This window comes from Chryseobacterium sp. MIQD13 (genome assembly GCF_050496705.1).
GTDB lineage: Bacteria > Bacteroidota > Bacteroidia > Flavobacteriales > Weeksellaceae > Chryseobacterium.
This window is the reverse complement of sequence record NZ_JBNWAF010000002.1, coordinates 1-230686: the sequence shown is the minus strand read 5'-3', so window position 1 is coordinate 230686 and position 230686 is coordinate 1. Positions and strand designations below refer to the sequence as shown.

General features: G+C 36.6%; 224 protein-coding genes, 1 tRNA gene and 1 riboswitch (1 of these 226 cut by a window edge). Of the genes, 149 read left to right on the top strand and 76 right to left on the bottom strand.

Annotated elements, in window-relative coordinates; all coding sequences use genetic code 11:
• Positions 1 to 731, bottom strand: the 5' portion of a protein-coding gene (locus ACQWU4_RS08190; RefSeq protein ID WP_429935277.1) for an N-acetylmuramoyl-L-alanine amidase family protein. 559 nt of this gene lie to the left of the window's left edge; the window shows 731 of its 1290 coding nt (coding positions 1-731); the start codon lies at positions 729 to 731; its stop codon lies beyond the left edge, outside the window.
• Positions 732 to 782: 51 nt separating this feature from the next.
• On the opposite strand from ACQWU4_RS08190, the gene ACQWU4_RS08185 reads away from it, so the two are divergent.
• From ACQWU4_RS08185 to ACQWU4_RS08175, 3 genes are all read left to right on the top strand, one after another.
• Entirely contained in the window at positions 783 to 3368 is a 2586-nt protein-coding gene (locus tag ACQWU4_RS08185) for a putative LPS assembly protein LptD (RefSeq protein WP_429935276.1), read from the top strand.
• Positions 3369 to 3500: 132 nt separating this feature from the next.
• The gene (locus tag ACQWU4_RS08180) at positions 3501 to 3881 is read left to right on the top strand and encodes a RidA family protein (protein WP_429935275.1); all 381 of its coding nucleotides are present in this window, start codon (positions 3501 to 3503) and stop codon (positions 3879 to 3881) included.
• Positions 3881 to 4336, top strand: a complete 456-nt coding sequence (locus ACQWU4_RS08175) for a hypothetical protein (RefSeq protein WP_429935274.1) — start codon at positions 3881 to 3883, stop codon at positions 4334 to 4336. The genes ACQWU4_RS08180 and ACQWU4_RS08175 overlap by 1 nt, the downstream gene beginning before the upstream one ends.
• A 60-nt stretch (positions 4337 to 4396) precedes the next feature.
• On the opposite strand, the gene ACQWU4_RS08170 is transcribed toward ACQWU4_RS08175, so the two are convergent.
• Positions 4397 to 5926, bottom strand: a complete 1530-nt coding sequence (locus tag ACQWU4_RS08170; protein ID WP_429935273.1) for a trypsin-like peptidase domain-containing protein — start codon at positions 5924 to 5926, stop codon at positions 4397 to 4399.
• A 363-nt stretch (positions 5927 to 6289) separates the two neighbouring features.
• Between ACQWU4_RS08170 and ACQWU4_RS08165 the strand changes: the two genes are divergently transcribed.
• Together ACQWU4_RS08165 and ACQWU4_RS08160 are read left to right on the top strand one after the other, a co-directional pair.
• Positions 6290 to 7660 (top strand): rhodanese-related sulfurtransferase, encoded by a 1371-nt coding sequence (locus ACQWU4_RS08165; RefSeq protein WP_429935272.1) that lies wholly within the window; start codon positions 6290 to 6292, stop codon positions 7658 to 7660.
• A 50-nt stretch (positions 7661 to 7710) separates the two neighbouring features.
• Positions 7711 to 8286, top strand: coding sequence for a 5-formyltetrahydrofolate cyclo-ligase (locus ACQWU4_RS08160; protein ID WP_429935271.1), 576 nt, complete (start codon positions 7711 to 7713; stop codon positions 8284 to 8286).
• Here the strand turns inward: ACQWU4_RS08160 and ACQWU4_RS08155 are convergent.
• Positions 8235 to 8816 (bottom strand): hypothetical protein, encoded by a 582-nt coding sequence (locus ACQWU4_RS08155; protein WP_429935270.1) that lies wholly within the window; start codon positions 8814 to 8816, stop codon positions 8235 to 8237. The genes ACQWU4_RS08160 and ACQWU4_RS08155 overlap by 52 nt on opposite strands.
• The gene (locus ACQWU4_RS08150) at positions 8800 to 9981 is read right to left on the bottom strand and encodes a hypothetical protein (RefSeq protein ID WP_429935269.1); all 1182 of its coding nucleotides are present in this window, start codon (positions 9979 to 9981) and stop codon (positions 8800 to 8802) included. Before ACQWU4_RS08150 ends, ACQWU4_RS08155 begins: the two co-directional genes overlap by 17 nt.
• A gap of 182 nt (positions 9982 to 10163) precedes the next feature.
• Here ACQWU4_RS08150 and ACQWU4_RS08145 point away from each other — a divergent pair, with 182 nt between their 5' ends.
• The gene (locus ACQWU4_RS08145; RefSeq protein WP_429935268.1) at positions 10164 to 10514 is read left to right on the top strand and encodes a hypothetical protein; all 351 of its coding nucleotides are present in this window, start codon (positions 10164 to 10166) and stop codon (positions 10512 to 10514) included.
• 127 nt (positions 10515 to 10641) lie between these two features.
• Here ACQWU4_RS08145 and ACQWU4_RS08140 read toward each other — a convergent pair whose 3' ends face one another.
• From ACQWU4_RS08140 to ACQWU4_RS08110, 7 genes are all read right to left on the bottom strand, one after another.
• Positions 10642 to 11409 (bottom strand): TrmH family RNA methyltransferase, encoded by a 768-nt coding sequence (locus ACQWU4_RS08140; protein WP_429935267.1) that lies wholly within the window; start codon positions 11407 to 11409, stop codon positions 10642 to 10644.
• Between the two features lie 30 nt (positions 11410 to 11439).
• Positions 11440 to 12942, bottom strand: a complete 1503-nt coding sequence (rmuC, locus tag ACQWU4_RS08135) for a DNA recombination protein RmuC (RefSeq protein ID WP_429935266.1) — start codon at positions 12940 to 12942, stop codon at positions 11440 to 11442.
• A 96-nt stretch (positions 12943 to 13038) separates the two neighbouring features.
• Positions 13039 to 13719: a hypothetical protein gene (locus ACQWU4_RS08130; RefSeq protein WP_429935265.1), complete on the bottom strand. Its 681-nt coding sequence runs from the start codon at positions 13717 to 13719 to the stop codon at positions 13039 to 13041.
• Between the two features lie 87 nt (positions 13720 to 13806).
• Positions 13807 to 14052, bottom strand: a complete 246-nt coding sequence (locus ACQWU4_RS08125) for a hypothetical protein (protein ID WP_429935264.1) — start codon at positions 14050 to 14052, stop codon at positions 13807 to 13809.
• A 130-nt stretch (positions 14053 to 14182) separates the two neighbouring features.
• Complete coding sequence (locus ACQWU4_RS08120; protein ID WP_429935263.1) at positions 14183 to 14653, bottom strand: YciI family protein; 471 nt, start codon at positions 14651 to 14653, stop codon at positions 14183 to 14185.
• A 4-nt stretch (positions 14654 to 14657) separates the two neighbouring features.
• Positions 14658 to 15836, bottom strand: a complete 1179-nt coding sequence (gene pncB / locus ACQWU4_RS08115) for a nicotinate phosphoribosyltransferase (RefSeq protein ID WP_429935262.1) — start codon at positions 15834 to 15836, stop codon at positions 14658 to 14660.
• A 94-nt stretch (positions 15837 to 15930) separates the two neighbouring features.
• Positions 15931 to 16407 (bottom strand): Dps family protein, encoded by a 477-nt coding sequence (locus ACQWU4_RS08110; RefSeq protein WP_429935261.1) that lies wholly within the window; start codon positions 16405 to 16407, stop codon positions 15931 to 15933.
• Between the two features lie 379 nt (positions 16408 to 16786).
• Here ACQWU4_RS08110 and rpsL point away from each other — a divergent pair, with 379 nt between their 5' ends.
• From rpsL to ACQWU4_RS08070, 8 genes are all read left to right on the top strand, one after another.
• Entirely contained in the window at positions 16787 to 17200 is a 414-nt protein-coding gene (gene rpsL / locus ACQWU4_RS08105; RefSeq protein WP_002983146.1) for a 30S ribosomal protein S12, read from the top strand.
• 23 nt (positions 17201 to 17223) lie between these two features.
• Positions 17224 to 17700 carry a 30S ribosomal protein S7 gene (gene rpsG / locus ACQWU4_RS08100; protein ID WP_048501161.1) on the top strand — a complete coding sequence of 159 codons (477 nt, stop codon included), beginning with the start codon at positions 17224 to 17226 and terminating at the stop codon, positions 17698 to 17700.
• A 6-nt stretch (positions 17701 to 17706) separates the two neighbouring features.
• Complete coding sequence (gene fusA / locus ACQWU4_RS08095; protein WP_429935260.1) at positions 17707 to 19824, top strand: elongation factor G; 2118 nt, start codon at positions 17707 to 17709, stop codon at positions 19822 to 19824.
• Between the two features lie 17 nt (positions 19825 to 19841).
• Complete coding sequence (gene rpsJ / locus ACQWU4_RS08090) at positions 19842 to 20147, top strand: 30S ribosomal protein S10 (protein WP_002661363.1); 306 nt, start codon at positions 19842 to 19844, stop codon at positions 20145 to 20147.
• Between the two features lie 315 nt (positions 20148 to 20462).
• Positions 20463 to 22724 carry a TonB-dependent siderophore receptor gene (locus ACQWU4_RS08085; protein WP_429935259.1) on the top strand — a complete coding sequence of 754 codons (2262 nt, stop codon included), beginning with the start codon at positions 20463 to 20465 and terminating at the stop codon, positions 22722 to 22724.
• Between the two features lie 19 nt (positions 22725 to 22743).
• Positions 22744 to 23361, top strand: coding sequence for a hypothetical protein (locus tag ACQWU4_RS08080; protein ID WP_429935258.1), 618 nt, complete (start codon positions 22744 to 22746; stop codon positions 23359 to 23361).
• 94 nt (positions 23362 to 23455) lie between these two features.
• Positions 23456 to 24649 carry a PepSY-associated TM helix domain-containing protein gene (locus ACQWU4_RS08075; RefSeq protein WP_429935257.1) on the top strand — a complete coding sequence of 398 codons (1194 nt, stop codon included), beginning with the start codon at positions 23456 to 23458 and terminating at the stop codon, positions 24647 to 24649.
• A gap of 261 nt (positions 24650 to 24910) precedes the next feature.
• Positions 24911 to 25408: a low affinity iron permease family protein gene (locus ACQWU4_RS08070; RefSeq protein ID WP_429935256.1), complete on the top strand. Its 498-nt coding sequence runs from the start codon at positions 24911 to 24913 to the stop codon at positions 25406 to 25408.
• 34 nt (positions 25409 to 25442) lie between these two features.
• Here ACQWU4_RS08070 and ACQWU4_RS08065 read toward each other — a convergent pair whose 3' ends face one another.
• The 6 genes from ACQWU4_RS08065 to ACQWU4_RS08040 all read right to left on the bottom strand — a co-directional run bounded on the left by ACQWU4_RS08065 (position 25443) and on the right by ACQWU4_RS08040 (position 34112).
• Positions 25443 to 28169 carry a hypothetical protein gene (locus ACQWU4_RS08065; RefSeq protein ID WP_429935255.1) on the bottom strand — a complete coding sequence of 909 codons (2727 nt, stop codon included), beginning with the start codon at positions 28167 to 28169 and terminating at the stop codon, positions 25443 to 25445.
• Positions 28170 to 28252: 83 nt separating this feature from the next.
• Complete coding sequence (locus ACQWU4_RS08060; protein ID WP_429935254.1) at positions 28253 to 29224, bottom strand: hypothetical protein; 972 nt, start codon at positions 29222 to 29224, stop codon at positions 28253 to 28255.
• Positions 29225 to 29440: 216 nt separating this feature from the next.
• A complete protein-coding gene (locus ACQWU4_RS08055; RefSeq protein WP_429935253.1) occupies positions 29441 to 30241 on the bottom strand; it encodes a hypothetical protein in 801 nt (266 codons plus the stop codon).
• Between the two features lie 9 nt (positions 30242 to 30250).
• The gene (locus ACQWU4_RS08050) at positions 30251 to 30982 is read right to left on the bottom strand and encodes an MIP/aquaporin family protein (protein ID WP_429935252.1); all 732 of its coding nucleotides are present in this window, start codon (positions 30980 to 30982) and stop codon (positions 30251 to 30253) included.
• Positions 30983 to 31005: 23 nt separating this feature from the next.
• Positions 31006 to 32502: a glycerol kinase GlpK gene (gene glpK, locus ACQWU4_RS08045; protein WP_429935251.1), complete on the bottom strand. Its 1497-nt coding sequence runs from the start codon at positions 32500 to 32502 to the stop codon at positions 31006 to 31008.
• Positions 32503 to 32513: 11 nt separating this feature from the next.
• Positions 32514 to 34112, bottom strand: coding sequence for a glycerol-3-phosphate dehydrogenase/oxidase (locus tag ACQWU4_RS08040; protein ID WP_429935250.1), 1599 nt, complete (start codon positions 34110 to 34112; stop codon positions 32514 to 32516).
• Positions 34113 to 34229: 117 nt separating this feature from the next.
• Between ACQWU4_RS08040 and ACQWU4_RS08035 the strand changes: the two genes are divergently transcribed.
• The 29 genes from ACQWU4_RS08035 (at position 34230) to rplQ (ending at position 49052) form a co-directional block, all read left to right on the top strand.
• Positions 34230 to 34994, top strand: coding sequence for a DeoR/GlpR family DNA-binding transcription regulator (locus ACQWU4_RS08035; protein ID WP_429935249.1), 765 nt, complete (start codon positions 34230 to 34232; stop codon positions 34992 to 34994).
• A gap of 247 nt (positions 34995 to 35241) precedes the next feature.
• Positions 35242 to 35868, top strand: a complete 627-nt coding sequence (gene rplC / locus ACQWU4_RS08030) for a 50S ribosomal protein L3 (RefSeq protein ID WP_429935248.1) — start codon at positions 35242 to 35244, stop codon at positions 35866 to 35868.
• Entirely contained in the window at positions 35859 to 36488 is a 630-nt protein-coding gene (gene rplD, locus ACQWU4_RS08025; RefSeq protein WP_039364048.1) for a 50S ribosomal protein L4, read from the top strand. The genes rplC and rplD overlap by 10 nt, the downstream gene beginning before the upstream one ends.
• A 3-nt stretch (positions 36489 to 36491) precedes the next feature.
• Complete coding sequence (gene rplW, locus ACQWU4_RS08020) at positions 36492 to 36782, top strand: 50S ribosomal protein L23 (RefSeq protein WP_047376571.1); 291 nt, start codon at positions 36492 to 36494, stop codon at positions 36780 to 36782.
• Positions 36783 to 36804: 22 nt separating this feature from the next.
• Positions 36805 to 37626: a 50S ribosomal protein L2 gene (gene rplB, locus ACQWU4_RS08015; RefSeq protein WP_429935247.1), complete on the top strand. Its 822-nt coding sequence runs from the start codon at positions 36805 to 36807 to the stop codon at positions 37624 to 37626.
• 2 nt (positions 37627 to 37628) lie between these two features.
• The gene (rpsS, locus tag ACQWU4_RS08010) at positions 37629 to 37907 is read left to right on the top strand and encodes a 30S ribosomal protein S19 (RefSeq protein WP_002983209.1); all 279 of its coding nucleotides are present in this window, start codon (positions 37629 to 37631) and stop codon (positions 37905 to 37907) included.
• A 2-nt stretch (positions 37908 to 37909) separates the two neighbouring features.
• Complete coding sequence (gene rplV, locus ACQWU4_RS08005) at positions 37910 to 38308, top strand: 50S ribosomal protein L22 (RefSeq protein WP_429935246.1); 399 nt, start codon at positions 37910 to 37912, stop codon at positions 38306 to 38308.
• 7 nt (positions 38309 to 38315) lie between these two features.
• A complete protein-coding gene (rpsC, locus tag ACQWU4_RS08000; RefSeq protein WP_429935245.1) occupies positions 38316 to 39062 on the top strand; it encodes a 30S ribosomal protein S3 in 747 nt (248 codons plus the stop codon).
• Positions 39063 to 39159: 97 nt separating this feature from the next.
• Positions 39160 to 39585, top strand: a complete 426-nt coding sequence (rplP, locus tag ACQWU4_RS07995) for a 50S ribosomal protein L16 (RefSeq protein WP_040993531.1) — start codon at positions 39160 to 39162, stop codon at positions 39583 to 39585.
• 11 nt (positions 39586 to 39596) lie between these two features.
• The gene (gene rpmC, locus ACQWU4_RS07990) at positions 39597 to 39785 is read left to right on the top strand and encodes a 50S ribosomal protein L29 (protein ID WP_429935244.1); all 189 of its coding nucleotides are present in this window, start codon (positions 39597 to 39599) and stop codon (positions 39783 to 39785) included.
• Positions 39786 to 39796: 11 nt separating this feature from the next.
• Positions 39797 to 40054 (top strand): 30S ribosomal protein S17, encoded by a 258-nt coding sequence (gene rpsQ, locus ACQWU4_RS07985; RefSeq protein ID WP_053073319.1) that lies wholly within the window; start codon positions 39797 to 39799, stop codon positions 40052 to 40054.
• A 2-nt stretch (positions 40055 to 40056) separates the two neighbouring features.
• The gene (gene rplN, locus ACQWU4_RS07980; protein ID WP_007839504.1) at positions 40057 to 40425 is read left to right on the top strand and encodes a 50S ribosomal protein L14; all 369 of its coding nucleotides are present in this window, start codon (positions 40057 to 40059) and stop codon (positions 40423 to 40425) included.
• 22 nt (positions 40426 to 40447) lie between these two features.
• Positions 40448 to 40774 (top strand): 50S ribosomal protein L24, encoded by a 327-nt coding sequence (rplX, locus tag ACQWU4_RS07975; RefSeq protein ID WP_047427597.1) that lies wholly within the window; start codon positions 40448 to 40450, stop codon positions 40772 to 40774.
• Between the two features lie 13 nt (positions 40775 to 40787).
• Positions 40788 to 41339: a 50S ribosomal protein L5 gene (rplE, locus tag ACQWU4_RS07970; RefSeq protein ID WP_202092268.1), complete on the top strand. Its 552-nt coding sequence runs from the start codon at positions 40788 to 40790 to the stop codon at positions 41337 to 41339.
• 3 nt (positions 41340 to 41342) lie between these two features.
• Positions 41343 to 41612: a 30S ribosomal protein S14 gene (rpsN, locus tag ACQWU4_RS07965; protein ID WP_047376574.1), complete on the top strand. Its 270-nt coding sequence runs from the start codon at positions 41343 to 41345 to the stop codon at positions 41610 to 41612.
• Positions 41613 to 41756: 144 nt separating this feature from the next.
• Positions 41757 to 42155, top strand: coding sequence for a 30S ribosomal protein S8 (rpsH, locus tag ACQWU4_RS07960; RefSeq protein WP_429935243.1), 399 nt, complete (start codon positions 41757 to 41759; stop codon positions 42153 to 42155).
• A gap of 17 nt (positions 42156 to 42172) precedes the next feature.
• The gene (rplF, locus tag ACQWU4_RS07955; RefSeq protein ID WP_429935242.1) at positions 42173 to 42718 is read left to right on the top strand and encodes a 50S ribosomal protein L6; all 546 of its coding nucleotides are present in this window, start codon (positions 42173 to 42175) and stop codon (positions 42716 to 42718) included.
• A gap of 15 nt (positions 42719 to 42733) precedes the next feature.
• On the top strand, positions 42734 to 43087 hold the full coding sequence (gene rplR / locus ACQWU4_RS07950; protein ID WP_429935241.1) for a 50S ribosomal protein L18: 354 nt from the start codon (positions 42734 to 42736) through the stop codon (positions 43085 to 43087).
• 20 nt (positions 43088 to 43107) lie between these two features.
• Positions 43108 to 43629 carry a 30S ribosomal protein S5 gene (gene rpsE, locus ACQWU4_RS07945; RefSeq protein ID WP_034703137.1) on the top strand — a complete coding sequence of 174 codons (522 nt, stop codon included), beginning with the start codon at positions 43108 to 43110 and terminating at the stop codon, positions 43627 to 43629.
• 10 nt (positions 43630 to 43639) lie between these two features.
• The gene (gene rpmD / locus ACQWU4_RS07940) at positions 43640 to 43816 is read left to right on the top strand and encodes a 50S ribosomal protein L30 (RefSeq protein WP_007839493.1); all 177 of its coding nucleotides are present in this window, start codon (positions 43640 to 43642) and stop codon (positions 43814 to 43816) included.
• Positions 43817 to 43835: 19 nt separating this feature from the next.
• Complete coding sequence (rplO, locus tag ACQWU4_RS07935; protein WP_040993538.1) at positions 43836 to 44285, top strand: 50S ribosomal protein L15; 450 nt, start codon at positions 43836 to 43838, stop codon at positions 44283 to 44285.
• A gap of 9 nt (positions 44286 to 44294) precedes the next feature.
• Positions 44295 to 45674, top strand: a complete 1380-nt coding sequence (gene secY / locus ACQWU4_RS07930; RefSeq protein WP_034725974.1) for a preprotein translocase subunit SecY — start codon at positions 44295 to 44297, stop codon at positions 45672 to 45674.
• A gap of 3 nt (positions 45675 to 45677) precedes the next feature.
• Positions 45678 to 45893: a translation initiation factor IF-1 gene (infA, locus tag ACQWU4_RS07925; RefSeq protein WP_034684855.1), complete on the top strand. Its 216-nt coding sequence runs from the start codon at positions 45678 to 45680 to the stop codon at positions 45891 to 45893.
• 62 nt (positions 45894 to 45955) lie between these two features.
• Positions 45956 to 46072 carry a 50S ribosomal protein L36 gene (gene rpmJ, locus ACQWU4_RS07920; protein ID WP_007839480.1) on the top strand — a complete coding sequence of 39 codons (117 nt, stop codon included), beginning with the start codon at positions 45956 to 45958 and terminating at the stop codon, positions 46070 to 46072.
• A 9-nt stretch (positions 46073 to 46081) separates the two neighbouring features.
• Complete coding sequence (gene rpsM / locus ACQWU4_RS07915; RefSeq protein WP_002983260.1) at positions 46082 to 46459, top strand: 30S ribosomal protein S13; 378 nt, start codon at positions 46082 to 46084, stop codon at positions 46457 to 46459.
• 12 nt (positions 46460 to 46471) lie between these two features.
• Positions 46472 to 46861 (top strand): 30S ribosomal protein S11, encoded by a 390-nt coding sequence (gene rpsK / locus ACQWU4_RS07910; protein WP_040993541.1) that lies wholly within the window; start codon positions 46472 to 46474, stop codon positions 46859 to 46861.
• Positions 46862 to 46880: 19 nt separating this feature from the next.
• Entirely contained in the window at positions 46881 to 47489 is a 609-nt protein-coding gene (gene rpsD / locus ACQWU4_RS07905) for a 30S ribosomal protein S4 (RefSeq protein WP_062650895.1), read from the top strand.
• 33 nt (positions 47490 to 47522) lie between these two features.
• Complete coding sequence (locus ACQWU4_RS07900; protein ID WP_040993543.1) at positions 47523 to 48518, top strand: DNA-directed RNA polymerase subunit alpha; 996 nt, start codon at positions 47523 to 47525, stop codon at positions 48516 to 48518.
• A gap of 6 nt (positions 48519 to 48524) precedes the next feature.
• On the top strand, positions 48525 to 49052 hold the full coding sequence (gene rplQ / locus ACQWU4_RS07895; RefSeq protein WP_429935240.1) for a 50S ribosomal protein L17: 528 nt from the start codon (positions 48525 to 48527) through the stop codon (positions 49050 to 49052).
• 109 nt (positions 49053 to 49161) lie between these two features.
• Here rplQ and ACQWU4_RS07890 read toward each other — a convergent pair whose 3' ends face one another.
• A complete protein-coding gene (locus tag ACQWU4_RS07890; RefSeq protein WP_429935239.1) occupies positions 49162 to 49596 on the bottom strand; it encodes a hypothetical protein in 435 nt (144 codons plus the stop codon).
• A gap of 175 nt (positions 49597 to 49771) precedes the next feature.
• On the opposite strand from ACQWU4_RS07890, the gene ACQWU4_RS07885 reads away from it, so the two are divergent.
• The 10 genes from ACQWU4_RS07885 to ACQWU4_RS07840 all read left to right on the top strand — a co-directional run bounded on the left by ACQWU4_RS07885 (position 49772) and on the right by ACQWU4_RS07840 (position 61270).
• Entirely contained in the window at positions 49772 to 50404 is a 633-nt protein-coding gene (locus tag ACQWU4_RS07885) for a response regulator (protein ID WP_429935238.1), read from the top strand.
• A gap of 96 nt (positions 50405 to 50500) precedes the next feature.
• Complete coding sequence (locus tag ACQWU4_RS07880; protein WP_429935237.1) at positions 50501 to 51178, top strand: hypothetical protein; 678 nt, start codon at positions 50501 to 50503, stop codon at positions 51176 to 51178.
• 64 nt (positions 51179 to 51242) lie between these two features.
• Positions 51243 to 51821 (top strand): hypothetical protein, encoded by a 579-nt coding sequence (locus ACQWU4_RS07875; RefSeq protein WP_429935236.1) that lies wholly within the window; start codon positions 51243 to 51245, stop codon positions 51819 to 51821.
• Positions 51818 to 52606: a sensor histidine kinase gene (locus ACQWU4_RS07870; RefSeq protein ID WP_429935235.1), complete on the top strand. Its 789-nt coding sequence runs from the start codon at positions 51818 to 51820 to the stop codon at positions 52604 to 52606. Before ACQWU4_RS07875 ends, ACQWU4_RS07870 begins: the two co-directional genes overlap by 4 nt.
• A 200-nt stretch (positions 52607 to 52806) precedes the next feature.
• Positions 52807 to 53667, top strand: coding sequence for a trypsin-like serine peptidase (locus ACQWU4_RS07865; protein WP_429935234.1), 861 nt, complete (start codon positions 52807 to 52809; stop codon positions 53665 to 53667).
• Between the two features lie 35 nt (positions 53668 to 53702).
• Positions 53703 to 54749 (top strand): YEATS-associated helix-containing protein, encoded by a 1047-nt coding sequence (locus ACQWU4_RS07860; RefSeq protein ID WP_429935233.1) that lies wholly within the window; start codon positions 53703 to 53705, stop codon positions 54747 to 54749.
• A 183-nt stretch (positions 54750 to 54932) separates the two neighbouring features.
• Entirely contained in the window at positions 54933 to 56225 is a 1293-nt protein-coding gene (gene eno, locus ACQWU4_RS07855) for a phosphopyruvate hydratase (RefSeq protein ID WP_429935232.1), read from the top strand.
• Positions 56226 to 56308: 83 nt separating this feature from the next.
• Positions 56309 to 57595, top strand: coding sequence for a citrate synthase (locus ACQWU4_RS07850; RefSeq protein WP_429935231.1), 1287 nt, complete (start codon positions 56309 to 56311; stop codon positions 57593 to 57595).
• A 169-nt stretch (positions 57596 to 57764) separates the two neighbouring features.
• A complete protein-coding gene (locus ACQWU4_RS07845; protein WP_429935230.1) occupies positions 57765 to 58826 on the top strand; it encodes a helix-turn-helix domain-containing protein in 1062 nt (353 codons plus the stop codon).
• Between the two features lie 80 nt (positions 58827 to 58906).
• Positions 58907 to 61270 (top strand): TonB-dependent receptor domain-containing protein, encoded by a 2364-nt coding sequence (locus ACQWU4_RS07840; RefSeq protein WP_429935229.1) that lies wholly within the window; start codon positions 58907 to 58909, stop codon positions 61268 to 61270.
• Between the two features lie 38 nt (positions 61271 to 61308).
• Here the strand turns inward: ACQWU4_RS07840 and ACQWU4_RS07835 are convergent, their stop codons facing one another.
• Entirely contained in the window at positions 61309 to 61470 is a 162-nt protein-coding gene (locus ACQWU4_RS07835; RefSeq protein ID WP_429935228.1) for a hypothetical protein, read from the bottom strand.
• A 314-nt stretch (positions 61471 to 61784) separates the two neighbouring features.
• On the opposite strand from ACQWU4_RS07835, the gene ACQWU4_RS07830 reads away from it, so the two are divergent.
• The 4 genes from ACQWU4_RS07830 to ACQWU4_RS07815 all read left to right on the top strand — a co-directional run bounded on the left by ACQWU4_RS07830 (position 61785) and on the right by ACQWU4_RS07815 (position 66047).
• The gene (locus ACQWU4_RS07830; RefSeq protein WP_429935227.1) at positions 61785 to 62699 is read left to right on the top strand and encodes a dimethylarginine dimethylaminohydrolase family protein; all 915 of its coding nucleotides are present in this window, start codon (positions 61785 to 61787) and stop codon (positions 62697 to 62699) included.
• 66 nt (positions 62700 to 62765) lie between these two features.
• The gene (locus ACQWU4_RS07825) at positions 62766 to 63173 is read left to right on the top strand and encodes a four helix bundle protein (RefSeq protein ID WP_429935226.1); all 408 of its coding nucleotides are present in this window, start codon (positions 62766 to 62768) and stop codon (positions 63171 to 63173) included.
• Between the two features lie 57 nt (positions 63174 to 63230).
• Positions 63231 to 64154, top strand: coding sequence for a citrulline utilization hydrolase CtlX (gene ctlX, locus ACQWU4_RS07820; RefSeq protein WP_429935225.1), 924 nt, complete (start codon positions 63231 to 63233; stop codon positions 64152 to 64154).
• A 132-nt stretch (positions 64155 to 64286) separates the two neighbouring features.
• Positions 64287 to 66047, top strand: coding sequence for a discoidin domain-containing protein (locus ACQWU4_RS07815; RefSeq protein ID WP_429935224.1), 1761 nt, complete (start codon positions 64287 to 64289; stop codon positions 66045 to 66047).
• Between the two features lie 57 nt (positions 66048 to 66104).
• Here ACQWU4_RS07815 and ACQWU4_RS07810 read toward each other — a convergent pair whose 3' ends face one another.
• From ACQWU4_RS07810 to ACQWU4_RS07800, 3 genes are all read right to left on the bottom strand, one after another.
• The gene (locus tag ACQWU4_RS07810; protein WP_429935223.1) at positions 66105 to 66986 is read right to left on the bottom strand and encodes an alpha/beta hydrolase fold domain-containing protein; all 882 of its coding nucleotides are present in this window, start codon (positions 66984 to 66986) and stop codon (positions 66105 to 66107) included.
• Between the two features lie 81 nt (positions 66987 to 67067).
• Complete coding sequence (locus tag ACQWU4_RS07805; RefSeq protein ID WP_429935222.1) at positions 67068 to 69374, bottom strand: TonB-dependent receptor domain-containing protein; 2307 nt, start codon at positions 69372 to 69374, stop codon at positions 67068 to 67070.
• A 51-nt stretch (positions 69375 to 69425) separates the two neighbouring features.
• Positions 69426 to 71657, bottom strand: a complete 2232-nt coding sequence (locus tag ACQWU4_RS07800) for a TonB-dependent receptor domain-containing protein (RefSeq protein ID WP_429935221.1) — start codon at positions 71655 to 71657, stop codon at positions 69426 to 69428.
• A gap of 325 nt (positions 71658 to 71982) precedes the next feature.
• On the opposite strand from ACQWU4_RS07800, the gene ACQWU4_RS07795 reads away from it, so the two are divergent.
• Entirely contained in the window at positions 71983 to 73761 is a 1779-nt protein-coding gene (locus ACQWU4_RS07795; protein ID WP_429935220.1) for a carboxypeptidase-like regulatory domain-containing protein, read from the top strand.
• A 55-nt stretch (positions 73762 to 73816) separates the two neighbouring features.
• On the opposite strand, the gene ACQWU4_RS07790 is transcribed toward ACQWU4_RS07795, so the two are convergent.
• From ACQWU4_RS07790 to recJ, 3 genes are all read right to left on the bottom strand, one after another.
• On the bottom strand, positions 73817 to 74155 hold the full coding sequence (locus ACQWU4_RS07790; protein WP_429935219.1) for a DUF3817 domain-containing protein: 339 nt from the start codon (positions 74153 to 74155) through the stop codon (positions 73817 to 73819).
• An 89-nt stretch (positions 74156 to 74244) separates the two neighbouring features.
• Positions 74245 to 74829 carry a nicotinate (nicotinamide) nucleotide adenylyltransferase gene (gene nadD / locus ACQWU4_RS07785; RefSeq protein WP_429935218.1) on the bottom strand — a complete coding sequence of 195 codons (585 nt, stop codon included), beginning with the start codon at positions 74827 to 74829 and terminating at the stop codon, positions 74245 to 74247.
• Positions 74830 to 74872: 43 nt separating this feature from the next.
• Complete coding sequence (gene recJ / locus ACQWU4_RS07780; RefSeq protein WP_429935217.1) at positions 74873 to 76585, bottom strand: single-stranded-DNA-specific exonuclease RecJ; 1713 nt, start codon at positions 76583 to 76585, stop codon at positions 74873 to 74875.
• A gap of 109 nt (positions 76586 to 76694) precedes the next feature.
• Between recJ and ACQWU4_RS07775 the strand changes: the two genes are divergently transcribed.
• Complete coding sequence (locus tag ACQWU4_RS07775) at positions 76695 to 77507, top strand: M48 family metallopeptidase (RefSeq protein ID WP_429935216.1); 813 nt, start codon at positions 76695 to 76697, stop codon at positions 77505 to 77507.
• Positions 77508 to 77593: 86 nt separating this feature from the next.
• Here the strand turns inward: ACQWU4_RS07775 and ACQWU4_RS07770 are convergent, their stop codons facing one another.
• Positions 77594 to 79216 (bottom strand): ABC-F family ATP-binding cassette domain-containing protein, encoded by a 1623-nt coding sequence (locus tag ACQWU4_RS07770; protein ID WP_429935215.1) that lies wholly within the window; start codon positions 79214 to 79216, stop codon positions 77594 to 77596.
• A gap of 190 nt (positions 79217 to 79406) precedes the next feature.
• Here ACQWU4_RS07770 and smpB point away from each other — a divergent pair, with 190 nt between their 5' ends.
• From smpB to ACQWU4_RS07745, 5 genes are all read left to right on the top strand, one after another.
• Positions 79407 to 79865, top strand: coding sequence for an SsrA-binding protein SmpB (gene smpB / locus ACQWU4_RS07765; RefSeq protein ID WP_429935214.1), 459 nt, complete (start codon positions 79407 to 79409; stop codon positions 79863 to 79865).
• Between the two features lie 77 nt (positions 79866 to 79942).
• Positions 79943 to 81427 carry an OmpA family protein gene (locus ACQWU4_RS07760; protein WP_429935213.1) on the top strand — a complete coding sequence of 495 codons (1485 nt, stop codon included), beginning with the start codon at positions 79943 to 79945 and terminating at the stop codon, positions 81425 to 81427.
• A 93-nt stretch (positions 81428 to 81520) separates the two neighbouring features.
• The gene (locus ACQWU4_RS07755) at positions 81521 to 82261 is read left to right on the top strand and encodes a YebC/PmpR family DNA-binding transcriptional regulator (RefSeq protein ID WP_429935212.1); all 741 of its coding nucleotides are present in this window, start codon (positions 81521 to 81523) and stop codon (positions 82259 to 82261) included.
• A gap of 57 nt (positions 82262 to 82318) precedes the next feature.
• A complete protein-coding gene (locus ACQWU4_RS07750; protein ID WP_429935211.1) occupies positions 82319 to 83143 on the top strand; it encodes a UDP-2,3-diacylglucosamine diphosphatase in 825 nt (274 codons plus the stop codon).
• On the top strand, positions 83144 to 84115 hold the full coding sequence (locus ACQWU4_RS07745) for a glycosyltransferase family protein (protein WP_429935210.1): 972 nt from the start codon (positions 83144 to 83146) through the stop codon (positions 84113 to 84115).
• Here the strand turns inward: ACQWU4_RS07745 and ACQWU4_RS07740 are convergent.
• Together ACQWU4_RS07740 and ACQWU4_RS07735 are read right to left on the bottom strand one after the other, a co-directional pair.
• A complete protein-coding gene (locus ACQWU4_RS07740) occupies positions 84104 to 84394 on the bottom strand; it encodes a GNAT family N-acetyltransferase (RefSeq protein WP_429935209.1) in 291 nt (96 codons plus the stop codon). The two genes, ACQWU4_RS07745 and ACQWU4_RS07740, sit on opposite strands and share 12 nt — an antisense overlap.
• 82 nt (positions 84395 to 84476) lie before the next feature.
• Entirely contained in the window at positions 84477 to 85226 is a 750-nt protein-coding gene (locus tag ACQWU4_RS07735) for an RDD family protein (RefSeq protein WP_429935208.1), read from the bottom strand.
• A gap of 27 nt (positions 85227 to 85253) precedes the next feature.
• Between ACQWU4_RS07735 and ACQWU4_RS07730 the strand changes: the two genes are divergently transcribed.
• The 7 genes from ACQWU4_RS07730 (at position 85254) to ACQWU4_RS07700 (ending at position 92153) form a co-directional block, all read left to right on the top strand.
• Positions 85254 to 86237: a stage II sporulation protein M gene (locus ACQWU4_RS07730; RefSeq protein ID WP_429935207.1), complete on the top strand. Its 984-nt coding sequence runs from the start codon at positions 85254 to 85256 to the stop codon at positions 86235 to 86237.
• Positions 86221 to 87183, top strand: coding sequence for a DUF4013 domain-containing protein (locus tag ACQWU4_RS07725; RefSeq protein ID WP_429935206.1), 963 nt, complete (start codon positions 86221 to 86223; stop codon positions 87181 to 87183). The genes ACQWU4_RS07730 and ACQWU4_RS07725 overlap by 17 nt, the downstream gene beginning before the upstream one ends.
• Positions 87176 to 87973 carry a DUF4129 domain-containing protein gene (locus ACQWU4_RS07720; RefSeq protein WP_429935205.1) on the top strand — a complete coding sequence of 266 codons (798 nt, stop codon included), beginning with the start codon at positions 87176 to 87178 and terminating at the stop codon, positions 87971 to 87973. The genes ACQWU4_RS07725 and ACQWU4_RS07720 overlap by 8 nt, the downstream gene beginning before the upstream one ends.
• 13 nt (positions 87974 to 87986) lie before the next feature.
• The gene (locus tag ACQWU4_RS07715) at positions 87987 to 89144 is read left to right on the top strand and encodes a DUF4350 domain-containing protein (RefSeq protein WP_429935204.1); all 1158 of its coding nucleotides are present in this window, start codon (positions 87987 to 87989) and stop codon (positions 89142 to 89144) included.
• Positions 89145 to 89239: 95 nt separating this feature from the next.
• Positions 89240 to 90271 carry an AAA family ATPase gene (locus tag ACQWU4_RS07710; protein WP_429935203.1) on the top strand — a complete coding sequence of 344 codons (1032 nt, stop codon included), beginning with the start codon at positions 89240 to 89242 and terminating at the stop codon, positions 90269 to 90271.
• A 69-nt stretch (positions 90272 to 90340) separates the two neighbouring features.
• On the top strand, positions 90341 to 91663 hold the full coding sequence (locus tag ACQWU4_RS07705; RefSeq protein ID WP_429935202.1) for a DUF58 domain-containing protein: 1323 nt from the start codon (positions 90341 to 90343) through the stop codon (positions 91661 to 91663).
• A gap of 70 nt (positions 91664 to 91733) precedes the next feature.
• A complete protein-coding gene (locus tag ACQWU4_RS07700) occupies positions 91734 to 92153 on the top strand; it encodes an OsmC family protein (protein ID WP_429935201.1) in 420 nt (139 codons plus the stop codon).
• Positions 92154 to 92228: 75 nt separating this feature from the next.
• Here ACQWU4_RS07700 and ACQWU4_RS07695 read toward each other — a convergent pair whose 3' ends face one another.
• Entirely contained in the window at positions 92229 to 94985 is a 2757-nt protein-coding gene (locus ACQWU4_RS07695; RefSeq protein ID WP_429935200.1) for a DUF7619 domain-containing protein, read from the bottom strand.
• Positions 94986 to 95303: 318 nt separating this feature from the next.
• Positions 95304 to 97919, bottom strand: a complete 2616-nt coding sequence (locus ACQWU4_RS07690) for an MGH1-like glycoside hydrolase domain-containing protein (protein ID WP_429935199.1) — start codon at positions 97917 to 97919, stop codon at positions 95304 to 95306.
• Between the two features lie 186 nt (positions 97920 to 98105).
• Positions 98106 to 98212: riboswitch (SAM riboswitch) on the top strand.
• Between the two features lie 58 nt (positions 98213 to 98270).
• Here ACQWU4_RS07690 and ACQWU4_RS07685 point away from each other — a divergent pair.
• The 7 genes from ACQWU4_RS07685 (at position 98271) to metF (ending at position 107943) form a co-directional block, all read left to right on the top strand.
• Entirely contained in the window at positions 98271 to 99209 is a 939-nt protein-coding gene (locus tag ACQWU4_RS07685; RefSeq protein ID WP_429935198.1) for an alpha/beta fold hydrolase, read from the top strand.
• A gap of 1 nt (position 99210) precedes the next feature.
• Positions 99211 to 100749, top strand: a complete 1539-nt coding sequence (locus tag ACQWU4_RS07680) for an ACT domain-containing protein (RefSeq protein ID WP_429935197.1) — start codon at positions 99211 to 99213, stop codon at positions 100747 to 100749.
• 111 nt (positions 100750 to 100860) lie between these two features.
• Complete coding sequence (locus ACQWU4_RS07675) at positions 100861 to 102021, top strand: O-succinylhomoserine sulfhydrylase (protein WP_429935196.1); 1161 nt, start codon at positions 100861 to 100863, stop codon at positions 102019 to 102021.
• A gap of 52 nt (positions 102022 to 102073) precedes the next feature.
• Positions 102074 to 103084: a homocysteine S-methyltransferase family protein gene (locus tag ACQWU4_RS07670; RefSeq protein ID WP_429935195.1), complete on the top strand. Its 1011-nt coding sequence runs from the start codon at positions 102074 to 102076 to the stop codon at positions 103082 to 103084.
• A 91-nt stretch (positions 103085 to 103175) separates the two neighbouring features.
• Positions 103176 to 104267, top strand: a complete 1092-nt coding sequence (locus ACQWU4_RS07665; protein ID WP_429935194.1) for a fatty acid desaturase family protein — start codon at positions 103176 to 103178, stop codon at positions 104265 to 104267.
• 7 nt (positions 104268 to 104274) lie between these two features.
• Positions 104275 to 106935, top strand: coding sequence for a methionine synthase (gene metH, locus ACQWU4_RS07660; protein ID WP_429935193.1), 2661 nt, complete (start codon positions 104275 to 104277; stop codon positions 106933 to 106935).
• A gap of 48 nt (positions 106936 to 106983) precedes the next feature.
• Positions 106984 to 107943, top strand: a complete 960-nt coding sequence (gene metF / locus ACQWU4_RS07655) for a methylenetetrahydrofolate reductase [NAD(P)H] (protein ID WP_429935192.1) — start codon at positions 106984 to 106986, stop codon at positions 107941 to 107943.
• 49 nt (positions 107944 to 107992) lie between these two features.
• Here the strand turns inward: metF and ACQWU4_RS07650 are convergent, their stop codons facing one another.
• Entirely contained in the window at positions 107993 to 109147 is a 1155-nt protein-coding gene (locus tag ACQWU4_RS07650) for a hypothetical protein (protein WP_429935191.1), read from the bottom strand.
• An 89-nt stretch (positions 109148 to 109236) separates the two neighbouring features.
• Here ACQWU4_RS07650 and folE point away from each other — a divergent pair, with 89 nt between their 5' ends.
• The 8 genes from folE to ACQWU4_RS07610 all read left to right on the top strand — a co-directional run bounded on the left by folE (position 109237) and on the right by ACQWU4_RS07610 (position 118790).
• On the top strand, positions 109237 to 109905 hold the full coding sequence (gene folE / locus ACQWU4_RS07645) for a GTP cyclohydrolase I FolE (RefSeq protein ID WP_040993609.1): 669 nt from the start codon (positions 109237 to 109239) through the stop codon (positions 109903 to 109905).
• A 3-nt stretch (positions 109906 to 109908) separates the two neighbouring features.
• Entirely contained in the window at positions 109909 to 110340 is a 432-nt protein-coding gene (locus ACQWU4_RS07640) for a DinB family protein (RefSeq protein ID WP_429935190.1), read from the top strand.
• Positions 110341 to 110461: 121 nt separating this feature from the next.
• Positions 110462 to 111928 (top strand): cysteine--tRNA ligase, encoded by a 1467-nt coding sequence (gene cysS / locus ACQWU4_RS07635; protein ID WP_429935189.1) that lies wholly within the window; start codon positions 110462 to 110464, stop codon positions 111926 to 111928.
• A 471-nt stretch (positions 111929 to 112399) separates the two neighbouring features.
• Positions 112400 to 113566 carry a T9SS type A sorting domain-containing protein gene (locus ACQWU4_RS07630; RefSeq protein WP_429935188.1) on the top strand — a complete coding sequence of 389 codons (1167 nt, stop codon included), beginning with the start codon at positions 112400 to 112402 and terminating at the stop codon, positions 113564 to 113566.
• A gap of 134 nt (positions 113567 to 113700) precedes the next feature.
• Positions 113701 to 116355, top strand: coding sequence for a 4-alpha-glucanotransferase (locus tag ACQWU4_RS07625; RefSeq protein ID WP_429935187.1), 2655 nt, complete (start codon positions 113701 to 113703; stop codon positions 116353 to 116355).
• A gap of 139 nt (positions 116356 to 116494) precedes the next feature.
• On the top strand, positions 116495 to 117523 hold the full coding sequence (locus ACQWU4_RS07620) for a hypothetical protein (RefSeq protein ID WP_429935186.1): 1029 nt from the start codon (positions 116495 to 116497) through the stop codon (positions 117521 to 117523).
• A gap of 181 nt (positions 117524 to 117704) precedes the next feature.
• Positions 117705 to 118154 (top strand): hypothetical protein, encoded by a 450-nt coding sequence (locus tag ACQWU4_RS07615; protein WP_429935185.1) that lies wholly within the window; start codon positions 117705 to 117707, stop codon positions 118152 to 118154.
• 126 nt (positions 118155 to 118280) lie between these two features.
• On the top strand, positions 118281 to 118790 hold the full coding sequence (locus ACQWU4_RS07610; RefSeq protein ID WP_429935184.1) for a ferritin: 510 nt from the start codon (positions 118281 to 118283) through the stop codon (positions 118788 to 118790).
• A 250-nt stretch (positions 118791 to 119040) separates the two neighbouring features.
• On the opposite strand, the gene ACQWU4_RS07605 is transcribed toward ACQWU4_RS07610, so the two are convergent.
• Entirely contained in the window at positions 119041 to 122196 is a 3156-nt protein-coding gene (locus ACQWU4_RS07605) for a UvrD-helicase domain-containing protein (RefSeq protein WP_429936039.1), read from the bottom strand.
• Between the two features lie 168 nt (positions 122197 to 122364).
• Here ACQWU4_RS07605 and ACQWU4_RS07600 point away from each other — a divergent pair, with 168 nt between their 5' ends.
• The 4 genes from ACQWU4_RS07600 (at position 122365) to ACQWU4_RS07585 (ending at position 125564) form a co-directional block, all read left to right on the top strand.
• Positions 122365 to 123111 (top strand): hypothetical protein, encoded by a 747-nt coding sequence (locus ACQWU4_RS07600; protein WP_429935183.1) that lies wholly within the window; start codon positions 122365 to 122367, stop codon positions 123109 to 123111.
• 6 nt (positions 123112 to 123117) lie between these two features.
• Complete coding sequence (locus tag ACQWU4_RS07595; RefSeq protein ID WP_429935182.1) at positions 123118 to 123927, top strand: hypothetical protein; 810 nt, start codon at positions 123118 to 123120, stop codon at positions 123925 to 123927.
• Positions 123928 to 123941: 14 nt separating this feature from the next.
• Positions 123942 to 124757, top strand: coding sequence for a carboxypeptidase regulatory-like domain-containing protein (locus ACQWU4_RS07590; RefSeq protein WP_429935181.1), 816 nt, complete (start codon positions 123942 to 123944; stop codon positions 124755 to 124757).
• Between the two features lie 72 nt (positions 124758 to 124829).
• Complete coding sequence (locus ACQWU4_RS07585) at positions 124830 to 125564, top strand: SIMPL domain-containing protein (protein ID WP_429935180.1); 735 nt, start codon at positions 124830 to 124832, stop codon at positions 125562 to 125564.
• Between the two features lie 189 nt (positions 125565 to 125753).
• On the opposite strand, the gene ACQWU4_RS07580 is transcribed toward ACQWU4_RS07585, so the two are convergent.
• The 7 genes from ACQWU4_RS07580 to ACQWU4_RS07550 all read right to left on the bottom strand — a co-directional run bounded on the left by ACQWU4_RS07580 (position 125754) and on the right by ACQWU4_RS07550 (position 131987).
• Positions 125754 to 126266 (bottom strand): GNAT family N-acetyltransferase, encoded by a 513-nt coding sequence (locus ACQWU4_RS07580; RefSeq protein ID WP_429935179.1) that lies wholly within the window; start codon positions 126264 to 126266, stop codon positions 125754 to 125756.
• A 2-nt stretch (positions 126267 to 126268) separates the two neighbouring features.
• Positions 126269 to 126490, bottom strand: a complete 222-nt coding sequence (locus ACQWU4_RS07575) for a PspC family transcriptional regulator (protein ID WP_034725857.1) — start codon at positions 126488 to 126490, stop codon at positions 126269 to 126271.
• Positions 126483 to 127754, bottom strand: coding sequence for a DUF2851 family protein (locus tag ACQWU4_RS07570; protein WP_429935178.1), 1272 nt, complete (start codon positions 127752 to 127754; stop codon positions 126483 to 126485). Before ACQWU4_RS07570 ends, ACQWU4_RS07575 begins: the two co-directional genes overlap by 8 nt.
• 185 nt (positions 127755 to 127939) lie before the next feature.
• Positions 127940 to 128389, bottom strand: coding sequence for a DoxX family protein (locus ACQWU4_RS07565; RefSeq protein WP_429935177.1), 450 nt, complete (start codon positions 128387 to 128389; stop codon positions 127940 to 127942).
• 52 nt (positions 128390 to 128441) lie between these two features.
• A complete protein-coding gene (locus ACQWU4_RS07560; RefSeq protein ID WP_429935176.1) occupies positions 128442 to 129023 on the bottom strand; it encodes a Crp/Fnr family transcriptional regulator in 582 nt (193 codons plus the stop codon).
• A gap of 83 nt (positions 129024 to 129106) precedes the next feature.
• Positions 129107 to 130255: an N-acetyl-alpha-D-glucosaminyl L-malate synthase BshA gene (gene bshA, locus ACQWU4_RS07555; RefSeq protein ID WP_429935175.1), complete on the bottom strand. Its 1149-nt coding sequence runs from the start codon at positions 130253 to 130255 to the stop codon at positions 129107 to 129109.
• 4 nt (positions 130256 to 130259) lie between these two features.
• On the bottom strand, positions 130260 to 131987 hold the full coding sequence (locus ACQWU4_RS07550) for a glycoside hydrolase family 3 protein (protein WP_429935174.1): 1728 nt from the start codon (positions 131985 to 131987) through the stop codon (positions 130260 to 130262).
• 118 nt (positions 131988 to 132105) lie between these two features.
• On the opposite strand from ACQWU4_RS07550, the gene ACQWU4_RS07545 reads away from it, so the two are divergent.
• On the top strand, positions 132106 to 132645 hold the full coding sequence (locus ACQWU4_RS07545) for a hypothetical protein (protein ID WP_429935173.1): 540 nt from the start codon (positions 132106 to 132108) through the stop codon (positions 132643 to 132645).
• Positions 132646 to 132894: 249 nt separating this feature from the next.
• Here ACQWU4_RS07545 and ribA read toward each other — a convergent pair whose 3' ends face one another.
• From ribA to ACQWU4_RS07505, 8 genes are all read right to left on the bottom strand, one after another.
• Entirely contained in the window at positions 132895 to 133491 is a 597-nt protein-coding gene (ribA, locus tag ACQWU4_RS07540; protein WP_429935172.1) for a GTP cyclohydrolase II, read from the bottom strand.
• Positions 133492 to 133507: 16 nt separating this feature from the next.
• Entirely contained in the window at positions 133508 to 133966 is a 459-nt protein-coding gene (locus ACQWU4_RS07535) for a hypothetical protein (protein ID WP_429935171.1), read from the bottom strand.
• Positions 133966 to 134577 (bottom strand): DUF4254 domain-containing protein, encoded by a 612-nt coding sequence (locus ACQWU4_RS07530; protein ID WP_429935170.1) that lies wholly within the window; start codon positions 134575 to 134577, stop codon positions 133966 to 133968. Before ACQWU4_RS07530 ends, ACQWU4_RS07535 begins: the two co-directional genes overlap by 1 nt.
• Positions 134578 to 134592: 15 nt before the next feature.
• On the bottom strand, positions 134593 to 134808 hold the full coding sequence (locus tag ACQWU4_RS07525; RefSeq protein ID WP_034702992.1) for a twin-arginine translocase TatA/TatE family subunit: 216 nt from the start codon (positions 134806 to 134808) through the stop codon (positions 134593 to 134595).
• A gap of 31 nt (positions 134809 to 134839) precedes the next feature.
• A complete protein-coding gene (locus tag ACQWU4_RS07520; RefSeq protein WP_429935169.1) occupies positions 134840 to 136402 on the bottom strand; it encodes a peptidoglycan DD-metalloendopeptidase family protein in 1563 nt (520 codons plus the stop codon).
• Positions 136399 to 137244 (bottom strand): DUF4292 domain-containing protein, encoded by an 846-nt coding sequence (locus tag ACQWU4_RS07515; RefSeq protein WP_429935168.1) that lies wholly within the window; start codon positions 137242 to 137244, stop codon positions 136399 to 136401. Before ACQWU4_RS07515 ends, ACQWU4_RS07520 begins: the two co-directional genes overlap by 4 nt.
• Positions 137245 to 137349: 105 nt before the next feature.
• Positions 137350 to 138366 carry a sugar phosphate nucleotidyltransferase gene (locus ACQWU4_RS07510; protein ID WP_429935167.1) on the bottom strand — a complete coding sequence of 339 codons (1017 nt, stop codon included), beginning with the start codon at positions 138364 to 138366 and terminating at the stop codon, positions 137350 to 137352.
• Between the two features lie 155 nt (positions 138367 to 138521).
• Positions 138522 to 139943 carry an oligosaccharide flippase family protein gene (locus ACQWU4_RS07505; RefSeq protein WP_429935166.1) on the bottom strand — a complete coding sequence of 474 codons (1422 nt, stop codon included), beginning with the start codon at positions 139941 to 139943 and terminating at the stop codon, positions 138522 to 138524.
• Between the two features lie 196 nt (positions 139944 to 140139).
• On the opposite strand from ACQWU4_RS07505, the gene ACQWU4_RS07500 reads away from it, so the two are divergent.
• Positions 140140 to 141474, top strand: a complete 1335-nt coding sequence (locus ACQWU4_RS07500; RefSeq protein WP_429935165.1) for a dihydroorotase — start codon at positions 140140 to 140142, stop codon at positions 141472 to 141474.
• A gap of 243 nt (positions 141475 to 141717) precedes the next feature.
• Here the strand turns inward: ACQWU4_RS07500 and ACQWU4_RS07495 are convergent, their stop codons facing one another.
• From ACQWU4_RS07495 to ACQWU4_RS07485, 3 genes are all read right to left on the bottom strand, one after another.
• Entirely contained in the window at positions 141718 to 144015 is a 2298-nt protein-coding gene (locus ACQWU4_RS07495; RefSeq protein ID WP_429935164.1) for a GH92 family glycosyl hydrolase, read from the bottom strand.
• Positions 144016 to 144104: 89 nt separating this feature from the next.
• Positions 144105 to 144785, bottom strand: coding sequence for a response regulator transcription factor (locus ACQWU4_RS07490; RefSeq protein ID WP_429935163.1), 681 nt, complete (start codon positions 144783 to 144785; stop codon positions 144105 to 144107).
• Positions 144786 to 144802: 17 nt separating this feature from the next.
• Positions 144803 to 146050 carry a sensor histidine kinase gene (locus ACQWU4_RS07485; protein ID WP_429935162.1) on the bottom strand — a complete coding sequence of 416 codons (1248 nt, stop codon included), beginning with the start codon at positions 146048 to 146050 and terminating at the stop codon, positions 144803 to 144805.
• Between the two features lie 170 nt (positions 146051 to 146220).
• Between ACQWU4_RS07485 and ACQWU4_RS07480 the strand changes: the two genes are divergently transcribed.
• The 4 genes from ACQWU4_RS07480 to ACQWU4_RS07465 all read left to right on the top strand — a co-directional run bounded on the left by ACQWU4_RS07480 (position 146221) and on the right by ACQWU4_RS07465 (position 151125).
• On the top strand, positions 146221 to 146631 hold the full coding sequence (locus ACQWU4_RS07480; RefSeq protein WP_429935161.1) for a DUF1573 domain-containing protein: 411 nt from the start codon (positions 146221 to 146223) through the stop codon (positions 146629 to 146631).
• Positions 146632 to 146961: 330 nt separating this feature from the next.
• The gene (locus tag ACQWU4_RS07475; protein ID WP_034725829.1) at positions 146962 to 147843 is read left to right on the top strand and encodes an SDR family oxidoreductase; all 882 of its coding nucleotides are present in this window, start codon (positions 146962 to 146964) and stop codon (positions 147841 to 147843) included.
• A gap of 84 nt (positions 147844 to 147927) precedes the next feature.
• Positions 147928 to 150126 (top strand): M1 family metallopeptidase, encoded by a 2199-nt coding sequence (locus ACQWU4_RS07470; protein WP_429935160.1) that lies wholly within the window; start codon positions 147928 to 147930, stop codon positions 150124 to 150126.
• A 171-nt stretch (positions 150127 to 150297) separates the two neighbouring features.
• The gene (locus ACQWU4_RS07465) at positions 150298 to 151125 is read left to right on the top strand and encodes an endonuclease/exonuclease/phosphatase family protein (protein ID WP_429935159.1); all 828 of its coding nucleotides are present in this window, start codon (positions 150298 to 150300) and stop codon (positions 151123 to 151125) included.
• Positions 151126 to 151132: 7 nt separating this feature from the next.
• On the opposite strand, the gene ACQWU4_RS07460 is transcribed toward ACQWU4_RS07465, so the two are convergent.
• Positions 151133 to 151816: a response regulator transcription factor gene (locus ACQWU4_RS07460; protein WP_429935158.1), complete on the bottom strand. Its 684-nt coding sequence runs from the start codon at positions 151814 to 151816 to the stop codon at positions 151133 to 151135.
• Entirely contained in the window at positions 151806 to 153122 is a 1317-nt protein-coding gene (locus ACQWU4_RS07455) for a sensor histidine kinase (protein ID WP_429935157.1), read from the bottom strand. The genes ACQWU4_RS07460 and ACQWU4_RS07455 overlap by 11 nt, the downstream gene beginning before the upstream one ends.
• A gap of 137 nt (positions 153123 to 153259) precedes the next feature.
• On the opposite strand from ACQWU4_RS07455, the gene ACQWU4_RS07450 reads away from it, so the two are divergent.
• Positions 153260 to 155629 carry an outer membrane beta-barrel protein gene (locus tag ACQWU4_RS07450; RefSeq protein ID WP_429935156.1) on the top strand — a complete coding sequence of 790 codons (2370 nt, stop codon included), beginning with the start codon at positions 153260 to 153262 and terminating at the stop codon, positions 155627 to 155629.
• Positions 155630 to 155777: 148 nt separating this feature from the next.
• Positions 155778 to 157643, top strand: a complete 1866-nt coding sequence (locus ACQWU4_RS07445) for a M1 family metallopeptidase (protein WP_429935155.1) — start codon at positions 155778 to 155780, stop codon at positions 157641 to 157643.
• A gap of 53 nt (positions 157644 to 157696) precedes the next feature.
• Here the strand turns inward: ACQWU4_RS07445 and ACQWU4_RS07440 are convergent, their stop codons facing one another.
• The 9 genes from ACQWU4_RS07440 to clpB form a co-directional block, all read right to left on the bottom strand.
• Positions 157697 to 158701 carry a zinc metalloprotease gene (locus ACQWU4_RS07440; protein WP_429935154.1) on the bottom strand — a complete coding sequence of 335 codons (1005 nt, stop codon included), beginning with the start codon at positions 158699 to 158701 and terminating at the stop codon, positions 157697 to 157699.
• A 481-nt stretch (positions 158702 to 159182) separates the two neighbouring features.
• Positions 159183 to 160202, bottom strand: a complete 1020-nt coding sequence (locus ACQWU4_RS07435) for a zinc metalloprotease (RefSeq protein ID WP_429935153.1) — start codon at positions 160200 to 160202, stop codon at positions 159183 to 159185.
• A 260-nt stretch (positions 160203 to 160462) separates the two neighbouring features.
• A complete protein-coding gene (locus tag ACQWU4_RS07430; RefSeq protein ID WP_429935152.1) occupies positions 160463 to 161104 on the bottom strand; it encodes a response regulator in 642 nt (213 codons plus the stop codon).
• Positions 161101 to 161886, bottom strand: coding sequence for a sensor histidine kinase (locus tag ACQWU4_RS07425; protein WP_429935151.1), 786 nt, complete (start codon positions 161884 to 161886; stop codon positions 161101 to 161103). Before ACQWU4_RS07425 ends, ACQWU4_RS07430 begins: the two co-directional genes overlap by 4 nt.
• Entirely contained in the window at positions 161865 to 162515 is a 651-nt protein-coding gene (locus ACQWU4_RS07420) for a hypothetical protein (protein ID WP_429935150.1), read from the bottom strand. The genes ACQWU4_RS07425 and ACQWU4_RS07420 overlap by 22 nt, the downstream gene beginning before the upstream one ends.
• 35 nt (positions 162516 to 162550) lie before the next feature.
• Entirely contained in the window at positions 162551 to 163084 is a 534-nt protein-coding gene (locus ACQWU4_RS07415; protein ID WP_429935149.1) for a hypothetical protein, read from the bottom strand.
• A gap of 197 nt (positions 163085 to 163281) precedes the next feature.
• Positions 163282 to 163434 carry a hypothetical protein gene (locus tag ACQWU4_RS07410; protein ID WP_429935148.1) on the bottom strand — a complete coding sequence of 51 codons (153 nt, stop codon included), beginning with the start codon at positions 163432 to 163434 and terminating at the stop codon, positions 163282 to 163284.
• A 10-nt stretch (positions 163435 to 163444) separates the two neighbouring features.
• Positions 163445 to 163621, bottom strand: coding sequence for a hypothetical protein (locus tag ACQWU4_RS07405; RefSeq protein ID WP_429935147.1), 177 nt, complete (start codon positions 163619 to 163621; stop codon positions 163445 to 163447).
• A gap of 148 nt (positions 163622 to 163769) precedes the next feature.
• Positions 163770 to 166364, bottom strand: a complete 2595-nt coding sequence (gene clpB / locus ACQWU4_RS07400; protein WP_429935146.1) for an ATP-dependent chaperone ClpB — start codon at positions 166362 to 166364, stop codon at positions 163770 to 163772.
• A 470-nt stretch (positions 166365 to 166834) separates the two neighbouring features.
• Here clpB and ACQWU4_RS07395 point away from each other — a divergent pair, with 470 nt between their 5' ends.
• From ACQWU4_RS07395 to ACQWU4_RS07295, 21 genes are all read left to right on the top strand, one after another.
• Positions 166835 to 167410 (top strand): TetR/AcrR family transcriptional regulator, encoded by a 576-nt coding sequence (locus ACQWU4_RS07395; RefSeq protein WP_429935145.1) that lies wholly within the window; start codon positions 166835 to 166837, stop codon positions 167408 to 167410.
• Positions 167411 to 167600: 190 nt separating this feature from the next.
• Positions 167601 to 168917, top strand: a complete 1317-nt coding sequence (locus ACQWU4_RS07390; RefSeq protein WP_429935144.1) for a phenylacetate--CoA ligase family protein — start codon at positions 167601 to 167603, stop codon at positions 168915 to 168917.
• Positions 168917 to 170002 carry a 2Fe-2S iron-sulfur cluster-binding protein gene (locus ACQWU4_RS07385; RefSeq protein ID WP_429935143.1) on the top strand — a complete coding sequence of 362 codons (1086 nt, stop codon included), beginning with the start codon at positions 168917 to 168919 and terminating at the stop codon, positions 170000 to 170002. The genes ACQWU4_RS07390 and ACQWU4_RS07385 overlap by 1 nt, the downstream gene beginning before the upstream one ends.
• An 84-nt stretch (positions 170003 to 170086) precedes the next feature.
• Entirely contained in the window at positions 170087 to 171025 is a 939-nt protein-coding gene (gene paaA / locus ACQWU4_RS07380; RefSeq protein ID WP_429935142.1) for a 1,2-phenylacetyl-CoA epoxidase subunit PaaA, read from the top strand.
• A 3-nt stretch (positions 171026 to 171028) separates the two neighbouring features.
• Positions 171029 to 171427: a hypothetical protein gene (locus ACQWU4_RS07375; RefSeq protein WP_429935141.1), complete on the top strand. Its 399-nt coding sequence runs from the start codon at positions 171029 to 171031 to the stop codon at positions 171425 to 171427.
• A gap of 30 nt (positions 171428 to 171457) precedes the next feature.
• Positions 171458 to 171739 carry a 1,2-phenylacetyl-CoA epoxidase subunit PaaB gene (gene paaB, locus ACQWU4_RS07370; protein ID WP_429935140.1) on the top strand — a complete coding sequence of 94 codons (282 nt, stop codon included), beginning with the start codon at positions 171458 to 171460 and terminating at the stop codon, positions 171737 to 171739.
• 30 nt (positions 171740 to 171769) lie between these two features.
• Positions 171770 to 172558 carry a 1,2-phenylacetyl-CoA epoxidase subunit PaaC gene (paaC, locus tag ACQWU4_RS07365; protein WP_429935139.1) on the top strand — a complete coding sequence of 263 codons (789 nt, stop codon included), beginning with the start codon at positions 171770 to 171772 and terminating at the stop codon, positions 172556 to 172558.
• Between the two features lie 47 nt (positions 172559 to 172605).
• On the top strand, positions 172606 to 173070 hold the full coding sequence (gene paaD / locus ACQWU4_RS07360; RefSeq protein WP_429935138.1) for a 1,2-phenylacetyl-CoA epoxidase subunit PaaD: 465 nt from the start codon (positions 172606 to 172608) through the stop codon (positions 173068 to 173070).
• Positions 173071 to 173200: 130 nt separating this feature from the next.
• Entirely contained in the window at positions 173201 to 174001 is an 801-nt protein-coding gene (locus ACQWU4_RS07355; RefSeq protein WP_429935137.1) for an enoyl-CoA hydratase/isomerase family protein, read from the top strand.
• Positions 174002 to 174083: 82 nt separating this feature from the next.
• Positions 174084 to 175217 (top strand): 3-hydroxyacyl-CoA dehydrogenase NAD-binding domain-containing protein, encoded by a 1134-nt coding sequence (locus ACQWU4_RS07350; protein ID WP_429935136.1) that lies wholly within the window; start codon positions 174084 to 174086, stop codon positions 175215 to 175217.
• 4 nt (positions 175218 to 175221) lie between these two features.
• Positions 175222 to 175809, top strand: coding sequence for a hypothetical protein (locus ACQWU4_RS07345; protein WP_429935135.1), 588 nt, complete (start codon positions 175222 to 175224; stop codon positions 175807 to 175809).
• Between the two features lie 4 nt (positions 175810 to 175813).
• Positions 175814 to 176227, top strand: a complete 414-nt coding sequence (locus ACQWU4_RS07340; RefSeq protein WP_429936038.1) for a PaaI family thioesterase — start codon at positions 175814 to 175816, stop codon at positions 176225 to 176227.
• Positions 176228 to 176279: 52 nt separating this feature from the next.
• A complete protein-coding gene (locus tag ACQWU4_RS07335; RefSeq protein ID WP_429936037.1) occupies positions 176280 to 176642 on the top strand; it encodes a four helix bundle protein in 363 nt (120 codons plus the stop codon).
• A 45-nt stretch (positions 176643 to 176687) separates the two neighbouring features.
• Entirely contained in the window at positions 176688 to 177893 is a 1206-nt protein-coding gene (gene pcaF / locus ACQWU4_RS07330) for a 3-oxoadipyl-CoA thiolase (protein ID WP_429935134.1), read from the top strand.
• A 114-nt stretch (positions 177894 to 178007) separates the two neighbouring features.
• The gene (locus ACQWU4_RS07325) at positions 178008 to 178601 is read left to right on the top strand and encodes a transferase hexapeptide repeat family protein (protein WP_429935133.1); all 594 of its coding nucleotides are present in this window, start codon (positions 178008 to 178010) and stop codon (positions 178599 to 178601) included.
• 62 nt (positions 178602 to 178663) lie between these two features.
• Entirely contained in the window at positions 178664 to 179491 is an 828-nt protein-coding gene (locus ACQWU4_RS07320) for an alpha/beta hydrolase (RefSeq protein WP_429935132.1), read from the top strand.
• Positions 179492 to 179500: 9 nt separating this feature from the next.
• The gene (locus tag ACQWU4_RS07315) at positions 179501 to 180190 is read left to right on the top strand and encodes a DUF6624 domain-containing protein (protein ID WP_429935131.1); all 690 of its coding nucleotides are present in this window, start codon (positions 179501 to 179503) and stop codon (positions 180188 to 180190) included.
• A gap of 46 nt (positions 180191 to 180236) precedes the next feature.
• Positions 180237 to 182732 (top strand): phenylacetic acid degradation bifunctional protein PaaZ, encoded by a 2496-nt coding sequence (gene paaZ / locus ACQWU4_RS07310; protein ID WP_429935130.1) that lies wholly within the window; start codon positions 180237 to 180239, stop codon positions 182730 to 182732.
• A 75-nt stretch (positions 182733 to 182807) separates the two neighbouring features.
• Positions 182808 to 183614, top strand: coding sequence for a hypothetical protein (locus ACQWU4_RS07305; RefSeq protein WP_429935129.1), 807 nt, complete (start codon positions 182808 to 182810; stop codon positions 183612 to 183614).
• Between the two features lie 6 nt (positions 183615 to 183620).
• Entirely contained in the window at positions 183621 to 184040 is a 420-nt protein-coding gene (locus ACQWU4_RS07300) for a hypothetical protein (protein ID WP_429935128.1), read from the top strand.
• Between the two features lie 79 nt (positions 184041 to 184119).
• On the top strand, positions 184120 to 184803 hold the full coding sequence (locus tag ACQWU4_RS07295; RefSeq protein WP_429935127.1) for an SMUG2 DNA glycosylase family protein: 684 nt from the start codon (positions 184120 to 184122) through the stop codon (positions 184801 to 184803).
• 75 nt (positions 184804 to 184878) lie between these two features.
• On the opposite strand, the gene ACQWU4_RS07290 is transcribed toward ACQWU4_RS07295, so the two are convergent.
• Positions 184879 to 185700, bottom strand: a complete 822-nt coding sequence (locus tag ACQWU4_RS07290) for a T9SS type A sorting domain-containing protein (RefSeq protein WP_429935126.1) — start codon at positions 185698 to 185700, stop codon at positions 184879 to 184881.
• Positions 185701 to 185726: 26 nt separating this feature from the next.
• Positions 185727 to 186275, bottom strand: a complete 549-nt coding sequence (locus ACQWU4_RS07285) for a phage tail protein (RefSeq protein WP_429935125.1) — start codon at positions 186273 to 186275, stop codon at positions 185727 to 185729.
• A 291-nt stretch (positions 186276 to 186566) separates the two neighbouring features.
• Here ACQWU4_RS07285 and ACQWU4_RS07280 point away from each other — a divergent pair, with 291 nt between their 5' ends.
• Positions 186567 to 187331 (top strand): enoyl-CoA hydratase/isomerase family protein, encoded by a 765-nt coding sequence (locus ACQWU4_RS07280; protein ID WP_429935124.1) that lies wholly within the window; start codon positions 186567 to 186569, stop codon positions 187329 to 187331.
• A 64-nt stretch (positions 187332 to 187395) separates the two neighbouring features.
• Here ACQWU4_RS07280 and ACQWU4_RS07275 read toward each other — a convergent pair whose 3' ends face one another.
• Complete coding sequence (locus ACQWU4_RS07275) at positions 187396 to 187905, bottom strand: hypothetical protein (RefSeq protein WP_429935123.1); 510 nt, start codon at positions 187903 to 187905, stop codon at positions 187396 to 187398.
• Between the two features lie 175 nt (positions 187906 to 188080).
• On the opposite strand from ACQWU4_RS07275, the gene ACQWU4_RS07270 reads away from it, so the two are divergent.
• The 11 genes from ACQWU4_RS07270 (at position 188081) to ACQWU4_RS07220 (ending at position 194380) form a co-directional block, all read left to right on the top strand.
• Entirely contained in the window at positions 188081 to 188698 is a 618-nt protein-coding gene (locus ACQWU4_RS07270) for a hypothetical protein (protein WP_429935122.1), read from the top strand.
• A gap of 3 nt (positions 188699 to 188701) precedes the next feature.
• The gene (locus ACQWU4_RS07265; protein WP_429935121.1) at positions 188702 to 189241 is read left to right on the top strand and encodes a hypothetical protein; all 540 of its coding nucleotides are present in this window, start codon (positions 188702 to 188704) and stop codon (positions 189239 to 189241) included.
• A complete protein-coding gene (locus tag ACQWU4_RS07260) occupies positions 189238 to 189528 on the top strand; it encodes a winged helix-turn-helix domain-containing protein (protein ID WP_429935120.1) in 291 nt (96 codons plus the stop codon). Before ACQWU4_RS07265 ends, ACQWU4_RS07260 begins: the two co-directional genes overlap by 4 nt.
• Before the next feature lie 65 nt (positions 189529 to 189593).
• Entirely contained in the window at positions 189594 to 189884 is a 291-nt protein-coding gene (locus tag ACQWU4_RS07255; RefSeq protein WP_429935119.1) for a hypothetical protein, read from the top strand.
• 14 nt (positions 189885 to 189898) lie between these two features.
• Positions 189899 to 190738, top strand: a complete 840-nt coding sequence (locus ACQWU4_RS07250) for a metallophosphoesterase (protein WP_429935118.1) — start codon at positions 189899 to 189901, stop codon at positions 190736 to 190738.
• A 12-nt stretch (positions 190739 to 190750) separates the two neighbouring features.
• Positions 190751 to 191044, top strand: a complete 294-nt coding sequence (locus tag ACQWU4_RS07245) for a hypothetical protein (RefSeq protein ID WP_429935117.1) — start codon at positions 190751 to 190753, stop codon at positions 191042 to 191044.
• An 11-nt stretch (positions 191045 to 191055) separates the two neighbouring features.
• Positions 191056 to 191541: a Coq4 family protein gene (locus ACQWU4_RS07240; RefSeq protein ID WP_429935116.1), complete on the top strand. Its 486-nt coding sequence runs from the start codon at positions 191056 to 191058 to the stop codon at positions 191539 to 191541.
• Between the two features lie 9 nt (positions 191542 to 191550).
• On the top strand, positions 191551 to 191862 hold the full coding sequence (locus ACQWU4_RS07235; protein ID WP_429935115.1) for a hypothetical protein: 312 nt from the start codon (positions 191551 to 191553) through the stop codon (positions 191860 to 191862).
• A gap of 33 nt (positions 191863 to 191895) precedes the next feature.
• A complete protein-coding gene (locus tag ACQWU4_RS07230; RefSeq protein WP_429935114.1) occupies positions 191896 to 193269 on the top strand; it encodes a DUF4173 domain-containing protein in 1374 nt (457 codons plus the stop codon).
• A 6-nt stretch (positions 193270 to 193275) separates the two neighbouring features.
• On the top strand, positions 193276 to 193815 hold the full coding sequence (locus tag ACQWU4_RS07225; RefSeq protein ID WP_429935113.1) for a hypothetical protein: 540 nt from the start codon (positions 193276 to 193278) through the stop codon (positions 193813 to 193815).
• 52 nt (positions 193816 to 193867) lie between these two features.
• Positions 193868 to 194380, top strand: a complete 513-nt coding sequence (locus tag ACQWU4_RS07220; protein WP_429935112.1) for a hypothetical protein — start codon at positions 193868 to 193870, stop codon at positions 194378 to 194380.
• A gap of 82 nt (positions 194381 to 194462) precedes the next feature.
• On the opposite strand, the gene ACQWU4_RS07215 is transcribed toward ACQWU4_RS07220, so the two are convergent.
• The 4 genes from ACQWU4_RS07215 to ACQWU4_RS07200 all read right to left on the bottom strand — a co-directional run bounded on the left by ACQWU4_RS07215 (position 194463) and on the right by ACQWU4_RS07200 (position 197663).
• Positions 194463 to 194855 carry an ACT domain-containing protein gene (locus ACQWU4_RS07215; protein WP_429935111.1) on the bottom strand — a complete coding sequence of 131 codons (393 nt, stop codon included), beginning with the start codon at positions 194853 to 194855 and terminating at the stop codon, positions 194463 to 194465.
• Between the two features lie 57 nt (positions 194856 to 194912).
• The gene (locus ACQWU4_RS07210; RefSeq protein ID WP_429935110.1) at positions 194913 to 196565 is read right to left on the bottom strand and encodes a S8 family peptidase; all 1653 of its coding nucleotides are present in this window, start codon (positions 196563 to 196565) and stop codon (positions 194913 to 194915) included.
• A 190-nt stretch (positions 196566 to 196755) separates the two neighbouring features.
• Entirely contained in the window at positions 196756 to 197205 is a 450-nt protein-coding gene (gene dtd / locus ACQWU4_RS07205; RefSeq protein ID WP_429935109.1) for a D-aminoacyl-tRNA deacylase, read from the bottom strand.
• A gap of 2 nt (positions 197206 to 197207) precedes the next feature.
• A complete protein-coding gene (locus ACQWU4_RS07200; RefSeq protein WP_429935108.1) occupies positions 197208 to 197663 on the bottom strand; it encodes a hypothetical protein in 456 nt (151 codons plus the stop codon).
• A 110-nt stretch (positions 197664 to 197773) separates the two neighbouring features.
• On the opposite strand from ACQWU4_RS07200, the gene greA reads away from it, so the two are divergent.
• The 9 genes from greA (at position 197774) to ACQWU4_RS07155 (ending at position 206256) form a co-directional block, all read left to right on the top strand.
• A complete protein-coding gene (gene greA, locus ACQWU4_RS07195; protein ID WP_040993748.1) occupies positions 197774 to 198244 on the top strand; it encodes a transcription elongation factor GreA in 471 nt (156 codons plus the stop codon).
• 43 nt (positions 198245 to 198287) lie between these two features.
• Positions 198288 to 198677 carry an HIT family protein gene (locus ACQWU4_RS07190; RefSeq protein WP_429935107.1) on the top strand — a complete coding sequence of 130 codons (390 nt, stop codon included), beginning with the start codon at positions 198288 to 198290 and terminating at the stop codon, positions 198675 to 198677.
• A 59-nt stretch (positions 198678 to 198736) separates the two neighbouring features.
• Positions 198737 to 199924 carry an ATP-dependent Clp protease ATP-binding subunit ClpX gene (gene clpX, locus ACQWU4_RS07185; protein WP_429935106.1) on the top strand — a complete coding sequence of 396 codons (1188 nt, stop codon included), beginning with the start codon at positions 198737 to 198739 and terminating at the stop codon, positions 199922 to 199924.
• 76 nt (positions 199925 to 200000) lie between these two features.
• On the top strand, positions 200001 to 201950 hold the full coding sequence (locus tag ACQWU4_RS07180) for a T9SS type A sorting domain-containing protein (RefSeq protein ID WP_429935105.1): 1950 nt from the start codon (positions 200001 to 200003) through the stop codon (positions 201948 to 201950).
• A gap of 5 nt (positions 201951 to 201955) precedes the next feature.
• Complete coding sequence (locus ACQWU4_RS07175) at positions 201956 to 202183, top strand: signal peptidase (RefSeq protein WP_429935104.1); 228 nt, start codon at positions 201956 to 201958, stop codon at positions 202181 to 202183.
• Positions 202184 to 202244: 61 nt separating this feature from the next.
• A complete protein-coding gene (locus ACQWU4_RS07170; RefSeq protein ID WP_429935103.1) occupies positions 202245 to 203537 on the top strand; it encodes a peroxiredoxin family protein in 1293 nt (430 codons plus the stop codon).
• A 44-nt stretch (positions 203538 to 203581) separates the two neighbouring features.
• Positions 203582 to 203655: transfer RNA gene (locus ACQWU4_RS07165), tRNA-Met, on the top strand.
• Between the two features lie 322 nt (positions 203656 to 203977).
• Positions 203978 to 205492 carry a tyrosinase family protein gene (locus tag ACQWU4_RS07160; RefSeq protein WP_429935102.1) on the top strand — a complete coding sequence of 505 codons (1515 nt, stop codon included), beginning with the start codon at positions 203978 to 203980 and terminating at the stop codon, positions 205490 to 205492.
• The gene (locus tag ACQWU4_RS07155) at positions 205489 to 206256 is read left to right on the top strand and encodes a DUF2182 domain-containing protein (RefSeq protein WP_429935101.1); all 768 of its coding nucleotides are present in this window, start codon (positions 205489 to 205491) and stop codon (positions 206254 to 206256) included. Before ACQWU4_RS07160 ends, ACQWU4_RS07155 begins: the two co-directional genes overlap by 4 nt.
• A 172-nt stretch (positions 206257 to 206428) precedes the next feature.
• On the opposite strand, the gene ACQWU4_RS07150 is transcribed toward ACQWU4_RS07155, so the two are convergent.
• From ACQWU4_RS07150 to ACQWU4_RS07115, 8 genes are all read right to left on the bottom strand, one after another.
• The gene (locus ACQWU4_RS07150; RefSeq protein ID WP_429935100.1) at positions 206429 to 207727 is read right to left on the bottom strand and encodes an HlyD family secretion protein; all 1299 of its coding nucleotides are present in this window, start codon (positions 207725 to 207727) and stop codon (positions 206429 to 206431) included.
• Between the two features lie 43 nt (positions 207728 to 207770).
• A complete protein-coding gene (locus ACQWU4_RS07145; RefSeq protein WP_429935099.1) occupies positions 207771 to 209963 on the bottom strand; it encodes a peptidase domain-containing ABC transporter in 2193 nt (730 codons plus the stop codon).
• Positions 209964 to 210127: 164 nt separating this feature from the next.
• Positions 210128 to 210304 (bottom strand): bacteriocin-like protein, encoded by a 177-nt coding sequence (locus ACQWU4_RS07140; protein ID WP_429935098.1) that lies wholly within the window; start codon positions 210302 to 210304, stop codon positions 210128 to 210130.
• A 73-nt stretch (positions 210305 to 210377) separates the two neighbouring features.
• Positions 210378 to 211886, bottom strand: a complete 1509-nt coding sequence (locus ACQWU4_RS07135; protein ID WP_429935097.1) for a vitamin K epoxide reductase family protein — start codon at positions 211884 to 211886, stop codon at positions 210378 to 210380.
• Positions 211887 to 212740: 854 nt separating this feature from the next.
• The gene (locus ACQWU4_RS07130) at positions 212741 to 213697 is read right to left on the bottom strand and encodes a DUF3810 domain-containing protein (protein WP_429935096.1); all 957 of its coding nucleotides are present in this window, start codon (positions 213695 to 213697) and stop codon (positions 212741 to 212743) included.
• A 91-nt stretch (positions 213698 to 213788) separates the two neighbouring features.
• Positions 213789 to 215234, bottom strand: coding sequence for an MFS transporter (locus tag ACQWU4_RS07125; RefSeq protein WP_429935095.1), 1446 nt, complete (start codon positions 215232 to 215234; stop codon positions 213789 to 213791).
• A gap of 39 nt (positions 215235 to 215273) precedes the next feature.
• A complete protein-coding gene (locus ACQWU4_RS07120) occupies positions 215274 to 216002 on the bottom strand; it encodes a lysophospholipid acyltransferase family protein (RefSeq protein ID WP_429935094.1) in 729 nt (242 codons plus the stop codon).
• Between the two features lie 5 nt (positions 216003 to 216007).
• A complete protein-coding gene (locus ACQWU4_RS07115) occupies positions 216008 to 216466 on the bottom strand; it encodes a GtrA family protein (protein ID WP_429935093.1) in 459 nt (152 codons plus the stop codon).
• Between the two features lie 492 nt (positions 216467 to 216958).
• Here ACQWU4_RS07115 and ACQWU4_RS07110 point away from each other — a divergent pair, with 492 nt between their 5' ends.
• The 9 genes from ACQWU4_RS07110 to ACQWU4_RS07070 all read left to right on the top strand — a co-directional run bounded on the left by ACQWU4_RS07110 (position 216959) and on the right by ACQWU4_RS07070 (position 230543).
• Positions 216959 to 217222: a hypothetical protein gene (locus ACQWU4_RS07110; RefSeq protein WP_429935092.1), complete on the top strand. Its 264-nt coding sequence runs from the start codon at positions 216959 to 216961 to the stop codon at positions 217220 to 217222.
• A gap of 75 nt (positions 217223 to 217297) precedes the next feature.
• Positions 217298 to 218149 carry a BadF/BadG/BcrA/BcrD ATPase family protein gene (locus ACQWU4_RS07105; protein WP_429935091.1) on the top strand — a complete coding sequence of 284 codons (852 nt, stop codon included), beginning with the start codon at positions 217298 to 217300 and terminating at the stop codon, positions 218147 to 218149.
• A 16-nt stretch (positions 218150 to 218165) separates the two neighbouring features.
• A complete protein-coding gene (locus ACQWU4_RS07100; protein WP_429935090.1) occupies positions 218166 to 220454 on the top strand; it encodes an NADP-dependent malic enzyme in 2289 nt (762 codons plus the stop codon).
• 321 nt (positions 220455 to 220775) lie between these two features.
• Positions 220776 to 220973 carry a bacteriocin-like protein gene (locus ACQWU4_RS07095; RefSeq protein WP_429935089.1) on the top strand — a complete coding sequence of 66 codons (198 nt, stop codon included), beginning with the start codon at positions 220776 to 220778 and terminating at the stop codon, positions 220971 to 220973.
• Between the two features lie 173 nt (positions 220974 to 221146).
• Positions 221147 to 221731, top strand: coding sequence for a Holliday junction branch migration protein RuvA (gene ruvA / locus ACQWU4_RS07090; RefSeq protein ID WP_429935088.1), 585 nt, complete (start codon positions 221147 to 221149; stop codon positions 221729 to 221731).
• A gap of 57 nt (positions 221732 to 221788) precedes the next feature.
• Positions 221789 to 228757 (top strand): cell surface protein SprA, encoded by a 6969-nt coding sequence (sprA, locus tag ACQWU4_RS07085; RefSeq protein WP_429936036.1) that lies wholly within the window; start codon positions 221789 to 221791, stop codon positions 228755 to 228757.
• Positions 228758 to 228881: 124 nt separating this feature from the next.
• On the top strand, positions 228882 to 229709 hold the full coding sequence (locus ACQWU4_RS07080; protein ID WP_429935087.1) for a cell wall anchor protein: 828 nt from the start codon (positions 228882 to 228884) through the stop codon (positions 229707 to 229709).
• A 104-nt stretch (positions 229710 to 229813) separates the two neighbouring features.
• Positions 229814 to 230191: a glycine cleavage system protein GcvH gene (gcvH, locus tag ACQWU4_RS07075; RefSeq protein ID WP_429935086.1), complete on the top strand. Its 378-nt coding sequence runs from the start codon at positions 229814 to 229816 to the stop codon at positions 230189 to 230191.
• 25 nt (positions 230192 to 230216) lie between these two features.
• Positions 230217 to 230543 (top strand): VanZ family protein, encoded by a 327-nt coding sequence (locus ACQWU4_RS07070; protein ID WP_429935085.1) that lies wholly within the window; start codon positions 230217 to 230219, stop codon positions 230541 to 230543.
• The last annotated feature ends 143 nt before the right edge of the window (positions 230544 to 230686 follow it).

The window sequence follows — 230686 nt, the reverse complement described above, 5'->3', positions numbered from 1 at the left end:
TCCGAAATCTCGGTTTGCCCCTTATCAGATGCCAGATAATGGCTTTCTTCCGGGTGGTTGATGAAACCGGTTTCTATCAGTACAGAGGGCATTGCATTCATTCGAAGTACGTGAAGGTTTTTTTGAAAAACACCTCTTGAAAATCTCTTATCTTTATTCACAAAATTGTCTTCCACCAATCCGCCAAGCAGCAGGCTGGATTCCAGATATTTGTTTTGCTGAAGTTTCAGTGCAATAAGAGATTCCGGAGAACTCGGGTTATAAGAACCGAAGGTCTGTCTGTCTTTTTCATCAAGAAAGATCACATCATTCTCTCTTTTCGCAACTTCCAGATTCTCATCATTCTGATTAGGTCCCTGTACATAGGTTTCAGTTCCGTAAGCGGTAGGTCTTTGTGAAGAATTACAGTGGATGGAGACAAATAAATCAGCTTTACTTCTGTTAGCTAAATTAGTTCTGTCAGAAAGAGAAGGATATTCATCGAACTTACGGGTATATATAACTTTGAAATCTCTGTTTTTTTCCAGCATGGCCCCTACTTTTAGGGTAACGGCAAGCGTAACGTCTTTTTCAGCAACCCTTCCGATATCTGCATAAGTCCTGTTCGCTCCATGATCACTTCCCCCATGACCAGCATCCAAAACAATTGTAAATTTCTTTTGAGAGAAAATTAAAATGCCGGAAAGAAGAAGGAGAAATGATAAAATTATTTTAAATTTTTGTTTGTACATCTTACAGTTTTAAAAATTATACTAATTTTGAGCCTTAATTATAGAATAAAATTGGCCAAAACCGTCCTCAAAAATATATTACAAATTTTAATTATCCTAATTTTTAACAATTTTTTAGCACAGAAAACCCTTGAAAAATTGCCTAAAAATGTGGTTAATGATACTATTTCCAAAAAGGATACCATTGTTGTAAAAAAGGAAGCTTTAGATGATGTTCTCCGAACAAAAGCAGATGATCAGCGAAGAGATGTTCCTAAGAAAATGACCTTCCTGAATAAAAATGCCCAGGTGAAATACCAGGACATGCAGATTGATGCAGATTATATTTCTATTGATGACAATAAAAATCTGATCTACGCCCGCGGAAAACAGGATTCTTTAGGCAAAATCATTGAACCTGTAATAACTACTCAGGCCGGTAAGAAGTATGAGACCAATGAGTTCAGCTACAATACAAAAACCAAGCAGGCCATAGCTTTCAATGCGAGGACAGAAGAAAGTGAAGGAGTAATTACAGCACAGAAAACCAAAAAATATAATGATTCTGTTTTCGCAATGAGGAATGCGGATTATACTACAGATGAATATTATATCAAGAAAAAAGATACGGCTGCAGATTACTTTATGCGTGCATCCAATATTAAGCTGATCAAGAATAAAGATAAATCACAGATTGTTACGGGACCTATACAGATGTATATAGAAAAGGTACCTACACCTCTTATTCTTCCTTTTGCCATCCTTCCGTTTTCGCAAAAAAGAGCAGCCGGTATCCTGATTCCGAGTTTCGGGGAAAGGGAAGATGTAGGATTCTTCCTGAATGGATTGGGGTATTATCAGCCGATCGGAGAACATTTTGACCTTAAAGTACTTGCCGATATTTATACCAAAGGAAGCTGGAACTTAAGGCCTCAGATGAATTACCTCAAGAAATACCGCTATTCCGGAACATTTACAGCAGATGTGGGAACAATGGTAAGAGGAATTAAAGGTTTGGATGATTATACCAAAAACAGTACCTACAGAATTGCATGGACACATACTCAGGATACAAAGGCGAACCCTTTCCTGACTTTCAGCGCTTCTGTGGATATCGTAAGTACCAAATTTTATAACAACCCGCTTAACAATAACTATATTTTCAACCAGAATGTGCTGAATACACAGCAGAGTTCAGCGGTAACGGTTACAAAAAGATTCTTAAAACTGCCTGCTACCATTACCGGAACGGCATCCTATTCTCAAAACTTTGCTACCGGACTTGCAGATCTCCGTCTTCCTCAAATGAATGTGGCAATCAATCAGTTTTATCTGTTTAAATCAAAAACCGGAGTGAGACAGGGACTTCTTGAAAATATTACCGTGAACACAGGTTTTAACCTTACAAACTTTGTGACCACGCAAGAGAATGAGCTTTTTACAAAGGCAATGTGGGATAAAATGCAGACGGGACTTAAGAATAATATTGCTCTGGGAACAAATACAACCTTGGCAAAATATTTTACATTCAGTTTAAGTGCAACTATTGATAATGCTTTAACTACGAAAACACTTAATAAATATTATGATCCTGTAAAAAATGTGGAAGTGGATGAAATTCAGAAAAACATTGCAGGATATTCTACGTTCTCTTCATCTGCCAGTCTTCAGACAACCCTTTACGGAATGCTGAAGTTTAAAAAAGGTTCTGCGGTGGAAGCAGTAAGACATATGATGACGCCAAGTCTTAGCTTTACGTATTCACCGGATTTCTCAAGTCCTGGATTTGGATATTATAAAAATTACTATAATGCACAAGGAGCTTTGACACCTTATTCTATTTTTGAGAAAGGAATTGTAGGAAGCCCGTCAAGTGGAGTAGTAGGAGCTTTAGGTTTTAATATTGGAAATAATATTGAAATGAAGGTAAAGTCTAAAAGTGATTCTACCGGAGTGAAGAAAATAAAGATCTTTGAATCTCTTAGCCTTTCAGGAAACTACAACTTTGCGGCAAAAGATCATCCTTGGTCTGTATTTAGTATTAACGGGCAGTCTTCTTTCTTCAATAATAAATTAAATGTCAATACAAGTCTTTCACTTGATCCATATAAAATAGTTTTTGCACCGGGTGCAACACAAGGAGTGAGAACAGAAGAGTTTGGGCATTTCAGTGTACAAGGATTCAACGTACAGTTATCTTATCCTTTGAGCAGCGAGATCTTTGGTGAAAAAACAGATTATGCCAAAAAATATCCTGCAAAAGGAGAAGTAAGAAATGAAAATTATTATTTTGATGATGATAACTATGCTCATTTCGATCAGGCATGGACTTTGAATATTAATGCGAACTATGCCTATTCAAAGGGATTGTCAGCACTTGGTACCAAGATTGCCTCAATAGGTCTGGACGGAAGCATCAAACTGACTCCGTACTGGAATATCAATGGAAGTACGCATTTTGACCTGGTGACAAAAGATCTGGCTTACACAAGAATCGGGTTTTCCAGAGACCAGCGAAGTTTTACGATCAATTTCAACTGGGTTCCTTTCGGGCAGTATAAGGTTTATGACTTCTTTATCGGTATCAAAGCCAATATCTTAAGTGATGCGCTGAAGTATAAAGACAGAAGTTTCACACAACCAGGAGCACCTTTCTAATATCAGATTGACAATTGTAAATATAAATTTTATATTTGCAACCAGAATAAATTCTAATGTATTTCCCATTAACAAAAATTTTGAATAAAATGATGGTGATTGCATAAGATCTAAAAAAATAAATATCCACATATGAAACAAATAATCAACACAGTTAATGCACCTGCAGCAATCGGGCCTTATTCACAAGCTAATATGGCGAACGGAGTTTTATATATTTCGGGACAGATTCCTGTAGATCCGTCAACTGGTAAATTGGTAGAGGGAATTGAGAAGGAAACGCATCAGGTTATGAAAAACCTTGAGGCTATCCTTACTGAAGCAGGAATGACTTTCAAAAATGTAGTGAAAGCAACCATTTTCCTTAAAAGTATGGATGATTTTGCTGTAATGAATGATATTTATGCTTCATATCTTGATGCAGACAGCTATCCGGCTCGTGAAACTGTACAGGTTTCCTGCCTGCCTAAGAATGTTGATATTGAAATTTCTATGATCGCACATCAGGATTAATGAACTTTATAAGAAATACAATTGCGGTTCTTGTAGGTCTTGCCATAGCAGGGCTTATTATCACTCTTGGTATAAGAGTTTTTCCGCAATGGATCACTTTCGAGGCTTTTGCTCCTTTTGAACACTGGCAAAGGTTTCTTTACAGCATGAGAGGCGATAATGCCTTTTTCGGATTCCTTTTGTTTATCTCGGGATTGGGAACAACGGTAGGGGGAGTAGCTACTGCACTTATCGTAAAATATGCTAAGGTGGCGTATGCTATTCTTATCGGATTTATTATGCTTTTCATCGCCATGCTGGATGTTATTATATTTCCGTATCATCCTACATTTTATAAGATCTCTATTTTCCTTACTTTCTTTCCGTTTTCATGGATCGGAGGAAAAATTGTAGCTGTCATTTATGAGCGGAAAAGCAAAAGAAGAATTGCTGAGAAAATGAACAAAACAAAATAAAAAACGCTGCAGATTTCTGCAGCGTTTTTCTTGATATGAAAAGACTATTGTCTGTATTTATTAAGGCATTTTGAATCCTTTGGTATAGATTCTTCCATAGTCATCTACAAATTTCACCTGTACATTACCCTGATATTTATCCAGGATCTTTTCTACATCTTTCTGTGAATTCACCGGTTTGCCGTTAATCTCTATAATGATGTAATTGTCTACAATTCCGATTTTGGCCATCTCACTTCCTTCGTTTACATCTTTAGCAACAACACCGCTGTTTAATCCGTATTCTGTTTTAAATTTTTCAGTAAGCGGATCAAATTCTGCCCCTATTTTTTCAGTAACGCTTAAATCAGCCTTTGTTCTTGTGGAAGTTCCTCCTTTCTGATCCTTCAGTGTTACTGTAGTGGTATTTTCCTTGCCGTTTCTTGAATAAGTTACCTGAACTTTATCACCAGGACGTTTGCTTCCGATAGACATGGAAAGATCAGCGAAATCTGTAATGTCATAAGCATCTATTTTAGTGATGATATCTCCTTTTTTCAGGCCTGCATCTTCAGCACCGCTGTTATCCCCAAATCCTGTTACATATACTCCGGAACCGGCTTTAATATTGGTTTTGAACTGCTTGTTGTAAGCCATCACTTGCTGGTCATTAGAAAGGTCTAATGATGAAACCCCTAAGAATCCTCTTTGTACGATTCCGAATTTCTTGATATCTTCAACAATTTTTCTTGCTAAATTGGAAGGAACAGCAAATCCGTACCCCTGATAATATCCTGTAGTAGACTGGATCGCAGAGTTGATCCCGATAAGATCACCGTTGACGTTTACCAGTGCCCCTCCTGAATTACCCGGGTTAATTGCTGCATCGGTTTGGATAAAGCTTTCAATTGGGTTTGTAGCTTTCCCCTGACCTCCAAGAATACCAATTCCTCTACCTTTGGCGGAAACAATTCCTGCTGTTACTGTAGAATTTAATCCAAGTGGATTTCCTACTGCAAGTACCCATTGTCCAACCTCAATATTGTCTGAATTAGCAAAATTTAAATAAGGAAGCCCTTTTTCTTCAATCTTTAATAATGAAATATCTGTATTTGGGTCAGTCCCTACAAGGTTTGCGATATAAGCCTTCTTGTTGCTTAAGACAACTTCCAGTTTATTGGCGCCCGCTACAACGTGGTTGTTGGAGATGATATATCCGTCCGGGGAAATAATTACCCCTGATCCCATTCCCGAAGGCATATTGTCCGGAGCCTGCTGCTTCTGTCTCTGCTGTCCGCCTCCACCTCCGAAAGGATCTCCGAAGAAGAAATCAAACAAATCCTGCTCTGAAGCTCTGCTCGTTGATCTACTCTGATAGTTTTTGATCGTCACAACAGCCGGAACGGTAGTCTTAGACGCTTTTACGAAATCATCACCTACAGTTCCTGTATTCATTCCTACAAATGATGCATTAGGAGCTGTTGCTGTGAAGTAAGACTGGTCACTATTATTAGAATGCTGACCGAAATATTGTAATGTCCCAACGGTAGTTGCTCCTGAAACAACTCCAACTACTGCAAATGGTAATAGTTTTTTTAAAGTACTCTTCATTGTATATCTTTCTTTTTATTTATGATTAACTGTTTTACACTAAGCAAATTTAATGCTAAATAAGTAGTCAGTTATTACGTGATGTTTCAATTTTAACTAAAATTTAACTGCTATTGTGTCATTTTATACATTATGTCGTAATCACGGCTGCTGTATTAACAAAACTTAAAAAATTATTAAAGTAAAAATGTGACATTTTGTTAGGCAGGTAGTATAAAAATATCATGATTAAGATACAACAATTAATCCAAAAACCTTTTATTGACTAACACATATGAAAGGCTGGGGCTTCCCTGATCCTATACTTAATTGAAAAATGATTATCTTTGCAAAAATATTTTTCTCACTTAAAACGTTTATAGCATGCAACTGTATAACACCTTAAGCGCAGAAGAAAGAGCTCAACTTATTGATGAAGCCGGTAAAGACCGTCTTACTTTGTCTTTCTATGCGTATGCGAAAATTCAAGATCCCAAAAAATTTCGCGACGAATTATTTATAGCCTGGAATGCATTAGATGCGCTTGGCCGTATTTATGTGGCAAATGAAGGAATTAATGCTCAGATGAGTATTCCTGCGGATCAATTTGAAGCATTTCGTGATACGCTGGAAGTCTATGATTTTATGAAAGGGATCCGTTTAAATGTAGCGGTTGATCAGGACAATCATTCTTTTTTAAAACTGACGATAAAAGTCAGAAATAAAATTGTTGCTGATGGTCTGAATGACGATACTTTCGATGTTACCAATAAAGGAATTCACTTAAAAGCTCAGGAATTTAATAATCTGCTTGAAGATCCGAATACAATTGTGGTGGATTTCAGAAACCATTATGAAAGTGAAGTAGGTCATTTTGAAGGAGCTATTACTCCCGATGTAGAAAATTTCAGAGAAAGTTTACCGATCATCAACGAACAGTTACAGGATTATAAAGAAGATAAGAATCTGCTAATGTACTGTACAGGAGGAATCCGTTGTGAAAAAGCCAGTGCTTACTTCAAGCATCAGGGTTTCAAAAATGTATACCAACTGGAAGGCGGAATTATTGAATATACCCGTCAGATAAAGGAAGAAGGTATAAAAAGTAAATTTATCGGGAAGAACTTTGTATTCGATCATCGTTTAGGCGAGCGAATTACTGACGATATCATTTCTCAGTGTCATCAGTGCGGAAAACCTTGTGATAACCATACCAACTGTTCCAATGATGCCTGTCATTTATTATTTATCCAGTGTGACGAATGTAAAGAGGCAATGGAAAACTGCTGTTCTACAGAATGTCTGGAAACCATCCACTTACCTTGGGATGAGCAGGTTAAATTAAGAAAAGGACTGCAGGTTGGAAATAAAGTGTTCAGAAAAGGGAAATCTGATGCTTTGAAATTTAAAAATTCAGGCGATTTACCTGACAAACCTTTAGCAAAAGCAGAAACAAAAAATATCCGCCAAAAAATAACAGTCAAAAAAGTTCTGATCGGAAAGGCGGAACATTATTATTCAAAATCAAAAATCGGACAGTTTTTATTGGAGAATAAAGAACTTTCTGTAGGTGATAAAGTATTGATTTCAGGTCCTACAACCGGTGAGCAGGAATTTACAATTACTGAAATTTTCGCTAATGGAAATCCTTGTGAAACGGCAAAAAAAGGAGATCAGATTACTTTTGAAATCCCGTTCAGAACCCGTTTGTCTGATAAATTATATAAAATTGTACAACCTTCTGAAAATGCATAATTACAGAAGAAGTTGCCTGTAGAAATATTTCAGTAAAAAATAATTGAGTCATGCTGAAAGCAGAGCTTAGAAAAAAATACATGCAGAAAAGAAAAGCCTTGTCAATTGATGAGGCTTTCCTGTTATCTGAGAAAATTCTTGATAATTTTTTGAATTATTTTCAACCAGAAGCAGGGCAGAAAGTGCATATATTCATCCCAATCGAAAAGTTTAATGAAATCAATACTAACATTTTCATTAAGGTTTTCCTGGAGAAAAACATACGTGTTTTTGTTCCTAAAGTTTTGACAGACAGATTGATTTCAGTGGAAATTACTGAAGAAACTGTATTTGAAACCAACAGCTGGGGAATTTCAGAGCCTGTTTCCAATGAAGATTCAGGAGAACTTCATTTTGATTTTGTGATCACGCCTTTGCTTTATTGCGACCATAAAGGAAATAGAGTAGGCTACGGAAAAGGTTTTTACGATGGATTCTTCCAAAGTATTTCTGCTGCATCCAAAAAAGTTGGTATCAATTACTTCAGTCCCGATGAAAATATCGACGATGTCTGGGAAAATGATATTCCTGTGGATTACCTGGCTACTCCAACGGATGTACTGTCTTTCTTTAACGGGTCTGAATAGAAATCTAAGAAATAAAATTTAAATTCTTTTTTGATCATCGGAGTAGAAAGCAGAATATATTGGGCATTTTTTTCAAAAGTTCCCAGGGATTTATTTTTTGCATCAAAATATTCCAGATTGAATTTCGCATAATCCAGTGTATCTTTTTTATAAAATTCTTTATAAACATTCAGGTTGTTTACTTTCACCGATTTTACTTTAAGGCTGTCCAGTTCTCTGAACAGTTTTTTAAACGTCAGTGAATCCGGTTTATGGAAATAGCTCTGCATCTGTGAGTAAATCACCGTATCAATCTCTGTGTTTCTGTTGCCGGAAAGATAAAGCGTAGATAGATCAAGAAGTTCCTGTACTTTTTGTTTTGTAATGGAATTAATAGCCTGCATACTATCCATTTGTACAGCGGGATAGCTTTTTACATTGGTGCTGTTTCTTAATTTATCGAGATCGCTTACTTCTGTCTTTTTATTATTGCAGGAAACAAATGCTAAAAAAAGTACTGCGAAGATTAAAAACTTATTTATTTTCTTCATCTGTGGATGCGATTTTAAATTTGATAGATACTATTTTTCCCTTATTGTCTTTTTTCATTTCTATGACATTAAGGTTTTTCAGTGATGTGGTAGGTGTTGTTACCAGTGTAATGTATTTCTGCTTGTCAAGCCTCTCTATACCGTACGTTTTGTTGTCGTATATCTGATAAATAACAGCGCTGTTGCTGATCAGGTTTTCCAGTTGGTTCCTTTTCTGTTTGATAAGGGCTATCTGTTCCTCCGGATTACCGCCTTTTACGTCTTTAATTGAGAAATAGTAGGCTGCCATTTTATAATCATCAGGTTTAAGCTCAATCATTTCTTCATCAGGAGCATTTTCCAGATTTCTGTTGACTTCCAGATACTCATAGAAAGGAGCGCTTATCTGCATTTTGAGGTTTTTGTCCTTCGTGGAATAATAGAAACATTCTCCCGGTTTCAATTTATAGAGAAGTGGAGATTCATTTTCTTTGATCACCCTTATTTCAAGAGTATTGATTACGGAAACACCGCGGTCTTTATCTGTGAAACAATATTTATAAGTTTTTGAAAAAATTTCATCTTTAAACCCGAGAACTCCGGTTACAGCAATCAAAACAGAGGTAATTATGGCCCATGCATTCTTTTTAAGCAAATTTTTTCTCACTACAGGAGTTTGTATTTCTGCTGTTGTGGGTGTAATTGGATTTTGTGTAATTACTTGATTTTCAGTATTTGATTTTTGTAAATCGATGTTTTCCTGAGGCTGGTATTCTATCTTTTTAGCCTGAACATCAGTTTTTGGTAATTCAGGAGCAGAAGAAACTGTTTTTTCCAGTTCTACGATCTCTTCTTCCTCAAGATCCTCATTTTCCGAGAGTAATTCTCCGGCGAAAAGATGCTGTTTCTTAAAGTCATACCATGACTCGTATCCTGCATAAACACTCAATAAATTGAGCATATCAATTCTTGGTAATTTGGTAACCGGCGAAGTCTTGAAATAGGTATAAAATGATTTTTCGCTGATGTTACCTTTCGCTTTTTTGCGGAGGTCTTCCTGGAAATATATGATATCTATCCCTTTCCATTTTGAAATTTCATCATGAGAAGGAGTAGATTTTTTTAAATATTCGGTCTGAACATCTTTTTTTAACTGTTCAAAGTGCAATAGATCTAAATCTGTCAATTTTTATAAAATAATTAAATTGTTGATTATCAGCATTGTTTTTTTGTAAAACAATTTTACAAATGTATTACAATTATTTTTCATAAACAACTTTTGTATCTGCTCTACCTTTGTCTTGTTCAAATAACAGAACAGAAGAAAATTTATAAAAACAATATTAACAAAATTAAATTTAATTTATTATGAAAAAGTCATTATTCGTAGCTGCTATCGCTGCAATCTCTCTAGTTGCTTGTAAAAAAACTGAAGCTACTTCTACTGAAGGTGCTACTGATTCAGCTGTTGCTAACGTTGCTGATTCTGCTGCTGTAGTTTCTGATTCTGCTGCTAAAGTAATTGATTCAGCTGCTAACGTTGCTGTTGACGCTACTAAAGATGCTGCTGCTGCTACAACTGCTGCTGGTGCTGATGCTGCTAAAGCTACAACTGAAGCTGCTGCTGACGCTGCTAAAGGAGCTGCTGATGCTGCTAAAGGTGCTGCAAAAGAAGTTAAAGATGCTGCAAAAGAAGTTAAAGACGCTGCTAAGAAATAATTCTAGCATAAGCTTAACAATAAAAGAACCGTTTCACCTGGTGAGACGGTTTTTTTATGCTTTATATTTAAATAGAATAAAGAATGGAGGAGTACACAATTAACTTCCTTCTTCCATTAAATATATATTATCCTTTCTTTTGTCTTAATGACTCATAGCAGGTAATGGCTACTGCATTGCTCAAATTTAAAGAGTCAATACTTCCGGCCATTGGAATCAAGGTGTTTTTTCCCTTTCCGATCCAGAAATCACTTAATCCGGAATGCTCGGTTCCGAATAATACAGCAGAGCGCCGGGTAAAATCTCTTTTATAAATATCTTCAGCGGTTTCATCCATAAGTGTGGTGTAGATGTTGAAATTGTTTTTCTGGAGAAAGTCCAGGGTTTCTTCATTTTCAGCATCATAAACTTCCATTCCGAAAAGGCATCCGACACTTGACCGTATCACATTAGGATTATAAAAATCAGCCTTTCCGTCCGCAACAATCAGGGCATCAATTCCAAAAGCCTCACAGCTTCTCAGTATTGCCCCAAGATTTCCGGGTTTTTCAACACCTTCCACAATAATTACGGTAGAATTTTCTTTAGGAATAAAAGATGAAAGGAGGTTATCTTTAGTTTTGTAGATCCCTATAATTCCTTCAGAGCTTCCTCTGTAAGCTATTTTTTCGTATACTTTTTCACTTACATAATGGGTTTTTCCTTCTGGAAGCTTTCCTTTAAAGATATTTTCACAGATAAAAAATTCTACAGGTTCAAAATCATACTGTAAGGCTCTTTCGTTTTCCTGCTGCCCCTCTACAACAAAAACTTTTGATTTTTTACGAAACCTGTTGTCTGCCAGAAGTTTGGTGACATTTTTTATTTTATCGTTTTGAAAACTTTCTATCAACATGCTGCAAAATTATGCAAAATAATGGGTTTCTTAGTTTTCTGTCTCTAAAAAATTGCTGTTATCAATAAGGCTCTGTGGCAGATCTTTTTTGTTTTTAATCCCCAAAGACTTCAGCTTCTGAGTTTGGATAACAAGGTTGTCATTTCCTGTAGAAAGCTGCTTGTAAGCATCATTGTATACATTTTTAGCCTGATCAAGGTTTTTTCCGACCTTCTCGAGATTTTCTACAAAGCCAACAAATTTATCATATAACTTAGCTCCGCGATCAGCAATTTCCATGGAGTTCCTGTTTTGATATTCACGCTTCCACAAATCTGCAATCAGTTTCAGGGAAGTGATCAGGTTGCTTGGATTAAGAAGCAGAATCCTTCTTTCATAAGCGAAATTCCAAAGATTCTGATCAGCCTGCATAGCGGCAATATAAGCTGGCTCACTCGGAATAAACATCATCACGAAATCCAGGGATTTTCCATAATCATCATAAGCTTTCTGGCTTAGCTGAAGAATGTGGTTTTTGATAGAGCCTAAATGCTGGTTGAGTTTCATTGCATATACGTCGGGATCATTCTCATCTACCAATTCTGTGAATGATGTTAAAGATACTTTGGAATCGATGATTACATTTCTTTCGTCAGGATATTTTACAACAGCATCAGGACGCATTTTTTTACCGGAAAATTCTGAGAATAATGCTTTATTGTCTTCGTCACGAAGCTCATGCTCAAGAAAATATTCCCTTCCTTTTACGAGTCCGGATTTTTCTAGAATGCTTTCAAGGATCATTTCTCCCCAATTCCCCTGGGTTTTGCTTTCACCTTTCAAAGCTCTGGTGAGTTTTTTAGCATCTTCTGAGATTTGTTGGTTCAGTTCGGCAAGCTCTTTTACTTTTTCAGCAAGAGAGAAGCGCTCTTTATTTTCCTGTTCATAGGCTTCATTTACCCTGTTCTTAAGATCTGCAATTTTTTCCTGAAAAGGTTCAAGAATAGTTTTTAAATTATTTTGATTTAAAGTGGTAAACTTTTCAGTTTTTTCTTCTAAAATTTTATTAGCCAGATTTTCAAACTGGAGCTTAGATTCTTCCTGAATCTTTGTGATTTCTTCTTTTTGAGTATTTAAAGATTGTTGTAAGCCATCATTTTTAGCTGAAAGTTCAGAGTTTTTGGCAAAAATATGCTGCTTTTCAGATAAAAGAGCTTCTATTTGAGTAGTCTGTTTCGAATTAAGCTGCTTCTGTTCTGAAAATTGAGAATTTAAAGAAGCATGTTCCGCGGAAATTTTTGCGTATTCATTTTTCAGATCACTTAAAAGATCAGTTTGCTGCTGGTTTTGCTCTTTTTCCTTATTGATATTTTGATTAAGCTCCTGAATTTTCAGATTATGATTTTCCAGATCTGACTGATTTTTGATATGCAGATTATTCAGTTCATCATAGGAATTTCTTGAAACCGTAGATGATTTTAAGGCAAAATACAAAATAACGGCTCCCAGAATTCCGCCGGCAATAAATCCAATAATTAAATATGTCATCTCCATGTTTCAAAATTACAAAAAGAAAAATTGATTTCTTTTACGGGGAACCATTAAAATTTCCGGTTTCATTGTTACTGATTCAACTTAAATATTCGGAATCTAATGCTTATAATATTCAATATCTACTAAATGAATCTGAAACGGAGTATTGTTTTTTAACAATATTATTCTTTTCGGATTCTTGTGAGCATCTTTCTGCAGGATCTGAAATCTATAGGTGATCAGTTTCGACGTCAGCAAGTCTTTTATGTCATATCCGGAAATGAATCCATCTTTATCATAATAATATTCCGTGAATGTGTGTTTTATAATTTTACCATTTTGATTATTGTAGATGGTCCGGTCATTGTTTTTTATTTTAAAATCGCTATTGTATTTATATACTTCTTTTGATACTGGCATTGTATGTAAAGCGTATGTATTGATGAGATGGCCTGTTTTCTGCTGAATAATTTCCGCATTGGTCCAGACTTCTCCGTCTTTATTTATAGAATATCCTTTTCTTATCCCATTTTTATATTCATAATCAGTAATTTGAGAATCATTTCTATTTTGATAGACTTCTTTTGTGGCATTTCCATCTTTGTTATAATAGCGGGTTCTTGTGGAAATTAAAGAATCAGCAGTTTTCTCTTTAAGGGAATCATTGTATATTTTGGTTGTAATAGAATATATTTTTCCATTATATCCAGAGTTGATAATCTCTGCATATTTCTTATTCTGGCCTGCACAGAATAGTGATAGCCAGAATAAAAGAAAAATGCTTAGGCTTTTTTTCATGGTTGTGATGGTGTTGTTTTATTGACTTAAATATAGTGAAAAAGTGAGGCGGAAAGACTCACTGTAATTATATCTTAAAATCTAAAGTTATGGAAGTAGAACTGGTTCAGGATCCAGGACAATTGGTCTGCAGAATCCTGTGGCAAGCATGCATATTCCTCCCATACACATATAGCCGGTCATGGTTGTGGTTCCGTCCGGGCAGATGATCATTGCTTCACCGTGACGGCTGCATTCTCTGTCCGAATAGCATTCCAGGGCAGGATAAAGAGTTCCCCCGAATACATCTTTCAATGCTGTTCTTGAAAGTTTTGATAAGTTCATTTTTTTCATGTAATTAATTTTTTTTGATGGTTTTAATTTGTAAAATCTTGAAAATGAGTCTCTAAGTTAATAAAAAATAAATCACCATGATGTTACATAGTGATTTATTTAAATTTTGAAATATTTTAATGAAGTCTTTCTATGGATTTTCCTTAGAAATTTCCCCATGATGTTTTAAATACAGAGGCAATGCAGCAGAGCCATACCATGGAAGGATTTCATACCCGAAAACTCCGGCCTGTACTGCAGGATCGGTTTTTACCCACTGTTCAGCCTCTTCCTTAGATTTTGTGTTGAAAATAAACATACCGCGGTAGTTTTCTTTGTTTTGTTCCAGGAAAGGTCCGGCCACAATAATCTTTCCTTCATCAGCCAGTTTTCCGATATTCGCCATATGGCCTTTCATCAGTTCTCCCATTTTGGCTTTGTCTTCAACTTTTGTTGTACCTGTAGTCAGCATGACAATGGTATAGGCTTTCATTCCATATTTATCAGCGCCCAGAGATGTTGCCAGCTCCTGGTTGAATTTTGGCTTTTCAGCTTTTTTTTCCTGTGCAAAGGATAGTGTTCCTGCCAGAAGGGATAGGGTTAAAAATGTTTTTAGTTTCATTGTGTTAATCTTTTATTCTTAAAAATTCTTTTGCCAGTTCAATCATTTTAGGATCACCGGTATATTTTCCATGCTCGTCGGAAAGCTTTACGGTTGGGATCCATTCTTTGTTCGGAGCCTGTACACCAATTAATTTCATAACGATATTCATTGGTTTTAAACCTACGTCATTGGTAAGATTTGTTCCGATTCCGAATGATACGCCGATTTTTCCTTTACAGTAATTTGTAATTTCCTCTACCTTTTCCAAATTCAAAGCATCAGAGAAGATAATGTATTTAAATAAAGGATTGATTCCGTTATTTTCGTAGTGAGCGATTGTTTTATCTGCAAACTCTAAAGGATCGCCACTGTCATGGCGTACACCGTCAAACAGTTTTGCGAATTTCTTGTCAAACTGTTGAAAGAAAACATCAGTAGTATAGGTATCTGAAAGGGCAACTCCAAGATCCCCTCTGTAAACATCCACCCAATGTTCCAGCGCCATTTCATTGGCCATTTTGAATCCATATTCAGCGGCATGGAACATAAACCATTCATGGGCGTGAGTGCCGATTGGTTTTACACTATATTTCATGGCAAAATGAACGTTTGAGCTTCCAATGAAAGTAGATTCTTTACTTTGTGTTAAAGCTTCCATCACCAGATTCTGTACCTTATAAGAATGTCTTCTTCTGGTCCCGAATTCTGCGAAATTGACTCCAAGTCTTGCAAGCGAATCAGCTTTCTCCAGAGTTCTGTTCATAACGATCTCATTAGAATCCCGCTCCATGTGATTCATTTCATAGTGAAGCTCACTGATCAAAGCAAGAAGAGGAACTTCCCATAGGATTGTCCTGTACCAAAGCCCTTCAACGGTTACAGAAAGATCACTGCCTTCCTGATGTATTTTCACCTCAGACGGATCATAGTGATAGCCTTCCAAAAAATCTAAGTAGGGAAGGTCTATATAAGGACAGGTTCTTGCCATGAATTTTTTTTCTTCTTTGGTAAGCTTCAATTCTGCCATTTTATTGACTGCTTCCTTTAAAGCTGCATCAAAACCTTCCGGAAACTGGTGCTTTCCTCTGTTAATGAATTCATATTTCACAATAGAGCTTGGAAATAGCTTCACCACAGCATTCTGCATTGTTATTTTATAGAAATCATTATCCAGAATAGAGTTTAATCGAACGTCATTCATAATATGTGTAATTTTAACGCAAATATAGTCATTTAAAATAAAAAATCGCCTAAATGTAAGACGATTTTTTTATTAATCGGGTGATTTTTGTCTGTTACTTCCCTAAATAAGAATTGTACATCCATACTTCTTTTTCCTGTTCGGTAATATAATCGCTCATCTGAGAATTTGTCCCTTCATCTCCTGCTTTGTCCGTAATATCAAGAAGCTCTCTCTGCAGATCGATCACCACTTTAAAAGAACTGAGAATAAGTTCAACACTTTTATTACCATCCGTTACCTCTTTGGTCTCTTTGATTGTTGCTACTTTCAGATAGTCTGAATAATTGTGTGCAGGAGTGGCACCTAATGTAAGGATTCTTTCTGCAATTTCGTCGATCTTCAATACAAGGCTGTTATACAGTTCTTCAAATTTAGGATGAAGGGTGAAAAACTGATCCCCTTTGATATTCCAGTGTGAACCTCTTGTATTCTGATAAAATATTGAATAGTTGGCTAAAAGAATATTTAATTTTTCTGAAATGTTTTTACAGTCGGCTTCTTTCAGGCCGATAATGCTTGCATTTTTCATATGTTTATTTTTTATGTTAACAAATTTAGAGAATATTGTGCCGAAAAGCCGTTAATCTCAATAGAAGATAACTATAAGAAAATTTTCTAAAATAGTTTGGAAGTATTAATAAGTTTCCTATTTAAGTGATGGCAAGCTTTGATATAAATAAAGTATACTTAATCTGCTTGAATAAGTTTTACAATTATTTAATATACTGTCTTTAAGTAAAAAACAATATTGTGCTTTTGCATTTTTCCAGTATATATCGATAGTCCGTTATTCGGTTTCCAAAAGGCAATGTCTTTTTTGTGTAAGTGTTTGATTTTAATTTTTATATAAGTGTTTGCAGATTAAAAAAATATTACTATTTTTGCACCCTAAAATAAAAAGCAATTAAATGCCTACTATTCAACAATTAGTAAGAAAAGGAAGAGCCACGCTTGCCAAGAAGAGCAAATCGGCTGCCCTTGATTCTTGTCCACAAAGACGTGGTGTATGTACGAGAGTATATACAACTACACCGAAGAAACCTAACTCTGCACTTAGAAAAGTAGCAAGGGTAAGACTTTCTAACGGTAAAGAAGTTAACGCCTATATCCCGGGCGAAGGACATAATCTTCAAGAGCACTCGATAGTATTGGTTAGAGGCGGAAGGGTGAAAGACCTACCGGGAGTACGTTACCACATCGTAAGAGGTGCATTAGACACAGCTGGTGTAAATGGAAGAACACAGAGAAGATCTAAGTACGGAGCTAAGAGACCTAAACCAGGACAAGCAGCTGCTGCTCCTGCAAAAGGAAAGAAAAAATAATCATTAAATAAGGTACAAAAGCAATGAGAAAGACAAAAGCGAAAAAAAGACCGTTGTTACCAGATCCGAAATTTAATGATCAATTGGTAACGAGATTCGTAAACAACTTAATGCTTGACGGTAAGAAGTCAATCGCATTCAAAATTTTCTATGATGCATTGGATATCGTAGAAACTAAAAAAGGAGATAACGAGAAAACAGCCCTTGAAATCTGGAAAGATGCACTTACAAATGTAATGCCTCACGTAGAAGTACGTTCTAGAAGAGTAGGTGGAGCTAACTTCCAGATCCCTATGCCAATCAGAGCTGATAGAAAAATTTCTATGGCAATGAAATGGTTAATTAGCTACTCTAAAAAGAGAAATGATAAGTCTATGGCTTTGAAATTAGCTAATGAAGTAGTAGCTGCTTCTAGAGAAGAAGGTGCTGCTTACAAAAAGAAATCTGATACTCACAAGATGGCGGAAGCTAACAAAGCTTTCTCACACTTTAAATTCTAATCTGAAATGAGTAGAGATCTTAAATTTACAAGAAATATTGGTATTGCTGCACACATTGATGCAGGTAAAACTACCACTACAGAAAGAATTTTATTCTACACAGGGGTAAACCATAAAATTGGAGAGGTTCACGATGGTGCTTCTACAATGGACTGGATGGAGCAGGAAGCAGAAAGAGGTATTACTATTACTTCTGCTGCAACTACTTGTTCTTGGAACTTCCCGACTGATCAGGGAAAACCTGTTGCTGATACTAAACCTTACCACTTCAACATCATCGATACACCGGGACACGTTGACTTCACTGTAGAAGTAAACAGATCTTTAAGAGTATTGGATGGATTGGTATTCTTATTCTCTGCAGTAGATGGAGTAGAGCCTCAGTCTGAAACAAACTGGAGACTTGCTGACAACTACAAAGTAGCGAGAATGGGATTCGTAAACAAAATGGACAGACAAGGTGCTGACTTCCTTAACGTTGTAAAACAGGTTAAAGAAATGTTAGGATCTAACGCAGTTCCAATCGTTTTACCAATCGGTGCTGAAGAAGATTTCAAAGGTGTAGTTGACTTAATTAAAAACAGAGCTATCATCTGGGATGAAGCAGGACAAGGAGCTACTTTCGAAGTAGTGCCAATTCCTGAAGATATGAAGGATGAAGTTCTTGAATACAGAGAGAAATTAGTAGAAGCTGTTTCTGAGTATGACGAAACTTTGATGGAGAAATTCTTTGAAGATCCGGATTCAATTACAGAAGAAGAAATCAATGCTGCATTGAGAGCTGCTACTATCGATTTATCTATTATCCCAATGACTTGTGGTTCTTCATTCAAGAACAAAGGAGTACAGTTTATGTTGGATGCAGTATGTAAATACCTGCCTTCTCCATTGGATAAAGATGATATCAAAGGTACTGACCCAAGAACTGATGCTGAAATCACAAGAAAACCATCTGTAGATGAGCCTTTCTCTGCATTAGCATTTAAGATTGCTACTGACCCGTTCGTGGGAAGATTAGCATTCTTCAGAGCATACTCTGGAAGACTGGATGCAGGTTCTTATATCTTGAACACTCGTTCAGGAGATAAAGAAAGAATCTCTAGAATCTATCAGATGCACGCTAACAAGCAAAATCCGGTAGAATATATTGAAGCTGGTGATATTGGTGCTGCGGTAGGTTTCAAATCTATCAAAACTGGTGATACTATGTGTGACGAGAAAAACCCAATCGTTCTTGAATCGATGGTTTTCCCTGATCCGGTAATTGGTATCGCTGTTGAGCCTAAAACTAAAGCTGACCAGGATAAAATGGGTAACGCTCTAGCTAAACTGGCTGAAGAAGATCCTACATTTACTGTAAGAACTGACGAAGCTTCTGGACAAACGATTATTTCTGGTATGGGTGAGCTTCACTTGGATATCATTGTAGACCGTATGAAGAGAGAGTTCAAAGTTGAAGTAAACCAGGGACAGCCTCAGGTAGAGTACAAAGAAAACTTAACAAAAGTTGCCAGCCACAGAGAAGTTTACAAAAAGCAGTCTGGTGGTAAAGGTAAATTTGCTGATATCGTATTTGAACTAGGACCTGCAGACGAAGGTAAAATTGGTTTAGAATTCATCAATGAGATCAAAGGTGGTAACGTTCCTAGAGAATTTGTTCCTGCAATTGAAAAAGGCTTTAAAGCTGCAATGAAGAACGGTCCTTTGGCTGGTTTCGAAGTTGAAGGTATTAAAGTTACTCTTAAAGACGGATCTTTCCACGCAGTGGATTCTGATGCACTTTCTTTTGAATTAGCTGCTAAATTAGGATTTAAAGAAGCGGGACGTGCTGCTAAGCCAGTGATCATGGAGCCTATTATGAAACTAGAGGTTGTAACTCCGGAAGAATATATGGGTAACATTATCGGTGACCTTAACAAAAGAAGAGGTACGATCAGCGGTCAGGAAGAGAAAAATGGTGCTGTAGTTATTAAAGGTTCAGTTCCACTTTCTGAAATGTTTGGATATGTTACAACTCTAAGAACACTTTCATCAGGAAGAGCTACTTCTTCTATGGAATTAGAGAAATACGCACAAACTCCTCAAAACGTTGCTGAAGATATTATCGCTAAAGCAAAAGGTTAATTTTTTAAAGTAAAGAAATGTCACAAAGAATCAGAATAAAACTAAAATCTTACGATTACAACTTGGTAGACAAGTCTGCTGAGAAAATCGTAAAAACGGTAAAGGCTACTGGTGCTGTTGTAAACGGACCAATTCCATTACCAACGAATAAGAGAATCTTCACAGTGTTGAGATCTCCGCACGTAAACAAGAAAGCAAGAGAGCAGTTCCAATTATCAGCTCACAAGAGATTGATGGATATCTACTCTTCTTCTTCTAAGACTGTTGATGCTCTAATGAAATTAGAACTTCCTTCAGGTGTAGACGTTGAAATTAAAGTGTGATAACTGCATACTTTGCAATGATTATAGAATCCGTTCCTTTTTAGGAACGGATTTTTTTGTATCCGGAAGTGAAATAAAACTGTTCATAACAGATTTTAAATCATAAACTCACTTTTTTCCATTTCATCCCTTGTACCAATGTGCCTGGTTTTGTCCGGTACATTTAATGATAGCCGGAGATCATTGAGGTATCCTTATAACATTCCAAAGCTCATTTATAATCCGATAATGATTAGTCATTGCGAGGTGAGATATGTCATCTTGTTTTATTTATTTAGAATTAATAAAAATAATAATTTTGCAAAAAATTATCAGATGAATAAAGTAGTATCCTTTTCTCTGCTTGTATTAGGTGGGGTTTTTGCAAACGCACAGCAAGTGAATGATTCTATAAAAAAATCAAAAGAGATTGATGAAGTAGAATTATTTGGTGAAAAAAAGAAACAGCCGGTAGGTCTGGAAGCTATAACAAGGCTTCCGCTGAAAACCAGAGACCAGATCCAGAGTATTTCGGTAATCTCCCATAAAGCTATCGAAGAGCTTGGAGGTTTAACCGTTACCGATGTTGCCAAAAATGTACCGGGAGTTACCCTGTTTTCCAGCTATGGCGGAGGAAGTGAGAGTATGTCTATACGTGGTTACCGTGGAGTTCCGGTATTGAAAAACGGTGTTCAGATGGATTCGGATTTCCGTACCGCAGGAATGATCACAGATATGCAGGGAGTGGAAAGCATTCAGGTGATTAAAGGATCTGCTGCTGTGAGTCAGGGGATCGGAAACGGTTTGGGTTCAGCAGGAGGTGTAATCAATGTAGTTACCAAAAGACCACAGTTTATTGATGAAACCAACGTAGGATTCCGTTACGGAAGCTGGGATTTTTACAGACCTACTGTAGATTTTCAGAGAGTATTGGATTCCAAAGGTAAAGTAGCCGTAAGATTCAATGGGGCATATCAGAATAATAATTCATTCAGAAGCCATGTAGAAGGAGAGAGAATCTATATCAATCCATCTGTAACGTATCGTCCGGATGATAAAACCGATATTAATGTAGAGATGGATTATCTTCACGATAACCGTACTCCGGACAGAGGAACTATCAATACGGCACCCGGTGATGTGGAGGCATTATACCATATGCCAAAAGGTAAGTTTTTAGGATATGCTTCCGATTATTCAAAAACAGAAACATTTAACTTTGCCACTACAGTAGTGCGTAAGCTTAATAATAAACTGAAGGTAAGAGCTGCTTTTATTAATTCTACAAGCAGTTCAGACAGTGAAGCTTCATCAATATCATTACCGACAGGAGAAACGAATTATAACATAAGACAGCATACCATCGGTAAATCTCAGGGAGAAGATATCAATAAGGTCTTACAGTTGGATTTTATTGGTGAGCAGATAAAGACAGGCTTCATCAATCATACATTCCAGGTGGGATTTGACTGGAGGGAAACAGAAACATCTGCCGTGACCTATGAAGCATATAAAAATTCCATTGCTCCCCAGAATTTGATTACTGCCCGTCCAACAAAAATAGGAGGTGTAACATATGATGCCAATCCTCTGGATATTTTTGATGTTGTGAACGGAACAATACCAAACCAGAATCCTGGAAATATAATCTATAAAAACCTTGGACGTTCAAATCCTGTTTTAACTCCAAGCATTGGGGCGATGGCGCAGGATGTAATGGCAATCGGGAAATATGTGAAAGCTCATCTTGGAATCAGATACAGCAGACTGAACGGTTCTTCCAATGCAACAGTAGATACATGGAACCCTTCTTTTGGATTGATCGTTTCACCTATTCAGAATATCAATGTTTTCGGATCGTATACTACGACTACCTCTTTAAGAGCCTCGAATAATGTTCTTCAGGCCGGCGGATTGGTAGGAGCATCTCATACAAAGCAGTGGGAAGCCGGAATCAAATCAGACTGGTTTAATGAACGCTTAAGATTTAATGTTACCCTGTTTGATATTAATACAGATAACCTGTCGTTCCAGATTCTGGATAAAAACTACCTGCCGATAAAAGACAGTAACAATAATATTCTTTACGGACTTGCAGGTAACCTGAGAAGAAAAGGAATGGAGGTAGAGCTTATCGGAAGAATACTGCCTAACCTTCAGGTAATGTCAGGGTGGGCTTATCTGGATGCACAGTACCAGGACAGTCCTGCCTATATCAATGGATCTGCTCCGATGAATGCACCGAAACATACTGCAAACGGATGGCTTAATTATAAATTCAATACCGGGGTTTTAACAGGCCTTGATGTGGGAGCCGGAATTTACTATGTAGGGAAAAGACCGGTTGATGAATGGACTCAGAAAACCTTTACTGCAGGTCACCTCAATAGTGTTGAAGCAGGTAAAAAACCTTTCGATATGCCGGAATATACTACCGTAGATGCTCAGGTCGGATATACCCTTAAAAATGGTATGGGATTAAGAGTATTTATGAATAACATCTTCGATTCAGTAGGGTACAGTTCCTATTTCAGAGGTGGATATATCGATCAGATTCAGCCCCGAAACTTTGCCGTACAGGTAAACTATAAATTTTAATCATCAAAATTTATTCATTATGAAAAGTATAAAAACAGTATTCTTAGCATTGGCTCTTGGGGCAGTATTTGTTGCATGTTCAGGAGATAAAAAGAAAGGAATTGATTATAACCAGTTTAAAACTGAAGTACAGCTTACCCCGGATCAGGTGAAAAGCTTTGACGAAATCACAAAAAAATATCAGGATCTTCAGGAACAGAACTTCCAGGCGGCAAAAGCACAGGGTGGAAACATGGACCGTGTAGCACTGGGAATCAAAAATGAAGAACTGAGAGCACAGCAGTCTCTTGAAATGGCAAAAGTGCTTGATGCTCCACAGATGGAGAAGTTCAATAAATTCGTGGATGAAAATTCAAGGAAAAGACCGAGATATGACAATGCACTTCTTGAAAGAATCAAAACTGAAGGCCAGCTTTCGGAAGATGAATTCAAAGTGGTGAATGCAGCCAATGATGCATTTGAAAAAGCATTTAACGATGCCCACGATGTATACCACGGCAATAATGATCTTGCCAAAGAATACTGGGATAAATTTGATGCCCAGAGAAAAACTGCGATCCAAAAAGCATTGACTCCTGAACATTATACGAAATTTGAAGAAATCGTAAAAGACATTCAGTTCAGGGGAAGAAAATAATCAGGTCCTGAACTAAGAAGTATCCATATCAAATTTTAATCAGAGAACATTAAGGCAGTACTCCTGTCTTAATGTTTTTGCTGTTAAATCCCCAATGAAATCATTATTTAAAAGCCTTTACCGGAAAAGAAGAAAAAATGAGACCTTCATCAAATATGTGATGTGGATTGTTCACCTTTGGCTTGGACTTCTGTCTAGCATCATTGTATTTGTGATGTGCCTCACCGGATGCCTTTATGCATTCAAAAACCAGATTACAGACCTTTACAACAGAGATAAAGTATATATTACTTCAGGCTCAAAGGTTCCCCGTACTCCGGATCAGATCCAGGCTGCACTGTTCGAAAGCGGAAAAGAACTTACCTCGCTTCTCATTCCGGACCATAGGAACAGAAGCTATGTTGTTTCGTATCGTGAGAATAATCTGGATAAAAGTTCATATTACAATCAGTACACGGGACAAATCATTGGCCAGGCTGATACAGGTGCCAATCAGTTTTTTGAAATCGTTCTTGATATTCACCGAAATCTGATGATGGGGAATGCGGGACGCCAGATTGTGGGAGCATCTGTACTGATATTCTGTATCCTCCTTATTTCCGGGTTGATCCTCTGGCTGCCTAAGAAACTGAAATTTTTGAAACAGGGACTTACTGTAAAATTCAAGGCAAAATTTCAGCGGGTGAATTACGACCTGCATAATACCCTCGGTTTTTATACCTTTTTAATGCTCTTTTTTATTGCTGTTACAGGTTTATACGTGACTTATCCCTGGGTGAAGAATATGCTCATTGTAAGCCTTGGAGGTTCTTCCATTGACAATATTGCAGAAGAAAAGAGTAACGATGATGCCTTCGGTGGACTTCTGGAAGATATGCTGCAGAAGCAGGACGAAAAAAAGAACCTCAAAAACAGTGCTTCAGCATCGATAGATAAGATTTTAGAGCTTTCCGATAAGCAGCTTCCTTATGCAGCTGCCACCAGTATAGAACTTCCCAACAAAGAGAATCCAAGATATGTAGTCATCAAAACCAATACTCAAAATTTTCTCGGTATGATGCTTCCGGATGAAGTTACCTTTGACAAAACAGGAGTTTTTAAAACAAAAGAATTGTTTTCTGACAAGCCATTGAATAAACAGTTCACAGCTTTAGCAAAGCCACTGCATACCGGAGAGATCATGGGATTGCCAAGTATCATTCTGTATTTTATAGTCTCATTAATTGGCTGTTCATTGCCAGTAACAGGATTTCTGATCTGGTGGCACAGGTTTAAAAAAACAAAATAAAAATCTGGATTGTAAGAAAAAAATATATATTCATTGTGCTTTCAATGTATCACAGAAACATAAAAAGAAATCTGCGTCATCTGCTCAATTAGTGAGAGATTAAAAAGAAATCTATACAGTCACTATAAAAGGGGAATCACAGCTTTATCATGAAATAGTATTTCCATCTTCATTCTTCCGGCTTCCCTTCTTAAAAATAAAACTTTCTTATTCCCCATTCAAGTTAATTCAATATTTTTATTCATTAAAATAATTGATATCATGAGCCATAAGAACAATAACCTTTTTGAAAAATTTTCAGACTGGGCAACCAAATTTACAGGAAGTTCATATGCGTTTATCGGAGCTGTACTTGTGGTCGTTGTATGGGCAGGTTCAGGACCTGTTTTTGATTATTCCGAAACCTGGCAGCTCGTGATCAATACCGGAACTACCATTATTACTTTTTTAATGGTGTTTTTAATTCAGAAAGCCCAGAACAAAGATTCAAAAGCTATACAGATCAAACTTAATGAGCTTATTGCAGCTCACGAAAAAGCCAGTAACAGAATTGTGGATATCGAAGACCTGACGGAAAAGGAACTGGACCAGCTTCACCACTACTATGAAGAACTTGCCAGATTTGCCAAGGAAGATGCAGATATTCATACTTCCCATTCCATAGATGCGGCTCAGAGAAATCAGGACTATAAGCATGAATTCTTTAAGCATAAACATGAAGAATGGCTTCAGAAACAGAATGAAAAAAAGGAATCATAACGATTCCTTTTCTTATTTAATTGAATATTAAAAATTATCTTCTCAGGAAATATCCGAAATAACTGCAGCTTCCCGATAATCCTTTCATAGTTTCCGTATCTGCATACTGGGATTTCAGCTGGGCAAAATAGGTTCGGTACTTCTGATTTCTCATATTATCAAGTTCAGTCTGATGAGCCTGTTCCTTTTCAGAATACTGAGGATCCGAGTAGCTTATATTGGAAACATTTTTAGCTTCATACTGGTAATATTTACCCTGTTCCGCACTGGCCATCTGGAAAAGAACTCTTGCTCTCTGTTCTTTATCTTTTGAAAGCTTCAGTGTCTTTTGATAGTAATTGATTGCCAGATCAAAATTATCCGGTTCTATGTAAGTCGTGTAAAGGAAGTTTTTATAATAATACTTATACGGATTCTTTCTGTCTGTAGTCCAGAAGTCATACTTTCCTCCATTGCTGTTGTCGATATCCATTACGAACAGCTGGCGGTAATATCCTAAGCTGGAAGTATTGTACAGTAAATTTCCGATAAGCTGGCTGGCTTTGGCTGCCTTTTCATCTGTTCCGTTGCTAATCTTTTTAAGCTGGATCAATGCATCTGCGAGCTCCAGTTTATTCATGCTGTTTTTAATGAAAGGGAATGAAGCATAGTCTTCCGCTTCCATACTTTCAGTCTCCGGACTTCCGAAACTTTCCCATACATTGTGTCCGAAAACGAGATTTGAAATATCTCTGAATCCATTATATTCTCCAGCTGCATACTGTTTCGGGGTAATTTTTTCACCTTTATCGCTCCAGCTATAATCCATTCTTGGGATTCCTGCAAAACCCTGCGCCTTTTCATAATAAGACCTGGCTTTTTCAAAATCTGCCTGTTTCATAGCCCTGTCTCCATAGATTGTGTTGAAAAAAGCATCAATATTTCCTACATTGTCCATATTTTTGGCAATGATCTGCTGTTCAAATGCTGTCTTATTCGGTTTTTTATAAAAATCTTCAACACTTTTTACCAGACTTGAATTAGGATTGTATTGCAGGTCGGAAAGTTTATTGTTCATCAGGAAGGATTTTCCGTCTTCACCCTGCAGGAAATAGCGGTTGGCAAGAACATCCTTAAGGAAATCCACTGTAGAAGGAACTTCACCATAATAATCATAATCATCAGTATTGGTGCTGTCTTTCTTTACTTCTTTTTTCACAAAGTAATCGGCATAATCTTTCATCAGATGATCTTCAAATTCCGCATCAATTTTAGGATGGGAAACAATATCATTCAGAACTTTCATTCTTTTTATCTCTTCCAGATATTCCGGATTTGTTGTCTTAATATCTTCCAGAATCTCGGAACTTGCCTTATAATCTTTTTTCAGGAATTTAAGATAAGCATCTGCGATCTGCCAGTATTCATCCTTAGAAACCTTTTTTGTTTTCTCTGTGAATTTTTCAAGATCATCCAGATAATCTTTCGTTTTCTCATCATAGCCGTAACCGGATTTAGTATAGAAAGGAATTCTGTCCGGGTTGTTCAGCAGCTCATCATCGCTCTGATCATTTTTATCATTGTTCGCAGTATCAGATTTTGAGCCTCCGAAAAGATTTTTAAAAAACCTTACAATCTTTTGCCAGAATGAGAGCTTTTCCTCTTTTTTTACTTCTGCAGGCTCAGATTTGGTATCCGTAGAAGCTTTGTCATGATCGTCTGCATTCCCTCTCTGCATGTATACATTGTCCGCAGCATCGGAATTGTAATAATAAATGGGCAGATAGCTTCTTTCCAGTTCGTTGATGCTTCTTACCGCCATTACTTTCAGGATCTCAGAATCAGGATTAATGTCGTACATCTTTTCCATGATAGGAATAGGATTCGTAAAACCTTCATACCCCAATAGGAAGTAAGCCATATTCTTTTCATCATTGGTATTGGCTCTTTTCATGATATTACTGAAAGAAGCCGTATCCGAAAGCTTCATAGAAACAAAAGCAGATTCCTTACGGTCTTTACTGTTCATAAAAACCTGGAAGAAGTTCCAGTTGGCATCAGCATTCATTTCCTTACCTCTCTGAGCGCCTGCAAGCTGATCAAGCGCCATAAAATACACTGTTCCTTTCTGTTTGATAGGTTCTATATAAGTTTTGAAAGCTTCCAGCGCAGCATCATAATTTCTCGTGTAATGGTTGAAGCGCACCAGCTGATACCCATAACGCTGCTTGATTTCAGGATTTCTTGTTGCATTATATAAAGAAGTCAGTGCATTGACTGTTTTAGCATAATCGATGGAAGTGGCATTTTGCTCCTTTGAAGGGCCGTAGCTGTAAAAAGAATCAGGGCTTTCCACATAATTGATTCTCATGTAAGGTTCCAGGTATTTAGCTTCAATCAAATAATCGATGCCCTCTTTGTATTTCTGGTAAAATCCTGTTCCCAGTTTCTGCAGCAGAGGATTGGCGGGTGCTCCGCTTTTCAAAGCATTAAGATCATTCATACTGATCTTGTATACCAGATTTTCTGTTTCTGCATAGTTTAGCTGATTATTGAAGAACCTTTTCCATGTTTCAATATTGTCATCGGGAATCTGCATTCCTCTGTAATCACCATAGAACCTGTTAGAATAAGTAAGCAGGAAAGGAAGGTAAGATTTATCCTTGATGATACTCTGTGTAAACAGGTTGAAGTATTCATAATCAGGATCTGACCACGCACAGGCGTCAGATTTGGTATAAAAAAGCGATAAAACCGCCAGTGATAGAATGTACTTTTTCATATAGTTGATGGGTGTTTTTATTTTATAATTAAATTTTGATAAAGTGCCTCATACCTATTAGTAAATAATTGAAGCATAAAACTTTAAAAAGTCCGGTTACTTACAAATTTACTATCTAATTGATAATAAATTATATTAAAATGTGGTATTTTTTTCTCCAGAAAACAAGTGACATCTTCCAATTGTTCATCCGATATTTCTTCCACTTTTATCCTGAAACCTTTACTTAAGAAGTTCCCGAAATAAAACCCGTCTTTAATAATTTCAACTTCATCATCCGAAATTTTTTTGAATCCGGGGTTTTCGAGGTCCTTTCTGGAAAGTGCATTAATCAGTTTATGCTTTTCAAGATGGTTGGTCACAATCCCCCAGGAATAAATAGGTAACGCCACCTCAATCTTTTTAATAGGATAATCCTCCAGTTTTGAAAGATAACTTTTTAAAACAGCTGCATCCAGAATAGAGTTTTTATTCGAATTCTCAAGTGGGGAAGAAGTGGAGTAGCACATCAGGTATACTTTTTCCACAGGCGGAACTCCGGTTTGGTTTTTATCTTTCACCTGATGAAGACGTAGCGTGCAGGTGATTTCTTTTCCGGAAACTCTTTTCAGTTCCTTTAAAAATTTGAAATAATCATCCCTCGTTCCGGCCGTCCAGTCACAGTCGATCTGAATTTCATTATTTATTTTTAAACCGTATTCTTGGGTCTTCTTCTGAACCAATTCATGAATGCTTTTCGCCAGAAATCTGATCTCTTCTGCTGAGATGTGATACATTGACTGGTTGGTAATGAAAACTGTCGGTACAATCTGTTTACCGGTTTCGAAACTTTTGTCTTTGGTAATCACTGCAACCGGTTGAAACTTTCCATCTGCTTTATCGATATCAAAAAATCTTGTGTACAGATAAGGAACCGAAGCATGATCCAAAACTTTCTTCTCTACCTGATCCAGCTTAAGGTGGGTCTTCCAGTAATAGAAAGTATAAGGATGCTCCTCCTTTTTATGACAGGAGACAAAAAGAATAAGAATAAGCAGAGCTTTCAGTACTTTCATTGTTTATACAGTTTGCTTTCGGGGTGCAGAGGTTTGTGTGGTGCTTTTTATTGAAGGATATAGTCTTCAGATTTATTCTTTCAAAAGTAGTAAGATTTTGGTGAAAACTAAACCGTAAAAACCCGGTGATTGGCTGTGTAGTGAAATTTCTTCATTCAAAAATAAAAAACCACTCCGCAATGGAATGGTCTTGATTGTATAAAGTTAAAACTCAGCTTAGAAAACAGTTGCTGCCAGTTGAATTCTTGCGTATTTGTTAGAAGGATTCCACATGGCCATCATAGAAACAGGCAGGCTGTAGTGTTCTGTTATCTTGACTGTTTTGCTGGCTTTTACACCCACATTAACAACATCAAAACTGTTTTTGCCGTTTCCATAAAGAAAATGCTTATCGTTGAGAGCAAATCCTGCGCCTACAAAAGCATCCAGATTTACCTTTTGTCCGGCAATTACAGGATAGCTTGCCTGAATGTAGGTGGAGTATTTATTCTTTTTATAGCTTCCGTCATCCTCCAATACCACTTCTCCGGCATTGGCACCTCCGTAAAGCATAATGTCAGCTTCAATATTTATAGGAAAAGAAGGACCGAAAGTATAATTGGTTCTAAGGTCAATAATATGAGCAGTTCTTCTCTGTGAATAGCTGAAAATATCATCTGCAGCTACAGCTGTATTGATATTCCTGGAATTATAAAGGTCCCAAAGTCCAATATAAAAACGGTTATGGGAATATTGGATGTAATAGTTGATCTCCTTATAATGGGTACCATCTTTATCGTCGGCTAAAGCTGATGCTCCCCAAATACCAATCTTCCATTTCTTTTCAGAATCCAATGCATAAGAAAGGTTTCCCATTACCACAGGTTTATCTGTAATAATCAATCCTCTCCACAAGTGATTGTTTTGAATATTTGCAGTAAAATCCAGTCTGTTGCTCTTTGCTGTTTCCTCGTTCTCCTGAGAGAATAGCTTTCCTGTGCCTAAAATAATCAGGCATGCAATTTTTAAAATTTTCATCGGGTATTTTTAATGTATTATTCCAAAAAGAAGGGCTGCAATAATGGCTCCCAGAATAGGTCCCACAACAGGAATCCATGCATATCCCCAGTCACTGCTGCCTTTTACCGGAAGCAGGGCATGCATGATTCTTGGGGCCAAATCTCTTGCGGGATTAATGGCATAACCGGTAGTTCCGCCTAAAGATAAACCGATGGCCCAGACCAGTAAAGTAACAGGAAGAGCTCCTACAGAACCGAGTCCTACTTTAGCTGTCGGATCTGCATTCAGAGAAATGCTTGGGTCAGAAAAGTGGAAGATAACAAATACCAGAACAAAAGTTCCTATGATCTCACTGATCAGATTGGAAAATGTATTTCTGATCGCGGGGCCGGTACTGAAGCATGCTAATTTAGCACCTTCATCTTCTGTAATGGCAAAATGATCTTTATTAAAAAGCCAGACCAGAAAAGCTCCGAGCATTCCGCCGAGCATCTGTGCGGCAATATAAGTAGGGACCAGATCCCATGAGAATTTTCCGGCAACTGCCAGTCCTAATGTTACGGCCGGATTCAGATGAGCACCGCTTGCCGGGCCGGCAACTGTAACGCCTACAAAAACGGCCAGCGCCCAGGCGGTCGTAATGACGATCCATCCTGAATTATTTCCTTTAGTATCTTTTAAGACAACATTGGCAACAACGCCGTTGCCTAATAATATAAGAAGCATTGTTCCTATAAGTTCTGCGATAAATGGAGTCATGAGTAGTTTTTTTATGGGTGAATTTAATCTTCGATCCAGCTTTGGGAACGCTTCACTGCTTTGTTCCAGAAATGAATCATTTTATCTGCTTTTTCTTTTTCCAGCTGAGGATGGAAATCTTTATCCACGATCCATTGAGACTGGATTTCATTGAGATCTTTCCAGTATCCTACTGCCAATCCTGCAAGATAGGCTGCTCCTAAAGCTGTTGTCTCAAGTGTTTTCGGCCTTGTAATTTTAAATCCGAAAAGATCAGACTGTATCTGCATCAGAAGATCACTTGCAGAAGCACCTCCGTCTACTCTAAGCTCAAGGCCTGGTCTTCCTGAATCTGCCTCCATGGATTTTACAATATCATATACCTGGAATGCAATTCCTTCCAAAGTTGCTCTTGCAATATGTCCGTTGGTAGTTCCACGGGTTACTCCTACAATAGTTCCTCTTGCATACTGATCCCAGTAAGGCGCACCTAATCCGGTCAATGCAGGAACAAAATAAACCCCTCCGTTATCTTCAACGCTTGCAGCAAGATCGTTTACTTCTTCAGATGAATGAATAAGTTTAAGCCCGTCTCTCAGCCATTGTATTGCTGCACCGCCCACAAACACACTTCCTTCCAGAGCATAGTTTACTTCTCCATTGATTTTCCATGCTACAGTAGTTAAAAGATTGTTTTTGGAAGAAACAGCTTCTTTTCCTGTGTTCATCAGTAAGAAACATCCTGTTCCGTAAGTGTTCTTTACCATTCCCGGAGTGATGCACATCTGCCCGAATAGTGCAGCCTGCTGATCTCCTGCGATTCCTGCGATTGGAATTTTGGTGGAAAATAAAGTGGTTGCAGTTTCACCATAGATCTCACTGCTCTGTTTCACTTCAGGAAGAACAGATCTTGGAATATCAAATAAATCCAGAAGATCCTGATCCCATTCTAAAGTATGGATATTCAGAAGCATTGTCCTGCTGGCATTGGAAACATCGGTAATGAACATTTTTCCACGGGTAAGTTTCCATACCAGCCATGTGTCAACCGTTCCAAAACATATTTTTCCTTCTGCTGCTTTTTCTCTTGCTCCTTCTACATTATCAAGGATCCATTTTAATTTGGTTGCTGAAAAGTAAGCATCCAGTACAAGTCCGGTTTTCTCTTTGATGGTTTCGGTATGTCCCTGTTCTTTCAGTTCGTCGCAGTATTTTGCGGTTCTTCTGTCCTGCCATACGATAGCATTATAAATAGGTTCACCGGTTTCCCTGTCCCAGACGACGGTTGTTTCACGCTGATTGGTAATCCCGATTGCTGCTACTTCCAATCCGGAAATCCCTGCTTTGGCAATGATTTCTGCGGCAACGGATATCTGGGATGACCATATTTCGTTGGGATCGTGCTCTACCCAGCCCGGAGTAGGGAAGATCTGTTCAAAATTTTTCTGGGAGACATATTCTATAGCTCCACTGTGATTGAATAAAATGGCTCTGGAGGAAGTTGTACCCTGATCCAGAGCGAGAATTAATTTTTCCTTCATACTGCAAATTTTTAATTATGAGTAATAGTTTTGGGAGAGTATGGAGTCAGTAAATATCCTTTTGCTAATTCAATAAATTCTTTTTCCTGTTCGTTTGCCCATTCCTGAGAATGTCCTTTTTCTTTGGCAATAAGCTGTGCAATAGTATGAGCACTGTCAATTGCAGCTCTTGCGTCTAAAAATAACAGACGGACTCTTCGGGCGAGAATATCTTCGATAGTTTCAGCCATTTCGTGTCTTATAGCCCAAACTGCTTCTGCAATAGTGAACCCATGATCCGGATGGATCTTCTGTGCATATTGAGGATCGCTGCTTTGTAATGATTTGATAGCGGGAATATCAGAACCGTAAACATAAAGATGGCTGCTTCGGTCAACCAGTTCGGGTTTCATATTACCATGAATAGAAAGATGTTCAGTTTGGGAAGGGCCTCCGTTTAAATGAAGGATCTCTACCGCTTTGTCAATCGTATCTTCTGCCATTTTACGGTAAGTGGTCCATTTCCCGCCTATGATTGAAACCAGTCCTGTATCGGAAGCGATTACTTTGTGACTTCGGGAAACTTCCTTGGTGCTTTTGCCTCCTTCTTTTGGAGCGGCAAGAGGTCTTAGTCCTGCGAACATAGACTTCACATCTTCTCTTGTCGGCTTTTTTGCCAAATATTGTCTGGCTGTATTTAAAACGAAATTAATTTCAGATTCTAAAGCATGCGGCTCAAAGCTAGGGCTTTCCAAAAGGGTATCTGTAGTTCCTACCAATGCTCTGTCATGCCACGGAACAACGAAGAGAACTCTGCCATCTGATGTTTTAGGGATCATGATAGCGTCATCACTTTTCAGGAAGGATTTATCCAAAACCAAATGGATTCCCTGGCTCGGAACGACAAATTTGCCATGCTTCGGATTGTTCATATTCAGAATATCATTTGTGAATACACCTGTTGCATTGATGACAGCTTTTGCCCGAAGTTCATATTGCTGATTTGAAAACTGGTCTTCAGCTTTTACGCCATTTATTTTTCCGGAATCGTTTTTCAGAAGTCCGGTTACTTTCATATAATTAATAGCGCTCCCTCCTTTTTCTATAAGAGTCTGGGATAAGTTGATGGCTAATCTGGCATCGTCAAACTGTCCGTCCTGATACACCACACCGCTTGCAAGGTTGTGTTGTTCAATAGTTGGCAGTTTTTCAACTGTTTTAGCCTTGCTGATGTATTTTGTTTTTCCTAAACTTAATTTCCCTGCAAGGAAATCATAGATAGATAATCCTATTTTATAATAGATTCCTCCCCACCAGGTGTAGTTAGGAATAATAAATGACTGGTTTTTTACTACATGTGCTGCATTTTGAGCAAGCAGTCCTCTTTCTTTCAATGCTTCTTTTACAAGACCTACATCTCCCTGAGCAAGATATCTTACACCACCATGTACCAGCTTAGTGCTTCGGCTGGAGGTTGCTTTTGCAAAATCATGTGATTCCAGAAGAAGCGTTTTAAATCCTCTGCTGGCTGCATCCAATGCTGATCCTAAACCACTGGCGCCACCGCCAATAACAATAAAGTCCCATTCCTGAATGCTTGTTAATTTACTTATTTCTTCGTTTCGTTTCATAAATGTTTCGTTTATGTTTCGTTTTCAAATGTATAAATTAAAAATGAAACTAAAAAGAAAATAAATGAAATTTTATCGGTCTCGAAAAAAAATGGTATTTTTGATGAAAGAATCAGAATGGAAAAGTTAATACCAAGGCATAACGATATATTAAAGGAGCTGGATGAAAAGGGACATGTTCTTGTACAGGATCTGTGCGAGAAGTTCAATGTTTCATCAGTTACGGTCCGAAAGGATCTGAATTATCTCGAAAGCTTAGGATTACTTTTCAGAAATCATGGAGGGGCGAGCAAGCATATCCGATATGCATATGAAAGGAATGTGGGAGAGAAGGAAAACATCAATGTAGAAGCGAAACAGAATATCGCCAAAGCGGCTTTACAGCTCATCCAGGAAAACGACTGTATTATTCTGGCTTCCGGAACAACGATGCATTATCTTGCGAGAATGCTGGTAAACTTTGGTCCGCTTACGGTTTTGACCTCTTCTTTAAGAGTGGCAATAGAGTTGTGTAATAATCCTAATATTAATATTATACAATTGGGCGGAGAAGTCCGAAAGAGCTCAACCTCCATCGTTGGGTCTATTTCTGAAGGAATTCTCAAGCAGTTTTCCTGTAATAAACTTTTTCTCGGTGTTGATGGGATTGATATTGATTTTGGGATCAGTACATCGAATGCTGCAGAAGCCCATCTGAACCAGCTGATGATAGAATGCTCCGAAAAAGTAGTTATTCTCGGTGACTCTTCGAAGTTGAATAAAAAGGGTTTCGGAAAGATTGCTTCTTTAGATAAGGTTGATTATCTTATTACAGATAGTGATATCTGTGACGAGAATAAAGTGGCGCTGGAAGAAAAAGGAGTTACGGTAATTGTAAAATAAACTTCTTTTTAATTTATTTTTTTTAAACACAAATAATTTCTCTGAAAATTTTGCCCGGATTTTCCAAAATTATCTAATTGATTAAAAATCAAAATATTTTACTCTAAATATTTGCCAGTTCTAAAAATATTCATAAATTTGCACACTCCATTTTAGGGGCGTAGTATGCCTATATCAAAAGTAGAAATTACTTCAGACCTCCTAAAGATGTGGAAAATAGAAAGATAAATTTTATTTAATATAAACAATGTCAGGTATTATTGGTAAAAAAATCGGTATGACGTCTTTGTTTAACGAAGAAGGAAAAAACATTCCTTGTACAGTTATTCAGGCTGGTCCATGCTCGGTTTTACAGGTCAGAACCTTAGAAAAAGACGGATACAAATCTGTGCAATTAGGTTTCGATGACAAGAGTGAAAAGAACGTAGGTAAAGCGTTAGCTGGCCATTTCAAAAAGGCTGGTTCTGCTCCAAAAGCTAAATTGGTAGAATTCTACAGAGAATTCGTTGATGAAGTGAAAGTAGGAGAAGAAGTAAAAGTTGATTTGTTCTCTGAAGGAGAATATGTTGACGTAACAGGAACTTCAAAAGGTAAAGGTTTCCAAGGTGTTGTTAAAAGACACGGATTTGGAGGTGTAATGCAAGCTACTCATGGTCAGCACAACAGACTTAGAGCTCCAGGTTCTATCGGTGCTGGATCGGATCCTTCAAGAGTATTCAAAGGAATGAGAATGGCGGGTAGAATGGGAGGTAAGCAGGTAACTGTACAAAACCTTCAAGTATTAAAAGTGGATCAAGAACAAAATCTTTTAGTAGTAAAAGGTGCTGTTCCGGGAGCTAAAAATTCTTATGTAATTATCAGAAAATGGAACTAGTAGTATTAAATACATCAGGAAAAGAGACCGGAAGAAAAGTAACTCTAGACGAAACAGTATTCGGAATTGAGCCAAATCAGCACGCGGTTTACTTAGAAGTTAAACAGTACCTTGCTGCACAAAGACAAGGAACTCATAAAGCAAAAGAAAGAAGCGAAATTACTGCTTCTACTAAAAAACTTAAGAAGCAAAAAGGATCTGGTTCTGCTAGATATGGTGATATCAAATCTCCAACTTTCAGAGGTGGAGGTAGAGTATTCGGACCAAAACCAAGAGATTACAGATTCAAATTGAACAAAGCTCTTAAGAGATTAGCTAAAAAATCTGTTTTATCTCAAAAATTGAGAGACAACAGCATTAAAGTATTAGAGGCTTTCAATTTCGAAACTCCTAAAACTAAAGAGTTTATCAATATCAATAACGCTTTAGGATTCGAAGGTAAAAAATCTCTTTACATCTTAGATGAAGCAAACAAAAATGTTTATTTATCTTCAAGAAACTTACCTAAGACTAAAGTTCTTACTTACAACGAAATTAGCTCTTATGATCTAATTAATGCAGGTGAGATCGTATTCTTAGAAGGTGCTATCGAGAAATTCCAAGAAAATTTAAAGAAATAAATCATGTCTATTATTATTAAACCAGTTATCTCAGAAAAGGCTAATTACCTTACAGATTTAAGAGGTTCTTATTCTTTCTTAGTTGATCCTAAGGCGAATAAAATCCAGATTAAAAAAGCTGTAGAAGCAGCTTACGGTGTAAAAGTAGCAGACGTTAACACAATGATTTATGCTCCGAAGGTTTCTTCGAAATACACGAAAAAAGGTCTTCAAGTAGGAAAGACAAACAAATTGAAAAAAGCGGTAATCAAACTTGCTGAAGGTGAGGTTATCGATATTTTTGCTGTAAATTAATTATCAATTATAAATAATAGTAATGTCTGTTAGAAAATTAAAACCTATCACCCCAGGACAGAGATTCAGAATTGTAAACAATTTTGAGGAAATTACTACCAACAAACCAGAGAAATCTCTTACAGTTGGTATTAAAAAGTCAGGTGGACGTAACCAAACTGGTAAAATGACCATGCGTTACACCGGAGGTGGACACAAAAAGAAATACAGAATTATCGACTTCAAAAGAAACAAGCATGACGTTGAAGCTACCGTTAAAACTGTAGAATACGATCCAAACAGAACTGCATTTATCGCTTTATTAGAGTATGCTGACGGAGAGAAGAGATACATCATCGCTCCAAACGGTATCAAAGTAGATCAGAAAGTAGTTTCAGGAGAAAGCGTTGAACCGAACGTAGGTAACGCAATGAAATTGAAAAACATTCCATTGGGTACTGTAATCTCTTGTGTTGAAATGAAGCCTGGACAAGGTGCTATTTTAGCAAGAAGTGCTGGTTCTTCAGCTCAATTAACTTCTAGAGACGGTAAATATGCAATCATCAAATTGCCTTCAGGAGAATCAAGAATGATCCTTACTGAATGTTTCGCAATGATTGGATCAGTTTCTAACTCTGACCACCAATTGACTGTATCAGGTAAGGCTGGTAGAAGCAGATGGTTAGGTAGAAGACCAAGAACAAGAGCCGTTGTAATGAACCCTGTAGATCACCCAATGGGAGGTGGTGAAGGACGTTCTTCTGGAGGTCACCCAAGATCTAGAAACGGTATGCCGTCTAAAGGTTACAAAACTAGAAAGAAAAATAAAGTGTCTAACCGTTACATCGTATCTAAAAGAAAATAATTATGGCAAGATCACTTAAAAAAGGACCGTTCATTCATCATACTTTAGATAAGAAGGTTCAGGCAAATATAGAGTCTGGTAAGAAGACAGTTATCAAAACTTGGTCTAGAGCATCGATGATCTCTCCGGACTTCGTAGGACAGACTATTGCTGTACACAACGGGAAATCTTTTATCCCTGTATATGTTACAGAAAACATGGTAGGTCACAAGTTAGGCGAATTTTCTCCAACAAGATCTTTCAGAGGTCATGGTGGTAACAAAAACAAAGGAAGCAGATAATCATGGGATCAAGAAAACAAGATAGCGCAATCGCAAGAAAAGAAGCTAACAAAGACGTTGTAAAAGCTTCATTAAATGACTGCCCATCATCTCCGAGAAAAATGAGATTAGTTGCTGATATCATTAGAGGAGAGCAGGTAGATAAAGCTCTTTATATCCTAAAATATTCTAAAAAAGAAGCCTCTAACAAATTAGAGAAATTACTTCTTTCTGCTATGGCAAACTGGCAGACTAAAAATGAAGGTGCTGATATTGAAGAAGCAAACCTTATCATTAAAGAAATCTTCGTGGATAGTGCAAGACAATTGAAGAGACTAAGACCAGCTCCGCAAGGTAGAGGGTACAGAATCAGAAAAAGATCTAACCACGTTACATTAATCTTAGGTAATAAAGAAAATTAATCAAGGTATGGGACAGAAGACAAATCCAATTGGTAACAGACTAGGTATCATCAGAGGATGGGATTCTAACTGGTTTGGCGGAAACGATTATGGAGACAGAATCGCGGAAGACTACAAAATCAGAAGATACCTTGAGGCTAGATTATCTAAAGGTGGTATTTCAAAAATCTATATTGAAAGAACACTAAAATTAGTAACAGTGACAATCACTACTGCCAGACCGGGACTTATTATCGGTAAAGGAGGTCAGGAAGTTGATAAATTGAAAGAAGAATTGAAGAAACTTACAGGTAAGGATATTCAAATCAACATTTTCGAAATCAAAAGACCTGAACTAGACGCAGTATTAGTGGCTGACAGCATCTCTAAGCAGATCGAAAACAGAATTTCTTACAGAAGAGCTGTTAAAATGGCGATGGCAAGTACAATGAGAATGGGTGCTGAAGGTATCAAAGTTCAGATCTCTGGTAGATTGAACGGAGCTGAAATGGCAAGATCAGAATCTTTCAAAGAAGGAAGAATTCCATTGTCTACTTTCAGAGCTGATATTGATTATCACTGGGCTGAAGCTCACACTACTTACGGTAGATTAGGAGTAAAAGTTTGGATCATGAAAGGGGAAGTTTACGGTAAAAGAGAACTTGCTCCACTAGTGGGACAACAGAAAAAAGGAGGTCCTTCAGGAGGCGGAAACAGAGGAGAGAGAGACAACAGAAGACCTAGAAAGAATAACAATAATAACAATAATAATTAAAAATTTTAGATAGAAATTTTGAATTTTAAATTACCGTTACTTTTTTAAAATAAAAAAAATCTAAAATCTAAAATCTAAAATCTAAAATTTAGAAATTATGTTACAACCAAAAAGAACCAAATTCCGTAGAGTTCATAAGATGAAGATGAAGGGGATTGCTCAGAGAGGTAATCAACTAGCTTACGGAACTTTTGGAATCAAAGCTATAGAAGGTGCTTGGATTACTGCAAGACAAATTGAAGCTGCCCGTATCGCTGCGACAAGATATATGAAGAGAGAAGGTCAGCTATGGATCAAAATCTTCCCGGATAAGCCAATTACTAAGAAACCAGCCGAAGTACGTATGGGTAAAGGTAAAGGTGCCGTGGAATATTGGGTAGCTGTAGTAAAACCAGGTAAAATTATGTTCGAAGTTGGAGGTGTTCCTTACGAAGTAGCGAAAGAAGCATTAAGACTTGCAGCTCAGAAATTACCGGTAGTTACTAAATTCGTAGTTGCTAACGATTTTGTTAAACCTCTTTAATCTTTGATACAATGAAACAAGCTGATATTAAAAATTTAAGCGCGGGTGATATTCAAGCAAAACTTGCTGAATTAACAGCTCAATATTCAAAACTGAAATTGGCTCACAAGATCAGTCCAATTGAAAACCCGATCCAAATCAGAGATTTGAGAAGAACAATCGCAAGATTAAACACTGAGTTAACCACTAAACAACAATAAGATTTTCATACATTATGGAAAGAAACTTAAGAAAAGAAAGAATCGGAATAGTTTCCAGCAATAAAATGGAAAAGACCATTGTTGTAAGTGAGACTACGAGAGTGAAACACCCGATGTACGGTAAATTCGTATTAAAAACGAAAAAATATACTGCACACGACGAAAACAACGAATGCACAGAAGGTGATACAGTTCTTATCCAGGAAACTAGACCTTTGAGCAAGAGCAAGAGATGGAGATTAGTAAGAATCATTGAAAAAGCTAAGTAATAATGTTACAAACAGAATCAAGATTAAAAGTTGCTGATAACACAGGTGCTAAAGAAGTATTGGTTATCAGAGTTCTGGGAGGAACCAGAAGAAGATATGCTTCAGTTGGTGATAAAATCGTTGTTACTATCAAAGATTCTACACCATCAGGGAATGCTAAAAAAGGTCAGGTATCTAAAGCTGTAGTAGTAAGAACTAAAAAAGCAGTTAGAAGAAAAGATGGTTCATACATCAAATTCGAAGACAATGCTTGTGTATTACTAAACGCAGCGGGAGAAATGAGAGGAACACGTGTTTTCGGACCGGTTGCTCGTGAGTTGAGAGACAAAGAATATATGAAAATCATTTCATTAGCTCCTGAAGTACTTTAATTTTTAAAATTTTTAAAAGAAAATGTCAAAGTTAAAAATAAAAAGAGGAGATAACGTCATCATTACTACTGGTAAGAAAGATATCAAAGGTAAGACAGGTGAAGTTATTGAAGTGATCAAAAAAGAAGGAAGAGACCCTAGAGTTATCGTTGCAGGTCTTAACATCGTTAAAAAACACGTTAAGCCTTCAGCTTCTAACCCTCAAGGTGGAATCACTGAAAAAGAAGCTTCTATTCATATCTCAAACGTGGCTTTAGTTGGTAAAGACGGAAAAGCTATCAAAATCGGTTATAAAATCGAAGGAGATAAGAAAGTAAGAATCAACAAAAAAACGGGTGAAACTTTATAATTTGAATTAACACATGGAATTTATAGCAAGACCCAAAAATATATACAAAGAGAAAATTGTTCCTGCAATGATGGAAGAATTTGGGTACAAATCTGTAATGCAGGTACCTAAATTAGAAAAAATCATCCTGTCTCAAGGATTAGGTGATGCCACTGCAGACAAGAAAATCATTGATTATGCTGTAGAAGAATTAACAATGATTACTGGTCAGAAAGCAGTAGGTACTATCTCTAAGAAAGACGAAGCGGCTTTCAAATTGAGAAAAGGTATGCCTGTAGGTGCTAAAGTAACATTGAGAGCTCATAAAATGTATGAATTCTTAGACAGACTTACTTCTTCTGCTTTACCACGTATCAGAGACTTCTCTGGTATCAAGGCAGACGGGTTCGATGGTAGAGGTAATTACAACTTAGGTATTACTGAGCAGATTATCTTCCCTGAAATCGTAATTGACAAAGTGAAAAAAATCCAAGGGATGGACATCACTTTCGTAACAAGCGCGAAAACAGATAAAGAAGCGAAAGCATTATTAACTCACTTCGGTTTACCATTTAAAAAGAACTAAGAAATGGCTAAAGAATCAATGAAAGCGCGTGAGCGCAAAAGAGAAGCACTAGTTGCTAAATACGCTGACAAAAGAAAAGCTTTAAAAGAAGCTGGTGATTATGAAGGACTTCAGAAATTACCTAAAAATGCTTCTCCTGTAAGATTACACAACAGATGTAAACTAACAGGTAGACCTAGAGGATACATGAGAACGTTCGGAATTTCCAGAGTAACTTTCAGAGAAATGGCAAACAACGGTCTTATCCCGGGAGTAAGAAAAGCCAGTTGGTAATAATTACTAATTAATCGGAACAGTTAAGTTGTTCAGATACTAAAGATAAAAATATCAGACCTAAGAAATTCTGAAGTCTGATATTTTACTCTTCAAGTCTTTGCAAAACTGATTGTTCTTTAACCAATAATTTATAAAAGAAAAATGGTAACAGATCCAATTTCAGATTTCCTAACAAGAGTAAGGAACGCACAAAGCGCAGGCCACAAAGTGGTGGAAATTCCTGCATCGAAAATCAAAAAGGAGATTACTAAGATCTTATTTGATCAAGGGTACATCTTAAACTTTAAGTTTGAAGATAACGCTGTTCAAGGTACGATCAAAATCGCTTTAAAGTATGACAAGCAAACTAACAAACCGGCTATTAAATCTATCCAGAGAGCTTCTAGACCAGGTTTAAGACAGTACAAAGGTTCTGAAGAACTTCCAAGAGTACTGAACGGTTTGGGTATAGCTGTTATCTCTACTTCTAAAGGAGTAATGACTGACAAGAAAGCTAGAGAAGAGAAAGTAGGCGGTGAAGTAATCTGCTATGTTTATTAATTTTTAATCAGAGGAAAATGTCAAGAATTGGTAAAGCAATTATAACAATTCCAGCTGGAGTTACGATCACTGAAAATAACAGTGTTGTAACTGTAAAAGGACCTAAAGGAGAACTTTCTCAGGAACTTACAGCAGGTATTACTTTAGAACAGAAAGATGGCGAACTTAACGTTAACAGACCATCTGATTCTAAACAACACAAAGCACTTCACGGTCTTTACAGAGCGTTGATCAATAACATGATCACTGGTGTTAATGCAGGTTTCGAAAAGAAACTAGAACTAGTAGGAGTAGGATACAGAGCTTCACACACAGGTCAAAAACTTGAGTTAGCTTTAGGATTCTCTCACGGTATCGTATTAGAACTTCCAGGTGAAGTAAAAGTAGATACATTGACTGAAAAAGGTAAAAACCCAATTATTACTTTAACGTCTCACGACAACCAACTTCTAGGAATGGTAGCTGCAAAGATCCGTTCTTTCAGAAAGCCTGAACCATACAAAGGAAAAGGTGTAAGATTCGTAGGAGAAATTGTTAGACGTAAAGCTGGTAAATCTGCTTAATAAATTATAAGTATTATGGCATTAAGTAAATTAGAAAAAAGAATAAGAATCAAAAGAAGAGTAAGAGGGAAAATCTCTGGATCTTCTGAATTGCCAAGATTATCTGTATATAAAAGTAATAAGGAAATTTACGCTCAGTTAATCGATGATAAAAATGGTACAACTTTAGCCTCAGCTTCTTCAAGAGAGAAAGGTGTAGACGCTAATGGTACTAAGACTGAAGTTTCTGCTGCTGTTGGTAAAGCTATCGCTGCCAAAGCTAAGGCTGCAGGAATCGAAAGTATTGTATTTGACAGAAACGGATTCGTGTACCACGGTAGAGTGAAAGCTCTTGCTGACGGTGCTAGAGAAGGAGGACTTAAATTCTAATCATAAAAATTTCGGAAAATATGTTAGGACTAGATAATATAGAAAGAGTAAAACCGGGAGGATTAGAATTAAAAGATCGTCTCGTAGCTGTTAACAGAGTAACAAAAGTAACCAAAGGAGGTAGAGCTTTCGGATTTTCTGCTATTGTTGTAGTAGGGAACGAAGACGGAGTAATCGGTCACGGTCTTGGAAAATCTAAAGAAGTAGCTTCTGCAATTGCTAAAGCTGTTGAAGATGCTAAGAAAAACCTTGTGAAAGTTCCTGTAATGAACCACACTATTCCTCATCAGACTACTGCTAGATACGGTGGTGCAGATATCTTCTTAAGACCTGCTTCTCACGGTACAGGACTTATCGCCGGTGGTGCGGTAAGAGCGGTACTTGAATCTGCTGGAATCCATGATATCCTTTCAAAATCTAAAGGATCTTCTAACCCTCACAACGTGGTGAAAGCTACTTTCAAAGCGTTATTGGATATCAGAAGACCTGAAGAGATCGCTAGAATGAGAGGAGTTTCTCTAAGTAAAGTGTTTAACGGTTAATATTAGAACAATGGCAACAATTAAAGTAAAGCAAGTAAGAAGCGCTATTGGAAGAACAAAAACCCAAAAGAGAACGCTTGAAGCATTAGGATTTAAGAAACTTCACCAAGTTGTAGAGCACGAAGCTACACCTTCCATTTTAGGGATGATAGCTGCAGTTAGTCACTTACTTGAAGTTCAAAAATAATTTTTAAAATAATTTTAAAATGAATTTAAACAACATAAAGCCTGCTGCAGGTTCTACTTTCAATTCAAAAAGAATTGGTAGAGGACAAGGTACAGGAAAAGGAGGTACTGCTACGAAAGGTCACAAAGGTCAGAAAGCTAGAGCTGGTTATTCTCAGAAAATCGGTTTCGAAGGTGGACAGATGCCTTTACAAAGGAGATTACCTAAATTCGGATTCAAAAACGTAAACAGAAAAGAGTTTAGAGGAGTAAACCTTGATACTATCCAGACTTTAATCGAGAACAAATCCATCACTGGAGATATCACGAAAGAAGTTTTAGTAGAAAACGGTTTAGTTTCTAAAAATGAATTAGTGAAAATTATGGGTAGAGGAGAATTGAAATCTGCGGTTTCAATCTCTGCTGACAAGTTCACTAAATCTGCTGAAGAGCTTATTGCTAAAGCAGGTGGAAAAGCAATTACCTTATAATACTTACTAATGAAAGAATTTATACAAACCCTTAAAAATATTTGGAGCCTAAAGGAATTAAGAGATAAAATTCTCTTTACGTTAGGTATTATCCTTGTGTATAGATTCGCATCTTATATCTCACTTCCCGCAATTAACCTTGCAGAGGTGGGAGATCTCTTAGAGCATTATAAAAATCAAGGCGGTAACAAGCAAGGAGCAGGCCTCCTTGGCTTGCTTTCGTCGTTTACGGGAGGAGCTTTCAGCCACGCTTCCGTAATGGCGTTGGGAATCATGCCTTATATTTCTGCTTCTATTATTGTTCAGTTGATGGGGATGGCTATTCCTTATCTTCAGAAACTTCAGAAGGATGGAGAGTCAGGTAGAAATACATTGAATCAAATTACGAGATGGTTAACTATCGGAGTTTGTTTAGTACAGGCCCCTTCTTATTTAACTTCTATTACTCAATTATTCTTACCGTATGCTCAGTTCTCATCTGCATATTATGTAGAGCCGAATTCCATCATGTTCTGGTTGCCAAGTATTGTAATCTTGGTTGCCGGTTCAGTATTCGCAATGTGGTTAGGTGAGAAAATCACCGACAAAGGTATCGGGAACGGTATCTCTATCCTTATTATGGTGGGGATCCTTTCAAGATTACCTGAAGCATTCGTACAGGAAATGGCAGTGCAGAACGGAAAAGGAGGAATGGGATCTATCATGATCCTTATTGAAGTAATATTCTGGATGCTGGTAGTTCTTTTAGCTGTAGTATTATCTGTAGCTGTAAGAAAAATTCCAATTCAGTATGTAAGCAGAGCTCAAGCAAGAGGAGGTGTAAACAGAAATCTTATGCAGGGAGCAAGACAATGGATCCCATTGAAAGTAAATGCTGCTGGTGTAATGCCGATTATCTTTGCTCAGGCATTGATGTTCGTACCAGGACTATTAACGAAATTCGATGAGTCCAATACTTTTCTTGCAGGTTTCAAGAATGTTTTTAGCTGGCAGTACAATGTATTGTTCGCGCTATTAATTATTATCTTCTCATTCTTCTATACTGCAATTACTATTCCGGTAAACCAAATGGCTGATGATTTGAAGAGAAATGGAGGTTTAGTACCGAAAGTAAGACCCGGTAAAGAAACAGCTGACTATTTAGATGATATTTTATCAAAAATTACCTTGCCAGGTGCAATATTTTTGTCTATCTTTGCAGTCCTTCCAGCAATAGTGCATGGAAGCTTTGTTCAGACAGACGCGTTTGCCCTATTTTTCGGGGGAACATCATTGTTGATTATGGTGGGCGTAATTTTAGATACAGTTCAACAGATTAATACATATCTGCTGAACCATCACTATGATGGCTTAATGCAGTCTAAATTGTCAAGAACGACTGGATATTAATTTATGGCAAAACAAAAACATATTGAACAAGACGGCGTTATAACGGAAGCACTTTCGAACGCCCAGTTCCGTGTAGAGCTGGAGAATGGGCATATACTTATTGCTCATATTTCCGGTAAAATGAGAATGCATTATATTAAACTTTTACCTGGAGACAAGGTAAAACTAGAAATGTCTCCCTATGATTTAACAAAAGGGAGAATCACATTTAGATATTAAAACAAATGCCAAATGGAATGTATGTTCCGTTTGGCTCTTGTTGAAAAATAAATACTATCAAAATGAAAGTTAGAGCATCAATTAAAAAAAGAAGTGCTGATTGCAAGATTGTACGCAGAAAAGGTGTACTATTCGTAATCAACAAGAAGAACCCAAAATTTAAACAAAGACAAGGCTAACATTAAATTATGGCGAGAATTGCAGGTATTGATTTACCAAAAAACAAAAGAGGTGTTATCGGTTTAACTTACATCTACGGAGTTGGAAGAAGTACTTCTTCCGAAATCCTTAAAGCTGCCGGTATCAGCGAAGACAAGAAAGTCAACGAATGGAATGACGATGAATTGGCTGCAATCAGAACATATATCTCTGAAAACGTAAAAGTAGAAGGAGAATTGAGATCTGAAGTGCAATTGAACATCAAGAGATTGATGGACATAGGATGCCAACGAGGAATACGTCACAGACTAGGACTACCTTTAAGAGGCCAGAGAACGAAAAACAACTCTAGAACCCGTAAAGGAAAGAGAAAAACTGTTGCTAACAAGAAAAAGGCAAGTAAATAATCGTTAGGAATTATGGCAAAACAAACTAAAGTAGTTAAAAAAAGAAAAGTAAAAGTTGAAGCTATTGGTGAAGCGCATATTCAGGCTTCTTTCAATAACATCATCATTTCTTTAACAAATAAAAACGGAGAAGTTATCTCTTGGGCGTCTGCCGGTAAAATGGGTTTCAGAGGTTCTAAAAAGAATACTCCATTTGCTGCTCAAATGGCAGCTGAAAATTGCTCTGCTGTAGCTCACGAAGCTGGTTTAAGAAGAGTAAAGGTGTATGTGAAAGGTCCAGGTGCAGGTAGAGAATCTGCTATCAGAACTATCCACAATTCAGGAATTGAAGTTAGCGAAATCGTTGATGTGACTCCAATGCCACACAACGGTTGTAGACCACCAAAAAGAAGAAGAGTTTAATTTTTAGAATTTACCCATTATGGCAAGATATATTGGACCTAAAACTAAGATTGCTAGAAAGTTTGGTGCTGCAATCTACGGAGATGACAAAAACTTCGAGAAAAGAAAAAACCAACCGCCAGGACAACACGGTCCTAACAAAAGAAGAGGTGCTAAAAAATCAGAATATGCAGTTCAGCTAGCTGAAAAACAAAAAGCTAAATATACTTACGGTATTTTAGAAAGACAGTTTGCTAATCTATTCGAAAAAGCACACAGAAGTAAAGGTGTAACAGGTGAAGTTCTATTACAGCTTTGTGAATCAAGATTGGATAACGTTGTATACAGATTAGGTTTCGCTAAAACAAGATCTGCAGCAAGACAGTTAACTTCTCACAGACACATCACTGTGAACGGTGAGATCCTTAACATTCCTTCTTATTTAGTAAAAGCAGGTGATGTAATCGCTGTAAGAGAAAAATCTAAATCTCTTGAAGTTGTTTCTGATGCGTTAGCTTCTAAAGCAAACTATGAGTGGTTACAATTCAACGATGAGAAAAAAGAAGGTACTTTCGTATCTGCTCCTGAAAGAATCCAAATTCCGGAAGACATCAAGGAACAGCTTATCGTCGAACTTTACTCTAAATAATTTTTTAATCAAATTTTTGCTCAACCCAATAATATGGCAATTTTACAATTCATAAAACCCGATAAAGTAATTTTACTTAACTCTGATGAATTTAAAGGTCAATTCGAATTCAGACCATTAGAACCAGGTTTCGGGCTTACAATCGGTAATGCTTTGAGAAGAGTGTTGCTTTCTTCTCTGGAAGGATACGCTATTTCATCTATCAAAATAGAAGGTGTAGAGCACGAATTTTCAACTATTCCAGGAGTAATCGAAGACGTTACTGAAATTATTCTTAACCTTAAGCAGGTAAGATTAAAAGCTTCAGCAGAAGGCCAGGCCAATGAGCAGGTAGTTGCTAAAGTTTCAGGTCAGACGGTTATTACTGCTGGTGATTTAGGTAAGTCTATCAACGGATTTGAGGTGCTTAACCCGGATCTTTTGATCTGCAACCTAAACAGTGATGTAACTTTCGAGATCACTTTCAATATTGAAAAGGGTAGAGGGTATGTTCCTTCAGAACAAAATAAGTCAAACAATGCACCTGTAGGTACTATTGCTATTGACTCTATTTTTACACCTATCAAGAAAGTACAGTATAGCATTGAAAATTATCGTGTAGAGCAAAAAACAGACTACGAAAAACTTGTATTAGATATAGAAACTGATGGTTCCATCAGTCCTCAAAATGCTTTAACAGAAGCTTCTAAGATATTAATTTATCACTTCATGTTGTTCTCTGATGAGAGAATCACTCTTGAAACAGAAGCTGTAAAAGCATCTATCCAATATGACGAGGAAACTCTTCACACAAGACAATTACTTAAGTCTAAATTAGCAGATATGGATCTTTCTGTAAGAGCCCTTAACTGTCTGAAAGCAGCTGAAGTAGAAACTCTTGGAGAACTTGTTTCTTACAGTAAGTCTGATTTGATGAAATTCAGAAATTTTGGTAAAAAATCTTTGACAGAACTAGAAGAATTAGTGCATTCAAAAGGTCTTAACTTCGGTTTCGACGTTGCAAAATATAAGTTAGACGCTGATAAATAATTAATAATGAGACACGGTAAAAAATTCAATCACTTAGGAAGAACAGCTTCTCACAGAAGTGCTTTACTTTCTAATATGGCTTGTTCTCTAATTGAGCATAAAAGAATCAACACTACTGTAGCTAAAGCTAAAGCTTTAAGAGTATATGTTGAGCCTCTATTAACAAAAGCAAAAGAAGATACTACACACAACAGAAGAGTAGTATTCTCTTACCTTCAAAATAAATTTGCGGTTGCTGAATTATTCAGAACTGTAGCTCCTAAAATCGCTGAAAGAAACGGTGGTTATACAAGAATCATCAAGACAGGATTCAGACCAGGTGATGCTGCTGATACTGCTCTTATCGAACTAGTAGATTTCAACGAGCTTTACAACCCGAATGCAGAGGAGAAAAAAGCTACGAGAAGAAGCAGAAGATCTACAACTGCTAAAAAGGCTGAAGCTGTAGTAGCTGAAGCTCCAAAAGCAGAAGAGAAAGTTGCAGAGCCTAAGGCTGAAGCAGCTGACTCTGCTGAAGAAAAAACTGAAGAATAATATTCATTCAGATATAAATGAAAAGCCATCCAGATTTTGGATGGCTTTTTTATTTTTCAGGATTTTGTGAGGATAACTATTTTTTGTCATTCCGAAATCCAAATTGCAGTTAAATTTTTGTTCTCTTCAGTTCAATCACATTATTCCCCTGTTCCAGATGAAGACTGTCCCCTTTTACTCTTGCAGTCATATCATCTTTTTTATAAATAATTTCACCATCTTTTGTTTCTGTTTTAGGGAGTGTAAATGTTTTTTTATTGCTTGTGATGGCAACATTACTTTCCTTAGGGTCATTTTTGAATACAACTTTTACTAATGATCCGTCTGTAGCTTTATAAACAAAATCTGTTTTTTCTGTCTTCTGGCCATTCACTTCAGTAGTGGAAGAACTTTGGGTTACAGAATCAATTTTTCCATTATTATCTGTAATTACAGTTTCTGAACTGTCAGTTTTGATAACGCTTTTGTTCCCGCTTTCACTTTTTTTGCAGCTGGTTAATAGTAATGACACAGCTGAAATTGCGATTAAAAGGCTCTTTCTCATGATATTTATTTTTTAATGTATAGGAATTAATTGTTGTTTTATTGTAACAGAAATTTAAGTAAATTAATAGAAACAAAAAACAAACCAATAACCCTGAACTCAAGCCCCTAAATTACACAAAAGTGTAATTGACTTCGTCTTGTTTTCTGCTGAAATTTGTCTTAAACAAAAAACAATGAGCATTTCCATAGCCATAGTAGAAGACGAAAAGAACTACAACAATGCGTTGAAGAAAGTCATCAATTATCAGGATGACATGAAGGTAGCTGCCCAGTTCTTTGATGGGAATGATGCTTTGAAAAACCTCCCTGATATTTCTCCGGATGTAGTGATGATGGATATCCAGTTACAGGATATGCTGGGTATTGAAATCATTGAAAAACTCAGAAAAGAAATGCCCAATACACAGTTTATTATGTGTACCAGCTTCGAAGATGATGAGAAAATCTTTAATTCTTTAAAAGCCGGTGCTATGGGATATCTTATCAAAGGAGAAAGTATGGATAAGATCCTCTCTTCCATCCGGGATGTTTACAATGGCGGAGCTCCTATGAGCCTGTCCATTGCCCGAAGAGTTTTGAGTCACTTCGAAAAAAAACTTCCTGAAATTAAAGATTTTGATGAACTCACAGAACGTGAAAAGGAAATTCTTGAGCTTCTTTCACAAGGGCTTTTGTATAAAGAAATTGCCGATAAGAAATTCATCAGTATTGATACCGTGAAAAAACATGTAGGAAACATCTACAGAAAGCTACATGTTAGCAATAAAGTAGAAGCTATAAATAAATTTAACCATTTTAAAAACTAATTAAGTATGAGAACAATTTTAAAAAAACAATTATTGGGGTGTTTGATCATATTTTTATCAGTTTCCAGCTGTAAAAAGAAAACAGAGCCGCAAACTGTGAATGATGAAAATAATGTAACAGCTACTCAAACAAAATTGCGTCCCGAGTTTTTGTTTAGAATTACTGACGAAGAAGTAGAAAAAGGTAAAGACAACTTTAAGCTACTTGGGCTTAATTCTAAACCTGAAGTTAATCTGGATTATTATGATTTTGGAAAAATTGTAAATCAAGACAAAAAAGAATATGCAAAATTTTACTTTCTTTTAAATGCTGATAAGTCTTTAACTTTAGGATTGGCCATATCTGATAACAATGGTTTACAATATAAAAATGATATACTTTATATTTTATCAGGAAACAAGTTTATATTAAATTCTGCTGAATTTGAGACCAAAAAGAAAGAATTTGATAATTTTAAAGGTGTACTGGTTGATACTGTCAGTAAAAATGATCCGTGTGATATGATTCTTTACAAAGTTGATGATATTAATAATTATTTTACGCTTGCAAAATTAATTGAAGGCTTAGGGTATAAAATTCACGACTTACAGTTTGATTATATTCTTTTTAAAGATTTCATTAGAAAAGATGGAACTAAGGTAGACTATCTTAAAAACAGGGAATCTCGAATTTCATTTGCTGTAAAAACCAATTTTGATGAAACTGCCGTAAAAAAAGCTATTCCAAATGACATTATTAATTTTTATTACGATGCAGGAGATTTAAAACCATAAACTTATGTTAATAGGGATTATTTACAAAATTGTATTATTTTTTCTTTTAATAAAATCCTTTTATTTGGGTAGGAAATATTCTTTTCCTGCCCAAAATTATATTTTTATATATCTTCTGATAACTTTTGCCAATGAATGGACGGCATTTATACGGGATCAGATCAATTCCAATGTAAAAGTAGGTCTTCAATACAATCTGTATTTTATATTCTGTGTAGTATTTTTTTATTTATTCTATTCCTTTGTTTTTAAAAATATTTTGCAGAAGATTTCCTTATTGTCTGCTGTTTTGTCATTAGGATATATTTTTCTTTTCACAAATTTTTCCGATAACGATTTTGATAAACGGATAGGGATATTAATTACATTATTTTATATCATGAATTCTATGCTGTGGTTTTATCAGAAAATTTCTTTTTTTGATGAAAATAAAATGACAGACGATCCCACTTTTTGGATCTCTACCGGTTTATTGATGTGGAGCTGTTTCTTTATTTTTAGAGTTACACCAATGTTTTTCTTTGCCAAAAATGACAGCGAATTTCTTAGGTTTTTAAAAATAGGACAGAATATCATTAATATAGGGATGTATATTATGTTTTATATCTCATTAATAAAATATGAAAAGCAAATGAAATTATGACTCATATTCAAGATGATATAAAATTAGCCTACATTATTGCAATTTCAATAATGATGCTTTTTGTTTGCTTTATTGTTTTTGTGGTTCTGATGTATAATAAGAGACAACTTTTATATTTAAAAGAAAAACAACTCCAGCAAGCAGAGCATCAAAACCAGCTCCTCCAAAAAGAGCTCGAAAAACAGAAATTACTCGAACAGGAACGTGAAAGAATATCCCACGATATGCACGATGATCTCGGAGCAGGTATTTCAGCCTTAAAACTTCAGGCAGAATTCTTAAAACAAAAAGCGGAAGACGGAGATTTACAAAATGATATTGACGAGCTTCTGAAAACCTCAGAAGAAATGAACCTTTCCATGCGCGAAATGCTCTGGAGCCTAAATTCCGGAAATGATACTTTGGGGAGCTTTATAGATTATGCTGTTCAATATACAGATAACTTTCTGAAAAAAACAAAAATCAAACTCTGGTCGGAAAGTGAAGACATAGTATCGGAAACACCAATTTCTACAGAACAGAGGCGAAATATGTTTTTATGTTTAAAAGAAGCTGTTAATAATGCTTATAAGCATAGTCAGGCCAATACATTGAAGCTTTCGTTCTTACAGGAAAAAGATGTATTTACTATGAAAATTTCCGATAATGGTATTGGAATTCCGGAAAAGCATTCTGAAGGAAACGGTTTACGGAATATGAAAAGAAGAATGCAGGAGCAAAATGGGGTATGTGATATTTCATCTGCAGAGAAAGGAACAGAAGTTCTCTTCCAGATTACAGTATAAAAAAAGTAACCAATTCTATACAGACGGCATCACTATAAGTGGTGCTGTTTTGTTATTATAATCACCCTTTTGGGTAATTGACAAGCTTCTTCTTTAAGCAGAAATTTGATGTAACAAAAAAACATGAAATGGAATTAAGCTTTCTTTAAGTGAAAATAATCAGATAACTATAGACTTAAGAATTTTAAAAACTAACTACAATGGACAATAAATTTTTTTCAGTATCAAACACAGGGGAATTAGCAGAGTTTGAAAATACAACTTTGCCATCATCTTTTAGTCAGGTTAATGGACTTGATACAAATACCCTTGAAGAAGTGCAGGGATTTAAACTGCGAAATATGGAATGGTTTGAAGAACTTCCGGAGGATGTTATGAATCTCCAGCATATTAATTCAAGCCTTTCTTTGCCGGAAACGGTTTGTGGAAATGATGACAGAGTATTAATCAATACTCAAAATGTACCTTACAGATATATTTGCAGTTTGATTATTACAGCAAATACTGGTGCGAAATATGTGGGTACCGGTTTCTTTATTAATCAGAGATGTATTATTACCAGCGGGCATTGCGTGTTTATGAGAGACGAAGGAGGATGGGCTCGTTCCATTCAGGTTGTCCCGGGACAGGATGGAGTAAATGCCCCGTTTGGATCACAAATCAGCACGTCTTTCAGAAGTGTTGAAGGTTGGGTAAATGATAATAATTCTGATTTTGATCAGGGAGCTGTTATTCTTCCGGATAATACACTTTTTAACAGGGTTGGCGGGTACTTTGGCTACTCAGAACTGAAATCTTCTACTATTTTAAATAATTCAGGCTATCCTGCGGATAAACCAAATGGAAAACAATGGTTTAATGCAGGAGCACCTACCCAGGTGACGGATTATAAATTACAGTATATGCTGGATACAGCAGGAGGACAAAGTGGAAGCCCTGTTTATATCAATTCGCCGGGGCGTTTAGTAGTAGGTGTTCACGGCTATGGAGGCTGCCCCAATAAAGCTGTAAGGGTAAGAGATTATTTCTTTCAGAGATGGCCGGAATGGTCAAGACTTTAAGATACTTCAATAAATAACCATTAAAACTAATAACCATGTCACTTTATTATATTGCTATCATTATGTTTGCGACCGGTATCTTTGGCGGAGCCGTTAATTATTTTTCAGAGGCTAATGAGCAAAAAGAAAATGGGATTATAAAAAAACTGAGATCATTATCAGTATGTATACTTTTTGGTCTGGCTGCTACTGTGTTGGTACCCCTTTTTCTCAAATTTGCAGAAAGCAGACTTCTTGAAGATATTCACCTTTCAAAAGAACCGTCACCAAAAAATAAAAAACCAATAGAAAGTGTAAGTCCCAAAACAGCTGTAACGACTTCCATGAAAAAAGATTCACTACAGGCTGCAGCACCAAGGAAAGACTCAACATCTGTTAACACTCTTCCAAAGGCTGCAGAGGGAAAATCGGGCCAAGATAAAGAAAAAGATGTTGCTTCAGATTATCTTATCTGGACTGCTTACTGCCTTCTTGCTGCATGTGCCGGAATGAGATTTATAGATTTACTGATGTCAAGGGTGATCAGTAAAGAATATATGAACAAAATAGAGACCGAGAAACAGGAGCTGAGTAAACAGAACAAAGATTTGAAAAAGGAAAATACAGTTGCCACCAATAATTACAAGGTAAGTGAAGTTTTCCAGCTTCAGGATGCAGCAGAGGGTAGTGCGATGAAGAGTTCGGTAAATGCTTTGGACCAGAGTAAATTATTGCTTTCGGAATTACCTCCGATTATTCACTCTAACGATCCGCAGAAGGACAGATTCGGAGGAAAGAGTAGTGTAAACGGGAAAACACTTACAGCAGACACCAACCCATATATCCTTCCGGGTTTTCTGAATTTAACCATAAAAGTTTCTGCTGCAGAAGGTGATTTGAATAGTGATGTTTATTTATTCCTGCACAACTCCTTTGCAAAATCAATAATACATCTCGACGGATATGGGAAAAAAGAAGTGGAATACAAAATTCCTGCCTATGGTGCATTTACTATAGGAGCCATTTTGGATAATGGAAACACCTTGTTAGAGCTTGATCTTGAAAAACTGGAAAACCTTCCGAAAGATTTTAGAAACAGATAAAATTAATTCTAATTTTTTATATTCATTCTCCAATCAAATATTGATTGGAGTTTTTTTGAATTATTACCAAATATTAAAGCTCACTTTTTTCATCAGGTGAGTTTTTTCATTAAATTTGTAATCAATATACATTAATAATAAACAACTTGAAGCGCTTGCGGATGGTTTTAAAACTAAAAAAATATGAGTGCAATTTCTTTTATAGAAGCGAGACAAATTTTGGATTCAAGAGGTAATCCTACCATTGAAGTGGATGTATTTACAGAAAGCGGAGCCATGGGACGTGCTGCTGTACCTTCAGGGGCATCTACAGGTGAACATGAGGCAGTGGAATTACGTGACGGTGGTTCAGATTTTATGGGTAAAGGGGTCCTGAAAGCTGTTGAAAATGTAAAAGAAGTAATTGCAGAAAACCTAATCGGACAGCCGGTTTTTGAACAAAACTTTATCGATCAGGTAATGATTGATCTGGATGGAACTCCGAACAAAGGAAATCTTGGTGCCAATGCAATCTTAGGTGTTTCTTTGGCTGTAGCAAGAGCTGCTGCTGCTGAATTGAGAATGCCTCTATATAAATATGTAGGTGGTGTTAATGCTAATACACTTCCTGTTCCTATGATGAATGTAATCAACGGTGGATCTCACTCAGATGCTCCTATTGCATTTCAGGAATTTATGATCATGCCGGTAAAAGCAGACTCTTTCTCTCATGCATTGAGAAAAGGAACTGAAATTTTCCACAACCTTAAATCTATTCTTCATTCAAGAGGTCTTTCTACAGCAGTAGGAGACGAGGGAGGTTTTGCACCTACTTTCAAAGGAACTGAAGATGCTTTGGATACATTGCTTCAGGCAATCGAAAAAGCAGGTTACAAGCCAGGCGACGATATCATGCTTGCTCTTGACTGTGCAGCTTCTGAATTCTATAAAGACGGGATTTACGACTACAGAAAATTCCAGACTCCTGATGCAGCTCAGTTCTCCAGCAGCGAGCAGGTTTCTTACCTTGCAGAATTGGCAGCTAAGTATCCTATTATCTCTATCGAAGACGGTATGCAGGAAAACGACTGGGAAGGTTGGAAAATGCTTACCGATAAAATTGGAGATAGAGTTCAGCTTGTAGGAGACGATTTATTCGTAACCAATGTAGAAAGACTTTCAAGAGGAGTAAAAGAAGGTATTGCCAACTCAATCCTTGTAAAAGTAAATCAGATCGGTTCTCTTTCTGAAACTATGGATGCCGTACAAATGGCCCAGAACAACAGATTTACTTCAGTAATGTCTCACAGATCAGGAGAAACTGAAGATTCTACAATTGCTGACTTAGCTGTAGCAATGAACTGCGGACAGATCAAAACAGGATCTGCTTCAAGATCAGACAGAATGGCAAAATACAACCAGCTTTTAAGAATTGAAGAAGCACTGGGTGATACTGCATTTTTCCCAGGTCTGGATGCATTTAAAATTAAAAGATAATTGAATTTATAAATAACGGCAAGCGATAATTTTTGTTTGCCGTATTTTGTAATAAGTAGTATATTTAGAAAAAAAATAAATAAATGTCAGACAACAAAGTAATATTGAATTACGACGGTAATTCATATGAATATCCAATCGTGGATAGTACTATCGGAGACAGAGGAATTGATATTTCAAAATTAAGAGACCAGACAGGTTTGATCACTCTGGATTTAGGTTACAAAAACACCGGAGCTACTATTAGCGACATCACTTACTTAGATGGAGATAAAGGAGAATTATTCTACAGAGGTTATCCAATCGAGCAGATTGCTGAGAAATCTAACTTCACAGAAGTAATGTACCTTTTACTACATGGTGAACTGCCTACTCAAGAACAATTCGGTTCTTTCAACAACAACATTAAAAAATATAACTTTATAGCAGACGAGATGAAAAAAATCATCGATGTTTTCCCTCGTTCTGCCCACCCTATGGGAGTTTTATCTTCTTTAACTTCCGCTTTGACAGCCTTCAACCCGAAAGCAGTTAACGTAAACTCTAAAGAAGAAATGGATCATGCTGCAGAATTGATGATTGCCAAATTCTCTCATCTTTGCGCATGGACCTACAGAAAAACTCAGGGTCTTCCGCTTAATCACGGAGATAACAGCCTGAACTATGTAGAAAACTTCTACAAAATGGCATTCAGATTACCAAATGAGGAATTTGAAGTAAATCCGGTAATTGTAGATGCTTTGGATAAATTATTAATCCTTCACGCTGACCACGAACAAAACTGTTCTACTTCTACTGTAAGAATGGTAGGTTCTGCTCATACAGGTCTTTTCGCTTCTATTTCTGCAGGTGTTTCTGCACTTTGGGGCCCTCTTCACGGAGGTGCAAACCAGGCTGTAATCGAAATGCTTGAATTAATTGATCAGGACGGAGGAGACGTGAATAAGTGGGTTGCTAAAGCAAAAGATAAAAACGACAGCTTCCGTTTAATGGGCTTCGGACACAGAGTATATAAAAACTTTGATCCAAGAGCAAAAATCATTAAGAAAGCAGCGGATGATATCCTTAACGCATTAGGAATCCAGGATAAAGCCCTTGATATTGCAATGCAGTTGGAAAGAGTAGCTCTTGAAGATGAATACTTCGTAGAAAGAAAACTATATCCAAACGTAGATTTCTATTCAGGTATTATCTACAGAGCTTTAGGAATTCCTACAGAAATGTTCACTGTAATGTTTGCATTAGGAAGACTACCGGGATGGATTTCTCAGTGGAAAGAAATGAGACTGAAAGGAGATCCTATCGGAAGACCAAGACAGGTTTACCAAGGTGCTCAGAAAAGAGATTACATTGATATTGCAAACAGATAATCACTGTTCTTATTATAATCAAAATCCCAAAGCTTGCTTTGGGATTTTTTATTTTAAGCTATTGTCTTTTTTATAAAGTTGGAATTGATAATTTTATTAAATTTACTCTCATAAGTAGATAGCTATCAATAGATTTCATAATCTATAATTAAAAACAAAAACAAATACAATGACTTTCGGACAGCAGATGTTATTTTTTTTCAGTGCAGTAGGGGCCTTTAATGGGTTGTTGCTTGGAATTTACTTGTTGTTTGTCAAAAAACTTAAATATATTCCTGACTTCTTTCTGGGGCTTCTTTTATTCACACTCAGTATAAGAGTAGGGATTTCTGTCTGCATCTATTTCTATCCGGACTGGCCGAGAATTATTCCGCACCTTGGAATGTCAGCATTATTTTTTACGGGACCGGCTTTATATTACTATATCAGATCATCATTTTTGAAGGAAGAATTTGATCTAAAACAATGCAGAATGTCTTTTGGTGTCCTGACATTGGTACTTGGAGCAGTTGGATTACTTTATCTCTTCTTTCCGGTTACCTGGGACAGATATTTCGGGACATTTATTTATACTGTTTGGTCAGTATTTGTCTTGTTTGCTGGGTATCAGTATTATATTTTATCAAAGCAGACGACCAGGAACCCCAATCAGTTTATTCTCCCGGTACTTATCAGCAATGTGATTATTTTTTTGGTGTATCAGTTGATTTCTACAGGCTGGGTCCAGATTTACTGTGCAGGAGGAAGTCTTGTGTTTTCATTTGTGCTGTATGCCAACTTTTTAATTTTGTTCAGTAAAAAAGGGAATCCGGATGCTGTAAAAGAGATCCCTAAATACACCAATAAAAAAATTTCAGAAGAACTTGCAGACAGTTTTGTTTCAAAGCTTGAGAGATTGATGATATCCGAAGAATTATACAAAAATCCAAATCTGAAATTAAGCGATCTGGCCATAAAGATGAATATGTCTGCCCATCAGCTTTCCCAGTTGTTGAATGATAATCTGGGTAAAAGCTTTTCCACTTACATCAATGAATACAGGATCAGTGAAGCCTGTGAAAAAATAGAAAACGGCTCCTTCCTTAAGATTGAAGAGATTGGCTATGAAGTTGGTTTTAACTCTAAGTCTACTTTCTTTTCCACATTTAAAAAAATAAAAAATACGACACCTCTTTTATATAAACAATCACAAGTTCCTCCTGAAGCCAGGTTTCAGAGTTCAGAATTATAATTTCGTACTGCGGAATTTAAACTTCAAAACCTTATTTTTTATACACGCCATTACTTTTGATTTCATAAAATTTAGAATTTATGAATATCAAATTATGGATTTTTCTGCTGCTTGTATTTCTCTCCCTCTTCGGAAAAGCTCAGAAAACCGTACAGGGGAAAGTTGAGGATTCGGAAACGAAAATGGCTGTTTTTCAAGCTGAAGTTTCCCAGTTAAATAAATCAGACCAGAGTGTCATTCAAAAAAAATTGACAGATTCCTCCGGTCTCTTCAGGCTAAATAATATAGCTGCAGATTCTTATTGGGTGGTTCAGAAAAAAGGATATGAAAAAAAGGAATTTAATAAAATTGAAGACCTTTCTTTGATTGAATTGAAACCTGTAGCAGAAAATATCTCCGAAGTAGTAATCCGCTCAGCGGCCAGAAATATCAGGCTCAATGGGGGAAATATTGTTATGGGTGTTTCAGGAAATAAAGACTTTAAAACATCAGCTAATCTTCTTGAGGTTTTAAGGAAGACTCCGGGCATTTCCATAGATCAGGAAGGCAGTATTCTGATGGGAGGAAGAATTACCCCCGCAGTGTTTATTGATGGAAAACCTGTTACTATGAGCAGTCAGGAACTGCAGGCTTATCTTCGTTCATTACCGCCGGAAACGGTAGAATCGATAGAAGTAAATGCCAATCCTTCTTCAAAATACGATGCAGAGTTTAAAGGAATTATTGATATAAAACTGAAAAGAAACGGGAATCTTGGCTGGAAAGGAAATTACAACGGAAATGTATATGCTAATAAGTTCAGCTACAGAGAAAATTCCTTAAACCTTTCTTATAACACAGAGAAAACAGCGTACAGCCTGCAAGCAAGCTATAATAACGGTATTTCTATTTATCGGTATAATGCTTTACAGAAACTTGCCAATACTAATGTCATGCGTACAAGTACCTACCAGGAAGATGAAGGAAAAATGTACAGTATTCAGGCAGGAGCAGATTTCAGGGTCAATGATAAAAATAGAGTGAGCATCAATTTAAGGGGGAATTTCAGAAGTAATGACCGGTTTCGTTCAGGCTCACTTTATACCACGAATAAAGATGAATCCCAGCTGATCTTTAATACAGAAAGTGAAAATCCTACATATTATTCTCAGGAAAATTATGGAATAACCGCAGATTATTCATTTCAGAATAAAGGTTTTAAACTGAGTTTTTTAGGAAATTATCTTTCTGTCAAAAATATCCAGACAGATGATTTTATTAATAAGGATAAGCCCACATCTCAACTTTTGTCCTACTGGAAATCGGACTTACTTAATAAAATTGATATTCAGACTGCTCAAATTGATATTTCCCAAAAGATAGGAAATGCAGACATCGAAACCGGAATGAAATATAGCCGTTCTGATACCAATAATAATATCAGGTACGATACTTTGTCTGTAAATAACAGTTTTGTATTTGATCCTGAGCGAAGCAATATGTTTTCGTACAAAGAGAAAATATGGGCAGGCTACATTTCGTACAGGCAAAAATTTGGAAAACTGCAGGTCAATGCAGGACTGAGACTTGAGAATACGGAAAGTATCTCGGATGCAGTTACTAAAGATTCTGTGGTGTCAAGAAATTATCTGGAATGGCTGCCTTCTTTCAGTACAGCATATGCTTTTAATAAATCCAATGAACTGTCACTTTCGTACAGCAGAAAGATAACACGGCCCGTGTTTTCACAGCTCAACCCGTTCAGGTTTTATTTCAGTCCGTTGAACTATTGGATCGGAAATCCTTATCTGCAACCTTCTTTCACCAGCCAGATCAAGCTTACATACCGTTATAAGAATTGGGTTACCAGTTTTATAGTAGGAAAAGAAAAAGATGTGATGACCCGCTATCCGATTTACAATCCAGAGACCAATGTACTGGAATATCTTGGAACCAACCTGCCTTACCGAAAATTTGCCTCTGTAGAGACCAGTTTCCCTGTGAAAATAACTAAATGGTGGAATATCACTACACAGATTGCAGGGTACTACAACGATGAATTCAGACCGTATCTGGGTGAAGTTTTTGCTTTGAAAATATATAATTATGAACTGAGAGTGAATCAGGTTTTCTCATTACCAAAAGGATATACTGTTAATCTCTTTGCGAATTATGAATCCAAAACCGGAAACAGCCTGTACATTATAAAGCCAAGATATACAGTCGATCTATCTGTACAGAAATCATGGTTTAACAATACATTGAATACAAAGATAAGCTATAATAATATTTTTGATTCCTACGATCAGCGCTTGGAGTTCAGGCATAAACAGATTATGGATAACCGTTTTACCCATTGGTGGGACAGCAGTCGCCTGATTCTTTCAGTAGGATACAGCTTTGGAAGTTCAAAATATCAAGGCAAAGAACTTCAGAAAACGGAAGAAGAAAACAGGGCCAGATAAAAGAAAACCTGCTTATTAAAAGCAGGTTAATTCTTCTATTAAGGACAAACACAGTTTCCGCATGTCCAGATATAGCATTTTCCGTTCTCATCCCATTCGCAACAGTATCTTTCTCTGATGATACCACTTCCTACAATTGATTTTTGCTCATCTCTACCTAATTTTTTTGCATTTTTCAGCATAGAATTTTTCTTGTTCATGATTTTGATTTTTTGGTGTTAATAATTAAGTTTTAATTTATAATTCTATTGAAATTATATCACTAAGATATGAATTTATTTTATGCGATGTAATATTTTTTTATTTCTTATATAGATGAAAAATAGTCAGTTGTAGATAATTAATATGGAAAATGCAAAGTGAAGATATATTCAAAAAAATGAAATTTTCTACTGAAATATAATACAGCAGGTTAAAAATAAGCAGTATTAAAATCAAATTTGATGCATAAAACAAATCAAAAGTTTTCCAGATAGAGACCTTTACTTATATTTGTAGTATTGCATAAATCTTTATGAGACTAAACATTAAAAACGAAACGGGCAGGCTGAAATCAGTTGTTCTAGGCCAGCCTAATTCAATGGGAGCAGTTCCCACATTAGAGGAGAGCTATGACGCCAAGTCATATTACTCCATCGAACACAATATGTATCCCAAAGAAGAGGATATTATCAACGAAATGAATGCTTTTGAGGCAGTATTGAAGAAATATGATGTAGAAGTACTTCGCCCAAGCATCATCAAAGACTACAACCAGGTTTTTTCAAGAGATGTAGCTTTTGTGATTGATGATAAAATGATCATTTCAAACGTAATTGCAGACAGGGCTGATGAGCAGGACGCTTATAAAAAAGTTTTTGAAAAAGTAGCGTGGAGAAAAATCATCAATCTTCCCGAAACTGCTCATATTGAAGGCGGCGACGTAATCGTATGGGACGATTTCCTTTTTATCGGAACATGTTTCAGTGAAGATTACAGAAACTATAAAACTGCAAGAACCAACGAATATGCCATCGAAATTTTAAAAGAATATTTTCCTAAGAAAAGAATTATCGACCTGGAACTCAAGAAAAATGACAGGGTTCCGTTTGAAGGAATTTTACATCTCGACTGTACATTCAATCCGGTAGGAAAAGATAAGTGCCTTATTTATAAAAATGGGTTTGTAGATGAAAGTGATTATCGACTGATAATTGATATTTTTGGTGAAGAAAACTGTTTCCACCTTAATGATGAAGAAATGTTTGAGATGTTCCCGAATATTTTCTCTATTTCTCCTGAAGTTGTGGTGTCAGACAAAGCCTTTACAAGAATGAATAACCACCTGAGAAACGAGTGGGGAATGACTGTGGAAGAAATCCCTTACAGAGAAATTTCAAAAATGGGCGGGCTTTTAAGATGCTCTACCATGCCTTTGGTGAGAGAGTAGGGGTGTTTTAGAGTTTTAGAGTGGGGAGTATGAGAGTGTTTATATTTGATTAAATAAATTATACATATGCCATCAATTAAATTTCATCAGGATTTAAAAGTTTTTCAAAAATCTTTTGAGACGGCTATGCTTATTTACGAATTCTCAAAATCCTTTCCCAAAGAAGAACTCTATTCTCTTACAGATCAAATTAGAAGATCATCAAGATCGGTTTCAGCTAATATCAGTGAAGCTTGGGGTAAAAGAAAATATGAAAAATCTTTTATTGCTAAGTTAACTGATTCTGAAGGTGAAGCAAGAGAAACGCAGACTTGGCTTCAGTTTGCACTTGCTTGCAATTATATTAGCGAAGAAGAATTTAATAATTTATATAACCAATATAATCAAATCATAGGGATGTTAGTCATTATGATTAGTCAGTCTAAAAAATGGTGCTCATTCTCTTCGGAAAACAAACAAGAAGATAATTCATGACACTATTACACTAAAACTCTCTGACTCTCAAACCCTAATCACTCAAACTTAGAAACAATGCAGACAACAGATACAGTATTAATGATAGAGCCGATTGCATTCGGGTACAATGCAGAAACAGCTGAAAACAATTACTTTCAGGTGGAACAGAAAGATTCAGACGTTCAGTCCAAAGCTTTGGCAGAATTCAACACCTTCGTTGGAAAGCTGAGAAGTAAAGGAGTGAATGTTATTACCATAAAAGATACTTTGGATCCTCACACACCGGATTCCATTTTCCCGAATAACTGGGTAAGTTTTCACAAAGACGGAAAAGTTGTTTTATATCCTATGTTCGCTTCAAACAGAAGAGTGGAAAGAAGAGAGGATATTATTGAAAGTATCGAAAACCAGGGCTTTGAAGTAGCTGAAATTGATGACTGGTCATTTTCTGAAACTCAGGGGCATTTTCTGGAAGGAACGGGTAGTATGATCTTTGACCACGACAATAAAATCGCTTATGGTTCCGTTTCTTTAAGACTTGATGAAAATTTATTCAGAGAGTTTTGTGAAAAATACGGATTTAAACCAATAGTTTTCCATTCTTACCAGACCGTAGGAACAGAAAGACTTCCGATTTACCATACCAACGTTATGATGTGTGTTGCAGATAAATTTGTAGTGATTTGTCTGGATTGCATCGATGATGAGCTGGAAAGAGAAAAAGTGACTGAAACGATTAAAAACTCAGGAAAAGAGATCATTGAAATTTCAGAAGAGCAGATGCAGCAGTTTGCCGGAAATATGCTTCAGGTGCAGAATAAGGACGGTCAGAAATTTTTGGTGATGAGCCAAACGGCTTACCAGTCATTGTCATCTGAGCAGGTTGCTGCCATAGAAAAACATTGTGAAATCATTTATTCCGATCTGAATACCATTGAGGTAAATGGTGGAGGAAGTGCCAGATGTATGCTTGCTGAGGTTTTCCTTCCCAAAAAATAATTATTTAATAAAATTTATTTGAAATATTTTCCGGCCTTGTTACAAGGCCGGATTTTTTTGATCTGATTCATTAGCTCAAATTGAGACAAAAACAAAAAAAGTTACCTAAATTTGTTCCTTAAGCAAAAAACTATGAAGATACAGCAGTACTTTTTACCATTCGCTGTTTTGTTGGGAATATTCGTTGGCGCCCAGCAGAAAACATTCTGTAATCCCATTAATATTGATTATGGTTATACGCCTTTTGAAGTATTCTCAAAACAGGGGAAACATCGTGCTACGGCTGATCCTGTGATCGTTAATTTCAAAAATAAGTTATTCCTTTTCTCTACCAATCAGGAGGGATACTGGTATAGTGATGACATGCTGGACTGGAAATTTGTGAAAAGAAAATTCCTGAGAGACAATAAATACATCCACGACCTGAATGCTCCGGCAGTTTGGGCGATGAAAGATACTCTCTATGTTTACGGATCTACATGGGAACAGGATTTCCCAATCTGGAAAAGTACCAATCCTACCAAAGACGACTGGAAAATTGCAGTGGATACTTTAAAAGTTGGTGCATGGGACCCTGCATTCCATTATGACGAGGATAAAAATAAGCTGTATCTGTATTGGGGATCAAGTAACGAATGGCCGTTACTGGGAACTGAAGTGAAAGTTAAAAATCTTCAGTCGGAAGGCTTTGTAAAACCTATCATTAAGTTAAAACCTGAAGATCACGGTTGGGAAAGATTTGGAGAATATAATGATAACGTTTTTCTGCAGCCTTTTGTAGAAGGAGCCTGGATGACAAAGCACAACGGGAAATATTATATGCAGTACGGAGCTCCGGCTACAGAATTCAGTGGATATTCAGACGGAGTATATGTCAGCAAAAATCCTCTGGAAGGTTTTGAATATCAGCAGCACAATCCTTTTTCCTATAAACCGGGAGGTTTTGCAAGAGGAGCAGGTCACGGAGCTACTTTTGAAGATAATTATAAAAACTGGTGGCACGTTTCAACCATTTTTATTTCCACCAAAAATAATTTTGAAAGAAGATTGGGAATCTGGCCGGCAGGATTTGACAAAGATGATGTAATGTATACCAATACGGCTTATGGAGACTATCCGACTTTCCTTCCGCAGTATGCACAGGGAAAAGATTTCTCAAAAGGACTTTTTGCGGGCTGGATGCTTCTGAATTATAACAAACCGGTTCAGGTTTCTTCCACTTTAGGAGGTTATCAGCCGAATTTGGCAGTAGATGAAGATATTAAAACCTATTGGAGTGCAAAAACAGGAAACTCAGGAGAATGGTTCCAGACAGATCTTGGCGAGGTTTCTACCATCAATGCCATTCAGATCAATTATGCTGACCAGGATGTTGAATTCATGGGTAAAACTTTAGGTAAAATGCACCAGTATAAAATTTATGGTTCTAATGACGGGAAGAAGTGGAACGTTGTTGTAGATAAAAGTAAAAATACCAAGGATGTTCCTCACGATTATGTAGAACTTGAAAAATCTGTCAAAGCAAGATTCCTGAAAATGGAAAACCTTAAAATGCCTACCGGAAAATTTGCATTGAGTGGTTTCAGGGTATTTGGAAAAGGAGAGGGAGAAAAACCTAAGAAAGTGGAAGGATTTGTTCCTTTAAGAGCTGATCCTAAAAAGTACGGCGAAAGAAGAAGCATCTGGATGAAATGGCAGCAGAATCAGGATGCTGACGGATATGTGATCTATTGGGGAAAATCTCCGGATAAATTATACGGTAGCATTATGGTGTACGGAAAGAATGAGTATTTCTTCACAGGAGCTGACAGAACAGATTCTTACTATTTTCAGATTGAAGCTTTCAATGCCAACGGAATTTCAGAAAGAACAGAGATTGTAAAATCTGAATAGAGGCCATAAAAACATTCAAAATAATACTATATAAACGCTTTGATAATTTCAAAGCGTTTATTGTTTGTCCAGCTGTTTTAAAAAAGTGTCAATTTTATTGATCAGGAACTGGTCTTGTGGAGTTTTATCCCAATCCAGATGGCCGCCATTGAATTCATAGGTTTCATGTTTTATTTTATTTTGAACTAAAGCAGAATCCAGCTTTTTCATTTGAGATAAAGGAATGACCTGATCGCTGTTTCCATAAAAAGAGATCGTGGGTGGAGATGTTTCATTAATCCAGAAAACAGGACTCGGAATATCTGACCTGGTAATGTCTGTTGGAGTAGGTTTTGAGGAATCAATCATATGTTTTTCCACAAAAGAATAATCGGAGTATTTCCTGAAATCAGCACTGCTTAAATCAGCGGGTCCTACAATATTTACAATTGCTTTTACTTTTGTCCTGTGCTTATCATCAAAAATACGATTATACCCATATAACATAGATAAATGCGCGCCAGCACTATTGCCAAGCAAAATAAATTCTGGTTTAAATTTCATTTCCGCAGATTTTTTAACCAATACATCTAAAGCATTATCAATGTCTGTTGTCTGGTTGGGAAGAATAAAAGAATGTTCAGTCGCCAGCCTGTAATTCATATTGGCAAAAACATAATCAGGAAATCTTTTCATCATTGAAAGGGTAAAAAACGTCAGATTGGATTTATCGCCGCCTCGCCAGCCTCCTCCATGAATTATTACAAATATCCCTTTTATTGAGTTTCTGTTTTCAGGAATATAAAGATCCATCACTTGTTCAGCATCATTATCATAATGGATATTTTCTTCTTTTTCAAAGCTGATATTTTTACCCAATGTCACTTTTTTCTCCTTACAGCCGGCAGGGAGAGCACACATTAAAAGAAAGCACAGAATGATTATGAAACTTTTATACATATTATAAAGATAGAAAAACCCGTCGGAAATTCCGGCGGGCTTTTACCACAAAAAATAATTGAATATGAAGAAATGATAGTTCTATCTTGTTCTGCTTTTGATATCGTCTGAGGCGCCTTCTATATCCCTTACTTTTTTTACTTTCTGGTTTCCGAAATTGTAAGTAAGGCTTGCCATTACACTTCTTCTGTACTGGTCGTTTCGGATAAAGTTATAATTTCCGTTAGGCTGGTAGTCTTCAATTTCCACGATGTTGGTTCTTAATACATCGTTGAGGTTTACAGCAAAAGTCCAGTCGTTCCAGTTTTTCTTGATGCTCAGATCAAGGCTCATCAGATTTTTCAGCATTCCCAATTCAATCTGCTGCTTATCCACGAAAAAGTAATTTACTCCCAGGAACCATGTTTTCTTTTTGTCCAAACGAAGCGTGTTGTTGCTGGTTACAATGAAACTTGTTGATTTTACATGATTGGTATATACTAAAGGATTTCCTTCTTTATCTACAAAAGTCTCACCTGTTGTAGGGTCTTCGGCTAAAGAACCATTGTTGATATTATGCTGAATTCCCGCGTTGAAATTCAAGGTTAAATACTGCTTGAAGAAAGTCTTCTGAATTCCAACCATAGCGGACATTTCCTGTCTGTCCCCAAAATTGGTTCTTATATAGCGCAGTACAGGCTGATTGCTTACCTCTCCGGCGACTGTCTTCGTATATCCCTGCAAAGGAACCTGTGTGATCTGGTCTTTGAGATAAGAGTGATTCAGAATCAGGAAATACGAGTTTTTATACATATAGGTCAATTCCTGGTTGTAAGTAGATGAGGCTTTTACAAAAGGATTGTTTTGAGTATAATTAAATTCAGTAATATAATTCCTTACGGGGTTCAGTTCCCAGAAGCTTGGTCTTCTCATTCTGCTTGAAAATGAATAAGATATATTGTTCTTATCATTAATCACATAGTTGAAACTTAAGTAAGGTAAGAAATTATTGTAATCTCTTTTAATAACCTGATGTCTTTGGGATTCCGTAATATTGGTAGGGCTGTCTGCTGTTCCCAGACTTTTGGTGATCTCATATCTGGCTCCCACCTTTCCGGAGAATTTATCGGAGAACTTCTTTTCAAAAGTTAAATAAAGTCCGTAAATATTCTCATCATAGATAAAATGGTTGAGTTCCGGTGAAGTCGTTACTCCGGTCAGATTTCCCTGAGGGTCGTAATTATAATCGTAAGTAAGATTCTTGGTATCGTTATCCGTTTTTGTTTTATTAAAGTTTCCTCCTGCCGAGAACGTGAAATCATTTTTCAATTTCTGGATATAATCCACTGTTCCGGAGAAATTATTAATGATCTGGGGAATGTCCTGAACAATTGTTTTTCCCGTTCTTGAAAAATCATCCCAGTTAGTGATGCCCGGAAGCATTGTATTGTTCTTTGAAAACTGGAATCTTTTGTAAATAAGATAGGCCGCATTTACATTTAATTTACTTCCGAGAGAGTCAAGTTTTAATTCATAGTTCAAATTGACCGAGTTATTATAATTTCGGGCATCTTCTCTGTTTTTTGTTCTTGTATAGCTGGTTTCCAGAATACCTTTGTCATTAGGCTGAATCAGGGTGTTAAAAAGATCAATGGTAGAATTATAGCTTCTGTTTGCCCAGGAATTCCATGATAAAGCTAAATTGTTTTTGTCATTAAGCTGGTAATCAATATTCAAATACCCGCCGATGTTTTTATTCGGATCATCAATATCACCTACAGATTCATTTTTCATCTGATCCGTTCCGTTCCTTAAAATATAGCTCTGAGGCTGGATATTTTCACCGCCATTCAGATTGGCACTGATTCCTAGTTTATCTTTACGGTAATTCACAGAAAAGCTGGCCTGGCTTGCATTATATTTATTCTGAGTATTGGAAAACCGCATATTACCATTAGTACCGTCGCTCATTTTTTTCTTCAGGACAATATTGATGATCCCGTCAGAAGATTCCACCTGATATTCACTTCCGGGAACCGTAATCACCTCAATTTTCTGAATGTTTTCTGCAGGTGTATTTTTCAGGAACTGAGCCAGGGATTCAGCATCCATATTGGTTTTTCTTCCGTTGATGTAGATCAGCGCATTGTTTTTTCCTGCGATCTTTAACGTTTTATCATCTGTGGAAGAAAGAAGAGGAGTCTGTTTCAAAAGGTCGAAAGTAGTGTTTCCTTTGGCTACCGGAGAAGCTGCAACGTCATATACAAAACGGTCGCTTTGCTTTTTAAAAACCTGTTTCGTAAGGGTTATTCCTTCTATGGATTTCGTTTTTACGGTATCGGATTTTTTTTCCTGGGCAAAAACTACACTTCCTGAGATAGCTGCTGCCAATATGATTATCTTTTTCATGATCGTTCTTATTTAAGTGTGGTGATGTGGTTGTAATTTTTTATAACAGTCTTAAGTCCTTGATTTTATGGCGTCGTTGGCTGATTTCATTTCTCTTGCTTTTTTAAGCTTCTGGTTTCCAAAGTTGTAAGTAACTCCGATGTTCAGAATTCTAGGATATTCGAAGTTGACAACATTGTTATAGCTTCCGTCAGGCTGTACCCCCTGAATGCTGTTAAAGTTTTGATTGAATAAATCATATACTTCAGCTACAAAAGTCCAGTTACCCATGATTTTCTTTAAGCTTACATCAAAGCTCTGTCTTACACCAAGAGTTCCGCTTTCAATTTTCACTTTGCTTCCGTAATAGTAATTAACTCCCAGGAACCAGTCCTTATTTGAAGAAAGACGGATGGTGTTGTTGATATTACCGGACAGGTTGAAATTTTTAAAATCAATTACATAAGGATTTACAACCTCTGTCTGTCCCGGAACCGGAACCGAAGTGGGATCTTCCGATACCGTTCCTTTATAAATGCTGTATCCTAAATTCACAGAATAATTAGTTGTCCAGATCTCTTTGAACCATGATTTGTTCATTCCTAAGGTCAGCCCGAACTGCTTGTTGTTTCCATAGTTGGTTCTGATATATCTTAAGAATTTTGTAGTTACCATCACAGGATTTCCGTTCACATCCTTCTCAGGTTTGGTTACCGTCCCCTGAAGCGGGATCTGGTTGGAAGCATCTTCTACATAGTTGAAACTCAGATTGGCAAAAAATGCATTTTTGTACATATAGCTGATTTCCTGATTGTAAAATTTGGAAGCCAGTACGAACGGATTGTTCTGTGTATAATTATTAGGAGTAAAATAAGTTCTTGAAGGATTCAGTTCCCAGAATCTAGGTCTTCTGATTCTGCTTGAAAAGCTGTAGCTAAGGTTATGATCTGAACTGATGGCATAATTCAAATTAAGATAGGGTAGAAGATTATTGTAATTTCTGTCAAAACTTGTTTTTCCGATAATCTCACCGCTGCTTCTTGTCATTTCATAACGGGCTCCCACTTTTCCTGAGAATTTTTCGCTCAGTTTTCTTTCGTAGGTAAGATAAGCTCCCAGAATTCTTTCTTTATAGATGAAGTGGTTCGTTTGGTTTACATCATTGACGATTATATTATCTATAATATCATCCTGTCTTGTATCATTATCCGTATTGGTATGGTTGTAACTTACTCCCATCAGCCATGTATTGCCTTTAGACGTTTTCTTTAAATAGTCAATATTTGCTGCATAATTGTTAATAATCTGCGGAACTGACTGCTGTAAGGCGCTATATTCATTTTTAGGATCATTATTTAGCGGAAAACTTTCATTGATGCTCATTTTATCCCTGTTAAACCATAAATAAGAAACGTTGGAAGTAATTTTGCTCCCGATAGAATCTGTTTTTATTTCATAGTTTAGATTGAAAGAGTGGTTTCTTGTCTGGGCATCTTCGTTATTTACAGTTCTGTTTACGAGAGCACCATTCTGCCAGTTCGTTACATCAAGAATAGAATTGAAGCTCTTATTATATCTCATATTGTAAGTAAACCCTAAACTGTGTTTCTTATTGATTTCATAATCGATATTCACACTTCCGCCTACATTTTTATTCGGATCATCGTTGTAACCTAAAGACTCATTTCTAAATGTGGAATCTCCGTTAGACAGAGTATATCTTTCTCTGTCTGTCCAGCTTCCTGTATTGAAATTTGAATTGACAGACCATTTATTTTTTCTGAAATTGAAAGAAACACCTGCAGAAGGATTGTTATAATAAGCCTGCTCATTATTCATTTTCAGTGTTCCGTTGTAGCCATCATTTTTATTCTTTTTCATCACAATATTGATGACCCCTTCGTTGGATTCTACCTGAAATTCACTTCCGGGAGTTGTGATTACCTCAATTTTCTGAATATCTTCAGATGGAGTTCCCTTCAGCATTTCTATCAAAGCTTCAGCATCCATATTGGTTTTTTTGTTGTTGATGTAAACCACTACATCAGATTTTCCCATGATCTTCAGTGACTTTCCATCAATACTTGAAATCATTGGAGTTTGTTTCAGAAGGTTGAATGTATTTGTTCCTTTTGCAATAGGAGAAGAAGCTACATCATAAATGAAACGGTCACTTTGCTTCTTGAAAACCTGCTTCTTGATATTGACAGCTTCAATGTTTTTTACTTTCAGGGTATCTTTTGACTGCTGAGCAAATGCAAATCCACTGAAAAATAAGGCGGCAATTAGAATCTGAGTTTTCATGATTATTATTTTTAGTTGTTTATTAGCTTGTATTCGTAATTATTTTACATTGCAAAGATATATAATAAATTTAGTATCATGCAATACAAAGTACTTAAAATATTTTTAATTTGAATTTAACTTACTGATTTACAGGTGTTAAAATTTTGAATAAAAATTGAAATTATTTTTACTTTCTATCTAATTAGACAATTCAATATGAAACTTTGTTACATCTTAGCTAAAAAAATAATCAGATTTAAAAAATATTGAATGAAAAATTTAATAAAAAGAGATCCATGTCTGTTTTATGATTAATTTAGTATAAACTAAAAATTAATAGCTTATGAGAAATTTTTATCCACTTTTATTGTTATTATTGCTGTTTTTTTCATGTAAAAATGAAACATATTTAGATGGTGATGACAACAATCCAACTCCTGAATCTAATTTTAATTTTGGAAGTACAGTGCAAAGAAACTTTCAGGGAGTAGTGCTGGATACCGGCGGGAATCCTGTAACAGGAGCAACGGTAACAATCGGGTCAAGTACGGCTCAAACAAATTTCAAAGGTTTTTTTACTTTTAAAAATGCAGAGGTGAAAGAAAACTTCGCTCTTGTAAAAGTAACGAAGTCCGGATTTGTTTACGGTTCAAGAGTAATGGTTCCCACAAGCGGAATAAACCGTGTGAATATTATGATGATTCCTGCAACAACAACTGCAAGTATCAATTCCGGAGCAACTTCTACAGTTTCTTTACCTAACGGAACTAAAGTAAAATTCGACGGAAGCTTCAAAGATGCGGGCGGAAATGCCTACAGCGGAAGTGTGAATGTTGCTCTGTATAATTTAGCACCATCCAATCAGTATCTGACTGAATTAATGCCCGGTTCTCTTCTGGCAACCAATTCCGGCGGGAATGCAAGAATCATGGAAACTTTTGGAATGGTGCATGTTCAGCTGACAGGAAGTTCAGGACAAAAATTACAGATTGCCAACGGCCATACTGCCGAAATGACGGTTCCTATTGATGCTTCACAAACTTCAGCTTCTCCAAATACAATTCCGTTATGGTCATATGATGAGAATACGGGAATGTGGAAAGAAGAGGGTTCCGCTGTAAAGGTTGGAAATACTTATGTAGGAACTGTAAGCCACTTTTCCTGGTGGAACTGTGATGCACAATTTCCACAGGCAATCCTGAAAGTAACGGTGAAAAATCCTGCAGGACTACCAATGGTTAATACAAAGGTTAGTTTAAAAAGAAGCAGCCAGACCTATGAAACTTATGGAATGACGGATAATATGGGTACGGTTACAGGAATTATTCCTGCAAACGAAACTCTTATTCTTAAAGTGTATGATATTTGCAACACTGTGGTTCACACTTCCAGTGTAGCACCTGTAATAGCGGGAACTACTACGACATTGCCTGATATTACGGTAACATCTACAGGGAACCAGTATATAATACAAGGCAATTTGAAAACCTGTGCAAATACTGATGTTACAGATGGCTATGTACTTTTAAGACCTGCTTCCGGTACCAATTATTTTCAGTATACATCAGTTCCGGTAAGCAGTACAGGTAATTTTTCATTTAATGTTTATTCATGTACAGCTAATCCACAATTTATTCTGGAAGGGTATGATTATACTAATTTGCAGACTTCGGGAGAAATTCCTTTTACAGCAAATTTACCGGTGATGAATTTTAACAATGTTTCAGTTTGCAATTCGATAAGTGAATTTATCAGTTATAAAATTGATAATCAAAATGTAAGATATGTTTTGGGAAGTATCAATGCTCAATGGTCCGGCCTTACTTCGACTTCCCCGAATTTGCCTGCTAAGCAATTACGGATTAATTCTACTTCACCTGCAGGAAATTCTTTCCATATGACCCAAAATAATATGCTTGGAGTTCCGGGAAGTTTTAATGCAGATTATATGTTTGAGTTTTCCGGAGGATATTTCAATCCTACTACAGGAAATGTAGTTGTTCAGGTGACCAATTTCGGAGCGGTAGGAGCATATATTGATTTTACCGTAAACGGAACTTATACTGATACGGGCGGAACCCATACCTTTACATCAACGGGACATGTGATAAGAGATTTTTAATCATCCATGATATAGTAAAAAAGGACCATTTGGGTCCTTTTTTTATGTCAAATTATTATTCTCTGTCGAAGCGGGCCAGTTTTTTGTCTATCCAGATAGTGGCAAAAGGGAAAAATGCAGCAATTAAAGCGAAAACACTGTCTTCGTCATCCCACATAAATATTTTTCTTATAGCAGGTAGAAACAGCAGATAAAGTGTAAAAAACAATCCGTGAATACTACCAATAGTACTAATAAATACAATTGGGAAAATACCTTCCGGATCAATGCGTATCCAGGTCATTGCTATGAAAAGAAAAAACCATGAAATTGCTTCAGCCAAACAGATGTGCCTAAACCATTTGATTACTCTTTCCTGAGGATATTTTGCGAAAAAATTTTCGAGGAATTCCATATCTTGAATTAAGTCGAAGGATAATATCAGTATTAAAACTATCAGTTTCTAACTTCTAATATCTGGCTTCTAATTTCTTATTTGCAAAATTACTTATAAAAACTGCTTCCGTCCAAATATTCAAAAACTTCTGGTGGAAGCATCGGACGTACATTTTTTCCTTCTTTGATCATATTTCTGATTTCCGTAGCCGACAGTTCAATAACCGGAGCTTTGATCATAGAAATGTTTTCATGCTGAAGATATTCAGAATCTTTCTTTTCCCCTTCAAAAACTCTTGGATATACAATAATATGATGGTTTTTGATCAGTACATCGGCATTTTTCCACTTGTGAAGACTGTCCAGATTATCTTCTCCCATGATCAGACTGAAAGAATAATCAGGATACTTTTCGTGAAGATAGGTGAGTGTATCAATAGTATAGCTGGGCTTTGGAAGTGAAAACTCTACATTTGAAGCCCTCATTTTCGGATAGCTTTTTACAGCAAGCTGTACCATATCCAGCCTGTTATGGTCTTTCAGAAGTGATTTTTTATCCTTAAAAGGATTTTGTGGACTTACTACAAACCATAATTCATCCATATCAGAATTCTCAAGAATATAGTTAGCCAAAATTAAGTGTCCGATATGTATCGGATTGAAAGAACCGAAAAATAAACCGATTTTTTTCATGGATTGTAGGTAGCAGATGATGGATAGCAGGTTGCGGACCTGATTAATCCCTAAACTTTACATCTTTTATATTTAAATAATGGGTTACATTTCCTTTCCAGTGGTTTTCCTCAAGGGTAAAAGCAAGATCAAAATTTTTATTTTTAAAATCTTCCACATACTGTCCTAATTTAAAACCTACACATTCTATATTTCTGCCGGTAGATTCCTGTTTGATATAAAACTTCAGGTGATTGTTGTCTTTTCCCATTGTTTTTACGTAACCGGACAGTTTTTGATCAGTCAGTGTAAGAATAGGTTTCATATTATGAGGACCAAACGGGGCCAGTTTTCTGTGGAAATTGATAAATTCACGGTTAATCTCATCCACTTTGATTTCGGAATCTATAGTAATGGAAGGTTCCTGCTGATGTTCTTTGATCCTTTCCGAAACTATCTTTTCAAACTTTATTTTGAAAGCCTCGAACTTGTCTTTTTCCATGGAAAGCCCTGCCGCAGCATGATGTCCTCCGAATTTCAGGAAATATTCAGAACACATATCAAGTGCTTCATGTACATCAAAATCAGAAACCGATCTGGCAGAAGCTACCATCTCCCCGTTATTCCCATCGGTAAATACCAGGGTTGGTTTATAATAAGTTTCAATAAGTCTTGATGCTACAATACCAATCACTCCTTTATTCCATTCGGGATGATAAACAATGGTAGAATATTTTGTCTGCTGCTGGGATTCAACGATCTGATTCAGAGCGGAAAGCGTGGAATTCATATCCAGCTCACGTCTTTCATCATTAAGATCCATAATATCGCTCACGATCTGGTTGGCATGCTTCAGGTTATCAGAAACCATAAGCTCTACCGCTGCTTTTCCTTGGGAAATTCTTCCTGCAGCATTAATTTTCGGAGCAATTTCAAAGACAATATTTGAAATTTCAAAGTGGGACAGCTTATCTTCAGGAATTAATAATCTTAATCCAAGATTTCTCGTTTTTCTGAGAACTTTTAACCCCATTTTAGCCAAAACCCTGTTTTCACCGGTCATGGAAACTATATCTGCTGCAATGGAAATAGCCAGAAGATCAGTAAGTTCAAATAATTCAGCTTCAGGGATTTTATAAATGGTATTCAGTCCCTGGCAAAGCTTAAAGCCAACACCACATCCTGAAAGTTCTTTAAATGGATACCTGCAGTCAATTCTCTTCGGATCCAACACAGCTGCCGCATTTGGAATCTCCTCACCCGGAAGGTGGTGGTCGCAGATAATAAAATCAATATCCTTATCCTGTGCATATTTTACCATGTCGATGGCCTTGATACCACAGTCTAATGCAATAATCAGGGAAAAACCGTTTTCTTTGGCAAAATCAATCCCTTCGGTAGAAATTCCGTATCCTTCAGAATTCCTGTCCGGAATATAATAATCCAGGTATTTTTTCTCAACAATCTTGCTGAGGTAAAGGTACATCAGTGCAACGGCTGTGGTTCCGTCTACATCATAATCTCCATAAACCAATATTTTTTCACCATTTTCAATTGCAGTTGCGATACGCTCTACGGCTTTCTGCATATCTGCCATTAAAAACGGACTGTGTATATCGTTGAGGTTTGGTTTGAAGAATTCTCTGGCCTTTTGGTAATTGTCAATTCCCCTTAGAACAAGGAGTTTAGATTCAAAAGTACCAAAACCAAGTGACGAACTTAATCTGTCCACAACTTCCTCATCGGGTTCGGGCTTGTAAATCCATTTCTGACTCATTTCACAAAAATAAGGAAAAAAAATAGCATTTTGAAATGAATATGGATGAACTTGATTTACTGATTGTTGAAAAAAATATCTATCTTCGCGGTCCAAATTAAAAATAATCATGAAAAAAATTACACTTTGCCTTTTATTCTTAGGGGCCATGAATGCTGTATCAGCACAGAAAATTAATCTCGGAAAAGCAGTCGGTGTTGTTTCGAAAGGAGCGAAGGCTCTTACTTTTACTAATGAAGATGCGGTAAAACTGTCAAAAGAATCTGTTGACTGGATGGACAAAAATAATCCGGTTGCAGGTCCTAAGGATCCTTATACTGTAAGGCTTAACAAGCTTTTCGGAAAGCACAAATCCCAGGATGGACTTACTTTAAATTATAAAGTTTACAAAGTAAAAGACATCAATGCTTTTGCATGTGCAGACGGAAGTGTTCGGGTATTTTCTTCGTTAATGGATATCATGACGGATGATGAAATTTTAGCAGTTATCGGCCATGAAATCGGACACGTAAAAAATCAGGATACCAAAGATGCTATGAAATCTGCTTATATGAAGGCAGCAGCTTTAGATGCGGCTTCGTCTGCATCAGGAACAGTAGCAGCACTTAATGATAGCCAGATAGGAAAAATGGCGAATGATTTCCTGGATGCTTCACACAGCAAAAAACAGGAATCTGAAGCAGACACTTATTCTTACGATTTCATGAAAGCCAATAACTATAATGTAGTAGGCGCGTACTCTGCATTCAAAAAGCTGGCTTTACTTTCGGAAGGAAGTACCCAAACTGGTTTTGAAAAAATGTTCAACTCACATCCTGACAGTGAAAAAAGAGCACAAGCGATTAAGAAGAGAGCAGAAAAAGATGGTTTGTGGAAAGATCCGGGAACGATTGCTCTTCCTAAAACGAAGCTTACAAAATAATATAATCTTGATTTAAAAATAAAAATTCCTCAAAGGCAGCTTTGAGGAATTTTCTTTATAATGAGTTGTAATGTGATCTCAAAAAATTAAGAATACATTTTTTCTCTCAGTTCTTTTACTTTTTTATCAGCAAGGTAATCATCATAAGTCATTTCTCTGTCAATGATTCCTGTTGGAGTCAGCTCAATGATTCTGTTACAGACAGTTGAAAGCATTTCGTGGTCATGAGATGCTAATAAAAGATTTCCTTTGAAGTTAGACAATGAGTTGTTCAAAGTGGTGATACTCTCAAGGTCCAGGTGGTTGGTAGGTTCATCCAATAATAGAACGTTTGCTTTCTGAAGCATCATTCTGCTGAACATACATCTCATTTTTTCACCTCCGGAAAGCACTTTACAAGATTTTAGAGCTTCATCACCGGAGAAAAGCATTCTTCCCAGGAATCCTCTTACGAATTCTTCGTGACGCTCTTCATCATTTTTAGTGAATTGTCTCAACCAATCAACAAGACTTAGATCTTCCTGGAAGAAATTGGTATTATCTAAAGGCATGTGAGACTGGTTTGTCGTAACTCCCCAAGCCACTGTTCCTTTATCTGCTTCAACGTTTCCAGCCAGGATTTCGAAAAATTCTGTAATTGCTAAGGAGTTTTTAGAAAGTATGGCAACTTTATCACCCTTTTTAAGGTTTAAATCAATGTTTGAGAATAATAACTCGCCGTCTTTGGTTTTTTCAAGACCTTTTACATCTAAGATCTGATCTCCCGCCTCTCTTTCCATTTCGAAAATAATAGCCGGATATCTTCTTGAAGAAGGTTTGATATCATCGATGTTAAGTTTATCGATCATTTTCTTTCTTGCTGTAGCCTGCTTGGCTTTTGCAACGTTCGAGCTGAATCTTGCGATGAAGTCCTGAAGTTCTTTCTTCTTTTCTTCTGCTTTTTTATTAGCCTGAGCTCTTTGTCTTGTTGCTAACTGGGAAGCCTGGTACCAGAAAGAGTAGTTACCTGTATAAAGGTTAAGTTTAGCATAATCCAAATCTCCGATGTGCGTACAAACCGTATCAAGGAAGTGACGGTCGTGAGAAACAACAATCACTGTATTTTCGTAATCAGCAAGGAAGTCTTCTAACCATGAAATAGTATCAATATCAAGGTCATTCGTAGGTTCATCCAGAATCAATACATCAGGATTTCCGAAAAGCGCCTGAGCCAAAAGAACCTTTACTTTGTCCTTATTCTCAAGTTCACTCATCATTTGCCAGTGCATTTCATCCTTAATTCCAACATTTGAAAGCATGGTCTGTGCATCAGATTCTGCAGTCCATCCACCCATTTCGTCATAGATTACACCCAGCTCTCCAGCTTTAATCCCATCTTCATCAGAAAAGTCTTCTTTAGCATATAAAGAATCCATTTCCTCTTTTATCTCGAATAATTTTTTGTTTCCTCTTAATACAGCCTCAAGAACAGTAAATTGATCGTAAGCAAAGTGATCCTGCTCCAAAACTGACATTCTTTTCCCCGGCTCCAAAGATACATGCCCTGTAGTAGGATCCTGCTTTCCTGTTAATATTTTAAGGAATGTAGATTTCCCCGCACCGTTTGCTCCGATAATTCCGTAGCAGTTTCCTTTGGTAAACATAATATTTACCTCGTCAAAAAGAACTCTTTTCCCGAATTGTAAAGATAAGTTAGATACTGTTAACATATAGTTTTGTAAATTTGGCGCAAAAATACGAAAAGAATTTGGGTATTTCGTAATAATGTAATAGTCAAGTTTTTAAATATGGCGTATTTTTTCTATATTTCATTAACGAAATAAATAAGGAGAAGTCCCAAAAGGGCGACTTAATAAAAGATTGAGTACTTCTCAATTAAATAAATCACGAATTTTTACAATGAAAATCGAAAAAACAGTAAATATATTAAACAGAAGAGCCCGTTTTGAGTATGAAATCCTTGAAGAATTTGAAGCTGGGATGGTTTTAACGGGTACGGAAATAAAATCTTTGCGTTCGTCCAAAGCATCTATTACAGAATCCTTCTGTCAGTTTATTGATGGGGAGTTATACATTATTAATATGATGATTGATGAGTATAAATTGGGAACTTTTTACAATCACAAAACAAAAAGGGAACGGAAATTGCTGTTGCACAAAAAAGAATTGCAGAAACTTGAGAAAAAGTTAAAGGATGCCGGTAACACAATTGTACCTCTTAAATTATATATTACAGATAAAGGTAAAGCAAAAGTGCTGATTGCGCTTGCTAGAGGGAAAAAACTCTTTGATAAAAGGGAAGCGATAAAAGATAGAGAAAATAAACGTAACCTGGACAGAATATTAAAGAAAAGTTAAAAATCATTCAAAAAACTTTGTATATAAAGAAAAATTATATTTATTTTGCATTATCAATTATTTAATCATTTAATTCTATGAAAAATCTAAAATTAGGAATTTCAGCATTGGCGCTTACTGTTGCCTCTACTGTTTTCGCGCAGACTACCAATAATCCGTGGTTGATCGGAGTTGGTGCTCATGCAGAAAACCACAAGGCAGTACAGTCAGAATTCAGTAATACGTTCTCTGCTAATAATCTAACGAAGAGAATGTTCAATATGAACAATTTCTCTATCACACCTCCATTATCTAAATTAACAGTTGCTAGAAACATCGGTAAAGGTTTAGTTATCGACTGGCAGACTTCCGTAGGTAATGTAGACAATAAGAGATTTAACATGGGGAAAGAATTTTTCCTAATGACAGGTCTTGGTTTCCAGGCTCACGGAGCTGGTCTTTTATGGAACGAAGAATCTTGGTTCGATCCATATTTGAGAGTTGGTGCTAACTACCTGAGACATGATTATACTGCTCTTAGCTTCCCTAGATATGACTACAAAGGTGAGCTAGTTACTAACGGAGATGGTGGTAACGAAAACGGTAAAGCTAATCACTTTACAGTTGCTACAGGTGCTGGTGCTAACTTCTGGGTAACTAAAAACTTCGGTCTTGGTATCCAAGGAGATTATGTATCAACTCCAGGTGACAAATCTACAGTTGCTAACTTCTGGCAAGCTTCTGCATCGATCTTATTCAGATTCGGTAACAGAGATAGAGATAAGGATGGTATCCTAGATAAAGATGACCTTTGTCCAGATACTCCTGGTTTACCAGAATTCCAAGGATGTCCTGATACTGACGGTGACGGAGTTCCAGATAAAGACGATCAATGTCCAGAAGTAGCTGGTCCAGTTGAAAACAACGGTTGTCCTTGGCCAGATACTGACGGTGACGGTGTTATCGATAAAGATGATGCTTGTCCTACAGTAGCAGGTCCTGCTGAAAACAACGGTTGTCCTTGGCCAGATACTGACGGTGACGGAATCTTAGATAAAGATGACGCTTGTCCTACAGTTCCAGGTCTTCCAGAATACAACGGATGTCCTAAGCCTAAGAAGCAAACTGCTATTGAAACAACAGATGCACTTAAAGGTATCTTCTTTGACTTCAATAAAGCGACTATCAGACCAGAATCTAGCGCTAAGTTAGATAACGCTGCTAAAATCATCAAAACTGACGGTGGTAACTACCTAGTTGAAGGTCAAACTGATGCTAAAGGTGCTGCTGAATACAACTTGAAACTTTCTAGACAAAGAGCTGCTTCTGTAGTTTCTGCTTTAGAAGCTAGAGGTGTTGATGTAAACGCTCTTAAATCAATCGGTGTTGGTGAAACTAAAGCTACAGTTTCTGAAAAAGCTTCTGACGCTGAAAGACAAGCTGACAGAAAAGTTGTTGTAACTGCTGTTGAAGATGCTAACGAGTGGAACGCAATCAAGAAAAAAGATTACGAAGATGCTCCAGTGAAAAAAGCTACTAAAAAAGCTCCGGCTAAGAAAAAAGTAGTTAAAAAGAAAAAATAATAAATTTTTCTAAATAATAAATACCTCCAATTTTTTGGGGGTATTTTTTTTTTGTTGACTTTTAATTAATTTTGTTGAAATTTAAAAATTAAAATGGGAAGAGCATTTGAATATAGAAAAGCTTCTAAAATGGCCAGATGGGACAAAATGGCCAAAACTTTCTCTAAAATCGGTAAAGATATAGCACTGGCAGTAAAAGCGGGCGGAACAGATCCTGAGGCCAATCCGGCTTTAAGAAGATGTATCCAGAATGCAAAGGGTGCGAACATGCCTAAAGATAACGTAGAAAGAGCAATCAAAAAAGCAAGTGGTGCTGATGCAGAAAACTACGAGGAGGTTACTTATGAAGGATACGGACAGGGTGGTGTTGCTTTCTTTGTTGAATGCACAACCAATAACACAACCAGAACCGTTGCCAATGTAAGAGCAATCTTCAACAAATTTGATGGTAATCTTGGGAAGAATGGGGAATTAGCTTTCATTTTCGACAGAAAGGGAATTTTTACCATTGATTTAGCTCAGATCAAAATGGATTGGGATGATTTTGAGATGGAAATGATTGACGGTGGTGCCGAAGATGTGGAAAAAGATGAGGAAGAAGTAATGATCACTACCGCTTTTGAAGATTTCGGTTCATTGTCGCATAAATTGGATGAATTGGGAATTGAAGCAAAAAGTGCAGAACTTCAGAGAATTCCGAATAATACAAAAGAAGTAAACGAAGATCAGTTCAAAGCTAATATGAAAATGCTTGAGCGTTTCGAAGATGATGATGATGTTCAGAACGTTTATCACAATATGGAAATCACGGATGAACTGATGGATTCATTGTAAAAAATAATATAGCATTCATATACAGTTAACTTTCAATTAGTTTCTTTGCATAAAACTATGAAAAGAAACGTTGAATTAGTTGTTATATCGGATGTTCATTTGGGAACTTATGGATGTAAGGCTAAAGAATTGTTGAGATATCTTAATTCTATTCAGCCTAAAACTTTAGTTTTGAATGGTGATATCATTGATATCTGGCAGTTTAAAAAGTCTTACTTCCCTAAACCTCATTTGAAAGTGATCAAAAAGATCCTTTCATTCGCGACCAAGAATACACAGGTCTACTATATTACAGGCAACCACGATGAAATGTTCCGTAAGTTTACCGATTTTGAACTGGGGAAACTGAAGGTATGCAATAAGATCTGTCTTGATATTGATCAGAAGAAAACCTGGATATTTCATGGAGATGTTTTCGATGCCTCCGTTCAGCATTCCAAATGGATTGCAAAACTTGGCGGAAAAGGCTATGATCTTTTGATTGTTATCAATAATGTTGTAAATTGGTTTTTAGAGAAAATGGGCAGAGAGAAATATTCATTTTCCAAAAAGATCAAAAATAACGTAAAGAAAGCAGTGAAATACATCGGTGATTTTGAACTGACTGCTTCAGAACTGGCTATTGATAATCATTACGATTATGTAATCTGTGGACATATTCATCAGCCTCAGATTCGTGAAGTCATTACTAAAAAAGGATCTTGTACTTATCTTAATTCCGGAGACTGGATCGAAAACCTGTCCGCTCTTGAATATCATGATAAGCAATGGAAAATATTTTATTATGATGACCATAAAGATTCACTTAAAGATGATGAAGCAGAGGAAATCCAGGACATGGACAGTTCCGAGCTTCTGAAAATAGTAACCAATTTTTCTTAAATGAAAGTACTGTATGCATTTCAAGGGACAGGGAACGGACATGTTGCCAGAGCGCAGGAAATTATTCCTATCCTCAAAAAATATGCTTCGGTTGATACTTTGATCAGTGGCCATCAGTCGCAATTAAAGGCTGATTTTGACATTAAATTTCAATATAAAGGTATTTCCCTTCTTTATAATAAAACAGGAGGTTTATCCTATCGCAAAACATTTACTGAAAATAAATTTCTTGAAGCGGTAAAAACAATCAGAGAGCTGGAACTTTCACAGTATGATCTGATTATTAATGATTATGAGCCTCTCACAGGATGGGCCGGGAAATTGAAAAAGCTGCCGATGATCGAACTGAGTCATCAGGCTTCCATGAGTTTTGCAAAAACACCCAAACCTGAAAAGAAAGATTTTCTGGGTGAACTGATCCTGAAATATTATGTTCCCAGTGAAAGGAAAATCGGGTTTCATTTTGAAAATTACCACCCTCAGATCAAAAAACCTGTGATCAGGCATAAAATCCGGAACCTCAATCCTGATAAAAAAGGATACTATCTTGTTTATCTCCCAAGTTTTGCAGATGAAAATATCATTAAGGTTTTAAAACAGATTCCCGTACAGTGGAAAGTATTCTCAAAGTACAGCAAAGCACAGATTAAAATAAAGAATGTTGAAGTTTTCCCTATTGATGAAATTCAATATCTGAAATATTTTGAAAGCTGTGATGGTATTTTGTGCAATGCCGGTTTTGAAACTCCGGCAGAAGCTCTGTTCTTAGATAAAAAGCTGTTTGTAATCCCTATCCATAATCAGTACGAACAGGAATGTAATGCCAGTGCCTTAAACCTTATGGGAATCCCGAATTCCAAGGTTTTAAATCTTCAGGAAATCATGGAATGGGTAGCATCAGATCATCATTTAAAAGTGGATTATCCTGATGATATTGAAGAGATTCTGGTAAAAGAAGTTTTAGTTCTTTAGAAAAATATCATCCACATCACTCATTCTTGTCATCACAGCTCTTGCATAGGAGCAGTGGGGGTATACTTTCCAGTTGTTTTCTCTGGCAAATTTTATAGCTTCTTCAACCAAATATTTCCCCATACCACGGCCTTCAAACTCCGGGTGGACAAGTACAAAAGAAATAATAAACCTGCTATCTTCGGGGAAAATAGTATACGTCAGTCTTCCTACTTCTTTTATATCATTATTAAGCGTGATCACACCGCCGTTTCCTGATTTGTTGTTTTCAAATTTCATAATATTCAAACCTTTGTTTTAAAGATACAAAAATTGCACCGACCGGAGATTTTGGTGTAATTATGAGTAAGCTTCATAATCATCAATTATCTTTTCCTGTATAATAGTTATAATCTTTGATCACTACATTAATAAACTGTCTCTCGGTCATTTTAGACGGATCTATTTCCAGTTTTAAAATACTTTTGATTTTATCTGAAAGACGGCTGATAATCTGGCGGTCATCTACTTTCAGAGCTTTGGTATAATTATCTTTGATGATCCGCATATCATTATCGCTTAACGCAATTACCTGGGGAAATGACGGAACATAACTTTCATGAATGTTCTCTAAGATAGTATGAGAAATATTAATGTTGTTCTTTAGGGAAATCACGGCAGTACCGGAAGCAATATCACCCAGACGCTGGTTGTTTTTAGAAACGATCATGGAAATAAGGCCTACGACACCAGCTGCCGAGGTATCAATCAGCCTGAACATCCAACGGATCAGGTAATCACCAAAGCTTGCCTGATAGCCATCAATTTTTACGACCCGGATTTTCATCAGCTTTTTCCCGGGAGTCTGTCCTTCCATAAGGCTTTCCAAAACAACAGGATAAATATAAATGGGAAATGTAAGAACAATATAAACTGCCATGATAGACCACTGATCGAGCCCGTTTAATAAATACCCAAGATCAAAAACATTGAAGAAAAGATAGAATATAATAACGGCATAAGCAACCTTTATCAGAAGGTCGATAATGAAGGCGAGCATTCTTTCTCCTACACTGGCAATATTAAAATTAATATTTACATTTTGTGAGGTATTTATCGCAATTTGAGACATAATTTTTATTATTTTAGCCTTACAATTATGAGAGAAGTTTATTTCATTAAACAAAATAAAGAAAAATGGTTGGGAATTGAACAGGTTATTCAAGGGAAAGTAAAAAAAAATCCTGATGACCTGTCTTCGTTGTATATCAACCTGATCAATGATCTTTCATTTGCACAGACCTATTATCCTAAAAGTAATACCACTGTATACCTTAATCATCTGTCTTCACAAATATTTCAGAAGATCTATAAGACCAAAAGAGTAGAGGAGAACAGACTGACTTATTTCTTCAGGACGGAAGTTCCGTTATTGGTTTACCAGTACAGAAGATATCTTGCGTATGCTTTTTTATTCTTCATTCTGTTCACCTTAATAGGGGTGCTTTCCGGGGCATATGATAAAGACTTTGCGAAAATCATTCTTGGAGAAGATTATGTAAACGAAACCATAGAAAATATAAAAAAAGGAAATGCTGTAGGAGTTTACCAGAGCGGTTCTACATGGGGAAGCACGATCGGGATCATTTTTAATAACATTGGAGTTGGGGCTAAATTATATATTTATGGAATCTCCGGAGGAGTAGGAACTTTGTTTGCCCTGCTCTCCAACAGTGTAATGCTGGGATCCTTTCAGTATTTTTTCTATGATTACGGAGCTTTGAAAGACAGTGCAAGAGGAATCTGGCTTCATGGTGTTTTTGAGATCTTTGCCATGGTGGTGGAAGCTATGTGCGGTCTTATCTTGGGAGCTAGCATTCTGTTTCCGAGAACATTTTCAAGATTCAACTCCTTTAAAAGAGGTTTTAAAGATTCCTTTAAAATTTTCCTGAGTACCATTCCGTTCACGATTTGTGCCGGAATTATCGAAGGTTACGTTACGAGACATGCTTTAAAAATGCCGATTACGGTAAATTTAGCTATAATAATCAGTTCACTTGCCATTATAGGATTTTACTACTTTGTTTATCCTTCAGTGGTGTATAAAAAAATTAATAACCAAACCAATGATGCAGTTTTATAAGAAAAGAGAATTTGGAGCTTTCATTAGTGACAGCTTCAACTTTTTCAAATTATACGGAAAAAATTATTTTAAGAATTATATCCTGATCAACGGCCTGCTGTTAATCTTAACAGTTGCCATCGTAATTTTTGGATTCAGAGAAATTTTCGGACAGCTTATCGGTTCCAATATTGGTGGGGAAAGTTACTATTTTGAGCGGTATTTTTCAGAAAATGCAGGAATGCTAATTGTTACCGGAATACTTGTCTTTTTACTTTTTATACTCCTTGCAATAGTCAATTATCTGTATCCTGTTTTTTATTTGAAAAGGATAACTGAAGGAGCTCAGAAGATTAAAGCAGACGAGATTTTGGGCGATTTTAAGAGAAATGCCGGAAGAATTGCGAAACTCTGTGTAGGTATGCTGTTTATCGTGACCCCTATAATGATGATAGTGGTAGGATTTTCTTACTTACTGATGCTGATCATCATTGGCTTTTTCCTGATGCTGCTTGTTTATCCTACGGCGTTCAATGTTTCCGGATTTCTAATGTATGATTATTTTAATACAAAGAGAGGCTTTATTGAGAGCCTGAGCTATTCCATAAGATCACAGTTTTCCTATCCCAACGGAAATGAAAAATCTCCGTTCTGGAAATATTGGGGAGCCTCCATCATCATGTTTGTCATTATGTACATGATTACTTCCGTATTTACATTCATTCCCATGATCTTTATGTATGGTTCCCTTCTTACATCAGCTCCGGACGGAAATTTTGAAGAAAATCCTTTCACGGGTGCAGCGGGCATTATTTTCTTTATATTCTATGGAGTTTCAATGCTTGCCTCCTTAATCCTTTCCAATCTGATGTATGTTAATGCGGGACTAATGTATTACGACAGCAGGACAGACCTTCATCAGAAAGTTGAACTTGAAGAAATAGACACCATAGGTATTAATGAATAAATTCCTTTTTTTTCTGCTGCTTTTTTTCTCCATTTGTTCTGTTCATGCGCAGGATGACGATGGAGCTGCAACGGTAGAAGAATATATTGAAGACTCTCTGGGAACGGGACATTACAGAAATATGCTCCGTGCAGATTCTGTGCTGATCAGAAAACCGGTTTCAGAAAACACGGTCTATCCAAAGGCATTCAAAGAAAACCTTCAGTCAAGATATAAAGGAAATGAATTTGATTATTCAGTTTCGAAGCCAAGAGAATCTTTCTTTCAAAAGCTGATGAGGCGAATAGATCAGATCCTTCAGAGTATTTTTGGTGAAAGGGTTTTTACCAATTCTGCTAAAATTACAACTATCCTTATACGTCTGTTTGCTATTATTCTGGTAGGATTTCTCCTTTATTTTATCATTAAATATTTAATGGGAAAAGACGGAAATCTTTTCTTCGGCAAGAAAAACAGAAAAGTGGATATCAATGCAGAAGAGCTTCATGAGAATATTCACGAGATCAATTTTCCGGAAAGTATTATAAAATTTGAACGGGAAGGGGATTACCGTTCTGCGGTCCGTTACCAGTTTTTGTTTATTCTGAAAAAACTGAGTGACAAAAAACAAATAAACTGGAATCCTGAAAAGACCAATAAAGATTACCTGAAAGAACTAAAAGCAGAACATCTGAAAAAAGAATTTTCTGAGCTGTCTTACATCTTCGATTACGTATGGTACGGAGAATTTGCCATTGATGAACAGACTTACCTGAAATTTAAAAACCAGTACCAGGCATTTAAACCTTAATTAAATCTTAACCATGAAAAAAACCTTCAAAATATATGCTGTAATATTCATCGTTGTGATGCTTATTCTGGCGTTGCTTGAAGTCAATAAAAAAGAAACAACAGACTGGCGTAAGAATTTCAGTATTAATGAAAAGTCACCTTTCGGACTGTTTGTTTTTAATAATGAAGCCAAAGATCTGTTTAAAAATAATCTGAAAAAGCCTGAGCAGACCCCTTACGACTATTATAGCCAAAGAAAAAAAGAGCCGCACAATATTATCATCATAGAAAAAGATCTGGATAAACAATCCTGGAAAAAGATTCTGGAACAGGTATCCAACGGATCAGATGCCATGATATTGGTAAGCCGTACTCCAAAGGATATTTCAGACACTATCGGTTATCATAGTTCGGATATTTCTTTTGCAGAAGAAAATGTGTTGAAGCTTACTGATAAACAATATCAGAATGATTTTATTAAACTGGATAAATTCCCGTCGGGCAGAGGATTTTCATACATCAAACCGGAAGTGGAAGTTTTAGGGAAAACCGTAGAAAAGGACAATACAGACCAGGCAAATTTTATCAAAACCAGCTTTGGAAAAGGAACAATCTTTGTCCACAGTGAACCACTTTTCCTGACCAATTATTATCTTTTGAAACCAGGAAACTTAAAATATGCACAGGATGTTTTTTCGTACCTTCAGGATAGGGAAACAATCTGGTTTGTAGAAAATGATACTAAAGTCTCACGTTTCTTCATGAGATTTGTTCTTTCTAATCCTGCATTGAAATATGCATGGTGGGTGTTTTTGGGCGGGCTTGTGCTGTTTATTTTCTTCAATGCAAAAAGAAAACAACGGATAGTGCCTATTTTAGAGCCGTTGAGAAATACTTCAGTGGATTTTGTGAAAAGTATTGGAAACCTTTATCTTCAGGAAGGAAATTTTCATGATATGATGGCTAAAAAAGCCCAGTATTTCCTGAATAAAATAAGAATGGACCTCCTTATTGACACACAGAACCTGGATGCGGAATTTGCGAACAAGCTTCATTTAAAAACAGGCAAACCAATTGAAATGATTGAAGAAGCTATAATGCTGATCAGAAAAGGGCAGGATCCTTATGCAAGTGTGATGAAAGAAGATCTTGTAAGAATGAATAAGCTCCTTGATGAGATACTCAAATAAATGATGTCACCATCTAGTATTGTGATAATATACCAAATAGCAAAAACAGGTAACGATAAAATTGTTGCATTGTTATATTGAAAAAAAATATAATTATGGAAAACTTTGAAAACCAGAATTTAGAAAATCAGAATTCTATAAATTTAAATAAAAACGAAGATCAGTTTCAGTCAAGAATTGATATGATTGAGCTTCGAGCCAGTTTAGATAAAGTAAAAGCCGAGATCGCTAAAGTTATTGTAGGTCAGGAAAGCATGGTAGAGCATCTTATTGCCGCTCTTTTATCAAACGGACATGTATTGATTGAAGGTGTTCCCGGGGTGGCAAAAACCATTACGGCTAAACTTCTGGCAAAAACCATTGATGTAGGTTTCAGCAGGATCCAGTTTACGCCGGATCTTATGCCATCAGATATTCTGGGAACCTCTGTTTTCAGTGTGAAAAACTCTGAATTTGAATTTAAAAAAGGACCTATCTTCTCCAGTTTTATATTAATTGATGAAATTAACAGATCACCGGCAAAAACTCAGGCGGCTTTGTTTGAAGTAATGGAAGAAAGACAGATTACAATGGACGGAATCCGTTATACAATGGACGAGCCATTCCTGGTAGTGGCTACCCAGAATCCTATAGAACATGAAGGAACTTATAGACTTCCAGAAGCTCAGCTGGACCGTTTCCTGTTCAAAATTAATGTAGGATACCCTAATCTTGAACAGGAAATTGCTATTATAAGAAACCAGCATGAAAGCAAGAAAGAGGATAAAACAGAAGGTGTTAACCGTGTGATTACCGCACAACAGCTGAAAAGTTACCAGAATTTGGTAAAAGAAATTATCGTGGAAGCCCAGCTTATGGAATATATTGCTAAAATTATAGTCAATACAAGAGAAAACCAGTTCTTATATCTGGGAGCTTCTCCAAGAGCTTCATTGGCTTTGCTTACGGCTTCCAAATCTTTTGCAGCACTTAGGGGAAGAGACTTTGTGACTCCTGAAGACATTAAAGAAGCAAGTTATGCCGTATTAAGGCACAGAGTGATCGTTTCTCCTGAAAGAGAAATGGAGGGCCTTACAGCAGATGAAATTATACGCCAGATTTTAGAAGGAATAGAGATTCCTAGGTAGATTAAGGATTAGATTCATAAGATAATTGTTTATCAGAATATAGTTCCTTGTTCCCAAATCTCTTAAAAAATGAAAAACCTATACATCAATACACGATTTTTCTTTTCGCTCATAGGAGTGGGGATTGTGTATGTCCTTGCATTTTTCTTCCCTGTTATGATGTGGGTTGCTCATATTCTGTTGATACTGTGTTTTCTTGCAGTAATGGTAGATTATCTTTTGTTGTTTAATCAGAAGAATGCGTTACTTGCTCAGAGGATACTTCCTGAGAAACTCTCCAATGGGGATGAAAACTTTGTAAAGATTGATATAAAAAATAATTACGGCTTTAAGATCAGTACAAAGATCATTGATGAAATTCCGTTTCAGTTTCAGAAAAGAGATTTTTTGATTACACAAAATATTGAACCAGGAAGAAATACCTATTTCCAGTACAGTCTGGAGCCTAAAAAAAGAGGGGAGTACAGCTTCGGAAATCTGAATGTGTATGCTTCTTCCCCTTTAGGATTTGTAGCAAAAAGGTTCAATTTCCAGAAAGATGTTATGCTTCCTGCTTATCCGTCCTTTGTTCATCTCAGAAAGTATGAGCTGATGGCATTGCAGAGTGAATTTATGCTGGGTGGAATTAAAAAGGTCAGAAAACTGGGCCATACCATGGAATTTGAACAGATCAAAGAATATGTTCCCGGAGATGATATCAGGACTATCAACTGGAAAGCTACTTCTAAAACGAACCGATTAATGGTCAATCAGTTTCAGGATGAGAAATCACAGCGGATCTTTATTCTGATTGATAAAGGAAGGACAATGAAAATGCCTTTCAACGGATTGAGCCTGCTTGATTATTCAATTAACGCAGCAATGGCCTTGTCCCATATTATTCTGAAAAAAGGTGACCGAGCCGGAATGATGACCTTTTCCAAAAAAACGGAGAATAAAGTGGCTGCTGAAAATAAATCCGGGCAGCTGAAAAAGATTTCGGAAGCATTATATAATATTAAAACCGATTTTTTTGAAAGTGATTTCAACCGTCTGTACCAGGATGTAAAATATTCTCTGAACCAGAGAAGCCTAGTTCTGCTTTTTACCAATTTTGAAACCCTTGACGGATTGAACCGCCAACTGAAATACCTTCGTGGTATTGCTAAAAACCACCTGTTGGTTGTCGTGTTTTTCAAAAACTCTGAGCTACAGACCCTTATTCATAAAAACCCTGAAAGTATGCAGGAAATTTACGATGAGGTTATTGCTGAAAAGTTTGAATTTGAAAAGAAACTGATCATTCAGGAACTCTGGAAATATGGAATCTATACCGTTTATACTCTTCCTGAAAATTTAAATATTGACGTTATCAATAAATATCTTGAGATAAAAGCGAGAGGAATTTTATAATTTTGCATAAAATAAATCTAATGGTTCACCATTCCAGGTGTAACCAGAAATCTTACAATAAAATTCGAAAATGAAAATAACACTTAACAGAATAAACGACGATTTTTTATTTGAATGTATCAATTCTCAGGGAAATTCAATCCTTTTGGACAATACTTCACAGCCCGGAGCTAAAGGTGTTTCTCCAATGGAAAGCGTGCTGATGGCGGTTGCCGGATGCAGTGGGATAGATGTAGTATCTATTTTGAAAAAACAACGTCAGGAAATCACCGGTTTCAAGGCAGAAGTAGAAGGGGAAAGAGTTCCTGTGGAAGATGCAAAACCATTTAAAGCGATCAAAGTAAAATTTCTTTTAGAAGGAAATATAGATCCTAAAAAAGCATTAAAGGCAGCTGAACTGTCTTTTGAAAAATATTGTTCCGTATCAAAAACTTTAGAACCGAATGTAGAGATCGGATATGAAGTTTTTGTAAACGGAGAAAAAATTTAGACTAAGTTTTTTAAATAATAAACAGCCCGCGACATTGTCGCGGGCTGTTTTCAATAAAAAAGATAAAAAAAGAAATTAGTTTTTGACTACTTTTTTCATAAAGCTGTCTTTTTCAGTAATGACCTTAAAATAGTATACTCCTGAAGCAGCTGTATAAATAGAAATTTTTGTTTTTTCACCATTAATGCCGGTCTGTTTCTGGATAAGTCTTCCTTGAGCATCATATACTTCTACAGATCTTATTTTTGAGTCAGACTCTATGTTTACATCTCCTTTCGTTGGATTCGGGTAAACATTCACACTCGATTTTTCATTGGATTCCAAAGTTTGAAGTACAGTACCACCAATTACGGTTACTGCTTCATTAGTTGCAACAGGGAAATTATAGTCGAAATAGATATTAGCTTTTCCACTTACACTTTCTCCCGAAACAAGGCCTGCTTTAGTCTTTATTTTAAGCGTGATATTTCCATGTTGGGAAGCCGCAAGATTGATATCTTTCATCATAAATTCAACTTTATTGCCGGTAATCTTTGTGTAGGTTCCGTGTGAAGTATTCTGTAACTGTAAGGAAGAAATATTGAAATCATCAGGATTAACATCCATTTCCACCATAATATTCGTGGCAGGCGCAGTTCCCGTATTTTCGAAGTTGATGATGTAATGAAGATCTTTGCCGACCATAGATATCGGTATTTGATTTCCTTCAAGACATGTGATGTCATTTGGATCGAAGGACCCTGTTACGGTTTGCTGATAAGCAAATTCATTATCGGAAGGATGTGCGTCGCCCGATAAAGGAGTTACTGATGCAGAAAAATTAAGCTGATCCCCTATATTAACTGGATTTGAAGGGTGAGTAGGAGGATTTACATTAAATGTAATTTCAGAAGACGTATTGGAATAAGGTTTTAAGTTCGTAAAATTAAATGTTATCTGATTTCCGAAAACTGAAGGAGGCAGCGATGAAGATAAGAAATTCATTTTAGAATTATTGAATACAACCACTGCATTTCCTGAAAGCGCAGTATTGCCTTTATTTCTCCAGATTACCTTATATACGGCATCAAAACCTGGTCGTGCATCTGTAACAGGTGCAAAAATAACCTCAAGGTCTTTAACGTTTCCATTTTTGGTTACACAAATATCTTGAGTAGTTATATTATTGTTATTATCTGCAAAATTTACTATGAAAGTAGAAGGAGTTACTATATATAATGATGGATTTTCCGGTTCTGCTGTTAAAGTAAAGTTTCCGGCCTGCGTATTCAGGTTATAATCTCCGGTACTTTTTACGAAAGTTTCTTCAGTAGATGTTCCGTTGTTCACTTTTAATTTCATGTGCGCGAAAACTTCATCATTAATGTCGCAGCTGTTATTATTATCATCAAATCTTACATTTCCTTTGATGGTATTGTAATTCCCCCCGGGAACAAAATTACAGTATGAATTAACATTGGGATATAAATTATTAGAGTTAAGCATATCTCTTAAATAATCTACCTCACTATAATCATAATTTGGATCGGTTGGATCAAGTGAAAAATCATCTGCACAAATATAATACAGGTTAGGATTGTTCAGTAAATGAAGACCTTCATTCCATACACCGTTCTTCGCAAAAACATTTATAATATTATTATTTTCTGCAAATATATTTTCTGCCTTCGTTTTAGTGATATCCAATAATGTTATTAAATTGTTATTGCAATTGATTGACTGAGGTATTGCTGGATTCACCAGAAGGTCATCACTTATCTTAGGTAATGCAGGACTTACAAATGTTGTTAGCTGATTATAGCTGGCATTCAGATTAATTATTTTAGAAACATCACTGATATTTAGTGAAGTAAGTTGATTATTACTGCAATCAAATTCAATTGATGTAAGTTGGTTAATATTTAAAGCTGTTAAATTGTTATAGCTGCAGTCAAAAGATTGCAATACAAAACTGTCATTACTTATAATCGAAGTCAGTTGATTATGGCTGCAGTTTAAATATACCGTTAAAGGCAGCGTAGGTGAATTTAGCGCTATATTGGGAATTCTTAGAAGCGTTAGATTTGTTGTATCCAGACTCGTTAAATTATTATAGCTGCAATCCAGAAAATTGGTGGTTAAATTGGTGATATTAAGATTTGATATATTATTATGGCTGCAGTTCACACCACCTCTGGGAAATACCAAATAAGATCCGTTGTAATAGATTTGCTCTGTAATATTAAGATTCTGAAGGTCTAATGAAGTTAAATGATTGTAACTGCAATCCAGTGAACGAAGATTGGTACATCCATTTAAAATTAGAGTTGATAAATTACAGTTGTTGGCCTTCAGATTAGCAATATTAATATTGTTTTCTAAATTTAAATAGCTGAGATTACTTTTATTGCTAACATCCAGATCAGTAACTTTTGATTCTTTGAGATTTAAGTATTCAATACTGTTTCCCAGAGCTATATCTGATAAATTGGTATTTGAAGCATCAATCCATTTCAGGCTTGCCATACTGTTCACTTGTAGTGAAATGACAGTATTATGATTAATATCCAGCATTTCAAGATTTGTAAAACCTGTTATACCGTTCACCGAATTAATACCGGAATTACTTAAATAAAGAGCTCCGACCTGATTGGCCTCACTCTGCTGAATTTCCCCGTCACTGTTGGTATCAATGGCAAAATAATTTCCAGTGAGATTTTTTGCAACCGTATTAGTGGAAGAGGCTGAAAGTAATTTGGCTTTAAAATTCGGATCAGGAATACTGATGTTCTGTGATTTCATTCCCAAGCTGAACATTAGGAAAGAAACTAAACAAAATAATTTTGTTTTCATAAATAGTGTATTGGTTTTTTTATTGTGCTTATCACTGCTATCCAAAGAAAATCCCTCTGAGAATAAAGAGCAGTCAATTAAAAAGATAGTAAGCTTAGTCTAAAAATGAATAGTGTGGATTTTGAATAACAAATTGGGTAGATTGCCCGGATTGGAATTTCCTGACTGAGCTGACAGGAAAAAGGAAGAAGAAATATTTTTCATTGTGTGTGTTTTCTCGCGCAAAGGTAGGCAAAAAATAAAGGGTACGATTTTACATAATATATTTCTTGAAACTCGACTTTTAATAAAAAAGCCTCTTAAAAAGAGGCTTTATATTTATACTGTTAATCTAGGTTTCATAAGTTTGGCAACCGTTGCAGTCCATCCCGTCTGATGGGAAGCACCAACACCCCGGCCATTGTCACCATGAAAATATTCAAAGAAAGTAATATAATCCTTAAAATGTTCATCATAATTGAACTTGGCATTACCTCCGTTGAAAGGCCTTTGTCCATCCTCATCCTTTAAAAATAATGAACACAGCCTTCTGCTGATATTCTGTGCTACTTCATCCAGGTTTTTCTTCTCACCGCTTCCGGTTGGGAATTCCACTTTTAAGCTGTTGCCATAGTAAAAATGAAAACGCTGTAAACTTTCCACAATAAGGAAATTGATAGGGAACCAGATAGGTCCGCGCCAGTTGCTGTTACCACCGAACATACGGCTGTCACTCTCAGCAGGAGTATAATAAACTACATTTTCTGTTCCGTGAACAGAGAATATGAAAGGATTTTCCTCATACACTTTTGACATCGCACGGATTCCGTAAGAACTTAAAAATTCATTTTCATCAAGCATTCTGTTCAGAACTTTTGTCAGCCTGTTTTTACGGAGAATACTCATCAGGTGCTTTCTTCCCTGTCCTTCCTCATCCCAGTGGGAAACCAGTTTCGTAAGTTCAGGCTTGTTCTTTAATACCCATTCCATTCTTGCCTGGAAATTCGGCATTTTATCCAGTAAATGATGATCTACAATCTCTACTGCAAACATCGGAATCAATCCTACGATACTTCTCAATTTCAGAGAGACACTGTCTCCGTTACCCAGCTGCAGTACATCATAGAAAAATCCATCCTCTTCATTCCATAAACCTTCTTTTCCATCTCCTAAATTTTCCATAGCTTCTGCGATATACAGATAATGCTCAAAAAACTTAATTGCCATATCTTCATACACCTGATAGTACTGAGCCAGCTCCATGGCAATCCGCATCATATTAAGAGCATACATAGCCATCCAGCTTGTTCCGTCAGCCTGTTCAAGATGTTGACCGTCCTTCAGTTCCATATTCCGGTCGAAAGCCCCGATATTATCCAGTCCAAGGAAACCGCCTCCAAAAATGTTTTTACCGTTTTTATCCTTTCGGTTTACCCACCAGGTAAAATTCAGAAGAAGCTTCTGGAAGACTTTTTCAAGAAACAAAAGATCAGGCTTGCCATTCTGCTTTTCATCAATCTTAAAAACCCGGAAACACGACCATGCATGTACCGGTGGATTCACATCGCTCAGATTCCATTCATAAGCAGGAAGCTGGCCATTCGGATGCATATACCATTCCTTGGTTAACAGTAAAAGTTGCCCCTTGGCAAATTCACCGTCAATGATAGAAAAAGGAACACAGTGAAACGCCAGATCCCATGTTGCATACCACGGATACTCCCATTTATCGGGCATAGAGATAATATCTTTATTATGAAGATGGTTCCATTCCGTGTTTCTTACATATTCATTAAAATTCCTCGGAGCTTCATGGTTTGGGTCGCCTTTCAGCCACTTTCCTACATTGTAATGATAGAACTGTTTATTCCAGAGAAGTCCTGCAAATGCCTGTCTCTGAACATTTCTTTCATCCTCATTAGTTGTTTCACTCTGAATTTCATTGTAGAACTCATCTGCTTCGATAGCTCTTGTACTGAAGATCTCGTCAAAATCTGCAAAAGGCTCGTCCGTCTCATCAGGACATAACCTGAAATCAAAAGTTTTGGATTGTCCTGCTTCAATGATTTCATCAATGATAAAAGAAGCTTTGGTCCCTCTTTTTTCCGGATTTACCGTGTTGCTCCCATAGACAATGTGATCATTGACTCCATCCTTAAAATAAGTGTTTCCCGAATAAGGCGCCCCGTATAATTTAGGAGTATTGGTTTCATTATCACAGAAAGCGCTTTTTGCTGCCAGATTTCTTGAATAGAATTTTTTGATCGAAATACTGTCATGGTTAACGTCAATGCACCCATCATACGAAGCATTCATTTGCCCCTTGTATGTATTGTAGCCCCATTTCCAGTTGTTTCGGAACCACGCAGCCGGAGCTATAACGATGGGAGCATCCTGCTTACTTCTGTTGTGAACAGTTACCCTTGCAAGGATATTATTATGATCCGCCTTACAATATTCAATAAAAATATCGAAATATTCATCGTCATTAAAAATCCCTGTATCAAACAGCTCATATTCAGGTTCCTTTTTGCTTCGTCTTCCGTTTTCAGCAACAAGATCATCATAAGGAAATGCATTGATCGGATACTTATACACCATCTTCATATAGCTGTGGGTAGGTGTATTATCTAAATAATAAAAAATTTCTTTGATATCTTCTCCGTGATTGCCCTGAGGATTGCTTAAACCAAAAAAGCGCTCTTTTACAATTTTATCTTTTTTATTCCAAAACGAGAAAGCAAAACAGAAAATCTGCTTCACATCAGAGATTCCTGCGATCCCTTCTTCACCCCATCGGTAAGTATAACTTTCAGCATTATTATGGTTTGCGTAATGCCAGGCATTTCCGTTCGGGCTGTAGTCTTCACGCACATTTCCCCATTGCCGGTTGCTGACGTACGGACCCCAGTTTTTCCATTTAGAATCTTGTAATCTTTCTTTTTCAACAGTCATATTTCATCATTTTTCAAGTACGAAGTTAGTTTTTTTGAAAAATAATTCCAATTCCTTCCACCTGAAGAATTATTAACATACCGTTGAAACACTTATTATTACAGCATTTTTTAATATTAAATATTTTTTTTGAAAAATTTAAAAGAAAAAACATATCTTTGCAGTGCGTTCATTCAAATATTGAAAATGTTATCAAGAAAGGTTGAGGGATTAGACCCTATGAAACCTTAGCAACCCTTTGCGCAAGCAGAGAAGGTGCTACGTTCTACCAATTTATTTTGGACAGATAACTCACTGAAGTTCTTTTCAGCCATTTCCTGTGGCATTTTCAATTGTATTAAAATAATAGAATTGAAAACAGAACTAAACTATATTAATCTTTCGTATCACACCCATTCCAAAAAGGAATGCCATATCCCGTTGACCTATCAGATCTTCGGGAAAGACTTGTTTTCAGCACCCATTATACTGGTTAATCATGCTTTGACCGGAAATTCAAATGTTTCCGGAGAAAAAGGATGGTGGAAGCAGTTAATTGGTGAAAATCAGGTAATTGATACAAATAAATATACTGTTCTGTGTTTCAATATCCCCGGAAACGGATATGATCATTTTTTAATTGACGAATACGAAGATTTCACACCATCAGATATTGCAGAAATATTCCTGAAAGGTCTTGAAGCTTTACATATCAAAAATTTATATGCCATTATTGGAGGTTCTCTCGGAGGAGGAATTGCCTGGGAAATGCTTGCCAAGCAGCCACAGCTGGCGGAAATTTTTATTCCCATTGCCTGCGACTTTAAAACCCATGACTGGCTTCATGCACAGTGTCTTGTTCAAAAATTTCTGTTGAACGGAAATGATGAACCGCTGCAAAAAGCAAGAATCCATGCTATGTTGTGTTACAGGACACCTCAATCCTTAAATGACAGATTTCAAAACAGATACGATCTTGAAAATCAGCGACTTGAGTCGGAAGACTGGCTTGTGTATCATGGAAATTCATTAAACGAAAGATTTAGTTTAAAATCTTATAAATTGATGAATCATTTGCTGATGAATATCAATGCCGAAGAACATCAGCTTGAAAAGATCAGTGCCCGAATGCACCTTATTGCAGTAGATACAGATTTATTTTTCCCTGCTTCTGAAATCCGAATGTGCTTTAAGCAGCTGAAAGATAAAAATAAAGAAGTTTTCTATCATGAAATAGAGTCAATTCACGGGCATGATGCCTTCTTAATGGAATACGAACAATTAAATACTATCATAAAAAATATTTTGTAGAATGAGAAATGCTAACGAAATAAAGTTTTTAAAAAACAGATCAATCATCAAGTTTGAAGGAGAAGATTTCTTAGGGGAAATCGGGATCGACGGAAGAATTTTTAAGGCGCTTACTTTGGCGCGTATCAGTGTAGGAGTGATCTCCCAGCAGGCTATCGAAAACGGAATTTCAATTCTGGTCAATGAAGCTGATGCAGAAAATGCAGTAACCTGCCTGATCGATGAGTTTGAAGCAGAAAGAAAATCCGGGAAAGTTTCCCAGATCTATAGTATCAATAATGTTTCCGTACTTGGTTTTGTAGCGGAAGATTTCAATAAAGTACTTGCAGAACTTGCAAGGAATAATGTATTTCCGCTTCTTCTGAATCAGGTTGCAGCTGAGAAAAGAGTTAATATTGTAGTTACCTCTTCCCAGGATGAGAAAACGAAAAATATCATTGAATCCGAAATATTCAAAAAACCTAAAACTGTTCATCTGGCGATCATTGGGCACGGGAATGTAGGGAAAACTTTAATAGACCAGGTTTTACAGTCTTCCGAAGAAATCAGAAGACGTAAAAAAATAGACCTTAAAGTAGTTGCGGTTGCCAATTCAAGAAAAATCGCATTTAACAAAAAAGGTTTCAATGAAGGCTGGAATGATGAGGTTTTAACGGCAGAACATCCGTCAAATGTTGAAGAGCTGATCAATTTCTCAAAAGAAAATCAGCTGGAAAACCTGATTGTAGTAGACAATACAGCAAGCAAAGATTTTGTAAAGAACTATCATGCATTGGCTGAAAACGGCTTTGATCTGGTTTCATCCAATAAAATTTTCAACACACTGCCAATTGAAGAATACCGTAAACTAAGATATACGTTGAGTAAAAACAACAGACGTTATCTTTATGAAACCAATGTGGGAGCAGGCCTTCCATTGATTGATACTATAAAATTATTACACCTTTCAGGAGAAAATATTACCAGAATAAAAGGGGTATTCTCCGGATCATTAAGTTACATTTTTAATAATTTCTCTGTAAGAAACGATAAATTCTCTACAATCATTGGGGAAGCTATGGAGAAAGGATATACAGAACCTGATCCACGCGAAGACCTTTCCGGAAATGATGTAGCAAGAAAACTTCTGATCCTTGCGAGGGAACTGGATCTGATTAATGAATTCCAGGATATCAATATTCAGAATTTAATTCCTGAAAATCTTTTGTCCGTTGATAAAAATGAGTTTATCTCTAGGCTGGATGAGCTGGATGAAGAATATCAGAAAATCAAAGAAGGGCAGGAACCGGGGCATGTGCTTCGTTATGTGGGCGATCTTCATGGTGACCTTCAGAAGGATAAAGGCCAGCTCGATGTAAAATTGGTTTCTGTACCGGGAAGCTCAGCTTTAGGACAGTTGAAAGGTTCAGATTCTATTTTTGAAATCTATACGGAAAGTTACGGTGAAAACCCGATTGTAATCATGGGAGCCGGAGCCGGAGCTCAGGTAACAGCGAGAGGAGTTTTCGGAGACATTTTAAGAGTAAGTGAAACGAAATAAATTAATGTAACAAGATAACAATTTAACAGTTTACCAATGATTACATCTGAGCGAAGCGAAGAATTTCATTGTTCCATTGATACACTGTTCTATTGGTAAATTAAATATTTTATGGAAAATTTTGAAACATCAGCGATAAGAACCCAGACTGAAAGAACTCAGTTTGATGAACATACAACGCCGCTATATCTTACATCAAGCTTTATTTTTCAGGATGCGGAAGATATGAGAGCAAGTTTTGCTGAAGAAAAACCTAAAAACCTGTACAGCCGTTTTTCAAATCCGAACGTGACTGAATTTACAGATAAGATTGCAAAAATGGAAGGTGCAGAAGCAGGATATGCATTTGCAACGGGAATGGCTGCTATTTATTCAACATTTGTTGCTTTATTGAATGCAGGTGATCATATTGTCAGCTGCCAGTCAGTATTCGGGTCTACACATACTTTATTTACAAAATATTTCCCGAAATGGAATATCGAAACTTCCTATTTCAAGGCAGAGGATGCTGGGAACGTGGAACAGTATATCAAGCCTAATACAAAAATCCTGTACCTTGAAACCCCAACTAATCCGGCAATTGAAATTCTGGATCTTGAGTTTTTCGGGCAGATTGCCAAAAAGCACAACCTTATCTTTATTGTAGATAATTGTTTTGCAACACCTTATCTTCAGCAGCCGATTAAATATGGTGCAGATGTTGTTGTCCATTCTGCAACGAAGCTTATTGACGGGCAGGGAAGAGTGTTGGGTGGAGTAGCAGTAGGAAAAGCTGATCTGATCAGGGAGATTTATCTTTTTGCAAGAAATACTGGTCCGGCTATGTCTCCTTTTAATGCATGGGTATTGTCAAAAAGTCTTGAAACATTGGCTATCCGTGTTGAAAAGCATTGTGAAAATGCACTTAAAGTAGCAGAATTTTTAGAGGACCACCCAAATGTAGAATTGGTAAAATATCCATTCTTAAAATCCCACCCGAGTTATGAAACAGCCAAAAAGCAGATGAAGCTTGGCGGAAATATCGTAGCCTTCGAAATTAAAGGAGGAATAGAAGGCGGAAGGAACTTCCTGGATAAAATAAAACTGTGCTCACTTTCTGCCAATCTGGGAGATACAAGAACCATTGTAACGCATCCTGCATCCACTACGCATTCAAAACTGACCGACGAGGAAAGAAATGAAGTAGGAATCACAGCAGGTTTGGTACGTTGCTCCGTAGGTCTTGAGCATGTAGATGATATTATTGCAGATCTTAAACAGGCTTTAGATTAATTCAGAAAAAGCACATTTTTGACAACAGAAATGATTAGCCAAAATTTAAAAAATGAAAAATTCAGAACAACTATATAAAGCTTTATCCGAAAGAATATTAATTCTTGACGGAGCTATGGGAACCATGCTTCAACGCTATAAGTTTGAAGAAGAAGATTACCGTGGAGAGCGTTTCAAAGACTGGGAACATCCTGTAAAAGGAAATAATGACCTGCTTTCTCTTACACAGCCTCAGGCGATTGAGGAAGTTCACAAGAAATATCTGGAAGCCGGAGCAGACATTATAGAAACCAATACATTCTCGGGAACCACAATCGCCATGGCAGATTATCATATGGAAGATCTGGTATATGAACTGAACTATGAGTCAGCAAAGATCGCCAGAAAAGCATGTGATGAATATACAGCACAAAATCCCGATAAACCCAGATTTGTTGCAGGTTCCATAGGACCTACAAACAGAACGGCAAGTTTAAGTCCGGACGTTAATGATCCCGGTTACAGAGCGATCACCTTTGAAGAATTGAGATTAGCTTACAAGCAGCAGTCTGAAGCTTTATTGGATGGTGGTTCCGACATTCTTCTGGTAGAAACCATCTTCGATACACTGAATGCAAAAGCAGCTTTATTTGCTATTGATGAAATTCAGGAAGAAAGGAATATAAAAATTCCGATTATGGTTTCAGGAACCATTACGGATGCTTCGGGAAGAACACTGAGCGGGCAGACAGCTGAAGCATTCCTGATCTCTGTTTCACATTTAAACTTACTGAGTGTAGGTTTCAACTGTGCACTCGGAGCAGATCAGCTGACACCTTATCTGGAAACTTTAGCCCATAATTCAGAATTTTATGTTTCAGCTTATCCGAATGCCGGACTTCCCAATGCTTTCGGAAAATATGATGAAACACCGGAAGATATGGCAAGACAGATCAAAGAATATGTGGAAAAAGGACTGATCAATATTATAGGAGGATGCTGTGGAACAACTCCTGATCACATCAAAGCTATTGCAGATCTGGTAGCCGGATATTCCCCAAGGAAATTGAAAAAATTTGCATGATTTATATAAATCAATAGATTTTTTTAATTGAATATGAGGTAAGTGCTTGATTATAAATGTTAACTTTAAGTGAGTCACAAAATTTAACATCATGGAAAAGCCCAGTTACTTAAAAAATTCAGACGATATAAAACTTTTTAATGAATTAAGAAAAAGAGTGAATCAGCGTATAGAAGGAATTCCTGAAAACAGAGATATTTATATTCAGATCAAAGCGGTTATCCTGCCTTTGGTCTATTTTGCGTTGTATTTCTTTGCCTTATTCAATGCTGACAAATCCTGGATATATGTCGGAAGTTTTGTTCTAATGGGAATTGCTTTGGTGCTGATTTATTTGAATCTCATCCATGAAGCGGCTCATAACAATATTTATAAAAGCAAAAGATTAAACTCACTTGTACTGCATATTTTCGACTTTATAGGAGCGAATTCATATATCTGGAAAAAAAGACATATTGCCAGTCATCATGCGTACCCGAATGTAGACGGATGGGATACGGATATAGAACAGAGCGGTCTGCTTTTAATCGTTCCATGGGTTAAAGCAAAAGGTGTTCAGAAGTTCCAGCACAGGTTTTTCTTTCTGGTATATCCTCTTTATCTTTTTAATTGGATGTTCATAAGAGATTTCAGGGACTTTTTTGATAATGAAAGAGTGATTTTAAAGACTCAGGGTTCAATTCCTGTTATCGAAAAAGTAAAAATGGTAAGCTACAAACTGTTTTATTTCTTTTACCAGATTGCAGTTCCTATCCTGTTTTTTAAAGTATCTGTAGGACTTGCATTGGGAGCATGGGTTCTTCAGGTGATAGCAGCAAGTATTTTTGCGCTGTTTGTGCTGTTGCCCTTACATCCGCTTCCTGACAATGCTTTTCCAAAACTGGATTCAAAAAACGGACTTCCGTTCAGCTGGCTCCGTCACCAGTTTGAAGTAACTAATGATTTAAAAGAGAATAACTGGCTGGTGAGAAATATTTTGGGGAACTTTAATTTCCATGTGGCCCATCATCTTTTTCCGAATTACAGCTATATGTATTATAACGAGATCACAGAAGAGATCGAAGAATTTGCAAAAGAACATGATTTAGCCTATAAAAGATTTCCAATTTTTACCGCTTTAGGCAAGCATGTGGATTTGCTCAGGCAGAATGCAAACAATGCCTATTATATTTTAGAAGAATAGACAAATAATGAAATATTTAAGATTATCCGGCCTTGAGCCCCTTATTATAACCCCTGAAAGCAATTTCATCAATGTTGGTGAAAGAACCAATGTTGCAGGGTCCAAAAAATTTTTAAGACTTATAAAAGAAAAGAAATTCTCTGAAGCCCTTGATATTGCCCGTCATCAGGTAGAAGGCGGTGCCCAGATTCTTGACGTCAATTTCGATGACGGATTGATTGATGGAAAAGCTTCCATGATTAAATTTCTGAATTTAATAGCCTCAGAACCGGATATTTCAAGAATTCCGATCATGATAGACTCTTCCAAGTGGGAGATTCTTGAAGCAGGACTTCAGGTAGCACAAGGTAAATGCGTAGTCAATTCCATCAGTCTTAAAGGAGGTGAAGAAGAATTTATCAAACAGGCAAAAGCGGTTAAAAGATATGGTGCAGCCGTAATCGTAATGGCATTTGATGAAACAGGTCAGGCTGATAATTTTGACCGCAGGATTGAAATTTCCAAACGGTCATATGATATCCTTGTTAATCAGATCGGCTTCCCTGCGGAAGACATTATTTTCGACCTGAATATCTTCCCTGTGGCAACAGGAATGGAAGAACACCGAAAAAATGCCATCGATTTTATTGAAGCCACAAGATGGGTAAGACAAAATCTTCCTTATGCATCCGTGAGTGGAGGGGTGAGTAATGTTTCGTTTTCTTTCCGTGGAAATGATACGGTAAGAGAGGCAATGCACTCTGTATTCCTTTACCATGCCATTCAGGCCGGAATGAATATCGGGATTGTAAACCCTTCCATGCTTGAGGTATATGATGAGATTAACAAAGAGCTTCTGGAGCTTGTAGAAGATGTTATCCTTGATAAAAGAGATGATGCTACAGAAAGACTTCTGGATTATTCAGAGAAGCATAAATCCGTTAAAAAAGAAATCGTTGAAGATTTAGAATGGCGTACAAAACCTTTGCAGGAGCGAATTACTCATGCTTTGGTAAAAGGGATTGACCGTTTTATTGAAGAAGATGTGGAAGAAGCGAGATTACAGGCTGAAAAACCATTGCATGTGATTGAAATTAACCTTATGACCGGAATGGGCGTTGTAGGAGATTTATTCGGAAGCGGGAAGATGTTCCTGCCACAGGTGGTAAAGTCTGCAAGAGTAATGAAAAGAGCAGTTGCTTATCTGCAGCCATTTATTGAAGCTGAAAAAGACGGTTCAAGGCCAGCCAACGGAAAAATCCTTATGGCTACGGTAAAAGGTGATGTTCATGATATCGGGAAAAATATTGTGAGCGTTGTATTAGGCTGTAACAATTACGAGATTGTGGACCTTGGAGTAATGGTACCCGCTGAGAAAATTATTCAGACAGCAATTGAAGAAAAAGTGGATGTCATCGGATTAAGCGGATTGATTACGCCAAGCCTTGATGAGATGGTGTACATAGCCTCCGAACTGGAAAGACAAAACCTTGATTTTCCTTTACTGATTGGTGGCGCTACTACTTCAAAAGCCCATACCGCAGTGAAGATCGATTTAAAATATAAAAATGCAGTAGTTCACGTGAACGATGCATCCAGAGCTGTAAATGTAGTGAGCTCATTATTGGGTGACAGAAATAAAGACTATGTTTCAGATCTGAAGGACGAATATTCCGATTTCCGCGAGAAATTCCTGAACAGACAGGTTGATAAAGATTATGTTTCTATTGAAGAAGCAAGGGAAAATCATTTTAGCATCGACTGGGAAAACGAAGAGATCTTTACACCGAATAACTTAGGTGTAACGGTAATAGAAGATCAGGATCTGAATGAACTGCTTCCGTTTATTGACTGGTCGCCATTTTTCAGAAGCTGGGATCTTCATGGTAAATACCCTAATATCCTGGAAGATGAGGTTGTAGGAGCACAGGCCAAAGAATTATTTAAAGATGCACAGGTTATTTTAAAGAGAATCCTTGATGAAAAGCTACTGAAAGCAAAAGCTGTTTTTGGAATCTTCAAAGCAAACTCTAATGAAACGGATGATATTCTGATATTTGACGAAAATAATAAAGAGCAAGCCAGATTCCTGACATTAAGACAACAGGCTCAACGATCAAAAGGAAAAGAATATTTAGCATTAAGTGATTTCATAGCTCCGCATACCTCCAGAAAAACAGATTATGTGGGAGCTTTCTGTGTGACTACAGGTTTCGGAACAGATGAGCTTGCAGAAGAATATGAAAAGGCAAACGATGATTATAATGCCATTATGGTAAAAGCTCTTGCCGACAGATTTGCGGAAGCTTATGCTGAATTTTTACATAAAAAAGTAAGAACAGAATACTGGGGATATGCCAATCAGGAAAATTTAAGCAATGAAGAACTGATTGCCGAAAAGTATAAAGGAGTACGTCCTGCACCGGGTTATCCTGCATGTCCGGACCATTTGGAAAAGAAAACGATCTGGAATCTTTTAAAAGTAGAAGAAAATACGGGAGTTTTCCTTACTGAAAGCCTTGCGATGTTCCCTACAGCATCAGTTTCCGGATATTATTTCGGGAGTCCGCATGCCAAATATTTCGGACTTGGAAAAATTACAGAAGATCAGCTGGAGAATTATGCAAAGAGAAGAGGCTGCAGTACTCAGGAGGCGAGAAAATGGCTGTCACCTAATTTAGCAGATTAAAAATATCGTCAAGTACTATTAAGCTAAAATAATAAACTAAACTATAAAATGAAGATCACTGAACATATTAAAAACGCAAATGGCAAAACCTTATTCTCCTTAGAAGTAGTTCCGCCTCAAAAGGGAATCGGGATTGAAGATCTGTATACCAATATAGATCCGCTTATGGAGTTTAAGCCCCCTTTTATAGATGTTACAACTTCCAGAGAAGAATATATTTACATAGATAAAGGGAATGGCCTCATGGAACGCCGTATCACCAGAATGCGCCCCGGTACTCTCGGAATCTGTGCCGCAATTCAGCATAAATATAATGTAGACACTGTTCCGCACCTGCTTTGCGGAGGTTTTACCAAGGAAGAAACTGAATATCTTCTTGTAGACTGTATGTATCTCGGAATTGATAATATTATGGCTTTGAGAGGGGATGCTATGAAAGGACATCAGTATTTTGAGCCTACGCCCGGAGGTCACGCCAGTGCAATGGATCTTGTTCACCAGATTAATGATTTAGGAAGAGGGAAATACCTTCACAATGACGAAGAAGCTTGTGACGAGCTCAACAAATTTTGTATAGGAGTGGCAGGTTATCCGGAAAAGCATATGGAAGCACCTTCCATGAATTATGATCTGAAATGGCTGAAAGAAAAAGTAGATGCTGGAGCAGACTATATCGTTACGCAAATGTTTTTTGACAATAAAAGATTTATTGAATTTGTAACTAAAGCAAGAGAGATGGGGATTACAGTTCCTATTATTCCGGGAATTAAACCTATTGCAACAAAAAAGCACCTGAAAATTCTGCCGCAGGTATTCAAAATAGATCTCCCCGAAGAACTGATCAACGAAGTGGAAAATGCTAAAAATAATGAAGCTGTAAAGCAGATCGGGGTAGAATGGGCCATTGCCCAGTGCAGAGAACTTCTGAATTTCGGAGTTCCTGTACTGCATTTTTATTCCATGGGGAAAAGTGATAATATTAAAAAAGTAGCTGGAGAGCTATTCTAATAGAGTATCAATGAAAGGAATCCTGCTGTGAAACAGCAGGGTTTTTTATTTAAAGAATGGGATGTCTTTCAAATTCCTTATTGCGGTCAAATAAATACCGGTATGTAGCCAGCTTTCTGGTTACAGTAGTATCCAGGCTTTCTGCTATTTTGATCATTTTAGGATTAAAATCTCCGATCCATTGCAGTTCAGTCGTTTTAAAATCAGTATGCTTTCTCAAATGCTGTGTTCCTTCCCAGATCATATAGCCGTCAATCCCTTTCTTTTGCCATTCCGGGACAACACCAAACACCAGTCCTACCATTTTTTCATTTTTTATGAACTGTTTTATCCACAAAAATTTAAGCTTTTCTACAATTCCGAATTTACCGTTGAGGTATTTAAACCACTGATTCACATCCGGAAGATTCATCCACATGGCAATAGGTTTTTCACTTTCATAGACGAACCAGGAAATATGTTCATTAATGATGGGTTTCATAGTTTTGAACATCTTAAGAACTTTTGCCTCTTCCAGCTGCTTACCTTCACCATGAGCTGCCCATGCCTGATTATAGATATCTGTAAAATCTTTTGCAAACTTTGGCAGTTCATTTCTTTTCATAGGTCTTGCAGAAATTGCAGGATTCCGGCTATGCTTCTGATGCATTAATGTGAAAACCCTTGAAACGTCTGCAAAAATAGGTCTGGAAAAACATAGCTGTTCAAAATACATTTTGAAGCCATAATTTTCAAACAGCTCCTGATAATATGGAAAATTATAATTCATTCCATAAAGAGGTTCCGCAAAACCTTCCGTCAGGAGACCCCAGAATTTATCCCGTTCCCCGAAATTGATTGGGCCGTCCATTGCTTCCATACCTCTTTTCTGAAGCCATGTTTTACAATGGTTAAAGATAAAATCAGCAGTTTCCTGATCATGAATACAGTCAAAAAAACCGGTTCCTCCTGTAGGCTGTTTCTGTTCATAATCATTATGGATAAAGACTGCAATTTTTCCTACCGTTTCATTCTGCTTGTTTTTAAACAAAAACCGGGTACATTCACCGCTTTTGAAAAACTTATTTTTTTCAGGATCAAATATTTCAGTGATTGTTTTATCTAAAGGTCTTATATAATTTTTGTCGTGCCTGTAAAGTCGGGCAGGAAATTCTAAAAATTCCTTTTTCTGGTTTTCGTTCTGTACTTCTTCGACAATAATCATAGGCTAAGTTGAGAAAGGATAATGTTTTTCGTTCAAAATGAAATTGATGAACAGATTTTATCCGTATTTTTGTTGCAAATTAAATAAAAATGGTTGATTTTACCGATAACGATGATGATATTTTCACAGGAAAAGAGCATACGCCTATCAGGAAAGATGCATTTGATAAATCGCCAGAGGAAAAAATAGAAAAAATTACCGAACTTTTCGGTGAAATTATGGAAACGCTGGGGATGGACATGACAGATGATTCTTTAAAAGACTCGCCGAGACGTGTTGCCAAAATGTATGTGAATGAAATTTTTGGAGGACTTCTTCCTGAAAACAAGCCGGGAATTTCCACTTTTTCCAATAAATATAAATACCGCCAGATGTTGGTGGAAAAGGATATTACTGTATATTCTTTCTGCGAGCACCACTTTCTGCCGATAATCGGAAGAGCGCATGTTGCCTATATTTCAAATGGTGAGGTGATTGGCCTTTCCAAGATCAACAGGATTGTGGATTATTATGCAAAAAGACCGCAGGTTCAGGAAAGACTGACAATGCAGATCGTTGATGCCCTGAAAGAAGCATTGGGAACAAAAGACGTTGCGTGTATCATTGATGCAAAACATTTATGTGTGAATTGCAGAGGAATAAAAGATACGGCAAGTTCTACCATTACAGCGGAACTTAGCGGTATTTTCAGAACCAACCCGATCACCAGACAGGAATTCCTGCATTATGTGGGAAGCCATGCGAAATTAGATTATTAATAAATGAACTATCAGATTCTAAAAAATATTGTTGATGCTGAGCTTCAGAGATTTGAAGCCATTTCTGAAGAAGAATGGGCGTATAAAATTTCACCGGAAAAATGGTCTAAAAAAGAAATTTTAGGTCATCTTTGCGACAGTGCACTCACCAATATCAGAAGATTTGTAGTTACGCAGTATAAAGAGAATGATAATATTGTTTACGATCAGGATTTCTGGGTAAAAGCACAGAATTATCAGAATGTCCCGGTTTCAGAAGTGATTACCCTTTGGAAATCTTTGAATTTTCAGATTGTTCATACGGTGGAAAACATTCCTGATGAAGCTTTGAAAAGAACATGTGATACTACAAAAACAGTTCCTCAGACCTTCACACTGGAATATATTATTCAGGATTATATTGATCATCTTCAGTATCATTTAAAAGCAATTTAATAATGGTTATATTTAAAAAAGTTTCGAATAAAATTTTTCTCACAACAATTATTTGTTGCGGTTAGAATTATTTTAACTAATTTTTAAATCCCTTAATCATTGAATCTTTTAATTTAAAAAAATGCAATTAAAATTATATAACTCCCTTACAGGAGAGAAAGAAATATTTAAACCAATTTTAGAAGGCAACGTTGGAATGTATGTCTGCGGACCTACAGTGTACAGTAATGTGCATTTGGGGAACGTGAGAACATTCCTTTCCTTCGATTTTATATACCGTACCCTGATGCATTTAGGGTATAAAGTAAGATATGTAAGAAACATCACCGATGCAGGTCACCTTACAGACGATGGGAATGTAGATAACGACAGATTCGTAAAACAGACCCGTCTTGAAAAGCTTGAACCTATGGAAATTGTACAGAAATACACTGTTGATTTTCATAAAGTTCTGGAAATGTTCAATCTTCTTCCTCCTAATATTGAGCCTACTGCAACAGGTCATATTGTGGAGCAGATTGAGCTTACACAAAAACTGATCGAAAGAGGTTTTGCTTACGAAAGTAACGGTTCCGTATATTTTGATGTTCTTGAATACAACAAAAGAGGTCTGAACTACGGTGAACTTTCAAAACGTAATATCGAAGAGCTTTTTGCCAATACCCGTGATCTTGACGGGCAGGGAGAAAAGAAAAACCCTCAGGATTTTGCTCTATGGAAGAAAGCTTCTCCTGCACACATTATGAGATGGAATTCTCCCTGGGGCGAAGGTTTCCCGGGATGGCACCTTGAATGTACTGCCATGAGCACGAAATATTTAGGTGAAAAATTTGATATCCACGGAGGTGGAATGGATTTGAAATTCCCACACCACGAATGTGAAATTGCACAGGGAAAAGCATGCAATGATATAGCGCCTGTTAATTACTGGATGCATGCCAATATGCTGACAATGAATTCTCAGCGTATGAGTAAGTCTACAGGGAATTATATCCTTCCGATGCAGCTGGTTACCGGAGAAAACGATTTCTTTGAAAAACCTTTCCATCCTTCCATTGTACGTTTCTGTTTCCTGCAGGCGCATTACAGAAGTGTACTGGATATTTCCAATGATGCGATGATTGCGAGTGAAAAAGGATTTATCAGATTGATGGAGGCTATGAAAGTATTAAACTCTATTACACCGGATAATGGAAAACAGTCTGAATTCAATCTTCAGGAATGGAAAAATAAATGTTATGATGCCCTAAATGATGATTTCAATTCCCCGATCCTGATAGCCCATCTATTTGAAGCTGTGAAGTATATTTTCGCTTTAAATGATGGTAAAGAAACAATTTCTTCAGAAGATCTCGAGGATTTAAAATCAACATTGCACGCCTTTATTTTTGATGTTTTAGGACTTCAGAATATAGAAGAGAATAATAATGAAAAGCTTGACCAGACCTTAAAAGTTTTAATAGAACTGAGAAATCAGGCAAGAAAATCCAAAAACTTTGATCTTTCGGATCAGATCAGAGATAAACTTCTTGCTGAAGGTATCGAATTAAAAGACGGAAGAGACGGAACAACCTACGTTCTGAATTAAAATTCTAAAATAAATAATACAGCTCCCGCCGATCACGCGGATTCTGCAGGCAAATCTGTTGTAATCTGTGCGATCTGCGGGAGTTTTTTATTGAGATATTTGAAATTTATTTTTGCAATTTATTAGCTCTCGCAGATTTAGCAGATCGAGCAGTTTTTTGCCTATATCTGTTTTCATAAAACTTTTTTGAATTACCAACCCTTCTTATGTCAGCTTCGCTGACAATCTTTGCTCCCCTAAAATATGCAGTTTGATTATAAAACTTTGCGTTTAAAAAAGTTTAGAGTAAAGAACAATCCAGATTTTTCCCCTTTAAGATTAGAAAAAATAAAATTAGAATTATCATAATTTCAATGTTTATATTAAATGATTGTAAATATTATGCATGTAGTACTATTTTTTTGTGATCCGATTTGTAAATTGTGTAACTTAGTTATACTAAAATAATCACGAATCTAAATTCTACATTGTATGAGAAAACTTTTATTCCCTCTTTTCCTGCTTGTGCTAAGTGCAAATGCAAATGCACAGCAGGATTTTTTTGCTATTGCCGGAAAAGATACTTCCAGCATAATTTTTAGTGATTTCCGTGTCATGGATGCGGCAAACGGCACATCTGCAGAACGTATTTTTTCTGCTGATACTGCACCAACAGTATTTTCCCAGGAAAGAAAAGGAGTTGTTTCTGAAGATAAAAATTCTTATAATAATTCCCAGGCGGTGACTATGGCAGCTCTGGCTTTTGATCCATCAAACAATAACCTGGTGTATATGCCGATGTTTTCGTCCAACATTTATATTTTAAATGCAAAGACTAAAGAAATCACATTGATAGAAAATACTGTGGCAAGAGTAACTTCATGTGACATCAATTCCCACATAACGAGAATGACTACAGGGTATGACGGAAATATTTATGCCTTAAACAATGCTGGAACACAACTGCTGCAAATCAGTAAAAAAGGTACTCAATATACAGTTAATGATCTTGGGATGATCAAAGATGATGCTTCCAATGGTAAAAACTCGTTTACAGCGATGGAAACCGGTTTTGGTGGAGACATGATAGCAGATGCTGAAAATAATTTCTATGTTTTTTCAGCTTCAGGAAATGTTTTTAAGGTAGCTATCAAAGAATTGAAGGCGAAATTTGTAGGTAAGATCTCCGGGATTCCTGATAATTATTCGGTGAACGGTTCTGCTGTCAATGCTAAAGGAAAAGTAGTCATTGCAAGTGCCAAAGGAGACAATTTATATGAAGTGGATTTGCTGACTCTTCAGGCAAAAGGTCTTCCGGGAGGAGAAAAACCTCATATTTATGATCTTGCAAGCAAATATTTTGCAAATGACAGAACCTCCTCAGCAAACACATTAGCTAATATTGATATTTATCCAACCAGAGTAGATGAACATTTTATCAACATTAATGTAAATGATAAAACTGTAAAAGGAAGCCTGAAGCTTAGTGTTTTTGATATTTCCGGAAAAAGTGTAAACGAACAAAACCTGACTGTAAAAGATGGTTCACTCAATCAGCAGGTTGATCTCAGAAATTTGATAAACGGGGCTTATCTTGTAAGTATCACAAATGAATCCGGTAAAGTTATATTGAATAAAAAAATTCTTGTTACCAAATAACGGGCAGACTATATTAACTCTAATAAAATATAAAACCTTTTCAAGTTATTTTGGAAAGGTTTTTTAATGATTATTTGATCTTCAATAAATTTTGTTTTTCGATATTAAAATGTATTTTTATAAAAAAAATATAGATGAAGCTATACTTTAGTGTAGGATATAATGCAAAGGCCGGCCAGAATCTGCTGCTTATGACTGTAGATGACGAAGGTGCTGTTATCCAGACTTATACCATGTTTAATGCAGAAAACGGTATTTGGAAATGTGAAGTAGATTATTTCTCAAAATCAATCTCCTATAAATATCAGCTTGTTGACGAAAAAGGTAATATTCTTCGGGAAGAATTTGTGCTGCACAATCTCCATTTTCCGCATAACTATAAGGAATTTATTATTTTTGATGAATGGAGTAATAAGAACTTTCCTGAAAACTATTTAAATAACAAAATTCTCTATAATAAACTTAACCAGTTTGTTCCTGAAAAAGCTGCAGTTTTAAAAAAGCATACCCATTTATTCAGGCTTGAAGCTCCTGTTTATAATCCGGACTGGGAAATTGCCCTTTTTGGAAGTACGGCCTCTTTAGGAAGCTGGAATTATGATAAAGCAATCCGGCTTTCACAGACAGATTTTGGAATCTGGGAAACTTCCGTTGAAATTCCTGAAAATGAATTTATCCAGTTCAAATACTGTATTTACAGTAAAAAAGAAGGAAGAATTATTGATGTTGAGACTGGTGAGAACAGATTTGCCCTGGCCAATCCATTGAAAGATGTATTACAGATTATTTCCAGTCATTATTTTAAATTCAAGTCTTACCAGATGTATCACGATGCTGGTGTAGCGGTGCCTGTATTTTCTTTAAGAAGTGAAAGCGGTTTTGGGGTAGGAGAGTTCTCTGATCTTAAAAAACTTGCCGACTGGACGAAAGAAACCAATCTGGGGATCATTCAGATTCTTCCTATTAATGATACTACAGCCAATTATTCCTGGACAGACTCTTATCCTTATGCAGCTGTTTCGGTATATGCACTGCATCCGCAGTACATTTCCTTAGAAAACCTTGATTTTGCTTTACCGGAAGAATTAGTTTCAGAATATGAGGCTGAAAAAGAAGCTTTAAATGCTCTTGACCTGATTGATTACGAAAAAATGATCGGGGGCAAGTGGAAATTTTTAAAAGCAGTTTTCAATACAGAAAAAGAGAAAATCTATAAAGACAGAAACTTTAAAAAGTTTATCAAAGACAATGATTACTGGCTGACTCCTTATGCTGCCTTCTGCGTGCTTAGAGATAAATATAAAACTCCGAATTTCAACGACTGGAAAACCCATAAGAAATATATTGCAGGAAAAATCTCACAGTTTTTCACAACCAAAAGTAAAGATTATGATGCATCAATGCTTCATGCATGGGTACAATACCAGCTGCATTTACAATTAAAGGATGCTGTAGATTATACCCACAGTTTGGGTGTTTCTTTAAAAGGAGACCTTCCGATCGGTATTTACAGGTATTCAGTGGAAGCATGGACGGAACCTGAACTTTTTGGAATGGATTTCCAGGCCGGAGCACCGCCGGATCAGTTTACAGAGCTGGGTCAGAACTGGGAATTCCCGACATACAATTGGGAAGCCATGAAGGAAGACGATTACCGCTGGTGGAAAAACAGGTTCAAAGCACTCGAACAGTATTTCGATGCCATGAGAATCGACCACATTTTAGGGTTTTTCAGGATCTGGAGAATGCCGATTTCCGCTACACAAGGGATTTTAGGTTATTTTTATCCTGCAGTTCCTGTTATTCTGGATGAATTTAAAGCAAGACATATTCCTTTTGATTTCAATAGGTATTGTAAGCCTTTCATCAACGACAGAATTTTGTGGGAATATTTAGGAGAGGACAGTAATAAAGCCTTTGAATTTATTAATAACAATAACAACGGAACCTATTCATTCAAAGAAGAATTCGATACCCAGAGAAAGCTGGCGGAATTTTTCAAAAAGAATCCGGGAGGTTCTATAGAAGGAAAGCTTATTTCTTTATGTGCCAATGTATTGTTCCTGCCTGAAGAAAGAAACGGTGAAACTGTTTATCACCCAAGATTTAATGTATACAATACCGATTCCTATAAATATCTTTCAGAATGGGAAAGGAAGGCAATTTATGAGCTGTATCATGATTATTTCTTCAAAAGACAGGATCATCTATGGTATGAAAAGGCAATGGAAAAACTTCCGGTTATCCTTAATGCAACGAAAATGCTCATCTGTGGTGAAGACCTTGGAATGGTTCCTGCCTGTGTGCCGGTTGTAATGGATGAGCTGGCTATTATTGCCTTAAAGGTACAGCGAATGCCATCAGAAAATATTCCGTTCTATAATCCTAAAAATGCGGATTATATGAATGTGGTAACAGCTTCTTCACACGACAGCTCAACGCTGAGACAATGGTGGAAGGAAGATTGTGCACTGACGCAGAAATATTTCAATCAACAGCTGATCCAGTATGGAAAAGCACCGGACGAAATGGATTCCAATCTCGCTGAGATTATTATGAAGCAGCACCTTTATACTGAAGCAATGTTAGCTGTATTTCCAATTCAGGAATTTCTGGCTACTGACCCTGAACTGACCAATCCGAACATGGATAATGAAAGAATTAATAATCCTGCGGTTTTTCCTCACTACTGGCGTTACAGAATGCATTTGAAACTTGAGGATTTAAAAGACAAAAAATCCTTCAATGAAAAGATAGCCTATTGGATAAAAGATAGCGGAAGAATGTAAATTTAACATTTGATTATCAATTAGTTAAATATAAATTAAAAGAAGTTTGATCTTAGGATTTAACTTCTTTTTTGTATTTATATCCAAAAGATAGAATAGAGATATTCTGCTATACACTAACCAATTAACGACTATAGAGATGAAGAAAATATTTTTGGGATTGGCCTTGGGACTGGCAGCTTTGTCTTCCGCCCAGCAATATCCAAACAACGGATGGGGAGATGACGGATATTATCAGAATGGAAATGGGAATGGAGACGGTTATTATAATGATGAAGATGACAGAAATTATTTCCCGGACGATTATTATTATAACTACCCTCAGGATTATTATCCAGGCGATTATTATCAAGGATATTATAATGATTACAGAAACAGTATTGTAAATATTAACTGGAATGTATTCTTTAGAAATAACAGATTAAACCAATGGCAGATTGATCAGGTCTTAAGACTTAATAACCTGTATGTCAGTTTTTCTACATGGAATAATTTTTACAGATACAATCCGGACAGATGGTATTATGACAGATTCTATGCATTGGAAAGGATTTTAGGTCCAAGAGTATTTGTTGTTTTCCAAAATAATTATTACCGAGGAATGAGTCCGGTTGTTTACTTCCAGAATTACAGAAGAACTTATTATGCACCAAGATACGCAGTAATGCCAAGATACAGAAATGTAAATATCAATGTGTACAGGGTAGACAGATCAAGATTCAGAAGAATGGATAATCCTACTTTCAATGTAATCAGAACAGGCAACAGGTCTAATAGCGGATTCAGAGGAGGTGTAAAAGATGGAGGCAATTCAGGCTTCCGCGGGCAGGCTAACGAGAACAATGGAATGAGAAATGACGGAGGATTCAGAGGAAATTCTGAAAATAACGGAATTAGAGGAGGACTTGGAAATAATGGAGGTTTCAGAGGAAACAGTGAAGTGAATAGAGAGAGAGCTCCACAGAGAGAAAATAATAACAGGGTATTCAGAGGGAATAATGAAGTAAACAGGGAAAGAGCTCCGCAAAGAGAAAATAATGGAAGAGGATTTAGAGGAAACGGTGGAGGTTTCAGACCTGAAAACTCATCTTCAAGGCCACAGAACAACCGGGGCAGTGAAAACCGAGGCGGTGGTGGCTTCAGAAGCAGGTTAGCAAGCAATAGATAATAATTTTCATATATTATATTTAAGTGGTGTGAAGGGCAGATTTTAGGATCTGTCCTTTTTTTATTTTGTATTTTATTATTTTAATATTAAAATTTAACATTTTTTATGAATATTCTGGTTTAACTTATCTTTTAACTAATAATCAAAAAGATGTATAACAATTAATTAAATATTTTTTAAGATGAAAAAATTAGTTTTAGCAATAGCATTTATCGGAATAGGAGGTTTTGCAATGGCACAACAAACAATAACTCCACAGGACAAGCAGGCGAGAAGAGCAGAGATGCAGCAAAAAATGCAGCAGAGGGAACAGGAACATATGGATCAGATGCAGAAAGATCTTAATCTGAACCAATCTCAGGTAGCTCAGATAAAAAGCCTGCATGAAAAAAGAAAAGCTGAAATGAAAGCTGACTTCGATAAGAACAAAGAAGCCAGACAGGCGAAAATGGAGGATATGAAAGCTAAAAGAGCTCAGATGGATGCTGATATGCAAAAAATCCTGACTCCTGATCAATATACCAAATGGCAGGCTGACAGAAAAGCTAAAATGGAGCAGAGAAAAGTAGCAATGAAGGACAGAAAAATGATGAGAAAGCCTATGAATACTGCTGCTCAGGAAGCAAAATAACAATTCATAATTTTGATTTTTTAATGTGTGAAGGATGGGGAATAGCCCATCCTTTTTGTATTAATTTTCCTTAAAACTTTTGATTTCGGGCTTTTATTGCGTATTTTTGACTATAAATTTATACTTATGATCAGCGAAAAAATTGCAACGTTAATTAACGAACAGATAGCTCACGAACAATATGCAGCACAATATTATCTTTCAATGTCTGCCTGGTTTTCAGGAAAAGATCTTGACGGAATTGCGAATTACTTCAGAGTTCAGAGCAAAGAAGAATTGATGCATGCAGATAAAATGTTTGATTTTTTAAATGACGTAGGCGGAGAAATCATCATCGGAGAAATTGCAAAACCTCCGCACGAATTCGAAAATGCTACTGATATTTTTGAAAAAGCATTGGAACACGAGAAAAAAGTAACCAGAAGTATTTTCAACATTGTGAAAAATGCCAACGATGAAGGTGATTTTGCAACAACTTCTTTCCTGCAGTGGTTCATCAATGAGCAGGTAGAAGAAGAAGCAAGTGCTTCACAATACGTTACGAAGATCAAAATGGTGTGCGATAATCCATCTGCACTTTATCTTTTTGATCAGGAACTGTCTCAGAGAGTTTTCGTACCTGCTGCAACAGCTTAGGTAAATTATATTGTAGAAATCGCCCCGCCGTTCGGAGAACGGCGGGGCGATTTTATTTTAATTATATTCTGAAGTTATCCACAGGCATTTACAGGATTTCCTTACTGATTGTTGATAATATATGTGCTTTGAAATTTGTCTGAATCCTTTTGTTCATCTGTGATTGGGGAATGTTTTATAAAGTTATCCACATTGACCTGTGGAAAACTGCTTTTAAATTTTTTTATCAGTAAACTTTAAGATATTAAAATTATAAATAGATCAGCTGCGTTTTTAAAACCTTTCTTCCCAGACTTTCCAGAACATTCTTATACCTTTCGATCTGGCGTTCGTTTTTTTCACTTTGCTCTCCGGTTTTAAAGTCAACAATAATATAGCCTTCTTCGCTTTTCAAAATACGGTCAGGCCTTAAAATATGGCTCTGGCCTCTTTCAGAGATCATAATATCCTTTTCATTGATCACTTCCCACTTTTCATCGAAGAATTCAGAATATTTTCTGATGATCTGAACCAGTGTTTCCTGGATTTCATTTTTCTCCTCTAAAGTAATCTGACCGTCCAGAACATAACTTTCCAGAACTTTAGCCGTATCTTTCTCCGTATTGATCTTCGATAATAATTCGTGGACGAAAAGCCCGATTCTTACCTTTTCATTCCGTACCTGATAATTTTTAGACGGTGTGGCAATTTTTATCGAAGACCTGTTTTCATTACTGTTTTTCAGGTTTTGAATATCCTTCGTTTTAAACATTGATGTTTTATCCCGGGAATATTTTTTCAGCATTTCAGGATGTACTTCATACAAGTCAAACTCATCAGCTTCTTCCGTATTCTTGTCGTTGAAGAATTCCAGTATCTCAAGATTATTGGAGGTTTTATTTGCCTTCTGGATATAGAAAAACAGCTGCTCTACAGGACGTGTAGTCGCCACATACTGAAGACATAATCTGTCGATAAGGTTTTTATAAGAATTTTTCTTGTTAAAAACCTCTATCTCTTCATCATACACTTCAAGGTTTTTATTGAATTGGTTTATATTGACTGATTTTAGGGCATCATCATTATTAGTGTCAAACCAGTTGGTAAACTCACCATCCCGGTTTTTATTCATCATCGGGATAAATACAATCGGGAATTCCAATCCTTTTGATTTATGGATCGTCATGATCTGTACCGCATCAATATTCTCCGATGCCTGAATTGTGTAGGCAGAAGCCTCTTCATCCCAGTACTTTAAAAACTCCTTTGTGCTTGCACCTGCATTCTGTGTAAAATTGAAAAGCATTTCAAGAAAATTCAGGAGAAAATCTGTTTCCTTGTTTTCTACTGCAAACTCATTGAGATAATATTCCACAAAATTATACAGGTTGAACCTTGGAAAGTTTTCCTGTTTCAGTTGCAGGGAATATTTATTCTGAATAAACTGAAGAATCTCTTCGTGCGTTTCTATATCCAGAATTTCTTTCATTTCCAGTGTAAAATCTGTCATCCGGATTCTTCCCAGTGTATTCAGATAATACATCATCATAATCAGATTCGGTTTATTCTTGGGATTGATTTCCCATCGCAGAAACTCAATAACAGCCTTTAATGTATTGGAAAGTTCCAGAGTTAAACCTTTATCGGAAATCGTTTTAATATTTGTTTCCTCACCAAGATAGTTTACTTTCAGATTCCCAAGCTTCTGAGAATAGCTGAAAATATCAAAATTACCACGGCATAAAATGGTGATATCAGAAAACCTGAATCCATTATCCAGACTTTCCTGAATATCTTTCCTCATTTTTTCTGAAGTATCATTGTAAAAATCTTCATTCGTAAGATTTTCGATCAGATTTACCTTTACACGCCCCTCAATTTGGGATTTCGGGCTCTGTTCAGCATCTTCCCCGAAAATATTCCGGTGCTCATCTTCCAGGCCTGCCGAATGGTAGCGGTACAGCTCATTATTGAACTGTACAATATTTTTAGCACTTCGCCAATTATCTTTTAAAACAAGAAGATCAGCTTCTTTTGGAGAAAACTCTTTCTTGTTGATAATATCCAGCATCAGCTTACTTTCTCCTCCGCGGAATCGGTAAATACTCTGTTTGGGATCACCAACTAGCGTAAATGAGGTATTTTCCGTGGAAACACTGTGATCACGCAGCGGAACAAAATTTTGCCACTGCAGCTCCGAAGTATCCTGGAATTCATCAAAAAAATAATGCTGAAACTGTGAGCCTACCTTTTCGTAAATAAAAGCTGATGGCTCGTTTTTAAGATTTTCGTTAATTAAAATATTAAACTTTGAAAGCAGGACAAGATCATTCTCTTCCTCAATTTTTTTCAATTCATCCTGAATATCTTTATTCACCTTCAACGGAAGAAGGGCGGATAAAATCTTTTCTTTCTTTTGGGTTTCAATATATAAAAGGATCAGCTGCATTCTGTTCTCAAGAAGCTGTTCAAGAATCTCAAAAATCTCAGGTTCCTTATTTTTAGATTTTGACGAAGCTCCTTTTCTGTAATTGTTGACAACAGACTCTTCAAGAGTCGTCGGAAAAGGAAAACCCGGTCTTTTCTGATTATAGAAATCCTGAACTTTAGTGAAAAATCCCCCGATTCCGTTTTTGCTCTGTGCAAAATCTTCGATCTCAATATTTCTGGACCGGAACAGTTCAACAGACTTCGTTGCAACCTCTGCAGACTGTTTCTTATTCTGTACGATTTCTCTTCTGAGCGTATTTTTTATATTTTCATAATTCGTATCATCAAAGCTTTTATTACTTTTCAGATGCTCGTAATGAATATCTTTTACAAATTCTTTCGCAGAATCGTAAAGGTTTTTATTAAGATTGATCCTTTCATTGTTTTCCAGGCTGTAATCTACATAATCCATGAAAGAATTGGAGATGTTTTCATTTTCCCCGATCTGATCAAGCATTTTATCCACCGCCTCGATCAGGAAAGGTTCAGCTTCAATTTCCAGATTAAAATTTTTCGCTAAACCCAATTCATAGGAAAAACTTCTTACCAGCCTTGAATTAAAGCGGTCAATCGTTCCGATATTTAATGTTGAATAATTGTGAAGGACATAATCCAGCAATTTTTTGGAACGGATGTGAAGCTCATCGATTGTAATTTTCAAACCTTCAGCTTCAAATGCCTTCTGAATATTTTTCAGATCACTGTTTTCTGCAAAATTATCTGCCGCAAAATTTCCAAGCCATAATAAAATCCTTTCCTTCATTTCATTCGCAGCCTTGTTGGTAAACGTTAAGGCGAGAATATTCCGTATCGACTGCTGTTGGTTGGGGTAGCGGAGACAGATCATCAATAGTCTCTGGACAAGGGCGTATGTTTTCCCCGACCCGGCTGAAGCATTGATTACTGTATAAGAATTGTGCATTGCTGAATTTAGAATTGAGAATGCAAGTTAGCTAATTTTTAAGTGAAATTTTAACAATTTGAAGCAGCGATTTAACAGTTTACAGAGTAAAAATCAAAAAGAAATCCTAAAACACGTTAACTGTGGTTAAACTTGTCATTTAGTTTAAAATTAATTTTAGATTTGCTCAATAAAAAACTTTCCGTGAAATTTAAACTACTCTTTCTTTTAACTACCTTTTTTTTCATTAATGCCAATGCCCAAAATTATATCTTTGGGAAAGTGACTTCTGAAGATCATTCAGAAATACAGGATGTGACGGTAATTAATATCAGAACGACTGAAAGAGTGCTTACCAACCGGGACGGACATTTTATGCTTTCCGGAAGAGAAGGGGATGAGCTTCGTTTTGTAAAGGCAGATTATGATCGTCTTGTTAAAAAAGTAACCAAAGAAAATATAGAATCTCCTATTAATATTACTTTAATAAGAACAACAATATTGATTCCTGAAGTAGAAATAAAGCAAGGTATTACCAATGATCTTAGGATTGATTCAAAAAATCTGAGCAGGCCTAAAAAGGTAGAAAAACTAATAAAAGATATTGACCGTTATATTGCCCAGAAATCAGATCCAAGAATACTTGCAGCAAAACCCGGTGAATTTGTACAGCCGAAAGGGCAGGGCTTTTCTATCGGAAAAGTTAAAAATAAATGGGATGATATTGATCTTGCCAATTATCTGAAAGCAGCTCTTGGTGAGGAATATTTTACTGACCTGAAAATAGAAAAACCTCAGATAGACCATTTTATAACTTATGTTCTTGCAGGCGGTTTTGAAAGGAAAAGTATTCTGAAATATGGTTTTTGCAGTGATGCCGACTTGTATAGGTTTCAACGGTTTGTGCTGACAAGAATTTCTTCCTACCGTGCTCCACAGACTCAAAAATAGATGCAAATGAGAACTTATATTAAACACAGCCTTTACGTAGTTCCTTTTTTTGTCTCAGCAGAAGTTTTTTCCCAACAGAAGATAACAGGAATAATAACGGATAACAGTAAAAGAAATATAAACCCTGTTTTAGTTATCAATGTTTCCAGCCAGAAAAGCACATTGAGTGATACTTCAGGTAATTTCACGATAGAAGCATCAGAAAACGATGAATTACGGTTTGTAAAAGAAGAATACTACCGTGTTGATAAAAAACTAAAAAAGGAAGACTTTGATTCTCCGTTAATGATCACTCTTGATAAAATGGAGATAGAAATCCCGGAAGTAAAGATTGCCTACAGACCCACAGGTAATCTGGAAAGGGATAACAAACATCTTAATGAATCCAGAAAAGTGACTTCTCTAAGATCAGAATTAGATGAATATATGAAAAGCCCGCTAAATGAGCCTTTACCTGATAACACACTTTCAAAAACCTTTTCCGGACAGGATTATAAAGCAGGGCAGGTAGATGTTTTGGGAGTTTTTAATGCTGCTGTAGGGTTGTTTAAAAAAGCAACAGAACCTAAAATAACTAAGGCTGATTATACGGAAACACAGGATTTTCTTAAAAGAGTAAAAGAAGAAATAGATTTAGGGTTTCTGAAAAAATACGGTATGGATGAGGAACAGATAGATCATTTTTTAGTTTACGCCAACGATACCCGTACCATGGCGAAAAAGTACAGGAAAAACTTCAAGGCTGATATTGTTGAATATGAATTAAAGGTTGCTTTTGCGGAATACAGGAAAACTCATAAGCTGGATAATATTTAATTTTAACTGGAAGAATGAGCTTTATATCTGGAAATATAAGCATTGGGAGCTGGAGAAAAATTTTTTTTCTGCTTGTCTTCATGTTTAATAATTTCTTTTCACAGCAGAGAGTGGAGGGACGTATCACTGATGACAGCGGTGAAAATCTAAGCGCAGTTACTGTTATTAATATGTCCAGTGATCAAAAAGTCTATTCCAATTCTATGGGGCTGTTTTCCATCGAAGCTTTCCCAAATGATGAGCTGAGATTTATAAAAGCAGATTTCCTGAGAGTTTTTGCTACAGTTCCGGCCAATGGATTCAATTCGCCGCTTTTGGTCACTATGATTCCGATTCCCAAAGAGATTGAAGAGGTGAAGGTTGCTAAAAAACCGACAGGTGATCTGGAAACGGATTCAAGACTGGCCTCAAAAATAGATAAAGGAGAGGTTGTGGAACAGGCGGTAGGTTTGCCACAGCCCGTTGGAAAAATGAGGGAAAAACCGGCAGAGGTAAAACAGGTGCTTCTTCCGATACTTTTAGGCGGTCTGGATGTGCAGGGAGTTTATGATCTGATAAGTGGGAAGGCAAGACGTCAGAAAAGGCAGTACAGGTATGATGATCTGCAGGAGCATATTGCCTGGGTACGGAATAGAGTAGATAATGAATATTTTACAAAAGTGGGAATTCCGGAAGAAAGAATTTCAGAGTTTATACAATATTCTTTTGAAGTTAAACCACAAATCCGAACCTATGTAAAAGCAAAAAACTTATCCGGAGCATTACTGGGAATGGAAGAAACAATGCCTGTTTATCTGGAAAGATTAAAACAGAAAAAAATACCGGAATAATGTTAAGAAATTCTTAAAATTCGGAATAAAAATTGATGTATCTTATATAAAATCAATCAAATCACAATTTCTATGAATAAAAATATTATTGCAGTAGCAATCGGAGCACTTGGATTTGTCCTTGGGCTTGGCTTTTTAGGGAATGCCATTAAAAACAGGAATAAATCGGAAAATACCATTTCTGTGACGGGATTGGGCACCAAACAGTTCACTTCCGATCTGATCACATGGTCCGGAAGTTTTTCCAAGAATAATTCCGATTTAAAAGCAGCTTATGATGAGCTGGCTGTAGACAGAAAGGTGATCAATGACTATCTTCTTTCAAAAGGGATTAAGCAGAACGAGATTGTGTTTTCTTCTGTAGATATTCAAAAACAGTTCAGAAGCTATAACGACTCAAACGGAAATTATGTACAGGGGGAGTTTTCCGGCTACAATCTTACCCAAAAAGTTTCTATTGAAAGCAAGGAGGTTGTAAAAATTGAAAATCTTTCCAGAAATATTACGGAGATCATTAACCGTGGTATCGAGTTCACTTCTTCGGCTCCATCTTATTTTTATACCAAACTGGCAACTGTAAAACAGGAAATGATTGCCAGTGCAACTAAAGACGCTAAAGAAAGAGCGGAGAAAATTGCAGAAAATTCAGGAAGCAGCCTGGGAAATCTTAAAAAGGCCACGATGGGTGTTATTCAAATCACGGAGCCCAACTCTAATGAAGACTATTCTTATGGCGGAACATTCAATACTTCCTCCAAAGAAAAAGAGGCAAATATTACCATAAAACTGGAATACGAAGTTAATTAGCATAGTTATTTGTGAAGATCTGTGAGATCAGTGGGAGCAAATGAAATTTTATTTTCTCACAAATAAACAGATTGATACAGACAAATAGTCGTTTGGTAATTCCCCTCCTATGGAGGGGTGGCAAATCAAAGCTTTGATGGGGTGGTTAAAAAAATAAACCGCTGGAATATTTCCAGCAGTTTTTATATTTTAATGATAAACGACATCATAAATTTCGTCTTTCACATTCTTCAGGTTTTCCGGAGTATAATTGGCGAGCAGCCAAAGATCCAGAGGCTTCTTTCCTTCGCCATAGCTCGGTTGTACATACATTTCATCAATCAGGGTAAATCCGTTTTTCTGGTAGAAAGAGTAACGTCTTTTGGCATCTTCTCCCAAATGATCAGGTTCTATTTCCAAAATGATACGGGGATAATTTTTAAAAAGATAACCGGTAATATGTGATCCCAGCTTCTGGCTTCTGAATGCCTCAAAGACTTCAAAATGTTCTACAAAAACATAAGAACTCAGTTCCCAGATGATAAGATAGCCGATAGCCTGAGATTCATGAAGTACTGAGATTACTTTCACATAAGGATTTGAAAATAAGGCGTTAAATTGGTTCCAGTCCCTTTGCTCATCTTCGGGAAAAGTACTGGAATAAGATGTATAGATGTCCTGAACTCTATAATCTTCAGCAGAAGTAATCGGTAAAAATTCCATAATTATAAATCAAAAACGCTTGGTCTTCTTGTGATAAAAATATCTTTGATCCAAAGCGTAAATGCCAGTCCCAGATAGATTAAAAAGAAAAAGCCGGCAGTTGCAAAAGTAGAATAGATGAAGAAGATCCTTAATTTGGATACGGGAATCCCCAGTTTAGCACCTGTTCTTGTAAGAACGCCAAACCATTCTCTTTCCATTTTGTGGCGGATATTATCAAACATTTGAAGATTCTTTTAAAAGTTTAAATCCAATACTGCAATTTAAGCAATTTTTTTCTTCACACGAGGTTTTATGATGATAAATAAGACTCTGGCTTTCCAGTGCATTATTAATTTCCAAGCCAAGTTTCTTCCATTCAGAGGTGATAGCATTTTTTTCGGCGGCTGTATTCCTGTAAAGATCAAGTATTTCCTCTGTAATTTCTTCGTTGTGATATTTATGATAGGTATACTTTAATGGAAGTACTGTATTCAGGATGACAAGCCCGATAAAATTCCTGCTTAAAGTTTTAGGCTGAAATTTTGAAACGGTTCCAAAATTAAAATGAAAGTCCCAATATTCGGAAGCTTTTATTGGAGTGAAAAAACTGTACAGTTCATCTATATTCTCAGCTTTAATGATCTTTGAAAACAGATTCTGATGTCTGTAATAAAGATCTGCCAGCTGGGAAAAGCGGATTGTAGGAAAATTGGGAGGACGCAGTCTTAAAAACCTGGGATGAATTGTCAGATCCGGAATATTGAACTTTTTCCTGATGAATTCAAATTCTCTTTTCCATAATATCATTTTTTCATCTTTTGGATGGTCGAGCCAGCCTGAAATACCGAATAGCAGGACCTCAAGCTGTGACTCATTCTGACGGATTTTATTGATAACACTGAAATCTATGGATTCTGCGATTTGCCTGAAAATAGGAGCATTCACCTTTAATCCGAAAGAGTAGGCCAGACTGTGGAAAAGGATCGCTTCAAAATTATTCCTGTACTTTTCTAAGCTTTTTTCCAGTTCCTGAGACTTTTCATCCAACTTTTTAAGAACATTGGCCTCATGGAAATCAATTGGAATTTTAGAAGAATCAAAAATATTCTCACACGGAATGAATTGAGTTCCGTTGATGAGTTTTTCGTATTTCCAAAGAACATTGTGATCAATATAATCTTTCAGTTCCAGAGTCTGAATATTTTTTGAGATGAGGTCGTGGATTTCTGCATCATTCTGATAAACGACATGCAGGATAACATTTTGGTAATTTGGATCCTGGGAATGATTGTGGAAAATCCAGTCGGAAGCGCGGATGTGCAGTTCAATATTTCCGGCAATAATGAGATTTTTTGTTTTGATCTTTGCATCGAGAAAATCCGGGCCTGCATCTGTATTCCACTTTCCGAAGCTGATGATCTCAACGGGGTGTCCTTCGATATCTTTGAAGTCGAAATGTTTGAAAATCTTATGATTCCAAAGATATTGAAGTAATTTTTCTGTCATGAGTATGACGATAAATATAACAGAAATATAATACTTTCCGGAAGCTATTGTTAAGGTTTTCTATAACCATTCTATACATTTATTGATTTATAGAAAAAATATTTTATAAGTGGAGCTTATAGAGAATGCTGTTAAGTTTTTTTATTTTGATGTGTATTTCTGTTCATACTCAAGAGAAAGATTGTTCACCCGTTATTTTTAGAAATTAATTGATCTGCGGAATACTTTCCGCTTCCGTTCAATTCTAAAGCAATACATAATCCTATCACCAATAGATGATACTCGTAGCCTTCACCTTTCTGGGTTCCGAACCAGTTCATAAAGAAACCATTTTCTAAATGAGCTATGAAGATAATATTAACGAACAAGATGCCAAAAGCTACGGCCCATAATCTTGAAGCCAAGCCAATAATTAAAGAAACAGATCCCAAAAACTCTGTTAGAATTACCATTACTGAAATAATCCAGGGCAGATGCATATGTTCTGTCAGATGTTCCACTTCTTTACTGAATCCGGGCCCGCCAAACCCGCCAAACATTTTTTGAGCTCCATGCGGAAACATTATTAATCCAAGTGTGAGTCTAATCACAAATCCTGTCCAATCCCTGTTGGTGTTAAAAATTTTATTTTTCATTTCATAAAATTGAGGATAACAGCCAACAAAAAAATTAAAGTAGTTGAAGAAATTACTTTTGGACCAGTTTTTTCCTGAGCATACTTAGAAATACAGGAGTGATACCAAGATATGAAGCTATATGTTTCTGTGGAATTCTCTGTAGAAATGCAGGGTGCTTCCCAATGAAATCCAGATACCGCTGTTCAGCTGTTTGGGACAGATTTTGATTAATCCTTTGTTGCTGTGATACATATGCATTCTGGATGAGTAGCCTGAAATAACGTTCCAGTTTTGGAACTTCAAGATATAGTTTATCTAAATCTGCTTTTGTGATTTGAAGGATTTCAGTATTTTCTAATGCGATAATGTTATAAAAAGAAGGTGTTTCCGTGAAAAAACTTAATAAATCCCCGGTCCACCAATCTTCTATGGCAAACGTAAGTGTATGCTCAAATCCATTCTCATCAATTGAATAAGTTCTCAGACACCCGTTGATGATAAAACTTTCTGTTCTGCAGGTTTCACCGCTTCTCAATAAGAATTCCTTCTTTTTCAGACTTTTGGGTGTGAATAAAGAATCGATCAATTCAATTTCTTCAATACTGAGCTTTATATACTTTGAGAAATGATCAATTAATTTATTTGGCTCCACTACATCAATAGTTTAGATATCATTAAAAAATGGCCACAAATATTTCTTAAATATTGTGGCTATTGATAATATAACGACTTCTTTTATACTTTTGAAAATTCCTTTTTAAAATTTTCTATAGTCGTTCTATACATTTCTTCATATATAGGAAGAATATTTTTCAAATCGAATTTTATAGCCTGATCCTTCGCATTTTCTTTCATCTGAGTTAAAAGCTCTTCATTGCTCAATAGCTTTATCGTGTAATTGCTCATAGCTTCCACATTTCCAATTTCAGCTAAAAATCCGGTCTCTCCCTGGATATTTACCTCGGGAATTCCTCCGGCATTAGAGCTGATCACTGGAGTATAGGCTGCCATAGCTTCAAGAGCTGCAAGCCCGAAACTTTCCTGCTCGGATGGCAGTAAAAATACATCGGACAGCTGCAGGATTTTATACAGATCATTTACTTTTCCTAAAAGACGGATCTTTGAAATAAGTTCAGGATTTTCTTCCAGGAACTGGTTTACTTTTTCCATATCCGGTCCTTCACCTATAATAATCAGTTTTGATTTTACTTTTTTCTCCACGTTTTTGAAGATCTGAAGCACTTCATCTACACGCTTCACGGGACGAAGGTTGGAAACATGGATCAGGATTTTTTCATCCGGATTGGCAAACTGCGTTCTCTGGCATTCTGTACAGTCGTCAAATTCAGAATTATCAATAAAATTGGTAATCACCTGTATTTCCTTTTTGATGTTGAAAAACTGCAGTGTATCTTTTTTAAGACTTTCAGAAACCGAAGTAATAGCATCTGACTGGTTGATCGAGAATTCTACAGCATGTTTGTAGCTTGGGTGCTGCCCGACAAGGGTAATATCTGTTCCATGCAGCGTTGTTACCAATGGAATATCGTTATTATCCTCCTTCAGCATCTGTTTTGCCGTAAATGCAGCATATGCATACGGAATAGCATAATGAGCATGTAGCAGATCCAGCTTATAAAGGTTCACAACACGGTAGATCATCGAGCTTAATGCAATATCATAGGGCTGATACTGAAAAAGCGGGTAGGTCTGTACATTCACCCTGTGGAAAAAAATATTAGGGTTGGTAATGTCTAATCTCGCGGGAAGTGCAGAGCTTATGAAGTGAACCTCATAGCCTTTGTTGGCTAGTGACATTCCCAGTTCTGTTGCTACAATTCCGCTTCCTCCGTATGTTGGATAGCAAAGTATGCCTATTTTCATTAGATTATTGTTGTTTTGGTGTTGTAAAAACTGTTGTATTCGAAACAGATGAAGGAATGCTGTCGATTCCCATACCTGCTTTAAGCTGATCATTAACGAGAACAGGCAGTCTGCCGCCTATTTTTGTTTTTCCGTTCAGGGCGTTGGCTGTTGCTGTCATTGAATCATCGTTATTTTCATATGAAACAAGAACGGTAGATACTTTTGAAATATCAATATCTTTTAAAGCATAAGCACTTCCGAAAACATTTAAAATAACGTTCTGATTTCTGGTAAGGTCAGCAAGAACTTTCTTAGATTCTGCAGAGATTTTATAAGGCTTGTATGCTGTTGAGTTATCCTTATGGAGCCCTACGATTACTGTAGAACCTGCAGGAATTGTATTGATCTCGCTTGCTTTTTTGATCATCACATTAGAGCCCAGCTGGTTGGCAAAAGTTTGATAAGGAGCTTCTTCCAACGGAACGTAATAAACCTGTTTTCCTGTAATAGGAAGCAGTTTTTGATCATCTTTTAATAAAGTCAGTGCATTGGCATAAAGATTCTGGACCAAAGTTTTGTGAGAATCATTATTCAGATCGTTGTTGATATTCTCTGGACTTTTTGGAGTGTATTTATCAAGTCCCAGGAAATATTTTGTCAATAAAATCTTCTTCACACTTTCTTCCACTCTTGATTGAGGAATTTCACCCTTTTCAATAGCCTTTCGGATAAGTTTTTTCCCTTCCGAAACTCCTTGAGAGAAAAGCATAATATCGTTTCCTGCTTTAAAGGCGAGTGCATCCAGTTCGCCTGGTTTGTATTTATTGGCTACAGCACCCATATTCAGGGCATCAGTGATAATTAAACCTTTGTAGCCCAGTTTATCTTTTAACAGTCCTGTAATAATGTTTTTGGAAACTGAAGCAGGAATTCCTTTTCCGGATTCAAGACTTGGAACATATAAATGAGCAACCATGACGCCACCGATTCCTTTATCCATTAAAGCTTTAAAAGGAGCCAGCTCAACAGTATTTAACCTGTCTAAATTATGGGAAACTACAGGTAGATCCAGGTGGGAATCCGTACTGGTATCCCCATGTCCCGGGAAGTGTTTGATGGCTGCAAGGATTGTATTGTCCTGAAGGCCATTGGAATAAGAGAGTGCAGAGCTGATCACATTATCAACCTCAGAACCGAAGCTTCTGTTTCCGATAATTGGATTGTTCGGATTGGTATTCACATCAACAACAGGTGCAAAATCCCAGTTGATTCCCATTCTATGGCAGTCTTCCGCTATTTTGGCGGACATCTGGTAGATAAGGTTTTTATCCTGTATGGCTCCAAGGGTCATAGCCCAGGGAAACTTATGTGCTGTGGCAATTCTTTGAAACAGTCCCCATTCTGCATCCATCCCGATCATCATCGGAATTCTTGATTTCTGCTGAAATTCGTTTACCAGATTAATCTCTCTGGCGGCATCATCCTGCATTAAAATCAATCCTCCGATTTTATCATTAACGACAATGTTTCTGATCTGATTAATATAGTCTTCACCCTTGTTTGTATAAAGTGCTACAATAAACAGCTGACCCAGTTTTTCATCCTGAGAAAGCGATCTGTAGGTTTTGTCTACCCAGTGATGAGCTTTTTTCAGGTCTTCTTTAGAAATGTTTTTAGGTTGGTACTGAGCTTTGGCTGTAAAGCTTATTAATGAAAAAATAAAGAGGGAAGTATATAATAATTTCTTCATGATCTTTTGAATAAGAACAAAAATACGATTAAAAAAATGAGGAAAACAAAGTTTTTGCAATTTTTGGTATATGATTTGAATATGCATTATAAATAATAATAACTAAACTTTTCTAAAAATGAAAAAAATACTTCTCTTTTTATTTCTGGGCGCTGTAGGTTTTACAGCTTACAGTTGCGACAATAATGATGATGTTGTACAGGGGCAGGATTATGATACAATTTCTCAAATGAAGGATATTACAGGAACTTTTTCAAGTAATGGTAATTATACTATTTCCCAAGGTCTTAATATTCCAAGTACAGATGTGGTTTTAGTTTATAGATTGGTTGCCGGTAACGTTTGGCAACAAATCCCAAAATCTGTTTACTTACCGAACGTGGCCAATAAGCCGACAAACAGAGTATTTGATTATAACTTTGTTTTTAATTCTCAAAATGTAGAAATCAGAATTGATGATGAGAATTTTAATCTGCCAACAGATCTTACATCTGAAGAGATTGGTACCTATTTAAATAATCAGACTTTCAGAATTGTACTTGTTCCTGCTAGTAGTACAGGTATTGGCGGTGCTAAAAAAGCCAGTGTAGATTACAGTGATTACAATGCAGTAGTTAAGTATTATAATCTTGATGAATCTAAAGTACAAAAGTACTAAGATAAATTAATTAGAAATATCTTTTCAGTTTTTTATAATTATTAAAAAGGCTCAGGGAGAAATCTTGGAGCCTTTTACTTTACAATTATAGTTTTGACTTTATTGTAGTTTTTCTGTTGATATAAATTGATACAGAGTGGAGTGGTAGATTTGAAAATTGCTGTAGGAAATCTAAGTTTATAGAGCCGGAAGGAATATTCTTTAATATAAAAAACAAAGCTTCAGAAATTTTCTGAAGCTTTGTTTTATTTAGTTATCATTGTCATCCAGAAGATGGCCAAAGAAGTCTTTTTTTGTCTGTAAATAGCCTTTACTTATTTCATTGGCAGGAATCTGTAAAGGAACCCTGGAATTGAGATGGATATTACTGTTTACAACATATTTTACCTTTTCGGGATTGTTGGTCAGTAAGTTGATATCTTTTACCTCTAAAAGGTTAAGGATTTCAATAGCTACCCCAAAGTTTCTGTCATCAGCGGGAAGGCCCAGTTCAAGATTAGCCTGTACTGTATCAAGACCTTTTTCCTGTAGAGAATATGCTTTGAGTTTGTTGATAATCCCGATATTTCTCCCTTCCTGACGAAGATAAACAATAATCCCTCCGTGTTCATGGGTGTATTTCATTGCGGCGTCTAATTGCTGCCCGCATTCACATTTTTTTGAATGGAAAACTTCTCCGGTAATGCATTCAGAATGGAAACGTACGTTCACCGGTTTTGAAAAATCTGTATTTTCTGCTACGATGGCCATGTGCGGCATCCAGTCGTTTTCGTTTTCAGAGAAAGCGATCATTCGGAAAGAGCCGTGTTCTGTGGGAACATTAGCTTCTGCCTGAATTTTAATCATTAATAGTGGTTCGTTTTTAATTTCCTTTTATAGAATCTTCAATTACAGAAATATTGGTTTTTAGACGAACCAGATATCTGTTAAGAACTTCATCATCATCTTTGCCAAGCTGCTGTCTGAGTTTCTGAATTTTCTTGTATGATTTTTCGAAGCTTTTAATGGCTCTGCTTTTTCCTGCCGAGTTATTGGCATCAATGGCATATAAATAATTCTGAAGACTGTATTTCAAACTTGTAATTTCATCATTCAAGCTGTTATTCTTAAACTTTGGAAAAGTTGAAATCAGATTTGAAATTTCAGAAGCATTTACATTTTCTTTGATGTTGATATCAAAACCTTTTTTTGCCCCTCTGTCGGAATCAGAACCTTTAGTTTCGCTATAAAAATTATTAGACAACGGCGAAAGGTTAAGCTTCTCCGTTGCGCAGGAAGTTATGATTAATAGTAGTACTCCAAAAAAAAATAGTTTTCTCATTACTGTTGCCCCTTTTGATAAAGGATCGGGTTAAGACTATCATCGTTATACATTTTCATTTGTTTGTATACTTTCATCTTAACATTACCGCATTCAATATCAGTAAGCAACTGATCTATAGAAGTTGAAAGATCTTCTTTCTGAGTAAGCAGTACATCCAGTTTAGTCTGGCAATTGGCACGGTGCTCTTCAGAAGCAGATTCTCTGGTGGCTTCTAACGACATATGATAAACCTTTAATGCAAGAATTGATAATCTGTCTACAGCCCAAGCGGGAGTTTCTGTATTGATTTTTGCATCAGGTCTGGGAGTTATATTTTCAAACTTTGTAAGGAACCAGCTGTCGATAAATTCTACCAGATCTGTTCTTTTCTGGTTGGATGCATCTATTGTTCTCTTCAGTTGAAGAGCTTCAGCAGGATCAATATTTTCATCTCTAATAATATCTTCCAAATGCCATTGAACGGTATCAATCCAGTTCTTTGCATACAAAATCCGTTCCAAACTGTCTTTTTCAAACGGGTTATTAATTAGAGCGTTAACGTCATCGGACACGTGATAATCTTCAATGGATTGATTGAAGACTTTCCATGCAGTCTCAGTAAAATTCATTAATTCTGAGGAATTTTAGTTGCTGGTAGTGTTATTATTGTTGGTAGAAGAGGTTTTGTTTTCAGAACCCGGTTTGTCTTCTTCCTTTACTGCATCTTTAAATTCTTTGATCCCTGAACCGACTCCTCTCATTAATTCCGGAATTTTCTTTCCTCCAAACAGCAATACCAAAAGTATAGCCACGATAAGGATGTGTTGCCAAGATAAGGCAAGTATTGTTAGTGTGTTCATCTCTTAAGATTTTTGCAAAGTTACGCTTTTTTTAATATGAAATCCAACCTAATGGGTCAACTGGCGTATTTCCGTTCCATACCTGGAAATCAAGGGTGTAAGAGCCATCAAAATCCTGAGCTACTGTACCTACCGGAGTTCCGGAAGAAACCTGCTGTCCTTTGGATACGCTTACACTTCCTAAATTGGAATAAATCGTAAAATAGGTTCCGTGTTTCACCATAACGGTTTTGGTTCCGTCACTGTTTGCCAATACAGAAGAGACTGTTCCGGGATATACGGATTTTGCACGGGTACCTGAAGGTACTGCTATTTTAATACCTGTATTTTCTTCAACAATATTTTTGAAAACCGGGTGAGGCTGTCTTCCGAATCTGTGGGTGATCTGTCCGGCTCTGTCTGCAGGATAGCCAAGTCTTCCTCTGCTGTCTGCAAAACTGCTACCAGTGGTTGTAGTAACTCCATAGCTGGTCATTGCTTTGGTTTCGGCGGCCTTTTTCTCTTCTTCTTTTTTCTTGTTCAGTGCGGCTTCTGCTGCTCTTGCGGCAATAAGTTTGTCCGATGCTTCTTTTGCTCTGGCATTAGCTTCATCCGATGCTTTTTTAGCAGCTATTCTTCTGGCTTCGTCTTTTGCATTGGCTTCAGCTCTCGCTGCCTCTTCATTACGTTTTCTCTCTTCTTCAGCTCTTTTAGCGGCAAGATCAGCTGCTTTTTTAGCTTCGATTTCGGCAAGTTTTCTTTCTCTTTCCAGGGCTTCAGCTCTGGCTTTTGCTTCAGCTTCAATTCTTGCTTTTTCTCTGTCTGCAATAATTTTAGCCATACGGATTTTTTCTGCCTCGGCTTTTCTTCTTGCTTCTTCTTCAGCTTTTGCTATTCTGATTTCTTCTGCAATAATTGCCCTGATCTGGCCTTCTAAAGCTTTAGACTGAACCTGCTTCTGCTTAAGCTCTACAGTAAGTTTAGCTTCATTTTTCTTGAAATCTGCCAGCAGCTGCTCTTTCTGTGCTCTTTCTGCATTAATTGTGGCAAGATCTTTCTGCTGGTTAACGAGAAGATTATCTTTTTCCCTTGCGGAACTCTGTTTCTGTGCGATTGATTTTTTGATCTGGGCTGCTGCATTGCTTATCTCTGCAGCTTTTTTATCCTGATAGTCAGCATACTGTTTCAGATACTGTACTCTTCGTATAGCTTCTCCCAGATTTTTAGATGAAAGAATAAAGGTTACTTTGTTCTGGACCCCTTTATTTTTGTAAGCATTGACAAGAACTTCAGCATAGTTCTTTCTGAGAACTGCCAGTTCTTTATTCTGACGGTTAATTTCCAGCTGGCGCAGATAGATCTCGTCTTCAATAAATCTTTTTTCCTTCTGAGTGTTGGTATAAACCTTTTCTCTTAGAACTAATTTTTTGTTGACATTATTAAGATAGGCAACTGAAAGTTTGGATTCAGTTCTGGTTTTAGCCAGATCTGTATTTATCTGTACAATTTGTTTTTTAAGATCGGCATTCTGTTTCTGAAGCTGTTCCTTGTTCTGCTGTCCCTGATGCAGGCCGAACAGTAGAATACCTATTAAAAAGCTAAATTTTTTAATCATTTAATCTCAATTTTCTTATAACTGGATGGTACAGAATAAGGTGTTTCCATCCTCGAAAAGTCAAATTTCGTGTTTTCCAGTAAAATTTGGCTAGATTTTGAACCTTTTATAATTATTTTAACATTTTTTGGAAGTCGGATTCCGTTGTATTCATTCCAGTTACTATAAGAGATTTCCAGCTCATCTGGAGTTAAAACATCTTTTAAATTAACACTCAGAAGATCATAATTGGTGTCATACTGAAGTGTAATTTTATACTCTCTTGTTTTTTGGTCTGTAACGATCTTCTGGTTAGTATTGGAAACCATTTTAAACCCCTGCATATTTTTTGTCAGGGTAAACTGGGAATCACTGATTTTTACAAAGGTTCTTCCCATCAATATTTTTTCCAGCGATTTGTAATCGATGAAATTTACATTAAGCAGATTATTCAGATAATCAAAATCTGAATCAATATAAGTTTTGCTGGTTTTGTCCTGTCCTTTGATTCCCTCCGGAGTAGCGATACCTTTGGCCACGGTAAAGAAAAATGCCTGAAGGTTCATCCAAACCTTTGTATTGTTCTCAATATAAATAACAGCATCAAGAGTTGGGATAAAACTTCCGGTCTCTACATTCACCTTACTGTTGATCTTGATCTGATCAAATTTTGGCGGGATAAGTACATGTTCATAGAAGGTAAGTTTATCTCTTACCGGCTCATTGGCATCTTTGGGATTTCCGTTGTCATCTGCTACGATTGTACTGTCCTGTGTATTGCCGTTATTATTTTTGGCGGCATTTCTTGTTTTACAAGAAGAGAGGGTAAGCAATATTAGAAGTATCGGGATCCAGTTTTTCATGTATTTATCTTTCAATTAAAAAAATATGTGCAATATTAACGCCAAACCACACAAGAAATATTGTGTGGTCCGGACGTATATTATTTTATATTAATTATTTTGTTCTTATTTAGATAAAAAATCTAAAACCGAATAATCACCTAAAGAAATCTCCCTGGAAACTCCAAAATACTGAGCAGAATTTCCGATCATTGAGTTGGAAAGGTTTCCGTGATTGATTCTTGTATTTTCCTGGATCAAAGAGTTTTCAATATTGGAATTGACAATAACCGTGTTATTTCCTAATGAAACTCCCGGGCCTATTTTAGAATTGGAGATTTTTACATTTTCACCAATGAAGCACGGCTGGATAATCAATGAATTCTCAATAACTGCTGATGCTGGATAATTCAGCATTTCTTCTCTTTCATATTCAAGGATTTTGCTGTTGGTTTCTACGGTAGCATTTTTATTTCCGCAGTCCATCCAGTCATTCACTTTTCCTAAAGTGAATTTTGCTCCTTTTGCTCTAAGGTTTTCCAATGCTGTAGTCAGCTGATATTCCCCACCGTTTTTAATATTATTATCCATAATATAATTGATCTCGTTCATCAGTTTTTCAGCACTGTTGAAGTAATAAATACCGATGATGGCAAGATCTGAAACGAAAGTCTGAGGTTTCTCAACGAAATCTGTTATGAATCCATAGTTGTCCAGTTTTACCACTCCGAAAGCAGACGGATCTTCTACACTTTTCACCCAGATCACTCCGTCAGAATTTTTATCCAACTGGAAATCTGCACGGAAAAGTGTATCTGCAAAAGCAATTACCACATCTCCCTGCATGGAGTCTTCGGCACATTTAATGGCGTGTGCTGTTCCAAGAGGATCATTCTGGTAGTATATACTGCCTTTTGCTCCCAGTTTCTCGGCTATCTGAAGCAGAGATTTTTCAATCTCCGGTCCGAAATCTCCAATGATAAATGCTACTTCTTCAATTTTTTCACCTGCTACTTTAGCAATATCTTCTACCAGTCTCTGTACGATGGGTTTTCCTGCAATAGGAATAAGAGGTTTTGGAACTGTCAGAGTATGTGGACGTAATCTGGAACCACGTCCAGCCATAGGAACAATTATTTTCATAGACTATATGACAATGTTTTATTTGTTAGTTTTTTATTTTGATTAGGTTAAAGGTAATAATTAAAATCAATGTTTATCATAATATTTATCATCCTTATAAACCAATGTTTAATTTTTTTTTTAAGAATTCAATAGCATCAAATTAGAGGCCATAATTAATTTTTTCTGATCCTTGACAATAACATGTCTTTCTCTGAATAAAATAAGACGCCTGCATAAATGACAAATAAAAGATTTCCTATCCAGAAATTGTAATTGAAAAAATACACAATAATAAAGCTGAACAGCATCAGAAGCCCCAGAAATAATGTCATTTTTTTAATGCGGTAAGGAATAGGGTAATATTTCTGACCTAATAAATAAGAAGTGATCATCATTACAAAATAAGCAATAAATGTTACCCACGCAGAAACCATAAAGCCGTATTTGGTAAGGAATAATAAATTCAAAATAATAGTAAGCGCTGCCCCTAACCAGGAAATCACAGTTCCCACTTTGGTTCGGTCCGTTACTTTATACCAAGTGGAAAAGTTATAATAAATTCCAAAGCAGAGATTGGCAATAACAATAATCGGAATAATGTCAATGGCTGTCCAGTAGCTGCTGTTAGGAATAAGAATCTGTTTCAGCCAGGAGATATTGGCAATAATTCCCATAGCAACCGTTGAAGCGAAGAATGTAAAATACTCTGTTACTTTGGCATAGGTATTTTTAGCATTGGTATTACTCATTTGCTTGAAAAAGAACGGCTCAATTCCCATTCTGTAAGCAGTCACGAATAATGTCATTAAAACAGCGAGTTTGTAGCATCCGCCATAGGCTCCGGCATCTTCATTAGGAATATGATAGATTTGTATAGCTTTATCAAAATTTTCATTAACCATAAATGCCATTCCCGCAATCATTACAGGCCAGGAATACTTGATCATGTTTTTAAACAGGTCTGTTGAAAACTGAAACCTTACCTTAAAAACAACAGGAAGCAACAGCAGAAAACCTAAGAAACTTGCGGCAAGATTACTGTAAAAAGGGAATGAAACTTTTTCTTTCAATCCAAACCCCTGAGACATGCTGAGAGGAATATACAGGAATAAAGCAACGGTTATTACAGTTTGAAAAAGGGACTGTAAAACCCTTACCAAAGAATATTTTATTGGTTTGTTATTGTATCTGAGCCATGCAAAAGGAATTACGCAGAGATTATCGAAAAATGCAATCCATGCGAACCATCTTATATATTCAGGATTGGCTGAATATCCGAGCTGATCTGCAACCGGCTGGCTGAAAATCAATAAACCTAAAAGGAAAAGCGTTGATAATCCGAATAAAAACCAGAACGAAGTATTGAAAGTCTTCTTTTCATTATCCTTATCCGCCGAAAAACGGAAAAATGCAGTTTCAAAACCGAAAGACAGCATAATATTCACAAAGGAAATTAATGCATACAGGTTGGAGAATATGGCAAAATCCTTATTGTCAATTTGATTAATATATAAAGGATTAAGAATGAACAGAATAACTCTTGGCATAATCGCCCCAATTCCATATATAATAGTCTCGTTCAGAAGTTTTTTCAATGTGTGAAATTTTATGCAAATGTAAATATTTAGAAATTGATTTATAATTCGCGACATTAAAATTCATTCATAAACCTTAATTTTGTTGATTATAGAAGTTAGATATTAGAAACTAGAAGTTAGTGGTTTGTCACTTATAGTATAGTTCAACTTTCTAGCTTCTAATATCTAACCTCTAATTTCTATAAAAAGTAAAATGAAGACCCTAATCAAAAATGTAAAAATCGTTAATGAAGGAAAGATCTTCGAAAGCGATGTCCTAATAGAAGATGACCTGATTTCCAAAATAGATTCCCATATTTCTGAAGAAGCAGACCAGATTATTGATGGTTCCGGAAAATATCTTCTGCCGGGTGTAATAGATGATCAGGTACATTTCAGAGATCCCGGACTTACCCATAAAGGAGATATTGAAAGTGAATCAAGAGCAGCCATTGCGGGAGGAGTGACGAGTTTTATCGATCAGCCGAATACGGTTCCGAATGCAGTTACACAGGAATTATTAGCTGATAAATATGAGATTGGTTCTCAGAAAGCATATGCCAACTACGGTTTTATGATGGGAGGGACAAATGATAATTTGGAGGAAGTTTTAAAAACGAATCCTAGAAATGTTCCGGGAATTAAACTATTCTTAGGTTCTTCTACCGGAAATATGTTGGTTGACAATCCTGAAACTCTGGAAAATATTTTCAGCAGCACAAAAATGCTGATTGCTGTTCACTGTGAAGATGAAGCAACAATCAGAGCGAATACCCAAAAGTATATTGATGAATACGGTGAAGATATTCCTGTAAAATTCCATCACCTGATCAGAAGCGAGGAGGCATGTTATAAATCCTCTTCAAAAGCAATTGAACTGGCAGAAAAGACAGGAGCAAGACTTCATGTTTTCCATCTTTCAACAGCTAAAGAAATGGAGCTGTTCAGAAATGATATTCCACTAAAAGATAAAAAAATTACGGCAGAAGTATGTGTTCACCATTTAACATTTACCAATGACGATTACGAAGCCAAAGGTTCCCTGATCAAATGGAATCCTGCTGTAAAAACCCAAAAAGATAAAGATGCACTTTGGGAAGCACTTCTGGACGACAGGATTGATGTAGTTGCTACAGATCATGCGCCGCACACTGCAGAAGAAAAGCAGAATGTATACACAAAATGTCCTTCCGGTGCTCCTTTGGTACAGCATTCATTACCTGTGATGCTGGAAAACTATAAAACAGGGAAAATTTCTCTGGAAAAGATCGTTGAAAAGATGAGCCATAATCCGGCTATACTTTTCAGAATTGAGAAAAGAGGCTTTGTACGAGAAGGGTATAAGGCAGATCTTGTTTTAGTTGATCTGAGTGCAGACTGGACTGTAGCTAAAGACAATATTCTCTATAAATGCGGATGGAGTCCTTTGGAAGGAATGAACTTACACTCTGAAGTGACCCAGACTTTTGTAAATGGACATCTTGTTTATGATAATGGTAAGGTTGCAGAAGGGAAATTTGGAGAGAGACTTCTTTTTGAAGTGGAATAATAAAGCTTAAAGCTAAATTGTAAAAGATAAAAGGGCGAATATGTTAATGCATGTTTGCCCTTTTGTTTTTATAAGTGTTTTTTGATTGTAGGGATGAAAAACCACCCCGTCAAAAATTCTTTGAATTTTCGCCACCCCTCCAAAGGAGGGGAATTCTGATCCCACGAATTTTTGTCATCATGAAAATCAGAGATTTTCAGAAAGACTAAAGTGTTCCAAATCTTTTATGGCTAAAGAAAGACCTTATTTTTTTGCCTTAGCACTCATATAAAATGTAAGTTTTCCGCCAGCCACAATCTCTGAATGCTTTAAAGTAAAATTTTTAACCTCTTTACCATTCAGAAGAATCTTCTCAACATACACATTTTTCGGGCTTTGATTCACCGCTTCGATTTCAAAGGTTTTGCCATTCTCCAGGTTTAAAACTGCATGATCTACGGCTGGACTTCCAATGGCATAATCTTCAGATCCCGGTGCTACCGGATAAAAGCCAAGTGAGCTTAAAATATACCATGCACTCATCTGTCCTGCATCATCATTTCCACCTAATCCGTCTGGTGTGGCTTTATACTGCATTTCAAGGATACGTCTGATCTGAGCCTGGGTTTTCCATGGCTGTTCTGCCCAATTGTAAAAATATGCAACATGGTGAGCCGGTTCATTTCCGTGAACATATCCGCCGATAATTCCTTCACGGGTAATATCTTCTGTATCTGCAAAAAACTCATCAGGAAGATGCATGGTGAACAGTTCGTCCAGTTTTGAGGCGAATTTTTTCTTTCCACCCATCATTTTCATCAGTTCGTCGGGATTTTGAGGAACAAAAAAGCTGTAGTTCCAGGAATTTCCTTCAATGAAACCCTGCCCGTGAGTGCTCAGTACATCAAAATCTTTTTTGAAGCTGCCATCTGCCAAACGGGGACGCATAAATCCTTCTTTCGGGTCAAAATTGTTTTTCCAGTTTTCGGAACGTTTGATGAACTGATTGTAAATTTCTTTTTCGCCTAAGTGTTTCGCCAATTGGGCAATCGCCCAGTCGTCATAAGCATATTCCAAAGTATTGGAAACCGAAGTTCCGTTTTTTTCTGCCGGAATATAGCCCATATCAATATAGTACCCGATGCCTTCATAATCTCTTTTGTTGGCTGTTGCGATACATGCTTTTAAAACTTCCTTCGGATCGCCATTGTAATTTCCTTTAATAACGGCATCGGCAGCTACACTTACACTGTGATAACCGCTCATACACCAGTTATCATTGGCATAATGTGACCATATCGGAAGCATTTTCATAGAAAACTGATTATAATGTGCCATCATCGATTTCACCATATCGTTATTCCGTTTTGGCTGGATGATATTAAAGAAAGGATGAAGGGCACGGTAAGTATCCCAGATGGAGAATGTTGTATAATTGGTAAAACCTTCTGCTTTGTGAACGTTCTGATCAAGTCCTTTATATTCACCATTGATATCCATATAAGTGGTAGGGCTGATGAAAGTATGATACATTGCCGTATAAAAATTCGTTTTTTCTGTTTCAGAGCCTTTAATGACAATTTTATTCAGCTCTTTATTCCAGTTTTCCTGGGCTTTTGCTTTTACCTGGTCAAAAGATAGGTTTCCGGTTTCTTTTTCAAGATTTTCCAAGGCGTTGGTCTGGCTTACGGGGGAAATAGCCAGCTTTACTTCTACAGCTTCATTTTCCTGGGTATCAAAATCAAAATACATTTTCAGATTTTTGCCTGCGATCTCCGGGAAATTTTTAGTCTGGTCAAATTTTCTCCAGAATCCTTTATAAACCTGAGGTCCGTCAAAATTTTGCTGGCCGTATGATTTAAAAGATTTTGAAAATTTCATGGCAAAATAAACAGTTCTCGTTCTGGCCCAACCGTTCGTTTGGCGATAACCTGTCACTGTACCGTCATTTTCTACCCGTACGTAAGTCCATACATTTTTACCTTCATAATTATAAATTCCCGCAGTAAGATCTAAAATAATATGGGCCTGGTCAGATTTTGGAAAAGTATACCGATGAACGCCGGTTCTTGTTGAGGCTGTCAGTTCTGCCAGAATGTTGTGGTCATCCAGCTTTACTTTGTAATATCCGGCTTCAGCTTTTTCATTGTCGTGAGAAAACCTGCTTCTGTATCCATTTTCAGGATGTAAGGCTGTTCCGGGATTCAGTTGAAGTTTTCCAACGGTTGGCATTATTAAAAAATCTCCCAGATCGGAATGCCCTGTTCCGCTGAAGTGCGTTGAACTGAAGCCTACAATTGTTTTATCTTCATAGCGGTATCCTGCACAGTATTTATAAACCTCCCCGTTATATTTTCCGTTAAGTTCATAAGAAATTGTATCAGTTTCCGGGCTTAGCTGTACAGCTCCGAAAGGGACTGTTGCGCCGGGATACGTGTGGCCCATTTTCTCCGTCCCGATTAACGGATTGACGTATTGGATTAATTTTTCAAATTTTTGAGCTTTAAAATGTAAACTAAAAAATAGTAGGAATAGAAAAACAGTTGTTCCGTGATTTTTCATTAATAGCAGATTTTCAAAGGTTAAAATTAATTAAAAATCAAAGAATAACCATTTATTGCTTCAATTTAGATGTAATTTGTGCAGTATTATTATTTTTCAGAAAAACGGAAGCCTATTCCGTGCAGATTTTCAATAAGAATATTCTGCTCATCAGCCAATACTTTCCGCAGTCTGGATATAAATACATCCAGGCTCCGGCCCATAAAATAATCATCATCTCCCCAGATTGCCTTTAAAATATCCTGTCTTTTTAAAACCATATTCTTATTTCGGATAAAATATAAAAGCAGCTCAGATTCCCTTTGGGTGAGGGTAACGTTGCTTTCCATACACTGAAGGGTATAATTCTTGGGATCAAAATCATATTTCCCGACTTTGTATTTGAGTTGGGAGGTATCCGTCTTCTTTGTGCGTTTCAGGAAGACTTCAATTTTAAGTATTAATTCTTCTATACTGAACGGTTTTACAAGATAGTCATCAGCGCCAATTTTCAGCCCTTTGATCCTGTCTTCTTTCAAAGCTTTTGCAGAAATAAAAATAATGGGAATATCAGAGTTTTTGTCACGGATCTGTTGTGCCAGTTCAAATCCGTTGAGTTCAGGCATCATAATATCCAGCAGACAAATATCAAAACTCTGGCTGTTAAATGCATCAAGTGCAGATCTTCCATCCGGATAGCAGTTGATGTCATAATAGCTTTCCAGACTGTCCTGAATCAGAAAGGCTATTGTTTTATCATCTTCTGCATATAAAATTTTAGATTTCTCCATACTTATACATTGTTAATTTAGAACGGGAAAAAAAGTGTTGTGGTAATTCCTTTGTCTACATTATTTTCAACTGAAATTTTCCAGTTGTGCTGCTGAACCACTTTTTTCACATAAAATAATCCCAGCCCAAAGCCGTTGATCTCTTCACTTTTTCTTGTGTTCACCCTGTAAAATTTTTCAAAAATATGAGGAATGTTTTTAGCAGGAATTCCCATTCCGTTGTCTTTAAACTTTAAATATAAGCCTTTTGAATCTTTATACGCTGAAATTATAATTTGTGGGGTTGTTTCACAATACTTTATAGAATTATCCAAAATATTATATATGATATTGGTAAAGTGAAATTCATCAGCCATTATGGAGAAGCTGTTTTCTACCTCTATATGGATGGTCGTATTTTCATTGTTTTGCTGTATGGTGTCTGCAATTTCCTGAATAAACGGAAGCAGTATAATCTTCTGAGGTTTTAATGACAGTCCGGAAGTATCATTTTTAGCAATATTCAGTATTTTTTCAATATGATTATTCAGCTTGTAGCTCTGATTGATAATAATGGAAGTATAAGTTTGCAGCTTGGGATTTTCCTGTACCATATCCTGCTTGCTGAGAGATTCGGAAGCCAAAAGTATTGAGGATAACGGAGTTTTAAACTCATGTGTCATATTATTGATGAAATCGCGCTGCAGTTCCGAGAACTTTTTCTGCTGAATAATTGTATATATAGAATAAACATACACCAGTAGAATAATAATAAGTGCTGCTGTAAGGACATACCAAAATCTTAATGAGCTTATCAGATAGCTGGTTTTGTCAGGAAAGCGGATGGAAAAATAGTAGATCAGGTTTTTATGCTTTGGAAAATTAATAACCTTATCACTGGGGGCTTCCTGATTTTTAGACATATATTTCCCATACATCATTTTATCACTATGGCAATTATATAAAGCGTATACATAATCCGTATTGATCTGAAAACGGGTAAATTCTGTTCTGAGATAATGTTCCAGAACTACAGGATGAAATTCATTGTTGATATTGACTACATAATAATCGTTGGCAATCGTCTGTACCGGATTTTCAGTAAAGGAAGTTTTTCCGCCGGATAATTTTTCCGCGACTTCCATTAAAGCAATATTTACTTTTTGATTGAATTTCTGATCCTCAAGATTATACGCCTGGCGGGTCCAGAGAAGCTGGGCTATTAAAATCCCTATAATAGCAATGAACCCGAGCGTTATAATGATATTGAGTTTTTTGATCTTCATTTCTGAAACAATATTATCCAAAAATATCTATTAATCTTTTATCATTAACAACTCGTTAACAAATGTTTGATAGCGGTTAACAACTTGTACCAGCCATCCGCTTTACATTTGCTACATCAAGAAATAATAATTGTATCCTAATATTTTATTAACTATTAAAATTTATACTCATGAAAAAATTAAAAATCACCGCTCTTTTAGCAGTTTTGGCTTTCTCACCATTTTATGCAAATGTATTTCCTGTTGAAAGCAATCCGGTAGTAAAAATGATTGCAGATGCCATTAAATGGAAATCAGAATCTATAGATGTAGGAAATATTCCTCAGGGAAAACCAAAGCTTATCAGATTCGAATTTACCAATACATCTTCAAAGCCGATTGTTATTGAAAACGTAGCTCCGTCATGCGGTTGTACAACAGCAGATTATACTAAAACTCCGATTCTTCCGGGGAAAAAAGGATTTGTAGAAGCCAGCTATAATGCGGCAGCAACAGGACCATTTATGAAAACGGTAAATGTGACAACCAGCGAAAGCAAAACACCTAAAACTCTTTCTTTCAAAGGAATAGTGGTTTCATAATCATTTTACGACGATAAAATCATAACAAACATCGCAGCCTTGTAATCCGTTACAGGGCTGCTTTTTTATAATCCTTCCTGGAACTGAGTGAAAATATCGGTAATATGAATATAACGTTCGCTTAGTCAGATCAATTATATTGATCTCTTCTTTGCTTGCCTATAATATACGGTATGAAAATCAGACTTTGCGTGAAAAAATAAGTATCTTGTTTTCACTTCACTTTTGTATATGGGTTTAAATAAAACTATTTATAACATTATTATTTATCCCATTATTTTAAATGGCATGAATTCAATATTTAGTATTTTTAGGAAAAAATAAAATCATATGAATTTATATACACAGCCAATGTTACGTGAAGGAGCATTACAAGATAAAGTAGCTATTGTAACGGGAGGAGGAAGCGGTCTCGGAAAAGCGATGACCAAATACTTTCTGGAACTGGGAGCAAAAGTGGTGATCACTTCCCGTAATCTGGAGAAATTACAGGGAACAGCAAAAGAACTGGAAGAAGAAACCGGAGGAAAAGTTCTGTGTGTTGCATGTGATGTGAGAAACTGGGATGAGGTGGAAGCTATGAAAGAAGCAACATTGAAAGAATTCGGAAGAATTGATATCTTATTGAACAATGCTGCCGGAAACTTTATCTCACCAACGGAAAGATTAACACATTCAGCTTTTGATTCTATTTTGGATATTGTTTTAAAAGGAACAAAAAACTGTACTCTTTCCATTGGAAAACACTGGATAGATTCCAAAAGTCCGGGAACTGTTCTGAATATTGTAACCACTTATGCCTGGACAGGATCTGCTTACGTAGTTCCTTCAGCATGTGCAAAAGCAGGTGTTCTGGCGATGACCAGATCTTTGGCTGTTGAATGGGCAAAATATGGTATCCGTTTCAATGCGATTGCACCAGGGCCTTTCCCTACCAAAGGAGCATGGGACCGATTGCTTCCTGGAGATCTTCAGGAAAAATTCGATATGAGGAAAAAGGTTCCTTTGAGAAGAGTAGGAGAACACCAGGAACTTGCAAATCTTGCTGCTTATCTGGTTTCAGATTATTCAGCTTATATGAATGGTGAGGTAGTAACCATAGACGGTGGCGAATGGCTTCAGGGAGCCGGAGAATTCAACATGCTTGAGGACATTCCAAAGGAAATGTGGGATGCACTGGAAGCTATGATCAAAGCAAAAAAAACGAATTAAAATTAAATTTGATAAAAAGATCCCGGATTTGTAACGATTCCGGGATTTTTTATAACTTATCATAGAAATTATAAATTATTCCAAATGAATTATAAACTTCCAAGCCTTATTGCAGCTGCGGCAGTCTTCCTTTTTTCGGGATCTGCTTTAGCACAGGAGACTCCGAAATACAGTTATGTAGAAGCATTCAAGCCCTTCTTTTATCCCCAGACAGGTACGGAAACCCGTTCTGCAAGCGGACAGCCCGGACATGCGTACTGGCAGAATTCAGCGGATTATGATCTGAATGTAAGCCTTAACGAAGCGAAAAATGAAATTACGGGAACAGCTGATATTACCTATACGAATAACAGTCCTGATCAACTGGGCTTCCTATGGCTGCAGCTGGATCAGAATTTATTTGCAAAAGATTCCCGCGGAAATGCAGTAGTTCCTCCATCAGGAAGCAGAAACGGTGCTCACGGCGAAGATCTGGACGGTGGTTATAAAATTAAATCTGTAAAACTGGATGGTAAAGAGGTGAAGTATACAATTACTGATACCAGAATGCAGATTGATCTTCCTAAGGAACTGAAAGCTAAAGGAGGCGTTGCGAAGATCAAGATTGAATACTCCTTTATTTCTCCTGAATATGGTTCAGACAGAATGGGAATTCAGAAGACGAAAAACGGTAAAGTATTTACAATAGCCCAATGGTATCCGAGAATGTGCGTCTATGATGATGTCATGGGCTGGAATACCCTTCCTTATGTAGGGGCATCCGAATTTTATCTGGAATACGGTCATATTAATGCCAATATTACAGTGCCTTCCAACCATTATGTGGTGGCGTCAGGAGAACTTCAGAATTATAAAGAAGTTTACAGCAAAGAAGAAAACAGCCGTTGGGAACAGGCCAGAAGCAGTGATAAAACAGTTATGATCCGTCCGGAATCTGAAATTGGAAAAAACAATGTATCAGGAACAAAAACATGGAAATTTAAAATAGATCAGACCCGTGACTTTGCATGGGCTTCATCACCGGCATTTATTCTGGATGCCGCAAAAATAAATCTTCCGAGCGGTAAAAAATCTATAGCAATATCAGCTTACCCTGCGGAAAGTGCAGGAGAAAAAGCATGGGGAAGATCTACAGAATATACAAAAGCGGCTATTGAGCATTATTCCCAGAAATGGTATGAATACACCTATCCGGCAGCAACCAACGTAGCAGGAAACGAAGGCGGGATGGAATACCCGGGAATTGTTTTCTGTAGTATGGATTCAGCAGGTGAAGATCTTTGGGGAGTTACGGATCACGAATTCGGGCATAACTGGTTTCCGATGATCGTAGGTTCGAATGAAAGGCTGTTTGCATGGATGGACGAAGGTTTCAACACCTTTATCAACGAATTATCTACACAGGCTTTTAATAACGGAGAATATTACAGCAAGAAAAGCATTGCAAGAAGCGGAAGCTTTATGATGAATGATAATATAGAGCCCATCATGGTAGGACCGGATAATATGAAGGAAAGAAGCATTGGGGTTCTGGCTTACTTTAAACCCGGAATAGGACTGCAGATTTTGAGAGAATCCATTCTGGGTCCTGAGAAATTTGATAAGGCTTTCAGAACTTATATTGACCGATGGGCTTTCAAACATCCTACACCGTGGGATTTCTTCCACACAATGGAAAATGTATCCGGCGAAGAGCTGAACTGGTTCTGGAGAGGGTGGTTCATCAATAAATGGAAGATCGACCAGGCTGTAAAAGATGTAAAATACACGAATGGTGATTTTAAAAACGGAGCTTTGGTCACGGTTGAAAATATTGGTCAGCTGCCGATGCCTACGACGGTTCAGGTGAAATTTAAAGACGGGACAAAACAGATCGTGAAGATCCCGGTTGAGGTTTGGAAACGCAATACGGAATGGCCTCTCAAACTGAACTCAAACAAAGAAATTGATGAGGTAATGCTGGATCCGGATGGTATGGTTCCTGATGTTAATCCGAAAAATAATATCTGGCCTTCAGCAGATACAAAGCCGGTTGACAAGATTAATACAAAAGATTTTGCAGGAACATACGTTACTAAGAGTGATCCAATCAAACTGACTTTTTTGGATAAAAACGGACAGCTTTACGCTAAAGCAGGAAATCAGCAGGAATTTCCTTTAAAATATATCGGTAATAATGAATTTACTTTTGAAGAAGCTGCTATAACACTGGCATTCAGCAAGGATAAAAAGGCTGTTGTATTTAAACAGGGCGGAAGGGAATATCAGTTTACCAAAGAATAAAATATAGCTATAAGATTGATTGAAAAGCCTGAACTCTGTGAAGTTTGGGCTTTTTAATTTGGTAAACCAGAGCAATCTTTTCCTAAATTAATTAATGATAATATAGCCCAATCTTTCAGATTCTCTCATAAAGATATTTTACTTTTGTTATTCTAATTTAAAAATATGATTATGAATTTCAGATTTTCAATCTTATCCCTGCTGTTTTTTGTTTTGGGATTTTCACAGGATCTTAAGGTGATGAGCTTCAATATCAGGCTACAGGTTACATCGGATAAAGAAAATGCATGGACAGAAAGAAAACAGGATGTGGCAGATCTGTTAAATTATTATCATCCTGATTATTTCGGAGTTCAGGAAGCACTTCCTGAACAGATGAAAGATATCAAAACAGGTCTTAAAAATTATGACTATGTGGGAGTGGGAAGAGATGACGGAAAAGAAAAGGGTGAATTTTCAGCCATTTTCTATGATACAAGCAGGCTTCAGGTGATCAGATCAGGAACGTTCTGGCTTTCGGAAACACCTGAGAAACCTTCGAGAGGATGGGATGCAGCGCTTAACAGGATCTGTACCTATGCTGTTTTTAAGGACAAAAAATCTAAAAAGGAATTCCTTGCAATGAATCTTCACTTCGACCATATCGGGAATGTGGCAAGAGTAAAATCTTCCGAACTTATTTTGAAAAAAATCACAGAGCTTAATCCTAAAAATCTTCCGGTGACTTTAACCGGTGACTTTAATTTAACGGAGGATTCGGAACCTATAAAAATACTTTCAAAGAATCTGAATGACAGCTTTTATCATTCGGAAACAAAGCCTTACGGACCGAAAGGAACTTTTACGGCTTTCAACGTTAATGAAATTCCTAAGGACAGAATCGATTATATTTTCGTAAAAGGATTCAGGATAAAATCCCAGAGACATATCAACGACAGAAGAGAAAACCTGCTGTATCCGTCAGATCATTTCCCGGTATTGGCCGAGCTTTCTTATTAATTCCGGATCAGTTTACCGGAAACTCAACTTCAAATCCGATTCCTCTCAGGGATTGGATTTTTATTTTGGGATCATTCATGAAATATTTTCTCAGACGGCTGATAAAAACATCAAGGCTTCTTCCTGTAAAATAGTCATTGGTTTCCCAGAGATTGTCCAGAATATCATCCCTTTTAATCATCGTACCATTATATTGAAGAAGGTAGAGAAGAAGTTCCCGCTCCCGTATTGTAAGGCGTACATTTCCTTCAGGATGGGAAAGCAAAAGTTTTTCCGAATCTAAAAAATAGTCCCCGATTTTTATCTGTGGTGAAGAGGCGGGCTGGGTTCTTTTGAGGATGTTTTTAATTCTTAAAACCAGCTCTTCCGGGTCACAAGGTTTGGCGATATAATCATCTGCGCCAATCTTCAAGCCCATCAGACGGTCTATCTTCTGGTTCTTGGCAGTAAGGAAAAGCAGGGGAAAATTATTTTTCTCCTTTAAGATCATTTTAGCTAAAGAGAAACCGTCAATGGAAGGCATCATAATATCCAGGATACCAATGTGAAAAGGGAAATCTGTGCTTAAAAGATTTACGATTTCATCCGGATTCTGAAACCAGGCCACTTCAAAATCTTCCAGCTCTAGATATTGTTTCAGGATCATTCCGAAATCCGGGTCGTCTTCTGCCAAAAGGATTTTAGTTTTCATAAGGAAGAGATATTTTAAAAGTTGTTCCTGCTTTAGGACGACTGGAAACGTCTATTGTACCTTTATATTTCGTTACGATTTCTTTTACAAAATAAAGCCCCAATCCCAGACCTTTCGTATTGTGGATATTATCGGACTGAACTCTGTAGAATTTTTCAAAAATATGGTTAAGCTCTTTTTTCTCTATACCACAACCATCGTCACTGATCTCTATTTTGAGATGTTGAAAGCCGTTATTAATATTTACTTTTACCTGAGATGCACCATACTTTACACTGTTCTCACAAAGGTTTTTAATGAGGGTTTCCATGAGGTTTTTATCAAAAAGAAGTTCTTCCGAAACCTCTTTATTCAATTCAAAATCCGTTTCAGGATAAGTGAAGGAAAGATCCTGTACGAAAAAATTCCAGTCGCCGGGCTGTATTGAAAGGATCTCTACAGAAGTTTCATCTTTGTGAAGCTGAAGCATTAATTTTTCAAGACGGTTGATCTGCCTGTCGATCAGTGGAAGAGTTTCGGGATTCCATCCTTTTTTCAAGGTTTTCGAGGCTATTTTTAAAGTAGCAATCGGTGTTTTGAATTCATGGGAAATATTATCCACAACAGTGTGGAGAACTTCTACCTGCTTTTGTTGTTGCGCCAGATTTTTAACAGTGAAAATATAAATCAGAAGCACACTGGCAAGAATTGCAATACAGCTGATTGTAAGCAGGGAAAGCTCTTTAAATACAATGCTTTTAATGTTTAATATTTCAAAGCCTGTGTTGCTTTTTACAATGAATGAGTCGTTTTTGCCGGGTTTTCCGTCTGTAGATGTAGATTTTGAAGTGGTTTCCCAGTTGCCTGTGTTTGAAATTTTAGGATTTGTAACCTTATTTTTTGTTTCGTACAGTATGATGGGCTGATCAATCAGCTGTGTGCTGTCGGGGATATATACAATAGAAAGATATTCAGTTTTTGTAGCAATTTTATAGCCTTCTTTTTTAAAACGGGAATCCACGTAATCGCTTAAAGATTTCTCATTGGCTTTTCTGTTTTTCTCAAAATAAGCTAAAAAATCCTCTTTGCTTATCTTTTTGTCGTGATAGTTGATCAGGACTTTCTGGATAGAATCATCTGTTCTGCTTTTTATGCCGCCCAGATCTTCCAGTCTGTCGGTGTAGTGGGTAAGACCTTCATGAACAGTCCTGTAGATTTCACGTTCTTTTACCTGATAGGTTTTGTACATGAAATAAGCCTGTATTCCTAGCAGAAGCAGGAACAGAGCCGCGAAAAGTGCAATAAGATATTTGCTTTTGGATATCATCAAAACAAAGATAAAGCTTTAGACTTTCCCTTTAATGACATTAACCTACCATTAACCTTGCATTAACCGAAATTCTCTTTTCAAATACTGAATTTTGACCCGGAAAGCATAGACCTACATGCTTTGTAAAAACAGTTATGTATAAATTATTTCTTTTTTTATTATTTCCGGTATTGCTGTCTGCTCAGACTCAAATCGTAAAAGGATCGGTGACGGATACAGAGAACGGAAAAATACCCTCTGCAGACATAAAGATTTATAATCTGAAAAATGAATTGATAAAGGCTTTGAAAACTGATGCAGACGGCTATTTCAGTGTGGAAGTTTCCGTAGACACTATAAAGATAACGGTAAATAAAACAGATTATGTTCCGCTTGAAAAAACAGTGGATTTGCAGAAGAATGGAGAATTTTTAAAAATTATTCTTAAAAAAAAGACTCTGGAAATAGAAACTGTTGTGATGACAAAACAGAAACCTGTAGTCACCAGAAAGGTAGACCGCCTGGAATTCAATGTAGAAAATAGCAATGTTTCCTCACTCAATGCATGGGAAATATTGAAAAAAACACCAGGTGTGACCATGAATAATGATGTAATTGCCATTAAAGGCGGAACGGGAATTCTTGTAACCATCAATGATAAAAAAGTAATGCTGACCGGGGATGAGCTTAAAAATTTTCTTGAAAATACACAAGGAGACGAAATCAAATCTGTTGAAGTGATTACCAATCCACCTGCAAAATATGAAGCATCCGGCAGCGCGGTTTTAAATATTGTGATGAAGAAAAATAAAATAGAAGGCTATCGTGGAATTGTTTCATCAAAATATGTTCAGACTCAGTATGCAAAGGGCGTCGTAGGTATCTCCCAGTACTATAAAAAAGATAAATTCTCACTGATGGGGAGCTACTACAGGGGTTTTGGAACGTATTATCGTGAGGGGACGGATTATGTAAATTATCAGGAAGATCAGACCAGATGGGTAAGCACAATGAACAGGAAAGACAAAAATAAAGCACAAAATACCATAAACTTCAATGCAGAATATGAAATTGACAGTCTTACCAATCTGAGTCTGAATTATTCCGGGTACTTCAGTCCTAAGTCTTTTGGAACTTACAATGTACCTACGCTCATTTACAACAGTCAGAATATTGTTGAATCAGATTATACAACGATTAATGACCATGAATCCCGGACGATCAACAATTCTTTAAGCTTTCAGGCAGACCGGAAACTGAACAAGAAAAGCAGTCTTTCATGGATCAGTTATTTTACCGGAAACAATGTGGATAAATACCAGAATGTGCTTACTTATCTGAATTTTGCCGGTGAAACACCCAGAGAGGATAATTTTCTTACCCAAAATAAAGCAGATGTTAAGCTGTATTCCACACAGGCTGATTATCAGTGGAAAGATAAAAAACTGGAAGTGGAATCCGGAGTGAAATACAGCTTTGTAAAAACAAAAAGCATGCTGGATTTTTCTGATAATGAAAACGGAATCCTGCAATTCCGGCCTGAAAAAAGCAGTATGTTTGATTATAAAGAGCATAATTTTGCAGTGTATTCTTCATTAGCTTACAACCTTGGAAAATGGAACTTTAAAGGTGGTCTCCGCGCGGAAATGACGGATCTGGAAGGCGTGGTTTCTGAACCTTATGAACGCAACAAAAATAATTACTGGAATCTTTTCCCGACTTTTTATGCACAATATTCTACAGAAAGTAAGCATGAATTCGGGTTTTCTTATGGGAAAAGAATCAGCAGACCATCTTACTCATGGCTGAATCCTGCGAAATCGTATTATAATTTGTTTTCCTATTATCAGGGAGATCCGAAACTGAAAGCTACCATTATTCATAATCTGAATCTTACCTATTCCTTTAAAGGCTGGAATCTGGATTTGTATTACCGGAAAGAACTTTATCCGTCTATGGAAATTTCATTTCAGGAACCCAGTACCAATCACCTGATCTATTATTTTACCAATATTGAGAAAGGTCAGGCTTTTGGGGCGAGTTTGTACAAGAATTTTCAGGTCAAGCCTTGGTGGACTGTGATTCTTTCTGAAAATTTGGAACATAATGAAAATTATTTCAAAGGAATTGACGGGCTTTTGTATCAGAATAAAGTCTGGAACTGGGTATCTAATGTTTCAACAAGTATTACGCTGGATAAAAGCAGTGACTGGAAAGTTGAAGCTGGACACAAGTATTATTCACCGGGGATACAGGGAACTTTCAGAATTTCCGGTGCATGGGCAGCTTACTTTGTAATGAACCGTAAATTCTTTGATAAAAAGCTGGAGGCTTCATTTATTTTTAATGATATTTTCAGGACGATGGGGCAGAAGGTAAGTACAAAGTATGCCAATCAGGATAATTATTTTCTGGATTATGGAGACACACAGGGCTTCACCTTTTCTCTGAAATTCAATTTCGGAAACCAGTCTGTGAAAAATGCTAAAACAATTAAGAAGACGGAAGAACAGGACAGATTGTGATAGGATTGCAGGTTTTTCAGCTTGTGCCTTTCATTTTACTTTCTGAGAAAATAAAAAACTAATATTCATAAAACATTATTATAAAAGAAATAGCCGATTGGTGTGACATTTTCGCTAATTTTGATACTTATTTTTAAAAATTAGAGATATGAAACGATTTCTTTGTGCTCTTGCTGTGACTGTTTTGATGCAGCAGATTTCTGCACAGGAGCTGTATATGCCAAGAAATATTAAGAAAGCCTATGAAAAAGGAACCCGGGATATTTCCGGAGCTCCAGGCAAAAACTACTGGCAGAATAAAGGAATTTATAATGTTGAAGTAAAAGTGGATGCCGGATCCAAAACAGTTTCAGGAAAAGAAACAATCACATACAGTAATAACAGTCCGGATGAGCTTAAGGAACTTGCTATAAGGTTTGTGAACAATCTTCATAAACCGCAGTCTCCGAGATCCGGTTTTGTATCCAAAGATTTTCTGTCCTCAGGTCTTCATATTAAATCTTTCACCGTAAACGGTGAAAAGTATACTGTAAACAGTGATGACTGGAGTACGGTAGAAAAAGTGAAATTAAATAAAGCACTTAAAGCCGGAGCCAAAGCTGAGGTGAAGATAGAATGGGAATATCCTCTTTCCGTACAAAGTGGGAGAGAAGGGCAGATAGATCCCGAAACTTTTTATGTAGCCTATTCTTTCCCGAGAATTTCTGTTTATGATGATTACAACGGCTGGGATATGCTTCCGCATTCCGACAGACAGGAGTTTTATAATGATTTTAATGATTATAATTTCAGTATTTCTGCCCCAAAGAATTTTGTAGTATGGGCTACCGGGGATTTTCTGAATCCTGATGCTGTGCTTCAGCCTGAATATTTAAAAAGATATAAAACTTCCCTTAGAAGCGATAAGGGAATTCACATTGCTTCCGAGCAGGAAATGAAAACAGGAAAAGTAACCAGGCAGAATAAATGGAATGTCTGGAAGTTTAAAGCTAGTCATATCACAGATTTCTGTTTTGCATTAAGCAATCATTATGTTTGGGATGCTGCAAGTGTTCAGCTGAAAACAAAAAGAGCGAGTGTTCAGGCGGGATATAAAGCTGGTGCTAAAGATTTTGAGCATTATGTGGACTGGATGCGTTATAATCTGGACTGGTTTTCGAAGAAATGGCCGGGTGTGGAATATCCTTATAATGCAATGACTGCTATTCAGGGATATGCAGATATGGAATACCCGATGATGATTAATGATACGAGTATTCCTGATGATCTTCGTGATGCAAGGCTTACGGCGGATCATGAAATTGCACATACGTATTTCCCTTTTTACATGGGAATCAATGAGACCCGTTATGCTTTCATGGATGAAGGCTGGGCTACCACATTGGAGTACCTTATCGGGACTGATGAAAATGGTGAAGCTGCAGCTAAAGAATTTTATAAAAATTTCCGTGTTAAAAGATGGATCAATGACGCCTCTGCTGAACAGGATCAGCCCGTTATTACGATGAGTACGCAGGTAAGTGGTGCAGGATACGGAAATAATTCTTATGTAAAAGCATCGCTGTCTTATCTTGCCTTAAAAGATTATTTGGGGGATGAGCTGTTTAAGAAAGCACTTCTTCATTATATGGATAACTGGAATGGAAAGCATCCTGTTCCGTGGGATTATTTTAACTCGATGAATGCAGGGGCCGGTAAAAACCTGAACTGGTTCTTTCAAAACTGGTTTTATACCAATAATTATATTGATTTAAAAATAACCGGAGTTTCACAGCTTAATGATCTTCTTACCGTCAATATAGACAATGTAGGAGGATTTGCTATTCCTTTTGATGCGGTGCTGAATTATGAGGATGGATCTGTTGAAAAACTTCATTTCTCACCAAGCTTGTGGGAGAAAGACCAGAAGCAGGCAGATCTCACAGTTCCTATTAAAAAGAAAGTAAAATCAGTAACTCTGGATGGGGATATTTTTATGGATTATACTCCTGAAAATAATACGAAGTCATTATAAAAGAAAAGCCTGAACTTCTAGTTCAGGCTTTTTTATTGAAATTAATTTGAATATTAATATACTCTTAATCCGGATCTTGCTCCTGTAGAAGCTACTACTGCCTGAACTCTTGCTTTTTGTCCTGCAGAGAACATGAACATAGCTGCATCATCTACATAATCCATATAGTTCATGAACATTACAGATCTTTGAACACCACTGCATGTGTTATATAACGGATATGATGGTTTTCCATAATTAGCAGTTGTCTGAGTAGGAGTATCTGTAACCTGATCATTTCCACAATTTGCATCGCCCCAAATATGTCTAAGGTTCAGGTAATGTCCTACTTCGTGTGTTGCTGTTCTTCCAAGGTTAAAAGGTGAAGCAGCTCCTGTTTTTCCAAAGTATGGAGCGGCAATAGCTACACCGTCATTCCATAATCCGGCAGATTCAGGGAATGTAGCATATCCAAGGATCGTTCTCCCCTGGCTTGTCATTTTGCTTACAACCCAGATGTTTAAGTAATTTGAAGGGTTTGTAGCGTCAATCCCGCCCTTGGAAGCTTTCTTCATATCATCATTGGTAGCCCAGCTTGTCTTGGTTGTAGCTTTTCTGATAATATTTACTAATCTGAATTTTACTTTTGTATCCCCGGCGCTTACCGTTTGGAATTCAGCAGGGATTTTATTTGCATCAGTGTTTGTACCTGTAAAGTCTGCATTCAGTACTGCAATTTGTTCTGCAATTCTTGCGTCAGAAACATTTTCTGCAGCCGTTTTATATAATACATTTACAATAACCGGTATTTCTACAGTGCCATCCGCAAGAACCTTGCCCACTTTTAAATCATTAGCGAATTTTTCAGTATTTGCTTCTAATGCAACAAACTTCTGTCTAAGTTCCGCATTGTTTTTTAATGCTTCCTGTCTTACATCTTCAGATGCGCAGCCTCTTTTTGACATATCAGCTAAAGATGCATCCTCTTTTGCAGGGTTTTCATTTTGATTTGAAATGTTGTCGCTGTTACAAGCAGACATGAAGCCTAGTATGATGGCTCCAAACAATAGTTTTTTCATAAGTTTCTATTTTGTATAATTTCAGATGGTGAATTTATATTATTAAAAATTATTGTGCAATATGTTTTTTGAAATTTTGTTGAAAATATTATAAAATTAATTTCAAATTGTTATGTATTTCATATGTAATTTTATAAAATCGTATGTTTTTGTTAATTGTATTTGATTGAGAAATGGCGCAATTATTCTTTTTATTTTAACGTAATTTTAATTTTTCAGAATTTTAGTTAATTTTTTTTATTTATTGTTAAGTTATTTTTAAGGGTGTCTGCTGAGGTGTTTTAATTCTGAGACTATCCGGATAAAAATTAAAAATATTTTGTTCCGTGTATTGAAGTCTAATTATTGTAAAGCAGCTTATGCCAAATTTTGAATTCTGAAATGGTTCTGTCATTAATTGATTAAAGAGCCATCATGCCAAAACAAAGTGCCTGAACAACAAATTCAGGCACTTTTTATTTAAAATTACTACGATATGTATTTATCTTAATCCGGCTCTAGGACCACCTGCGGCTACTACAGCCTGCATTCTTGTCTTTTGATTGGCAGAGAACATAAACATAGCTTTATCATCTACATAGTCCATATAATTCATAAACATTTGAGAACGGCTTACTCCTCCGCAAACTCTGTTTAAAGGATAAGCAGGAGTTCCAAAGTTAGGTCCAGGAGAAGTTGGGGTGTCATTAGAGTAATCTGTCTGGCAACCTGTATCGGAAGATCCCCAAAGGTGAGGCAGGTTCAAATAGTGACCTACTTCATGGGTAACAGTTCTTCCTAAATTAAACGGAGCAGAAGCACCTGTTTTTCCAATATACTGATACCCTATAACAAGACCATCATACCATAATCCTGCAGACTCAGGGTAATAAGCGTATCCTAAGGTTCCAGGCTGATTGTTTTCATCAAGAATAGAGTTAACAACCCAGATGTTCAGGTTTTTCGTCGGATCAGTAGCGTTGATACCGCCTGTCGTAGATTTTTTCATTTCTTCAAGATCAGATCTCCAGCCTGTTTTTGTATACTGTTTACGGTTGGTTGCTACCAGTTTGAAACTGATCTTAACATTGCCGGCAGCAGAAGGTTGGAAAGCTGCTGGTATCTGATTTACGTCAGAGTTTGTAGCGCTGTAGTCTGCATTCAGTACTGCAATTTGTTCTGCAATTCTTGCGTCAGAAATGTTCTGGGTAGAAGTGTTGTAGATCACATTGAAAACAACAGGGATTTCAACGGTTCCGTCTGCTAATACTTTGCCCATTGTAAGATCTCTTGAGAATTTTTCAGACTGCAATTCATTGGCTTCGAATCTGGCTCTCAGCGCAGGATCTTTTTGAAGGGTTTTTTCTCTTATGATATCAGAAGGGCAGGCTCTTTTTGATGCTGCAAGAGATGTTGTAAGGTTGCCCAGGTCCTGAGATATTTCCTCCTGGTTGGAAATATTATCACTGTTACAAGCCGACATGAAGCCCAGAACGAGAGCTCCGAATAATAGTTTTTTCATAATATATTATAAATGGTTTGGTTTCCAAATTTATATTATAAAAAATTAATACACAAAATATTTTCACAAATATTTGAATAATTTTCATTCAATGCCGATCAATATTGAATATTATTTACTTTTTATTGATTTTGTCTGAATTTTAATCATATCACTAATGTGTGTTTAAAATATTTTATTGTTAAAAGTATTTTTGTTGAAAATAATTAAGTGAATTATTTAAATTGATTTATATTTTTAAATTTATTTCATTGCTTTGATCAGCCTGCAAAACCATTTTTAATAGCAAAAACAGCCAGTCCAACCCGCGTTTTAAGATCCAGTTTATCACACAGCTGGTCCCTGTAACTTTCTACGGTTCTCGGACTGCAGCACATTTTGTCTGCAATTTCTTTATAACTCAGCTCCGTAACAGTGTATTTCAGGAACTCTCTTTCACGATCGGAAATCCTTACCGTATTTTCCGTTTCCTTATCTTTATTCAGGTTGGAAAATATAATTTTTGATGCCCATTCCGGATAGAAAAAACCATCTGAATTTAATTTTGTCAATGCATTTTCCAAATCTTTTGGATGTGTATTTTTCAGCAGATATCCTTTTGCTCCGTTTTTGATCATTTTAATAACGCTGTTGTCGTCACCCTGCATACTGAGTGCCATCACTTTAATGGCCGGATGATTCTGGGTAAGCCAGGCTGCGGTTTCAAAACCATCCATAATCGGCATACTGATGTCTAACAGGACGATATCCGGAATCTGACCTTTATCTTCAAACTTCTGAATGAGGTCTTTTCCGTTTTCACATACGTAAATAACTTCAAATTCATTAAAATTGTCAATGATTCCTTCCAGAGCTTTGGCGATAAGTACGTGGTCATCAACAATCACTATTGTTTTTTTCATGGCTGTTTCTTTAAAATAATGTTGAGTGTGGTTCCGGTATTTTCCTGACTTTCCAGACTGAAATCGGCACCTATGATTGCTGCCCTGTTTTTCATATTGGTCAGGCCTATGCCGTTTGATTCTATTTTGGAACTGTCAAATCCAATACCGTCATCTTTAAGATTGAGTTCCCAGAGTATATTTTCAGAAGTATTCAGTTTAATGAAAATATTTTTACAGTTTGCATGTTTAATACTGTTCTGAATAAATTCCTGTGTAATCCTGAGCAATACATTTTTGTGGACAAATCCCAGATCCAGCTGTTTGAAATTGTGTTCAAAAGTTACGTGACACCTTTTAAAAGTGTTGGTATTGTCTACCTCTTCCTGAATCAAAGTTACAATTTCCTTTTGATTTATATTATCGTCTGTCAGTGTTTTTGAGAGACTTCTGAGATCCTGCAGCGACTGATTGATGATTTGAGATACCTGGTCAATTCTTTCACTCACTTCGGGAACTCTGTTTTCGTAAAGGAGCTGCTGGGTATAAAGGCTTACCAATGTCAGTTTCTGCCCGATATTGTCATGAAGCTCGCGTCCTATCTGCTGCATCGTAGCCTGCTGGATCTCAAGCTGTGTGGCTAGAAGTTCGCGTTTATGGATTTCGTTTTTTACTTCAATTTCATTCATATATTCCCGTTTGCGCTGCTTGTATTTTCTGATGTATACCATTACAGCAGTTACAAACAATACAAAGAAAATATTGAAGAGAATGATGGTTATTATGAGCTCCGTTTTCCCCATATGAATGAAATTGAAAATAAAAGATACATAGTAATTCCTGCTACCAGAAAATAATTAAAATACATATCCCACAGTTCCTTATACTTAGCCAGAAGACTGAAAAATGTCCAAAAAGGAAGTGTTCCAATATAAAATAGGGTAACTCCTAAATTGATATAAAACATTTTGTTTTTGCTGAAGTTTAAAATTTCAGCAGAATTAATCTGTTTGTAGTATTCCATAATCACCAATACCATCAGTATGAGACACCCAAATGTATAGTTGAAAGAGAAAATTATCTTTTTTGTGGTAAAGAATATCTCGCTGGGTAAAAATGATAATATATATAATAGGGATAAGGTATAGAACAGTTTCGGTCTTCCCAATGACTTGGCGGCATAGAGCCAGTAAAAGAAAAGAAACTCAATAGGAATTACAAAGTAATTGAAAAACTTTGGTTTGTCATATTCAATAAGCATATGCCCCCATTTCCCTATTGCTTCACACAGAAACATAAGAATAAGATAAAAAGAGAAATACTTCCAATATCTGTCTGTATTACCACGGTTATAGTAAATAATGGATATTATGGCAGCAAGTCCTTCCGTCCAGATCAAGGACTCCTGAAGTATCTTCTGAAAATCAGTCATATGTGTTGTAGAGTAAAAATAAATTATTGATTAGATTATGGGAATTGTTCTACTTTTGTATCGTGTGGTGGGGATAATGTTCCATGGTTTTCTGCAATGGTTTCAGTATCGCCTGGATTTCCGTTTTTTGCTGCCATTGCTAATGTTGATCCCGAAGGACAGAAGTCATAATTAAGCATTTCGCCTGTTTCATCTTCCTTCTTTAAAGTAGGGATCATCACCAATGTATGTCTTTCTGCGTATTCTACTTCTACAGGATGGTTTTCCATAATTGCCCAGTCTTCAGCTTTAGGATAGGCTGCATAATAGAATCTGATACCTAAATCTTCTTCAGAAACATTCGGATTGGTATTTCTGGCCTCGTTTTCTATACACTCAATAAATTTTTTCAGTTTGGGAAGATCAAACCAGATGGCATGAGAATCAGTAATTCCCAATTCTTTATTAACAGCCTGCATTTGATTGTCTCTGTAATTGCTAATCAATTTCTTAACAAGTTCAGAAGAAATGGTATTCTCACCTGAAACATTTCCAAGTGATCCAACCCCTGAAGTAGGTTTTGTTTTCATAACGTTAGTTTTATAAAAGAATATTAGTTAGTAATGCAAATTTCGTAAAAAATACGCAGTAAACGGTTGTGTTTTTTCCCGTTTATTTTCCGTGTTTTTACGGATTGCAGAATAAACTTTAAAATAATAAGTCCCCAAATTGTATGAGGACTTTATTATTTGTTTTCACCGGAAATCCGTAATCGTGATATTCTTTTTTAAATGCAAGGGTATCTTTTGGGATCTCTGCAAATATTTCCTGTTGAGCAGCATAAACCTGCAGGGCAGTTCATGTCGATATCGCATTCTGTTATTACAGCAGGTCCACCGCCGCTGATGTTCCTTAAATCATTTCTTTTTAACTTTTTCATAAAATTAATTTTAAAGCTCAAGAACCGGTTGACATTCTTTCTGTGCGCATCCAATGCTTATTTCGGTGCAGTATTCTGTAATGCAGTTACCGCTTGTGGAACCATCAGGATAGGTTACTGTTATACATCTGCAGTCTTTTCTTCCACCTAAAATGACTTTTAGTGCATTTCTTTTTAATTTTTTCATAATAATTTTTTTTGGTTAGTAATTTGTCGATAATAAAATTACTAATATTTCACATGGTATTGATAAAAATTATCAGTAAAAAAATAAGTGATGCAGATTGGGGCTGCACCACTTACTTACAAAAATAATATATATGAAAAAAACTACTTTACTGATCTGCCGGTCTGAAAACCAAGCCGGTTTCTTCGAAATAATCTAGTGTGATTCTATCACCGTCATTTACTTTTCCTGCAAGAATCTCTCTGGATAATTTATTTAAAACTTCCTGTTGGATCACTCTTTTCAGAGGTCTTGCTCCGAAAGAAGGATCATACCCTTTATTCATCAGGTAATCTACAGCATCCTGGGTAGCAGTCATAATAATGTTTCGTTTTGCTAACATATCATTAAATCCACGCAGCTGGTACTGAACAATTTTTCCGATCTCTTTCTTGCTTAAAGGCTGGAACAGTACCACTTCATCTATTCTGTTCAGGAATTCAGGGCGTAACGTTTGTTTCAGAAGATCAAAAACTTCATCTTTGGTTTTATTGACGATCTCATCCTGATTTTCCTCTGTAATATTTTCAAAATTTTCCTGGATCAGATGTGAACCTAAATTTGAGGTCATAATAATGATCGAATTCTTGAAATTCACTACACGGCCTTTATTATCTGTCAGACGTCCGTCATCCAGAACCTGAAGAAGAGTATTGAATACATCAAGATGTGCTTTTTCAATCTCATCAAGCAAAACCACAGAGTAGGGTCTTCTTCTTACTGCTTCTGTAAGCTGTCCGCCCTCATCATATCCTACATACCCCGGAGGAGCTCCTACCAGTCTTGAAACACTGTGTCTTTCCTGGTATTCACTCATATCAATCCTTGTCATATTATTCTCGTCATCAAACAGAAACTCTGCCAATGCCTTCGCCAGCTCGGTTTTACCTACACCTGTCGTTCCCAGGAATAAGAAGGATCCGATTGGTTTTTTATCATCACTTAATCCGGCTCTGTTTCTTCTGATTGCATCTGCAACCGCTGTAATAGCCTCATCCTGTCCTACAACTCGATGATGAAGTTCAGTTTCAAGGTTTAATAATTTCTCCCTTTCAGACTGAAGAAGTTTTGTAACGGGAATTCCCGTCCATTTGGCAATTACTTCAGAAATATTTTCAGAAGTCACTTCCTCCTTGATTAATTCATTCTGATGATTCTGCATCTCCAGCTCCAGTTTTTGCAGAGCATCTTCCTTTTCTTTTATCTTTCCGTACTGAATTTCAGCAACCTTGGCATAATCTCCTGCTCTTGATGCTTTTTCTGCTTCCAGTTTCAGAGACTCGATATCTTTTTTAATCTGAGTTAAATCTTCAGATTTTTGCTTCTCTTTAAGCCATTTCGCATTGATTTCATTTCTTTCTTCGGAAATTTTTGAAATGTCTTCCTTTACATGATCAATTTTGGTCTGGTTGCCTTCTCTTGAAATGGCGGCCAGCTCAATTTCAAGCTGCATTAATCTTCTGTCAAGAACGTCAAGTTCTTCCGGTTTTGAATTGATTTCCATTCTTAATTTAGCAGAAGCCTCGTCAATAAGGTCAATCGCTTTATCTGGTAAAAACCGGTCTGAGATATATCTCTGAGACATTTCCACCGCAGCAATAATCGCTTCGTCTTTGATTCTTACCTTATGGTGAGCTTCATATTTATCTTTTATACCACGGAGAATAGATATGGCAGATTCAGTATCTGGTTCCTCTACCATTACTTTCTGAAAACGTCTTTCCAGTGCTTTGTCTTTTTCAAAATACTTTTGATATTCATTTAAAGTAGTGGCACCAATAGCTCTTAGTTCTCCTCTTGCCAAGGCTGGTTTTAAAATATTGGCTGCATCCATAGCACCTTCACCGCCTCCGGCTCCTACCAAAGTATGGATCTCATCAATGAAAAGGATGATCTGCCCCTCTGATTTGATTACTTCATTTACTACGGATTTCAGACGCTCTTCAAATTCGCCTTTATATTTTGCTCCGGCAATCAAAGCACCCATATCTAATGAGTACAATGTCTTATCCATAAGGTTTTCAGGGATATCTCCCGAAATAATACGATGGGCAATTCCTTCAGCAATTGCTGTTTTACCTACACCCGGTTCCCCGATAAGGATAGGGTTGTTTTTGGTTCTTCTGGAAAGGATCTGAAGCACTCTTCTGATTTCCTCATCACGCCCAATCACAGGATCAAGCTTCCCTTCTGCTGCTAATTCGTTGAAGTTCTTAGCATATTTATTCAAAGACTGGTACGTCTCTTCTGAGCTTGCAGAAGTTGCCTTACTTCCTTTTCTTAATTCTTTAATAGCACCTTCCAAAAGGCTTTTGGTAACCCCCATATCCTTTAGCATTTTAGATACCTCAGAACTGGTTTCCAATAATGAAAGCCATAAATGTTCAATCGTTACATATTCATCACCCATTTTTTTTGCAACATTCGGAGCATCCAGCAAAACTTTATTTGCTGATTGTGAAAGGTAAATATTTCCTCCCTGAACTTTTGGAAGCTTCTCTATATTTTCACGATTGCGCTCTCTTACCAAATTGGCATCTGCTTCAGATTTTTTTAGTAAAAAAGGCGAAATATTTTCATCTACCTGAAAAATACCTTCAAGTATGTGTTGTGGTTCAATACTCTGATTGCCAAATTCCATTGCAGTTTGTTGTGCTGCCTGGATGGCTTCTTGTGATTTTACAGTATATTGGTTTAAGTTCATATTTTTTATCTTTTTTGTAATATTTTGTTTTGGTTCTGTTTTTAAAAAGACATCAAGAAACTAAATTCTAAGGCTCAGTTTCTTAATGCCATCAATTATTTAATCATTTAATCGATTACTTTATCTCAAAAACTGTTCAATTATTAAATTTATAAAAAATATGGACAAAATTTCCGAATTATCTATTTTTAATGATAAATTAACTTGACAAAATTTCCGATTCCTTTATTTTTTCTTTGAAATAATGGAAAAACCGTCATATTGAATAAAAACATTAAATGCTGAAAGTAGAAAAAAGTTCGTATTTGGTGGTTTGTTCGTATAAACTTAACCGGAATTCCCCTCCACCGGAGGGGTGGCAAATCACAGATTTGACGGGGTGGTTAAAAAAAACTCCCTCTTCCGTGTTTAAAATCATAGCGTTAAATTAACGTATTTACCTCAGAATAATTACTTTTGCATTTTACCAGATGGAGCTTAAAGAAAAACAAAAGAAAATTTTAGACGTGGCAGTAGAACTTTTCAAAGAGAAAGGTTATATGGGTAGTTCAGTTAGAGACCTTGCCACAAAGCTTAATATCAAAGCCGCGTCGCTCTATGCTCATATCCGTTCAAAAGAAGAAATTCTGGAATGGATCTGCTTTGGAATTGCCCAGGACTTTTTTGATGAACTCCAGGAGGTAAAAAATACAGACATGCCCCCAAAAGATAAACTAAATCTATTTCTGGATAAACATTTGTCTGTGGTACTTCAAAACCGTGATGTTACCCATATTTATTCCAATGAATGGCGGCATCTTGAAGAAAGACTTCCCGAATTTGTAGAATTGCGGAAAAATTATCAGAATGAAGTAGAGCAATTGATTTCTGAAATTTACAAAGCAGAAAACTGGGAACTGAAATCACCTACTTTTACCACAAGATTTATTCTTCATACCCTTAACAATTCCTATTTCTGGTTTAAAAGAAATACAGAATCCACTTCTGAAATCACTGATGAGATTAGAGCAAAACTTCTTTATGGGTTATTAGGGAATCAGAAGTAATGATTTTATTCAAAAACTATTTCAATAAATTAAATACATAAAAACTTTTGTTCCTTTTGTGGTTAAAGTTTCCCTATTCTATAAGTATTCAATTATTTAGAATCATTCAAAATGTGATAAAAGTCATAAAAATTTTGTCAGCATAGAATTTCTTTTTAAATTTACACCTAACAAATGTTAGTTAGTGGATATGGATTTTTCAGTTGAATATTTAAAGCTCGACCAGTTGAGACAGCTTCAGGCTGAGCGGTTGACAAGTTTGGTAAGCTATCTTGGAGAGAGATCAGAATTTTATAGAGGAAAATTTAATGAATCAGGAATATCATCACAGGATATAAGGACCATTGAAGATATCACGAAACTTCCGATAACTTACAAACAGGATTTGAGGGACAACTATCCGTTCGGTTTATTTACTGTTCCGAAAAACGAGCTGCAAAGAATTCACTGTTCAAGCGGAACAACCGGAAAACCGACAGTAGTGGGTTACACAAAAGAAGATGTGGATCTTTTCAGTGAGGTAGTTGCGAGATCTTTATATGCAGCAGGGGCAAGACCGGGAATGCAGTTGCATAATGCATATGGATATGGAATTTTTACAGGTGGACTGGGCCTTCATTATGGTGCAGAAAAATTAGGAATGAGCGTTCTTCCTATTTCAGGAGGGATGACCGCCAGACAGGTAGATCTGATCCTTGATTTTAAACCTGAAGTAATCTGTTGTTCACCGTCTTATGCATTAACAATTGCTGATGAGTTTGCCAACAGAGGGATTTCTGCAGATCAGATCAGTCTGAAATATGCTGTTTTAGGCTCAGAACCATGGACGGAGATTATCAGAAGCCATATAGAAGAAAGATTAGGTCTGCACGCAACCAATATCTATGGTTTAAGCGAAATTATTGGCCCTGGAGTTTCCATGGAGGATTTTGAAGAAAAAGGAGGCTCATATATCTGGGAAGATCATTTCTATCCTGAAATTCTGGATCCGGTGACGAAGCAACCTGTTCCTTTTGGAGAAGAAGGGGTTCTCGTTATTACGACTTTAACGAAAAAAGCAATGCCGCTTTTACGCTACTGGACCAATGATATCACAAGTCTCTATTATGATGAAAATGGCAAAAGAAGCATGGTGAAAATGAGACCAATTAAAGGAAGAGCAGATGATATGTTGATCGTAAGAGGGGTCAATGTATATCCAAGCCAGATTGAAGAAGCATTCTCACACGTAAAAGGAGTAGTTCCGAATTACTACCTTACGCCAATTGAAAAGGAGCAGATGTGTGTAGCTTTAGATATTGATGTAGAAATTGATGATGAACTGGTGAAAACCGAAAAAATATATGCAGGAACCGATGATTATTTTAATTTTGTCGGCAGCTTTGGAAAAAACATAGAAAACGAAATAAAAAAGAGGGTAGGAATTACCACGAAAGTAAAGATTCATGCCCAGGACAGCCTTCCAAAGTGCGAAGGCGGAAAAATTAATAGAATACTTAAAAAATAATGAATTCATTTTATAAACTTAAAACGGTAAAGGTTCAGAAAGATACTCCTGAGGCGGTAAACGTAGCAGTAGAAGTTCCGGAGGAGCTGAAGGATAAATTCAGGTTCAAGCAGGGACAGTATCTTAATTTCCGTATGATGATCAACGGGAATGAAGAAAGACGTTCTTATTCTATCTGCAACGCCCCAAGCGAAAAAAGCAATACCCTGGAAGTACTGGTAAAACTTTTGGAAGGAGGAAAAGTTTCAGGCTATTTCAATGAACATCTTCACATGGATGAGGTGTTGGAAGTAATGCCTCCGATGGGTGGTTTCAATACTTCTTATCATCCTACCAATGTGAAAACCTATGTAGGTTTAGCGGCAGGAAGCGGAATCAGCCCTGTTTTATCAAACATTAAAGAAAGCCTTTATCAGGAGCCGAACAGCAATGCTTATCTTTTCTACAGCAACAGAAGTATGAACCATGTAATGAAAAGAGCTGAAATCGATAAACTGGTTGAGCATTTCAACGGAAGACTGAAGGTTATTTATCTGGTTAGCCGTGAAAAACATGAAGATCCGGTATTCGAAGGAAGAATTTCTGCTGAAAAACTGGAACAGTTATTTGAAAGATATACGGACATTGATGTAAAAGAAGCCACCTATTTCATCTGCGGACCTGCAGAAATGATCAAAGGTATTGCTGATTATCTGAAAAAAGATAAAAAAGTACCGGCCATTCAGGTTCTATTTGAATATTTTACCGCTCCTGACGAAGAAAATTCGGAAGAGATGAGTGATGAATTCAAAGCCATAGCCAATATCGAAAGTATGGTAACGGTCATCATTGACGACGATGAATATTCTTTCCACCTGAATTCCAAAAAAGAAAGTATCTTAGATAAAGCATTAAAAGACAATCTTCCTGTACCTTTTGCATGTAAAGGAGGAGTGTGCTGTACGTGTAAAGCAGAAGTTCTGGAAGGAGAAGTTTTCATGGAGAAGAATTTTGCGCTTACCGAAGAAGAAGTAGCCAGAGGTTACGTTCTTACATGTCAATGTCACCCGACTACCAATGTGGTGATGCTTAATTATGATGTTTAAAAAATAAATGTAACAATGTAAAAATATAACAGTGTAACAATCATTGATACATTGCTAGATTGATACATTATTAAATTATAAAAGATGGACTTAGAAAAATTTGTTCAATACGTTCACGAAGAAAATAAAGTGGAGCCAAAAGATATTATGCCTGATGATTACAGGAAACTTTTGGTAAGACAGATCTCACAGCACGCCCATTCCGAAATTGTAGGAATGCTGCCGGAAGCAAACTGGATCTCAAGAGCACCTTCATTAAGAAGAAAAATGGCTCTTTTAGCTAAAGTTCAGGATGAGGCAGGACACGGTCTATACCTTTATGCTGCTACTGAAACCTTAGGAAACGGAACCATCAGAGCGGACAGGGATGCTACTTATGATGATATGCTTTCAGGAAAGGCAAAATATTCAAGTATCTTCAATTATCCTACTTTAAGCTGGGCAGATATCGGTGCTATCGGCTGGCTGGTAGATGGTGCTGCGATCATGAATCAGGTAATGCTGATGGGAAATTCTTACGGACCTTATTCAAGAGCGATGGTAAGAATCTGTAAAGAAGAATCTTTCCACCAAAGACAGGGTTATGAAATCCTAATGGCACTTTGCCGTGGTACGAAACAGCAGAAAGAAATGGCTCAGGCCTCGTTAAACCGTTTCTGGTGGCCGGCTTTAATGATGTTTGGTCCGAATGACGACAGTTCTCCAAACTCTAAAATTTCTATGAATTACAGAGTAAAACGTGAGAGTAATGACAGTCTTCGTCAGAGATTTATCGACGTTACCGTTTCTCAGGCTGAATTCTTAGGATTAACCATTCCGGATAAAGACCTGAAATGGAATGAGGAAAGACAACATTACGATTTCGGGGAACTTCCGTGGGATGAATTCATGGAAATCCTGAAAGGTAACGGTCCTTGTAATAAGAAAAGATTAGATACAAAAGTAAAGGCACAGCAGGAAAACAGTTGGGTGAAAGAAGCGGCGGCTGCTTTTGCAGAAAAGCAGAACGAAGAAGTACTATAACTTGTGAAAGTAGTATTCCAAATATTATTATCTGCCATTCTTTGTACAGCATGTTTCTTTACTGGAACACAAGCAACTCCAAAAATTTGGGATGACAATAAAGAAGATTTGATTGAAATAGTAAACAGAGTATCTTCAAATTCTAAAAATTATGAAGAAGGAGCTAATAAAATTCCAGAGGATTTAGACTTTTCATACTGTGAACATTTTATTGTAAGTGGCGATTTGAAAGATAGGAATAATATAACAATAACTTTTTATACAAACAGCGGACTTGTAGATCATTATTCCGCAATAATTTACACTACTCAAAAAGGTTTGATAGAACAATTGGAGTATAATGTGAAAAATGGCGGGAATGATTTTAAGCTTAAAAATAATTGGTACGCTATAAATGATTAGAAATCTAAAATTTAAAATTAAAATTTGACTATGGCAAATTTAGATATGTGGGAAGTGTTTATTCAGACTAAACCGGGATTGTCCCACAAACACGCCGGAACAGTTCAGGCACCAACAGCAGAAATGGCTCTGCAGAACGCAAGAGACGTTTATACGAGAAGAAAGGAAGGAACATGCGTATGGGTAGTTCCAAGTAAATATATTGTGACTTCAGAAGGAGTGGATCAGGAATCTTTCTTTGATCCGGCAGATGATAAATTGTACCGTCACCCGACGTTCTACGATATTCCAAATGATGTAAAAAATATGTAAAACAGCTTTTGGCTGTTAGCTGCTTGCAATTTGCCAAAAGCTAGAAGCCAAAAACTAAAAGCTAAAATAATGAATCCATTATATAATTATTTATTAAAATTTGCAGACGACAGTTTCATCATGGGGCAGAGATTATCCGAATGGTGTGGCGAAGGTCCCTATCTGGAGGAGGATATTGCACTGACCAATATTGCTTTGGATGAACTCGGGCAGGCAAATAACTTTTATCAGTATGCTTCAAGAGTTGCTGATAACGGTAAAAGTGAAGACGATCTGGCATTTTTAAGATACGAACATGAATACGTAAATGCACATTGGGTAGAACTTCCTAATGAAGATTATGCACAGACTGTTCTTAAAGTATATGTTTTCTCTGTTTATCAGAAACTGATGTATGAAGCAATGTCAAATTCTGCTGATGAAGAACTTTCAGCATTGGCTCAGAAGTCTTTGAAAGAAGTAAAATATCACTACACACACGCTTCCTCATGGATGAAAATTTTTGCCCAGGGAACAGAGGAAAGCCGTGAACGTTTGGTAAAAGCTATTGAGAATATCTGGGAATACACAAAAGGTTTATTCGCAAAAGTAGAGGGAGAAGATGATTTAATTGCTTTAAATATTGCTCCGAATGTTGATGAGCTGTACAAAGAATTTGTAGCCATTACAACAAAAGATTTCCAGGAATATGGATTGTCATTTCCGGAAAATCCATTTATGCAGCCTAAATCAAGAACAGGATATCATACAGAATATTTCGGATATATTCTTTGCGAACTTCAGTATATGCAGAGAGCTTATCCGGGATGTACTTGGTAAATTAATATACCAATATTGTTACATTGATACATTTTTTAAATTAAAAATTGAATAATTTATTAAACATACTATCCCAGGTTCCTGATCCCGAGATTCCGGTGATTAATGTTGTGGAGTTAGGTATTGTAAGAGATGCAAAGGTTACAGGTGAAAATACCTGCGAAGTAACCATTACTCCCACTTACTCTGCCTGTCCTGCCATGTTCACCATTGAGGAAGATATCATGAAGATCATGAAGGAAAACGGCTGGGATGCGAAAGTGGTAACCAAAATGTTTCCGATATGGACAACAGACTGGTTAACGGATGAAGCAAGAGAAAAACTCCGTATTTACGGAATCACACCTCCTGAAAAAGGAGCAGACGAGCATCATATCGGAAAACCTAAAAAATGTCCGAGATGCGGTTCTATGAATTCAAAGCAGATCAGCAGGTTCGGATCAACCCTGTGTAAGGCTTCTTATCAGTGTCTGGACTGCCTGGAACCTTTTGATTATTTTAAGTGTCACTAAAATTAATGTAGCCATCTGGAAATGTAACAATATAACAATTTGAATGCTTTAAATATTGTTAGACCGGTAAACTGATACATTGCTGCATTTTTATACGTAAATTAGTAGAAGTAATTATAAAATTAAAACTATGTACACACAACTTGATATTGAAACGCATTTTGACGGAAAACTGAAAATTGCCTACCTCAATCAGCCGGAAACAATGAACGCACTTACAAAACCATCTTTATCCGATCTTAAAGATTTCATTAAAGAATGTAGTGAAGATCCAACAGTAAGATGTGTGGCGATTTCCGGTAGAGGAAGAGCTTTCTGTTCCGGTCAGAATCTGGATGATGCTTTCGTACAGGGTAATGTACACCATGATAATGATATCATCAGAAAAATTGTAGTGGATTACTACAATCCTTTGGTGACTGAGATCACGCGTTGCAAAAAACCTGTTGTGGCATTGGTAAACGGTCCTGCAGTAGGTGCAGGTGCTATGCTGGCATTGATCTGTGACTTTGTTCTGGCAGCAGATAAATCCTATTTTGCCCAGGCATTTTCAAACATTGGACTGATTCCTGATACGGGAGGAACTTATTTCTTACCAAAACTATTGGGAAGACAGCTAGCTAATTATTTAGCATTTACAGGCAAAAGATTATCAGCTGAAGAATCAAAATCTTACGGATTGGTAGCCGAGGTTTTCACCGAAGAAGAGTTCTCTCCGAAATCAATGGAAATCCTTGAGAAAATGTCAAATATGCCGACTGCTGCTCTTAGATTGACGAAAAAAGCTTTTGCCCAATCTTATAACAACACGCTGAAAGAACAGCTGGATTTAGAAGGTGATCTGCAGCAGGAAGCTGCACAGACAGAAGATTTCATCGAAGGGGTAAACGCCTTTTTACAGAAAAGAAAACCTGACTATAAAGGAAAGTAAATTTCGTATGAATGTATTCATGTAAAATGTGTTAAGGATTTTACATGAATACTTTTTACATAAATACATTGTACAAGTAAAAATGAACGTAGGAATTATTGGGGCAGGAACCATGGGCGTAGGAATTGCTCAGGTGGCTGCAACAGCAGGATGCAAAGTCGTTTTATTCGATGCCAATGCTCCGCAGATAGATAAAGCTCTATCAGGCTTAGAGAAAACACTTCAGAAATTAGTTGAAAAAGCTAAAATTTCTCAGGAAAAAGCCACAGAAATCAGAAACAATATCGTAAAAGGTGAGGAGCTAAAGGATCTGAAAAATTCAGATCTTGTCATAGAAGCCATCATCGAAAACAAAGACATAAAGACCAAAGTATTTACAGAACTTGAAACTTATGTTTCTGAAAACTGTATTATAGGTTCCAACACATCATCCATTTCTATCACCTCTCTCGGTGCAGAATTAAAAAAGCCGGAGCGTTTTATCGGAATTCACTTTTTCAACCCGGCTCCGCTGATGCCTTTGGTTGAAATTATTCCATCTTTATTAACAGAAAAATCATTAGCTGATAAAATGTATAACCTCATGAAGGAATGGGGTAAAATGCCTGTGATTGCTAAAGATATTCCCGGATTTATCGTCAACAGAATCGCTCGTCCATACTATGGCGAAGGTTTGAGAATTGTTGAAGAAAATATCGCAACTCCGGAACAGGTGGACGAAGCTATGAGAACACTTGGAAACTTCAAAATGGGACCTTTTGAACTGATGGATTTAATTGGTGTTGATGTGAATTTTGCAGTAACAACTACCGTTTATAAAGATTACTTCTACGACCCGAAATACAAGCCGTCTCTGCTTCAGCAAAGAATGTCCGAAGCCAAACTTCACGGGCGGAAAACCGGAAAAGGTTTCTACGATTACGCTGAAGGTGCAGAAAAACCGGTTACCCGGAAAGATGATACACTATATCAGCAAATCTTTTTGAGAATTATTTCAATGCTCATTAATGAAGCGGTAGAAGCCAAAAGATTAGGTGTTGCCAATGATGAAGATATTGAACTGGCAATGCAGAAAGGGGTAAATTACCCAAAAGGATTATTAAGCTGGGGAAAAGAAATCGGTTATTCAAAGATTTCCGAAACCCTGCAGAATCTTTACGAAGAATACCAGGAAGAAAGGTACAGGCAGAGCCCTTTATTGAAAAAATTGAGATAAGGCCATGTGGATCTTACGAATTTTTATATTATCATTTTTTATAGGATTTCTTGCAAACGGGCAAATTCCAAAATTTGAGCATAACTATTCCAAAAATGATTCACTGTACAATAAAGATTTAATTGATTTTTCCAAAAAATTTGATTTTGTTGTCAGCCATCACCGTATAGGATATTGGCTAGGGAATAAAAATTATTATAAGATTATCACTTTAAATAAAAATGGATGGCAAGTTTGGGAGAGTTATTATAAAAAAGGAAAAATTAAGTTTAATAAAATAAAGAAACAACCAGCTCAGGAGAAATACCACGACCTTATTGCCTACTTTACTGCTAATAACATTTGGGAGATAGATAATACCGAATTAAATACATATAATAAGCCCAGATATTTGATTACTGAAGATGGAGATACTCTTTTCAATAAAAGAAAAATTGTTGCAGATGCCAGTACAGATAATTTAAATTTTATTAGTAAAAACAAAGCAAAAATTTTAGGCTTATATAGCTCTGATATTAATTCTGAATCCAGTAATAGATTTGAAAAATGTGATATCTTTTTTCAAAAATGGTGGGACAGTGTAATTAAATAAAATGATGAATCCAAGACAAGTTGCAGATTATATGTTCGATCAGGATTATTTTTCCCAATGGATGAATATCAGAATGATTGAAGTAAAAGAAAATTATTGTTTAATAGAAATGCCCATCAAAAAAGAAATGTTGAATGGGCTTAAAACGGTTCACGGAGGAGTTACCTTTGCTTTTGCAGATTCTGCGCTGGCATTTTCGTCCAACAATTCCGGAGATGCGGCCGTTGCCCTGAACTGTATCATCAATTTTACCAGAGCAGGAAAAGAAGGTGATGTTTTCAGAGCAGAAAGCATTCTTGTGAACGACACCAGAAAAACAGCTGTTTACGACATAAAGATCACCAATCAGAACAGTGAACTGATCGCAAAATTTGTCGGAACCGTTTATAAAATCGGGAAAAAAGTAACTGAACTATAAAGTTGAATATAGCAATGTAGTAATTTACCAGTGTAACAATTTAATTATAATGATGATCAATTTTGAAAATAACCCATTGATTCAGAAAACCGTTCAATTTTCTTTAGATCTCATTGAGTTTTGTGAGTTGTTGGAAGAAAAAAGAAAATTTGTTATCGCAAAACAATTGTTACGTTCTGGAACAAGCATTGGAGCCAATGCATTTGAAGCTCAAAACCCTCACAGTAAAAATGATTTTATCAACAAAATAAAAATTTCAGCCAAAGAATTGGAAGAAACTAAATATTGGTTATATCTGTGTAAGCATTCTGAAAATTATCCATTTGATGAAAAATTAGAACATCAGATTATAGAATTAGGAAAAATTATTTATAAAATATTAAGTACAAGTTTAAATAAAAATCAGTCAATTTAGTATTGTTAAACTGTTACATTACTAAATTATTACATTTAAAATATTATGAATAACGTATACATTATAGACTACGTAAGAACTCCAGTTTCAAAACTACAGGGCGGATTATCAGAAGTAAGAGCTGATGATCTGGCAGCAGTGGTTATAAGGGAAATTATGACTAGAAACCCTGAAGTACCTGCAGATGAAATTGAAGATGTTATTTTCGGATGTGCTAACCAGGCGGGAGAAGACAACCGTAACGTAGCCAGAATGGCTCTTTTATTGGCCGGACTTCCTTACAAAATCGGAGGTGAAACAGTAAACAGGCTTTGTGCTTCCGGAATGTCCGCAGTAGCCAATGCTTTCCGTTCCATTGCAGCAGGAGAAGGCGAAATTTATATTGCAGGGGGAGTAGAACATATGACACGTTCTCCTTATGTAATGTCTAAGCCGGGTTCTGCCTTCGGAAGAGACAGCCAGATGTTTGACACCACTTTCGGATGGCGTTTTGTCAATCCCAAAATGAAAGAACTTTACGGTGTGGACGGAATGGGAGAAACGGCCGAGAATCTTGCGGATATTCATAATATCAGCAGAGAAGATCAGGATAAATTTGCCCTTTGGTCTCAGCAGAAAGCTACAAAAGCTCAGGAGAACGGAAGACTGGCTGAAGAAATAGTAAACGTTGAAATTCCACAAAAAAAAGGCGAACCTAAAATCTTCGATACAGACGAATTCATTAAACCGACATCTTCAATGGAAGGTCTTGCCAAACTTCGTCCTGCTTTCAGGAAAGAAGGAACAGTAACCGCCGGAAATGCTTCAGGAATGAATGACGGAGCAGCAGCCCTTATCCTAGCAAGTGAAGAAGCCGTAAAAAAATATGGTTTAAAACCCAAAGCTAAGATCCTGGGATCTGCTGTAGCTGGTGTAGAACCAAGAATTATGGGGATCGGACCTGTGGAAGCTACACAAAAATTATTAAAAAGATTAAACCTCTCCCTTGATGATATGGATATCATCGAGCTGAACGAAGCATTTGCAGCACAGGCTCTGGCCGTTACCAGAAGTCTGGGGTTAAAAGATGATGATTCAAGAGTAAATCCAAACGGAGGAGCTATTGCTATCGGACACCCGCTGGGCGTTTCAGGAGCAAGAATCGTAGGTTCTGCGGCTATTGAATTAGAGAAGCAAAACAAAAAATATGCACTATGTACCCTTTGTATCGGTGTCGGACAGGGTTATGCAATGGTTATCGAAAAAGTATAACTTTTTTCAATGTAATAATCTAATAATGTATCAATATTAGCGAAACTTCAAAATTTTCAAATTGGTACATTGATAAACTGATACATTGTTACACTAAATTTTAAAAAATTTTTTATGAACATCTACTCATACCACGGTATCCGTCCCATCATCAAGCCCTCGGCCTATATTCATCCGCAGGCGGTGATTATCGGAAATGTGGAAATCGGTGAAGAAGTATATATCGGCCCGAATGCAGTGATCCGCGGCGACTGGGGGAAAATTATCATTAAAGACGGAGCCAATGTTCAGGAAAACTGTACCCTTCATGTTTTCCCGAATATTGAAACCATTTTGGAAGAATCAGCCCATATCGGACATGGAGCTATCATCCATTCAGGGCATATCGGTAAAAATTGCCTTGTGGGGATGAATTCCGTAGTGATGGATAAGGCAGTCATCGGTGACGAATGTATCATTGGAGCTTTGGCCTTTGTTCCTGCAAATTTCACATGCGAACCAAGAAAGCTGATCGTAGGAAGTCCTGCCAAAATTATCCGTGACGTATCTGATGAAATGATCCACTGGAAAACGGAAGGAACCAAGCTCTATCAGCAGCTGGCAAGAGAAGGGAAAGAAGCTATCCTCCCATGTGAGCCGTTCTCAGAATATGTAGAGCAGACTGCTACCAAAACTGTTGATTACAGCATCTGGGCAGATCTGAAATAAATAAATTATTCAGCCTTATAGGTTCAAACCTGTAAGGTTTTTGTTATAAAACGAAAACTAATATGATCAAAAGAATTCTCATTTTCTGCAGTATTCTGTTTACATTTAAATCTATGGTTTCAGCCCAGAATGAAAATGTAAAACCTCTGACTATCGGAGAAATACGGACAGTAAAATCTAAAATATTAAATGAAGACAGAATTTTAAATATTTATCTTCCACAGAATTTTGACAAGACAAAATCATACCCGGTTATTTATCTTCTCGATGGGTCAATGAATGAAGATTTTATTCATGTCACTGGCTTGGTGCAGTTCTTCAATCAAATGTATGCAATGCCGGAAACCATTGTAGTAGGAATTGCCAATATCGACAGAAAAAGGGACTTTACCTATCATACGGATTTAAAAGACCTGCAACAGGATTATCCTACAACAGGGCATTCCGATAAGTTTATTGACTTTTTGGAAAAAGAATTATTGCCTTACATTGGAAGCCAGTATAAAACAACGGATAAGTATTTGTTTGGACAGTCGCTGGGTGGACTTCTTGCAACTGAAATCCTTTTTAAAAAGCCGGAAATGTTCAACAATTATTTTATCATCAGCCCAAGTTTATGGTGGGATGATCAGAGTCTGCTGAAACAGGCACCACAGTTACTTTCCAAAAGCAAGGATACCAAGAAATTCATCTATGTTTCTGTAGGAAAAGATGAACATCCTGTAATGGTAAAGGATGCAGGAGCTCTTTACGAAACCCTTAAAAAAGCGGGCAAAAAGAACTGGACCGTAGAATATAAAATGATGGAAACAGATAATCATGCCACGATCCTTCACAGAAGTTTATATGAAGGCCTTGTGAAATTATTCCCATATAAAGAACCAAAATAAGCAGAATCTATGAAGTATTTATTAACAGCCATTTTCTTTTCTGTTTTAATGAATGGCCAGAAAATGGAAGAAAAGCCACTCAATTCAGAGCTTAAGAAAGAACTTGCACAGATCTTTAAAGACGATCAGGTCTATCGGGAGATGATGCAGCCAAATATTACTCCGGAAAGGAAAAAAGAGATCATGACAGAAAGAAATATAACCAATGCTGATCTTGGAGCACGGTTGTCTAAACTCATGAATGATCAGGATCATGAAAACCTTATAAAAGTTGAGACAATCATTAAAAAATATGGTTATCCGGGAAAGTCTATGGTAGGAGAGCCTGAAAATAAAGCCGTATGGTATGTTATTCAACATTCCCCTGAGATTGAAAAATACCTTCCTCTGATTAAAAAAGCAGCAGACGAGAAAGAACTGCCGTTCAGACTGTATGCTATGATGCTGGACAGAAAGTTAATGTACGAAAACAAAGAACAGATTTATGGGACCCAGGTCCGTTCATTTTTCACAACAAAAGATGGAAAAATGGAAACACTGTCATTCGTATGGCCAATAAAAAATCCTGGCCATGTCAATGAGCTGAGAAAAAATTCCGGATTTACCCAGACCATAGAAGAGTATGCTAAAGATATGACAGGTATTGAATATAAAAAGTATACACTGAAAGAAGCCCTGAAATTTCAGGACATGAAATGATAAGTCATCTTAGAAAATAAAAGTCAAGTAAAAAGTTAAAAATAATATGGAAAAACTAAAAAACTATATCTACGGAGAATGGATAGAAGGTACCGGAAACGGAATGCCTTTATACAATGCCGTTACAGGGGAGCAGGTTGCTGTTTCGGATACGGAAGGACTTAATTTTGAGCAGGCTCTTGACTACGGAAGAACAGTAGGCTACAAAAACCTATCTTCCATGACCTTCTACGACAGAGGTGAAATGCTGAAAAAAGTAGCCCTTTACCTTTTGGAAAGAAAGAAAAAATATTACGAATTATCATATAAAACCGGAGCTACCCATGCAGATTCGTGGGTAGATATAGAAGGAGGTTTCGGTACTTTCTTTACCTACTCCGGATTGGCAAAAAGAATGCTTCCGAATACTCCGTTCTGGGTAGACGGGGAAACTCAGAAGATTTCGGCTAACGGAACTTTTCTGGGAACTCACATTTTAACACCAAGTGAGGGCGTTTCTATTCAGATCAACGCCTATAACTTCCCGGTTTGGGGGATGTTGGAAAAACTATCCACTTCACTACTGGCCGGTGTTCCATCCATTGTTAAACCTTCTCCTTACGGTTCTTATCTTACGAACGCTGTTTTTCAGGATATGATCGAAAGCGGAGTTCTTCCGGAAGGTGCACTTCAGTTGGTTTGTGGTGAGCCGGGAAATATCCTGGATTATGTTCAGGATGGTGACTCTGTACTTTTCACAGGGTCTGCCAACACTGGAAGAAAACTGAAATCTATGCCTTCCATTGCCGGAAATGCAGTACGTTTCAATATGGAAGCAGATTCCCTGAACTGTTCAATTCTGGGTCTGGATGCAAAACCCGAAACCCCTGAATTTGATCTGTTCATCAAAGAAGTACGTAACGAAATGACGACCAAAGCAGGTCAGAAATGTACTGCCATCAGGAGAATCATTGTACCTGAACACCTCATCGGAGATGTTCAGAATGCTTTATCTAAAGCTTTAGACCAGACCAAAATCGGAAACCCGCTGAGCAGAGAAACCAGAATGGGATCACTTGTAGGAAAGCAGCAGTACGATGAGGTGGTAAGAAAAGTAAATATTTTAAAAGCAGAAACAGAACTGGTTTATGACGGAAAACATGAACTTGTAGATGCAGATTACGATAACGGAGCATTTATGAGTCCTAAATTATTCCTGAACGACAAGCCTTTCGAAAAAAACATCTCTCACGATGTAGAAGCGTTTGGACCGGTTTCCACCTTAATGCCTTACAAAGATGCAGAAGAAGCTGCAGCTCTTGCAAAAAGAGGAAAAGGAAGTCTGGTAGGATCTATTATCTCCCATGACGAAAACTTTATTGCAGAAACTTCATGGAAAATGGCTTCCCAGCATGGAAGAATCTTTGTACTGAACAGGGATAATGCTAAAGAAAGCACAGGTCACGGATCACCGCTTCCTACATTGATGCACGGAGGTCCGGGAAGAGCCGGAGGAGGTGAAGAGATGGGTGGACTGAACGGTCTTCATTTCTTCCTTCAGAAAACAGCAATTCAAGGCTCTCCGGATGTATTGACTGCTATCACGAAGGTTTACCAGCAAGGTGCGGAAAAGAAATTCTCAGACAAGCATCCGTTCCAGAAATATTTTGAAGAAGTTGAAGTAGGAGATTCTCTGGAAACAGCCGGAAGAACCGTTACTGATGCTGATATCGTTAATTTCTCCAATGTTTCATGGGATCATTTCTATGCCCACACTGATGCTACAAGCTTAACGGGAACTATTTTTGATAAAACAGTAGCTCACGGATATTTCATCCTTTCTGCGGCAGCAGGACTGTTTGTTTCAGGTAAAAAAGGACCTGTTATTGCAAATTACGGATTGGAAAACTGTTCATTCTTTAAGCCTGTATACGCAGGAGATACCATCACAGTTTATTTAACAGCAAAAGAAAAAATTAACAGAGGGGTAAAAGGAAGAAACATTCCTTCCGGTGTTGTAAAATGGCTGGTTGAGGTTGTGAATCAAAGAGACGAGGTAGTTTGTGTAGCAACTATCTTAACATTGGTAGCAAAACATTCTCCTTTCATTGATCTGAATGTGAAAAATGTTCAGAAAATATTGAATGGTTTGACAGAAAACACTTCTGCAAACTGGGGTAAAATGTCTCCTCAGCAAATGATTGAACATCTGGAGCATGGAGTTCTGGTAAGTTTAGGTGAACCGGAAGCCGATAAATGCTTCACTCCGGAAGAGCAGCTGGAAAAATGGCAGGATTCCCTTTACAGCCACAGAAAGATGCCGAAAGATTTCCCGGCTCCTTTCATCGCCGAAGATCAAGCTTTACTGGAATTAAAGCATAAAAACCTTGAAGCTGCAAAACAGTCTTTCATTGATACCCTGAAAAGATATTCAATTTACTATAAAGAGAATCCGCAGGCAGAGCATACGAATTTTGTTTTCGGAAAGCTGAATAAAGAAATGTGGGAACTAATGCACAAAAAGCATTTTACACACCATTTTGAGCAATTTGGATTGATTTAATTACAATATCTAAAATGAAAAAGTCATAAAAGGGAATTGATTACCTTTTGTGGCTTTTTTATAATACCCAAATTTATGAAAATCAATATCTGTTATTATCTTATCACAGTTTTATTTCTTGTCTGTTGTGTTTCTAAAAAGAAAAGTGTTTCAAAGACAGAATATTCTCCACTCGCCGGAGTTTCCTATGCAATGGAAGAAGACGAAAGAAAATATTGGGATTCTTTATGTAATGCAGAAGAGAAAAAAGCAGCTAATGATATTAAAAACAACAGTATTTTTTATACTCATGTTTTTGGTATGGTAGAAATGTACAGAAGTGATGCTGAATTGGATTCTCTTTTAGCGTTATATTCCATTAAACCGAGAGAAAGTTTGTATTATTGTACAGTACCATATTCAAAACAGAATTGTTATGGCAAAAAAATGCAGGAAGAAATTGTTAGAAGACATGGTGAAAACTTTATTGATTCTTTAAGAAAAATAGCAGAAATTTCCTATGTCAACAAAAAGAAAAACGATATTTTCAGTTTCGAGGAATGCGATATGAACTCACGTTATGCAAAATCAAATGATTATAGTGAAGCACTTGATCTGGTAGAAAAGGATTTTTGGAATGAAACTGAATATCCTGACGAATTTGCTTTCAGGAAAGAAAAGGACTTATATTCGTCAATGGAAGCTAATTTCATACTTAAAAAGGACGGTAATATTTCTGAACCTCAGGTAGAAATTAGTTTTCAGAATGAAGATAACTATCAATTTTCGGGATACTTCATCAAAAAGCTGAAAGACTTTGTTAAAAAATCAAAATGGAAGTCCGCTACCACAGCAGGAATTCCAGTAAACAGTGAAATGCATGTATTAATATTTTTTAAATAAACTAAAATGAAAACAAAATTAAGCGTTATGATCATGATATGTTTTTCTGTGGTACTCTTTGCACAGAAAAAAGATAATATGAAGAATCAGATAGACATAAAGCTCGTAGGAAGCTGGAAAGGAGAAGAAGACGATCAGCAGATTGCAGGAATGCATAAAAGCTGGATAATGCATCGTACAGATGATGGTAAATTCCTTTTATTATTTGTTGCTGTACAGGACGGGAAGACTACAACTTTTACAGAAAAAGGACAATGGTGGGTTGAAGACGGTAAATTCTACGAACTTCATAAAGCAGACGGTAAAACCGATGTCTATGATTACCAGGTTATAGATAAAGATCATGTAAAATTTAAAGCATCTCAGATGTCTCTTGAGCAAAATAATGAGAATTATGAATTCATAGACACAAGAATAGAAGAGTAATTTTATTTTTAAATAGATCAATACAATAATGTAGCACTTTAGTAATAAATTGCTACATTGTTTTTTATTATGCTACTCAATGAAAACATTTGCCGATAAAGTCATAGAATTCAATAGAAATCTTCAGTTTTCAGGAGATCTCCCAGATGGCTTTGAGGTCATGAATCCGTATCTGGACAACCCGGAGACAATGATGGTGATGAAAGAATTCTATCACAAATATTATAATGATCTGAGCCGGAGAAAATTTCTTATTGGAATCAATCCCAGCCGTCATGGAGCAGGAGTTACCGGAGTTCCGTTTACCGATACCAAAAGACTGGAAAGTGTTTGTGGTATCAGAATGAATTCAGCACGGACCCATGAAGTTTCCTCGGTTGTTGTTTATGATATGATTGCTGAATACGGAGGACCGGAAGAATTTTATCATGATGTTTATATCAATTCACCTTTTCCGCTGGCCATTGTAAGAAAAACGAAAAACGGTTGGCTGAATGCCAATTATTATGATGATAAAAGACTCTTTGAAGCGGTAAAGGATTTTATGATAGATTCCCTGAAGAAGCATATCAGCTTAGGTGTAGATACTTCCGAAGTCTTTATTCTTGGCAAAAAGAATGCAGAATTTATTTCAGCTCTTAATAAAGAAGCTCAATTATTTGAAAAGATGACTGTTCTGGAGCATCCGAGATATATCCAGCAGTATAAATCAAAAGAAAAACAATTGTACATTGACAAATATATCCTGGCATTGAAAAAATAAAAATTCCCTGAAGAGTCAGGGAATTTCTCATTTATGCATTAGAATCTTTTCGGATACAAATCACTTATGTAATTTTTACTTTTTAATGATTTTTGAAGATCCTGATGGAGTTTTGAGGATATAGACACCATTCGGAAGTTCTGAGATATCTGTCTGATTGGTTCCCTTCTTCATATCAAGATTTTTCAGCAGTTTTCCATCCTGACTGTAGATTTCAGCCTGTGCATTGTTTTCCGTTTTAATAGAAAGCAGGCCGCTGGTAGGGTTAGGATAAATGCTCATTCCTTTTTGTAAAGAATCTGTTTCATTCGTTGCCAGTACGATATTACTGTCTTTTACCCAGGTAAATGCATCTAATCCTGCATATCTGAAATTTCCGCCTAATGTAATCTGAAGCTGATCAATGACTATATTAGAATAATTCTGGCCGTTTAAATTGGTAAGATCAATCAGGGTATATCCGTTGGTAGAGCCCAGTGATGTTGCAAATCCGTTGGATTTCGTCTGGGTAAATTTAGTGACACCGCTTAGTTTTCCTGTGACCGTTATATTTCCTGTAACATTTAAATCCAGATTAAGGGCAGATAAATACATCCAGAATCTGTTTACCTTAAATAAATTTGATGTAGTCTTTATACTGAAAGAAGGCGGTGAGGCAGCATCATTCGAATTATCAATATACCGGTTGTCATTGGCGGTTCCGCTCCATCCTGTACCCGGATAGTTTCCCTGAATATCAAAAGTTCCTACATGGGAGATAATATTAAAGATCACGCCATTGTCTGTAAAACTTGCACTTCCATGAGATTCCGTTTCAAATTGCTCTGTACTGGTCTGCCCAAAAGAAAATAAAGATATCAGCAGACTGCAAATGGTTAAAAAAATAGTTCTTTTCATGATTTAGGTTTTGAATAAGTTGTTTTTTAGCTGCGTGACGGATAAATGCCTTCTACGCAAATAATGTAGTTAAGCCCTAAGTAAGGCGGCATATTGTTTACAGGAAGATTCTGTCCCGTATAAGAGATTGATTTTACATTAATGGCAGTATCCGGATCGGCCTGCACAAAACTTGGTACGGCAGTAAAATCTCTCCCTACCTGATTTCCTGTTATAGCAATTGAAGTACTGGCAGACGGTGTAGAAACGGTAGCATTTGCATTAGCTACTTTTAATTGAAATCCCCCTCCGATACTTGGCAGGTTTTGCTGAAGCAATGTATTCTGCTCTGTTCCGGAAACAATTCCCAATGGATAAGACTTACTGGAACTCATATTTCCGGCTCCTAAAGCCATACGTCCAATGAGATTAGGCAGTGCGAAAGTAGTGATACCGTCACCTCCGTACGTTGTTCCCAACAAAGAAAATAGGGCAGAGTTTTGAGAAATACTCAATATTCTTCCGTCACAGAACATCCAGCCTCTTGGTGCAAAATTTCCTGCAAATAGTTTTACAATTCCCATGTATTCGTCCATAATAATAGTTTTTTCAGTTATTAAATTTTCCTACTCTGTTCCATGGCTTTTCGGATTCCGCCGGTGTTAGTTTTTTTGATAAGTCAAAGGAACAATATATAGAAAGGCAGTACTAGAGTAGAAAATACCAAATTGGGGAGTCCGTATTTATACCTAATGAATGTTTACATTTCCCTGTCAATAGAGATCCGGGATATAAAAAGACTTTGATTTTAATCCGTAATTTGTATCTTATAATTTCTCTGAAAGAACGGTATTTAGTATTTTTGTAAGAATCCAATTAAAATAAAAATGAACGAATTCGTAGCATCAGAAATTAAAAACAATATTGCCGAAATTACATTCGGAACACCGAAAAGCAATTCACTTCCGGGAGCTATTTTAGAGAAATTGGCCCAGACCATTCTGGATGAAGGAGTTAAAGAAGAGGTAAAAGCTATTTTAGTTAAAAGTGAAGGTGAAAAAGCATTTTGTGCAGGAGCCAGTTTTGATGAGCTTTTAGCGATTGAAGAATTAGAAGCATCTACAAAATTTTTCGGAGGATTTGCAAAAGTTCTGAATGCTATGAGAAACTGCGGAAAAATTGTCGTAGTAAGAGTTCAGGGAAAAACAACCGGTGGTGGAGTAGGAATTGCCTGTGGGGCAGATTACTGTTTTGCAACTAAAGATTCAGCTTTGGCACTTACGGAAATCAATTTAGGAATCGGACCTTTTGTAATCGGGCCTTATGTAGAAAGAAAGATCGGAAAATCTCAGTTCTCTGCAATGGCTATTGATGCAGATTTCAGATCGGCGGAATGGGCAGAACAGCACAACGTGTATCATTCCGTATCCGAAAATATTGAAGAAATGGATTCCAAATTAGAAAAGTTCATGCAGACGCTGGCTTCCAGAAGCAGTGATGCACTGGCTTTGATCAAAAAGGTATCCTGGGAAGGAACAGACCATTTTAATGAGCTGATGCCGGCAAGGATTCATATGAGTGCAAGTCTGATTCTTGAAGATTCTGCTAAGAAAAATATTGAATCTATTAAAGAGAGATTAAGAGTAAAATAAATTTTTATTTGTCATAATTATACAGGCCGCTGATCATTTCAGCGGCTTTTTTGTGATAGTCAGCTCAAAGTTCATGAATGGAAAGAACCTTTTTTCCATGCTTTAAATACTCTATTTCTACTCTTGTTCCTATTTGATAACGGGAATAAATTTCCAGCTCAACCTCAAGTCTTATGATATCATTTTTAGATTTCCCTGCAAAAGACAGGTATTCTCCGTATTCCGTTTTATCACGGTTAATAATTATGCTTATCAATCTGTTTTTTCCGTGGATTTTATCTTTTTTCCAATTATGACTGTCATAGCCGGTTACTAAGAAAGAAATCAAATAAGTAAAAAGAAACAGAGCAAATCCTGCTGCCGCAAATAGCATATATTCATAGAATTTGAAGGTGCTGAAACCTTTTATGAAACCACAAAAAACGATTACAATGAATGTAGAAATACCTAATACAGTTGGTATTAACTTAGCCAGTTTTTTTCGCTCCTCTTCAAAATTCTTTATCTCTTCCTCACTCAAAGGAATATTTTCCTGTAATTGTATTTGAGAATAATCTATTAATATATCGGCCATAGTATGTTTTTAAAATGTCCATAGAATTCTTTTAAACTAATACTGACTCAATTCTATTTTCTTAAAGTTAATAATTTATATGATTGTAATGATCACAAAAGTCATTATTAAAAATTTCAAAAAAAAATTGGCAGATTAAAAATAAATTATAACTTTGTAATTCAAAGTTCTTTTTATGAATTCAAAAAACTATCACGAAGACTTATCTCATATCCGTTCCATGATGGAGCGGTCTTCCAGATTTATTTCATTGAGCGGACTGTCCGGAGTTTTTGCAGGTCTTGCCGCCCTGATCGGTGCCGGATATGTATATTTTGTTTTCCAGAGGGAAGGAATTGATTATTTTGATGGGGACAGAAATTTTTTCGGTCCAGCATTGGTCAGAGAACTTGTTTTGACCGGAACAGTGATTCTGATAACAGCTTTATTAAGCGGTTATATTTTTACAGCCAATAAAAGCAAAAAGAAAGGCCAAAAGATTTGGGATGCAACAACAAAGCGCCTGCTGGCAACGTTTGCCGTTCCTTTGGTAACAGGCGGAATCTTCTGTCTTGCACTTCTTTTTCATCATATGTTCGTTTGGATTGCACCGGCGACATTGATATTTTACGGAATTGCCCTGGTAGGTGCAGAAAGATATACTTTGACGGATATTAAATATCTGGGCTATTGTCAAATTGTTCTGGGACTGATTTCCCTGTTTTTTTTAGGCTGGGGACTTGTCTTCTGGACCATTGGTTTTGGAGTTTTGCATATTGTGTATGGTTTGATCATGCATAAAAAATACAAATAAAAATTGCTCCTGTCTGACAATGAAAAAAATGTTGATATTGTTAATCCTTATTTTTGTTGGAATTTTCGGGCGAAGTTTTTTGTTCAATACTTTTTTCGATATAAAGTTATAAAGCAAAGAGAAATATATATTCTTAAAAATGAAAAATATATAGAGCATAATGGAAGTAGTAATATAGAGGATATTATTAAGGAAAACTTTAATAAAACAGGATCTGTCCTTAGTTTTAGTTTCGATTCATGTGCAAACGATCCAAATATCCTTATAAAAACAAAGAAGGCCAATTGTATAGGATATTCTGCATTTTTAGCGGCTTCCATTAAGAATAGGCTTGCAGTGTTGGGGCTAGATGACAAATGGGAAGTAAGCCATGAAGTAGGAGAAATTTATTTTTTGAATGAAAATATAAATAAATATTTCACTTCGAAATTTTTTAAAGATCACGATTTTGTGGTTGTCAGGAATAAGAAAACAAAAGAATCAATAGCTGTAGATCCGGCACTGTACGATTATTTACGTATAGATAAAATAGTATTAAAATGATTAAAATAAATCAACTCAATAAAGAATTTGAAAGCCGTGTAAGATTGGGCATTATGTCCGTTCTTATGGTAAACGACTGGGTTGATTTTTCTGAAATGAAAGCACTTTTAGATATTACAGACGGTAATCTTGCAAGTCATAGCAACGCTCTGGAAAAGGCTGCATATATCGAAGTGAAAAAAGAATTCGTAGGTAAGAAACCTAAAACATCTTACCGTGTAACGCAGAATGGCAGACAGGCTTTTAATGAACACCTGGACGCACTTGAAAAATTATTGGGGCGGTAAAGGTTATATTTTTTTGAAAATTAACTTTGAAACACAAAGTACTTTATAATTAAAAATTAAATAAAATGATGACACAAAAACAAAAAACAATCACGATTTATGTTCTCCCATTGGCTTTACTGAGTATTCCATTGTTGGGAAATATATTTTCTAAGGAAGTGAACTGGTCAGCTACAGATTTTCTGGTTGCAGGAGTCTTGCTTTTTACAACTGCTTTTTTCATCAATCTGATTAGAAGCAAAATCAAAAAGCAAGGTCATAGGATCCTGATCTGTGCCTTTATTTTATTGGCTCTTGCACTGATCTGGATCGAGTTGGCAGTGGGGATTTTCGGAAGCCCGTTCGCAGGAAGTTAAACGCTGATTTCAATATGACTAGGAAAGAATTCATTAAACGATTGATGCAGGTTTCACTGATAGGGGCTTTTCCGGCATTGTATTCATGGCAGGTAGAACCTTTCTGGGTAGAATTTGTCCAAAGAAAGCTTCCCGTTAAGAATCTCCCGGAAACGCTGAATGGGAAAATAGTAATGCAGATATCGGACCTGCATGTCGGAGACCGTTTCGACTGGAATTTTCTGATCGATTCTTTCCGGAAAGCTCAGCAATTCAACCCTGATTTTGTGGTGTACACCGGAGACTTTGTGAATCATGGCACCGAAAAAGAACAGAAAGATCTGATGAAAGTAATGGAGCATGCAGTTCACGGTAAACTGGCAACATTTGGAATCCTTGGAAACCATGATTACGGTAAAAACTGGGATGATACAGAATGCTCAGAAAGTATTTCGGGTATTCTTGAAGACTTTGGAATCCATATGCTCAAAAATGACAGTAAAGAAAGTCACGGACTGAACTTTATAGGCTTTGAAGATCTGTGGTCCCCCAATTTTTACCCGGAAGAGGTGATGAAAAGCTATGATCCTTCAAAAGCGAATATCATACTCTGTCATAACCCGGATGCCTGCGACAGAGATATATGGAACGGATATCAGGGCTGGATACTAAGTGGCCATACTCACGGCGGACAATGCCGTATTCCCGGAATTATCACACCTGTTCTTCCTGTAGAAAATAAAAAATATGTATCAGGAGAAATAGATCTTCAGGATGGAAGAATGCTTTATATCAACCGGGCTATTGGTCATTCTTTTCAGATCAGATTTATGGTGCGTCCGGAAATTACACTCTTTACTTTAACTCAAGCTTAATAAACTATATTTATGAAAGATCATGAAATTATAAACATTGGAAAATGCATTTTTGGTTGGTGTCTTGCACTTGGAAGCATTTGTCTCTTTGGCTATCTTATTACAAGAAATGAAGATTTTGCTTTTGGAGGCTTTCTTTTACTTTTCTTCGGAACCGCTTTAAATTTTCTTGCTGCATTGGGATTTTTGATTTATGGAGCCATTCATACGTCAAAGTCTGATGCATGTCTTAGAGCTATTGGTATACTTATGATCAATATTCCTATAGCTATTCTTTATGCTTTTATAGGGCTTAATTTAATCTAAAATAATACACTATGAAAAAAATACGCGTTCAATTTCTGCTTTTCGTATACGACAGAACTCAGAAACTTTACAGAAAATACTTTAAAAAGAAAAAAAGACAGTGGCAGTTCAATGAGGAGCAGCTGTTGAAATTCAAAGAAGATTCCTTGGGAAGAAAACTGGGTGAGTTCTATAAAAAGCACGGATTCTCAATGATTCCCAAAATGGAAAACCATGATGTTCACCACCTGATCACAGGCTGCGGAACCCAGTTCGAGGACGAGATTGCTATGCAGTACCTTCTCCTTGGGAACGGTAAGCTTAATGCTCACCTTCTTGCAGCAGTGGTACTGGGAACAATTATCCTTCCGGAATATATGAAACTCTATATGAAAGCCTACACAAAAGGGCAGAGCATGAGACCATTTTATCACTGGGACTTTGAAAGTCTGCTGTGGCAGAATTTCGATCACCTGAAAGACTATATCCAGCAGAAAGAAACAGCAGTATTGTTTTAATCAGACACTATGAAAAAAGTAGAATTCAGTAAAGTCGGTAGAGTTGTTTTCCTTTCCTCATTTTTATCAGGAACGTTATTATTACTATTCTTTTTGATTACAAATGCATACTATCTCATAATAATAGGATTTTACTTTGTTTTAGTTACAGCGGTGGTCAATATGCTTGTTCTGTTCCATGAGCTTATAGAATTCCTGAATGATATTCCCAATAAAAAAGCTTCCGGAAACTCTGCACTGCTGCTTCTTTTCAACATTCCGGTCACAATAATCTATCTGTATATCATTATACCCTCAATCTTCAGATTATACAATAATTAAACTTCAGTTATTAATTGATAAAATTTTACCATCATGAAAACACATCATCATATATTTCTTACAGCCGTCTTGTTTGTTATTTTATTCTATGACCAGGAGATCGGACTGAATCTTGGTATTCTGGGCATCGTGTATGCGCTACTGACTTTATTCAAAACTCCTGAAAAAAACAGGACCAGAACTTTTCTGATACTTTTTGTTACAAGTATTCTGTCAAGTCTGGCTTTTGCATGGTTCAGGGATTTTCCGTCTCTGCTGGCGGTTGTAAGTTCACTTCTTTTGCTGGGTTACCGATCAAGAAACAGGAAACTGAAAATACTTTTCCTGATTCCTGTTTTTATTATCAACACTATTACCTCCCTTTTCAGGTTTTTTAGTTTTGACGAATGGCTGCCGAAAAAAAATGTTTCCGGGGTATGGCAGAAAACTCTGGCATTCATCATTATTCCTCTGGTGTTTATCTCTATATTTTTTGGAATTTATTCTTCCGGAAGTGATCATTTTGCAGCTGTCTTTAGAGATTATGAACTTGATATTAATATATGGCAGGTACTGGGTCTTTCAGTTCTGGGATTTTTCATTGCTTTCAATTACTGGAACTATGCAGTGGAACGATTTATTTATAAGAAAAACCATTTGCTGGATGATGATTTTCAGGACGACAGTAAAATTCAGAAAGCGACCTATTCTTTTCTTGATCTTGATGCGGAGAGAACCAGTGGTGTCATTTCTTTCTTCTGCCTGAATATTTTACTCGTATTCTTTATCATCACTTATAATTACGAGCAGTTTTATGAAATTTCAAAAACTCCCGTGCAGCTTTCGGAAGAAACCCATGAAAGAGTCAATGCTGTAATCATGTCGATAGTTATGGCTGTATTGGTGATTATGTTTTATTTTAAATCCGGTTTTAATTTTGATCCTAAAGCAAAACTGATGAAGATTCTCGCCAGAATCTGGATCATTCTGAATGCCATTCTCGTGTGTTCTGCCGCCTTGAAAAACTACGAATATATCATCAGTTACGGATTCACTTACAAAAGATTGGGGGTATTTGCTTTTCTCCTGTTATCATTGGTTGGGCTGGCTCTTACTTTCATTAAAATTCAAAAGAAAAAAAGAAATGCATTCCTGTTCAATACAATGACCTGGTATTTTTATGGAACAATTTTAGCATGCAGTTATGTAAACTGGGGCGGAATTATTACCTCCCAGAATATGAAACGTAAAGATTTTGTGGTAAACTATCACTTCGAACAAATCCGCTTCAGTGAAAAGGAACTCCTGAAGTATGCGGAAGAAAAAAATGATCCTCAGCTGAAAAAGAAAGTACAGGAAAAAGTAAAAGCAGAAACATCCAAATCTTTCCTTTCAAAGATCATTTACTTTGAAACATTAAAAGATTAAATTATTATGAAAAAATCCTTATTGTTAATTCCATTGATTATTATTTCATGTAAAAAAGAACCGGCCATAACGGAAACTCCAAACAAGGATTCTGCTATAGTCACAGAAATGCCGGATTCTGCAGTGAAAGCAGACTCTGCTGCCCTTAGAAAGAAAGATTCAATCATTAACAATGCTCCCATTACTAAAGAAGTACTTCGTAAAGGCGTGATGAGAAGCGAAAAAGAGGGGCAGATCATAAGAACGGCAGATGCAACACAGCTTCCTTTTACATTAGGGGAGGAGTTTACAAAAGACGGGCAGGAACTGATTTTAAAACTAACCCATTATGACAAGCCGAGCATTAAAGCTAAAATTTCCACCAATGAAAAAGACTTTAATATCAGGTTCAACCAGATCAGGCTTCCTAACGGAGATTATGACGGGCCCTTCGGAAGAGAAATTACTTACGAAACCAAAGGCACAGGCGAAGTCTGGCTGATTATCGGAAAAAGTAATATGGCTTCCGGTAATACGAAAGGAGGATTTAATGTAAGTGTAGAATAAGATACACTACTTTGGTATAATTTCTGCAAATTCAATCCTAAAGTTTAAAGTTATGAGAAATATATTTTTAATGACAGCAGCAGTTTCAGCATTGGTCGTAAGCTGCGGAACTGTACAGTCATTGGTTCAGAATACATTCCCTTATACAGCCAATGTTTTGGTTTCTACGGGAGTGCCTGCAGATAAAGAAGTTTCATCTACATCTACAGCCACAAATGTGCAGACATGGTTCGGAGGAAATAATAATGCAAAGATCAAAGATGTAAGAATTTCTGATGCGAAGATTTCTGTAGTTTCTCCTTCGGGAGGTAACTTAAGCGCCATTAAATCTGTGAAAGTTTATGTTTCGTCCAGTGGAACAGGTGAGAAGCTTGTTGCGTCACGTTCCAATATAACGACAGACTCTTCCAGCTTAAATCTGGATATCAATGATACAGGATATCTGGATGAGGTTGTAAAAAGTTCAGGACTTACAGTAAGAACAGTTTATGAACTGAAAAACCAGACAAGTTCAGACATGAACCTTAAGATAGCGCTTAATTTTAACAGCGTTCCTGCGAATTAATATTATAAAAACAGAGATAAATAGGCTGCCTTGAAAAAGACAGCCTATTGTTTTTTGCTTTGAATATATTTCTGTGCAAGTATTATTCTGATAATTTTGTTAAAACTTCCATAGCTTTTTCCACATGATTTTTATTTACAAAAATATGGTCATGAAAATAAGCAGCCACTACATTACAACTTATTCCATTCTCAGAAAGAGCTTTTGAAAAAGCTGCAGTTAATCCTACTGCTTCCAGAGAAGAATGCACCGCTAATGTGATCCATGCCATGATAACGGAATATTCCAGGTTCAATTTGTCTGCAAGCTCCTTTTTGACTATGATCGTAAATCCCTCGTCTTCCCTGAAAAACATTTCAATCTGGTCTAAATCTAAAATTTCGGTATTTTTTACTGTACAAAAAACATACTCGCCTGCATTATGCTTAGGTTTCATACTTTTTATAAGCTTCTGTAAATCCTTTTCTCCATTCATTTTTCAGTAAATTAAAATACAATGTACAGATATTTTGTATATCAGTATTTATTCGGTTTATAATTTGGTGAACTTTTCAACGACCCTTCGCTGACCTTCTGTAATATTAATGATATACTGACCTGCAAGAAGATCCGAAGTGCTGATCTTTTCATCAGATAAAGCAGATCCCTTTCTTATGGATCTTCCCTGCATATTGATGATCTCAAAATCTACTTTTTTACTTTCGTTGGTATGAATAGTTATATAATCGGTAGCAGGATTAGGGTAGATCTTAATCTCTAAAGAAAGCGGGATCTTAGTTTTTTTTGCTTTAAGTAAGAAATTGCTTTCCAGTTGTAGGATGGCATTCTTTACATTGGGTAAGGGGCCTATCTTCTGATTAGCAACCGTTCCACCCTGAGGAATTCCCGTGGATATTAAAAGATTTTTCATAGCAGCCGGTGTTAAATACTGGCCTGTAGTCTGACGGTAAAAAGACTGGATCAAAGTAGCTGCGGATGCCACAACAGGAGTAGCAGAGCTTGTTCCGCTAAAATAATTGTATGTTCTGTTATTATCGTTGTCATATTTTTGATATGAACCATATCCGGCTGCCAGAACATTGCTTCCCCAGCCCTGTACATCTACCCGGTTTCCATAGGTACTGAAACTCAGTTTAGAATGAGTGGTATTGGGAGAACCGGCACCAACGATAATTGCCCCGCTGTTTCCTCTTGCCATATAAGAAGCGTAGAAAGGATCATCAAGGTTCTGATTTCCGTTTCCTGCTGCTGCAATGATAATAATTCCTGAGTCTGTAGCAGCTTTTGTAAGGTCCCAGATCACACTGTCATATTCAGCAGGACAGTACTGGCCGTCTTTTCCGCCAGTCTGCATTTCATATAGAATAATATCACCGGCCTGCGAGGCACTGATAGATCTGCTTACTGCAGCTGCTCTGTTGTATCCTACAGTAGTCCATTCCATATATCCTTTAATTTCAGAAGCATTGTAGGCTGCTCCGGAAAGTCCGATATTATCCTTTACCGAACCTAAAATACTGACCACAGCTGTTCCGTGATCCCGGTAATTATTCCCAGATAAACCTGAATTGGGTGAATATCCCGGTTCCAGCTGTATAGAATTTTGATTGGAAAGCATTTCGTGAGTTTTATAAAAGCCATATTCTACATCGTGTATGCGGATATTCTGCCCTGTGATTCCTCTGGACCACGCATACTTTGCATTAATTCCCGGATTGTCGTTGAGATAAGTCTGCAGACTTTCTAAATCAGGAGTTGCCACAAAAGCTTTAACGAATGGCGGTTCGATAGGAGTGCTGCTCATTACAGAAACATATTCTACTTCGGGAAACTTTTCAAGAGTGCGGGCCAAGTTTTCAGCTTCCTTATTGTTTTGCAAAGGAAGATTTACTCTGAAAATGCGTTTCAGTTTTTCAACGGATTCACCCGAATTACCGTTTGCTTTACTGTTTTGGCTCATTTCTTCAAGTTTTCTGTCGTTAAAGCCCAGATCATTAACAAATGAAATTTCATTCGCTTTAACGAATTCTGCTAATGCCGGATTTCTGTCAAGTGCTGCTTTTTCAGAATTGACATCTTTTGAAAAACACACATAAATGTTAGGGTTTAAATCATCATTTTTCTGGCTGTAGGAAAGTGAAAAGATGAAGATAAGTAATGCGAAAAGTCTGATTTTTGTTCTCATAAAATATATTGTTAAGTGGTTGTAAATCAGTTTTATTTTGTATCAAAAATAATAATAAAATCACAATATTGTGATTTTATTTAAGTATTTATTGATGAAATTTATTTGGCTTAGAAAAAATGTTAAAAAAATATCTTCCAGTTATTCTGAAAGATATTTTGGGTAAGTAAACGTTTATGTTTCTCGATTGTCAGCTTTTGGTGATTGAATCCATAACGATGGTTACAGGTCCGTCATTAACCAGGGATACTTTCATATCTGCACCAAATATTCCGCTTTCAGTTTTTAATCCTGATTTAGCAAGCTCCTCTTTGAAATAATCGAAAAGTGGGACCGCTTTATCCGGTTTTGCTGCTTTGATGAAAGAAGGACGGTTACCTTTTTTATAATCTGCAATCAGTGTAAACTGACTGATACAAAGAATTTCTCCCGAAATATCCTTCACAGAAAGATTAAGCTTATCATCCTCATCACCGAATATTCTTAGATTTAAGACCTTCTGGACAAGCCAGTCTGCATCTGCCTTTTCATCGTTTTCATCAATTCCTGTCAACAGCATCAGTCCTTTCCCGATTTCACCTACGATTTTCCCGTCTACTTTTACATGGGCCTCGGAAACTCTTTGTATAACGATCTTCATTTTTAGTAATAAATATTTAAAGTTTTAGTGGCAGTATCAAAATTGTACGGATATGTTTTAGGAGGAAGGGAAGTTGCAGCCCCGGACTCCGGCTGGCCTGTTCTCAGGATCCATCGGGTATTGTCTTTGGGACACAGAATGCTGATATTATCTTTTACCTCAAGGGTTGTATTGGCATCAGGGCAAATATGGGGAGCATTACGGTCATATGCCTTGAAAGTATCTCCTACCCGGACTACGATCAGTCCTCTTGTTCCTGATTGCTGTTCATTCACATAAATCCAGCCTCCATCATAGTTGAGGTTGTTATAAGCAGGCAGGTTCAGGTTTAAACTTACATTAATAGGATTGTTTGGGAAACAGTTTACGGTATCTTCTCTGCTTCCGCATGAGTTTATGGTTAAATTGCTGAAAATCAGTAATGTTAAAATAGATAGGATTGAAAAAGTTTTTTTCATTTCAATTTAAATTTTTATATATTTGTAAAAGTTAAACGATTATAACACGTAAAACATTGTCCGGCAAATGTCGGATTATTTTTTTATACCAAAACTAAATTTTGAAAATTATGGCAAGCTATGTAACAAAGGTGGGACAAGAGAAAATGAAAGCTGAGCTGGAACAGTTGGAAACTGTGGAAAGACCAAAAATTACCCAGCAGATTGCAGAAGCGAGAGATAAAGGAGATTTATCTGAAAATGCTGAATATGATGCTGCTAAAGAAGCTCAGGGTATGCTTGAAATGAGAATTTCAAAGCTTAAAGATGCTATCGCAAATTCTAAGATCATAGATGAAAGTCAATTAGATACTTCAAAGGTTTCAATCCTTACTACCGTAAAACTTAAAAACAATGCAACCAACCAGGAGCAGGTGTTCACATTGGTGCCGGATAACGAGAGTGACCTTAAAACAGGGAAAATTTCTGTAAATACACCGATTGCAAAAGGATTGCTTGGAAAAGTGATTGGCGAAACGGCGGATATTACATTACCTAACGGAAACAAACTGTCTTTCGAAGTACTGGATATTACTCTTTAAGACCTATTCTGAATCAACTTCAATCTAAATTTAACTTCTAAAAATGAGCAGCATATTCACAAAAATCATTAACGGTGAAATTCCATCATACAAAATTGCTGAGGATGAAAATTTTATAGCATTCCTTGATGCAATGCCTTTGGTGAAAGGACATACACTGGTAGTTCCTAAAAAAGAAGTTGACCTGATCTTTGACCTGGAAAGTGAGGAATACAAAAATCTGTGGGGATTTGCCCAGAAGGTGGCTAAGAAAGTTAAAAATGCAGTTCCCTGTGTAAGAGTAGGAGTAGCTGTTGTGGGATTAGAAGTTCCTCATGCACACATTCACCTTATTCCTTTAAATAAGATGGAGGATATGAATTTCAGAAATGAAAGACTTAAATTAACAGATGAAGAATATAAAGAGATCCAAAACTCAATTATTAATTCTTAAAAGTATAAAATCGTAAAAAAGAAATTTTTTACGATTTTCTTTAACATATATTATATAGTATGAATTCAAACCAATGTTCTTTCTGCGGCAGAAAAAGAAATGAAGTACAGATGCTTATTTCAGGGCAGAGCGGCTTTATCTGTGAGAATTGTATCGAACAGGCACATGTTATTGTAAAAGACAGCGTTTCCAAGACAGGATCTTCTCCCGCTGCCAATATAGACGAACTCAAGAAACCAAAAGAGATCAAAGAATTCCTTAACCAATATGTCATTGGACAGGATCAGGCCAAAAAGCAGCTTTCTATTGCAGTATACAACCATTATAAAAGACTGCTTCATGCTCAGGATGAAAACAGGGAAGTAGAACTGGAAAAATCGAATATCATTATGATAGGTGAAACCGGTACAGGGAAAACTTTACTGGCAAAAACTATCGCAAGAGAACTTAACGTTCCTTTTTGTATCGTAGATGCTACTATTCTTACAGAAGCAGGTTATGTAGGGGAAGATGTGGAAAGTATCCTTTCCAGACTTCTGATGGTTGCCGATTATGATGTGGAAAAAGCAGAAAGAGGAATTGTATTTATTGATGAGATTGATAAAATTGCAAGAAAATCTGATAATCCAAGTATTACAAGAGATGTCTCCGGAGAAGGAGTACAGCAAGGATTACTGAAGCTTCTGGAAGGAAGTATTGTAAATGTTCCGCCTCAGGGAGGAAGAAAACACCCTGATCAGAAATATATCCAGGTAAATACCCAGAATATCCTTTTTATTGCCGGAGGTGCTTTTGACGGGATCAAGGAGATTATTGAAAGAAGAATGAACAAGCAGGCTATAGGTTTCAGTTCAGAAAAAATCAATAAAACCGATGAAGATGAATATGTATTAACACATATTAATGCAATTGATCTCCGTTCTTTTGGACTGATACCTGAACTTTTGGGAAGATTTCCAATCATTACTTATCTTGATAAGCTTACTAAAGAGACTATGGTAAGAATTATGAAGGAACCAAAAAATTCTATTATTAATCAGTTTGTGGAACTTTTCAAGATGGATGGCACGAATTTGGTTTTCACTGATGGCGCTATTGAAAAGATTGTAGAAGAGACCATAGAAAAAGGATTGGGTGCCAGAGGCTTAAGAGGAACTACTGAAAAAGTACTGGAAGACTATATGTTTTCAATAGGTGAAGAGAAAGAAATTATATTAACGGAGGATAATATTTTTGTTAATAAATAAAATATTTTTTTTTCTTAAAAAAAAAATCTTACCTTTGCGGGTGAAGATTGTATTAACACACAAATAATTATATACAATGAGAAAAAGTTTATTTGCTATAGGTCTTTTAGCAATTAGTTATTCTGTTCAGGCGCAGAATGTTCTATGTCACGTAGACACTAATGCTAATATGTATGTGAGTGAAGGCACCCTCGTCTATAGTGGAGGAGGTGTACAGACAAGAGATAACGGTACTCTTGACGTTCACGGTAATGTAATGGTTGTAGGTACTGCAGGAGATGGTATCAAAACAATTTCAGGAGCGGGAGCAGGTACTCCTAAAACTGATGGTGGAAACATCATTTTAAGACTTAATACTCCTACTACCACAGATGATGCATCTACTTACGGACAATTATATGTTGATGGTTTAAGCCAAAGTGACATTACTGGAATCGTAAGTAAGGAATTCAGAACCAAGAAAAATGGTACCGGAAACTATTATCAACAAGTTGGGCTACCTTTCTTTGGTAAAACTATGAGTACATTATCCACTGAATTGGGTAAGACATTTGGTACTGTAAGAAGAAGCCAAAACGAAATTCTAAAATGGAACAATACTGCAGCTATCGCTGATCATTATCCAAATTTATCCCTTACTACCAGCGATGGTTCTGCATACTATATGCTTGGATCTAATAATAACAATTTAGATGTAAGTGCTTCTATGCATACCCTAAATGGTCGTCCTTATGCAACATTTGCCTCTGCTGCAACTCTTCAGAATGCAGGGAATGTTAATTTTGGCCCAGGTGGTACGGCAATCAATGGATATAATGAAAGATATAACACTTATCTTCAGGATCAGTTCGAAAACTCTGCTACTGCTTGGTCAGGAACTTTTGGTAAAAACATTTACCAGTTCGGTAACCCTTTCTTCACTAATCTTGATTTATCAAGAATTGGATATGCAGAAGCCGGAGGAGTTGGTGGTGTTACTGATGGAAATAACATCAGCAATATCTGGGGTGTAAGATATGATCCGGGAACTGTAATAGTAGGTTCTCAGGGAAATGCTTACAGTTCAGGAGCATTAATCCAGACTTATACTAGTCCAGGAGGTGTACCTGTTGGAGATATTGGTATGATTATTAAACCAATGCAGACTTTCGTTCTGAAGTTGAGAGATAATACTTCCCAGACATTAAATTTTAATACCCTTAGAAGATTTAACTCAACAGTTAGAGCTGCTACTACTGATTACAATGTTAATGCTGCTAAAAATGCAGGAAAAATTACTGAAGGTACAGTAAAACAGCTTGGGGTAATTGGATTAGATGTTAACGGAAAAGAAGTGGCAAGAACATATTATGTGGTTTCACCTAATGCTGTTACAGGTCACCAGACTTCTGTGGCAACTACAGTTCAGGCAACAGCAGGAAGTAATATCATAGGTACATTTGAAGAAGCTTTGAATGGTGGTTATGATACAAACTATACTTCACAATATTGGTTATATATTAATGAAGCCAATGAAAGTAATTTTAAAGGTAAGAATGTTAAACTGGTAAATTATGATACCGGTAAGGTAAAGTCTTACAAATTTGAAATAAGAGAAAACGGAGAGTTAGTTTCTACAGGAACTCACTTGTTATCTGCAGGTATCGGATTCTACTATAAAGCATCAAACGGTACTTTGCAGCCTGCAACACAAGACGGTATTGCACCTAACGCTGTTGCATCTTATGATTTATATTATGGGGAGCCTAGTAATGTGGTACTGGCGGCAAAAGAAACAGCTGCAGTTTCAAGAACATTAGTAGTGTATAACCCAGCAATTTCTAACTACATTGTTAGATTTGATCCAAACTGGAAAAAAGCAGATATTGAAGTTTATGATATGAGCGGTAAACTGGTTATTTCTAAAAAGGCAGTTGATGCATCTAGGGATTTTGTAATAGAGCTTGATGGAGCCGTTAAAAATTCTTATGTTGTAAAAATTGTTTCCGATAAAGGAGAAACCGTTAACACTAAAATCTTAAAATAAATATTATGAAAACTATTAATAAACTAGTACTTGCTCTTTTCTTTTTCGGAACACTTCTGGTCAAGGCAGATGATGAAATACCACCAGTACCAACTGGTCCTTCAACAGGTACAGGAGGGGTAGGTCCTGGAGGTCCTGCATCACCTATTGATATGTATGTTTATCTGCTATCTATTGTTGCAGTTGCATTCATTATGTATTACACAAAGAAATTGAAGAGCCAAAAAGCCTAAAATTTTATTAAAATAATATTAAACTCTCTGATTAATCAGAGAGTTTTTTTATTTTTACTCTATGAAAAAGATATATATATTATCTGCAGTATTAGCTGCATTTTCCCTGCAGGCTCAGTTTACAGTTACAATTCAGACACCTGCCGAATTTAAAGATCAGGATGCCATTCTATACACGCTAAACGGTTCAAAAGATATAATCGTTACCAAAGAACAGAGCAAGAATAATACATGGACCTTCAAGTATCCAAACCATTATATGGGAATGATGAAAGTGTATTTTCCGGCTTCAAATAATGCGGTAAGCTTTGTTTCGGAGAATAAAAATGTTAGTATCAAAATGGATGTTCAGAATAATAAGCTTAAGGATGTTGTCTATCTGGATGAAGTTAATGATCTTATGAGTAAACAGCAGGAAGGTTCTCAGAAAAAAGAGCTTATTCTCCCTGCGCTGGCTCAGATCAAAGAATATTATAAAGACAATACTGACTTTGGTAAAGCCCTGAAAACTGAAATAGAAAAACTTTCCGGGATGAGTGGCAGTATTGATGCAGCACAGCATCCGTTTATTTCCTATTATAATACAAACTACAATAAATTCCTTTCTAACTCTACAGATCCGGCTAAAAAGGTCACTCAGGATGATATTGTCAACTTCCTGGATAAATCTAATGACATGCTTGAGACTTCCTCACTTTTGAGACCTGTTTTGGTGGCTTATCTTAATTCAGGAGGGAATACTAATGTTGGAGGTTCTGTGGATACGCTTCTGGATCGTTTAAAAGTTGAAACCCCAAGAGGACAAACTGTTTTGTCAGAGCTTATTGATATTTTTGATGCTTATGATATGGAGGAATTCAAAACCAAGTATCTTACCCTTGCGAAAAATCTTAAATGTACTATTACTGACAGGCTTGCAACTACTCTGAAATCCAATGCCAATGTTGAAATGGGAGCTGTATTCCCGAACATTAAATTTCAGTCTCCGGCAAATACATCTGTAAAGTCATTGCATGATGTAAAAGCAGATAAAAAAATCATTGTTTTCTGGTCGTCTACCTGTTCTCACTGTGAAAGCGAGTTGCCTCAGCTTTTGGCAAAATACAGTGATTTGAAGGCGAAAAATGTGCAGATTGTAGGTTTGTCTTTAGATACAGATAAGAACTCTTATACTCAAAAGATTGCTGCATTTCCTTGGATCAATGATTCTGAATTAAGAGGATGGAACAGTAGTTATGTAGATACTTACAATGTACATGCAACTCCTACGTATTTTATTTTGGATGCTAACAATAAGATAATCAATAAACCAGACCATGTAGGCAATGTTTTGGAATATTTTAAACTAAAATAATTTTGGTAGTAAGCAAATATTTTCTATATTTGCACCACCAAAACGGCGAGGTAGCTCAGTTGGTTAGAGCGCAGGATTCATAACCCTGAGGTCACGGGTTCAATTCCCGTCTTCGCTACAATAAAGAGGATAGTAATTTATATTGCTATCCTTTTTTTATTTTTATAAGCCCTCATTATATTTTTTCAAATGATAAATTAAGATCTTCTTACTATAGATTTCTGTGACTTATTGTTCCAATTTCAAATTGCTGTAAAGTTTCTCTGATTTTTAACTTCTATAAAATCTATACTATTTGTTAATTTCACAGAATGGGGAAAATTAGGTATAAATACTTAATAATTTTCCATTGCATGTGCATAGATTTGTGATATATGAAGACTGTTTTTTAGCAGTAATTTTTAAAAACTTTAAATAACCAGAAAACAAAAATGAATTCTATGGCTAAGTTTACGAGAAAAAATGCGTGGGACCAAAATGGGACCTTTGATAATCCGGATCTTTTATGGTATGCAAAAGCAGTTGGGGTGATGCAGTCCCGTGCCTTAAATGATGAAAACAGCTGGTGGTTCTTCGCCGCTATGCATGGTGAGCAAATGGGAGGAAGCGAATTTCCAAACTGGAATGTTCTTCCAGGGTTGCCAAACGTTCCGACAACCCCTCTTCCGGATACAGCTACTATAAATAAGTACTGGAACCAATGTCAGCACCAAAGCTGGTATTTTGCGCCTTGGCATCGTGGTTATCTTATTGCCCTTGAAGAGCAGATTCGGGAGGCTGTGATCAGCTTGGGAGGCCCTGCTGATTGGGCTCTTCCATATTGGAATTATCTGGGGCCGGATGATCAGTATAAAATACCTCCGGCCTTTACAGAAAAAAACCTTCCTGATGGAACTCTTAATCCATTATATGTAACTGCGAGATATGGTCCTAAAAATAATGGAAATATCTATATTGAAATTCCTCCAATTTCAGAAGCCTGTCAGGGAAATACCATTTATACGGGAAGTAATTCCTCAACCTCACTTCCCGGTTATGGCGGGCCGGAAACAAAGTTTTCACATGATGGAAGAGTGAGCGGTAATCTTGAAAGCAATCCTCATAACCTGGTACATGTGCAGGTAGGAGGGCAAGATGGATTAATGTCCGATCCGGATTCTGCGGGACTTGATCCTATTTTTTATCTGCACCACTGCAATATCGACAGAATGTGGGCCTCATGGAACGTGAAAAATCATAATCCTATTAATCCAATGTGGCTGGGTGGGCCTGCTCTTTATGGCGAAAGAGAATTTATCATGCCTCTGCCCAATAATAAAGCTTGGGTATATACTCCCGGAGAAATGACCAGTTTGGCCAGACTTGATTATACATATGATGATCTTGCACCAACAACAGCTCCTTTATTAGAAAAGACTCTTTCCCAAAGATTAACTAAATTAGGTGCAAAATCAGTAGTAACAGAAACTTTACAAGAACAGAATATGAACCTAGGAAGTAATTCGGAGCTTGTTGGTGCCAATGCAGGACAAGTTCAAATAGACGGATCAGGAATAAAGACTACGGTTAAATTAGAAAGTAGTTCATGGAAGAATGTGCCTAACAGTCTGATGAAAGCTTCTGCATCCAGTTTACCGGATCAGGTTTATCTTCAGCTTGAGAATGTAAAAGGGACCAAGGATGCCAATATACTGAAGGTTTCGGTAAATCATCAGCTTGCCGGACATGTTTCTCTTTTCGGACTTCGTAATGCTTCTCACAACGACGGACATAATGCAGGTAACGGGCTTACTTTTATCCTCAATATCACAGAAATTATCGATAACCTGTATATCAATAATAAACTGGATATTGATTCTCTGGATGTAACCATTCTGCCTGATAATGCAATTGCTGCCGATGAAAAAATTACAGTAGGCCGTGTGAGTATTTATCGTGAAGAGCAAAAGCTATGAAAACCTCGAAAAGGATTCGGTACTCAATAAGCGTAACGATTCTGGCAGTCAGTGCTGTATTTTGGGTGATTCTATTATTTAATCCCGGTGGTATTATGAGGGTAAAACACTGTCATGTTACCTTTGAAGGACCGTCAAAAGCATCACTCCAGATGCTTCTACAGATGAATCCGGTTTCTGATCTTATGTTGGGATGGACCCTGATGGTTTTAGCTATGATGCTGCCTAAATTGATTACACCGGTTCAGTACATCTGTGAGCGTAATTTTAAAAGCCGCCGATTCCGGTCTGCAATACTTTTTATATTTGGATATACAGCAGTATGGATTGTGATGGGCTTTTTGATGAATGCTTTAATCGTAGGATTGAATTTTTTGATGCCGAATTCCTATATCCCTGCATTGCTTGTTGGAATCATTGCTTTGATATGGCAGTTTTCCCCAATCAAACAGAGATATCTGAACAGAGGGCATGATCATATTCCTCTTGCAGCTTTTGGCTCTGAAGCGGATCGGGATGCATTAACGTTTGGAATTATGCATGGAATCTGGTGCGTAGGTGCAGGATGGGCCCTGATGCTTTTCCCGATGTTATTACCTGCCGGACATAACCTGGCTATGATCGCTGTTACTTTCATTATGATCAGCGAACATATGGAGCATCCGAGGTTTCCGAAATGGCATTTCAGTTTACGTCTGAAACTGCTTCGTATTATTATTGCTCAGATAAAAATGAATCTTAAAGCTACAATGAATTTAAATTGAATACTTTATTTCTACTATATTCACAGCTTCACCATCTTTAAAGGTGAGAAATAACCGTACTTTAAGTGCGGTTATTTTATGAAATTTTGCTTTAATCAATAATGCTGAAATAAAAAGCCGCAGCTTACAATAGCTGCGACTTTATTTTTATTATGCTATTTAAAAGGATAGTTTAGCTTTGGTATCCTAATAATTTTCTGATCTGGTAGAAAAATCTCTCAATAAGTCTCAGATCCTGTGTTACAATTTCTGCATTACCCCTGAGTTCTTTATCAAATGTAAGGTTTTTGTTATAACTTGTTTTTAATCCTTTTGGAAGAATTACATCCACATAATAATTTCCTTTTTCGTCAGGAATAAGAGAAATATTCTGAACTTTCCCTTCTACAATACCATATTCCTGAAAACGGTAGTTATCCAGTTTAATCAATACCTTCTGACCCGTAGTTACCTTTCCTGAGTTGACAGTAGGAACAGACATTCTACCTACCAGCTTTTCTTTATTTGAAGGCAGTATGGAAAGAATAGGTTCTGCCGTTTTCACAAACTGATTTTCCCCAAAAAACTGCTGAAAGCTGGCCATCCCATCTGTAGAAGAAATCACAAGATAATTCTGTTCCCACTGTTTTAAAGACTTACGGAGCTGTTCAAAAAGTTGTAAAGTCTGGGAAGAATAGGTAATCTTGTCTTTTTCTGTATTGATGGCTGTTCCGCTTTTTGTTTTATTTAAATTGGAAATCCCCTCATCCATCTGGGAAATGGAAATATTGAGATTTTCAAGGTTCTGCTGGGCCTGAAGAAATTTTATTTTTTCATTTTCAAGCTCTATAGATGCAATGACTCCCTGATTGAAGAGTTCCTGGGATCTTTGATAGCTTTTCTTTGATAATTCATACTTGGCTAATTCTAAGCTTTTCTGCTGCTTTAAGGTAGTAATCCTGCTTCTATATTCTGAGATGCTCTGATTGGCTGCTATATTTTCCGGTGCATAAGGCTGAAGTCTTGTAAAGAGCTCCTCATCCTGGAACGCTTTAGCAAAATTGTTGTAGTCACCTTGCAGCTCACCAAGTTTAAACCTGGAGGTCATGGCAATCGGGAAAGAACCGAGCTGATTGGGTGCGGTAGAATCTACAAGTTTCTTCAGCTCCAAAACATCTTTATAATTTGCTGCGGACTGCATGACCATAAGTACCTCATTCTTTTTAACTTCCTGATGATCTTTGATGAAAATCTTTTCAATTTTTGAGCTGGTTCTGGCCTCAATTTTTTCAGGAGGATTTTGTGAGGTAACAATAACGGGAGCAGAAACAAATTCCGGGTACTTTATAATGTAGCTCATCACGAGGATAAGCAGGAGAATCACTAATATGACACTGTTTCCCCAACGTATCATCCAGTGAGGAGGCTGGGTGAGAATGTCCTGAACACTCTCCGAGCGGAGTTCTATATTGTCTAAGATGTCTTCTTTCATGTTTGTAAGATAAAATTTCCTTCATGTTCCAGAAGGAGCATTATTAATTTCCTAATTCAAGCTGATTTTTTACCAGTCTGTAATATTCGCCTTTAAGGGCTACCAGTTCAGCGTGATTACCTTCCTCTACCACTTTGCCTTTATCCAAAACTATAATTTTATCAGCATGTTTTACTGTTGATAATCTATGGGCAATTACGATGGCTGTTTTGCCTTTGAAGAACTGCTCAAGATTTTCCATAATCACTTTTTCATTATTGGCATCCAAAGCAGAAGTAGCTTCATCGAAAAAGATAAACTCAGGCGATTTGTAAACAGCTCTGGCAATGAAAAGTCTCTGTTTCTGGCCACCGCTGACTCCTACACCTTCATTTCCGATTTTTGTATTATAGCTTAAAGGAAGCCCTTCAATAAACTCTTTGATATTGGCAATCTCCACAGCACGTCTCAGTTTCTGTTTGTCAACGTGATCTTCTCCTACGGCAATATTATTGGCGATAGTATCATTAAATACATATCCTTCCTGCATTACAACTCCGCAGTGATCTCTCCAGAACCTTGGTGAGATATTTTTTAACTGAGTGTTTCCAAGTTTAATTTCTCCTGAATTAGGTTCATAAAATTTCATCAGAAGCTTTAAAAGAGTGGTTTTTCCACTTCCGCTGGCGCCTACAATAGCCGTTGTTTTCTGGTAAGGAATACTAAGACTGAGATCTTCAAATACGGGAACATCTGACCCGATGTATCTGAATGATATATTGCTTACGTCAATATCTTTCTGTGGAATCTCAACTGCGTACTGCTCGTTTTTATCCTCTTCATCTTCTTTGTCATGGATTTCACCCAGTCTTTCCAGTGAAATTTTAGCATCCTGAGTCTGCTTGATAAAGTCAATAAGCTGTAGCAGCGGGCTATTCAGCTGTCCGATAATATACTGTACCGAAAGCATCATCCCCAGAGTAAGGTTTCCGCTTAAAACTAATTTGGCAGACAGGAAACTTACCAGAATATCTTTCATCTGGTTAATAAAATTTCCTCCTACAGACTGCCATTGTTCCAGAGAAAGAGATTTTATTCTTATTTTAAACAGTTTTACCTGCAGGAATTCCCAGTCCCAACGCTTTTGTTTTTCTGCGTTATGCATTTTGATTTCCTGCATACCGTTGATAAGCTCGATTACCTTACTTTGTTCCTGCGAAACCTGAGAGAATCTTTTATAATCAAGCTCCTTTCTCTTATTAAGAAAAAAGCTGATCCACCCGATATACAAGGCAGCTCCTACAAGATAAACCAGAAACAGTCTGTAATCATAAAATAAAAGGACAATACTGAAGATAATAAGATTGACCAGTGAAAACAGAGTATTTAATGAAGAGCTGGTTAATAGCTGTTCAATTCTGTGGTGGTCGTTTATCCTTTGCATAATATCTCCTGTCATTCTTGTATCGAAAAAGCTTATCGGAAGCCTCATCAGTTTGATAAAGAAATCTGAGATAATGGAAATATTGATTCTTGCAGAAAGATGGAGGAGGATCCAGCTTCGGATCACTTCAATACCCATTCTTCCAAGGAATAGCATAATCTGGGCAAGAAGCACAACATAAATAAAGTTGAGATCCTGATTCTGTATCCCGACATCCACAATACTCTGAGTAAGAAACGGGAAAATAAGTGAGAGTAAACTTCCTGCCAAAAGACCTACGGCAAGCTGTATAACCAGTGACTTGTATTTAAGCAGGTATTTTGAAAGGAAAGAGAAGCTTGCTTTACTTTCTTCAGCATCAAATTCAGTTTGAAAAAATGCAGGCGTTGTTTCAAGAATAAGGGCAATTCCCTCTTCCGTATTCTCATTGGCATTTTCTCCGATCCATAATTTGATGAATTCTTCACGGGTATAAGTAATCAGTCCGTAGCTTGGGTCTGAAATATAGACTTTATTATTTTTATCAATTTTATAGACAACAACGAAGTGGTTCTTGTTCCAGTGAACAATACACGGGAATGGCACTTCTTCTGCAAGGGTATTAAAATCGATCTGGACTCCAAGAGAACGGAATCCTAAATTTTCTGATGCATCACTCAATCCTAAAAGGCTGCTTCCTTCACGGGTGGTTTCAGAAAGTGTACGGATCTGCTGCAGAGAGATGCTTCTGCCATAATATTTACTTACTATTCTAAGGCAGGTAGGTCCGCAGTCTTTAGCGTCCGGCTGTTTATAAAAGGGAAATTTCTTCAAAATTTATACTCATTATAAAATGCCGCCACAATAGGGCGACATTTTTTTATTCATTTTTTACATAATCATTAAAGTTGATGACAGTATTATTTTACTGGATCAACATGATGAGCATTCATGGTCACTTACTGACACTTAACGAATCTAATCGATATAACCTAGAATCAGTTGATTGGATATGCTGTGCAGTAATAAGTATCCGGCCCGGCTCCTGCTATGAGTCTGCATGCACCGTTTGCACAACATTGTCCGTCGCCACATTCTCCATCTTCCGGACATCTTCTGAATCCGCCTTTAATAGTTTTTAGACTTTCTCTTGAAATTTTTTTTAAGTTTTTCATATTGTTTAGTATTAGCTTTTCTGATTCTATTATTTTTTCCTAAGATAGTGATTTTTTCAATTCAGGAGGATTCTTATTGAAAGTCCTCGTCTTCCATTAATTCATCAACAAAAAACCAGATATCTTCACGTTCATATTTATCCGGAAACTGATGTCCGTTAAGAATAAAAATAGGGGTGAAGTTCAGTCCGGAATTGCTGTTATCTTTTGTCATTTCAATAAATGGAGTCAGGTCTTCCGTTTCTGATGATCCGGATAACGATACGATTTTGTTTTCATCTCTTGTTTCAAACCATTCTTCAACAGCTTTCAAAAATTCTTTTTGAGGCTTACTGTTGTAAATGTGTTTAAAGGCTGAAAGTAATTTCGTGTATTTCTCATCAGCCCTTTCCGAGGAATAGTTGAAACGGATCTGTACAGAAATGTCATCAGGATATTTTTCAAGAAGCCCTTCCATAATCTTGTGACCATCTTTGCAAAAACCACAATAAGGATTGGATACAATTGAAAGACGAAGTTTAGAATCCTTATTTCCTAATACAAAAGTCTCAGTATCCTGAAATTCTATTTTTTCATTTTCTAAAAGCTGACTTTTGAAAAGCTCATAGTTTCTTTTAAATCTAAGGTTTTTAGCATTCGATTTCTGAAGGCTCTCTTTTTGGGAAAGTATAGTACTGAAATATAGAACAGCTGAGAAAATAAGTATCCAGAGAACAGCTGTTAATAGTAATGCTCCTATGCTCAATGGAGTGCTTTGGAAAAACAAAATGCTAAGTACCAGTTGCCCCACGAGAATTGAGATGATCAAAAGGCAGACCCTGCAGAATGTTTTTTCCACAAAAGCCTGGATATATAGTGAATAGCCGATGGCCAGTATAGAAACAAAGGTAAATCCTTTTACAATATATGCTGTTGCCGGAAGGAAAAGCCCTAATACTGCAAGACCTGTAAAGTAGATCAGAGAAAAATCGGAAAATTTCAGTCCTAAAATACTTGTCTTATCCTGTTTGATGATCTTGTCACATGAGTTGGTGGCCTGCTTGGCGGAAGTGTCACCGCAAATACTTCCGATTACTGTAGAAGTATTTCCAAATTTCTGATTGAAAATTTCCAGTGAAATATAGACACCAGCCAAAGAAAGAACATTAAAAAGAACTTCAAATATGGTTTGGGTGAAAAAAGAATAGCCAAGAATGATTGCAAAAACAACATATAGAAGAGGCTTAAAATTAAAAGCTGCCTTATTTTCTGCATTTTCACTTTTTTCAAAAAGCAGTACAAAATCCGTTGATTTCTTATGAAGTTCTTCCTTATTAAGTGTTTTAGCCTTTTCAGAATAAACCGAATAACTAGCTCCCGATTTCTTTACCAGAGAAAAAGAATTATCTACGATCGCAATAAATTCTTCAGGCAGTTCATCCCAATATTCTTTATCAAGTTCATAAGCATCATTTTTTACGCCCATAAAGTTAAGCGTATCACTAAAAGCCAATGCGGAAGGGTAATTTGGATGAGAGTTGAACTGGAAAGAAAATTCCTGTTTATCGAGTTTTAGATAGTTAATTAGCTTGTCGAAAATCATAGTAATATTTTTATCTAAAATACGCAGATGTTTTAAAAAAACAAGTTTTTTTTCTTTTGCTGGTGATATACCATTGTTAAATACTTGATTTAGTGTAAATATTTTTGTGTTTTTTACTTTGTTTAGTTGAAAATTGAGTTGATTCCGTAATAAAACCGGGTAGGAGATTTCTTAGTATGCTATACTGTACTATCTCTGAAAGTTCAATAAGACATTGAACCTTTTTATATTCATACTTATAAATATCTATATAGTTTTTAGCTGTGTAGAATTTCAAATTTCAGGATAAGCGGAAATTATTAAGGATAAAATATTTTTAATTTAAAAGAAGAAAAAAGAGAAATAATGACAGGTGATTTTCTTGGAAAAATTGATCTCAATTGATGGTTTTTAGTTGGGTGAATTTCAGAATAAGAAAATAAGTGGAGAATTATGGAGATGTTTTTTTTTGGCAATTGCACTTTTTATATCTTTTTTATCATTTTTATTCGCTTATCTGAAAATAACTCTAATTTTTATAATTGAAAAAATGGCGGAAAATTCCAATATTTTATTATTAAACAATTGTTTAATTTTATGCATTTTTGACAGGTTAAATTAAATTTAGATATTGATTGATTATTGAATCATTTATTTTATTAAAGTTCTAATTTTCAGTTATGAACTCAAAAAAACTTAAAAAATCATAAAATTTTCTTAAAGTTTAAAAAAAGAATAGAAATGTTTTTGTATTTATAAAATATGTTGTACTTTTACATCGCCTTGAATGAGGGAACAAGTCAAGGTAATAAATTTTTTTTCATCATTTGTGTTTTTAGAATCGTATCGCCTGATACGATTCTTTTTTTTGTTTACTACTTTTCGTAGTTCAAAAGGAGGTCTATAAAGTAAGAATAAGTAACGGCACCTTCCTGCTGGTTGCTCTTCAGAAAAAGGTTATTGGTAAACCCAAAGAAATCATCCAGCCAGCCCTGATGTCTGAAGATAAAACTTCTTTCATATGCGCGGTCTTTTTTCATGGCCGGGGAATATTGGTTAAGGACTGATTTTACAAACTCAGGATCCTCATCAACAATAAACCTTAAAAGGCTTTTTAACGTAAAATATTCAGTGCTGTACCTTAGATCAAGATTTTTAGAATTGATACCAATCAGATAGCCTATGAAATTAGCTTCCTGCTCTCTTGCAAAGCCAAGTTGGTGGGAACTTTCATGTGCGGAAGTAAACGGGATGAAGGTATGAGGGAGCTTTGCATTATACTGGGCTTCTGCAGTGAAAGGATTGTAATATCCCAGTATTCCTGTAAAATTCATTACACTTTTAAAAAGACTGGGTTTAAAGGTATTGATCTGTGGAGCATTTTTATCCGAAATATATTTTGGAAGCTGGGCCTGCTGATATAAAATTTCTGTCTGGATAGAAGTAAGATCAGTTACAATGAATATTCCGTTTTTATCCTCCCGTACAGATTGCCGGGTAGTTTTGCATTTTTCCAGATAACGTAATGCCAATGTCTTTGCTTTCTCAATTTCAGGTTCTTTCTGGCTGGAAAGTTTCTTTATAACAGGGATTTGGAAATATAGCATTCCCCAAAAAATCTGGTAGATAAAGTAGAAGATGTTAATGGCAGCCAGAAGTCTTAAAATAGCTCTGTTTCTACTCTTCTTCTTAAAGCATAGAAAAATATGATATAAAAGAAAAATTCCCAGAAGAATATAAATGAGATCTCCAAAAGAAAAAGGGATCCAGCTGAAAAGTATCTGGTGGGTTTTCTTCTGAAATTCAAAAAAACGTTCGAAAAAAGAAATCATTGTTCCGGACCTTGAGAAGATATAGAACAAAAGAAATTGGGCAAGTAATACACCTGCCCAAAATCTCTTTTTATATATTATTTTTGTTGTACTAGTGACCACTGCCTTTAGAGATTTTATCCAAATCAATACCCTGGGATTTCAAGATCCCGGTTACACGGATTGCATAGAATGCAAGATAAGCAAAACAGATAACACCTACGATATAGCTGAAATGAATATTCGTTTTATCTGCAATATATCCCTGAATAAAGCTTACAACTCCACCACCCATGATCATCATGATCAGGTAGCCTGAACCCTGATTGGTATGTTTTCCAAGTCCGTTGATCGCAAGAGCGAAAATACATGGCCAAAGAGTAGAGCAGAATAATCCTACACTTGTGAAAGCATAAACGGACACCATTCCTGTTGTAAACATTCCTATCAGTAAAGCGGTAATACCTGCCACAGAGAAAATCAGAAGCATTCTTGCAGGATTTCCTTTACTCATAATATCACAGATGATCATTACAATGATAACGGCACCATAAATATAGAAAGGAGAAAGGTCATGCTTTGCAATCGCATTTACCAATAAGAATACGCCGAATGCAAGATAAGGAGCAAGGAATCTTAAGATCTTTTTGAAACCTGCACTCAGATCAAATGCTTCTACAGCACCTGTCCAACGGCCAATCATCAATGAAGCCCAGTATAATGAAATATAAGGAGCCACATCTTTGGTTTCAAATCCTAAGCTCTTTTCCATATATGCAGGAAGATTACTTGCCGTAGAAACTTCTACCCCTACATATACAAAGATGGCAATCATCCCCATCACCAATTGAGGATACTGGAACGCCGAAGTTTTGTGGTCTCCGGGAACCACATCATCAGTATCTTTTGTATTGGTAGGAGTTACTGCCGGAAGGGAAGAGAATTTTAGCATTATGGCTACTAATACAAATGCAGCTCCCAGCATAAGATAAGGAATCTTTACACTCTCGATGCTTGCTTCTGTATTGGCTGTAGAGGCTGCGCCAAAAATAGCGAACGATACAATAAGAGGACCGATGGTTGTTCCCAGGTTGTTGATTCCTCCTGCCATTGTAAGCCTCTGAGACCCTGTTTCAGTAGGTCCCACTTCAATGGCCAGCGGATTGGCAACAATCTGCTGTAATGAGAAACCCAGCCCTACAATGAATAGGCCGGAGATCATTAAAGGAAAGGATGCCATATTAGCTGCCGGATAGAACAGTAAAGTTCCGGAGGCAGAAATAAGAAGACCAAGAATAAGCCCGTTCTTGTAACCTATTTTATTAATAAGATCCTGTTTCAAACCTTTTGAAACTGCCATGTAAATTAAAGAACCCACGGTGTAAGCCACATAAAAGCAGATCTGTACGAGCATACTTTCGGTTTGGGTCAATTTAAAGGCTTTTTGGAAAACTGGTATTAGAATGTCATTACTTGCCGCAACAAATCCCCAGAAAAAGAACACAGTAACCAAGGGAATAAACTGTCCCCAATTGGTTTGTTTAGAATAATTTGACATGTTTGTTAAAAATTTCGCAAACAAATATAACTATTTCTTTTAAATAGAATGTTCCAGCAGTGTTTTTTTTATCTCTTTATAAGCTTCGGCCTTCAGATCTCTCGGAGAATCTGATGGTTCCATGATTCCGTTGAAATATACTTTTACCCTTCCCGGGTATCCTTTTGCATTATCGAAAGGGAAAATTTCCTTTAATCCGATAAAAGTATAAACTGCGATCGGTGAGTTATGTTTGGAAGATAAAGTAAATGCACCGTCTTTAAATTCGTCCAGAATAATGGAAGTATCATCCGGTACACCGCCTTCCGGAAATATGGCAATGCTGTTTCCTTCTTCCATTTTTTCTGCACACCTTCTGTAAACATCAGCACGGCTTCTTGCGCTGCCTCTGTCTACCATCACACATATCCTTTTATATATGGTACCGAAAATCGGAATCTTTACAAGCTCTTTTTTACCTACAAAACATATCGGATGTTGTGGCATCAGGATGCAGGTAAGCATGATATCCATAATGGAAGTATGGTTTGAAATAAAAACGTAGGGTTTGTTTTTTTCCTTTTTCTGGTCAGAAAGATTTGTAAGGTCATATCTCAGGCCCATGCCGTAGAACATACCGAAACACCAGATGCGGATAAACTTATAAGCGTATTTGTAATGTTTTTTATTAAAGGATAAAATGTAGACCGGGATTCCTAATATAACTGTTAAGACAAATGCCAGTAGCAGCAGCCAGAATCTCCAGAGATGGTTTAAAATTTTTGTCACCGTTTTTAACCGTTAAAAATTACTTTCTTTTTTACTGAATAATTCAGCATGGAAACCAGCAGGATTGCTGCAATCTTACTGATCATTTCAGGGCTTAAGGTATAAAAAATTAAATTGATATTATCCTTAAATATAAAGCTGTAAAAAATCTGGAAAAAGCCTAAGCTCAATAAAGTTGAAATGAAAGAAACAGCCATAAAGTAAGCAAACTCTTTTCTTTTAGAGTGTTTTCCCCTCTCAAAGACAAACCAGATACTCAGGAAATAATTGCTGATGATCCCGCAGCTTGTAGAGAAAATATTACTTAAAGGATAGTGGATGCCGTAAAAATTGGTTTCTCTGGCAAAAAAATGCGGCAGATAGGTACTGAATGCCTTGAAGCTTCCAATCTCTACAATGGCACTAAGCCCGCCGGCAATAATGAAGAACAAAACCTGTTTCTGGCGTATTAGTAATTCTCTCATTCAATATATATGAAAGTGCAAATTTATAATTATATGTCAATAATGTAAGAATAAAAGATTATTTTAAAATGAAATAATAATTTAATTTATTGATTTTCAGTTAAATATTAAGTTGATTGGATAGTGGCATAGTCTATATATTAAAGAATAATAAATTGTTCCTTATCAGTTTGTAATTATTGATAATGAGCGAGAAATTCCTTTTTTATTATTTTAAAAATTGTAAAAACAATAACAACATTGATGGCTAAAGGGTTTAAAAGTTTCTGCCAAATAATAATGTGATAAGCATATGTTAAACAATGAAAAAAGTTGTTAAATTATTTTTTTGAACCAAAATAATTTCTAAATTTAATACTCAGAATAATGTAATTATAACCTGATAATAAATTCATTTTCAACTTACTGTGTTGATGGTTTTTTCTATCTTGTAATGTGCGCTATAACGCATAATACCTTAATTTTTACGACCCAAATTATAATAATATTTGTATGAAAAGTCAAAACAAATACAGAAAATTCCAGCTTCAGCAAAAAAATATTGAAGCTCTTGAGAGAGAAAATTCCCGCTTCAAAAGAGTGTATTCAGAATATGAAAATATGGCAGACGAATTGTGGAACCTTGAAAACTCTACCAATGAACCTGTACCGGATGATTTTATTAATGCGATCATGCTCCAAAGCTCCTATCTGGAGGATGAGATTGAAGATTGGTTAATAAAATTCAATAATCAAAAAACTGATATAAAACATTAAAAGCTTACAGGCTGTTTTTAAACGCTATTTGAAGATAAATTCATAATTTAGCACCCTTAAACTAAAATGTAAAATATGGTTGCTATTGTTGATAGTGGGTCTACCAAATCAGATTGGGTAATACTGGATGATTTCAAAAAAGTGTTTTTAAAAACGGAAACCATCGGCTTTAATCCCAATTTTATCAACCGGGAGCTTATTGTTCCTGAAATAGAAAAAAACAGCAGCCTTATACTGGTCAAAAATTCCATAACGAAGATTTTCTTTTATGGCTCAGGGTGCGGTGTGCAAAAAAATTGCGAAACCATTGAGGAAGAATTAAAAAAAGTATTCACAAAAGCTGAAACGGTTGTGAGAGAGGATCTTTTGGCTGCTGCCTATGCTGCCTACAATGGAAAACCTGCTATTGTATGTATTTTGGGTACCGGATCGAATTCATGTTATTTTGACGGTAAAGACATTAAAATAGAATTCCCTTCTCTTGGTTTTCTCATGGGAGACGAAGGAAGTGGAAGCGCCATTGGAAAACAATTGGTGCGAAGATATTTTATGAAAAAACTGCCGGAAGATCTTCATACAGAATTTGAACAGAATTACGGGCTGAAAATAGAAGAAGCTCTGAAAAATATGTATCACAGCTCCAGACCTAACGCCTGGCTGGCAGATTTCAACAGATTTGTTATCGAAAGAAAAGACCATCCTTACTTTAAAATCATGGTATATGAAGAAATGAAAAACTTCTTCGAATACCAAGTCATTCCTTATAAAGAATCAAAAGATGCCGAGATCAATTTCATCGGCTCTATTGCGTATTATTATGAGGATACACTCCGTTCTGTTGCGGAAGAATTTCATTTAAATCTAGGACATGTTGTCCAAAAACCTATCGAAAGTTTAGTAGACTACCATATTAAGTATATACTTTAATAAAAAACAAAATTCTATGTCAAGTAAAACCCACCGCGACGAAAAGAACTTTAATCAGGCCGCGTTAGATTATCATAAAGCCGAACCTAAAGGAAAGATCGAAGTTATCCCTTCAAAACCGCATTCGTCTCAAAGAGATCTGTCATTGGCGTACTCACCGGGGGTGGCGGTTCCTTGTATGGAAATCCACGATAAACCCGAAACAGTGTACGATTATACCGGGAAAGGTAACCTGGTGGCCGTAATTTCAAACGGAACGGCTGTACTGGGACTTGGAGACATCGGAGCAGAAGCTTCAAAGCCGGTAATGGAAGGAAAAGGTCTTTTGTTCAAGATCTTTGCAGATATCAACGTTTTTGATATTGAAATTAATGAAAAAGATCCGGACAAATTCATTCAGATTGTAAAAGGTATTGCTCCCACATTCGGGGGAATCAACCTTGAAGATATTAAAGCACCTGAAGCATTCTATATTGAGCAGAAACTTAAAGAAGAGCTTGATATTCCCTTAATGCACGATGATCAGCACGGAACAGCAATTATTTCCGCTGCAGCTTTGATCAATGCTTTACAGATCGCCAATAAAAACATCGGAGAAGTGAAAATGGTGGTAAATGGAGCCGGAGCTGCTGCCATTGCATGTACCAATCTATATATTTCTCTGGGTCTGAAAAGAGAAAATGTTTTAATGTGCGACAGTAAAGGAGTAATCAATCATAAAAGAGAAAACCTTACCCCTGAAAAACTGGACTTTATTGCGAATACCGATATCGAAACACTGGAAGATGCCGTAAAAGGTTCAGATGTTTTCATCGGATTATCAAAAGGAAACGTAATGACTCCGGAAATGCTTTCCGGCATGAATGAGAACCCTATCGTTTTCGCTCTGGCAAACCCGGATCCCGAAATTGCTTATGATCTTGCCCTTGAAACCCGTAAAGACGTGATCATGGCAACGGGAAGAAGTGATTATCCTAACCAGGTGAACAATGTACTGGGATTCCCTTACATTTTCCGTGGTGCTTTGGATGTTCAGGCAAAAGGAATCAATGAAGAAATGAAACTGGCTGCCGTACATGCTATTGCAGATCTTGCAAAAGAACCTGTGCCAGAGGCCGTTATCCTTGCTTATAATGTTCAGAACTTACAGTTCGGAAGAGAATATTTTATTCCGAAGCCGTTTGATAACAGGCTGATTACCAAAGTATCAAGTGCAGTAGCAAAAGCAGCTATTGAAAGCGGTATTGCAGGAAAAGCTATCGAAGATTTCGAGGAATACGAAAATCAGCTGCTGGACAGAATGGGAAGAGACGAGAAGCTGGTAAGAATGATGCAGAGCCGTGCCAAATCCAACCCGAAAAGAATTACCTTAGGAAATGCTGAAGAATACAACGTATTGAAAGCAGCACAGATCCTTTATGAAGAAGGAATTGCTTTCCCAAGCCTTTTAGGTGATAAAAAATACATCAAAGAGCAGATGGAACGCTTCGGCATCAATCTGAACGTCCCGATTATCGATCCAAGCGATGACGATCAGGAAGAAAACAGAAAAAAATACAGAGAAACCCTTTGGAAGCTTCGTCAGAGAAAAGGGATGAACGAATATAAGGCTAAAAGATATGTTCGCCAGAGAGATTATTTCGGTCCTTTAATGCTGAAGCATGGAGATACAGACGGTCTTATCGTTGGATTCTCTAAAAACTATACCTCAGTCCTTCGTCCCGTTCTGGAAATTATTGAAAAAGATAAAGGAGTAGACAAAGTAGCGGCTATGATGATGATCCTTTCAGAAAAGAAGCCTATTTTCTTCGCTGATACATCTATCAACCAGAACCCTACAGCAGAAGATCTTGTAAATATTGCTAAAATGGCGGAAATTACAGTAAAATCTTTTGCCATTGAGCCTAGGATTGCCATGCTTGGTTTTGAAAACTTTGCAGCAATTTCCGATACTTCCAAAAAAGTAGCCAAAGCTGTAAGCATCCTTCATGAAAAATATCCTAAAATGGTTGTTGATGGTGAGATTCAGCCGGATTTTGCAATGAATGCAGATCATTTAAGTGATTATCCTTTCTCAAAATTAGGAACAACGCCTGCCAATACATTCGTTTTCCCGAATCTTGAAAGTGCAAACCTTTCTTACAAGATTATCAGAGGAATGAAAGTGGCACAGGTAATAGGACCAATCTTGATGGGACTGAAACAGCCTGTACATGTTTTACAGATGCGTTCCAGTGTGGACGAAATTGTGAATCTGGCTACGGTTGCAGTACTTGATGCCCAAAGAAGAGAAAACAAAAAATAGGAAAGAATCTATCTTTCATAAATAAAAGCAGTACACAAATTTTGTGTACTGCTTTTTTATTGTTTGCCCTTTTACATATTCCCGATTCATGTTTTTTTTGTTTTTTCGAATGTTAAAAAGAAGAATTTGAAAATCAGTAAAAAATGGCTGGTATTATTATAGATTAATATGGATATTCTGAAAATATAGTGTTAAATATTAATTGTAATTATTTATTATTGGTTAAATTTAATCTTTTGATACATTGTGTTTAATTATTTATTAAAAATATTGTTGATTTTACAATAAAATAATATATTTACAGCGATTAAAATATTTAACATGAAAAACATTAAAAAATTATCAAGAGAAAATTTAAAGCAAATTAATGGAGGAGGAGTTAGAGACCAACCTATTATATCTCCGGACGGAACATTATATTGTCTTCCATCTCAAGGACAACTGTGTTCAGTAGGATGTACAGCAACTTGTGTTCAGGGGCCATGTCATCTTGAGGCGTGCTTTGATGTGAACCCTTAGAATTGATCAAGTTCATACTCATTTAAATCATAAACCTGTCCATTTGGATGGGTTTTATATTTATATGAATTCATTGAATTGATAGTCAAAATTTGTGTTAAAAATCATTCGTACGTGAAATGAAAATATTAATTAGTTTAAATTACTATATTTGGGAGTTTTAAAACTTAATAATGATATTTTCCTTAAAAGGCAGCGTTCAAGAACTTACGCCCACTTACGCAGTAATCGACGTACAAGGAGTTGGTTACTATGTAGGTATCAGTTTGATGACCTCCCAGGCTCTGGCCCTGAATAAGCCGGCATTCCTATTTACTCAGCAGATCATACGGGAAGATGCCCATCTTCTCTTTGGATTTAACACTCGTTCAGAAAAAGAAATGTTCAATCTGTTAATAAGCGTTAACGGAGTAGGAGCAGTTTCTGCCCTTATACTTCTTTCTACTTTAAGCCTTGAAGAGATCGCTTCTGCCATCCTTTCCAGAAACAGTGCCCTTATCCAAAAAGCTAAGGGAATTGGTGCCAAAACCGCAGAAAGAATCATTGTGGATTTGAAGGATAAAGTCCAAAAATTCAGCATTGCAGAAGAAAATATTTCTTCTTTTGTGGATAATAAAGTCAAGGAAGAATCGTTATCTGCATTAGAAGTTTTAGGGATCCCGAAACGAATGAGCGAGAAGATCGCAGACAAAATGATGAAACAGAATCCGGACATCTCCGTAGAAGAACTGGTAAAACAAATCTTAAAAAACATTTAACATTTGGTGGCAAATAATAAGCATCTCAAAATATTTTTGTTCCTGTCGTTCCTGTGCATGTCGGTAAGTACCTTTGCGCAGGTACGTGATACTGCAATTATAAAAAAAGACTATCAGCTGGCCGATCCTACAAGGTATGAGGCCTTTTATGATATAAAGACAGGAATGTATTATGTGTATCCTAAAATTGGAAATACCTATACAGGTCCTCCTACAGCAATGTCTCCCGAAGAGTATAAGGAATTTATGCTCGCAACCCAGTCAAAAGCTTACTACAAGGAAAAATCCGACAAGTACAGTCTGCTTTACAGACGAGACAGAACCGATGCCCGTAAAAAAGGACTCATTCCGTCTTTGATGATCAATAACAAGCTGTTTGAAACTATTTTTGGCAGTAATAAGATAGAGATCATTCCTTCCGGATATGCCTCTTTAGACTTTGCAGGGTTGTATCAAAAAATAGATAACCCGTTGATTTTGCCGCAAAACAGAACCAGTTTTACCTTTGATATCGATCAGAGGATACAGCTGGGACTTTTAGGTAAAGTAGGGGAAAATCTCCAGCTGAAAGCTAATTACGATACCCAGAGCGGTTTTGCTTTCGAAAACAGGATGAATCTCGTATGGCAGGCAAAAGGGAACTGGAAAGATCTCCAGACAAAAGGTCTTGGTGATGTTGATAAGCCTAGTGCAGGAGGTGAAGATAAAATTATTAAAAGAGTAGAATTCGGTAATGTTAATATGCCGCTTTCTACCAGCCTTATCCGTGGTTCACAATCTTTATTCGGGGTGAAGACAGAATTTCAGCTCGGAAAAACCTATGGAACAGTAGTTCTTTCCCAGCAACAAGGGGAAGCCAGAAATATAGTAGTACAGGGAGGTGGTGTTATGAATAATTTCAAAGTCAATGCTATCGACTATGAAGATAATCAGCACTTTTTCTTAGGACACTACTTCCTTGACCGTTATGACCAGGCTTTGGCCAACTATCCACAGATCAATTCCACAGTAAATATTACAAGGTTGGAAGTGTGGGTACTTGATCAGGGAAACAGTAACCTGGCTTACCAAAAAAGTATCATTGGTATCAGAGATTTGGGTGAAGGAGCTTCCGGATTACCAGATAACTCTCAAAACGGATTGTATCAGTCTGTTAATGCAGCAATAGGGCCAAGAGAGGCCGGTAAAAATTATGCAACGACCTTTCAGGGGCAAATGTTTCCGGGAAGTACACAACCGTATGACAACGGAGAACAGTTTATCTTTAATACAAAAGCAAGAAGGCTTAATGCCAATGAATATACACTGGAACCTAAATTAGGATATGTCTCATTAAACCAGAAGCTGAACGAGAATCAGCTTTTAGCTGTTTCATACTCCTTTACGGACGGTACTAATAAAGTATACAAAGTAGGGGAATTCTCTGAAGAAAGTCCTGTGTTGGTAACCAAAGTTCTTAGAGTAAACAACAAGGTGAATACGGAATCTCCGATGTGGGACCTGATGATGAAAAATATCTATTCTTTAGATGCAGGGCAGGTGGCGCAGGATGGTTTTATTCTTAATGTTTTCTATAGAGATCCAAAAACCGGAGGTAAGGTAAATTATCTTCCGGGAACCAGTGTTCAGGATAAGAATTTGCTGAAATTACTTAACTGGGACCGCCTGAATATGAATAATGACGTACAGGCCAGCAGTGGAGTACTGGGAGACGGTATTTTTGACTTTGTAAACGGAATTACGATCAGGCCGGAAACAGGAAAAATTATCTTTACCAAGGTACAGCCTTTTGGAAGCTTTATGCAGGGACAGGTTGGAAATGATCCGCAATTTGTTTTCACAGATCTTTACAAACAGCAGAAACAAGTTGCATCTTCCAGTAACCTTGCGCAGAGGTATACCATAGAAGGACGCTACAAAGGAACACAGGGACAGGGAATTTCTCTTGGTGCTGTAAACGTTCCTCAGGGATCTGTAAAAGTTTCTGCGAATGGTGTTCAGTTGACGGAAGGGGTAGATTATACCGTAGACTATATGCTTGGGACAGTAACGATCATCAACGAAAATGTTAAACAGTCCGGACAGGCAATCAATATTTCATTAGAAAACCAGCTTACATTTAATACCCAGAGAAAAAGATTCTTGGGATTGAATTTGGAAAGAAGATTCAGTGAAAACTTTATATTGGGTGGTACAGTAGTTAATTATTCGGAGTCTCCGCTTACACAGAAAGTGAATTACGGACAGGAAGCGGTTAACAATACAATGGCCGGGATCAATATGATGTACAACAATCAGGTTCCTTTCCTGACCAGGCTGACTGATAAGATTCCATTGGTAAATACTGAAGCTCCATCAAACCTGAACTTCAAAATGGAAGCTGCTTATTTGCTTCCGGGACTTAATAAGGGAACAAATGACCAGTCTTATGTAGACGATTTCGAACAGACAACTTCTAAAATATCTTTAAAAGAACCAGCAGCCTGGAGCCTGGCTTCAAGACCAGAGAAAAACCTTGCGCCACCATTTAATGGAGCTCCAAGTGATGATGCTCTTACAAGTGGTTACGGAAGAGGCCTTTTATCATGGTATAATATTGACCCGAGATTCTGGGGAGTTGGAGGAAGAGCACCTGCCGGAATTACACCTCAATCTGTTTCCAATCACGCATCCAGAAGAGTACAGTATTCTGAAATTTATAACAACAGAGATTTTGTTGCAGGCGAGCAGACCTTCACCAATACTTTAGATATATCTTACTATCCTCAGGAAAAAGGTCCTTATAACGTCAACCCTGGATCCGAAACAGCGGCTTCCAGATGGGCGGGTATTATGAGACCGATCAGTGTTTCCAACTTCGTAAATTCAAATATAGAATATGTTGAATTCTGGATGATGGATCCTTATGCGGATGGAGGGGTCTTAGGAAATAATGCGCGACTTTTATTCCAGTTAGGAAACGTTTCTGAAGACATCCTGAAAGATGGTAAAATGCAGTATGAAAATGGTCTTCCTACACCGGGGGCACCTTCTACAACAACAACTTCCAATTGGGGAATACAGCCGAAACAGCCGCCAATCCTTTATGCATTTTCAAGTGAAGGAGATGACAGAAGATCTCAGGATTTAGGATATGACGGTTTAAGCTCAGATCAGGAATCTATGAGATTCGGAAATACATTTGTTAACCCGGTTACCAATTTGGTAGACCCTGCTGTGGATGACTTTGTATTCTTTATGTCGGATAAATTTACAGGAGGTCTGGCTTCATCTCTTGTTCAGAGATATAAATATTTCAGAAACCCAGAAGGAAACTCACAGGCCAATTCACTGGAAGTGGCTTCACAGACTCCGGATGCAGAAGATATCAACAAGGATTATAACCTTGACCAGACAGAAAGCTATAATGAATATGTTGTAAAATTAGATAAACCGAGCCTTGCATTAGGGCAGAACAATATCGTAGATGTAAAAACTGTAAAAGCTACTTTCCAGAACGGACAGTCTTCCGATGTGAAATGGTACCTGTTCAGAATTCCTGTTTCAAAATATGCTGAAACTGATGCGGAAGGAGAAAAAAGTGCATCTGTATTGAATAACGTAAGATTTGCGAGACTAATGCTTGCAGGTTTTGAAAATACTTCCACTTTAAGATTCGGTACAATGGATCTTGTAAGATCGGACTGGAGAAGATATCCAAATCAGATCGCCAGCCCTACAGTTTCTTCACAACAGGAAGGGGTAGGAATAGCACAAAATAATAACTTTGAAGTAGGAAGTGTAAATATTGAAGAAAATGCATTGAACCAGCCGCCTTATGTATTGCCTCCTGGAATTGACAGACAGGTATTGAGTGGAAATGCAGGAGCACAGAGACAAAATGAAGCTTCACTTTACATGAAAGTAGATAATCTTGCCGGCGAAGCAAGAGGGGTATTCAAAAATACTACTTTGGATATGAGAAGATATAAAAAGCTAAAACTTTTTGTACACGCTCAGGATCCGACAGACAGATATCAGGGTATTGACACTGAATCTAAATTCTTTATCCGTTTCGGAAGTGATGCTACGGATAACTATTATGAGTATGAGTCTCAGATGTTGCTTACACCTAAAACAGCAACAACTCCTTTGGAAATTTGGCCTATTGAAAACGATGTTGATTTTGAGATCCAGAACTTTGTAGACGCTAAAATCCGTAGAGATAAGAGTTCATCCAATATTGTAGATCGAATCATGGACCCTACATTTGGAGATAACTCGAAAAGAATTTATATTAAAGGACGTCCAAGCTTAGGAAATATTACAACCATTATGATCGGGGTAAGAAATACAAACCGGTCAAACTCAGTCTCCAGAATTCTTTGGGTGAACGAGATCCGTCTTTCTGAAATTGAAAATGACGGCGGGTATGCAGGTAATGCAAGCTTAAATTTTAACCTTGGAGATTTTGCTACTGTAAATACAAATGCATCTTATACCTCTGTAGGTTTTGGTAATATAGATTCGAAACCGGCAGAAAGAAATCAGTCTACGCAGTCTGCATTCAGTATTAATACTGCTGTAAATGTAGACAAGTTCCTTCCTGAAAAAAGTGGTGTGAAAATTCCTTTAAATTATTCCTATTCACAAACGATCGAGGATCCAAAATACAATCCTCTTGATACCGATGTGGAATTCAGCAAAGCTGCCAATAAGGAACAATTGAAAAAAGTAGCAAGAACTTATACGCAGCAAAGAAGTATAGGAGTTGTAAACATGCATAAAGAAAGGGTAAATCCAAACAAAAAACCTAGATTCTATGATATTGAGAACGTTTCTGTAACTGCAGTTTATAACGATGATTATTACAGGGATATTTATACATCAAAAAACTACAGACAATATCTGAGAGGTTACGTTGATTATAATTATACTTTCAAGCCGTGGGTAATTAAGCCTTTCAACAAAATGATAAGTGACACGGCAAAATCTACAAAATATCTGAGATGGGTCAAGGAATTCAACTTCAATCCGATTCCTACAAGATTATCTTTCAGAACGGAAGTAGACAGAAATTACAACGAGCTTGAGTTTAGAAATGTTGAATCAATTTTAAGTGGAAATACAGGAGACAGTTTTGCTGCAATTAAAAACAGAAACTTCTTCTTCGGATGGCAGTATGGTTTAGGATTCAATTTCACAAAAGCATTAAAACTGGAGATCAATTCTGCAACAAGAACCCTTAATGACAATGTAGATGTGAATGGTATGGACAACAAATCCATCTTTGGAAATGTATTCCGGGCAGGTAGGCCAGTGTTATATAACCATAGAGTACAGGTTAATTATAAGCTGCCGTTCCAGTATCTTCCGTATTTGGATTTTATTGATGCGGAACTTGGATATGGTCTTACCTATAACTGGAATGCAAGATCTACTGCACTCCTTTCAAGTCCTGAAGGAAGCTTAGGGTCCGTAGGTCAGAATACAAATGTGATTCAGGCTACTGCTACTGCGGATATTCCGAAGTTCTTCGGGCAGTTTAAATATTTCAAAAACATCTCTGCAAAATTACAAAAGCGTAAACAGGAGATCGACTCATTGAATAATGTGTATACACAGCAATGGGAGAAGAAGAGATTTAGATATAAGAGCTATAAATTCAAAAATAAACTGACGGTACTTCAAAGTGCAGCGTTCCTGTTGACATCATTTAAACAGTTAGATGTTAACTATACTGAAAATAACGGAACAGTACTCCCTGGTTTACTTTCTGCACCAAACATGTATGGTTATGGTCAGACACTGGGAGGACCAACTATCGGATTCCTTTTAGGATCACAGGCTGATATCAGAAGAACGGTACTTGAGAATGGATGGGTAAGTGACTCACCTTACATGACTGATCCTTATATTAAAATGTCCACAAGGGAATTAAGGGCGAATTTACAGATTGTTCCGATGAATGATTTCAGGATTGATCTTAGTGCGTTGCATAACTATAACAGAAACTTTTCTCAATCCGGATTTAATAACCGGAATAATCTTGGAACAGCCAATCATGATTATGCATTTGCGAATGATCAGGTAACGTATTCCAACTCTGTTGTACTTCTTAAGACATCATTCAAAGAAACCCAGGCTGTGTACCAGGCTATCAGGGAAAATGCAATGATACTTTCCCAGCAGCTGGGTATAGGAGAAGTCCTGAACAGTGATGGCTTTGCAGATCACTACAGCATTGCCAATGCTTATGTATTGATTCCTGCATTCAGAGCCGCTGTTGAAGGCAAATCTGTTAAGCAGATCGGAAACGCCAGAAAAGCCGGACTTCCAATTCCAAACTGGAAGATCACTTATTCAGGCTTAAGAAATATTCCGATCATTAACGGTCAGTTCTCCAAATTTGATATTCAGCATACCTATACGGCAACCTATACTGCAACAGGCATTCAGTCAAGTATTGATTACTTTAACAGGATTTCAGGTGGAAATGCATTTGATGTTAATAATGATTATATCAATCCGTTTACATTCTCCCAGGTTGGTTATGTAGAATCCTTCTCACCGCTTATCGGAATAGATGTTACGATGAGAAACAATATGCAGTTCGGAATTCAGTACAACAAAAACCGAATGATGTTATTAGGATTGGTAAACCATACTCTTACTGAGGATTCCAATACAGAATACGTAGTAAGGCTGGGGTATATTGTTAAGAACTTCAGACTGGGTATGGCCAATACAAGAGGATCCAGAGGAAAAGGAAGTGACCTGAATATCAGAGGAGATATCTCACTGAGAGACAGCAAGACTTCCATTATGAATATCCTGTTGAATGATTCACAGATCACAGGTGGACAGAAACTGATGAATATAAAACTGTCCGCAGACTACAACGTCTCTGAAAACCTGAACCTGAGAGTATTCTATGAACAGATGACCTCCAAGTATAAAATATCAACAGCATTCCCGCTATCTACTATTAGAGCCGGTCTGTCTGCAACATTTACATTCGGAGACTCAGCAGGTGGTGGTTTCTAAGAAAAAAATTAATATATAATTGCTAAAATAAAAATCCCTTTCTGCTAAAGAAGGGGATTTTAGTTTTAATTCACATTTTTTGGAATGCCTTAGTTTATATGGTATCTTTATCGTAAAAAATTATATGAAAAAAGCACTATTGATTTCTGGATTGATATTATCAAACCTAATTTATGCCCAGCAAGCCACAAGTTTAGCAGTACCAGATACAAGAGATATTAACTCTCTTCCATCTGCCTATACTCAGATAGCAAAAGTAGAATTTAAATTTAGAGATGTTGTTCAGGTTCCGGGAGTCGGAAACTATTCTGCAATGTTTACTATAGCACCTTGGATAGACAGTTCAGGTAATAAAGTGCATCAGCTTAATTTTAACGATGGAGGGGTATTCTATAGAAATGCATCGCAAGCAGATACTCAATGGGGAAGCTGGAATCAATTAATAATGGCAGATGTTAACGGAGATGTTAAATTTAATGACTTTGTTAGTGGTGGAGTTAATTCCTGGATATTCCACACACCGGATGATACCAGAAGGTCCTTACATATTGCGCCAAGAAATACAGCCAATACCGATTGGGAGTGGCAGAAATCATTTGTAATTAACGGAGCAAACGGGAATGCCTTATTAAATGGAAAATTTGAAGCAAAAGAAGTAAAAGTAACACTTACCCCAACAGCAGACTTTGTTTTTGATGAAGATTATAAGCTGCCAAAATTAGATGAGGTAGAAAAACATATTAAAGAAAAAAAACATCTTCCTGAAATTGCATCAGCGGCACAGATGGAAAAAGAGGGAGTTAATGTAGGGGAGTTTCAGATTAAACTTCTTCAGAAAATTGAAGAACTTACATTGTACACCATCGAACAAAATAAGCAGCTTAAAAAGCTTCAGGAAAGTAATGATAAGTTAACGGAAGAAGTTAAAGAATTAAAAGCTATTACAAAATAATGATATATTAATTGTTGGTTTGAAAGTAATTTTTAGCCAAGATATTCATTACCCCTTTGAACCTTTTATTATTTTGAATACATTTGTACAAAATAAAAATTAAAATGAATACACCATCAGAATTAAAGTACACTAAAGATCACGAATGGATCAAGATTGAAGGTAATGTGGCTACAATTGGTATTACAGACTTCGCACAGGGAGAACTTGGTGATATCGTGTATGTAGATGTAGATACTGTAGATGATGATCTTGAAGGAGGAGCTGTTTTCGGAAGTGTAGAAGCAGTAAAAACTGTTTCGGACTTATTCTTACCTATCGCAGGAAAAGTTATTGAGTTTAATTCAGAGTTGGAAGACCAGCCAGAGTTGTTAAATACAGATCCTTATGGAAACGGATGGATCATTAAATTAGAAATTGCTGGTGGTGCTGATCAATCAGAATTGCTTACTGCTGAAGAATATCAGGCAATCATTGGATAATATTTCAAAAATATTTAGTAAGATTTTGCCCATTTATTGGGCATTTCTTACTTATATGCTCCTCAAGCCAGGTGAAGAAAACCATGAATACTGGTTTATGTTCAATGGTATTGATAAAATTTTACATGTGAGCATATTTGCAATGTTGGGTTTCTCTTTCATTGCCACCTTCCCCAAAATCAAATTTTCATATTTCTTTCAGATCATACTTATATATGCCTTCCTTACCGAAATTCTTCAGGAAGAAATGGGCTTAGGCAGATCTATGGAGTCTCTGGATATCGTAGCAGATACAGTAGGATGTCTCATAGGATACTTTATATATAAAGCATTGATCAAACGATTTTTTTAAATCAGAGTCTTTTATTGGTAGATATAATACAAAATTAAACATTAGTTTAAAATTTTTCTCCCTGTATGCCAGTGGTTTATGAGTTTTGCATGAACAAATCATGAATTTTATGTTAAATAGTTTTGGATTGTGTGGTAATAAGA

Coding starts and splice junctions, on each gene's coding strand:
- ACQWU4_RS07885 (WP_429935238.1), top strand. CDS start 49,772: ATGAGCATTTCCATAGCCATAGTAGAAGACGAAAAGAACTACAACAAT.
- ACQWU4_RS07150 (WP_429935100.1), bottom strand. CDS start 207,727: ATGAAAGAAGACATCTTAGACAATATAGAACTCCGCTCGGAGAGTGTT.
- rplE (WP_202092268.1), top strand. CDS start 40,788: ATGGAATTTATAGCAAGACCCAAAAATATATACAAAGAGAAAATTGTT.
- ACQWU4_RS07615 (WP_429935185.1), top strand. CDS start 117,705: ATGAAAAAATTAGTTTTAGCAATAGCATTTATCGGAATAGGAGGTTTT.
- ACQWU4_RS08120 (WP_429935263.1), bottom strand. CDS start 14,653: ATGAAACTAAAAACATTTTTAACCCTATCCCTTCTGGCAGGAACACTA.
- paaB (WP_429935140.1), top strand. CDS start 171,458: ATGGCAAATTTAGATATGTGGGAAGTGTTTATTCAGACTAAACCGGGA.
- ACQWU4_RS07770 (WP_429935215.1), bottom strand. CDS start 79,216: ATGTTAACAGTATCTAACTTATCTTTACAATTCGGGAAAAGAGTTCTT.
- ACQWU4_RS07200 (WP_429935108.1), bottom strand. CDS start 197,663: ATGAAAAAAACTTTTTCAATCCTATCTATTTTAACATTACTGATTTTC.
- ACQWU4_RS08050 (WP_429935252.1), bottom strand. CDS start 30,982: ATGACTCCATTTATCGCAGAACTTATAGGAACAATGCTTCTTATATTA.
- ribA (WP_429935172.1), bottom strand. CDS start 133,491: ATGATTAAAATTCAGGCAGAAGCTAATGTTCCCACAGAACACGGCTCT.
- ACQWU4_RS07270 (WP_429935122.1), top strand. CDS start 188,081: ATGAATTCAAAAAACTATCACGAAGACTTATCTCATATCCGTTCCATG.
- ACQWU4_RS07100 (WP_429935090.1), top strand. CDS start 218,166: ATGTCAAGTAAAACCCACCGCGACGAAAAGAACTTTAATCAGGCCGCG.
- rplF (WP_429935242.1), top strand. CDS start 42,173: ATGTCAAGAATTGGTAAAGCAATTATAACAATTCCAGCTGGAGTTACG.
- rpmJ (WP_007839480.1), top strand. CDS start 45,956: ATGAAAGTTAGAGCATCAATTAAAAAAAGAAGTGCTGATTGCAAGATT.
- rpsE (WP_034703137.1), top strand. CDS start 43,108: ATGTTAGGACTAGATAATATAGAAAGAGTAAAACCGGGAGGATTAGAA.
- dtd (WP_429935109.1), bottom strand. CDS start 197,205: ATGAAGATCGTTATACAAAGAGTTTCCGAGGCCCATGTAAAAGTAGAC.
- ACQWU4_RS07480 (WP_429935161.1), top strand. CDS start 146,221: ATGAAAAAATTAAAAATCACCGCTCTTTTAGCAGTTTTGGCTTTCTCA.
- ACQWU4_RS08035 (WP_429935249.1), top strand. CDS start 34,230: ATGGAAAAGTTAATACCAAGGCATAACGATATATTAAAGGAGCTGGAT.
- secY (WP_034725974.1), top strand. CDS start 44,295: ATGAAAGAATTTATACAAACCCTTAAAAATATTTGGAGCCTAAAGGAA.
- rpsG (WP_048501161.1), top strand. CDS start 17,224: ATGAGAAAGACAAAAGCGAAAAAAAGACCGTTGTTACCAGATCCGAAA.
- ACQWU4_RS07335 (WP_429936037.1), top strand. CDS start 176,280: ATGATCAATTTTGAAAATAACCCATTGATTCAGAAAACCGTTCAATTT.
- ACQWU4_RS07840 (WP_429935229.1), top strand. CDS start 58,907: ATGAATATCAAATTATGGATTTTTCTGCTGCTTGTATTTCTCTCCCTC.
- ACQWU4_RS07320 (WP_429935132.1), top strand. CDS start 178,664: ATGATCAAAAGAATTCTCATTTTCTGCAGTATTCTGTTTACATTTAAA.
- ACQWU4_RS07425 (WP_429935151.1), bottom strand. CDS start 161,886: ATGGGGAAAACGGAGCTCATAATAACCATCATTCTCTTCAATATTTTC.
- ACQWU4_RS07125 (WP_429935095.1), bottom strand. CDS start 215,234: ATGTCAAATTATTCTAAACAAACCAATTGGGGACAGTTTATTCCCTTG.
- ACQWU4_RS07140 (WP_429935098.1), bottom strand. CDS start 210,304: ATGAAAAACTTAAAAAAAATTTCAAGAGAAAGTCTAAAAACTATTAAA.
- rpmC (WP_429935244.1), top strand. CDS start 39,597: ATGAAACAAGCTGATATTAAAAATTTAAGCGCGGGTGATATTCAAGCA.
- ACQWU4_RS07500 (WP_429935165.1), top strand. CDS start 140,140: ATGAAGACCCTAATCAAAAATGTAAAAATCGTTAATGAAGGAAAGATC.
- ACQWU4_RS08085 (WP_429935259.1), top strand. CDS start 20,463: ATGAATAAAGTAGTATCCTTTTCTCTGCTTGTATTAGGTGGGGTTTTT.
- ACQWU4_RS07725 (WP_429935206.1), top strand. CDS start 86,221: ATGATGCAGTTTTATAAGAAAAGAGAATTTGGAGCTTTCATTAGTGAC.
- ACQWU4_RS07790 (WP_429935219.1), bottom strand. CDS start 74,155: ATGGAATTCCTCGAAAATTTTTTCGCAAAATATCCTCAGGAAAGAGTA.
- ACQWU4_RS07300 (WP_429935128.1), top strand. CDS start 183,621: ATGAAAACAAAATTAAGCGTTATGATCATGATATGTTTTTCTGTGGTA.
- ACQWU4_RS07290 (WP_429935126.1), bottom strand. CDS start 185,700: ATGAAAAGAACTATTTTTTTAACCATTTGCAGTCTGCTGATATCTTTA.
- ACQWU4_RS07345 (WP_429935135.1), top strand. CDS start 175,222: ATGTGGATCTTACGAATTTTTATATTATCATTTTTTATAGGATTTCTT.
- ACQWU4_RS07750 (WP_429935211.1), top strand. CDS start 82,319: ATGAAAAGAAACGTTGAATTAGTTGTTATATCGGATGTTCATTTGGGA.
- ACQWU4_RS07715 (WP_429935204.1), top strand. CDS start 87,987: ATGAAAAAAACCTTCAAAATATATGCTGTAATATTCATCGTTGTGATG.
- ACQWU4_RS07245 (WP_429935117.1), top strand. CDS start 190,751: ATGAAAGATCATGAAATTATAAACATTGGAAAATGCATTTTTGGTTGG.
- metH (WP_429935193.1), top strand. CDS start 104,275: ATGAAATATTTAAGATTATCCGGCCTTGAGCCCCTTATTATAACCCCT.
- ACQWU4_RS07415 (WP_429935149.1), bottom strand. CDS start 163,084: ATGAAAACAAAACCTACTTCAGGGGTTGGATCACTTGGAAATGTTTCA.
- ACQWU4_RS07705 (WP_429935202.1), top strand. CDS start 90,341: ATGAAAAACCTATACATCAATACACGATTTTTCTTTTCGCTCATAGGA.
- ACQWU4_RS07530 (WP_429935170.1), bottom strand. CDS start 134,577: ATGAATTTTACTGAGACTGCATGGAAAGTCTTCAATCAATCCATTGAA.
- ACQWU4_RS08075 (WP_429935257.1), top strand. CDS start 23,456: ATGAAATCATTATTTAAAAGCCTTTACCGGAAAAGAAGAAAAAATGAG.
- ACQWU4_RS07525 (WP_034702992.1), bottom strand. CDS start 134,808: ATGAACACACTAACAATACTTGCCTTATCTTGGCAACACATCCTTATC.
- ACQWU4_RS07225 (WP_429935113.1), top strand. CDS start 193,276: ATGAAAAAATCCTTATTGTTAATTCCATTGATTATTATTTCATGTAAA.
- paaZ (WP_429935130.1), top strand. CDS start 180,237: ATGGAAAAACTAAAAAACTATATCTACGGAGAATGGATAGAAGGTACC.
- ACQWU4_RS08110 (WP_429935261.1), bottom strand. CDS start 16,407: ATGAAAAATGCAAGCATTATCGGCCTGAAAGAAGCCGACTGTAAAAAC.
- rpsJ (WP_002661363.1), top strand. CDS start 19,842: ATGTCACAAAGAATCAGAATAAAACTAAAATCTTACGATTACAACTTG.
- ACQWU4_RS07490 (WP_429935163.1), bottom strand. CDS start 144,785: ATGGAGAAATCTAAAATTTTATATGCAGAAGATGATAAAACAATAGCC.
- rplC (WP_429935248.1), top strand. CDS start 35,242: ATGTCAGGTATTATTGGTAAAAAAATCGGTATGACGTCTTTGTTTAAC.
- ACQWU4_RS07475 (WP_034725829.1), top strand. CDS start 146,962: ATGAATTTATATACACAGCCAATGTTACGTGAAGGAGCATTACAAGAT.
- clpB (WP_429935146.1), bottom strand. CDS start 166,364: ATGAACTTAAACCAATATACTGTAAAATCACAAGAAGCCATCCAGGCA.
- ACQWU4_RS07565 (WP_429935177.1), bottom strand. CDS start 128,389: ATGAAAAATAAAATTTTTAACACCAACAGGGATTGGACAGGATTTGTG.
- ACQWU4_RS07135 (WP_429935097.1), bottom strand. CDS start 211,886: ATGATTTTCGACAAGCTAATTAACTATCTAAAACTCGATAAACAGGAA.
- ACQWU4_RS07465 (WP_429935159.1), top strand. CDS start 150,298: ATGAATTTCAGATTTTCAATCTTATCCCTGCTGTTTTTTGTTTTGGGA.
- ACQWU4_RS07595 (WP_429935182.1), top strand. CDS start 123,118: ATGAGAACTTATATTAAACACAGCCTTTACGTAGTTCCTTTTTTTGTC.
- ACQWU4_RS07545 (WP_429935173.1), top strand. CDS start 132,106: ATGAAAAAAATACTTCTCTTTTTATTTCTGGGCGCTGTAGGTTTTACA.
- ACQWU4_RS07575 (WP_034725857.1), bottom strand. CDS start 126,490: ATGTTTGATAATATCCGCCACAAAATGGAAAGAGAATGGTTTGGCGTT.
- rpsM (WP_002983260.1), top strand. CDS start 46,082: ATGGCGAGAATTGCAGGTATTGATTTACCAAAAAACAAAAGAGGTGTT.
- ACQWU4_RS07495 (WP_429935164.1), bottom strand. CDS start 144,015: ATGAAAAATCACGGAACAACTGTTTTTCTATTCCTACTATTTTTTAGT.
- ACQWU4_RS07385 (WP_429935143.1), top strand. CDS start 168,917: ATGAATTCATTTTATAAACTTAAAACGGTAAAGGTTCAGAAAGATACT.
- ACQWU4_RS07250 (WP_429935118.1), top strand. CDS start 189,899: ATGACTAGGAAAGAATTCATTAAACGATTGATGCAGGTTTCACTGATA.
- ACQWU4_RS07825 (WP_429935226.1), top strand. CDS start 62,766: ATGCCATCAATTAAATTTCATCAGGATTTAAAAGTTTTTCAAAAATCT.
- ACQWU4_RS07235 (WP_429935115.1), top strand. CDS start 191,551: ATGAAAAAAGTAGAATTCAGTAAAGTCGGTAGAGTTGTTTTCCTTTCC.
- rplD (WP_039364048.1), top strand. CDS start 35,859: ATGGAACTAGTAGTATTAAATACATCAGGAAAAGAGACCGGAAGAAAA.
- nadD (WP_429935218.1), bottom strand. CDS start 74,829: ATGAAAAAAATCGGTTTATTTTTCGGTTCTTTCAATCCGATACATATC.
- ACQWU4_RS08130 (WP_429935265.1), bottom strand. CDS start 13,719: ATGAAAAAAAGCCTAAGCATTTTTCTTTTATTCTGGCTATCACTATTC.
- ACQWU4_RS07275 (WP_429935123.1), bottom strand. CDS start 187,905: ATGGCCGATATATTAATAGATTATTCTCAAATACAATTACAGGAAAAT.
- ctlX (WP_429935225.1), top strand. CDS start 63,231: ATGCAGACAACAGATACAGTATTAATGATAGAGCCGATTGCATTCGGG.
- ACQWU4_RS07210 (WP_429935110.1), bottom strand. CDS start 196,565: ATGAGAACAAAAATCAGACTTTTCGCATTACTTATCTTCATCTTTTCA.
- ACQWU4_RS07180 (WP_429935105.1), top strand. CDS start 200,001: ATGAGAAAAAGTTTATTTGCTATAGGTCTTTTAGCAATTAGTTATTCT.
- ACQWU4_RS07845 (WP_429935230.1), top strand. CDS start 57,765: ATGACTTTCGGACAGCAGATGTTATTTTTTTTCAGTGCAGTAGGGGCC.
- rplX (WP_047427597.1), top strand. CDS start 40,448: ATGTCAAAGTTAAAAATAAAAAGAGGAGATAACGTCATCATTACTACT.
- ACQWU4_RS08155 (WP_429935270.1), bottom strand. CDS start 8,816: ATGAAGAAAATAAATAAGTTTTTAATCTTCGCAGTACTTTTTTTAGCA.
- ACQWU4_RS07665 (WP_429935194.1), top strand. CDS start 103,176: ATGGAAAAGCCCAGTTACTTAAAAAATTCAGACGATATAAAACTTTTT.
- ACQWU4_RS07440 (WP_429935154.1), bottom strand. CDS start 158,701: ATGAAAAAACTATTGTTTGGAGCCATCATACTAGGCTTCATGTCTGCT.
- ACQWU4_RS07110 (WP_429935092.1), top strand. CDS start 216,959: ATGAAAAGTCAAAACAAATACAGAAAATTCCAGCTTCAGCAAAAAAAT.
- ACQWU4_RS07870 (WP_429935235.1), top strand. CDS start 51,818: ATGACTCATATTCAAGATGATATAAAATTAGCCTACATTATTGCAATT.
- ACQWU4_RS07160 (WP_429935102.1), top strand. CDS start 203,978: ATGGCTAAGTTTACGAGAAAAAATGCGTGGGACCAAAATGGGACCTTT.
- infA (WP_034684855.1), top strand. CDS start 45,678: ATGGCAAAACAAAAACATATTGAACAAGACGGCGTTATAACGGAAGCA.
- ACQWU4_RS07280 (WP_429935124.1), top strand. CDS start 186,567: ATGAACGAATTCGTAGCATCAGAAATTAAAAACAATATTGCCGAAATT.
- ACQWU4_RS07760 (WP_429935213.1), top strand. CDS start 79,943: ATGAAAAATCTAAAATTAGGAATTTCAGCATTGGCGCTTACTGTTGCC.
- ACQWU4_RS07810 (WP_429935223.1), bottom strand. CDS start 66,986: ATGTATAAAAGTTTCATAATCATTCTGTGCTTTCTTTTAATGTGTGCT.
- ACQWU4_RS07695 (WP_429935200.1), bottom strand. CDS start 94,985: ATGAAAACAAAATTATTTTGTTTAGTTTCTTTCCTAATGTTCAGCTTG.
- ACQWU4_RS07155 (WP_429935101.1), top strand. CDS start 205,489: ATGAAAACCTCGAAAAGGATTCGGTACTCAATAAGCGTAACGATTCTG.
- ACQWU4_RS07850 (WP_429935231.1), top strand. CDS start 56,309: ATGTCAGACAACAAAGTAATATTGAATTACGACGGTAATTCATATGAA.
- ACQWU4_RS07835 (WP_429935228.1), bottom strand. CDS start 61,470: ATGAACAAGAAAAATTCTATGCTGAAAAATGCAAAAAAATTAGGTAGA.
- ACQWU4_RS07670 (WP_429935195.1), top strand. CDS start 102,074: ATGAAAAATTCAGAACAACTATATAAAGCTTTATCCGAAAGAATATTA.
- ACQWU4_RS07420 (WP_429935150.1), bottom strand. CDS start 162,515: ATGACTGATTTTCAGAAGATACTTCAGGAGTCCTTGATCTGGACGGAA.
- ACQWU4_RS07390 (WP_429935144.1), top strand. CDS start 167,601: ATGGATTTTTCAGTTGAATATTTAAAGCTCGACCAGTTGAGACAGCTT.
- ACQWU4_RS07675 (WP_429935196.1), top strand. CDS start 100,861: ATGGAAAATTTTGAAACATCAGCGATAAGAACCCAGACTGAAAGAACT.
- bshA (WP_429935175.1), bottom strand. CDS start 130,255: ATGAAAATAGGCATACTTTGCTATCCAACATACGGAGGAAGCGGAATT.
- rplP (WP_040993531.1), top strand. CDS start 39,160: ATGTTACAACCAAAAAGAACCAAATTCCGTAGAGTTCATAAGATGAAG.
- ACQWU4_RS07105 (WP_429935091.1), top strand. CDS start 217,298: ATGGTTGCTATTGTTGATAGTGGGTCTACCAAATCAGATTGGGTAATA.
- ACQWU4_RS07720 (WP_429935205.1), top strand. CDS start 87,176: ATGAATAAATTCCTTTTTTTTCTGCTGCTTTTTTTCTCCATTTGTTCT.
- paaA (WP_429935142.1), top strand. CDS start 170,087: ATGGACTTAGAAAAATTTGTTCAATACGTTCACGAAGAAAATAAAGTG.
- rplO (WP_040993538.1), top strand. CDS start 43,836: ATGAATTTAAACAACATAAAGCCTGCTGCAGGTTCTACTTTCAATTCA.
- ACQWU4_RS07580 (WP_429935179.1), bottom strand. CDS start 126,266: ATGGAATTTTTACCGATTACTTCTGCTGAAGATTATAGAGTTCAGGAC.
- ACQWU4_RS07470 (WP_429935160.1), top strand. CDS start 147,928: ATGAATTATAAACTTCCAAGCCTTATTGCAGCTGCGGCAGTCTTCCTT.
- ACQWU4_RS07650 (WP_429935191.1), bottom strand. CDS start 109,147: ATGATTATTGTCGAAGAAGTACAGAACGAAAACCAGAAAAAGGAATTT.
- ACQWU4_RS07775 (WP_429935216.1), top strand. CDS start 76,695: ATGAAAAAAATTACACTTTGCCTTTTATTCTTAGGGGCCATGAATGCT.
- rplW (WP_047376571.1), top strand. CDS start 36,492: ATGTCTATTATTATTAAACCAGTTATCTCAGAAAAGGCTAATTACCTT.
- ACQWU4_RS08070 (WP_429935256.1), top strand. CDS start 24,911: ATGAGCCATAAGAACAATAACCTTTTTGAAAAATTTTCAGACTGGGCA.
- ACQWU4_RS07455 (WP_429935157.1), bottom strand. CDS start 153,122: ATGATATCCAAAAGCAAATATCTTATTGCACTTTTCGCGGCTCTGTTC.
- ACQWU4_RS07190 (WP_429935107.1), top strand. CDS start 198,288: ATGAGCAGCATATTCACAAAAATCATTAACGGTGAAATTCCATCATAC.
- ACQWU4_RS07700 (WP_429935201.1), top strand. CDS start 91,734: ATGAAAATAACACTTAACAGAATAAACGACGATTTTTTATTTGAATGT.
- ACQWU4_RS07900 (WP_040993543.1), top strand. CDS start 47,523: ATGGCAATTTTACAATTCATAAAACCCGATAAAGTAATTTTACTTAAC.
- ACQWU4_RS07295 (WP_429935127.1), top strand. CDS start 184,120: ATGAAAACATTTGCCGATAAAGTCATAGAATTCAATAGAAATCTTCAG.
- ACQWU4_RS08140 (WP_429935267.1), bottom strand. CDS start 11,409: ATGTTGATAGAAAGTTTTCAAAACGATAAAATAAAAAATGTCACCAAA.
- rpsS (WP_002983209.1), top strand. CDS start 37,629: ATGGCAAGATCACTTAAAAAAGGACCGTTCATTCATCATACTTTAGAT.
- ACQWU4_RS07170 (WP_429935103.1), top strand. CDS start 202,245: ATGAAAAAGATATATATATTATCTGCAGTATTAGCTGCATTTTCCCTG.
- ACQWU4_RS07315 (WP_429935131.1), top strand. CDS start 179,501: ATGAAGTATTTATTAACAGCCATTTTCTTTTCTGTTTTAATGAATGGC.
- ACQWU4_RS07535 (WP_429935171.1), bottom strand. CDS start 133,966: ATGAGAAAACTATTTTTTTTTGGAGTACTACTATTAATCATAACTTCC.
- ACQWU4_RS07515 (WP_429935168.1), bottom strand. CDS start 137,244: ATGAAAAACTGGATCCCGATACTTCTAATATTGCTTACCCTCTCTTCT.
- ACQWU4_RS07570 (WP_429935178.1), bottom strand. CDS start 127,754: ATGACAGAAAAATTACTTCAATATCTTTGGAATCATAAGATTTTCAAA.
- ACQWU4_RS07240 (WP_429935116.1), top strand. CDS start 191,056: ATGAAAAAAATACGCGTTCAATTTCTGCTTTTCGTATACGACAGAACT.
- ACQWU4_RS07355 (WP_429935137.1), top strand. CDS start 173,201: ATGTACACACAACTTGATATTGAAACGCATTTTGACGGAAAACTGAAA.
- ACQWU4_RS07130 (WP_429935096.1), bottom strand. CDS start 213,697: ATGATTTCTTTTTTCGAACGTTTTTTTGAATTTCAGAAGAAAACCCAC.
- sprA (WP_429936036.1), top strand. CDS start 221,789: ATGTCGGTAAGTACCTTTGCGCAGGTACGTGATACTGCAATTATAAAA.
- ACQWU4_RS07305 (WP_429935129.1), top strand. CDS start 182,808: ATGAAAATCAATATCTGTTATTATCTTATCACAGTTTTATTTCTTGTC.
- metF (WP_429935192.1), top strand. CDS start 106,984: ATGAAGATCACTGAACATATTAAAAACGCAAATGGCAAAACCTTATTC.
- rpsC (WP_429935245.1), top strand. CDS start 38,316: ATGGGACAGAAGACAAATCCAATTGGTAACAGACTAGGTATCATCAGA.
- rplB (WP_429935247.1), top strand. CDS start 36,805: ATGTCTGTTAGAAAATTAAAACCTATCACCCCAGGACAGAGATTCAGA.
- ACQWU4_RS07690 (WP_429935199.1), bottom strand. CDS start 97,919: ATGACTGTTGAAAAAGAAAGATTACAAGATTCTAAATGGAAAAACTGG.
- ACQWU4_RS07460 (WP_429935158.1), bottom strand. CDS start 151,816: ATGAAAACTAAAATCCTTTTGGCAGAAGACGACCCGGATTTCGGAATG.
- ruvA (WP_429935088.1), top strand. CDS start 221,147: ATGATATTTTCCTTAAAAGGCAGCGTTCAAGAACTTACGCCCACTTAC.
- rpmD (WP_007839493.1), top strand. CDS start 43,640: ATGGCAACAATTAAAGTAAAGCAAGTAAGAAGCGCTATTGGAAGAACA.
- ACQWU4_RS07740 (WP_429935209.1), bottom strand. CDS start 84,394: ATGAAATTTGAAAACAACAAATCAGGAAACGGCGGTGTGATCACGCTT.
- ACQWU4_RS08040 (WP_429935250.1), bottom strand. CDS start 34,112: ATGAAACGAAACGAAGAAATAAGTAAATTAACAAGCATTCAGGAATGG.
- rpsL (WP_002983146.1), top strand. CDS start 16,787: ATGCCTACTATTCAACAATTAGTAAGAAAAGGAAGAGCCACGCTTGCC.
- ACQWU4_RS07860 (WP_429935233.1), top strand. CDS start 53,703: ATGTCACTTTATTATATTGCTATCATTATGTTTGCGACCGGTATCTTT.
- ACQWU4_RS07730 (WP_429935207.1), top strand. CDS start 85,254: ATGAGAGAAGTTTATTTCATTAAACAAAATAAAGAAAAATGGTTGGGA.
- ACQWU4_RS07745 (WP_429935210.1), top strand. CDS start 83,144: ATGAAAGTACTGTATGCATTTCAAGGGACAGGGAACGGACATGTTGCC.
- rplN (WP_007839504.1), top strand. CDS start 40,057: ATGTTACAAACAGAATCAAGATTAAAAGTTGCTGATAACACAGGTGCT.
- ACQWU4_RS07620 (WP_429935186.1), top strand. CDS start 116,495: ATGAAGAAAATATTTTTGGGATTGGCCTTGGGACTGGCAGCTTTGTCT.
- clpX (WP_429935106.1), top strand. CDS start 198,737: ATGAATTCAAACCAATGTTCTTTCTGCGGCAGAAAAAGAAATGAAGTA.
- ACQWU4_RS07405 (WP_429935147.1), bottom strand. CDS start 163,621: ATGAAAAAATTAAAAAGAAATGCACTAAAAGTCATTTTAGGTGGAAGA.
- ACQWU4_RS07710 (WP_429935203.1), top strand. CDS start 89,240: ATGGAAAACTTTGAAAACCAGAATTTAGAAAATCAGAATTCTATAAAT.
- rpsH (WP_429935243.1), top strand. CDS start 41,757: ATGGTAACAGATCCAATTTCAGATTTCCTAACAAGAGTAAGGAACGCA.
- cysS (WP_429935189.1), top strand. CDS start 110,462: ATGCAATTAAAATTATATAACTCCCTTACAGGAGAGAAAGAAATATTT.
- ACQWU4_RS07815 (WP_429935224.1), top strand. CDS start 64,287: ATGAAGATACAGCAGTACTTTTTACCATTCGCTGTTTTGTTGGGAATA.
- ACQWU4_RS07285 (WP_429935125.1), bottom strand. CDS start 186,275: ATGGACGAATACATGGGAATTGTAAAACTATTTGCAGGAAATTTTGCA.
- rmuC (WP_429935266.1), bottom strand. CDS start 12,942: ATGGAGATGACATATTTAATTATTGGATTTATTGCCGGCGGAATTCTG.
- ACQWU4_RS08160 (WP_429935271.1), top strand. CDS start 7,711: ATGCTGAAAGCAGAGCTTAGAAAAAAATACATGCAGAAAAGAAAAGCC.
- ACQWU4_RS07805 (WP_429935222.1), bottom strand. CDS start 69,374: ATGAAAAAGATAATCATATTGGCAGCAGCTATCTCAGGAAGTGTAGTT.
- ACQWU4_RS07255 (WP_429935119.1), top strand. CDS start 189,594: ATGATGACACAAAAACAAAAAACAATCACGATTTATGTTCTCCCATTG.
- ACQWU4_RS07220 (WP_429935112.1), top strand. CDS start 193,868: ATGAGAAATATATTTTTAATGACAGCAGCAGTTTCAGCATTGGTCGTA.
- ACQWU4_RS07640 (WP_429935190.1), top strand. CDS start 109,909: ATGAACTATCAGATTCTAAAAAATATTGTTGATGCTGAGCTTCAGAGA.
- ACQWU4_RS07215 (WP_429935111.1), bottom strand. CDS start 194,855: ATGAATGGAGAAAAGGATTTACAGAAGCTTATAAAAAGTATGAAACCT.
- ACQWU4_RS07590 (WP_429935181.1), top strand. CDS start 123,942: ATGAGCTTTATATCTGGAAATATAAGCATTGGGAGCTGGAGAAAAATT.
- ACQWU4_RS07230 (WP_429935114.1), top strand. CDS start 191,896: ATGAAAACACATCATCATATATTTCTTACAGCCGTCTTGTTTGTTATT.
- ACQWU4_RS07755 (WP_429935212.1), top strand. CDS start 81,521: ATGGGAAGAGCATTTGAATATAGAAAAGCTTCTAAAATGGCCAGATGG.
- gcvH (WP_429935086.1), top strand. CDS start 229,814: ATGAATACACCATCAGAATTAAAGTACACTAAAGATCACGAATGGATC.
- ACQWU4_RS07350 (WP_429935136.1), top strand. CDS start 174,084: ATGAACGTAGGAATTATTGGGGCAGGAACCATGGGCGTAGGAATTGCT.
- ACQWU4_RS07630 (WP_429935188.1), top strand. CDS start 112,400: ATGAGAAAACTTTTATTCCCTCTTTTCCTGCTTGTGCTAAGTGCAAAT.
- ACQWU4_RS07585 (WP_429935180.1), top strand. CDS start 124,830: ATGAATAAAAATATTATTGCAGTAGCAATCGGAGCACTTGGATTTGTC.
- ACQWU4_RS08080 (WP_429935258.1), top strand. CDS start 22,744: ATGAAAAGTATAAAAACAGTATTCTTAGCATTGGCTCTTGGGGCAGTA.
- ACQWU4_RS07865 (WP_429935234.1), top strand. CDS start 52,807: ATGGACAATAAATTTTTTTCAGTATCAAACACAGGGGAATTAGCAGAG.
- rplV (WP_429935246.1), top strand. CDS start 37,910: ATGGGATCAAGAAAACAAGATAGCGCAATCGCAAGAAAAGAAGCTAAC.
- ACQWU4_RS07680 (WP_429935197.1), top strand. CDS start 99,211: ATGAGAAATGCTAACGAAATAAAGTTTTTAAAAAACAGATCAATCATC.
- ACQWU4_RS07175 (WP_429935104.1), top strand. CDS start 201,956: ATGAAAACTATTAATAAACTAGTACTTGCTCTTTTCTTTTTCGGAACA.
- ACQWU4_RS08145 (WP_429935268.1), top strand. CDS start 10,164: ATGAAAAAGTCATTATTCGTAGCTGCTATCGCTGCAATCTCTCTAGTT.
- ACQWU4_RS07450 (WP_429935156.1), top strand. CDS start 153,260: ATGTATAAATTATTTCTTTTTTTATTATTTCCGGTATTGCTGTCTGCT.
- folE (WP_040993609.1), top strand. CDS start 109,237: ATGGTTGATTTTACCGATAACGATGATGATATTTTCACAGGAAAAGAG.
- ACQWU4_RS07830 (WP_429935227.1), top strand. CDS start 61,785: ATGAGACTAAACATTAAAAACGAAACGGGCAGGCTGAAATCAGTTGTT.
- ACQWU4_RS07445 (WP_429935155.1), top strand. CDS start 155,778: ATGAAACGATTTCTTTGTGCTCTTGCTGTGACTGTTTTGATGCAGCAG.
- ACQWU4_RS07625 (WP_429935187.1), top strand. CDS start 113,701: ATGAAGCTATACTTTAGTGTAGGATATAATGCAAAGGCCGGCCAGAAT.
- rplR (WP_429935241.1), top strand. CDS start 42,734: ATGGCATTAAGTAAATTAGAAAAAAGAATAAGAATCAAAAGAAGAGTA.
- ACQWU4_RS07430 (WP_429935152.1), bottom strand. CDS start 161,104: ATGAAAAAAACAATAGTGATTGTTGATGACCACGTACTTATCGCCAAA.
- ACQWU4_RS08180 (WP_429935275.1), top strand. CDS start 3,501: ATGAAACAAATAATCAACACAGTTAATGCACCTGCAGCAATCGGGCCT.
- greA (WP_040993748.1), top strand. CDS start 197,774: ATGGCAAGCTATGTAACAAAGGTGGGACAAGAGAAAATGAAAGCTGAG.
- ACQWU4_RS07485 (WP_429935162.1), bottom strand. CDS start 146,050: ATGAAGATCAAAAAACTCAATATCATTATAACGCTCGGGTTCATTGCT.
- eno (WP_429935232.1), top strand. CDS start 54,933: ATGAGTGCAATTTCTTTTATAGAAGCGAGACAAATTTTGGATTCAAGA.
- ACQWU4_RS07800 (WP_429935221.1), bottom strand. CDS start 71,657: ATGAAAACTCAGATTCTAATTGCCGCCTTATTTTTCAGTGGATTTGCA.
- ACQWU4_RS07340 (WP_429936038.1), top strand. CDS start 175,814: ATGAATCCAAGACAAGTTGCAGATTATATGTTCGATCAGGATTATTTT.
- ACQWU4_RS07610 (WP_429935184.1), top strand. CDS start 118,281: ATGATCAGCGAAAAAATTGCAACGTTAATTAACGAACAGATAGCTCAC.
- ACQWU4_RS07520 (WP_429935169.1), bottom strand. CDS start 136,402: ATGATTAAAAAATTTAGCTTTTTAATAGGTATTCTACTGTTCGGCCTG.
- ACQWU4_RS07095 (WP_429935089.1), top strand. CDS start 220,776: ATGAAAAACATTAAAAAATTATCAAGAGAAAATTTAAAGCAAATTAAT.
- ACQWU4_RS07080 (WP_429935087.1), top strand. CDS start 228,882: ATGAAAAAAGCACTATTGATTTCTGGATTGATATTATCAAACCTAATT.
- ACQWU4_RS07410 (WP_429935148.1), bottom strand. CDS start 163,434: ATGAAAAAGTTAAAAAGAAATGATTTAAGGAACATCAGCGGCGGTGGA.
- ACQWU4_RS08165 (WP_429935272.1), top strand. CDS start 6,290: ATGCAACTGTATAACACCTTAAGCGCAGAAGAAAGAGCTCAACTTATT.
- pcaF (WP_429935134.1), top strand. CDS start 176,688: ATGAATAACGTATACATTATAGACTACGTAAGAACTCCAGTTTCAAAA.
- ACQWU4_RS07795 (WP_429935220.1), top strand. CDS start 71,983: ATGAGAAATTTTTATCCACTTTTATTGTTATTATTGCTGTTTTTTTCA.
- glpK (WP_429935251.1), bottom strand. CDS start 32,502: ATGAAGGAAAAATTAATTCTCGCTCTGGATCAGGGTACAACTTCCTCC.
- recJ (WP_429935217.1), bottom strand. CDS start 76,585: ATGAGTCAGAAATGGATTTACAAGCCCGAACCCGATGAGGAAGTTGTG.
- rpsD (WP_062650895.1), top strand. CDS start 46,881: ATGGCAAGATATATTGGACCTAAAACTAAGATTGCTAGAAAGTTTGGT.
- ACQWU4_RS07260 (WP_429935120.1), top strand. CDS start 189,238: ATGATTAAAATAAATCAACTCAATAAAGAATTTGAAAGCCGTGTAAGA.
- rplQ (WP_429935240.1), top strand. CDS start 48,525: ATGAGACACGGTAAAAAATTCAATCACTTAGGAAGAACAGCTTCTCAC.
- ACQWU4_RS08065 (WP_429935255.1), bottom strand. CDS start 28,169: ATGAAAAAGTACATTCTATCACTGGCGGTTTTATCGCTTTTTTATACC.
- ACQWU4_RS07510 (WP_429935167.1), bottom strand. CDS start 138,366: ATGAAAATAATTGTTCCTATGGCTGGACGTGGTTCCAGATTACGTCCA.
- ACQWU4_RS07115 (WP_429935093.1), bottom strand. CDS start 216,466: ATGAGAGAATTACTAATACGCCAGAAACAGGTTTTGTTCTTCATTATT.
- ACQWU4_RS08060 (WP_429935254.1), bottom strand. CDS start 29,224: ATGAAAGTACTGAAAGCTCTGCTTATTCTTATTCTTTTTGTCTCCTGT.
- ACQWU4_RS07735 (WP_429935208.1), bottom strand. CDS start 85,226: ATGTCTCAAATTGCGATAAATACCTCACAAAATGTAAATATTAATTTT.
- ACQWU4_RS08055 (WP_429935253.1), bottom strand. CDS start 30,241: ATGAAAATTTTAAAAATTGCATGCCTGATTATTTTAGGCACAGGAAAG.
- rpsK (WP_040993541.1), top strand. CDS start 46,472: ATGGCAAAACAAACTAAAGTAGTTAAAAAAAGAAAAGTAAAAGTTGAA.
- fusA (WP_429935260.1), top strand. CDS start 17,707: ATGAGTAGAGATCTTAAATTTACAAGAAATATTGGTATTGCTGCACAC.
- ACQWU4_RS08170 (WP_429935273.1), bottom strand. CDS start 5,926: ATGAAGAGTACTTTAAAAAAACTATTACCATTTGCAGTAGTTGGAGTT.
- ACQWU4_RS07325 (WP_429935133.1), top strand. CDS start 178,008: ATGAACATCTACTCATACCACGGTATCCGTCCCATCATCAAGCCCTCG.
- ACQWU4_RS08125 (WP_429935264.1), bottom strand. CDS start 14,052: ATGAAAAAAATGAACTTATCAAAACTTTCAAGAACAGCATTGAAAGAT.
- ACQWU4_RS07890 (WP_429935239.1), bottom strand. CDS start 49,596: ATGAGAAAGAGCCTTTTAATCGCAATTTCAGCTGTGTCATTACTATTA.
- ACQWU4_RS07395 (WP_429935145.1), top strand. CDS start 166,835: ATGGAGCTTAAAGAAAAACAAAAGAAAATTTTAGACGTGGCAGTAGAA.
- pncB (WP_429935262.1), bottom strand. CDS start 15,836: ATGAATGACGTTCGATTAAACTCTATTCTGGATAATGATTTCTATAAA.
- rpsN (WP_047376574.1), top strand. CDS start 41,343: ATGGCTAAAGAATCAATGAAAGCGCGTGAGCGCAAAAGAGAAGCACTA.
- ACQWU4_RS08175 (WP_429935274.1), top strand. CDS start 3,881: ATGAACTTTATAAGAAATACAATTGCGGTTCTTGTAGGTCTTGCCATA.
- ACQWU4_RS07435 (WP_429935153.1), bottom strand. CDS start 160,202: ATGAAAAAACTATTATTCGGAGCTCTCGTTCTGGGCTTCATGTCGGCT.
- smpB (WP_429935214.1), top strand. CDS start 79,407: ATGAAAATCGAAAAAACAGTAAATATATTAAACAGAAGAGCCCGTTTT.
- ACQWU4_RS07550 (WP_429935174.1), bottom strand. CDS start 131,987: ATGAAGAAATTATTATATACTTCCCTCTTTATTTTTTCATTAATAAGC.